General features: G+C 53.8%; 212 protein-coding genes, 5 tRNA genes, 14 pseudogenes and 1 riboswitch (2 of these 232 running past the window's edge). Of the genes and pseudogenes, 105 read left to right on the top strand and 126 right to left on the bottom strand.

Going from position 1 to position 230,686, the window contains the following annotated elements; all coding sequences use genetic code 11:
• From GNG27_RS02755 to GNG27_RS02745, 3 genes are all read right to left on the bottom strand, one after another.
• Positions 1-208 carry the start of a FosA8 family fosfomycin resistance glutathione transferase gene (locus GNG27_RS02755; RefSeq protein WP_156262805.1) on the bottom strand. Its footprint begins 218 nt before the window's first position, so the window shows 208 of its 426 coding nt (coding positions 1-208); the start codon lies at positions 206-208; the stop codon falls past the left edge of the window.
• A gap of 160 nt (positions 209-368) precedes the next feature.
• Positions 369-1,793, bottom strand: a complete 1,425-nt coding sequence (gene patD / locus GNG27_RS02750; protein WP_156262804.1) for an aminobutyraldehyde dehydrogenase — start codon at positions 1,791-1,793, stop codon at positions 369-371.
• Positions 1,794-1,825: 32 nt separating this feature from the next.
• A complete protein-coding gene (locus GNG27_RS02745; protein WP_156262803.1) occupies positions 1,826-3,307 on the bottom strand; it encodes an APC family permease in 1,482 nt (493 codons plus the stop codon).
• 352 nt (positions 3,308-3,659) lie between these two features.
• Here GNG27_RS02745 and glaH point away from each other — a divergent pair, with 352 nt between their 5' ends.
• The 5 genes from glaH to csiR are packed head-to-tail and all read left to right on the top strand — an operon-like array spanning position 3,660 to position 9,419.
• Positions 3,660-4,637, top strand: a complete 978-nt coding sequence (glaH, locus tag GNG27_RS02740) for a glutarate dioxygenase GlaH (protein WP_156262802.1) — start codon at positions 3,660-3,662, stop codon at positions 4,635-4,637.
• Between the two features lie 11 nt (positions 4,638-4,648).
• The gene (lhgO, locus tag GNG27_RS02735; RefSeq protein WP_156262801.1) at positions 4,649-5,917 is read left to right on the top strand and encodes an L-2-hydroxyglutarate oxidase; all 1,269 of its coding nucleotides are present in this window, start codon (positions 4,649-4,651) and stop codon (positions 5,915-5,917) included.
• 23 nt (positions 5,918-5,940) lie between these two features.
• Positions 5,941-7,389 (top strand): NADP-dependent succinate-semialdehyde dehydrogenase, encoded by a 1,449-nt coding sequence (gene gabD, locus GNG27_RS02730; RefSeq protein ID WP_156262800.1) that lies wholly within the window; start codon positions 5,941-5,943, stop codon positions 7,387-7,389.
• A gap of 17 nt (positions 7,390-7,406) precedes the next feature.
• A complete protein-coding gene (gene gabT / locus GNG27_RS02725) occupies positions 7,407-8,690 on the top strand; it encodes a 4-aminobutyrate--2-oxoglutarate transaminase (RefSeq protein ID WP_156262799.1) in 1,284 nt (427 codons plus the stop codon).
• A 45-nt stretch (positions 8,691-8,735) separates the two neighbouring features.
• Positions 8,736-9,419 carry a DNA-binding transcriptional regulator CsiR gene (gene csiR / locus GNG27_RS02720; RefSeq protein WP_156262798.1) on the top strand — a complete coding sequence of 228 codons (684 nt, stop codon included), beginning with the start codon at positions 8,736-8,738 and terminating at the stop codon, positions 9,417-9,419.
• 178 nt (positions 9,420-9,597) lie between these two features.
• Here csiR and GNG27_RS02715 read toward each other — a convergent pair whose 3' ends face one another.
• From GNG27_RS02715 to rraB, 12 genes and pseudogenes are all read right to left on the bottom strand, one after another.
• On the bottom strand, positions 9,598-9,906 hold the full coding sequence (locus GNG27_RS02715) for a CcdB family protein (RefSeq protein ID WP_156262797.1): 309 nt from the start codon (positions 9,904-9,906) through the stop codon (positions 9,598-9,600).
• Complete coding sequence (locus GNG27_RS02710) at positions 9,906-10,139, bottom strand: type II toxin-antitoxin system CcdA family antitoxin (RefSeq protein WP_156262796.1); 234 nt, start codon at positions 10,137-10,139, stop codon at positions 9,906-9,908. The genes GNG27_RS02715 and GNG27_RS02710 overlap by 1 nt, the downstream gene beginning before the upstream one ends.
• Positions 10,140-10,280: 141 nt before the next feature.
• Positions 10,281-10,579, bottom strand: a pseudogene (locus GNG27_RS02705) (DUF1176 domain-containing protein); the annotation flags it as partial.
• Between the two features lie 309 nt (positions 10,580-10,888).
• Positions 10,889-11,062, bottom strand: coding sequence for a hypothetical protein (locus GNG27_RS02700; RefSeq protein WP_156262795.1), 174 nt, complete (start codon positions 11,060-11,062; stop codon positions 10,889-10,891).
• Positions 11,063-11,070: 8 nt separating this feature from the next.
• Positions 11,071-11,409 (bottom strand): helix-turn-helix domain-containing protein, encoded by a 339-nt coding sequence (locus GNG27_RS02695; protein WP_156262794.1) that lies wholly within the window; start codon positions 11,407-11,409, stop codon positions 11,071-11,073.
• Positions 11,410-11,514: 105 nt separating this feature from the next.
• A pseudogene (locus GNG27_RS02690) lies at positions 11,515-12,476 on the bottom strand (IS3 family transposase); the annotation flags it as partial.
• A gap of 9 nt (positions 12,477-12,485) precedes the next feature.
• Positions 12,486-13,183 (bottom strand): IS1-like element IS1B family transposase gene (locus GNG27_RS02685; protein WP_095033700.1). Its coding sequence is split into 2 segments (ribosomal slippage): positions 12,486-12,934 and positions 12,934-13,183, totalling 699 coding nucleotides; the frame shifts between segments, so codons are not numbered across the junction.
• Positions 13,184-13,237: 54 nt separating this feature from the next.
• Positions 13,238-13,345: pseudogene (locus tag GNG27_RS23845) on the bottom strand (integrase); the annotation flags it as partial.
• 200 nt (positions 13,346-13,545) lie between these two features.
• Positions 13,546-13,630: transfer RNA gene (locus GNG27_RS02675), tRNA-Leu, on the bottom strand.
• 104 nt (positions 13,631-13,734) lie between these two features.
• Positions 13,735-14,466, bottom strand: a complete 732-nt coding sequence (locus GNG27_RS02670) for a topoisomerase II (RefSeq protein ID WP_156262793.1) — start codon at positions 14,464-14,466, stop codon at positions 13,735-13,737.
• Positions 14,467-14,500: 34 nt separating this feature from the next.
• Positions 14,501-15,259 carry a tRNA isopentenyl-2-thiomethyl-A-37 hydroxylase MiaE gene (gene miaE / locus GNG27_RS02665; protein WP_156262792.1) on the bottom strand — a complete coding sequence of 253 codons (759 nt, stop codon included), beginning with the start codon at positions 15,257-15,259 and terminating at the stop codon, positions 14,501-14,503.
• A gap of 45 nt (positions 15,260-15,304) precedes the next feature.
• Positions 15,305-15,727 carry a ribonuclease E inhibitor RraB gene (gene rraB, locus GNG27_RS02660; protein WP_142488030.1) on the bottom strand — a complete coding sequence of 141 codons (423 nt, stop codon included), beginning with the start codon at positions 15,725-15,727 and terminating at the stop codon, positions 15,305-15,307.
• Positions 15,728-15,891: 164 nt separating this feature from the next.
• Between rraB and argF the strand changes: the two genes are divergently transcribed.
• Positions 15,892-16,896, top strand: a complete 1,005-nt coding sequence (gene argF, locus GNG27_RS02655) for an ornithine carbamoyltransferase (protein ID WP_156262791.1) — start codon at positions 15,892-15,894, stop codon at positions 16,894-16,896.
• A gap of 84 nt (positions 16,897-16,980) precedes the next feature.
• On the opposite strand, the gene GNG27_RS02650 is transcribed toward argF, so the two are convergent.
• Entirely contained in the window at positions 16,981-17,364 is a 384-nt protein-coding gene (locus tag GNG27_RS02650) for a hypothetical protein (RefSeq protein WP_156262790.1), read from the bottom strand.
• A 244-nt stretch (positions 17,365-17,608) separates the two neighbouring features.
• On the opposite strand from GNG27_RS02650, the gene GNG27_RS02645 reads away from it, so the two are divergent.
• Positions 17,609-18,367: an IclR family transcriptional regulator gene (locus GNG27_RS02645; protein WP_156262789.1), complete on the top strand. Its 759-nt coding sequence runs from the start codon at positions 17,609-17,611 to the stop codon at positions 18,365-18,367.
• Positions 18,368-18,400: 33 nt separating this feature from the next.
• On the opposite strand, the pseudogene GNG27_RS02640 reads toward GNG27_RS02645, so the two are convergent.
• The 3 genes and pseudogenes from GNG27_RS02640 to GNG27_RS02630 form a co-directional block, all read right to left on the bottom strand.
• Positions 18,401-20,368: pseudogene (locus GNG27_RS02640) on the bottom strand (YjhG/YagF family D-xylonate dehydratase).
• A 14-nt stretch (positions 20,369-20,382) separates the two neighbouring features.
• Positions 20,383-21,291: a dihydrodipicolinate synthase family protein gene (locus GNG27_RS02635; RefSeq protein ID WP_156262788.1), complete on the bottom strand. Its 909-nt coding sequence runs from the start codon at positions 21,289-21,291 to the stop codon at positions 20,383-20,385.
• Positions 21,292-21,479: 188 nt separating this feature from the next.
• Complete coding sequence (locus GNG27_RS02630; protein WP_142488024.1) at positions 21,480-21,932, bottom strand: YhcH/YjgK/YiaL family protein; 453 nt, start codon at positions 21,930-21,932, stop codon at positions 21,480-21,482.
• Between the two features lie 203 nt (positions 21,933-22,135).
• Here GNG27_RS02630 and GNG27_RS02625 point away from each other — a divergent pair, with 203 nt between their 5' ends.
• From GNG27_RS02625 to gbpA, 5 genes are all read left to right on the top strand, one after another.
• Entirely contained in the window at positions 22,136-22,240 is a 105-nt protein-coding gene (locus GNG27_RS02625; protein WP_156262787.1) for a pyrBI operon leader peptide, read from the top strand.
• Positions 22,241-22,274: 34 nt separating this feature from the next.
• Complete coding sequence (gene pyrB, locus GNG27_RS02620; RefSeq protein WP_142488022.1) at positions 22,275-23,207, top strand: aspartate carbamoyltransferase; 933 nt, start codon at positions 22,275-22,277, stop codon at positions 23,205-23,207.
• 12 nt (positions 23,208-23,219) lie between these two features.
• Positions 23,220-23,681 (top strand): aspartate carbamoyltransferase regulatory subunit, encoded by a 462-nt coding sequence (gene pyrI, locus GNG27_RS02615; protein WP_156262786.1) that lies wholly within the window; start codon positions 23,220-23,222, stop codon positions 23,679-23,681.
• Positions 23,682-23,753: 72 nt separating this feature from the next.
• Positions 23,754-24,140, top strand: a complete 387-nt coding sequence (ridA, locus tag GNG27_RS02610) for a 2-iminobutanoate/2-iminopropanoate deaminase (RefSeq protein WP_142488020.1) — start codon at positions 23,754-23,756, stop codon at positions 24,138-24,140.
• Between the two features lie 183 nt (positions 24,141-24,323).
• Positions 24,324-25,784, top strand: coding sequence for an N-acetylglucosamine-binding protein GbpA (gbpA, locus tag GNG27_RS02605; RefSeq protein WP_156262785.1), 1,461 nt, complete (start codon positions 24,324-24,326; stop codon positions 25,782-25,784).
• Positions 25,785-25,910: 126 nt separating this feature from the next.
• Here gbpA and GNG27_RS02600 read toward each other — a convergent pair whose 3' ends face one another.
• The 3 genes from GNG27_RS02600 to mgtL all read right to left on the bottom strand — a co-directional run bounded on the left by GNG27_RS02600 (position 25,911) and on the right by mgtL (position 31,348).
• The gene (locus GNG27_RS02600) at positions 25,911-28,295 is read right to left on the bottom strand and encodes a beta-N-acetylhexosaminidase (RefSeq protein ID WP_156262784.1); all 2,385 of its coding nucleotides are present in this window, start codon (positions 28,293-28,295) and stop codon (positions 25,911-25,913) included.
• Between the two features lie 154 nt (positions 28,296-28,449).
• Positions 28,450-31,152 (bottom strand): magnesium-translocating P-type ATPase, encoded by a 2,703-nt coding sequence (gene mgtA, locus GNG27_RS02595; protein ID WP_156262783.1) that lies wholly within the window; start codon positions 31,150-31,152, stop codon positions 28,450-28,452.
• Between the two features lie 142 nt (positions 31,153-31,294).
• Positions 31,295-31,348, bottom strand: coding sequence for a mgtA regulatory leader peptide MgtL (mgtL, locus tag GNG27_RS23840; protein ID WP_370462890.1), 54 nt, complete (start codon positions 31,346-31,348; stop codon positions 31,295-31,297).
• 194 nt (positions 31,349-31,542) lie between these two features.
• Between mgtL and treR the strand changes: the two genes are divergently transcribed.
• The 5 genes from treR (at position 31,543) to nrdG (ending at position 38,821) form a co-directional block, all read left to right on the top strand.
• A complete protein-coding gene (gene treR / locus GNG27_RS02585) occupies positions 31,543-32,490 on the top strand; it encodes a trehalose operon repressor TreR (protein WP_156262781.1) in 948 nt (315 codons plus the stop codon).
• A gap of 125 nt (positions 32,491-32,615) precedes the next feature.
• Positions 32,616-34,034, top strand: a complete 1,419-nt coding sequence (gene treB / locus GNG27_RS02580; RefSeq protein ID WP_185902406.1) for a PTS trehalose transporter subunit IIBC — start codon at positions 32,616-32,618, stop codon at positions 34,032-34,034.
• 48 nt (positions 34,035-34,082) lie between these two features.
• A complete protein-coding gene (gene treC, locus GNG27_RS02575) occupies positions 34,083-35,738 on the top strand; it encodes an alpha,alpha-phosphotrehalase (RefSeq protein WP_156262780.1) in 1,656 nt (551 codons plus the stop codon).
• 373 nt (positions 35,739-36,111) lie between these two features.
• Entirely contained in the window at positions 36,112-38,250 is a 2,139-nt protein-coding gene (nrdD, locus tag GNG27_RS02570; protein WP_156262779.1) for an anaerobic ribonucleoside-triphosphate reductase, read from the top strand.
• Positions 38,251-38,356: 106 nt separating this feature from the next.
• The gene (gene nrdG / locus GNG27_RS02565; protein WP_156262778.1) at positions 38,357-38,821 is read left to right on the top strand and encodes an anaerobic ribonucleoside-triphosphate reductase-activating protein; all 465 of its coding nucleotides are present in this window, start codon (positions 38,357-38,359) and stop codon (positions 38,819-38,821) included.
• Between the two features lie 2 nt (positions 38,822-38,823).
• Here the strand turns inward: nrdG and GNG27_RS02560 are convergent, their stop codons facing one another.
• From GNG27_RS02560 to GNG27_RS02515, 10 genes are read right to left on the bottom strand one after another with little or no spacing between them, the layout of a single operon-like run.
• Positions 38,824-40,734, bottom strand: coding sequence for a BglG family transcription antiterminator (locus tag GNG27_RS02560; protein WP_142488010.1), 1,911 nt, complete (start codon positions 40,732-40,734; stop codon positions 38,824-38,826).
• Between the two features lie 19 nt (positions 40,735-40,753).
• A complete protein-coding gene (locus GNG27_RS02555; protein ID WP_156262777.1) occupies positions 40,754-41,890 on the bottom strand; it encodes a lactonase family protein in 1,137 nt (378 codons plus the stop codon).
• Between the two features lie 58 nt (positions 41,891-41,948).
• Positions 41,949-42,689 carry a KDGP aldolase family protein gene (locus GNG27_RS02550; protein ID WP_156262776.1) on the bottom strand — a complete coding sequence of 247 codons (741 nt, stop codon included), beginning with the start codon at positions 42,687-42,689 and terminating at the stop codon, positions 41,949-41,951.
• On the bottom strand, positions 42,686-43,804 hold the full coding sequence (locus GNG27_RS02545) for a DgaE family pyridoxal phosphate-dependent ammonia lyase (protein WP_142488007.1): 1,119 nt from the start codon (positions 43,802-43,804) through the stop codon (positions 42,686-42,688). The genes GNG27_RS02550 and GNG27_RS02545 overlap by 4 nt, the downstream gene beginning before the upstream one ends.
• Positions 43,788-44,921 (bottom strand): amidohydrolase/deacetylase family metallohydrolase, encoded by a 1,134-nt coding sequence (locus tag GNG27_RS02540; RefSeq protein WP_156262775.1) that lies wholly within the window; start codon positions 44,919-44,921, stop codon positions 43,788-43,790. Before GNG27_RS02540 ends, GNG27_RS02545 begins: the two co-directional genes overlap by 17 nt.
• Before the next feature lie 42 nt (positions 44,922-44,963).
• Entirely contained in the window at positions 44,964-45,605 is a 642-nt protein-coding gene (locus GNG27_RS02535) for a DUF4310 family protein (RefSeq protein WP_142488005.1), read from the bottom strand.
• Between the two features lie 13 nt (positions 45,606-45,618).
• Complete coding sequence (locus GNG27_RS02530) at positions 45,619-46,395, bottom strand: DUF4311 domain-containing protein (RefSeq protein WP_142488004.1); 777 nt, start codon at positions 46,393-46,395, stop codon at positions 45,619-45,621.
• A gap of 22 nt (positions 46,396-46,417) precedes the next feature.
• Positions 46,418-46,717 carry a DUF4312 family protein gene (locus tag GNG27_RS02525; RefSeq protein ID WP_156262774.1) on the bottom strand — a complete coding sequence of 100 codons (300 nt, stop codon included), beginning with the start codon at positions 46,715-46,717 and terminating at the stop codon, positions 46,418-46,420.
• Between the two features lie 2 nt (positions 46,718-46,719).
• Positions 46,720-47,082 carry an SFCGS family glycine-rich protein gene (locus GNG27_RS02520; protein WP_002437459.1) on the bottom strand — a complete coding sequence of 121 codons (363 nt, stop codon included), beginning with the start codon at positions 47,080-47,082 and terminating at the stop codon, positions 46,720-46,722.
• A 10-nt stretch (positions 47,083-47,092) separates the two neighbouring features.
• Positions 47,093-47,431, bottom strand: coding sequence for a glycine dehydrogenase (locus tag GNG27_RS02515; protein WP_106994092.1), 339 nt, complete (start codon positions 47,429-47,431; stop codon positions 47,093-47,095).
• A 299-nt stretch (positions 47,432-47,730) separates the two neighbouring features.
• On the opposite strand from GNG27_RS02515, the gene GNG27_RS23835 reads away from it, so the two are divergent.
• Positions 47,731-48,006, top strand: coding sequence for a Hok/Gef family protein (locus tag GNG27_RS23835; protein WP_312845928.1), 276 nt, complete (start codon positions 47,731-47,733; stop codon positions 48,004-48,006).
• Positions 48,007-48,076: 70 nt separating this feature from the next.
• On the opposite strand, the gene cybC is transcribed toward GNG27_RS23835, so the two are convergent.
• A complete protein-coding gene (gene cybC / locus GNG27_RS02505) occupies positions 48,077-48,460 on the bottom strand; it encodes a cytochrome b562 (protein ID WP_142488001.1) in 384 nt (127 codons plus the stop codon).
• Between the two features lie 159 nt (positions 48,461-48,619).
• On the bottom strand, positions 48,620-49,972 hold the full coding sequence (pmbA, locus tag GNG27_RS02500) for a metalloprotease PmbA (protein ID WP_142488000.1): 1,353 nt from the start codon (positions 49,970-49,972) through the stop codon (positions 48,620-48,622).
• 95 nt (positions 49,973-50,067) lie between these two features.
• Here pmbA and yjgA point away from each other — a divergent pair, with 95 nt between their 5' ends.
• Positions 50,068-50,619, top strand: a complete 552-nt coding sequence (yjgA, locus tag GNG27_RS02495; RefSeq protein ID WP_142487999.1) for a ribosome biogenesis factor YjgA — start codon at positions 50,068-50,070, stop codon at positions 50,617-50,619.
• Positions 50,620-50,724: 105 nt separating this feature from the next.
• Here the strand turns inward: yjgA and mpl are convergent, their stop codons facing one another.
• A complete protein-coding gene (mpl, locus tag GNG27_RS02490) occupies positions 50,725-52,098 on the bottom strand; it encodes a UDP-N-acetylmuramate:L-alanyl-gamma-D-glutamyl-meso-diaminopimelate ligase (protein WP_142487998.1) in 1,374 nt (457 codons plus the stop codon).
• 179 nt (positions 52,099-52,277) lie between these two features.
• Here mpl and fbp point away from each other — a divergent pair, with 179 nt between their 5' ends.
• Positions 52,278-53,276 (top strand): class 1 fructose-bisphosphatase, encoded by a 999-nt coding sequence (gene fbp, locus GNG27_RS02485; RefSeq protein WP_156262773.1) that lies wholly within the window; start codon positions 52,278-52,280, stop codon positions 53,274-53,276.
• A gap of 159 nt (positions 53,277-53,435) precedes the next feature.
• The gene (locus GNG27_RS02480) at positions 53,436-53,789 is read left to right on the top strand and encodes a LysR family transcriptional regulator (RefSeq protein WP_156262772.1); all 354 of its coding nucleotides are present in this window, start codon (positions 53,436-53,438) and stop codon (positions 53,787-53,789) included.
• Here GNG27_RS02480 and GNG27_RS02475 read toward each other — a convergent pair.
• From GNG27_RS02475 to ytfQ, 5 genes are all read right to left on the bottom strand, one after another.
• Positions 53,764-55,332: a methyl-accepting chemotaxis protein gene (locus GNG27_RS02475; protein ID WP_156262771.1), complete on the bottom strand. Its 1,569-nt coding sequence runs from the start codon at positions 55,330-55,332 to the stop codon at positions 53,764-53,766. The two genes, GNG27_RS02480 and GNG27_RS02475, sit on opposite strands and share 26 nt — an antisense overlap.
• Before the next feature lie 93 nt (positions 55,333-55,425).
• Positions 55,426-56,427, bottom strand: coding sequence for a galactofuranose ABC transporter, permease protein YjfF (gene yjfF / locus GNG27_RS02470; RefSeq protein WP_156262770.1), 1,002 nt, complete (start codon positions 56,425-56,427; stop codon positions 55,426-55,428).
• Positions 56,414-57,439 carry a galactofuranose ABC transporter, ATP-binding protein YtfT gene (ytfT, locus tag GNG27_RS02465; RefSeq protein WP_142487994.1) on the bottom strand — a complete coding sequence of 342 codons (1,026 nt, stop codon included), beginning with the start codon at positions 57,437-57,439 and terminating at the stop codon, positions 56,414-56,416. Before ytfT ends, yjfF begins: the two co-directional genes overlap by 14 nt.
• A gap of 10 nt (positions 57,440-57,449) precedes the next feature.
• Positions 57,450-58,952, bottom strand: coding sequence for a galactofuranose ABC transporter, ATP-binding protein YtfR (ytfR, locus tag GNG27_RS02460; RefSeq protein WP_156262769.1), 1,503 nt, complete (start codon positions 58,950-58,952; stop codon positions 57,450-57,452).
• 103 nt (positions 58,953-59,055) lie between these two features.
• Positions 59,056-60,012 (bottom strand): galactofuranose ABC transporter substrate-binding protein YtfQ, encoded by a 957-nt coding sequence (gene ytfQ, locus GNG27_RS02455; protein ID WP_032616231.1) that lies wholly within the window; start codon positions 60,010-60,012, stop codon positions 59,056-59,058.
• Positions 60,013-60,321: 309 nt separating this feature from the next.
• On the opposite strand from ytfQ, the gene ppa reads away from it, so the two are divergent.
• Together ppa and GNG27_RS02445 are read left to right on the top strand one after the other, a co-directional pair.
• Positions 60,322-60,849: an inorganic diphosphatase gene (gene ppa / locus GNG27_RS02450; protein ID WP_103178006.1), complete on the top strand. Its 528-nt coding sequence runs from the start codon at positions 60,322-60,324 to the stop codon at positions 60,847-60,849.
• A 219-nt stretch (positions 60,850-61,068) separates the two neighbouring features.
• A complete protein-coding gene (locus GNG27_RS02445; protein ID WP_156262768.1) occupies positions 61,069-62,652 on the top strand; it encodes a methyl-accepting chemotaxis protein in 1,584 nt (527 codons plus the stop codon).
• Between the two features lie 37 nt (positions 62,653-62,689).
• Here the strand turns inward: GNG27_RS02445 and GNG27_RS02440 are convergent, their stop codons facing one another.
• The 3 genes from GNG27_RS02440 to tamA are packed head-to-tail and all read right to left on the bottom strand — an operon-like array spanning position 62,690 to position 68,543.
• On the bottom strand, positions 62,690-63,034 hold the full coding sequence (locus tag GNG27_RS02440; RefSeq protein WP_142487991.1) for a gamma-glutamylcyclotransferase: 345 nt from the start codon (positions 63,032-63,034) through the stop codon (positions 62,690-62,692).
• A 2-nt stretch (positions 63,035-63,036) separates the two neighbouring features.
• Complete coding sequence (gene tamB, locus GNG27_RS02435; protein ID WP_156262767.1) at positions 63,037-66,813, bottom strand: autotransporter assembly complex protein TamB; 3,777 nt, start codon at positions 66,811-66,813, stop codon at positions 63,037-63,039.
• Positions 66,810-68,543: an autotransporter assembly complex protein TamA gene (tamA, locus tag GNG27_RS02430; protein WP_142487989.1), complete on the bottom strand. Its 1,734-nt coding sequence runs from the start codon at positions 68,541-68,543 to the stop codon at positions 66,810-66,812. The genes tamB and tamA overlap by 4 nt, the downstream gene beginning before the upstream one ends.
• 224 nt (positions 68,544-68,767) lie before the next feature.
• Between tamA and msrA the strand changes: the two genes are divergently transcribed.
• Positions 68,768-69,409 (top strand): peptide-methionine (S)-S-oxide reductase MsrA, encoded by a 642-nt coding sequence (gene msrA / locus GNG27_RS02425; protein WP_156262766.1) that lies wholly within the window; start codon positions 68,768-68,770, stop codon positions 69,407-69,409.
• Positions 69,410-69,597: 188 nt separating this feature from the next.
• Positions 69,598-70,935 (top strand): hemolysin family protein, encoded by a 1,338-nt coding sequence (locus GNG27_RS02420; RefSeq protein ID WP_142487987.1) that lies wholly within the window; start codon positions 69,598-69,600, stop codon positions 70,933-70,935.
• 58 nt (positions 70,936-70,993) lie between these two features.
• On the opposite strand, the gene GNG27_RS02415 is transcribed toward GNG27_RS02420, so the two are convergent.
• Entirely contained in the window at positions 70,994-71,200 is a 207-nt protein-coding gene (locus GNG27_RS02415) for a DUF1107 domain-containing protein (RefSeq protein ID WP_032616223.1), read from the bottom strand.
• A gap of 325 nt (positions 71,201-71,525) precedes the next feature.
• Here GNG27_RS02415 and GNG27_RS02410 point away from each other — a divergent pair, with 325 nt between their 5' ends.
• The gene (locus GNG27_RS02410) at positions 71,526-72,083 is read left to right on the top strand and encodes a YtfJ family protein (RefSeq protein WP_142487986.1); all 558 of its coding nucleotides are present in this window, start codon (positions 71,526-71,528) and stop codon (positions 72,081-72,083) included.
• Here GNG27_RS02410 and cysQ read toward each other — a convergent pair.
• Entirely contained in the window at positions 72,077-72,817 is a 741-nt protein-coding gene (cysQ, locus tag GNG27_RS02405) for a 3'(2'),5'-bisphosphate nucleotidase CysQ (protein WP_142487985.1), read from the bottom strand. The genes GNG27_RS02410 and cysQ overlap by 7 nt on opposite strands.
• A gap of 190 nt (positions 72,818-73,007) precedes the next feature.
• On the opposite strand from cysQ, the gene cpdB reads away from it, so the two are divergent.
• The gene (gene cpdB / locus GNG27_RS02400) at positions 73,008-74,951 is read left to right on the top strand and encodes a 2',3'-cyclic-nucleotide 2'-phosphodiesterase (protein WP_156262765.1); all 1,944 of its coding nucleotides are present in this window, start codon (positions 73,008-73,010) and stop codon (positions 74,949-74,951) included.
• A 48-nt stretch (positions 74,952-74,999) separates the two neighbouring features.
• Here the strand turns inward: cpdB and GNG27_RS02395 are convergent, their stop codons facing one another.
• Positions 75,000-75,380 (bottom strand): helix-turn-helix domain-containing protein, encoded by a 381-nt coding sequence (locus GNG27_RS02395; RefSeq protein ID WP_197090553.1) that lies wholly within the window; start codon positions 75,378-75,380, stop codon positions 75,000-75,002.
• An 89-nt stretch (positions 75,381-75,469) separates the two neighbouring features.
• On the opposite strand from GNG27_RS02395, the gene GNG27_RS02390 reads away from it, so the two are divergent.
• The 3 genes from GNG27_RS02390 (at position 75,470) to GNG27_RS02380 (ending at position 78,264) form a co-directional block, all read left to right on the top strand.
• Entirely contained in the window at positions 75,470-76,318 is an 849-nt protein-coding gene (locus tag GNG27_RS02390; RefSeq protein ID WP_156262763.1) for an SDR family oxidoreductase, read from the top strand.
• Between the two features lie 80 nt (positions 76,319-76,398).
• Positions 76,399-77,223, top strand: a complete 825-nt coding sequence (locus GNG27_RS02385; protein WP_156262762.1) for an AraC family transcriptional regulator — start codon at positions 76,399-76,401, stop codon at positions 77,221-77,223.
• A gap of 75 nt (positions 77,224-77,298) precedes the next feature.
• A complete protein-coding gene (locus tag GNG27_RS02380) occupies positions 77,299-78,264 on the top strand; it encodes a DMT family transporter (RefSeq protein WP_156265025.1) in 966 nt (321 codons plus the stop codon).
• Positions 78,265-78,380: 116 nt separating this feature from the next.
• On the opposite strand, the gene GNG27_RS02375 is transcribed toward GNG27_RS02380, so the two are convergent.
• On the bottom strand, positions 78,381-80,030 hold the full coding sequence (locus GNG27_RS02375) for a methyl-accepting chemotaxis protein (RefSeq protein WP_156262761.1): 1,650 nt from the start codon (positions 80,028-80,030) through the stop codon (positions 78,381-78,383).
• A 242-nt stretch (positions 80,031-80,272) separates the two neighbouring features.
• Between GNG27_RS02375 and ytfE the strand changes: the two genes are divergently transcribed.
• On the top strand, positions 80,273-80,935 hold the full coding sequence (gene ytfE, locus GNG27_RS02370) for an iron-sulfur cluster repair protein YtfE (protein ID WP_106994067.1): 663 nt from the start codon (positions 80,273-80,275) through the stop codon (positions 80,933-80,935).
• A gap of 65 nt (positions 80,936-81,000) precedes the next feature.
• On the opposite strand, the gene cycA is transcribed toward ytfE, so the two are convergent.
• Complete coding sequence (gene cycA / locus GNG27_RS02365) at positions 81,001-82,410, bottom strand: D-serine/D-alanine/glycine transporter (RefSeq protein ID WP_142487979.1); 1,410 nt, start codon at positions 82,408-82,410, stop codon at positions 81,001-81,003.
• Between the two features lie 306 nt (positions 82,411-82,716).
• Positions 82,717-83,337, bottom strand: a complete 621-nt coding sequence (fklB, locus tag GNG27_RS02360) for an FKBP-type peptidyl-prolyl cis-trans isomerase (RefSeq protein WP_185902404.1) — start codon at positions 83,335-83,337, stop codon at positions 82,717-82,719.
• Between the two features lie 231 nt (positions 83,338-83,568).
• Here fklB and GNG27_RS02355 point away from each other — a divergent pair, with 231 nt between their 5' ends.
• On the top strand, positions 83,569-84,204 hold the full coding sequence (locus tag GNG27_RS02355; protein ID WP_142487977.1) for an OapA family protein: 636 nt from the start codon (positions 83,569-83,571) through the stop codon (positions 84,202-84,204).
• A gap of 23 nt (positions 84,205-84,227) precedes the next feature.
• Here the strand turns inward: GNG27_RS02355 and GNG27_RS02350 are convergent, their stop codons facing one another.
• From GNG27_RS02350 to rpsF, 5 genes are all read right to left on the bottom strand, one after another.
• Positions 84,228-85,169, bottom strand: coding sequence for a DMT family transporter (locus GNG27_RS02350; protein WP_142487976.1), 942 nt, complete (start codon positions 85,167-85,169; stop codon positions 84,228-84,230).
• A 152-nt stretch (positions 85,170-85,321) separates the two neighbouring features.
• Positions 85,322-85,771 carry a 50S ribosomal protein L9 gene (rplI, locus tag GNG27_RS02345; RefSeq protein WP_142487975.1) on the bottom strand — a complete coding sequence of 150 codons (450 nt, stop codon included), beginning with the start codon at positions 85,769-85,771 and terminating at the stop codon, positions 85,322-85,324.
• 41 nt (positions 85,772-85,812) lie between these two features.
• A complete protein-coding gene (rpsR, locus tag GNG27_RS02340) occupies positions 85,813-86,040 on the bottom strand; it encodes a 30S ribosomal protein S18 (RefSeq protein WP_000135199.1) in 228 nt (75 codons plus the stop codon).
• A 4-nt stretch (positions 86,041-86,044) separates the two neighbouring features.
• Positions 86,045-86,359 carry a primosomal replication protein N gene (priB, locus tag GNG27_RS02335; RefSeq protein ID WP_006178996.1) on the bottom strand — a complete coding sequence of 105 codons (315 nt, stop codon included), beginning with the start codon at positions 86,357-86,359 and terminating at the stop codon, positions 86,045-86,047.
• Positions 86,360-86,365: 6 nt separating this feature from the next.
• A complete protein-coding gene (rpsF, locus tag GNG27_RS02330) occupies positions 86,366-86,761 on the bottom strand; it encodes a 30S ribosomal protein S6 (protein ID WP_011915632.1) in 396 nt (131 codons plus the stop codon).
• A 343-nt stretch (positions 86,762-87,104) separates the two neighbouring features.
• On the opposite strand from rpsF, the gene yjfY reads away from it, so the two are divergent.
• The gene (gene yjfY / locus GNG27_RS02325; protein ID WP_142487974.1) at positions 87,105-87,380 is read left to right on the top strand and encodes a DUF1471 family protein YjfY; all 276 of its coding nucleotides are present in this window, start codon (positions 87,105-87,107) and stop codon (positions 87,378-87,380) included.
• A 79-nt stretch (positions 87,381-87,459) separates the two neighbouring features.
• Here the strand turns inward: yjfY and GNG27_RS02320 are convergent, their stop codons facing one another.
• The 6 genes from GNG27_RS02320 to ulaA are packed head-to-tail and all read right to left on the bottom strand — an operon-like array spanning position 87,460 to position 91,868.
• Positions 87,460-88,146, bottom strand: a complete 687-nt coding sequence (locus tag GNG27_RS02320; protein WP_156262760.1) for an L-ribulose-5-phosphate 4-epimerase — start codon at positions 88,144-88,146, stop codon at positions 87,460-87,462.
• Positions 88,133-88,999, bottom strand: coding sequence for an L-ribulose-5-phosphate 3-epimerase (locus GNG27_RS02315; protein ID WP_156262759.1), 867 nt, complete (start codon positions 88,997-88,999; stop codon positions 88,133-88,135). Before GNG27_RS02315 ends, GNG27_RS02320 begins: the two co-directional genes overlap by 14 nt.
• Positions 89,000-89,008: 9 nt before the next feature.
• Entirely contained in the window at positions 89,009-89,659 is a 651-nt protein-coding gene (locus GNG27_RS02310) for a 3-keto-L-gulonate-6-phosphate decarboxylase UlaD (RefSeq protein WP_156262758.1), read from the bottom strand.
• Positions 89,660-89,671: 12 nt separating this feature from the next.
• On the bottom strand, positions 89,672-90,139 hold the full coding sequence (ulaC, locus tag GNG27_RS02305; protein WP_156262757.1) for a PTS ascorbate transporter subunit IIA: 468 nt from the start codon (positions 90,137-90,139) through the stop codon (positions 89,672-89,674).
• A gap of 10 nt (positions 90,140-90,149) precedes the next feature.
• Entirely contained in the window at positions 90,150-90,455 is a 306-nt protein-coding gene (ulaB, locus tag GNG27_RS02300; protein WP_108476136.1) for a PTS ascorbate transporter subunit IIB, read from the bottom strand.
• 12 nt (positions 90,456-90,467) lie between these two features.
• Positions 90,468-91,868, bottom strand: coding sequence for a PTS ascorbate transporter subunit IIC (gene ulaA, locus GNG27_RS02295; RefSeq protein WP_142487969.1), 1,401 nt, complete (start codon positions 91,866-91,868; stop codon positions 90,468-90,470).
• Positions 91,869-92,222: 354 nt separating this feature from the next.
• Between ulaA and ulaG the strand changes: the two genes are divergently transcribed.
• Both ulaG and ulaR read left to right on the top strand, forming a co-directional pair.
• Entirely contained in the window at positions 92,223-93,287 is a 1,065-nt protein-coding gene (gene ulaG / locus GNG27_RS02290; protein WP_142487968.1) for an L-ascorbate 6-phosphate lactonase, read from the top strand.
• A gap of 108 nt (positions 93,288-93,395) precedes the next feature.
• Positions 93,396-94,151: an HTH-type transcriptional regulator UlaR gene (gene ulaR / locus GNG27_RS02285; RefSeq protein WP_156262756.1), complete on the top strand. Its 756-nt coding sequence runs from the start codon at positions 93,396-93,398 to the stop codon at positions 94,149-94,151.
• Here ulaR and yjfP read toward each other — a convergent pair.
• The gene (gene yjfP, locus GNG27_RS02280) at positions 94,148-94,879 is read right to left on the bottom strand and encodes an esterase (protein ID WP_156265023.1); all 732 of its coding nucleotides are present in this window, start codon (positions 94,877-94,879) and stop codon (positions 94,148-94,150) included. The genes ulaR and yjfP overlap by 4 nt on opposite strands.
• Before the next feature lie 138 nt (positions 94,880-95,017).
• Here yjfP and bsmA point away from each other — a divergent pair, with 138 nt between their 5' ends.
• The 3 genes from bsmA (at position 95,018) to GNG27_RS02265 (ending at position 97,869) form a co-directional block, all read left to right on the top strand.
• Positions 95,018-95,347 carry a biofilm peroxide resistance protein BsmA gene (bsmA, locus tag GNG27_RS02275; protein WP_156262755.1) on the top strand — a complete coding sequence of 110 codons (330 nt, stop codon included), beginning with the start codon at positions 95,018-95,020 and terminating at the stop codon, positions 95,345-95,347.
• 136 nt (positions 95,348-95,483) lie between these two features.
• Positions 95,484-95,771: a DUF1471 family protease activator YjfN gene (gene yjfN / locus GNG27_RS02270; RefSeq protein ID WP_142487965.1), complete on the top strand. Its 288-nt coding sequence runs from the start codon at positions 95,484-95,486 to the stop codon at positions 95,769-95,771.
• Positions 95,772-95,943: 172 nt separating this feature from the next.
• Positions 95,944-97,869, top strand: coding sequence for a methyl-accepting chemotaxis protein (locus tag GNG27_RS02265; protein ID WP_156262754.1), 1,926 nt, complete (start codon positions 95,944-95,946; stop codon positions 97,867-97,869).
• A 3-nt stretch (positions 97,870-97,872) separates the two neighbouring features.
• On the opposite strand, the gene GNG27_RS02260 is transcribed toward GNG27_RS02265, so the two are convergent.
• Positions 97,873-99,495 carry an isovaleryl-CoA dehydrogenase gene (locus GNG27_RS02260; protein ID WP_156262753.1) on the bottom strand — a complete coding sequence of 541 codons (1,623 nt, stop codon included), beginning with the start codon at positions 99,493-99,495 and terminating at the stop codon, positions 97,873-97,875.
• 183 nt (positions 99,496-99,678) lie between these two features.
• Here GNG27_RS02260 and GNG27_RS02255 point away from each other — a divergent pair, with 183 nt between their 5' ends.
• A complete protein-coding gene (locus GNG27_RS02255; RefSeq protein ID WP_156262752.1) occupies positions 99,679-100,968 on the top strand; it encodes an MFS transporter in 1,290 nt (429 codons plus the stop codon).
• 91 nt (positions 100,969-101,059) lie between these two features.
• Here GNG27_RS02255 and rlmB read toward each other — a convergent pair whose 3' ends face one another.
• From rlmB to GNG27_RS02235, 4 genes are all read right to left on the bottom strand, one after another.
• On the bottom strand, positions 101,060-101,791 hold the full coding sequence (rlmB, locus tag GNG27_RS02250) for a 23S rRNA (guanosine(2251)-2'-O)-methyltransferase RlmB (protein WP_142487961.1): 732 nt from the start codon (positions 101,789-101,791) through the stop codon (positions 101,060-101,062).
• 63 nt (positions 101,792-101,854) lie between these two features.
• Positions 101,855-104,296 (bottom strand): ribonuclease R, encoded by a 2,442-nt coding sequence (gene rnr, locus GNG27_RS02245; protein WP_142487960.1) that lies wholly within the window; start codon positions 104,294-104,296, stop codon positions 101,855-101,857.
• Between the two features lie 38 nt (positions 104,297-104,334).
• Positions 104,335-104,760, bottom strand: a complete 426-nt coding sequence (nsrR, locus tag GNG27_RS02240; protein WP_142487959.1) for a nitric oxide-sensing transcriptional repressor NsrR — start codon at positions 104,758-104,760, stop codon at positions 104,335-104,337.
• Positions 104,761-104,963: 203 nt separating this feature from the next.
• The gene (locus tag GNG27_RS02235) at positions 104,964-106,262 is read right to left on the bottom strand and encodes an adenylosuccinate synthase (RefSeq protein ID WP_142487958.1); all 1,299 of its coding nucleotides are present in this window, start codon (positions 106,260-106,262) and stop codon (positions 104,964-104,966) included.
• A 371-nt stretch (positions 106,263-106,633) separates the two neighbouring features.
• Here GNG27_RS02235 and GNG27_RS02230 point away from each other — a divergent pair, with 371 nt between their 5' ends.
• Positions 106,634-106,924, top strand: a complete 291-nt coding sequence (locus tag GNG27_RS02230) for a hypothetical protein (protein WP_142487957.1) — start codon at positions 106,634-106,636, stop codon at positions 106,922-106,924.
• A 53-nt stretch (positions 106,925-106,977) separates the two neighbouring features.
• Here GNG27_RS02230 and hflC read toward each other — a convergent pair whose 3' ends face one another.
• The 9 genes from hflC to nnr all read right to left on the bottom strand — a co-directional run bounded on the left by hflC (position 106,978) and on the right by nnr (position 117,238).
• Positions 106,978-107,979 carry a protease modulator HflC gene (gene hflC / locus GNG27_RS02225; protein WP_142487956.1) on the bottom strand — a complete coding sequence of 334 codons (1,002 nt, stop codon included), beginning with the start codon at positions 107,977-107,979 and terminating at the stop codon, positions 106,978-106,980.
• Positions 107,980-107,981: 2 nt separating this feature from the next.
• Positions 107,982-109,235, bottom strand: coding sequence for an FtsH protease activity modulator HflK (gene hflK, locus GNG27_RS02220; protein WP_142487955.1), 1,254 nt, complete (start codon positions 109,233-109,235; stop codon positions 107,982-107,984).
• A 116-nt stretch (positions 109,236-109,351) separates the two neighbouring features.
• The gene (hflX, locus tag GNG27_RS02215) at positions 109,352-110,632 is read right to left on the bottom strand and encodes a ribosome rescue GTPase HflX (protein WP_142487954.1); all 1,281 of its coding nucleotides are present in this window, start codon (positions 110,630-110,632) and stop codon (positions 109,352-109,354) included.
• Positions 110,633-110,709: 77 nt separating this feature from the next.
• Complete coding sequence (gene hfq, locus GNG27_RS02210; protein ID WP_032616179.1) at positions 110,710-111,018, bottom strand: RNA chaperone Hfq; 309 nt, start codon at positions 111,016-111,018, stop codon at positions 110,710-110,712.
• Between the two features lie 85 nt (positions 111,019-111,103).
• Positions 111,104-112,054 (bottom strand): tRNA (adenosine(37)-N6)-dimethylallyltransferase MiaA, encoded by a 951-nt coding sequence (gene miaA, locus GNG27_RS02205; RefSeq protein WP_142487953.1) that lies wholly within the window; start codon positions 112,052-112,054, stop codon positions 111,104-111,106.
• Entirely contained in the window at positions 112,047-113,894 is a 1,848-nt protein-coding gene (gene mutL, locus GNG27_RS02200) for a DNA mismatch repair endonuclease MutL (RefSeq protein WP_156262751.1), read from the bottom strand. The genes miaA and mutL overlap by 8 nt, the downstream gene beginning before the upstream one ends.
• Positions 113,895-113,903: 9 nt before the next feature.
• Positions 113,904-115,241, bottom strand: a complete 1,338-nt coding sequence (amiB, locus tag GNG27_RS02195) for an N-acetylmuramoyl-L-alanine amidase AmiB (RefSeq protein ID WP_156262750.1) — start codon at positions 115,239-115,241, stop codon at positions 113,904-113,906.
• A 16-nt stretch (positions 115,242-115,257) separates the two neighbouring features.
• Positions 115,258-115,719, bottom strand: coding sequence for a tRNA (adenosine(37)-N6)-threonylcarbamoyltransferase complex ATPase subunit type 1 TsaE (tsaE, locus tag GNG27_RS02190; RefSeq protein WP_142487950.1), 462 nt, complete (start codon positions 115,717-115,719; stop codon positions 115,258-115,260).
• Positions 115,712-117,238 (bottom strand): bifunctional ADP-dependent NAD(P)H-hydrate dehydratase/NAD(P)H-hydrate epimerase, encoded by a 1,527-nt coding sequence (nnr, locus tag GNG27_RS02185; protein WP_156262749.1) that lies wholly within the window; start codon positions 117,236-117,238, stop codon positions 115,712-115,714. The genes tsaE and nnr overlap by 8 nt, the downstream gene beginning before the upstream one ends.
• On the opposite strand from nnr, the gene queG reads away from it, so the two are divergent.
• Positions 117,237-118,376: a tRNA epoxyqueuosine(34) reductase QueG gene (gene queG, locus GNG27_RS02180; protein ID WP_142487948.1), complete on the top strand. Its 1,140-nt coding sequence runs from the start codon at positions 117,237-117,239 to the stop codon at positions 118,374-118,376. The genes nnr and queG overlap by 2 nt on opposite strands.
• Positions 118,377-118,646: 270 nt before the next feature.
• Here queG and GNG27_RS02175 read toward each other — a convergent pair.
• From GNG27_RS02175 to orn, 4 genes are all read right to left on the bottom strand, one after another.
• Positions 118,647-118,722: transfer RNA gene (locus GNG27_RS02175), tRNA-Gly, on the bottom strand.
• A 36-nt stretch (positions 118,723-118,758) separates the two neighbouring features.
• A tRNA-Gly gene (locus tag GNG27_RS02170) sits at positions 118,759-118,834 on the bottom strand.
• Between the two features lie 150 nt (positions 118,835-118,984).
• Positions 118,985-119,060 (bottom strand) — tRNA-Gly (locus tag GNG27_RS02165).
• A 198-nt stretch (positions 119,061-119,258) separates the two neighbouring features.
• Positions 119,259-119,804: an oligoribonuclease gene (gene orn / locus GNG27_RS02160; RefSeq protein WP_156262748.1), complete on the bottom strand. Its 546-nt coding sequence runs from the start codon at positions 119,802-119,804 to the stop codon at positions 119,259-119,261.
• A 107-nt stretch (positions 119,805-119,911) separates the two neighbouring features.
• Here orn and rsgA point away from each other — a divergent pair, with 107 nt between their 5' ends.
• The 3 genes from rsgA (at position 119,912) to mscM (ending at position 125,372) form a co-directional block, all read left to right on the top strand.
• Positions 119,912-120,964 (top strand): small ribosomal subunit biogenesis GTPase RsgA, encoded by a 1,053-nt coding sequence (gene rsgA / locus GNG27_RS02155; protein WP_185902403.1) that lies wholly within the window; start codon positions 119,912-119,914, stop codon positions 120,962-120,964.
• A 98-nt stretch (positions 120,965-121,062) separates the two neighbouring features.
• The gene (gene asd / locus GNG27_RS02150; RefSeq protein ID WP_156262747.1) at positions 121,063-122,031 is read left to right on the top strand and encodes an archaetidylserine decarboxylase; all 969 of its coding nucleotides are present in this window, start codon (positions 121,063-121,065) and stop codon (positions 122,029-122,031) included.
• A gap of 17 nt (positions 122,032-122,048) precedes the next feature.
• Complete coding sequence (gene mscM / locus GNG27_RS02145) at positions 122,049-125,372, top strand: miniconductance mechanosensitive channel MscM (RefSeq protein ID WP_156262746.1); 3,324 nt, start codon at positions 122,049-122,051, stop codon at positions 125,370-125,372.
• Between the two features lie 81 nt (positions 125,373-125,453).
• Here mscM and epmA read toward each other — a convergent pair whose 3' ends face one another.
• Positions 125,454-126,431 carry an elongation factor P--(R)-beta-lysine ligase gene (gene epmA / locus GNG27_RS02140; RefSeq protein ID WP_142487943.1) on the bottom strand — a complete coding sequence of 326 codons (978 nt, stop codon included), beginning with the start codon at positions 126,429-126,431 and terminating at the stop codon, positions 125,454-125,456.
• A gap of 310 nt (positions 126,432-126,741) precedes the next feature.
• Here epmA and frdA point away from each other — a divergent pair, with 310 nt between their 5' ends.
• From frdA to blc, 5 genes are all read left to right on the top strand, one after another.
• Positions 126,742-128,532: a fumarate reductase (quinol) flavoprotein subunit gene (gene frdA / locus GNG27_RS02135; RefSeq protein WP_156262745.1), complete on the top strand. Its 1,791-nt coding sequence runs from the start codon at positions 126,742-126,744 to the stop codon at positions 128,530-128,532.
• Positions 128,525-129,259, top strand: a complete 735-nt coding sequence (locus GNG27_RS02130; RefSeq protein ID WP_039028428.1) for a succinate dehydrogenase/fumarate reductase iron-sulfur subunit — start codon at positions 128,525-128,527, stop codon at positions 129,257-129,259. The genes frdA and GNG27_RS02130 overlap by 8 nt, the downstream gene beginning before the upstream one ends.
• 10 nt (positions 129,260-129,269) lie before the next feature.
• On the top strand, positions 129,270-129,665 hold the full coding sequence (frdC, locus tag GNG27_RS02125) for a fumarate reductase subunit FrdC (RefSeq protein ID WP_039028427.1): 396 nt from the start codon (positions 129,270-129,272) through the stop codon (positions 129,663-129,665).
• Positions 129,666-129,675: 10 nt separating this feature from the next.
• Positions 129,676-130,035: a fumarate reductase subunit FrdD gene (frdD, locus tag GNG27_RS02120; protein ID WP_142487941.1), complete on the top strand. Its 360-nt coding sequence runs from the start codon at positions 129,676-129,678 to the stop codon at positions 130,033-130,035.
• A gap of 86 nt (positions 130,036-130,121) precedes the next feature.
• Complete coding sequence (gene blc, locus GNG27_RS02115) at positions 130,122-130,652, top strand: outer membrane lipoprotein Blc (RefSeq protein WP_142487940.1); 531 nt, start codon at positions 130,122-130,124, stop codon at positions 130,650-130,652.
• Here the strand turns inward: blc and sugE are convergent.
• The gene (gene sugE / locus GNG27_RS02110) at positions 130,649-130,966 is read right to left on the bottom strand and encodes a quaternary ammonium compound efflux SMR transporter SugE (protein ID WP_032616159.1); all 318 of its coding nucleotides are present in this window, start codon (positions 130,964-130,966) and stop codon (positions 130,649-130,651) included. The genes blc and sugE overlap by 4 nt on opposite strands.
• 271 nt (positions 130,967-131,237) lie before the next feature.
• Between sugE and GNG27_RS02105 the strand changes: the two genes are divergently transcribed.
• Positions 131,238-131,825 (top strand): response regulator transcription factor, encoded by a 588-nt coding sequence (locus tag GNG27_RS02105; RefSeq protein WP_156262744.1) that lies wholly within the window; start codon positions 131,238-131,240, stop codon positions 131,823-131,825.
• Positions 131,826-131,874: 49 nt separating this feature from the next.
• On the opposite strand, the gene ecnB is transcribed toward GNG27_RS02105, so the two are convergent.
• From ecnB to efp, 3 genes are all read right to left on the bottom strand, one after another.
• Positions 131,875-132,021, bottom strand: coding sequence for a lipoprotein toxin entericidin B (ecnB, locus tag GNG27_RS02100; protein WP_142487938.1), 147 nt, complete (start codon positions 132,019-132,021; stop codon positions 131,875-131,877).
• 106 nt (positions 132,022-132,127) lie between these two features.
• The gene (locus tag GNG27_RS02095) at positions 132,128-132,259 is read right to left on the bottom strand and encodes an entericidin A/B family lipoprotein (RefSeq protein ID WP_142487937.1); all 132 of its coding nucleotides are present in this window, start codon (positions 132,257-132,259) and stop codon (positions 132,128-132,130) included.
• Between the two features lie 66 nt (positions 132,260-132,325).
• On the bottom strand, positions 132,326-132,892 hold the full coding sequence (efp, locus tag GNG27_RS02090) for an elongation factor P (protein ID WP_032616155.1): 567 nt from the start codon (positions 132,890-132,892) through the stop codon (positions 132,326-132,328).
• A gap of 40 nt (positions 132,893-132,932) precedes the next feature.
• Between efp and epmB the strand changes: the two genes are divergently transcribed.
• Positions 132,933-133,961 (top strand): EF-P beta-lysylation protein EpmB, encoded by a 1,029-nt coding sequence (epmB, locus tag GNG27_RS02085; RefSeq protein ID WP_156262743.1) that lies wholly within the window; start codon positions 132,933-132,935, stop codon positions 133,959-133,961.
• A 125-nt stretch (positions 133,962-134,086) separates the two neighbouring features.
• Here epmB and GNG27_RS02080 read toward each other — a convergent pair whose 3' ends face one another.
• Positions 134,087-134,632 (bottom strand): winged helix-turn-helix domain-containing protein, encoded by a 546-nt coding sequence (locus tag GNG27_RS02080; protein ID WP_156262742.1) that lies wholly within the window; start codon positions 134,630-134,632, stop codon positions 134,087-134,089.
• Positions 134,633-135,181: 549 nt separating this feature from the next.
• Between GNG27_RS02080 and GNG27_RS02075 the strand changes: the two genes are divergently transcribed.
• The 8 genes and pseudogenes from GNG27_RS02075 to GNG27_RS02040 form a co-directional block, all read left to right on the top strand.
• Entirely contained in the window at positions 135,182-135,724 is a 543-nt protein-coding gene (locus GNG27_RS02075; protein WP_156262741.1) for a fimbrial protein, read from the top strand.
• A gap of 71 nt (positions 135,725-135,795) precedes the next feature.
• Entirely contained in the window at positions 135,796-136,482 is a 687-nt protein-coding gene (locus GNG27_RS02070; protein ID WP_156262740.1) for a molecular chaperone, read from the top strand.
• A 51-nt stretch (positions 136,483-136,533) separates the two neighbouring features.
• A complete protein-coding gene (locus tag GNG27_RS02065; protein WP_156262739.1) occupies positions 136,534-139,068 on the top strand; it encodes a fimbria/pilus outer membrane usher protein in 2,535 nt (844 codons plus the stop codon).
• Positions 139,069-139,083: 15 nt separating this feature from the next.
• Positions 139,084-140,043, top strand: coding sequence for a fimbrial protein (locus GNG27_RS02060; protein ID WP_197090552.1), 960 nt, complete (start codon positions 139,084-139,086; stop codon positions 140,041-140,043).
• A gap of 393 nt (positions 140,044-140,436) precedes the next feature.
• Positions 140,437-140,790 carry a hypothetical protein gene (locus tag GNG27_RS02055; protein WP_156262737.1) on the top strand — a complete coding sequence of 118 codons (354 nt, stop codon included), beginning with the start codon at positions 140,437-140,439 and terminating at the stop codon, positions 140,788-140,790.
• A 186-nt stretch (positions 140,791-140,976) separates the two neighbouring features.
• Positions 140,977-141,330, top strand: coding sequence for a hypothetical protein (locus tag GNG27_RS02050; RefSeq protein ID WP_156262736.1), 354 nt, complete (start codon positions 140,977-140,979; stop codon positions 141,328-141,330).
• 599 nt (positions 141,331-141,929) lie between these two features.
• Positions 141,930-143,216, top strand: a complete 1,287-nt coding sequence (locus GNG27_RS02045) for an HlyD family secretion protein (RefSeq protein WP_156262735.1) — start codon at positions 141,930-141,932, stop codon at positions 143,214-143,216.
• Positions 143,209-143,532 (top strand): annotated as a pseudogene (locus GNG27_RS02040) (cysteine peptidase family C39 domain-containing protein); the annotation flags it as partial. The gene GNG27_RS02045 and the pseudogene GNG27_RS02040, both read left to right, overlap by 8 nt.
• Positions 143,533-143,550: 18 nt before the next feature.
• Here GNG27_RS02040 and GNG27_RS02035 read toward each other — a convergent pair.
• A protein-coding gene (locus GNG27_RS02035) for an IS3 family transposase (protein WP_089518920.1) occupies positions 143,551-144,698 on the bottom strand; the annotation gives its coding sequence in 2 pieces (ribosomal slippage) (positions 143,551-144,461 and positions 144,461-144,698; 1,149 coding nt in all).
• Positions 144,699-144,761: 63 nt separating this feature from the next.
• Between GNG27_RS02035 and GNG27_RS02030 the strand changes: the two are divergent.
• Positions 144,762-145,646, top strand: a pseudogene (locus GNG27_RS02030) (peptidase domain-containing ABC transporter); the annotation flags it as partial.
• 37 nt (positions 145,647-145,683) lie between these two features.
• On the top strand, positions 145,684-146,541 hold the full coding sequence (gene yjeJ / locus GNG27_RS02025) for a YjeJ family protein (protein WP_156262734.1): 858 nt from the start codon (positions 145,684-145,686) through the stop codon (positions 146,539-146,541).
• Positions 146,542-146,607: 66 nt separating this feature from the next.
• Here yjeJ and GNG27_RS02020 read toward each other — a convergent pair whose 3' ends face one another.
• The 3 genes from GNG27_RS02020 to GNG27_RS02010 form a co-directional block, all read right to left on the bottom strand.
• A complete protein-coding gene (locus GNG27_RS02020) occupies positions 146,608-146,961 on the bottom strand; it encodes a DUF4156 domain-containing protein (RefSeq protein ID WP_156262733.1) in 354 nt (117 codons plus the stop codon).
• Positions 146,962-147,098: 137 nt separating this feature from the next.
• Complete coding sequence (gene groL / locus GNG27_RS02015) at positions 147,099-148,745, bottom strand: chaperonin GroEL (protein ID WP_142487925.1); 1,647 nt, start codon at positions 148,743-148,745, stop codon at positions 147,099-147,101.
• 44 nt (positions 148,746-148,789) lie between these two features.
• Positions 148,790-149,083 carry a co-chaperone GroES gene (locus GNG27_RS02010; protein WP_032616151.1) on the bottom strand — a complete coding sequence of 98 codons (294 nt, stop codon included), beginning with the start codon at positions 149,081-149,083 and terminating at the stop codon, positions 148,790-148,792.
• A gap of 177 nt (positions 149,084-149,260) precedes the next feature.
• Here GNG27_RS02010 and yjeH point away from each other — a divergent pair, with 177 nt between their 5' ends.
• Positions 149,261-150,499 (top strand): L-methionine/branched-chain amino acid transporter, encoded by a 1,239-nt coding sequence (gene yjeH, locus GNG27_RS02005; RefSeq protein WP_156262732.1) that lies wholly within the window; start codon positions 149,261-149,263, stop codon positions 150,497-150,499.
• A 74-nt stretch (positions 150,500-150,573) separates the two neighbouring features.
• On the opposite strand, the gene GNG27_RS02000 is transcribed toward yjeH, so the two are convergent.
• Positions 150,574-151,044: an FxsA family protein gene (locus GNG27_RS02000; protein ID WP_103822973.1), complete on the bottom strand. Its 471-nt coding sequence runs from the start codon at positions 151,042-151,044 to the stop codon at positions 150,574-150,576.
• Positions 151,045-151,380: 336 nt separating this feature from the next.
• On the opposite strand from GNG27_RS02000, the gene aspA reads away from it, so the two are divergent.
• From aspA to GNG27_RS01975, 5 genes are all read left to right on the top strand, one after another.
• The gene (gene aspA, locus GNG27_RS01995; RefSeq protein WP_106994018.1) at positions 151,381-152,817 is read left to right on the top strand and encodes an aspartate ammonia-lyase; all 1,437 of its coding nucleotides are present in this window, start codon (positions 151,381-151,383) and stop codon (positions 152,815-152,817) included.
• Positions 152,818-152,931: 114 nt separating this feature from the next.
• The gene (locus tag GNG27_RS01990) at positions 152,932-154,233 is read left to right on the top strand and encodes an anaerobic C4-dicarboxylate transporter (protein ID WP_142487922.1); all 1,302 of its coding nucleotides are present in this window, start codon (positions 152,932-152,934) and stop codon (positions 154,231-154,233) included.
• Positions 154,234-154,346: 113 nt separating this feature from the next.
• Complete coding sequence (gene cutA, locus GNG27_RS01985; protein WP_106994016.1) at positions 154,347-154,670, top strand: divalent cation tolerance protein CutA; 324 nt, start codon at positions 154,347-154,349, stop codon at positions 154,668-154,670.
• Positions 154,646-156,343 (top strand): protein-disulfide reductase DsbD, encoded by a 1,698-nt coding sequence (locus GNG27_RS01980; protein ID WP_156262731.1) that lies wholly within the window; start codon positions 154,646-154,648, stop codon positions 156,341-156,343. Before cutA ends, GNG27_RS01980 begins: the two co-directional genes overlap by 25 nt.
• Positions 156,344-156,390: 47 nt before the next feature.
• The gene (locus tag GNG27_RS01975) at positions 156,391-156,966 is read left to right on the top strand and encodes a transcriptional regulator (RefSeq protein ID WP_156262730.1); all 576 of its coding nucleotides are present in this window, start codon (positions 156,391-156,393) and stop codon (positions 156,964-156,966) included.
• Here GNG27_RS01975 and GNG27_RS01970 read toward each other — a convergent pair.
• Together GNG27_RS01970 and GNG27_RS01965 are read right to left on the bottom strand one after the other, a co-directional pair.
• The gene (locus GNG27_RS01970) at positions 156,963-157,553 is read right to left on the bottom strand and encodes a LysE family translocator (RefSeq protein ID WP_142487919.1); all 591 of its coding nucleotides are present in this window, start codon (positions 157,551-157,553) and stop codon (positions 156,963-156,965) included. The genes GNG27_RS01975 and GNG27_RS01970 overlap by 4 nt on opposite strands.
• A gap of 36 nt (positions 157,554-157,589) precedes the next feature.
• Positions 157,590-158,432, bottom strand: coding sequence for an AraC family transcriptional regulator (locus GNG27_RS01965; RefSeq protein ID WP_156262729.1), 843 nt, complete (start codon positions 158,430-158,432; stop codon positions 157,590-157,592).
• 171 nt (positions 158,433-158,603) lie between these two features.
• On the opposite strand from GNG27_RS01965, the gene GNG27_RS01960 reads away from it, so the two are divergent.
• From GNG27_RS01960 to GNG27_RS01940, 5 genes are all read left to right on the top strand, one after another.
• Positions 158,604-158,679, top strand: a tRNA-Phe gene (locus GNG27_RS01960).
• Positions 158,680-158,874: 195 nt separating this feature from the next.
• On the top strand, positions 158,875-160,137 hold the full coding sequence (locus GNG27_RS01955) for an integrase arm-type DNA-binding domain-containing protein (protein WP_023336677.1): 1,263 nt from the start codon (positions 158,875-158,877) through the stop codon (positions 160,135-160,137).
• A gap of 256 nt (positions 160,138-160,393) precedes the next feature.
• Positions 160,394-160,825, top strand: coding sequence for a DUF6530 family protein (locus tag GNG27_RS01950; protein ID WP_005123253.1), 432 nt, complete (start codon positions 160,394-160,396; stop codon positions 160,823-160,825).
• A 92-nt stretch (positions 160,826-160,917) separates the two neighbouring features.
• On the top strand, positions 160,918-161,520 hold the full coding sequence (locus tag GNG27_RS01945) for a hypothetical protein (protein WP_023336676.1): 603 nt from the start codon (positions 160,918-160,920) through the stop codon (positions 161,518-161,520).
• Positions 161,510-162,424, top strand: a complete 915-nt coding sequence (locus GNG27_RS01940) for a Kiwa anti-phage protein KwaB-like domain-containing protein (protein WP_023336675.1) — start codon at positions 161,510-161,512, stop codon at positions 162,422-162,424. The genes GNG27_RS01945 and GNG27_RS01940 overlap by 11 nt, the downstream gene beginning before the upstream one ends.
• Before the next feature lie 61 nt (positions 162,425-162,485).
• On the opposite strand, the gene GNG27_RS01935 is transcribed toward GNG27_RS01940, so the two are convergent.
• Positions 162,486-163,460: a hypothetical protein gene (locus tag GNG27_RS01935; protein ID WP_023336674.1), complete on the bottom strand. Its 975-nt coding sequence runs from the start codon at positions 163,458-163,460 to the stop codon at positions 162,486-162,488.
• Positions 163,461-163,983: 523 nt separating this feature from the next.
• On the opposite strand from GNG27_RS01935, the gene istA reads away from it, so the two are divergent.
• The 3 genes and pseudogenes from istA (at position 163,984) to GNG27_RS01920 (ending at position 166,913) form a co-directional block, all read left to right on the top strand.
• Positions 163,984-165,528 (top strand): IS21 family transposase, encoded by a 1,545-nt coding sequence (gene istA / locus GNG27_RS01930; protein WP_023336673.1) that lies wholly within the window; start codon positions 163,984-163,986, stop codon positions 165,526-165,528.
• Between the two features lie 16 nt (positions 165,529-165,544).
• Positions 165,545-166,282, top strand: a pseudogene (gene istB / locus GNG27_RS01925) (IS21-like element helper ATPase IstB).
• A gap of 418 nt (positions 166,283-166,700) precedes the next feature.
• Positions 166,701-166,913 carry a DUF1471 domain-containing protein gene (locus GNG27_RS01920; protein ID WP_016154425.1) on the top strand — a complete coding sequence of 71 codons (213 nt, stop codon included), beginning with the start codon at positions 166,701-166,703 and terminating at the stop codon, positions 166,911-166,913.
• 670 nt (positions 166,914-167,583) lie between these two features.
• Here the strand turns inward: GNG27_RS01920 and GNG27_RS01915 are convergent.
• Positions 167,584-167,940: a transposase DNA-binding-containing protein gene (locus GNG27_RS01915; protein ID WP_016154428.1), complete on the bottom strand. Its 357-nt coding sequence runs from the start codon at positions 167,938-167,940 to the stop codon at positions 167,584-167,586.
• Positions 167,941-168,320: 380 nt separating this feature from the next.
• On the opposite strand from GNG27_RS01915, the gene GNG27_RS01910 reads away from it, so the two are divergent.
• Positions 168,321-169,688, top strand: coding sequence for an OprD family outer membrane porin (locus tag GNG27_RS01910; protein WP_023336670.1), 1,368 nt, complete (start codon positions 168,321-168,323; stop codon positions 169,686-169,688).
• Between the two features lie 176 nt (positions 169,689-169,864).
• Positions 169,865-170,317 (top strand): peptide deformylase, encoded by a 453-nt coding sequence (gene def / locus GNG27_RS01905; protein ID WP_016154430.1) that lies wholly within the window; start codon positions 169,865-169,867, stop codon positions 170,315-170,317.
• On the opposite strand, the pseudogene GNG27_RS01900 reads toward def (GNG27_RS01905), so the two are convergent.
• The 8 genes and pseudogenes from GNG27_RS01900 to GNG27_RS01865 form a co-directional block, all read right to left on the bottom strand.
• Positions 170,306-171,041 (bottom strand): annotated as a pseudogene (locus GNG27_RS01900) (IS5 family transposase). The gene def (GNG27_RS01905) and the pseudogene GNG27_RS01900 sit on opposite strands and share 12 nt — an antisense overlap.
• Positions 171,042-171,363: 322 nt before the next feature.
• Entirely contained in the window at positions 171,364-174,675 is a 3,312-nt protein-coding gene (locus GNG27_RS01895; RefSeq protein ID WP_231600420.1) for a molybdopterin-dependent oxidoreductase, read from the bottom strand.
• A gap of 67 nt (positions 174,676-174,742) precedes the next feature.
• Positions 174,743-175,890, bottom strand: a protein-coding gene (locus GNG27_RS01890; protein ID WP_089518920.1) for an IS3 family transposase whose coding sequence is annotated in 2 segments (ribosomal slippage) — positions 174,743-175,653 and positions 175,653-175,890 — 1,149 coding nt in all. Because the reading frame shifts where the segments join, the coding sequence is not laid out codon by codon here.
• A 295-nt stretch (positions 175,891-176,185) separates the two neighbouring features.
• The gene (gene cueR / locus GNG27_RS01885) at positions 176,186-176,620 is read right to left on the bottom strand and encodes a Cu(I)-responsive transcriptional regulator (protein WP_023336667.1); all 435 of its coding nucleotides are present in this window, start codon (positions 176,618-176,620) and stop codon (positions 176,186-176,188) included.
• 219 nt (positions 176,621-176,839) lie between these two features.
• Positions 176,840-177,787 (bottom strand): UDP-3-O-acyl-N-acetylglucosamine deacetylase, encoded by a 948-nt coding sequence (gene lpxC, locus GNG27_RS01880; RefSeq protein ID WP_023302364.1) that lies wholly within the window; start codon positions 177,785-177,787, stop codon positions 176,840-176,842.
• Between the two features lie 312 nt (positions 177,788-178,099).
• Entirely contained in the window at positions 178,100-178,369 is a 270-nt protein-coding gene (locus GNG27_RS01875; protein WP_224788372.1) for a hypothetical protein, read from the bottom strand.
• Entirely contained in the window at positions 178,353-178,757 is a 405-nt protein-coding gene (locus GNG27_RS01870; protein WP_071849720.1) for a helix-turn-helix domain-containing protein, read from the bottom strand. The genes GNG27_RS01875 and GNG27_RS01870 overlap by 17 nt, the downstream gene beginning before the upstream one ends.
• Positions 178,758-178,850: 93 nt before the next feature.
• Positions 178,851-181,346, bottom strand: coding sequence for a heavy metal translocating P-type ATPase (locus GNG27_RS01865; protein ID WP_023336665.1), 2,496 nt, complete (start codon positions 181,344-181,346; stop codon positions 178,851-178,853).
• An 81-nt stretch (positions 181,347-181,427) separates the two neighbouring features.
• Between GNG27_RS01865 and GNG27_RS01860 the strand changes: the two genes are divergently transcribed.
• A complete protein-coding gene (locus GNG27_RS01860) occupies positions 181,428-181,880 on the top strand; it encodes a Cd(II)/Pb(II)-responsive transcriptional regulator (protein WP_023336664.1) in 453 nt (150 codons plus the stop codon).
• 89 nt (positions 181,881-181,969) lie between these two features.
• Here GNG27_RS01860 and cueR (GNG27_RS01855) read toward each other — a convergent pair whose 3' ends face one another.
• Both cueR (GNG27_RS01855) and GNG27_RS01850 read right to left on the bottom strand, forming a co-directional pair.
• Positions 181,970-182,434 (bottom strand): Cu(I)-responsive transcriptional regulator, encoded by a 465-nt coding sequence (cueR, locus tag GNG27_RS01855; RefSeq protein ID WP_016154433.1) that lies wholly within the window; start codon positions 182,432-182,434, stop codon positions 181,970-181,972.
• A 13-nt stretch (positions 182,435-182,447) separates the two neighbouring features.
• On the bottom strand, positions 182,448-184,943 hold the full coding sequence (locus GNG27_RS01850; RefSeq protein ID WP_023336663.1) for a heavy metal translocating P-type ATPase: 2,496 nt from the start codon (positions 184,941-184,943) through the stop codon (positions 182,448-182,450).
• 185 nt (positions 184,944-185,128) lie between these two features.
• Here GNG27_RS01850 and GNG27_RS01845 point away from each other — a divergent pair, with 185 nt between their 5' ends.
• From GNG27_RS01845 to GNG27_RS01835, 3 genes are all read left to right on the top strand, one after another.
• Positions 185,129-186,145 (top strand): cation diffusion facilitator family transporter, encoded by a 1,017-nt coding sequence (locus GNG27_RS01845; protein ID WP_023336662.1) that lies wholly within the window; start codon positions 185,129-185,131, stop codon positions 186,143-186,145.
• A gap of 45 nt (positions 186,146-186,190) precedes the next feature.
• Positions 186,191-186,553 carry a helix-turn-helix transcriptional regulator gene (locus GNG27_RS01840; protein ID WP_016154435.1) on the top strand — a complete coding sequence of 121 codons (363 nt, stop codon included), beginning with the start codon at positions 186,191-186,193 and terminating at the stop codon, positions 186,551-186,553.
• 353 nt (positions 186,554-186,906) lie between these two features.
• Entirely contained in the window at positions 186,907-187,938 is a 1,032-nt protein-coding gene (locus GNG27_RS01835; RefSeq protein WP_023336661.1) for an IS630 family transposase, read from the top strand.
• A gap of 225 nt (positions 187,939-188,163) precedes the next feature.
• Here the strand turns inward: GNG27_RS01835 and GNG27_RS01830 are convergent, their stop codons facing one another.
• Positions 188,164-188,424 carry a DUF1471 domain-containing protein gene (locus tag GNG27_RS01830; protein ID WP_023336660.1) on the bottom strand — a complete coding sequence of 87 codons (261 nt, stop codon included), beginning with the start codon at positions 188,422-188,424 and terminating at the stop codon, positions 188,164-188,166.
• 353 nt (positions 188,425-188,777) lie between these two features.
• Here GNG27_RS01830 and GNG27_RS01825 point away from each other — a divergent pair.
• Together GNG27_RS01825 and GNG27_RS01820 are read left to right on the top strand one after the other, a co-directional pair.
• A protein-coding gene (locus GNG27_RS01825; RefSeq protein ID WP_096147877.1) for an IS3-like element ISSen4 family transposase occupies positions 188,778-189,898 on the top strand; the annotation gives its coding sequence in 2 pieces (ribosomal slippage) (positions 188,778-189,036 and positions 189,036-189,898; 1,122 coding nt in all).
• A gap of 691 nt (positions 189,899-190,589) precedes the next feature.
• The gene (locus tag GNG27_RS01820) at positions 190,590-190,799 is read left to right on the top strand and encodes a YdgH/BhsA/McbA-like domain containing protein (RefSeq protein WP_032645162.1); all 210 of its coding nucleotides are present in this window, start codon (positions 190,590-190,592) and stop codon (positions 190,797-190,799) included.
• Positions 190,800-191,077: 278 nt separating this feature from the next.
• Here GNG27_RS01820 and GNG27_RS01815 read toward each other — a convergent pair whose 3' ends face one another.
• A complete protein-coding gene (locus tag GNG27_RS01815; RefSeq protein WP_023336659.1) occupies positions 191,078-191,653 on the bottom strand; it encodes a TetR/AcrR family transcriptional regulator in 576 nt (191 codons plus the stop codon).
• Positions 191,654-191,779: 126 nt separating this feature from the next.
• On the opposite strand from GNG27_RS01815, the gene GNG27_RS01810 reads away from it, so the two are divergent.
• The 3 genes from GNG27_RS01810 (at position 191,780) to GNG27_RS01800 (ending at position 194,175) form a co-directional block, all read left to right on the top strand.
• Positions 191,780-193,213, top strand: coding sequence for an NAD(P)/FAD-dependent oxidoreductase (locus GNG27_RS01810; protein WP_023336658.1), 1,434 nt, complete (start codon positions 191,780-191,782; stop codon positions 193,211-193,213).
• An 81-nt stretch (positions 193,214-193,294) separates the two neighbouring features.
• Positions 193,295-193,810 (top strand): peptide deformylase, encoded by a 516-nt coding sequence (gene def / locus GNG27_RS01805; RefSeq protein WP_023336657.1) that lies wholly within the window; start codon positions 193,295-193,297, stop codon positions 193,808-193,810.
• Between the two features lie 155 nt (positions 193,811-193,965).
• On the top strand, positions 193,966-194,175 hold the full coding sequence (locus tag GNG27_RS01800) for a YdgH/BhsA/McbA-like domain containing protein (protein ID WP_023336656.1): 210 nt from the start codon (positions 193,966-193,968) through the stop codon (positions 194,173-194,175).
• 472 nt (positions 194,176-194,647) lie between these two features.
• Here GNG27_RS01800 and GNG27_RS01795 read toward each other — a convergent pair.
• Positions 194,648-194,953 (bottom strand): annotated as a pseudogene (locus tag GNG27_RS01795) (hypothetical protein); the annotation flags it as partial.
• 111 nt (positions 194,954-195,064) lie between these two features.
• Positions 195,065-195,468, bottom strand: a pseudogene (locus GNG27_RS01790) (Tn3 family transposase); the annotation flags it as partial.
• Positions 195,469-195,584: 116 nt separating this feature from the next.
• Positions 195,585-195,659: riboswitch (Fluoride riboswitch) on the top strand.
• A 42-nt stretch (positions 195,660-195,701) separates the two neighbouring features.
• Between GNG27_RS01790 and GNG27_RS01785 the strand changes: the two are divergent.
• Genes GNG27_RS01785 through eno form a run of 3 tightly spaced genes read left to right on the top strand, consistent with a single transcriptional unit; the run spans position 195,702 to position 198,398 of the window.
• Positions 195,702-196,664 (top strand): DHHA2 domain-containing protein, encoded by a 963-nt coding sequence (locus GNG27_RS01785; protein ID WP_009652407.1) that lies wholly within the window; start codon positions 195,702-195,704, stop codon positions 196,662-196,664.
• A gap of 3 nt (positions 196,665-196,667) precedes the next feature.
• Positions 196,668-197,096 carry a universal stress protein gene (locus GNG27_RS01780; RefSeq protein ID WP_023336653.1) on the top strand — a complete coding sequence of 143 codons (429 nt, stop codon included), beginning with the start codon at positions 196,668-196,670 and terminating at the stop codon, positions 197,094-197,096.
• Positions 197,097-197,111: 15 nt separating this feature from the next.
• Positions 197,112-198,398 (top strand): phosphopyruvate hydratase, encoded by a 1,287-nt coding sequence (gene eno, locus GNG27_RS01775; protein WP_023336652.1) that lies wholly within the window; start codon positions 197,112-197,114, stop codon positions 198,396-198,398.
• A gap of 75 nt (positions 198,399-198,473) precedes the next feature.
• Here eno and GNG27_RS23800 read toward each other — a convergent pair whose 3' ends face one another.
• Positions 198,474-198,608, bottom strand: coding sequence for a hypothetical protein (locus GNG27_RS23800; protein ID WP_023336651.1), 135 nt, complete (start codon positions 198,606-198,608; stop codon positions 198,474-198,476).
• Between the two features lie 168 nt (positions 198,609-198,776).
• Here GNG27_RS23800 and GNG27_RS01770 point away from each other — a divergent pair, with 168 nt between their 5' ends.
• The 3 genes from GNG27_RS01770 to GNG27_RS01760 all read left to right on the top strand — a co-directional run bounded on the left by GNG27_RS01770 (position 198,777) and on the right by GNG27_RS01760 (position 200,216).
• Positions 198,777-199,412 (top strand): 2,3-bisphosphoglycerate-dependent phosphoglycerate mutase, encoded by a 636-nt coding sequence (locus GNG27_RS01770; protein WP_224788374.1) that lies wholly within the window; start codon positions 198,777-198,779, stop codon positions 199,410-199,412.
• A 128-nt stretch (positions 199,413-199,540) separates the two neighbouring features.
• Positions 199,541-199,846 carry a fluoride efflux transporter CrcB gene (crcB, locus tag GNG27_RS01765; RefSeq protein WP_009652450.1) on the top strand — a complete coding sequence of 102 codons (306 nt, stop codon included), beginning with the start codon at positions 199,541-199,543 and terminating at the stop codon, positions 199,844-199,846.
• A 109-nt stretch (positions 199,847-199,955) separates the two neighbouring features.
• On the top strand, positions 199,956-200,216 hold the full coding sequence (locus GNG27_RS01760; protein WP_016154443.1) for a cation-transporting P-type ATPase: 261 nt from the start codon (positions 199,956-199,958) through the stop codon (positions 200,214-200,216).
• 167 nt (positions 200,217-200,383) lie between these two features.
• Here the strand turns inward: GNG27_RS01760 and GNG27_RS01755 are convergent, their stop codons facing one another.
• The 4 genes and pseudogenes from GNG27_RS01755 to GNG27_RS01740 form a co-directional block, all read right to left on the bottom strand.
• The gene (locus GNG27_RS01755; protein WP_023336649.1) at positions 200,384-203,443 is read right to left on the bottom strand and encodes an efflux RND transporter permease subunit; all 3,060 of its coding nucleotides are present in this window, start codon (positions 203,441-203,443) and stop codon (positions 200,384-200,386) included.
• Positions 203,440-204,555 (bottom strand): efflux RND transporter periplasmic adaptor subunit, encoded by a 1,116-nt coding sequence (locus tag GNG27_RS01750; protein WP_023336648.1) that lies wholly within the window; start codon positions 204,553-204,555, stop codon positions 203,440-203,442. The genes GNG27_RS01755 and GNG27_RS01750 overlap by 4 nt, the downstream gene beginning before the upstream one ends.
• A 101-nt stretch (positions 204,556-204,656) precedes the next feature.
• Positions 204,657-205,823, bottom strand: a pseudogene (locus GNG27_RS01745) (sensor histidine kinase).
• Positions 205,820-206,515 (bottom strand): response regulator, encoded by a 696-nt coding sequence (locus tag GNG27_RS01740; protein ID WP_023336646.1) that lies wholly within the window; start codon positions 206,513-206,515, stop codon positions 205,820-205,822. The pseudogene GNG27_RS01745 and the gene GNG27_RS01740 overlap by 4 nt, the downstream one beginning before the upstream one ends.
• Positions 206,516-206,641: 126 nt before the next feature.
• Here GNG27_RS01740 and GNG27_RS01735 point away from each other — a divergent pair, with 126 nt between their 5' ends.
• On the top strand, positions 206,642-207,427 hold the full coding sequence (locus tag GNG27_RS01735) for a MipA/OmpV family protein (protein ID WP_023336645.1): 786 nt from the start codon (positions 206,642-206,644) through the stop codon (positions 207,425-207,427).
• Between the two features lie 1,617 nt (positions 207,428-209,044).
• Here the strand turns inward: GNG27_RS01735 and GNG27_RS01730 are convergent.
• From GNG27_RS01730 to GNG27_RS23435, 5 genes and pseudogenes are all read right to left on the bottom strand, one after another.
• Positions 209,045-209,236, bottom strand: a complete 192-nt coding sequence (locus GNG27_RS01730) for a heavy-metal-associated domain-containing protein (protein WP_016154448.1) — start codon at positions 209,234-209,236, stop codon at positions 209,045-209,047.
• Positions 209,237-209,581: 345 nt separating this feature from the next.
• The gene (locus GNG27_RS01725) at positions 209,582-211,051 is read right to left on the bottom strand and encodes an efflux transporter outer membrane subunit (protein ID WP_023336642.1); all 1,470 of its coding nucleotides are present in this window, start codon (positions 211,049-211,051) and stop codon (positions 209,582-209,584) included.
• A gap of 17 nt (positions 211,052-211,068) precedes the next feature.
• Positions 211,069-214,242, bottom strand: coding sequence for an efflux RND transporter permease subunit (locus GNG27_RS01720; protein WP_023336641.1), 3,174 nt, complete (start codon positions 214,240-214,242; stop codon positions 211,069-211,071).
• Positions 214,242-215,456: an efflux RND transporter periplasmic adaptor subunit gene (locus tag GNG27_RS01715; RefSeq protein WP_023336640.1), complete on the bottom strand. Its 1,215-nt coding sequence runs from the start codon at positions 215,454-215,456 to the stop codon at positions 214,242-214,244. Before GNG27_RS01715 ends, GNG27_RS01720 begins: the two co-directional genes overlap by 1 nt.
• A gap of 546 nt (positions 215,457-216,002) precedes the next feature.
• Positions 216,003-216,128: pseudogene (locus GNG27_RS23435) on the bottom strand (hypothetical protein); the annotation flags it as partial.
• A gap of 272 nt (positions 216,129-216,400) precedes the next feature.
• On the opposite strand from GNG27_RS23435, the pseudogene GNG27_RS01705 reads away from it, so the two are divergent.
• Positions 216,401-216,787: pseudogene (locus GNG27_RS01705) on the top strand (transposase); the annotation flags it as partial.
• Here the strand turns inward: GNG27_RS01705 and tssB are convergent.
• The 7 genes and pseudogenes from tssB to GNG27_RS01670 all read right to left on the bottom strand — a co-directional run.
• A pseudogene (gene tssB / locus GNG27_RS01700) lies at positions 216,785-217,089 on the bottom strand (type VI secretion system contractile sheath small subunit); the annotation flags it as partial. The pseudogenes GNG27_RS01705 and tssB overlap by 3 nt on opposite strands.
• Before the next feature lie 734 nt (positions 217,090-217,823).
• Positions 217,824-218,429 carry a DUF2913 family protein gene (locus GNG27_RS01695; protein ID WP_023336638.1) on the bottom strand — a complete coding sequence of 202 codons (606 nt, stop codon included), beginning with the start codon at positions 218,427-218,429 and terminating at the stop codon, positions 217,824-217,826.
• A gap of 76 nt (positions 218,430-218,505) precedes the next feature.
• A complete protein-coding gene (locus tag GNG27_RS01690; RefSeq protein ID WP_009652434.1) occupies positions 218,506-219,072 on the bottom strand; it encodes an inovirus-type Gp2 protein in 567 nt (188 codons plus the stop codon).
• Positions 219,073-219,147: 75 nt separating this feature from the next.
• A complete protein-coding gene (locus tag GNG27_RS01685) occupies positions 219,148-219,564 on the bottom strand; it encodes a putative zinc ribbon protein (protein ID WP_009652429.1) in 417 nt (138 codons plus the stop codon).
• Complete coding sequence (locus GNG27_RS01680; protein ID WP_016154451.1) at positions 219,552-219,971, bottom strand: putative zinc ribbon protein; 420 nt, start codon at positions 219,969-219,971, stop codon at positions 219,552-219,554. The genes GNG27_RS01685 and GNG27_RS01680 overlap by 13 nt, the downstream gene beginning before the upstream one ends.
• 289 nt (positions 219,972-220,260) lie before the next feature.
• Positions 220,261-220,500: an AlpA family transcriptional regulator gene (locus GNG27_RS01675; RefSeq protein WP_009652493.1), complete on the bottom strand. Its 240-nt coding sequence runs from the start codon at positions 220,498-220,500 to the stop codon at positions 220,261-220,263.
• Positions 220,501-220,652: 152 nt separating this feature from the next.
• Positions 220,653-221,222: an inovirus Gp2 family protein gene (locus GNG27_RS01670; RefSeq protein WP_023336637.1), complete on the bottom strand. Its 570-nt coding sequence runs from the start codon at positions 221,220-221,222 to the stop codon at positions 220,653-220,655.
• 41 nt (positions 221,223-221,263) lie between these two features.
• Here GNG27_RS01670 and GNG27_RS01665 point away from each other — a divergent pair, with 41 nt between their 5' ends.
• Entirely contained in the window at positions 221,264-223,294 is a 2,031-nt protein-coding gene (locus GNG27_RS01665) for an ATP-binding protein (RefSeq protein ID WP_227626800.1), read from the top strand.
• A gap of 162 nt (positions 223,295-223,456) precedes the next feature.
• Here GNG27_RS01665 and GNG27_RS01660 read toward each other — a convergent pair whose 3' ends face one another.
• On the bottom strand, positions 223,457-223,855 hold the full coding sequence (locus tag GNG27_RS01660; RefSeq protein WP_023336635.1) for a VOC family protein: 399 nt from the start codon (positions 223,853-223,855) through the stop codon (positions 223,457-223,459).
• 1,511 nt (positions 223,856-225,366) lie between these two features.
• Between GNG27_RS01660 and GNG27_RS01655 the strand changes: the two genes are divergently transcribed.
• The 10 genes from GNG27_RS01655 to GNG27_RS01610 form a co-directional block, all read left to right on the top strand.
• On the top strand, positions 225,367-226,335 hold the full coding sequence (locus GNG27_RS01655) for a hypothetical protein (RefSeq protein ID WP_023336634.1): 969 nt from the start codon (positions 225,367-225,369) through the stop codon (positions 226,333-226,335).
• 142 nt (positions 226,336-226,477) lie between these two features.
• Positions 226,478-226,984 carry a glycine zipper family protein gene (locus tag GNG27_RS23585; protein WP_023336633.1) on the top strand — a complete coding sequence of 169 codons (507 nt, stop codon included), beginning with the start codon at positions 226,478-226,480 and terminating at the stop codon, positions 226,982-226,984.
• A 251-nt stretch (positions 226,985-227,235) separates the two neighbouring features.
• A complete protein-coding gene (locus GNG27_RS01645; protein ID WP_023336632.1) occupies positions 227,236-227,964 on the top strand; it encodes a YafY family protein in 729 nt (242 codons plus the stop codon).
• Complete coding sequence (locus GNG27_RS01640; RefSeq protein ID WP_023336631.1) at positions 227,961-228,227, top strand: hypothetical protein; 267 nt, start codon at positions 227,961-227,963, stop codon at positions 228,225-228,227. Before GNG27_RS01645 ends, GNG27_RS01640 begins: the two co-directional genes overlap by 4 nt.
• Positions 228,228-228,239: 12 nt before the next feature.
• Complete coding sequence (locus GNG27_RS01635) at positions 228,240-228,551, top strand: hypothetical protein (protein ID WP_023336630.1); 312 nt, start codon at positions 228,240-228,242, stop codon at positions 228,549-228,551.
• Between the two features lie 46 nt (positions 228,552-228,597).
• Positions 228,598-229,068 carry a hypothetical protein gene (locus GNG27_RS01630; protein WP_023336629.1) on the top strand — a complete coding sequence of 157 codons (471 nt, stop codon included), beginning with the start codon at positions 228,598-228,600 and terminating at the stop codon, positions 229,066-229,068.
• Between the two features lie 48 nt (positions 229,069-229,116).
• Positions 229,117-229,629: a DUF4234 domain-containing protein gene (locus tag GNG27_RS01625; protein ID WP_023336628.1), complete on the top strand. Its 513-nt coding sequence runs from the start codon at positions 229,117-229,119 to the stop codon at positions 229,627-229,629.
• Positions 229,630-229,710: 81 nt separating this feature from the next.
• The gene (locus GNG27_RS01620) at positions 229,711-229,932 is read left to right on the top strand and encodes a hypothetical protein (RefSeq protein WP_023336627.1); all 222 of its coding nucleotides are present in this window, start codon (positions 229,711-229,713) and stop codon (positions 229,930-229,932) included.
• Between the two features lie 49 nt (positions 229,933-229,981).
• Positions 229,982-230,212: a DUF905 family protein gene (locus GNG27_RS01615; protein ID WP_032645134.1), complete on the top strand. Its 231-nt coding sequence runs from the start codon at positions 229,982-229,984 to the stop codon at positions 230,210-230,212.
• A 111-nt stretch (positions 230,213-230,323) separates the two neighbouring features.
• On the top strand, positions 230,324-230,686 hold the 5' portion of the coding sequence (locus tag GNG27_RS01610; RefSeq protein ID WP_023336625.1) for a DUF932 domain-containing protein. Its footprint extends 456 nt past the window's final position; the window shows 363 of its 819 coding nt (coding positions 1-363); the start codon lies at positions 230,324-230,326; its stop codon lies beyond the right edge, outside the window.

Raw genomic sequence — 230,686 nt, 5'->3', positions numbered from 1 at the left:
AGGCGTAATGGGTGTAGTCGCTGTTCTGCGGTAGGATGAATTTTCGGGTGCCATCATACGACAGACAGAGCCAGAGATTGCCGCAGGTGAGATAAGCTCCGGTGTGCCATTCGGCGTGCAGACGCAGGCCAAGAAGATCGCGCCAGAAGGTGATGCTGGCGGGCAGGTTGCTGACGGCGAGGGTCAGGTGGTTGAGGGAACTGAGCATGGGATCGGGTCCTGGACAGGGGTTAATGTTACCTCTTTAGCATGTTTATCGGTGCATAAACAGAAGCGAGCCTGTCAGAATTACCGCCGGGTGGCGCTGCGCTTACCCGGCCTACAAAACCTGTAGGCCCGTGCAAGCGGAGCGCCGCCGGGCAATGCCGTTAGTGCTTCACCATCACATGCCGTACCACGGTGTAATCCTCCAGCCCGTACATCGACATATCCTTGCCGTAACCGGACAGCTTCTGCCCGCCGTGTGGCATCTCGCTCACCAGCATAAAGTGAGTATTCACCCAGGTGCAGCCGTACTGAAGGCGGGCGCTCATGCGGTGCGCACGGCCCACGTCACGGGTCCAGACCGACGAGGCCAGGCCGTACTGTGAGTCGTTGGCCCACTCCAGCACCTGCTCTTCGTCGTCGAACATGCTGACGCTCACCACCGGGCCGAAGACCTCGCGCTGGATGATCTCGTCCTCCTGCTTTGCCCCGGCCAGCAGGGTCGGCTGATAGTAATATCCACCGCCGCCCGCCACGCTTCCGCCGGTCACCACGTGGATGTGCGGCAGGGCTTTGGCGCGTTCCACCGCCTCGCTGACGCGGGTCAGATGGGCGGCGGAGCTGACCGGCCCCAGCTCGGTGGTCTCATCCTCCGGGGCCCCCATTTTCAGGCTGGCGACGGCGACGCCCAGCTTTTCCACAAGCGCGTTATAAACCTCTTTCTGGGCATAGATACGACAGGCCGCAGTACAGTCCTGCCCGGCGTTGTAGAACCCGAAGGTGCGCACGCCTTCGACCACCGCGTCGATATCGGCGTCGTTAAAAACAATCACCGGCGCTTTGCCGCCCAGCTCCATATGGGTGCGCTTAATCGACGGCGCGGTGTGGGAAATAATGTGCTCCCCGGTGGCGATGGAGCCGGTCAGGGAGACCATCCGCACCTTGTCGTGGCCGGTCAGCGGGTCGCCCACGGTTTTACCCCGGCCAAACAGGACGTTAATCACCCCGGCCGGGAAGATATCTTTTGCCAGCTCGGCCAGCTTCAGGGCGGTCAGCGGGGTGATCTCCGACGGCTTAAGCACCACGCAGTTCCCGGCCGCCAGCGCCGGGCCGAGCTTCCACGCCGCCATCATCAGCGGGTAGTTCCAGGGGGCGATGGAGGCCACCACGCCCACCGGGTCGCGGCGGATCATCGAGGTGTGCCCTTCCATGTACTCCCCGGCGGCGAGGCCGTTCAGGCAGCGGGTGGCACCGGCGAAGAAGCGGAACACATCGACAATGGCCGGGATCTCGTCGTTCAGCACGCAGTGCAGCGGTTTGCCGCAGTTCAGCGACTCCAGTCTGGCGAAGGTGTCAGCGTTCTGCTCAATCACATCCGCCAGCTTCAGCAGGCACTCCGCGCGCGCTTTCGGCGTGGTCTGCCCCCACTGGCGGAAGGCGCGATCGGCGGCCTGCACCGCGGCGTCCACCTGCTCCGGGCTGGCTTCGGCAATCTCCAGCAGCACCTCGCCGGTGGCCGGGTTGTAGACGGGCTGCTTCTCACCTGAACCCGCAATCAGTTCGCCATTGATCAATAAGTTGTGTTGCATAGCCGACTCCATTGTTTTTATGTTTCGGGAAATTACAGAGGTTGTCCTGCGTTAAGCCGTTTTGCATGCTCAATCGCGTCATTTTCCGGCGCGTTTGAACGCCCGAACGGACGGGCCAGCGCCATGTAAATCAGACCGGAGATCACCACCACCGCCAGCCCCACCAGCACCGTCCAGCGGTCGATAAAGCTGGCGCTCTCGGCCGGTTGCGCCAGCAGCCAGATCCCGCACAGGCCGTAGGCCAGCGCCAGGATATTCACCAGCATGCCCCAGCCACCGACGCTCCACTCCCCGGCCGGTTTCCAGCCCTTCAGCCGCTGGCGCAGCGCCGCCAGCACCACCATCTGGAAGGAGATGTAGATGCCGATAACCGCAAAGGCGGTGATGCGCGCCAGGTTATCCGGCTGGAAGTAGACCCACACGCAGATCAGCACCGGCAGCAGGCAGCTGACGATCATCGCGTTATCCGGGACGCTGTTTTTCGACAGCTTCGACATCCAGGCGCTACCCGGCAGCATCTGATCGCGGGAGAAGGAGAAGATCAGGCGGCTTAAGGCGGCCTGCAGGGAGAGAATGCACGACAGCATGGCGATCACCGCAATGATGATAAACACCGTGGCGCCAGTCTCGCCGAGGGCTTCGTTGAGGATCGCCGGGATCGGATCGGCAATTTGGCCGTTAACGATATTCATCAGGTTCGGGGAGGCCAGCAGGTAGCCGAGGATCGAGACCATCGCCGAGAGGGCGCCAAACACGATGCTGAGGATCATCGCAAGCGGGATCTTTTTGCTCGGGTTTTTCACCTCTTCCGCCACGTTGCCGCAGGCTTCAAAGCCGAAGAACATAAACAGGCCGATCAGCGCCGCCGCCATAAACGCCGGCTGGTAGCTGCCGTCTTTGGCGATCACCCCCATCGAGTCGAAGACCACCGAGAAGGGCTGCGCGCGATGGAACAGCAGCAGATAAATCCCCAGCGCAATCACGCTGACAATTTCACACCAGAAGCCAATCCGGGCGACCCGGGCGAGGTTTTTGGTCCCCGACATGTTGATGGCCATCATCATCAGCAGCAGCACCACCGAGGTGATCAGCATGTTGCCGGCCGAAGTTTCAAAGCCAAACAGCGACCCGACGAAGGTGGCGGTGTACTCCGCCACCGAGGTGATGGTCACCACCAGCGCCCAGAGGTAGATCCAGGCGGCGATCCACGCATATTTCCGGCCCCACAGGCGACGCGCCCAGGGATAGAGACCGCCGGTAATCGGATACTGCGACGCCACTTCGCCAAACACCAGCGCCACCAGCAGCTGTCCGCAGGCCACGATCGGGATCCACCAGATGGCCGGCGGCCCCGCCAGCGTCACAGCCAGCGCAAACAGGGAGTAGACAGCCGTCAGCGGCGAGAGGTAGGTGAACCCGAGCGAGAAGTTAGAGATAAGGCCGATGGAGCGGTGAAATTGCTGTGTATTATCGCTATGAATTGCTTCACTTTTCTTGCCAGAAGTCTGTTCCATACGTTTATTCTCTGTGATGGGGTTGAGTCGCAGGTAACACGAATCAAGGTATAGAAGAGCGCCTCAAGGCCGTACAGCGTCGCCCTCGCGATTTGTTAAGATTTGTATGGATATGTCACGTTTTTGTTAAGGATAACCCGTATTTTTCGTGAGCCGCATCACGTCAGTTCTGCGAGATCGCGACCTGAGTCCCTCTTTTCCCGGCCATTTCCCCTGTTTTTCACGCTTTCATCACAAAATTCAAACAATCAGCACTGAACAGGCCCATTTCGCCAAAACGTAGATATTTTTAATTTATGGCTACGAAATGTACTGCCCTGTCTCCTGAAACTTTCTGAGAGGATTGATTCTGATGAATGCACTTACCGCCGTAAAACAGCCCGACGAGGCGTTGTCCCGGACCATCACCGGTTTCAGCATCACCACATCCGTGCAGTCTCCGCGCTTGCTGGAGCTGACGTTCTCAGCGGAGGTCACGCAGCAGTTCCTGCGGGAGGTGGAGCAGTGGCCCATTCAGGCCCTGGAGTACAAATCGTTCCTGCGCTTTCGGGTGGCGAAGATCCTCGATGATCTGTGCGGCAACCAGCTCCAGCCCCTGCTGCTGAACACCCTGCTCAGCCGTGACCAGGGCGCGCTGTTAATCGACGCCGAGGGGGTGGATAACGTCGCCCAGGCCGACGAGATGGTGAAGATCGCCACCGCCGTCGCGCACCTGATTGGACGCTCCAATTACGACGCCATGAGCGGCCAGTACTACGCCCGCTTTACGGTGAAAAACGTCGATAATTCCGACAGCTATCTCCGCCAGCCCCACCGCGTGCTGGAGCTGCACAACGACGGCACCTTCGTCGACGAAGTGACCGACTACGTGCTGATGATGAAGATCGACGAGCAGAATATGCAGGGCGGCAACTCCCTGCTGCTGCATCTCGACGACTGGGAGTCGCTGGATACCTTCTTCAGCCATCCGCTGGCCCGTCGCCCGCTGCGCTGGACCGCGCCGCCGAGCAAAAACGTGGCCGCAGATGTGTTCCACCCGGTGTTTGACGTCGACCAGCAGGGCCGCCCGGTGATGCGCTATATCGACCAGTTCGTCCAGCCGAAAGATTTTGAAGAGGGCGTCTGGCTGAGCGAACTTTCTGACGCGCTGGAGGGCAGCAAAAACATCGTCTCCATTCCGGTACCGGTGGGTAAATTCCTGCTGATCAACAATATGTTCTGGCTGCACGGTCGGGATCGCTTCACCCCGCACCCGGATCTGCGTCGGGAACTGATGCGCCAGCGCGGGTATATCAGCTACGCCACCAGCCACTATCAGACTCATCAGTAGGAATTGAGCGGATGTATGACTTCGTGATTATCGGCGGCGGCATTATCGGCATGTCGACCGCCATGCAGCTGATTGAACTCTACCCGGACGCCCGCATCGCCCTGCTGGAGAAGGAGGCGGGCCCCGCCTGCCACCAGACCGGGCACAATAGCGGGGTGATCCACGCTGGGGTCTATTACACCCCCGGCAGCCTGAAGGCGCAGTTCTGCCTGGCGGGCAACCGGGCGACCAAAGCCTTCTGCGATCAACACAACATCCGCTACGACACCTGCGGCAAGATGCTGGTAGCCACTTCTCCGCTGGAGATGGAGCGCATGCGGGCCCTGTGGGACCGCACCGCCGCCAACGGCATCGAGCGCGAATGGCTCAGCGCCGCCGAACTGCGCGAGCGCGAGCCCAACATCACCGGGCTGGGCGGGATTTTTGTCCCCTCCAGCGGGATCGTCAGCTATCGCGAGGTGGCGGCGGCGATGGCAAGCCGCTTCCAGGCGAAGGGCGGAGAAGTGATTTATCGCGCCGAGGTCAGCGCCCTGAAAGAGCACGCCGACCGGGTGGTGATCCACACCCACGACGGACGCGATTTTGCAGCCACCACATTAATCAGCTGCTCCGGGCTGATGGCCGACCGGCTGGTGAAGATGCTCGGCATCGACCCCGGGTTTATCATCTGCCCGTTCCGCGGGGAGTATTTCCGCCTCGCGCCGGAGCACAATCAGATCGTTAACCACCTTATCTACCCGATTCCCGACCCGGCGATGCCCTTTCTCGGGGTGCATCTCACCCGAATGATCGACGGCAGCGTGACGGTGGGGCCGAACGCGGTGCTGGCCTTTAAGCGCGAGGGCTACCGTAAGGGCGATTTCTCCCTGTCCGACATGCTGGAAATTATTGGCTCGACGGGCATCCGGCGGGTGTTGCAGAACAACCTGCGCTCGGGCCTGGGCGAGATGAAAAATTCGCTGTGCAAAAGCGGCTATCTGAAGCTGGTGCAGAAGTACTGCCCGGGGCTGACGGTGAAAGATCTGCACCCCTGGCCCGCGGGTGTGAGGGCGCAGGCAGTTTCGCCAGAAGGTAAGCTGATCGACGACTTTTTATTTGTCACCACGCCGCGCACCATCCATACCTGTAATGCCCCCTCCCCGGCGGCGACCTCGGCGATCCCCATCGGGGCGCATATTGTGAGCAAGGTTCAGACCCTGCTCGCCAGCCAGCACAACCCCGGGCGTTCACTGCGGGCTGCCGGTAGTGTGGAGACCTTACATGCCGCGTTTACCCGTTAATCATTCTGAGACAGGAAGCCATCATGCAACTCAACGATCCCAGCTTATTCCGCCAGCAGGCTTATATAGAAGGAGAGTGGTGCGACGCCCACAGTGGTGAGACCCTCGCCGTGACCAACCCGGCGAACGGCCAGACTCTGGGCAGCGTGCCGAAAATGGGTGCCGACGAGACCCGCGAGGCGATTGAGGCGGCGAACCGCGCCCTGCCCGCCTGGCGAGCCCTCACTGCCAAAGAGCGCGCCAACATTCTGCGCCGCTGGTTCGATTTGATGATGGCGAACCAGGACGATCTGGCTCAACTGATGACCCTCGAGCAGGGCAAACCCCTGGCGGAAGCGAAAGGCGAGATTAGCTATGCCGCCTCTTTTATCGAGTGGTTCGCCGAAGAGGGGAAACGCGTCTACGGGGATACCATTCCGGGCCATCAGGCGGACAAGCGGCTGATCGTGATTAAGCAGCCGATTGGCGTGACCGCCGCCATCACTCCGTGGAACTTCCCGGCGGCGATGATCACCCGCAAGGCGGGTCCGGCCCTGGCGGCAGGCTGCACCATGGTCCTCAAACCCGCCAGCCAGACCCCCTACTCCGCGCTGGCGCTGGCCGAACTGGCGCAACGCGCCGGGATCCCGGCAGGGGTGTTTAACGTGGTGACCGGTTCGGCGTCCGACATCGGCAACGAGCTGACCAGCAACCCGCTGGTGCGCAAGCTCTCCTTTACCGGCTCGACCGGGATAGGCCGCCAGCTGATGGCCCAGTGCGCGAAGGACATCAAAAAAGTGTCGCTGGAGCTGGGGGGCAATGCGCCCTTTATTGTCTTTGACGATGCCGACCTCGATAAGGCCGTGGAAGGGGCGCTGGCCTCGAAGTTCCGCAACGCCGGGCAGACCTGCGTCTGCGCCAACCGCCTGTACGTGCAGGACGGCGTCTACGATCGCTTTGCCGAAAAACTCCAGCAGGCGGTGGAGAAGATGCAGATTGGCGACGGCCTGACCCAGGGCGTCACCATCGGGCCGCTGATCGACAGCAAAGCGGTGGATAAGGTCGAAGAACACATTGCCGACGCGGTGGAGAAAGGCGCGCGGATTATTACCGGCGGATCGCCGCATAAACTCGGCGGCAACTTCTTCCAACCGACTATTCTGGTAGATGTACCCGGTGACGCCAAAGTGGCCAAAGAGGAGACCTTCGGCCCGCTGGCGCCGCTGTTCGGCTTCAAGGATGAAGCCGACGTGATCCAGATGGCTAACGACACCGAGTTCGGCCTTGCCGCCTACTTCTATGCCCGCGATTTGAGCCGCGTGTTCCGCGTCGGCGAGGCGCTGGAGTACGGCATCGTCGGGATCAACACCGGGATTATCTCCAACGAAGTGGCCCCGTTCGGCGGCATTAAAGCCTCCGGCCTGGGTCGGGAAGGTTCCAAATACGGCATCGAAGATTACTTAGAAATCAAATATATGTGCATCGGCCTTTAATCTTTCAGGAGATTTAAATGAGCAGCAATAAAGAGTTAATGCAGCGTCGCAGCAATGCCATTCCCCGTGGCGTGGGTCAGATCCACCCGATTTTTGCCGCCCGGGCCGAGAACTGCCGGGTGTGGGATGTCGAAGGCCGAGAGTATCTTGATTTCGCCGGGGGGATTGCGGTGCTGAACACCGGGCATCTGCATCCGGAAGTGGTCAGCGCCGTGGAAGAGCAGCTGAAAAAGCTGTCGCACACCTGCTTTCAGGTGCTGGCCTATGAACCCTATCTGGAGCTTTGCGAAACCCTGAACCAGAAAGTGCCGGGCGATTTCCCGAAAAAGACCCTGCTGGTGACCACCGGCTCCGAAGCGGTGGAGAACGCGGTGAAAATTGCCCGCGCGGCGACAAAGCGCAACGGCACCATCGCCTTTACCGGGGCCTATCATGGCCGTACCCACTACACCCTCTCCCTGACCGGGAAAGTGAACCCTTACTCAGCGGGCATGGGGCTGATGCCGGGCCACGTCTATCGCGCGCTTTATCCCTGCGCCCTGCACGGCATCAGCGATGACGACGCCATCGCCAGCATCCATCGCATCTTCAAGAACGATGCCGCCCCGGAAGATATCGCCGCCATCGTGATCGAACCCGTGCAGGGTGAAGGCGGATTCTATGCCACCTCCCCCGCCTTTATGCAGCGCCTGCGCGACCTGTGCGACGAGCACGGCATCATGCTGATCGCCGATGAAGTGCAGAGCGGCGCGGGCCGCACCGGCACCTTCTTCGCCATGGAGCAGATGGGCGTGGCGGCGGATATCACCACCTTCGCCAAGTCCATCGCCGGCGGCTTCCCGCTGGCGGGCGTCACCGGACGCGCCGAGGTGATGGACGCCATCGCCCCGGGCGGACTGGGCGGCACCTACGCCGGGAGCCCAATCGCCTGCGCCGCCGCGCTGGCGGTAATCAAGGTCTTCGAGCAGGAGGATCTGCTGGGCAAAGCCAACAAGCTGGGTAACACCCTGCGCGAAGGTCTGCTGGCTATCGCCGAAAAACACCCTGAGATCGGCGACGTTCGCGGCCTGGGGGCGATGATCGCTATCGAGCTGTTTGAAGAGGGCGACCACCATAAACCGAACGCCGCGCTGACGGCGCAGATTGTGGCCCGGGCGCGGGACAAAGGGCTGATCCTGCTCTCCTGTGGCCCGTACCATAACGTGTTGCGCATCCTGGTGCCGCTGACCGTGGAAGAGGCGCAGCTTCAGCAAGGGCTGGCGATTATCGCCGAATGTTTTGACGAGGCGAAGCAGGGTTAATTTTTACGCCCGGTGCAGGCCGGGCCGTATTCAAGGAGCACGACCATGACCATCATTTCCCAGGCAACGGCCATCGACGGCTACCGCTGGCTGAAGAACGACATTATCCGCGGGGTGTATCACCCGGATGAGAAGCTGCGGATGAGCCTGCTGACCTCCCGGTATGAACTGGGCGTCGGCCCGCTGCGCGAAGCGCTCTCGCAGCTGGTTGCCGAGGGGCTGGTCACGGTCATTAACCAGAAGGGCTACCGGGTGGCACCCATGTCCGAACAGGAGCTGCTCGATATCTTTGACGCACGCGCCAATATGGAGGCGATGCTGGTGCGCCTTGCGATAGAGCGCGGCGGCGAAGAGTGGGAAGCCGACCTCCTCGCCCGGATGCATCTACTGAACAAGCTGGAATCCCGCGATGCCAGCGAGACGATGCTGGACGAGTGGGACCAGCGCCATCAGGCGTTTCATACGGCGATGGTGGTTGGGTGTGGGTCGCGGTATTTAATGCAGATGCGGGAGAGATTGTTCGATTTGGCGGCGCGGTATCGGTATGTGTGGCTGCGGAAGACGGTTTTGTCTGTTGCGATGTTAGAAGAGAAGCATGTGGAACATCAGAGGCTGATGGATGCAGTGCTGGCACGGGATGCGGATAAGGCGGGGGAGCTGATGTATCAGCATTTGTTGACGCCGATTCCGATAATTAGGGGGGCGATGGGGGTGGGTTTGGGAACCTGAAAAGTTAAATGCATTTTTTAAGGTACCTCACAGGGTAAAGCTGACGTTCTGGCCGAGTTTTGCCGGTTGTGTTGTGGCCTAAGGGCTCGATGTGGTCTCTTTGCTCTCCACCAGCCAGCGCTTCGCTCGTTTTCGCCAGCCTCCACACCTTGTTCGTTATCGCCCATCCCGCAGCTCGTTAGAAGCCATCAAACAGAAAGTCGATGGAGTCTTTGATCGTCTGCCTGTAGTGGGCCACGTCGGCAACTTTTTCACCCAGCCCGGAGTTTGGCACCGACGCCATATCCACTGTAACAGCCGTATATTCCGTTCCATTGATATACAGCGTAAAGATCAGGCGCTTAGGAAGCGTCATGCCCCCAAAGTTATCCGCTTCCGTGAGCGGGACCACCATACGCCGGTCGAGATCCCCGATAATGTTACTCTGAACATCCAGCAACAGCGGGTAGTTTCCACCGGCGCGGTTCCTGTAAACGCAATACTGCATTAAAACCTCCGCACCTGGTCAGAGAAACTGCCGTTCTCTTCGAGGAAACGGTTCAGAGCCTGAATGCCTTCCCGGTTCTCTTCTTTCCAGCGTTCTCCCTGCAGGCGCTTTTGCTCTTCAAGCAGTGCATTGTTCAAGATCGCGGACATGTTAGCCCCGGATTGTTTCACTTCATCATAAAGAGCCGGATCCACGGTCAGGGTGACGGCTCTCTTTAGTGCTGTACGAGTCATGATATTTAACCTCATATGTATAATGGTACATATCCATTATGGCTGGTTCGCCAGTGAAAGCAATCTGCCTTTAGGCACAACCTTCCCACTAGATAATCGGGAAGGCCGTATCAGAACGCGAGGAGGAATGACTAAGGGACGCTATTTTTGCTTACCTGCGGGCTTAACATCCGCCACCCAGGTGGGTAAATTCCAGATACCCCCGAGGTGCAAATTACGGCACATCCCGGTCGTGGCCTGGATACTTTTTCGGAATGCCTCACTATCCCAAACCCAGCTTGCCATCGCCCAGCAATCCCCGATGCCACGTCCTTTCTGGCTCATAGAAATAACACCCTCGCCATAAGCAGAGCCGGATTCCGTAATCAGAACCGGTTTCTCTTCAAGCTTGCTGTCAACAACCAATAACCGTACCCCTCGTTATAGGCTGCTCGCCAACAATAGAAAACGCGAATCAACGCAGCTCCATGATCGCTTCCGGAACCCCTTCAAATATGAACGGATTGAGGAACGCTCGTCCCCACAAAAACCTGCGATCCACTTCACTTAATGAAGCCTCACCACATATCGTTTCCCAGTTCTCGTGAACCGACCTGATACAGTGTGTGATGAGTTCAATAGCGTCCTGCTCACTCAGCATAAATTTGGCCGACGCCGACAGACAAACCGCCAGATTGCTCAGTCGATTTTCACCGCTAATCAGCATTGCCTGAGTTGCTTCATTACCAGAACGACCCTGGGGGCAAATATCATAAGCTGGCGAGCTGGAAGTCGAGCCAGTCAATTCTCTCTGAGCCAGATTCAAGCAAATAAGTCAGCTCATCCAGGCTGTCCGGATCGGCATCCCTTCCCTGAGCGCCCATCACCTGTTCAGAATCACCCGGCGTCCCCAGGCCACCAGACCCACACGTATGCCCGGTCATGACGGTTATCAGAAGTCATCATTTATCACCTTCCTTGAACGATGTACTGAACGCGGCATCAGCGATAAGGTTTTCTCTGCATTAGCGGTATGTAATGCCATTAATGCCGGGTCAGGGGTAAAAAGTGGAACGCCTAAAATGGTTGCCAGTTCGAATACCGCGCCAATTGCACACCCCATGTCCCCTTCTTCAGCACGATAAACTAATCCCCGCGATACCCCGGCACGTTCAGCCAGCTCTTCAACGGTGAGTTGCCGTTCAATACGCGCAGTACGAAGCATTAACCCCAGCAGTCGTGCAGCTTCGCGGCTATGGCGGGAGTAAGTTCGGGTAGAGGGTTTTGCCATCACAGGCCTCTTTGTTCCATTAACAGGTCATTTGAGGTAATTATAATCCGTTTATGGAACAATAAAACTCCTTCGCTTTAGCGATACTGAATCGCCACGGATAATCTAGACACTTCCTAGCCGTTGATAATACTGGTTTTCATATTCTGTCGGTGACATCTGATCGCTGGAACCATGCCGACGCTTACTGTTATAAAACATTTCGATGTAATCAAAAATATCGCTGCGGGCTTCTTCCCGCGTTCCGTAGATCTTTTTCTTTATCCGTTCGCGTTTCAACAACTGGAAAAAGCTTTCTGCAACCGCATTATCATGGCAGTTACCGCGACGGCTCATGCTGCCCTCCAGGCCGTGTGATTTCAGGAACGACTGCCACTCATGGCTTGTGTACTGACTGCCCTGATCCGAATGAACCAGCACCTGTTTTTGGGGATTACGGCGCCATACAGCCATCAGCAGTGCGTTCAGGACAATGTCCTTTGTCATCCGGGATTGCATGGACCAGCCGATAATTTTGCGTGAGAACAGATCAACAACCACGGCAAGATACAGCCAGCCTTCGTGGGTCCTGATGTAGGTTATGTCCGTTACCCAACGCTTATCCGGAGCATCCGGATTGAACTGTCGCTGGAGCCTGTTGGGCGACACGATACTGGCCTCGCCTTTACGTGCCCGCGGGCTCCGGTATCCGACCTGAGCCTTTATCCCGACACGTTTCATCAGTCGCCAGACTCTGTTCACTCCGCACTGTTGCCCGCTGTCCCGCAGATCCAGATGGATTTTGCGATAACCATAGACGCATCCCGATTCCAGCCAGAACTGTTTAATCTGTCCTGTCAGTCTCAGGTCTGCCTGATGGCGTTGTGAATGCGGCTGCTGAAGCCAGGCGTAAAAACCACTGGGATGAACATCCAGCACCCGACAGAGCAGGCGAACAGGCCAGCAACAGGTGTTGTCACGGATAAAGGCGTACCTCAGTCGGACAGCTTTGCGAAGTACGCCGCGGCTTTTTTTAATATGTCCCGTTCGTCGGTAACCCGCTTCAGCTCTTTCTGGAGACGGGTAATGACTCCAACTTATTGATAGTGTTTTATGTTCAGATAATGCCCGATGACTTTGTCATGCAGCTCCACCGATTTTGAGAACGACAGCGACTTCCGTCCCAGCCGTGCCAGGTGCTGCCTCAGATTCAGGTTATGCCGCTCAATTCGCTGCGTATATCGCTTGCTGATTACGTGCAGCTTTCCCTTCAGGCGGGATTCATACAGCGGCCAGCCATCCGTCATCCATATCACCACGTCAAAGGGTGACAGCAGGCTCATAAGACGCCCCAGCGTCGCCATAGTGCGTTCACCGAATACGTGCGCAACAACCGTCTTCCGGAGCCTGTCATACGCGTAAAACAGCCAGCGCTGGCGCGATTTAGCCCCGACGTATCCCCACTGTTCGTCCATTTCCGCGCAGACGATGACGTCACTGCCCGGCTGTATGCGCGAGGTTACCGACTGCGGCCTGAGTTTTTTAAATGGCGGAAAATCGTGTTGAGGCCAACGCCCATAATGCGGGCGGTTGCCCGGCATCCAACGCCATTCATGGCCATATCAATGATTTTCTGGTGCGTACCGGGTTGAGAAGCGGTGTAAGTGAACTGCAGTTGCCATGTTTTACGGCAGTGAGAGCAGAGATAGCGCTGATGTCCGGCGGTGCTTTTGCCGTTACGCACCACCCCGTCAGTAGCTGAACAGGAGGGACAGCTGATAGAAACAGAAGCCACTGGAGCACCTCAAAAACACCATCATACACTAAATCAGTAAGTTGGCAGCATCACCTTTGAGCCGTTAGGCTTTACAAGTAAGGACATGCCGTCGCCGTCAACAAGTGAATACTCTTTCTCCTCAGGTTTAGCAGAACGAACTTTAGTATCCGTTAGGGCCATAATGGTCCTCCTTCCATTGGTATATCGTGAGTATACAAGCAATATCGAATCGACAAATATACTCATTAGTATACTCACAAGCTTATTGATGTGGGTTGAGTTAGGTTGACTTCAGTTGAGGGAAAAAGCGGGAAAAGCCTTGTGTGGCGCGGATTTTGGACATAAAAAAAGACGTCTATTGACGTCTATTTATATAATTTTGGTGCCGAAGGCCGGACTCGAACCGGCACGTATTTCTACGGTTGATTTTGAATCAACTGCGTCTACCGATTTCGCCACTTCGGCACTGAAGGGGATGCGGAAACGTTGTGGATTATACCTGTCGCGCGCCGCCATGCAAGCGGCGACGCGCTAAACCGCGCTAAGTGCCCAAAAAACCAGCGCCCCCCTCAATCCAGTTCCATCACCGCCAGCCGAATCACCCTCGCCGCCTTCTGCTCCGGCAGCGCAAGCACCTTCGCCCACATCGCCTGCACCAACTCGCAGGTGAGCTTCTCTTTGCCTACCGCGTTCTCCGGCATCACCAGCAGCTGGATCGCCACCCCGTACTGGCTGGCGAGGGACTGCATAATCGGCCGCACATCCTCCACGGCGGCGGCATGTTCCTCCGGACTAACGGTATGGCGGTTTTTCCCCCAGCCCGCGCGCATCATCTCGGCGTCGGCCTGCAGGCGGCGCTGCATCATATTTTTATCCAGCACACGCATCGGGTTGATGCCGCCCTTCACGGCCGGGAATAAGAAGCGGAAACAGGCATCGTCACTCACCTTCTGAATGGCGGCGGTCTGCTCCATGTTGATCGTCATCCAGGCCACCGCATTCGCGTCGGGGGCATATTGCAGGCGCGACATCTGTAGCTCGAGGATCTGCGGCTGGACCACGTCGATGATCTCCTGCTCAGACTCCCCCGCTTTCTGCATGGTGAGGATCTGCTCGCGGATGCGTGCCACAAATCGGGGGTCCTGCTCTCTCAGCACCTGCCAGGAGGGCATGGCGTTAAGGACGGTATCAAGTCGATGTTCGGGGGTGTTTTGCTGACGCTGCTTGTCGTAATAAACCCAGAAGGCTACTGCTGCGGAGATAACCGCTACCACTGCTATACGAGTCCACGCTCTTCTCATCGTTACGCATCCTTGATCCTTTAGCTATGCCGGTTTACACCGGCACGCCGCTATGGAAGCGAAACTCGTTGTCCGGTGATGAGATCAGTGTGGCTTCAATTTCACCAAAAAGCTGTATGCGGGGAGAGATATCCTCGTCGCTCACCTGTTGGGCAAGCGTCAGATAGTCCTGATAATGCCGCGCCTCAGAGCGCAGCAGCGACAGGTAAAACTTCTGCAAATCCTCGTCGAGGAACGGGGCCAGGGCGGCGAAGCGTTCGCAGGAGCGCGCTTCGATATAGGCCCCGCAGATCAGCTTGTCGATCAGCGTCAGCGGCTCGTGGGTGCGCACGGTTTTCAGCATCCCTTTGGCGTAGCGGCTGGCGGTGATTTTGACGTAGGGGATGTTGCGGGTCAGCATCGCCTCGCGCACCTGCCAGAAATGGTGCAGCTCCTCTTTAATCAGCAGCACCATGCTGTCGATGAGCGCCTGGCCCCAGGGGTCGTCGGTCTTCGGCATCACGCTTTTGCCAATCTGCTTATGCAGGGCGACGAAATCCGGTTCCGGGCCTTCGCGGAAGGTAAAGGCTTCGTAGGGCTTTAGCCACTCGAGCAGCGCGTCGGCACCGCTCTCGTCGGCAACGTATTTGCGCACTAATAACAGCGCGGTCTGGGCGGCTTTGAGTTCGCACACCATATGGTCGGTGAGCAGCAGCGGCAGGTTAGCCGGGTCGCGGGCTTTATCAATCCACGCTTGCGGGGTCGGGCACTGGAGGAAGTTGAGAACAGGGGCGAGTATCTGCGGGTAATCCATCATTGAACCTTGCAAAGCGGCAGCCGAAGCTGCCGCAAATCATACTTAGTGACGCACGCCGTCGTCGTCTTCATCAAAATCTTCGTCGTCTTCGTCGTCACCCTCTTCGCCGTTCGGATCTTCGAAGTAGGTGCCCCAGCCGTCGTATTCCACTTCAAAACGTTCGGCCAGGTCCATCAGCTGTTCAACCTGGGCGTCGATCAGCTCGGCCTTCAGCGCGCCTTCGCTCAGGATGTCGCAGCAGATGACGGTGTCGCCCTCTTCCACTTCCAGCTCTTCTGGCTCCGTCACTTCGTAACCCAGACGGAAGGCTTCAACCGCCAGCTTTTCCAGCGCTTCGAAATCATCCGCAGAGAAATGGTGCTCGATGGTGTACAGCGCATCCGGATCGCTGCCGTCTTCCAGCAGTTCTTCAATAATCAGTCGCGTCTCTTCGCGCTGTTCTTCCAGCAGTTCTGGGTTTGCCATGGCTCGTTCCTCTTTAAAGTGCGGCAGATACTTCTATTTTCACACACGGATGTGTTTGCCTCCACCTTTGTAAGAAAGATTTGTGAATCGGGGTTGCAAGTGAATATTGATACAGATAAAGTGAATTTTAATTCAATAAGTGGCCTTTGCCATGTGAGGATAAAATGTCTGAACTGTATAAAAAACATTTCCTGAAATTGCTCGATTTTACTCCCGCACAGCTCACCTCTCTGCTTGCCCTCTCGGCACAGCTGAAAGCCGATAAGAAAAAAGGAACTGAAGTACAGAAACTTACTGGTAAAAACATCGCGCTCATCTTCGAAAAAGACTCTACCCGTACCAGATGCTCTTTCGAAGTTGCCGCATTTGACCAGGGCGCACGCGTCACGTATCTCGGGCCGAGCGGCAGCCAGATTGGGCATAAAGAATCAATTAAAGATACCGCCCGCGTGCTGGGCCGGATGTACGACGGCATTCAGTATCGCGGCCATGGCCAGGAAGTGGTCGAAACCCTGGCGGAATTTGCCGGTGTGCCGGTGTGGAATGGGCTGACCAACGAGTTCCATCCAACCCAGCTGCTGGCTGATTTACTCACCATGCAGGAGCATCTCCCGGGCAAAGCCTTTAACGAGATGGTGCTGGTCTACACCGGCGACGCGCGTAACAACATGGGTAACTCGATGCTGGAAGCGGCGGCGCTCACCGGGCTGGATCTGCGTCTGGTGGCCCCAAAAGCCTGCTGGCCGGAAGAGAGCCTGGTGGCGGAGTGCAGCGCGCTGGCAGAGAAGAACGGCGGCAAAATCACCCTCACCGAAGACGTGGCGGCGGGCGTGAAGGACGCCGATTTCATCTACACCGACGTGTGGGTGTCGATGGGCGAAGCCAAAGAGAAGTGGGCCGAGCGGATTGCGCTGCTGCGTGGCTATCAGGTGAACAGCCAGATGATGGCCCTGACGGGGAACCCGGACGTGAAGTTCCTGCACTGTCTGCCGGCGTTCCACGACGACCAGACCACGCTGGGCAAGCAGATGGCGAAGGAGTTCGATCTGCACGGCGGAATGGAAGTGACGGACGAGGTGTTTGAGTCGGCGGCGAGCGTGGTATTTGACCAGGCAGAGAACCGGATGCACACCATTAAAGCGGTGATGGTCGCCACTCTGGGTGAATAACGCCTGCTTTTAAAATGACGGGAGGGTTGCCGCCCTCCTGATATTTATATTATTTACTTGTCGACAGAATAGCTTACCGGCTTATTAATTTGCCCTCACCCTCATCTTGCCGAACGGGCACTCTTTAAAAATACATTTTACCGGGGCATCGCACGTCTTGCTCTCCGGGTCGCGATGGCCGGGGCAGCTGGACATCTTATTCATTACGCGCCACAGGGTGTGGCTGTATTTGTCGATCTGCAGAATATTAATATCGCAGGGCTCGTCGTTAATAAATAAACGATTATAAATGACTTTTATCCGATCGCCGGGTTTAAAAAGCTGCTCGCCGTTATACCACAGAATATATTTATGATTATGTTGAGTCAGAATTTTTGAAAATAACGTCCCTGTGGCCGGACTGGCAATGGTGCCTAAAGAAACCCAAGTTTTAGAAGCAGTCATCAAAATACCTTTTAAACGAGCCATAAAAAATGCAGAAAGCCTTACGGTTAATGAGTGTAAAAGAACAATGAAAATGTGAGTAATAGGCACAGCCTATCTTTTTAACTTGAATCCATAAGTATCAGGAATGACTTATGTCAAATTTTTCCGCCATGATTGCCTGTGACGGTACCAGGATCGTCAAAGCCCCCGCCTCCCTTGTCGATTGATTTTTCAGCGTAAACAGGGTACGTTTTCGCCTTAATTCCAGCGCGGATGTGCCGAACTTATGCCTATTATTCAATCTGTTGAACGTGCCTTACAGATCCTCGATCTGTTTAACGAACAGGCGACGGAACTCAAAATCACCGACATCAGTAAACAGATGGGCCTGAGCAAGAGCACCCTCCACTCGCTGCTTAAAACCCTGCAGCTGCACGGCTATATCGATCAGAATCCGGAGAACGGCAAATATCGCCCGGGCATGAAGCTGGTGGAACGCGGCCACTTCGTGGTGAGCACCATGGATATTCGCCAGAAAGCGAAGCACTGGCTGACGGCGCTGTCGGAGCGCACCGGGCAGACCACCCATCTGGGCATTCTGGACGGACGTGAAGGGGTCTATATCGAGAAGATTGAAGGCAAGCTGGCGGCCATCGCCTACTCGCGTATTGGCCGTCGCCTGCCGGTGCATGCCACCGCCATCGGCAAAGTGCTGATCGCCTGGCTGAGCGACGCCGAGCTGAACACGCTGCTCGACGGTTATCAGTACACCACTTTTACCCCCGCGACCCTGGCCTCACGCGAGGCGCTGCTGGCCGCGCTGGCACAAACCCGCGAGCAGGGTTATGCCCTCGACAGCGAAGAGAATGAGCAGGGGGTGCGCTGCGTGTCGGTCCCGGTGCGTAACCATGAATCCCGGGTTATCGCCGCCCTGAGCCTGTCGACCCTGACCTCCCGCGTCGACGACGATGAGCTGGCGCGTTTTCGCGAGCAGTTGCAGGAGGCCGGGCGCCAGCTCTCACGCGCCCTGGGCTACCCGGCCTGAGGTTAATCTGCTCCCGGTATCTGGCTGAAGGGCTTATAAACCGAGCGCTTTTTTACCGGCGTTAATGACCTCGATAATTTTATCCGTGTCGTAAATTCAGCCTTTCCAGGTCCCGCCGCTCACCGACTGTAAGGCCGCCCACAGGCGCGTATCGTCGGGTAAAAAATCATGGGCGTGCAGTTCCGGATGCGGCTGACGACGCGCCAGCTCTGTTGCCCCCTCTTCCGGGGTGAGCGGTGCCAGCGGCGTGCCGATAAAGTTGACGCTGCCGGTCAGGGAGAGGCGATCCACCACAATTTCGATGATGTCGTTATCGCGCAGTTTACCAATCGGCCCACCCGCCAGCGCTTCAGGCGCCACATGACCAAAACAGGCTCCGGTCGAGACGCCCGAGAAGCGGGCATCGGTGATCAGCGATACGGTTTTTCCCCAGGAGACATGCTTGAGCGCCGAGGTCAGCTGATAGGTCTCTTCCATGCCGGTGCCGGACGGCCCTCCGCCGATCACCACCATGATGTCGCCCTGCTCGATCTCGCCGCTTTTGATCGCCTTGATTGCCCGGGCTTCCGAGACAAACACCCGCGCCCGACCGGTGTGGCGATAAACGCCGTCCTCACCCACCACCGACGGGTCGATCGCCGTAGCCTTGATCACCGATCCCTCCGGGGCGATGTTGCCCACCGGGAACGCCACCGTAGAGGTGAGCCCGCGGGCGTTGGCGCGTTCCGGGGGCAGGATCACATCGTCAGGATCCACCCCGTCCTGCTCGCGCAGGCACTGGCGGAAGCGCTCCCGGCGTTCCGAGGCCTGCCACCAGTCGAGGTTTTCCCCCACGGTCTGGCCGGTGACGGTCATGGCATCCAGATGCAGCAGGCCAAGATCGCGCAGATGGAGCATCACCTCCGGCACGCCGCCCGCGAGGAACGCCCGCACCGTCGGGTGATAATCCGGCCCGTTCGGTAATACGCTCACCAGCCGCGGCACCTTACGGTTGACGCGGGTCCAGTGGTCGACGTCAGGAATAGTGCAGCCCGCCGCGTGGGCAATGGCCGGGATGTGCAGCAGCAGGTTGGTGGAGCCGCCGAACGCGGCGTGGATCACCATCGCGTTCTCAATGGCCTTGTCGGTGAGAATATCGCGGGTGGTGATGCCGCGGTTATCCAGCTCGACCACCGCCCGCGCCGACTGGCGGGAGATCTCCAGCCACACGTCCTGTCCGGACGGGGCCAGCGCCGAGTGCGGCAGCGCCAGGCCTAAGGCTTCGGCCACCACCTGTGAGGTGCCTGCGGTGCCGAGGAACTGGCAGCCGCCCCCCGGTGAGGCGCAGGCGCGGCAGCCCAGCTCGGCGGCCTCCTGCAGGGAGAGCTCATGGTTAGCGTAACGCGCCCCGATGGTCTGCACCTTGCCGGCGTCCTCGCCGAAGGTGGGTGGCAGCGTGGCGCCGCCCGGCACCAGAATGGTCGGCAGGTTGTGCATAGACGCCAGCGCAATCATGGTGGCGGGGAGGCCTTTGTCGCAGGTGGCGACGCCAATCACCGCCCGGCGCGTGGGCAGGGAGCGGATCAGCCGCCGAAAGACGATCGCCGCATCGTTGCGGTACGGCAGGGAGTCAAACATCCCGTGCGTGCCCTGGGAGCGCCCGTCGCAGGGGTCGCTGACAAAGGCGGCAAAGGGGATCCCACCGTTGCGGGTGATCTCTTTTGCCGCGGCCTGCATCTGCAGGCCAATCTCCCAGTGTCCGGTGTGGTAACCCAGCGCCACCGGGCGGCCATCGCCCGCGCGGATCCCGCCCTGGGTGCCGATAATCAGCACCTCTTTGCCGGTGAGTTTATTGGCATCCCAGCCCATTCCGGCGTTCTGGGTCATGCCAAACAGATTGCCGCTCGGGGATTCCATCAGCATCTGCGGGGTCAGGGGCAGCGCCCCCTGCGGCCCGGCCGCGTGGGTGATCACCGAGTAGAAGGCGTCATCCTGCGGGGTAAAAATCGTCTCTATCGACATCGTCACCTTCCGGTTCAGCAGAGCTTGAGCTGTTGCAGCAGCGCTTTCAGCTGCGCCTTGCGCGATTCATCCAGCGGCCCGGCAGGCGGCAGCACGTGGGTGGACACCGGACGCACGCAGAGGGCAATCGCCTCTTTAATCACGTTCACGAACGGGGCATCCAGCTGATACATCTGCGGGATTTGCAGCATGGTCTGATGATAGTGCGCGGCCTGCGCCAGGTCGCCGTCGCGGAAGGCCTGCAGCAGTTTCACCGAGATCTGCGGGGCGAAGTTGCCGCTGGCCGAGATCGCCCCATCGCCGCCCAGCAGCAGGGTATTGAACAGATGATCGTCATAGCCGCAGAGCACCACAAAGTGCGGGTGCGCCGCCTTAACGGTGAGGATCATGCTGCGCAGGTGGGCCACAGAGTCGATGGTGTCTTTGATCCCCACGATATTGCGGCGGGAGTCCACCAGGGTTTTGACCAGCTGCGGGGTCAGATCCTGTCCGGTCAGGGCCGGGAAGTTATAGAGGATCACCGGCAGGGTGACGCTGTCGGCCACCTGCCCGAAGTAGCGGATCAGGTTCGCTTCCGACACTTTCCAGTAGTAGGGGTTAATCACCACGATGCCGTCTGCCCCCGCCTGCTGCGCGTGCTGGCTCAGCTCGATGGTTTCCCGGGCGTTGGTGCCCCCGGTGCCGATCAGCACCGGCACGCGGCGATTCACATGGGCGATGGCAAATTCGGCGATCGCTTTACGCTCCTGGGTGTTGAGCTGGGAAAACTCCCCGCCGCTGCCGAGAAAGAACAGGCCATTGACGCCTGCGTCGATCATGCTGTCGATCAGCGCGGCGGTACCGGCTTTATCCAGTGCGCCATCGGCGGTGAAGATAGTGGAGACGGGGGGAATAATCCCCGAGAACTGTAGAGTCTGCTGCATGCGATCTCCTTGCTGAATCATTTTGTTCTACATTATAGAACAGCGTTCGTTTATTTAACGATCATACTAGAACGTGGGGAAAGCGAAGGACAATGCGGAAAAAGGAGGGAGTGCGTGTTTTTTAAGCTGGATCACAGAATGGGAGGCGTGTTCCCTCTCCCTGGGGAGAGGGTCAGGGCGAGGGGAAATTATCCCACTAACATCTTCACCACCACCTTGCGCACCTGGGCCGGGTTGCCCACCGCGCACAGCGGTTTGTGCACTTCGCCCGGGTAGAAGACCACGAAGTCGCCTTCGTTCAGCACTACGGTTTTCTCCTGCTCGCCTTCCGGCAGGAAGGCGATGTCTTTATCCGCCAGCCAGTCGGTGTCCGGCGTGCCGTTTGGCAGGGTGCTGAAGGTCATCCCTTCCTGGCCTTTGAGCAGGATCTGGATGTCCAGATAACGGGCGTGATACTCCGCACGGCGCTCGGCAAACGGCTGGGTCATGTCTTCGGAAACCAGATAAAACAGGTTGTTGCCGTCGATATCATGTTTGCCGGTTGGGGTCGCGTCAGTCACGTTTGCTTTAACGTGTTCGATCGCCTGACGCAGCGCCTGCGGCAGCCAGGACTGGAGGTTGTGAATGTTGCCAACGATCATAGTGAAATCCTCAATATAAAACATCGTTTCATTTTCAACTTTTATACGAGAAATTCAGCTGCCATACCACCACTTTTTGGTGGGGATTTGCTCTTGCGCATAACCATGCACGCGGAAACCTTTACGTTGCTTAAAGTGTGCATTATTCGCTTGATCCGCGATTCAGGCTGCGTATAATGCCCCACAATTTGCCAGGAGGAAGCATGCTCAAACATGTTCGACAGAGTGCCGTTGCGCGTCTTAAAACAGACGCTGGCCTGCCGTTTTTCTTCCCATTGCAATCCCTATTCCAGAAGCCCCTCATTTGAGGGGCTTTTTTTTGCCCGGCGTCAGGAGATAAAAATGAATCCGCTTTATCAAAAACACATCATTTCCATCAACGACCTCAGCCGTGAAGAGCTGGAGCTGGTTCTGGCAACCGCGGCAAAACTGAAGGCCAATCCACAACCGGAGCTGCTGAAGCACAAGGTGATCGCCAGCTGCTTCTTCGAAGCCTCCACCCGCACCCGTCTGTCGTTCGAGACCTCCATCCACCGTCTGGGCGCCAGCGTGGTGGGCTTCTCCGACAGCAGCAACACCTCGTTGGGCAAAAAAGGCGAGACCCTGGCGGACACTATCTCGGTGATCGGCACCTACGTTGACGCCATCGTGATGCGTCACCCGCAGGAGGGCGCCGCGCGTCTGGCGACCGAATTCTCCGGCGGTGTTCCGGTACTGAACGCCGGTGACGGGGCCAACCAGCACCCGACCCAGACCCTGCTGGATCTGTTCACCATTCAGGAGACTCAGGGCCGTCTGGAAAACCTGAACATCGCCATGGTGGGCGACCTGAAATATGGCCGCACCGTCCACTCCCTGACCCAGGCGCTGGCGAAGTTCAACGGCAACCGCTTCTACTTCGTCGCTCCGGACGCGCTGGCGATGCCGCAGTACATCCTCGATATGCTCGATGAAAAAGGTATTCAGTGGAGCCTGCACGCCAGCATCGAAGAGATGATGGCCGAGGTGGATATTCTCTATATGACCCGCGTGCAGAAGGAGCGTCTTGACCCGTCTGAGTACGCCAATGTGAAGGCGCAGTTTGTCCTGCGCGCCAGCGACCTCGAAGGCGCACGCAGCAACATGAAAGTGCTGCACCCGCTGCCGCGTATCGATGAGATCACCACCGATGTGGATAAGACGCCGCACGCCTGGTACTTCCAGCAGGCCGGGAACGGCATCTTCGCTCGCCAGGCGTTACTGGCACTGGTTCTGAATCGCGACTTAGCTCTGTAAGGGGAAATGACCATGACACACGATAACAAACTCCAGGTCGAAGCCATCAAACGTGGCACCGTAATTGACCACATCCCTGCGCAGGTGGGCTTTAAGCTGCTGACCCTGTTCAAACTGACCGAAACCGACCAGCGCATCACCATCGGCCTGAACCTGCCATCCGGCGAGATGGGCCGCAAGGATCTGATCAAAATTGAGAACACCTTCCTGACCGACGAGCAGGTTAACCAGCTGTCCCTGTACGCGCCGGACGCGACCGTCAACCGCATCGACGACTACGAAGTGGTGGGCAAATCCCGTCCGAGCCTGCCGGAACGCATTGATGGCGTGCTGGTGTGCCCGAACAGCAACTGCATCAGCCATGCTGAGCCGGTCAACTCCAGTTTTGCAGTGAAAAAACGCGCCAATGACATCGCGCTCAAATGCAAATACTGCGAAAAAGAGTTTTCCCATAATGTGGTGCTGGCCAACTAATCGCAGTGGTAATGCATGCCTGCCTCTCTATAATGGCAGGCATATTCATAACGCTGTTATTCAGGAGAAATCATGACCAAAGTACTCGCGACGGAAAATGCACCTGCAGCTATCGGCCCATACGTTCAGGGCGTTGATCTTGGCAGCATGATCATCACCTCCGGCCAGATCCCGGTGAACCCAAAAACCGGTGAGGTGCCGGAAGACGTCTCTGCGCAGGCGCGCCAGTCGCTGGAAAACGTCAAAGCGATCGTTGAATCCGCTGGCCTGAAAGTGGGCGACATCGTTAAAACCACGGTCTTCGTGAAAGATCTCAACGACTTCGCCACCGTTAACGCCACCTACGAAGCTTTCTTCACCGAGCACAACGCGGGCTTCCCGGCACGCTCCTGCGTGGAAGTGGCACGTCTGCCAAAAGACGTAAAAATCGAAATTGAAGCGATTGCCGTGCGTCGCTAATACCTGATTTTGATATGCAAAAGGCAGCCTGCGCTGCCTTTTTTATTTTCTGAATACACAGAGAGAAATAACCTTCAAGCCTTTTCATTATTCTTTTTCATCGCAGCTTAAAATGACTAATTTTTTATTCCGGGCAACACTAAACCCGCCCAAATGCATTAATCCCTTTTAATGGAATAAAAAATGAAACTGTCTAAAATTGCGTTGGCACTTGCCACACTCACGGTTGCCTCATCGGCTTTTGCACATGGTTATGTAGAATCTCCGGCCAGCCGCGCTTATATGTGTAAGCTCGGTAAAAATATCGATTGCGGTACTGTTCAATATGAACCCCAGAGCGTTGAACGTACTTCTGGCTTCCCGACTGGCGCGCTGCCGCCGGATGGACAGCTTGCCAGCGCCGGTATTTCCCAATATTCCCAGCTCGATCGCCAGAGCCTGAATGCGTGGACTAAAACACCGATTACTGCGGGTAAAAATACCTTTACCTGGTATCACACCGCACCACATAAAACCGTTAACTGGCGCTGGTATATTACGAAACAAGACTGGAATCCAAATAAACCGCTGACCCGCGATCAATTTGAGTCCACCCCCTTCTGTACCGTAAATGGTCATGGCCAGGCTCCGGCTCAGCGTCAGCAAATGACCTGTAATGTTCCGCAGCGTACTGGCTACCAGGTTATTTACGCGGTATGGGAAATTGCGGATACCACTAATAGCTTCTACCAGGCGATCGACGTTGATTTCGGTAATGGCGGCAACGTCACCCCAGACGAAACCCCGGCAGTGGTTTCCGAATGGACGAACACCCTGAACGGCCAGATTTCGGGTAACAACGTTAACGCAGGCGACAAAGTGATCGCCCGCTTCTTCGATGCAAATGGCGAAGTGGTCTCCATGCGTACCGAACTGACCGTCTCCTCGGCGTCTCAGGGCCAGGCAAGCCAGTGGGCATTCGATCTGGCGCAGGCGATCAACGCCGCGCACAGCGATGTCCGCGTCGGCATGAAAGACGAAAGCGGCGAGGTGAACCCGGTTCACGGCGCGAACAACGTCTACGTGAAAGACGGCAGCACCCTGAAATCTGTTGCTGTCTCTTATGAGGAACAGCAGTCTCAGGTGAGCGAAGCTATCGCCGTCACTAACGTGAAGTTCAGCAAAATCAAAAACGGTGCGGCAACCGTGACCTTCCACGTGAATACCCAGGGTAACGTCAATCTGGAAGCACGCGTGATGAACCACGCCGGTGCAGAAAAAGGTTATGTGAAGCAGGACATGAACAACGCCAACCAGGACGTGACCATGAACCTGTCTGACGTCACGCCGGGCCACCACATGCTGAAATATTACGCGTCCAACAAAGATGGCGTCATGTTCGCGCAGGACGTGATTGACATGATGCTGGAAGGCGAAGCGTCAAACACCGATAACGGTACTGCGGGCAACTACGAGTTCATCTTCCCGCAGAATATCGCCTCCTACAAAGCCGGTACCGTGGTACTGCAGCCGAAAAATGGCAAAACTTACAAGTGTAAGACTGCGCCATACAGCGGCTACTGCATCCAGTACGCAGCGGGCGCTAACCAGTTCGAACCGGGTGTCGGTTCCCACTGGACCATGGCGTGGACCCTGCAGAAATAAGTTGTTCTGTTTGCCGGGTGGCGGCTTCGCCTTACCCGGCCTATGGGTTGGTGCGGTTTGTTTGTCCGACAAACGGAACCGTACGGATTTTGTAGGCCCGGTAAGCGTAGCGCCACCGGGCATTTTTTACTGATTGCGCGTCGCGCGCAGCAGTTTCTCCAGCGGGTAGACCGCCGCAATCACCACTTCATCCTGAATCTGCGCCGCCTTATCCAGCTCGCCCTGAATCGACGCAATCTCGTTATCATCCAGCGTTCCCTGGCGCGCCACCAGATCCGTTAAGCGCAGCCCAATCGTCGCCAGCTTATCCACCGTCTGAATCACCGGCTTCAGCGCTTTCAGCTGATAGCTGTTTTCGGCCAGCGCCAGCGCGTCCGGGGTGTTGGTCTGCCAGCGGGTAAAGAGATGACGCAGGGACTCCGCGCTTTCGCTGTCTTCGGCATCGCTCACCAGCCGCTCGGCCCAGCGGTCCATCTGCCGCACCTGGTTGCTCTCCGGAGGCAGCGCGTCGGCCAGGCGGTTCAGCGGCTCAAACAGATCGTAGTTTCCGGCCTGGAACTTGAGATGATTGCGGGTGTAATACTGGGCAGGCTCCAGCGCCTGGGCGAGGATGTTCAGCGCCATCGTGTCGGTGGTGTTCCCCAGACGGGTGAACTGCACCTGCTGACGGGCATGTTGTTGTAAGCCCACCGATACCGTCGACCAGCTGTCCATTGCCTGCAGGCGGGTGTACATGTTATCGACATCCGTTACGTCCTGCGCCGACCACAGCCGCTCCGCCACCACAAACGCCCGCGGCCACAGCTTGATATCCAGCACCGGGGCAGACACATTTTCCGCCCACAGCGCCGCCTCGCCGCCCAGCAGATTCGCCTGCTGGCTGGCGTCAGGCACCGCCGGGGCGATCCCTTCCGGCACCGCATCCAGCCGCTGACCCGTCACCGGATAGCGGCTGTTTCCCAGCAGGAAATAGCCCTCAATCTTGTCGTCCTTCACCGTTACTACCGGGCGGGTTTCCCCCATCCAGGTATCGACGGTGAAGCTCACCTGGTTGTCGCTGCGCCAGTCAATGTCCTGTACCGCCCGCCGCGATTTGCCGCTGAAATCGATAAACCCGCGCCAGCCCGCGTCGCCTTTCACCAGCGTGAAGCTCCCCTCCACCGGCTTGCCCTTCAGGCGCGGCAGGGTAAAGGACCAGCTCTGGGCGCTGTCGCGATCGGTGATGACGTCCACGTTGTTGAGCCCCTGGGGCACGATCTCATTGCGGTAGTGATAGGCGGTGTACTGGGGCTGATCGAGATAAAACCCGGTGGAGAGAATTCCTTTGTAGCCCTGCTTCGCCACCTCGCCCAGCGCGTCCTGCCCCTGCCAGGACTGGATCAGAATGCTTTTCGGCAGATCCGGGTGGAAGATCTCATCCCAGCCCACCATCTGGCGCTGGTTTTTCTCGAGGATCGTCTCCAGCTTGCGGTTGAAGTACGCCTGCAGGGCGTGGCTGTCGGCCAGCTTGTTGTCGCGCATAAACTGCTGGATGGCGGGGTTCGCTTTCCACTGGCTGTCGTCCACCTCGTCGCCGCCGATATGCAGATAAGGATCCGGGAAGATCGCCGCCAGTTCGGCGATCATCGCCCCGGCAAAGACGTAAGTGGCCTCTTTGGTGGGATCCATCACCGGCTTGAGCACGCCCCAGTGACGCTCCATCTCATAGGGCCCCGGGGCGCTCATCAGCTCCGGATAGGCCACCGCGATGGCCGAGGCGTGGCCGGGCATGTCAATTTCAGGCACCACGCGAACGCCACGCGCGGCGGCGTAGCGCACCACGTCACGCATCTGATCCTGGGTATAGAACAGGCCGTCGTTGGCGAGTTCGGTCAGTTTCGGGTAGCGCTTTGAGGCAAAACGCCAGCCCTGATCGTCGGTTAAATGCCAGTGCAGCACGTTGAGCTTCGCCGCCGCCATGCCGTCGATCTGGCGCTTGATGTCATCCAGCGGAATAAAGTGGCGGGCCGAATCGAGCAGCAGGCCGCGCCACGGGAAGCGCGGGGCATCCTCAATGCTGACCCACGGCAGGGAGGTATTTTCCGCACCGTTCTGGATCAGCTGCAATAGGGTCTCCATCGCCCGCAGCGCGCCGAAGCGGGTGTTGGCGGTGATAGTCACCCCGCTGGCGTCCACGGTGAGTGTGTAGCTTTCATCGCTGTCCGGTTTGGGCTGGGGGGCCACCTTCCGGGCGATGGCGATGTCTACCGTCGGTTTTTCGGGTTTGTCGGCCTGGGGCTGGAGGGTCCAGCCGGTTTGCAGCGCCACCCGCTGACGCAGGCGTGTCACCGCGTCACCGAGATCGTCCCCCGAGACGCTAACGGAGAAGTTATTGTTGATGACCAGCGCGCCCTGGGTGGCAGGACGTTCGACCTTTGCAGGCCAGGGCATCAGAGGGAGATCGCCTGCCGGGGCGGCAAACGCAGAAAAGCCGAGCATAAGCCCAGCGGTCAGGAGGCTGTACTGTAACATGAATGTTCCTTATTTGACGGGCCGAAAAAAGGCAAAACATTCTGTTAACATGTGCGCAAATTAGCGTCAAGCGATTTGCCGGGTGGCGGCTTCGCCTTACCCGGCCTACGTTAGGATCGTAGGCCCGGTAAGCGCAGCGCCACCGGGCACAAACCTACTGCCAACCGTACCGGCGCGCATAGAACCCTTTCACCAGCTGCGTCAGCACCATGTACCCGGCGAGGATCGCCACCAGCCACGGGAAGTAGCCGAGCGGCAGCGCCTGCAACTGCAGATACCCTGCCAGCGGCGAGAACGGCAGCGCGATGCCAAGCACCATCACCAGCCCCGTCATCAGGATCAGCGGCCAGGCGGCGCGGCTCTGGAGGAACGGAATGCGGCGGGTGCGGATCATATGCACAATCAGGGTTTGCGACAGCAGCCCAACCACGAACCAGCCGGACTGGAACAGGGTCTGCTGATCCGGCGTGTTGGCGTGGAATACAAACCACATCAGGCAGAAGGTCAGAATGTCGAAGATCGAGCTGATCGGGCCGAAAAAGAGCATGAACCGACCGAGTTCTGACGGATCCCAGCGCTGCGGCTTGCGGATCTGATCCTCGTCGACGTTATCAAAGGGGATCGCCACCTGGGATACGTCGTACATCAGGTTCTGGATCAGCAGATGCAACGGCAGCATCGGCAGGAATGGCAGGAACGCGCTCGCCACCAGCACGCTGAAGACGTTGCCGAAGTTGGAGCTGGCGGTCATTTTGATGTACTTGAGCATGTTGGCGAAGGTGCGGCGACCTTCGATCACCCCCTCCTCCAGTACCATCAGGCTCTTCTCCAGCAGAATGATATCCGCCGCTTCCCGGGCAATATCCACCGCACCGTCAACCGAAATCCCGATATCCGCCGCACGCAGCGCGGGCGCATCGTTGATGCCATCCCCCATAAAGCCCACCACGTGCCCCTCGCGCTTCAGCAGGGTAACAATGCGCTCTTTGTGCATCGGGGTCAGGCGCGCGAACAGCGTGGTGCGCTTTGCAAGCAGAGCCAACGCGTCGTCAGAAAGCGTTTCGATCTCGCTGCCCGTCACCACCTCGCCCGCATCCAGCCCCACTTCGCGGCACACTTTCGCCGCCACCAGCTCGCTGTCGCCGGTAAGGATTTTCACCGTGATGCCGCTGTTTTTCAGCGCCCTGAGCGCCGGAGCGGTGGTCTCTTTCGGCGGATCGAGGAAGGCGATGTAGCCTTCGAGGATCAGATCCGATTCGTCGACGCGCTGGTAATCCCCCTCGCGTGCCGGCAGAAACTTGCTGGCCACCGCCACCACACGCAGCCCCTGGCGGTTGAGGTTATCGGTGACGCGGCGGATGCGCCGCAGCATGCTGTCGTCCAGCGGGACAATCTCGCCGTTGTGCCGCACCTGGGTAGATACATTCAGGATCTCCTGCAGCACCCCTTTGCAGATCAGCTGATGCACGCCCTGCTCTTCACTGACCACCACCGACATGCGGCGGCGCTCGAAATCAAAGGGGATCTCATCCACTTTCTGCCAGCGAGTCGAGAGGGTGCGGGCTGTGGCTTCATCCACCCCTTCCAGCACCGCGACGTCGAGCAGGTTCTTCAGCCCGGTCTGGTAGTGGCTGTTCAGCCAGGCGGTATTCAGCACCCGCTCGCAGACCTTGCCCGACACGTCGGTGTGATGCTCCAGCACGATCTTGTCCTGAGTCAGGGTGCCGGTTTTGTCGGTGCAGAGGATATCCATCGCGCCAAAGTTCTGAATGGCGTCGAGGTGCTTGACGATCACCTTTTGCTTCGAGAGTTTTACCGCCCCGCGCGCCAGGGTCGAGGTGACAATCATCGGCAGCATCTCCGGAGTGAGCCCCACCGCCACCGAGAGCGCAAACAGCGCCGCTTCCCACCAGTCGCCTTTGGTGTAGCCGTTAATCAGCAGCACGATGGGGGTCATCGCCAGCATAAAGCGGATCAGCAGCATGCTGACGCGGCCAATCCCCTGCTGGAAGGCGTTGGGCTCGCTCTCCTGTTCGCTGACGCGCCCGGCCAGCTGTCCAAACCAGGTGTTTCCTCCGGTGGCGATCACCATTGCCTGCGCCGTGCCGCTAACCACCGTGGTGCCCATAAAGCACAGGGTGTCGCACTCCAGCGGGTTGCTCTGCTGCGGATCGCGGCTGTGGGCGACCTTCTCCACCGGCAGGGATTCGCCGGTCAGCGAGGCCTGGGCCACAAACAGGTCCCGGGCCTGGAGAATGCGTAAATCCGCCGGGATCATGTCCCCGGCCGCCAGCTTCACCAGATCCCCCGGCACCAGCTGGTCAATAGGTACCTCCTGCCAGCCGCTTTCCCCTTTGTCGTTGAGGGTGCGCAGGACGGTGGCGGTGTTGCTGACCATCGCCTTCAGGGCATCCGCCGCCCGGGTGGAGCGGGCCTCCTGGATAAAGTTCAGCAGCGTAGAGATGCCCACCATCAGGGCGATCACCCCGGCGGCAAACAGGTCTTCGGTGGCATAGGAGATGACGCCCAGCACCGTCAGCAACAGGTTGAAGGGGTTGCGGTAGCAGGCCCACAGATGCACCCACCAGCGGGCCGGTTTTTGCGCCGGGATCTGATTTTCGCCGTGCGTGGCACGAGCGGTTTCGACCTCAGCGGCCGTCAGCCCTTCCGGATGGCTGGCAAAGGTCCGCCACAGCGCGGGCTCTTCCATTGCGGCCACCCGCAGACAGTGGGCGGCAAGCGCGCCGGGCATGACGGTATCGGTTTTGCCCGTTGCCATCGGGTCGCGCTGCACCAGACGGCGCGGCAGGTGGCGGCTCAGCCGGGCCAGCAGCTGTTGTGTGAAATTTTTGAACATAACACGTCCCCCGCACCCGTGAAAACGGGCACAGTCTTGCCTTCAGGCGTGCCAAAGCCGCGCCTGAGCGGCGGTATCAGTTATGCAGGAACATTGAATAACGTTACTGCCTTACGCATCCGGTAAGGCAGTGAGTACAGGCTTACCGGAAAGAAAGGATTCTCCCTCGCGGGAGAGGGGTGGGATCGGGATCCATACAGCCTCCGGTAAGTAAAAAAAGGTAAGTCGGCGCGCAGTATAGTGTTTTAGCCATACCGTTCGTGACAATTCGGGCGGTATGATACCGGCCGGGCATTAAACCAAACGTAAACCAGACTTTGCCCATTGCGGAACCGGACACCCGATTTAGGCTTATTGATTATTTCATCAATGCGTTACAGGAATGAAAGCATGCAGAATCGCCTCACCATTAAAGACATTGCGCGTCTGAGCGGCGTGGGTAAATCCACCGTCTCACGGGTGCTGAACAACGAAAGTGGTGTCAGCGAGCGCACCCGCGAACGCGTCGAGGCGGTGATGAATCAGCACGGCTTCTCTCCGTCCCGCTCGGCGCGCGCCATGCGCGGGCAGAGCGACAAAGTGGTGGCGATCATCGTCACCCGTCTGGATTCGCTGTCGGAAAACCTGGCGGTACAGACCATGCTCCCCGTCTTCTATGAACAGGGTTACGATCCGATCATGATGGAGAGCCAGTTTTCGCCGCAGATGGTCGAGGAGCACCTCGGGATGCTGAAGCGACGCAACATCGACGGCGTGGTGCTGTTTGGCTTTACCGGCCTCAGCGAGCAGATGCTCACCCCGTGGCAATCGTCGCTGGTCATGCTGGCCCGGGATGCCCGCGGCTTCGCCTCGGTGTGCTATGACGATGAAGGGGCAATTCACGTTCTGATGCAGCGCCTGTACGACGGTGGTCACCGGCATATTAGCTATCTTGGCGTGCCGCACAGCGACGTCACCACCGGCCAGCGCCGCCATAATGCCTACCTGGAATTCTGCAAACAGCACGCCCTGCCTGCGGTCGCCGCGTTACCCGGTCTGGGGATGAAACAGGGCTATGAGAAAGTGGCTGACGTGCTGACCCCGCAGACTACCGCGCTGGTCTGCGCCACGGATACTCTGGCCCTGGGCGCTAGTAAGTACTTACAAGAACAGCGCATCGACAGCCTGCAGCTGGCGAGCGTTGGCAACACGCCGCTGATGAAGTTCCTCCATCCGGAGATCGTTACCGTCGATCCCGGCTACGCCGACTCCGGCCGTCAGGCCGCTATGCAGCTGATTGAGCAGATCAACGGCCGCAGCGAACCGCGCCAGATCGTCATTCCCGCCGCCCTCTCCTGAGCGTCAAAAGACGCTTTATTGTGATCCTCGCCCGGTTTCGGGAACGTTCCCATTTTCCGCGTTACGCTGAAAGAGTAGGCTTGCCACCAGTCCATAACCCCTACCATCTGTCATGAGGTTTCATGATGAGCAAAGTAAAACAAACGGATATCGACCAGCTGATCGTGCTGGTTGGCGGACGTGACAACATCGCCACGGTCAGCCACTGCATTACCCGCCTGCGTTTTGTGTTAAACGATCCGGCCAAAGCTAACCCCAAAGCCATCGAAGAGCTGTCGATGGTAAAAGGCTGCTTCACCAACGCCGGGCAGTTCCAGGTGGTGATCGGCACCGAGGTGGGCGACTACTACAAGGCGCTGCTGGCGACCACCGGCCACTCGTCGGCCGATAAAGAGCAGGCCAAGAAGGCCGCGCGCCAGAACATGAAGTGGCATGAACAGCTTATTTCACATTTCGCAGAGATTTTCTTCCCGCTGCTGCCGGCGCTGATCAGCGGGGGCCTGATCCTCGGCTTCCGTAACCTGATTGGCGATGTGCCGATGAGCGACGGCAAGACCCTGGCGCAGATGTACCCGGCATTGCAGAGCATCTATGACTTCCTGTGGCTGATTGGCGAGGCGATCTTCTTCTATCTGCCGGTGGGGATCTGCTGGTCGGCGGTGCGCAAAATGGGCGGCACGCCGATTCTGGGTATCGTGCTGGGCGTGACGCTGGTCTCTCCACAGTTAATGAACGCTTACTTACTTGGGCAGCAGGTGCCTGAGGTGTGGAACTTCGGCCTCTTTACCATCGCCAAAGTGGGCTATCAGGCGCAGGTGATCCCGGCCCTGCTGGCCGGTCTGGCGCTGGGGATGATCGAGACCCGCCTGAAGCGCATGGTGCCGGATTACCTCTATCTGGTGGTGGTGCCGGTCTGCTCCCTGATCCTGGCGGTGTTCCTCGCCCACGCCTTTATCGGTCCGTTCGGCCGCATGATTGGCGATGGCGTGGCGTATGCGGTGCGTCACCTGATGACCGGCAGCTTCGCCCCGATTGGCGCCGCGCTGTTTGGCTTCCTGTATGCCCCGCTGGTGATCACCGGCGTGCATCAGACCACCCTGGCGATTGATATGCAGATGATCCAGAGCCTCGGCGGCACCCCGGTGTGGCCGCTGATTGCCCTGTCGAACATTGCGCAGGCCTCGGCGGTCACCGGCATTATCATCGTCAGCCGTAAGCATAACGAACGTGAAATCTCGGTGCCGGCAGCGATCTCCGCCTACCTCGGGGTCACCGAACCGGCGATGTACGGCATCAACCTGAAATACCGCTTCCCGATGCTGTGCGCGATGATCGGCTCCGGGCTGGCGGGCCTGCTGTGCGGGCTGAACGGCGTGATGGCTAACGGCATCGGCGTCGGCGGTCTGCCGGGCATCCTCTCTATCCAGACGAGCTACTGGCAGGTCTTCTCCCTGGCGATGGCCGTGGCGATTATCGTCCCGATGTTGCTGACCACCGTTATCTATCAGCGCAAGTTCCGTCAGGGCGCGTTGCAGATTGTTTAATCTCTTTCGGGGCGCAGTTGCGCCCCTTCGCATTTGCAGGAACGCACTATGAATACCCTTCCTCACTGGTGGCAAAACGGCGTCATCTATCAGATCTACCCCAAGAGCTTCCAGGATACGACCGGGCGCGGCACCGGGGATTTGCGCGGCGTGACCTCGCGTCTCGACTACCTCAAAACCCTCGGCATCGACGCTATCTGGCTGACACCGTTCTATATCTCTCCGCAGGTGGATAACGGCTACGACGTGGCAAACTACGTCAGCATCGATCCGGCCTACGGCACGCTGGATGATTTCGACGCGCTGGTGGCCGCAGCCCATCAACACGGGATCCGCATCGTACTGGATATGGTGTTTAACCACACCTCCACCCAGCACGCGTGGTTCCGCGAGTCGCTCAATAAAGAGAGCCCGTACCGCGAGTTCTACATCTGGCGCGACGGCACCCCGGAGCAGTTGCCCAACAACTGGCGCTCCAAGTTCGGCGGCAACGCCTGGCGCTGGCATGCCGAAAGCGAGCAGTACTATCTGCACCTGTTTGCCCCCGAGCAGGCGGATCTCAACTGGGAAAACCCGCAGGTGCGCGCCGAGCTGAAAAAAGTGTGCGAGTTCTGGGCCGATCGCGGCGTGGACGGCCTGCGTCTCGACGTGATTAACCTGGTATCGAAAGAGCAGGATTTCCCCGACGATACGATCGGCGATGGCCGCCGCTTCTATACCGACGGGCCGCGCATTCACGACTATCTGCAGGAGATGAGCCGGGACGTCTTTACCCCGCGCAACATGATGACGGTGGGCGAAATGTCCTCCACCCGCCTGGAGCACTGCCAGCAGTACGCCGCGCTCGACGGGCGGGAACTGTCGATGACCTTTAACTTCCACCATCTGAAGGTGGATTATCCCAACGGCGAGAAGTGGACGCTGGCGAAACCGGATTTCGTGGCGCTGAAAGCCCTGTTCAGCCACTGGCAGCAGGGGATGCACAACCGGGCGTGGAACGCGCTGTTCTGGTGTAACCACGACCAGCCGCGCATCGTCTCACGCTTTGGCGATGAGGGAGAGTATCGCGTCCCGGCGGCGAAGATGCTGGCGATGGTGCTGCACGGGATGCAGGGCACCCCTTACGTCTATCAGGGCGAAGAGATTGGCATGACCAACCCGCACTTCACCCGCATCACCGACTACCGCGACGTGGAGAGCCACAACATGTTCGCCGGGCTGCGCGCCCAGGGGCGGGACGCCGACGAGCTGCTGGCGATCCTCGCGAGCAAATCCCGCGATAACAGCCGCACGCCGATGCAGTGGGATGCTTCAGCCAATGGCGGGTTCACCACCGGCGAGCCGTGGATCGCCCTGGGTAATAACGCGGAAACGATCAATGTCGAGGCTGCGCTGGCCGATCCAGACTCGGTGTTTTACGCCTACCAGAGGTTGATCCAGCTGCGTAAAACCCTGCCGGTGCTCACCTGGGGGGATTATCAGGATCTGCTCCCGGATCACCCGTTCCTGTGGTGCTATCGCCGCCAGTGGCAGGGCCAGACGCTGATGGCGATCGCCAGCCTGAGCCGCGAGTGCCAGCCGTGGCAGCCGCAGGCGGTTGAGGGCGACTGGCAGGTGGTGATGAGCAACTATCCTGAAGTCTCGCCGCAGCCTGGTGCCATGACCCTGCGTCCGTTTGAAGCGGTATGGTGGCTACAGTCTTAACGGGCATGCCGGGCGGCTCGCGGGCTGCCCGGCATGCGGATTAATTTTGTTTATTAATTATACAATTACTGAACTGTTGTCTTTACAATTCCTCAATCGCCCACCCGCTGTACTCTTCCCTGGATACCTTGTTCTGAATCAAATAAATCGCAAACTTGTTTGATGCAAATCACTATATGTAGCGCTTAGAATGCACGCCGACCCAACATCTTGTATTTAACGTCTACAATTTCAACAATAAGACGGCGTCAACGCTGGCCGGAATTGTGGATAACATGTGTTGGTAACCCGGGAAGTGGCTGGGCTGACTGTTGTTATGCCAAAAACCCACTTTCCTCTTCTCTGTGGATAACCTGTTTCTAAAGGAGTGGTCATGACACCGCATGTGATGAAACGAGATGGCTGTAACGTGCCTTTCAAATCAGAGCGCATCCAGGAAGCGATTCTGCGTGCAGCTAAAGCAGCGGGAGTCGATGACGCAGATTACTGCGCCACCGTCGCAGAAGTCGTCAGCAATCAGATGAAGGACCGCAGCAAGGTCGACATCAACGAAATCCAGACCGCGGTGGAAAACCAGCTGATGTCGGGCCCGTATAAGCAGCTGGCGCGCGCCTATATTGAATACCGTCACGACCGGGATATCGAACGTGAAAAACGCGGTCGTCTGAACCAGGAGATCCGTGGCCTGGTCGAGCAGACCAACTCTGCGCTGCTCAACGAAAACGCCAATAAAGACAGCAAAGTGATCCCCACCCAGCGCGACCTGCTGGCAGGTATCGTCGCCAAGCACTACGCCCGCCAGCACCTGCTGCCGCGCGACGTGGTGCAGGCCCACGAGCGCGGGGATATTCACTATCACGATCTCGACTACTCGCCATTCTTCCCGATGTTCAACTGCATGCTCATCGACCTGAAAGGTATGCTGACCCAGGGCTTCAAGATGGGCAACGCCGAGATTGAGCCGCCAAAATCAATCTCCACCGCCACCGCGGTGACCGCGCAGATCATCGCCCAGGTCGCCAGCCATATCTACGGCGGCACCACCATCAACCGCATCGACGAAGTGCTGGCCCCGTTTGTCGCCGCCAGCTATGCCAAGCATCGCCAGGTGGCGGAAGAGTGGCAGATCCCGGATGCGGAAGGTTATGCCCGCTCCCGCACCGAGAAAGAGTGCTACGACGCCTTCCAGTCGCTGGAATATGAAGTGAACACCCTGCACACCGCCAACGGTCAGACGCCGTTCGTCACCTTCGGCTTTGGTCTGGGCACCAGCTGGGAATCACGCCTGATCCAGCAGTCCATTCTGCGCAACCGTATTTCCGGTCTGGGCAAAAACCGTAAAACCGCGGTGTTCCCGAAACTGGTGTTCGCCATCCGCGATGGCCTGAACCACAAGTTTGGCGATGCCAACTACGACATCAAACAGCTGGCGCTGGAGTGCGCGAGCAAGCGCATGTATCCGGACATTCTGAACTATGACCAGGTGGTGAAAGTCACCGGCTCGTTCAAAACCCCGATGGGTTGCCGCAGCTTCCTCGGCGTGTACGAAGATGAAAACGGCGAGCAGATCCACGACGGGCGCAACAACCTGGGCGTGATCAGCCTGAACCTGCCGCGCATCGCGCTGGAAGCCAAAGGCAACGAGGCCGCCTTCTGGACGCTGCTGGACGAGCGCCTGCTGCTGGCGCGTAAGGCGCTGATGACCCGTATCGCCCGCCTGGAAGGGGTCAAAGCGCGTGTCGCGCCGATCCTCTATATGGAAGGGGCCTGCGGGGTGCGCCTGAAGGCTGACGATGACGTGTCTGAGATCTTCAAGAACGGTCGTGCGTCTATTTCGCTGGGCTATATCGGGATCCACGAAACCATTAACGCCCTGTTTGGCGACCAACACGTCTATGACAGCGAAGCCCTGCGGGCGAAAGGTATCGCTATCGTGCAGCATCTGCGCGACGCGGTAGATAAGTGGAAAGACGAAACCGGCTACGGCTTCAGCCTCTACAGCACCCCGAGCGAAAACCTGTGCGACCGCTTCTGCCGCCTGGATACCGCCGAGTTTGGCGTGGTGGAGGGTGTCACCGATAAGGGCTACTACACCAACAGCTTCCACCTCGACGTGGAGAAGAAGGTGAACCCGTATGACAAGATCGACTTTGAAGCGGCCTACCCACCGGTGGCGAGCGGCGGTTTTATCTGTTACGGCGAGTACCCGAACATTCAGCACAACCTGAAGGCGCTGGAAGACGTGTGGGATTACAGCTATCAGCACGTGCCCTATTACGGCACCAACACGCCGATCGACGAGTGCTACGAATGCGGCTTTACCGGCGAGTTCGAATGTACCAGCAAAGGCTTCACCTGCCCGAAATGCGGTAACCACGATGCCGCCCGCGTCTCCGTGACCCGCCGCGTATGCGGTTACCTCGGTAGCCCGGATGCACGTCCGTTCAACGCCGGCAAGCAGGAAGAGGTGAAGCGCCGCGTGAAGCATCTGGGGAATGGGCAGATCGGTTAATCCTCTGCCACATTGATGCCCGGTGGCGCTGCGCTTACCGGGCCTACGGACCGCACTCTCATTGTAGGCCGGGATCGCTACTCGACACCCGGCGTGGTTACACGCTATGAACATCCATCAATACTACCCGGTCGACATCGTCAACGGTCCCGGCACCCGCTGCACCCTGTTTGTCTCCGGCTGCATCCACGAATGCCCCGGCTGCTACAACAAAAGCACCTGGCGGCTGAACTCCGGAATGCCGTTCACCGCAGATATGGAACAGCGGATCATCGACGATCTCAACGATACACGCATCAAACGCCAGGGGATCTCCCTTTCCGGCGGCGATCCTCTGCACCCGCAGAACGTGCCGGATATTTTGCGGCTGGTGCAGCGCATTCGCGTCGAGTGCGCAGGCAAAGATATCTGGGTCTGGACCGGCTATAAGCTGGATGAATTAAACGATGACCAGATGCAGGTGGTGGACCTGATCAACGTGCTGATCGACGGCAAGTTTGTGCAGGATCTGAAAGATCCGATGCTTATCTGGCGCGGCAGCAGTAATCAGGTGGTGCATCATTTGCGTTGAGCTCAAAACCGGCTCAAACACTCCATCGCCACGGTTTTAAACTCGTCGAAGTCGTGGCAGCCGCACAGCCGGGTCATCGCCCGTTCGCGCAGGAAGGTGACGAAGATATCGTAGATCGCCATCGCCTCCTCATACTCGCTTTTACTGATCGCCAGCAGGAAAATGACGTGCGCGGTGTCATCGCCCCACTGGATGCCCTGCGGGGCCAGCACGGTATAGACCACGGTTTTTTGCGCCAGCAAACCCAGGGAGTGCGGCAGGGCGATACCGTCGCCGAGCAGGGTGCTGACGATGGCCTCGCGCTCCACCACCGAGTCGAGAAACTCTGCGTCCACAAACCCCTCCTCCTGCAGCTGGTCGCACAGCTCCCGGAACAGCGTTTGCTGGTCGATGGGGCGATCGATGACGCGGAAATGGCTGGCGTCGAAGAACTTCTCCAGCATCCACGGGCGCGTTCTGTCCACCAGCACCAGCTTGCCGATCTGCTCCAGCTGATAGTCGGTCGGGAACGGGGCGATCAGCACCACCGGCTTGGCTTTTTCCGCGATCCGCGCGGTGGATATCACGAAGTCCTCGCTGATGCTTTCGCACTGCTCGTACTCCCGCAGGGTCAGGGTGCGCGTCACCTCGATCTGCGGGTACTTGCGCTGCAGCACCGCCTCGATCATCCGCACCATCGCGTTGCCCGCGTCGCAGACCAGCATCACCCGCGGCTGGCGCTGATAGCCAATGTTGTAATGGCGCTCCAGACCGACGCCAATGTGCAGCACCAGGAAACCGATCTCGTTTTCGCTGATCACATAGGGAGTGTATTTTCCCCAGCTGGAGACCGCCGCAAGGGTCATGTCCCACGCCATCGGGTAGTGCTGCTTGATGTTATCCAGCAGCGGATTGGGGATCATGATCTGGTAGCGCACGCGGGTGATCATGGTTTTTATATGGGTCAGGAGATCCGCGTGCAGCTGGGTGTCGTCGAGCAGGTTGTAGTTAAAGTGGGTGTTGATATAGCGCAGGATGTAGTTCACCAGCGCCTCTTCATCATCGGCGTTGATGGCGCTGGGGGAGATCTCCTGCACCTGGCGGGCGGCGATATGCACCCCCAGCCAGGTCTCTTCCGCTGGCGAAAGGGTCTTATCCGCCAGCCGGGCGATGGCGCTGGCGATGTCCCGCGCGGCATCGCGCACGTTCTCAGCCACCTCTTCGGCGTTAAATTCCGGCAGCGGATAGCCTTCGCTGATGCGCCGCACCGTCACCGCGCCGTAGAGGCGTAAAAACAGCTCGCCTTCGTCGGTGAGGCGAATATGGTGGCGGGTGAAGGTCTCATGCAGCACGGCGGCGAGCTGTTCCGGCACGCCGGCATTCAGCGCCACTTCGGTGACCAGCGGATTGAGGTTGTCCTGCTGCGCCAGCTGCCACAGCAGATCGGTCAGGCAGGCGCGGATCGCCATCTCGCTGCCAAACAGCTTCATGCCGTGGCGCGGGCGGGTCTCCAGCGTCAGGCGATAGCGGTGAAACCACTCGCGCACCTCTGCCATATCGCTTTGCAGCGTGGCGCGGCTGACAAACCACTCGTCGGCCAGATCCTCCAGCTTGAGGGAGAACGCCGAAGTGAGAAAGCGCACCACCAGGTAGTGCACCCGCTCCGGGCCGGTGCGTGGGATCCGCAGCATCCGCGGGTGGGAATCCTGCAGCTGCTGGTAGCGGGCCTGATCGTCGATTTTCAGCTGATAGCCGTTCCCGCGGCTGAGGATAAACTGCGCCCCGTTCCCCGCCAGCAGCGCGTTGAGCGCGGTAATGTCAGCCCGGACGGTACGCGTGGATACCGACAACCGTTGCGCCAGTTCGTCCTGAGGCAGCGTCTCGTTCTGCAACATTTCAAACAGTTGCGCTAAACGTTGGTTGGGAAATCGCACGGGGTTGTCCTCTTACTGCTTAAGGTGAAATGACCATCTGGGATGGGCTGCCGACCGGGGTATAGTCTGGCTCGAAGCTCAGCTTGCCGTCCTGCGCCACGCGGAAACGGGTGATGTTATCGCTGCGCTGGTTCATGACGTACAGCCAGCGTCCCTGTTTATCCAGCGTCAGGGTGCGCGGGTAATCGCCACGCGTCCAGACATCGTCCCGATGCGTCAGCGTGCCATCCGCCGTTACGGTAAAGTGCCCGATGCTGTTATGCAAACGGTTAGCGACATACAGCTGCTTTCCATCGGCACTGAGTGCCAGCCCGGCGGCAAAACTGGTGCCTTTATACCCTTCCGGCAGCGCAGAGATCGTCCTGCCCTCTTTCAGCGTGCCGTTGGCCTGCACGGCATAATGGGTGAGCGTAGACGCCTCTTCGTTAATCAGCCACAGGGCATCGCCTTTTGGCGTAAAGACGAAGTGGCGCGGCCCGGCGCCTTTCGAGGAGGCGCTGATAAACGGCGGATCGTTCGGGGTCAGCTTGCCGCTTCGATCGTCAAAACGGTACTGATAGATGCGATCCAGCCCCAGATCGGTGGAAAAGACAAATTTCCCGCTCGGATCGGCGGCGATCATGTGCGCATGGGGACCGTTATGATCGCTGATGGCAAAACTGCCTTCGGCTGCCGCTTCGGGTTTTGCGGCGCCCGGCTCGCCCCGATCCTGATGTTTATCGGTGGCATCACCCAAGCTGCCGTCTGCGTTGATCGGCAGCACCGCAATGGATCCGCTGACGTAGTTGGCCACCAGCAGGTGCTGGCCGTTTGGCGTCAGGGAGAGATACACCGGGCCCGCACCGCCGGACGCCACCTGATTCAGCTCACTCAGCTCGCCGTTTTCGCCCACCCGCAGCGCCTGCACCACGCCCTGCTCCACTTCGCTGGCCAGATAGATCGTTTTGCCGTCGTGTGAAGCGGCCAACTGCGCGGCGTTCGGCGGCTTGCTCACCAGCGTTTTGTTGCCGAGCGCGCCGGACTGCGGGTCGAGGGTAAAGCGATACAGCCCTTCACCGTTCGGATTGTAGGTCCCCACCCAGGCATATTGCGTCTGGGCGACGGCGGCGGTAGCAAGTAGAGAGAGTGAAGCGACAAGCAGGTTGCGGGTGTGCATGGTGGCTCCTGATCGTTATTCCCTCTCCCTGTGGAGAGGGTTAGGGTGAGGGATAGTTTTACTTCACCAGCTTCTTCGTCATTTCCAGCAGCGTACGCACGTCTTCCGGGCGCGTGTCGCCGCTGGCTTTGTCGATGATCGAGCTGTAGATATGCGGAATGATCTTGCTCACGCCCGCATCCAGGGCGATCTGCAGGATCGCTTCATAGTTCTCCAGATCGATTCCCCCGGTCGGCTCCAGCCAGAAGTCGTGACGGGCGCAGGCTTCCGCCACCGCTTTGTATTCGTCACGACATTTCAGGCCGCCCATCGGAAAGTATTTGATCGAGCTGCCGCCGAAATCCTTCAGCAGGGCAATCGCCGTTTCCACCGGCACGATGCCGTCCGGTGCCGCGCTGCTCAGCGGGCCGGTGGAGATTTTCACCATCCCGACGGTGCCGGTCGGGGAGACCAGGCCGTTAACCACGGACTCGCTCTGCCCCAGCAGCGCGCGGCTGGTAGCCACCCCGGTGAAGACCTGGTTGACGTGCTGCGGCTGCACCTGGCGGGAGATTTCGCTCACCATCGCCGACTGGTTCGGATCCCCCGCCCCCAGGCCCACGGAGAGGGCGTTATCGATCAGGGCGGCGTATTCGCGCATGTCCGCCACGGCGCTGTCCACGTCCGGGTAGTTTTTGGAGAGCACGCCCACCAGCACATGGCCTTCTGCCGCTTCATAGATGGCGCTGGCGTTGGCTTTGGATCCGGCCAGCACGTTCAGACACACGCGGTCGCGGTAAAAATTGGGGGTCAGTTTCATGCCTTTTTCTCCTGGCCTAATACTTCGCTGATGCGGCGATAGACGATATTCAGTTGGTCTGCGCTGACGCTGCGCACGTCGGCTTCGATAATCCCTTCGTTAGCTTTGTAGCCACGGAAGTAGATAGCGTATTCGCCCTGCTTCAGGGCATGCACCAGGTCGCCGGTGCCGACGCCGGTAGTGGCTTCGTCGAACTTAATCTCGGTGCGGGCGATATCGCGACCCGCGCTGTCCCAGACCACGCGCGCGGTGACGCCGTTCAGGGTGTTGAGCGCGTCGATAAACGGGGTCATCTTCGCCACCATTTCCGCACCGCTCTCTTTAGTCGCCGTCAGGTAGTGTTCGATGGCGCAGGTCAGGCCCAGAATGCCCTCTTTACCCACCTTCATGGCGCGGCCAATGCCTGCCGTCTGACGCTTGACCCACTCGACGTACTGGGTTCTGCCGATCACCAGGCCGCTGGTTGGCCCTTCGATGGCCTTCGCGCCGCTGTAGATCACCAGGTCCGCGCCGGAGCGGTAGTAAGCGTGCAGATCTTCTTCTGCCGCCGCGTCGACGATCAGCGGCAGATCGTGTTTACGCGCAACGACCGCCGCCTGCTCGACGCTGAGCATGCTCTTCTGCACGCAGTGGTGCGATTTGATATAGAGGATTGCCGCAGTGCGCGGGGTGATCGCTGCCGCCAGCTGATCGGCGGAGCATTCGTTGGCGTAACCGGCTTCCACCAGCCTGCCGCCGCCCAGCGCCACCATGGTGCCCACCGGGGCGCCAAAGTTAACGTTGTGGCCTTTCGGCAGGACGATCTCGTTGTTCTCAATCGGGGTGACGTGCAGGTTCTCCAGCAGCCAGTCGCTCTCTTTCACCAGCACCGCCGCCACCGACTGGGCAATGCCCGCCGAGGCGCAGGAGACGACGGTCGCCCCTTCCACATCCAGCAGCTTCGCGATGTACTCGCCGGTTTTGTTGACCAGATCCTTCATCTCGAAGTACTGGTTCATGCCGTCCATCGCCGCCTGCACCACTTCCGGGCGCGGGGTTGAGACGCCGAGCGCCGTCATGCGCCCGGAGGTGTTAATCACTTGTTTTAAATTGTATTTCTCAAAAATTGAAGGCATGTTCCGTGCTCCCTTGTTCGGTCATGTAGCCCTTGCCCGCGCGGATCGCGGCAAGCGGCACCAGAATGTGTTCAGCCTGCAGGCTGTCGTTTTCCGCATCCGTCAGCACGGTTGGCTGGCGTTTAATCGTAAACAGCGTCAGGTCGGCGTCGAGACCTGCCTGAATGCGGCCTTTATGGGCCAGGCGCAGGCCGTCGGCGGCGTTGGCGGTCACGCACTCGATCACCTGCGGCAGCGACATGCCGATGGCGAGAAACTTCGACATCACGCTAGAAAGCGAGCCTACCGGGCCGTTGATGCGGTTGCGGCAGTAGATATCCGAGCTGATAGTGTGCGGCAGAATACCCATCGCGATGGCGCGTTTCGCCACCTCAAAGCTGAAGCTCGCGGTGCCGTGGCCGACGTCCAGACGCACGCCGCGCTTCAGGGCGTTGGTGACGGAGGCGCGCAGTTCCCCGGAGGGGGTCAGAATGCGGTTCGGTTTGCCGTTGTAGCAGTGGGTGATGATGTCGCCGGAACTCAGCAGCTCGGCAATTTCGTCGAGGTTCGGCGGGTTGTTGCCGATGTGTACCATCAGGGGCAGATCGCCGTTCTCTTTCTGGATCGTTTTGGCGCGCTCCAGCGGCGTAATGCCGTTCTCACCGACCACGCTGCTGCTCATGCGCGCCTTCAGGCCGACGATAAAATTCGGGTGGCGTTGTACTGCCTGCTTCACCGCGTCTGCGTCGATGTTGGCCATGTTGGCCAGTTCGTTCTGGGCAATCAGCCCCACGCGGGAGATGTTCAGCAGGGCAAATACCTCGGTGGAGGCCTTACGGGTGATGGCGTAGAAGTCGTCCACGTCATCCGCCCCGGTGCTGCCGGCGTCCACTACCGAGGTGACGCCGGTGGCAATGCCCACGCTGTCCGGCTCGTCGTGGTAAATCGGGGAGTTCGGGTAGCAGTGGACGTGGGAGTCAATCCAGCCTGCGCTGACAAACACTTCGCCGTTCAGCTCCACCATTTTTTGGGCAGGCGCGGCGATGTCGCCCACCGCTGCGATCTTCCCGTCCTGAATGGCGATATCGGTCAGGGTATCGTCGGTGAGGCGCGCGCGGCGCAGGAGTAAATCAAACATGGGGTTCTCCTGATAAGGCGGGCGCCTGAGCGCCCGCGGGTATTAAAGGGCGACCGGGAACAGCCAGCCCAACAGCATCGCGCCGAGGATGGCGCCACCGGTAATCGGCTTCTGCCAGATGTAGAACAGCAGGGCGCCTAACAGGGAACCGATGCCGATGGGAATCGACGCGGTCATCGCGCTGAGGATAATCAACGGCCCGAGGAAGCGGCCGGAGGCGTTACCCGCCCCCATCATCACGTCAGCCCCGTAGGTGGAGTTGCTCTGATTGATGGTGAACTTACGCGCCAGGATGATGATGTAACCAATCGCCAGGCCAATAATCAGGCCGGTCGCCAGCGAGGCGATAAAGTTGGTCACCGGGAACATGATGCCCGCCCCCAGCAAGAGCGCCGGAACGCCGAGGCCCACCCCGGTCTGGATCGCCCCGCCGATATCGAGGATCCCCACCAGGGAGCCTTCGATAATACGGGCAAACAGGAAGCTGGCGCCGAACGCTGCCACCGCGCCGTAGGCACCGGTATCGATACCCGCTTTCAGCATCGCCACGAAGGCCACTTCGTTAAAAGCGCCGATACCGTAGAGGTAGTACATGTGCGTCCCGGCGAACACGCCGGAGGAGAGCAGGCCAACGAAGATCGGGAACGACCAGTCGGCATACCAAAAACCTTTATTCTGTTCCATTTAGAGGCTCCTGTTACTTGCCGCTGAGCGAGTTGTGGATCATGTCGAGCCAGTTCGGCACGGTCAGATGGAAGGATTCAATCATCTTCATGTCGAAGCCGCGGAAGAAGCCGCTCAGCACGAACAGCGCGACGATGGCGACCATCATCACTTTGGTGACGTGGTTCCAGCCGCTCTCTTCCACGCCTTTACCGATCAGGATCCCCAGCACCAGGCCCGGTACGGCGTTACCCATAATCAGCTGCGCCGCGCCGCCAAAGACGGTGGCCCAGAAGCCCGATTTTTTACCCGCATCGATAGCCGCCAGCCAGAAGATCACCGGCATCACGGTGTTCACCAGCAGGTTAGCGGCAGGTACCAGCACCTTCACGGCGGTCACCTGAAGCGCAGCAGGAACGGACGACGCGGTGAGGTTGAGGAAGGTGACGACAATCATGCCGATCACGCCGCAGGCAATCGCCATCTTGCGGGGATCGTGCAGCGTCTCACCGACGTTGCGGTTTTTGATCATCAGCGCCGCGGCACCCCAGTTCGGGATGATGCGGTGGTCAACGTCCTGGGTGAAGGAGCCCGCCGCAACCGACGAAGCCCAGGCGTTGAAGAAGAAGCCTAACCCAAAGGAGAAGTGAGACGCTGGGTCTCCCTCACAGGAGTTCAGCTCTCCCAACGTACGAAACGCGCCCATACCCTGTGTGGTAGGCGCATGAAACATGCGTGCAGCCCCGGCGCCCACGCCGACGCCAACCAGGCCGCCGATGATGAGCGATTTTATTAAAATTATCAGGAACATTAGTCTGCCCTATTAGTAAGAATCAGCGTTGCGTGACAAAGTCCACCTGGTCCAGATTGATGGCAGTCACGTTGACGGTCACGTCCAGCTCCACGCTGTAGGTGCGTCTTTCCCGGCGCAAAAAGAAGAACAGAAACGCCTCTTTACGCACCGCTTCTTGCGCCTGAACAATCTGCACATCCTGTGGCTCAATACGCAGTAAGATATGCGGCGATGCTTTCATCACCGCGGCCTGAACGTGGTTCAGCGCGTCGGCAAAGGCGCGCGCTTTGGCGTCACCCTTGCCTTTCACTCTCACCGTGGTGGTGAACTGTTCTTTCATGCTTATGCGCCGTGCTTCTTCTGCCACGCCTGCACCAGACGCTCACCCAGCTCTTCTTTATCCATAAAGCCAAAGCCCAGCACGTTGCAGCCTTCGTTGATGGCGGTAACGCCCTCTTCCACGGAACGCATGCCGTACTTGGCTTTGTAGCCATATTTGGTCTGAGCGGTGATGGCACCCGCGCCGCCGCTGCCGCAGAAGGAGATGCCGAAGGTGGCGTTTTCCGCCTTCATCACGTCACCCAGCTTCATGTCCGCCGCCACGCCTGGTACCACCACTGCGCGGCCGCCCGCTTTTTCAACGCCTGCTGCAACCTTCTGACCTTTACCCAGGCGATCGCCGATAACGACTGTAATTTGTTCCATGATGTGCTCCTTAAAGGTTGTCTTTTGCGACTTCAAAGTGGACGGAGAGCAGCCAGGCTTCTTCATCAGGAAGGTTGCCAAACTGCGCCACGACTTCGCGGGCAAGCCGCATTGATTCAGGTGAAATTTCGTCGAACAGGTCAGCCTCGACCTCCGGCAGCGGCTCGCCGGTCACCGACCGGTGCGCCATGGCGCGAACGTGGGAGGTCAGCATCTGCTCCTGAACGGCATTGGGGATAATGTGGTGATGACTAAGCAGCGTGAAGGTCTGCTTGAGCATGGTGTCGGCCAGCTGTTCAGTTTGCGCCGCCTGGTCTCCAGTGTCGTTTATTACCGTTCCGTTAATCACTCGTCTTACCCCGTTATTGGCTCTGGGATAAAACTAACGCCCGCTGTTATGGGTTTGTAGCGAGTTGTTTTCCACTTCGAAGTGGAAAGGAGAGCGGCGCCAGTGATCTGTGCCACATAATTGCGCTGAATGATGATTTTTCGCTGGTCTAACGTGATGAATATCACGCTCCTGAGCGGGTAAAGCGGGGCTGTGGAAGTGAAAAAGTTTACGAGCAGACTCGTAGAAATGTGAGCTGGATAAGGTTTTCTTATGCGGATTGGGTAGAGTGGCCGTGGGTGCTTGAGACTGACCGTCTCATGCATGGGACGGGAAGTGGAAAGCCCCACCTGAATAAAAATCAGGGATGGGGCCCGAAACGACACGTCCTGACACGTGAAGTTCGCTGCCTTACCCGCTTAAAAAGCAAGGAGGCATCCATGAAACGCAGAGATCCCAGTATCGGGGTTTTGATGATTATTTCTTTGACAATAATCATCTTAACGCTGGTGACGCGGAAGACACTGTGCGAGATCCGTTTTCGAAACGGTTCGCTTGAAGTGATTGCGCAAATGGACTGTCGCTCCGGATCGTAGGGAGCAAACATGCGGAGGCGTTTAGTACGCCTCCGCAACACGGGGAGAGGACGTGCGGCTCAGGCACCCATTAACGGTATTTTTTGTGATAAGTATTGCGCGTGGTGACAAACCCGTCGGCTGCCGCCTGCGCCTCTTTCACTTTGCCTTCGTTGGCCAGCTTCAGCGCGCCGTCAATCTGCCCGACCAGCGTCTCCAGACCGTGACGGTAATCTTTCATCTCGGCGCTGTCTTCCGCTTTGCCTTCCAGCTTCGGCGGGGTCTCTTTTTGCGCATCTACCGCAGCAGCGCGCATTTTGGTCAGGGCGCCTTTCATCTCCGCCGCATTGTCCGTTTTCTGCACCACCTTCAGGTTTTCGCTGAGGGTGTCCATATTATCTTCCAGGTCGGCAAACACCGACGAACTCAATACCAGCGTTGAGGCTGCGAGGATGGCTAACAGGTTTTTACGCATTGCTCACTTCCTTTTTTATTATTAAAAAAAGACTAATACCCTAAATAATTCGCGTTGCAGGAAGGCGGCAAGCGCGTGAATCCCCGGGAGCTTACATAAGTAAGTGACCGGGGTGAGCGCACGCAGCCAACGCATCTGCACCGTGAAGTATGACGGGTATTACTGACCGGCGATCTTCATCTCCGGTAACAGCACCGATCCGCACTGGATATTGCTGCGGGTTTCAATATCGTTACCCACCGTCACGATATTGCGCCACATATCCTTTAAGTTGCCGGCGATGGTAATTTCGCTCACCGGATACTGAATTTCACCGTTCTCGACCCAGAAGCCGGACGCCCCGCGCGAGTAGTCGCCGGTGACGCCGCTGACGCCCTGGCCCATCAACTCGGTCACTACCAGCCCGGTGCCCATCTCTTTCAGCATCTGCTCAAAGCTCAGGCCGCGGCCAGGGATCCGCCAGTTGTGGATGCCGCCCGCATGGCCGGTGCTTTGCAGCCCCAGTTTGCGCGCGGAGTAGCTGGTCAGCAGCCACTGGGTCAGGATGCCGTCTTTGATGATATCGCGACGCTCCGTGCGCACGCCTTCGCTGTCGAACGGCGTGGAGGCCAGCCCTTTCAGCAGGTGCGGATGCTCTTCAATGGTCAGCCATTCCGGCAGGATTTGCGTGCCCAGCGCGTCGAGCAGGAAGGTCGACTTACGGTATACCGCCCCACCGGCAATGGCGCCCACCAGATGCCCGAACAGCCCGGTCGCCACTTCATTGGCAAAGATCACCGGTGCTTTCATGGTAGACAGTTTTCGTGGAGCGAGGCGGGACAATGTGCGTTTTGCGCACTCCATCCCAACCCACTCCGGCGACTGAAGATCGCCCAGCGCGCGGCCAATGGTGTAGGCGTAATCGCGCTCCATGTCGCCGTTCTCTTCGGCGATGACGCAGCTGGAGAGCGAGTGACGGGTGGAGCTGTAGCCCTGCAGCATACCGTGGCTGTTGCCAAAAACTTTGATGCCGTAGTGGCTGTTAAAGCTGCCGCCTTCGGTGTTGGTGATGCGCTTATCGGCGTTAAGGGAGGCTTGTTCCGCGCGAGCCGCGAACTCAATGGCTTCGTCAGGGGTCACTTCTGCCGGGTGGAACAGATCCAGATCCGGGGCCTCAAAAGCCAGCAATTCGCGGTCTGCGACGCCTGCGTAAGGATCCGGCGAGGTGTAGGCGGCGATATCCAGCGCCGCCTGCACGGTACGCGCTATGGCGTCCGGGCTGAGGTCGGTGGAGGAGGCACTGCCTTTACGGTTCTGGTGATAAACAGTAATCCCTAACGCGCCATCGCTATTAAATTCAACGGTTTCCACCTCGCCATAGCGGGTGCTGACGCTCAGACCAGTGGTTTTACTGACGGCGACTTCTGCCCCGTCGGATTTCGCTGACGCCAGCTCCAGAGCCATGGAGACGGCCTCTTCCAGTGCTTTACGCTGCGCTGCAACTTGTGAGATCACTTTCATCGTAAATGCCATAATGTAAGGTGTAGTTAGCTGAAGTCTATCAGAGAACCGTTTCTCAGTACGCGCCTAAACTGGTAAGATTAGCCTCTTTTTTTAAGGAGCCTGACATGACTAAGCAGCCCGAAGACTGGCTCGACGACGTTCCCGGTGATGACATCGAAGACGAAGATGATGAGATCATCTGGGTCAGTAAAAGTGAAATTAAACGCGACGCCGAAGAGTTAAAACAGCTTGGTGCGGAAATGGTAGAGCTGGGCAAAAACGCGCTGGATAAAATCCCGCTCGACCCCGATCTGCGTGCCGCCATCGAACTGGCACAACGCATCAAGAAAGAGGGCCGCCGTCGCCAGCTTCAGTTGATTGGTAAAATGCTGCGCCAGCGCGATGTAGAACCCATTCGCCAGGCGCTGGACAAGCTGAAAAACCGCCACAACCAGCAGGTTGCCCTGTTCCATAAGCTGGAGCAGATCCGCGATCGCCTGATTGATAATGGCGATGACGCCCTGGCGGAGGTGCTGAACCTGTGGCCGGACGCCGATCGCCAGCAGCTGCGAACGCTTATCCGTAATGCGAAGAAAGAGAAAGAAGGGAATAAGCCGCCGAAGTCTGCGCGTCTGATCTTCCAGTATCTGCGCGAACTGGCAGAAGCCGAAGGTTAATATCGTGCATGCTGTTTGCCGGATGGCGGCGTAAGCGCCTTATCCGGCCTACAAAAGCGTGCGAATTGCAGGCCCGGTAAGCGTTAGCGCCACCGGGCTTTTTTATTACTCTGCGACTTCCGCTTTCTTCGCCAGGCCGTCCAGCAGCTTCTGATGGATGCCACCAAACCCGCCGTTGCTCATCACCAGAATGTGATCCCCCGGCTGCGCGGTCTTCACCACCATCTCCGCTAACGTATCCACATCGGCACTCCAGTGCGCAGGCTGGATACAGGCTTCAGCCACTTCCGCTACCTGCCAGGGAATATGCTGCGGCTGCAGGAGGAAGACTTCATCGGCACGGCCTAAAGAGGGGGCCAGGTCATCTTTGCAGACGCCCATTTTCATGGTGTTGGAGCGCGGTTCCAGGACGGCCAGAATGCGTGCCGTGCCGCCCACTTTGCCGCGCAGCGCCGCCAGCGTCGCGAGGATCGCCGTCGGGTGATGGGCAAAATCGTCATACACCGTCACGCCATTCGCTTCGCCGCGCAGTTCCAGGCGGCGACGGGCGTTGATAAACGATCCCAGCGCATGAGCCGCATCGGCAGGCAGCACGCCCACATGACGGGCCGCGGCAATCGCCATCAGGCCGTTGTGCATGTTGTGTTCGCCCACCAGCGCCCAGTGCACTTCCCCAACTTTTTCGCCATCCAGCAGAACTTCCCACTGGGAGGCATCGTTGGTGAGCTTTTTCGCCTGCCAGTGGCCCTGCTCGCCCACCAGCTCCTGCTCGCTCCAGCATCCCATCGCCAGGGTCTGCTTCAGGTTGATGTCGTTTTCCGGCAGGATAATACGTCCCTGACCCGGCACGATGCGCACCAGGTGGTGGAACTGCTTCTGAATCGCTTTCAGGTCGTCAAAGATGTCCGCGTGATCGAACTCAAGGTTATTGAGGATCAGCGTCCGCGGGCAGTAGTGGACAAATTTAGAGCGTTTGTCAAAGAAGGCGCAGTCATATTCATCCGCCTCAATGACAAAGAACGGACTGTCGCCCAGGCGGGCAGAAACCTCGAAATTCCCCGGTACGCCACCGATCACAAAGCCCGGCTTGTAGCCGCAGGCCTCAAGGATCCAGGTTGCCATCCCGGCGGTGGTGGTTTTGCCATGAGTACCGGCAACGGCCACAACCCAGCGATCGCGCAGCACAAAGTCGTGCAGCCACTGCGGGCCCGACATGTAGGGAATATTCTTTTCCAGCACGGCTTCTACGCAGGGGTTGCCACGGGTCATGGCGTTACCGATGATCACCAGATCCGGCTGCGGATCGAGCTGGCTGGCGTCGTAACCCTCAATAAGTGAGATGCCCTGGTTTTCCAGCAGCGTGCTCATCGGCGGATACACATTGGCGTCCGAACCTGTCACCTCATGGCCAAGAGCGCGCGCCAGCATAGCCAGGCCGCCCATGAAAGTGCCACAAATCCCCAATATATGAATGCGCATACGTCACTATCCTTCTTCAATGTGGCGCACATTTTACGCATATGTCAGCAGCAGAGAAACGCATTTCAGGAAAATCTGTACTCAGCTGGCGCGATTCACCTCTGCGCGAAGATTTGAAAGTTTGTTAAGATTGTTGGGCATCAACAACTTTACTCAACATCCAATGCAGGGAAGGTGTTATGAAAACGTTAGGTGAATTTATTGTCGAAAAGCAGCACGAGTTCTCGCATGCTACCGGTGAGCTCACTGCTTTGTTGTCGGCAATAAAGCTGGGCGCCAAGATCATCCATCGCGATATCAACAAGGCCGGTCTGGTCGATATCCTGGGTGCCAGCGGTGCTGAAAACGTGCAGGGCGAAGTTCAACAGAAACTCGATCTGTTCGCGAACGAAAAACTGAAAGCTGCACTGCGCGCACGCGACATCGTTGCGGGGATCGCCTCGGAAGAAGAAGACGAAATCGTCCTCTTTGAAGGGTGTGAACATGCAAAATATGTCGTTCTGATGGATCCGCTGGATGGCTCCTCCAACATCGACGTTAACGTCTCTGTCGGCACGATTTTCTCCATTTACCGCCGCGTCACCCCTGTCGGCACTCCGGTAACCGAAGAAGATTTCCTGCAGCCGGGCAACAAGCAGGTCGCTGCGGGCTATGTGGTTTACGGCTCCTCCACCATGCTGGTCTACACCACCGGCTGCGGCGTGCATGCCTTTACCTACGATCCTTCACTGGGTGTGTTCTGCCTGTGCCAGGAGCGCATGCGCTATCCGCAGAAAGGCAGCACCTACTCCATCAACGAAGGGAACTACATTAAATTCCCGGCGGGCGTGAAGAAATACATCAAATTCTGCCAGGAAGAGGATAAAGCGACCCAGCGTCCTTACACCTCGCGCTATATCGGCTCCCTGGTGGCGGATTTCCACCGCAACCTGCTGAAAGGCGGGATCTACCTCTATCCAAGCACCGCCAGCCACCCGGAAGGCAAGCTGCGTCTGCTGTACGAGTGCAACCCGATGGCCTTCCTCGCCGAGCAGGCGGGCGGTAAAGCCAGCGACGGTAAAGAGCGGATTATGGATATCATTCCTGAGAGTCTGCACCAGCGCCGTTCGTTCTTCGTCGGCAACGATCATATGGTGGAAGACGTCGAACGCTTAATCCGTGAATACCCGGATGCCTGATTTATTCGTTTGATCAAAAGGGGCCGCCCGGCCCCTTTTGTTTTTCCAGTGATTTATACCTTTGTCGGTATAACACTATATAAAAATGCTGCTGTAACCCACCGACTCAATCCGTCATCATTACGGCATTCAAATAGTGTTCAACGGAAATCAGCAGAAATGAAAAATCTCTCTCGCTCATCCACTGGTATCGACCTCAATCTGATTCCGGTATTTATTGAAGTCGTCAGGTGCGGGAGCATGGCCAAAGCCTCTTTACGTCTTGATATGTCCAGACCGGCCGTGAGCCTGGCGCTGAAACGCTTTGGGATGCTGTTTAATGAGCCGCTGTTTACCCGCAAAGGCCTGTTTCTTGAGCCAACGCCCTATGCGCTGCATCTGACCGCCGAGATGGAAAAGCTGCTGGGCTTGATCCACGACCATATCGCCAGCGCGCCGTCCGCCGGAGAGAGCATCCCGACGCCAGCGGCGCCGGAACGCGATGAGGCTATACCTGTTGCGTCGACAGTTTAAACGACGACATCGCCTCGATAAGCTCGCGTGATTGCTCTTCCAGCGAGCGCGTCGCGGCGGAAGACTGCTGCACCAGAGCCGCGTTTTGTTGCGCGGTTTCGTCCATCTGATTGACCGCAATATTCACCTGCTCAATACCCCGGCTCTGCTCGTGCGACGCGTTGGCAATCTCACGCATCAGGCGGGTCATGCGCATCACTTCGGTGGCGATCTCATCCATGGTTTCACCCGCCTGCTGGGCCAGATCGCTGCCTTCACTGACGTGTGACTGCGAATCGCTAATCAGGGTGCGGATCTCTTTTGCTGCATCGGCGCTGCGGCTGGCGAGGATACGCACCTCACCGGCCACCACCGCAAAACCACGCCCCTGCTCACCCGCGCGGGCCGCTTCTACCGAGGCGTTCAGCGCCAGGATATTGGTCTGGAAGGCAATGCCGTCGATGACGCTAAGAATATCGGCGATGCGGTCGGCGCTGCCGGAGATGTCGCGCATCTTCTCAATCACGTAGCACACCATTTCGCTGCCGCGATCGGCAGTATCAGACATCGTCTTCGCCACCTGGTGTGCCTGCTCGGCGTTGTGGGCGTTCTGTTTCACCGTGGCGGTGAGTTCTTCCATGCTGGCCGCGGTCTGCTCCAGCGAGGTAGCGGTCGACTCCGTACGCTGGGCCAGGTGCATGTTGCCGGCGGTCAGCTCCCGGCTGCCGGTATCGATCTGCGAACTGGCATCGCGCACGCGCAGTACCGAGCCCATCAGCGACTGGCGCATCTCTTCGATGGCGGCATTCAGGCGGTTAAACTCCTGGCTGGCGGGTGCGCTGAGGGCGTGGGTCAGATCGCCGGCCGCCACGTGCTCAAGCTGGGCGATAGAGGTGGAGAGCGGCTTCAGCAGCATATGACGCAGGGCCAGCCAGGCCAGCACAATGATGCCCGCGGTCAGCAGCGCGGCGACGATAATCAGCAGCATCACCCGCTCTTTGCTGGCCTGCACCGCCGCCACTTCGGCTTTACCGCGGCTGTCGCTCCAGGCCTGGAAAGCCTGCATGTCGTTATCGAACTGACGCGCCACCGGCACCAGGTGGTTCTCCAGCAGATCGTAATAGGCATCGGCGCTCTGCTCTTTCAGCGCGTTCTGCATCGGCACGATCCCCTGGGCGTTATAGGCCGCAAGGCTCGCCGCAACCTTCTTCAGCAGTTGCTCGCCTTCGGGATCCTTTACTCCGCCATCGATCACGTTTTTCAGCGTGGTTTGTGCCTGAGTGATTTCGTCATTGATGTTCTTCACCGATTTGGCGGCATCATCCAGCAGGCCCACCTCCATCATGCGAACGGCCTGCCCCGCCTCGTTGCGCGCGCGCAGGATCAGGGTGTAGCCCGAATTGAGCTGCACCAGCTGCTCGCCCTGAAGATGATTAATGCGCTGCAGTGAAGCGGAACTCTGCGTGAGGGCATAAATGCCAATACCGCTGACGAGCAGCAGCAGGAGGGTCATGACGGCCAGTAACGAAAGCAAGCCGGTACGAATCGATAGCGTTTTAAGCATGATGTTATTTCCGGTAGCGAGATAAATCTGGACAGAATTAAAGGTTATCGGCCGCTACCGGAAAAGATTTAGACTTACAGCAAATTCAGTATGTTACTGGTTTGTAGTTGTTGTGCTAACCCGTGTTACAGGCGAGCTCTGGCGGTTCTCCCACAGCACCGTCAGCCCACGCTGCAGGGCGATAAAGATGAACAGCAGGATGCCAATCGCAATCTTGGTCCACCACGAGCTGAGGGTGCCGTCGAAGTTGATATAGGTCTGGATCAGCCCCTGGATCGCCACCCCGAACAGCGTACCCAGCACCGTACCGACCCCGCCGCTGAGCAGCGTGCCGCCAATCACCACCGAGGCAATGGCGTCCAGCTCCACGCCCACTCCCGCAAGGGCATAGCCCGCCTGGGTATAGATGGAGAAGACGATCCCCGCCAGCGTCGCCAGCCCGGTTGAGAGCATATAGATACGAATGGTGGTGCTGCGGGTGGAGATCCCCATCAGGTTGGCAGAGGTCGCGCTGCCGCCGATGGCATATACCTCATTGCCGAAGCGGGTGCGGTGGGCGAGGAAAATGCCAATCACCACCACCCCCAGCATCACCAGCCCGAGAATGCTCAGACGCCCGCCGCCGGGAATTTTCCACGCCAGACTGGAGAGGGTGTCGTAGACCGGATGGTTGATCGGGATTGACTCCTCGGACACCAGATAGCTGACCCCGCGCAGGAAGAACATCCCGGCGAGGGTGATAATGAATGCCGGGATCTTCAGGGCGTCGATCAGCAACCCCATAAAGGCCCCGAAGGCGCAGCCCATCGCCAGCACCAGCGGGAAGGCCAGCAACGGAGAGATACCCCAGTAGCCGATCGCTTTCGCCAGGAAGACGCCGGTAAAGGCGATCACCGACCCCACGGAGAGATCGATCCCGCCGGAGAGGATCACGAAGGTCATACCGACGGCGATGATCCCGAGGAAGGCGTTATCGGTCAGGATGTTGCAGATCACCCGCGTCGAGGCAAAACCGGGGAATTGCGTCAGACAGTAGAGATAGCCCAGCACGAACACGCCCAGGGTGATCATTAACGGTAAATTACGTTTTATCATGGCCACGCATCCCCTTAATTAGACTGATAAAGCGCGGCGACTGGACGATCAGCACGCAGAGCACCACTACCGCTTTCACCACCTGATTGAGCTCCGGCGGGAAACCGGACAGCAGGATCCCGGTGTTCATCCCCTGGATAATCAGCGCGCCAATCACCGACAGCAGCAGGTTAAAGCGCCCGCCCATCAGCGACCCGCCGCCGATCACCACCGCAAGGATCGCATCCAGCTCCAGCCACAGGCCGGCGTTGTTGGCGTCCGCCCCGCGAATATCCGCCGCGACGATAATCCCGGCAATGGCGGCGCACACCCCGCTTAAGACGTAGGTCAGCATCACCATCAGGCGGGTACTGACCCCGGCGTTTTTCGCCGCGCGAATGTTAATCCCCACCGCTTCAATAAACATCCCGAGGGCGGTTTTGCGGGTGAACAGCCAGAAGGCAATCAGCGTCACCACCACGATGATCACCGGCGTCGGAAAGAACAGCAGCGAGCCGCTGCCGATCCACGCCAGATTGGGGGCGTTGAAGGTGACGATCTGCCCGGAGGTGATCAGCTGCGCCACCCCGCGTCCGGCCACCATCAGGATCAGGGTAGCAACGAAGGGCTGTATTTTGAGGATCGCCACCAGGATGCCGTTCCACAACCCTGCCAGCACACCGGTACCCAGCGTCACCAGCAGTACCACCGGCAGGCTGTGTCCGGCTACGGTCATCGAGGCTGCCGTGGCACCCGCGATAGCCATCACCGCCCCGACCGACAGGTCGATACCGCCGGTAGCGATCACCAGGGTCATACCAATCGCCAGCAGAGCCACCGGCGCGGCGCGGTTTAAAATATCAATCGGGCTGCCGAACAGGCGGCCATCCTGAAGGATAATCTGATAAAAATGCGGTGAAACGAGGCTATCCACCAGCAGCACCAGCAGCAGCGCAATGATTTGCGGCATACCGGTGGGCCAGCGGAAGCGGCGCTTCGGCTCGCCGGTCTGAGAGAGTGAACGTGACATCACGATGTACTCCTTATGCCGCAATGGCGTTCATGATTGCCGGAACGGACAGCGCGTCCAGCGGGATCTCGGCCACCTGTTGCCGGTCACGCATGATGATCACGCGATCGGCGTAGCCCACCAGCTCCTCCAGCTCCGACGAGATAACCAGCAGTGCCAGGCCGTCGGCGCAGAGGGTTTCGATCAGGCGGATGATCTCCGCATGCGCCCCCACGTCGATACCGCGCGTCGGCTCGTCGAGGATCAGGAACTGCGGTTTGGTCAGCAGCCAGCGCGACAGCAGCACCTTCTGCTGGTTGCCGCCGGAGAGAAACTCGATCGGCTGCTCCGCGCTCGGGGTGCGGATGCCCAGCTGGCGAATAAAGCGTTCGGCAATGGCGTTCTGCTCTTTACGCGGAATGGGCCGCAGCCAGCCGCGCTGGGCCTGCAGGGCCAGAATGATGTTTTCGCGCACCGAGGCCGCGGCAATAATCCCGTCGGTTTTCCTGTCTTCCGGGCAGAAACCGATCCCGAGGCTGGAGGCCTGATGCGGGGAGCGCAGCGCCTGGGGCTTGCCTTTAATCAGGGCACTGCCGGTGTCGGCAGGCTTAATGCCGAAGATCACCTCGGCGGTTTCGGTACGACCGGAGCCTAACAGCCCCGCCAGGCCGACAATCTCGCCGGGACGCACCTCCAGGTTAAAGGGCGCAATGGTGCCCTTCCTGCCGTAATCCTTAAATGCCGCAATGGGTTTCTCGCTGAGCAGCGTCCGGCCCGCACGCTGCAGGGCGTTAGTCTCCAGCTCGCGGCCGAGCATCATTTTCACCAGCTCGATTTGCGGCAGCTCGCGGGTTTCGCGGCAGCCGACAAAGCTGCCGTTACGCAGCACGGTAATGCGGTCGCTCACCTCATAGACCTGATCGAGGAAGTGGGTGACGAAGATCAGGCTTACCCCCTGATCGCGCAGCTGGCGCATCAGGGTGAAGAGCATCTCCACCTCCTGGGTATCCAGGCTGGCGGTGGGTTCATCGAGGATCAGCACTTTGGCGGAGAGATCGATGGCGCGGCAGATGGCGACGATCTGCTGCATCGCCACCGAAAAGCGGTTCAGCGGTTCGCGCACGTCGAGGGAAAAGCCGTAGGACTCCATTAGCTTCGTGGCGCGGGCTTCCATCTCTTTGCGGCGCAGCAGGCCAAAGCGTCGTGGCTCGCGGCCGATAAACAGGTTATCGGCCACCGACATGTTCGGCAGCAGGTTCACTTCCTGATAAACCGTCCCGATCCCCAGCTGCTGGGCATGGGCGGTATTTTTGGGCGAAATGGCCTGGCCTTCCAGCCAGATGGTGCCGCGATCGGCGTGATACACCCCGGTCAGGGCTTTAATCAGGGTCGATTTCCCGGCGCCGTTCTCGCCTAATAGCGCCATAATCTCGCCACGGCGCAGGCTGAAATCGACGCTATCCAGCGCTTTCACGCCGGGAAAGTATTTGCTCAATCCTTCTGTGCGGAGGATTTCCTGGTGTTGGTTTGTGGTCATGGTTCCCCCTGCATCACGCCGGATGGCGCTACGCTTATCCGGCCTACAAAAAGCGTATCGTAGGCCGGGCAAGCGCAGCGTCGCCCGGCATTTTCACTGGAGCTTAGTAGCCCATATTTTTCTTCTTCTCTAACTCTTCTTTAGCGGTATCAGGCAGGTAGAGGGTGGATTTGGTAATGGTGACTTTCTCCGGCATGGTGCCGTCTTTCTTGAATTTTTCCAGCGCGTCGAAGGCCGGGCCTGCCATGTTTGGCGTCAGCTCAACGCTGGCGTTGGCCTCTTTATCGATCATCGCCTTATAGATATCCGGCACGCCGTCGATGGAGCCGGTCAGAATATCGGTGCCCGGTTTCAGACCCGCTTCTTTAATGGCCTGAATGGCGCCGATCACCATGTCGTCGTTATGGGCGTAAACCATGCAGATGTTTTTGCCGTTGTTCTCGGCTTTGATGAAGCTCTCCATAACCTCTTTCCCTTTACTGCGGGTGAAGTCGCCGGACTGAGAGCGGATAATCTTGATGTTTGACGCTTTGGAGATGGCATCAGCAAAGCCTTTCTTACGATCGATGGCCACGCTGGCGCCGACGGTGCCCTGCAGCTCAACCACGTTACACGGCTTGCCATCCACCTGTTTCACCAGCCACTCACCGATTAATTTACCTTCCAGGACGTTGTCGGCGGTAACGGTAGTCATATAGAGAGATTTGTCTTTTACATCGATGGAACGATCGAGCAGGAACACCGGAATTTCGGCATCTTTGGCTTCTTTCAACACCGGCTCCCAGCCTGTTGCCACGACCGGCGCAATGAAGATGGCGTCAACGCCCTGGGCGATAAAAGAGCGTACCGCTTTGATCTGGTTTTCCTGCTTTTGCTGACCATCTGCGATTTTCAGCGTGATGCCGCGCTTTTCGGCCTCGCTTTTCGCGACGTTGGTTTCAGCCGCTCGCCAGCCTGATTCCGAGCCGACTTGTGCGAATCCTACGGTTAATGGGGCGGCCATCGCCATAGACGACATGGCTGCTGAAACTGCTGTGACAAGAAGTAAGCGCTTCCACATAAGAACGTCCTCGTAGGGTAGTTTATTGTTGGGTAAAAGGTGTTCTGCGAACAGACTATAGACAATGCGAGATGTAACGGAGTGTGTTACATCACACTTCAGAGAAGTGAATAAAACGTTAATCACAAGTTTGTAATCGCTTTCATTGAGCCATTAAAAATGCGGCTGAGTTTATGGATTATCTTGTCATGAGAAAGGGCTGATAGTGGCATCCGCGAGAAGGGAATGGCGAAAACAGGCGAAGACATTCGGCGCCAGTTGGCTATAATACTCGCCACTTGATTACCAATCATTTTAAAGGACACAGACATGAGCTTACTCAACGTCCCAGCGGGTAAAGAACTGCCGGAAGACATCTACGTAGTTATCGAAATCCCGGCGAACGCTGATCCTATCAAATACGAAATCGACAAAGACACCGGCGCGCTGTTCGTTGACCGTTTCATGTCTACCGCGATGTTCTACCCGTGCAACTACGGTTACATCAACCACACCCTGTCCCTGGACGGTGACCCGGTAGACGTGCTGGTCCCAACACCATACCCACTGCAGCCGGGCTCCGTGATCCGCTGCCGTCCGGTTGGCGTGCTGAAGATGACCGACGAAGCCGGTGAAGATGCGAAACTGGTTGCGGTACCGCACACCAAGCTGAGCAAAGAGTACGATCACATTAAAGATGTGAACGACCTGCCAGAACTGCTGAAAGCGCAGATCGCCCACTTCTTCGAGCACTACAAAGATCTCGAGAAAGGCAAATGGGTGAAAGTGGAAGGCTGGGACAACGCAGAAGCTGCTAAAGCGGAAATCGTTGCCTCCTTCGAGCGCGCTAAGAAGTAATTCTTACCCTGCGAAACGCCCCGACACGTCGGGGCTTTTTTATGCCCGTCAATTGTCACTAAACTGTCACATAGACTTTTTCTCCTGAAGTATTAGTTAGATAGCGTGTTTCTCCTGCCCTAATCCCCCTTCGCTCTCTTAAAGTCTGTCAGCCGTCGGTCGATACCTTCGTTACGTGATCACGATCGCTTTATTTCACCAGGGAAATACCTGCTACAGATGAAACTCAACACCCTTACCATTGGCCAGCGGCTGGGGCTGCTGGCCGCACTGTTGCTGCTTGCAACGCTCTTCACCGGCCTGCGCGGGCTGGCGATTAACAACGACAGCCTGAGGCAGCAAGAACAGATTATGACGATGGAGCAGTCCATCACCGAAAGCATCGATACCGCGCGTAGCGCCCAGGTGCAGTTCAAGATCCAGGTGCAGGAGTGGAAAAACACCCTGCTGCGCGGAGCCCAGGGACAGGAGGCGTTCGATAAATACAAAAATGCCTTTAGTCGTGAGAGCCAGGCCACCCAGGCGCTGCTCACTCATTTGAGCGAGCTGCTGCCCAAAATCGGTATGGATAATCGCGAGGTGCTGGCAACCCGTCAGATCCACGCCGGGCTGGAGCAACAGTACCTGAAAGCGCTGGCCGATTATCAGGTGGGGAATGTGACCAGCGCCCAGCGCGTGGATAGGCAGGTCACCGGCATTGACCGTGAACCGACCAGAATGATCGACGAGGTGGTGGCAAACACCCTCCAGCACGCAAAGGTGCTTCACCAGCAGATCGCTGACCAGAACCAGGCCCGCTATCAGCAGACCCGCTGGATGCTGGTGCTGACGATGGCATTAACTCTCGGCGCCGGAATGCTGGTGACCTGGTGGTTAATTCGCAGCATCACCCGGCCCCTGGCCCAGGCGGTCAGCATCGCCCGTACCGTGGCCGCCGGGGATTTGCAGTCCCGCTTTACGGTTGCCGGTCGCGATGAGACGGCCGAACTGATGCATGCCCTGCAGGAGATGAACATCAACCTGACCCGCATTGTGTCCGGGGTACGCAGCGGCACCGAGACCATCGCCACCGCCTCGGCACAGATTGCCAGCGGCAGCCATGAACTCTCTTCCCGTAACGAAGCCCAGGCCAGTGCCCTGGAGCAGACCGCCGCCTCAATGGAAGAGCTGACCTCGGTGGTCAAAAGCAACGCGGAACATTCACGCACCGCCAGCGATCTGGCCCGCAATGCCCGTCTGGTGGCGCGTCAGGGGGAAGAGGCCGTGGATCGTGCCATGCAGACCATGAGCGAGATCCATAATTTCTCCAGCGAGATCAACACCATTATCAGCATGATCGACAGTATCGCCTTCCAGACCAACATCCTTGCGCTGAACGCCGCGGTCGAAGCCGCCCGGGCGGGAACCGAAGGCCGTGGATTCGCGGTGGTGGCTGCTGAAGTGCGTGCCCTGGCTCAGCGTTCCGCCTCGGCCGCCAAAGAGATCCGCGTCCTTATCGATCGCTCTGTCAGCCGCATCGATGAGGGTAATGGTCAGGTCAAAGAAGCCGGGGTTGCCATGGCCGGTATTCTGCACAGCGTCAGCAAGGTGAGTGAACTGATTGAGGCGATCTCGTTAGCCAGCCACGAGCAGAGCACCGGCATCGATCAGGTGAACGTGGCCGTCACCCATATGGATGCCGCCACGCAGCAAAACGCTACGCTTTCGCAGGAGTCGTCCGCGGCGGCGCAGGCGATGCATCGCCAGGCTGAACAGCTGCTGGAGACGGTGCAGATCTTTAAGCTGCGCCAGGAAGGGGCATAACAAAAAACAACGCCACCCGAGGGTGGCGTTGTTTATCTCAGTACTGGTCTCTGTCTAACCAGTTACCGCTTTCAATCAGCGTCAGGCCGTCCACCGAACGTTGGTACACGTACATCCATGCACTGCCGTAAGGTGTCTGGATCAACTGGCGAGCGTATTCCCCGCCTCTTGTGCGCAAGGCATCAAGTTCGGCCAGCGTGGCATTATCAATACGATACACTTCACCGTGCACTGCTCCGTTCCCCGGAACCGCGCCTGGATAGTGGCCCAGGCTGTACAACTGGTAGTTCTCGATACTGTAATCCCCCAGCAACTGGGCGTTGGTCATCCAGTGGCTGTTGCCTTGCCTGGTTCGTAAACTACCGTAGACAAATATTCGCATTGCTAGAACTCAAACTGATAGAGCAAATCGAGTGCCTGATCTACGCCAGACACCGCTTCCAGATATAGCTTAGGCATCAGGCGATAGCGTAACGTGAGTGTCGCCAGCGAGTCAAAGATCCCCACGCCATATTTCACCTGCAGACCCGGCAGTACATAGCCGCTGACCACCACCTGGGAAGAGTCACCGACTCCCTGGGTGTCCAGCGCCAGATTGCTTACGCCAAACGTCTCCCCGATTTTACCCACAACCTGACCACTTTGTGCAACCCCCAGGCCGACTAACATTGAGGTCATCGCCGCACTGTCGCTCTGATTGCTGTCCAGACCTTGCCCGCGCAGCAGGTATGAGAGCGCTTCCTGCTGGGACATCGCCGGGTCGGAGAAAATTTCCGCTTTCGGTTCGTCCGCGGTGCCGGTCACGCGCACCCCGGCGATCACGTCATTCTCGGTAGCTTCCGGGTTACGGATCGCTTCGATATTCAGCAGGGGCTGATCTGGCGGACCGGAGAACAGCAGCTCGCCTTTACGCACAATCAGATCCTGCCCGTAAGCGTGGAAGCGCCCTTCCGGAATGGTGATCTGCCCGTTCAGGCCCAGCCCCTGTTTATCCTGCGCGACCTTCAGATCGCCTGTCAGCCTCGCCTTCAGGCCAAAGGCATCCAGCCGCACGTTGTTGCCCACATGCACGATCAGGTTGCTGTTGATCGGGATAGAGGCCCGCTGCGTCTCCTCCGGCTGCAGATTGTTATCGAGCATGACCTCATCGCTGGAGACGCCTACCGCGCTCTCCGGCAGGTCATGGACTACGATGCGCGCCCATGGGACATCGACCCGGCCGTCGAGGGTGAACAGCTGCGGCGTGGCCTCAAAGACCACGTCCGGCGAGACGTCCAGCCGCACCATCGGCGGCACCGTGATGCGCACCTTGCTGCCCTTGGCCGCCACCCTCGCGCGCCAGTTGTCGATCTGGCTCCAGTCGGCATCGCCGCTGAGGTTGATCTGCCCCTGCTGGGTGCGAACGGTCCCCGCCAGCGTCGAGCTCATGCCGTTGAAATTCATCGCCAGCTGGCTCGGCAGCATATCGAACGGCATAAAGTTGCCGTCGATATCCACTCCGTTAAGCTGCATCTGACCAAACAGCTGCGGGCTTTGCGCGCTGCCGGCCAGCCGCAGGTTGGCGTTCAGCATCCCGGCCGCCTTCTCGCCGCGGGAGAAAATGGCGTTTGCCATCGCCAGGTTGAGATTGCGGATGTTGACGTTGCCGCCCAGATTGCGCTGCCCCTGCGGATCGGTCACCTGGATCTGGCCGTCAAACTGGCCGTTGTTGGCGAGGCGGATGAGCCAGCCCAGTTCGGCGCGGTTGTTATGCAGATCGGCGGTCAGATTCAGGGTAGTAAACGCCAGCGGCAGCGGCGCATCGTTCACCACCTGCGTCACCTTCACGTTACGCCCGGAGAGCGTGACGTTGCCCTGCGGCAGTCCTGGTTTGGTGGCATCCCAGGCGACATCGGCCTTGCCGCTAAACACGCCGCTGGCCTGGGTAGACTCCGGCATAAACGGCTTGAGCATCGCGAGGTCAAAGCGGTTGAGGTTCACCACCGCCCGCCCTTCGGCCCCTGCATCAACGGTTTGCGGCACGCACAGCTCGGCGTTCGGGTTGGTCCAGCAGTGCGGCCCGATGCTGATCTTCTGCTCCGCGTTGCGGTAATCCAGCGCAATGGAGCGGGTTAACGACCAGGGTCCCACCGGGGTGGCGAAGCGGGTGTTATCCAGGGTGCCTTTCCAGCGCATCTCTTTACGGTCAAAACTGCCGGCCAGGTGCAGCTGGCCGGAGACCGGCTCGCCCTGCACGCGCAGCTGGAGATCGTGCTGCTTCTCGCTACCTTTGGCTTCCAGCGTCACCTGACTGAGGTTTACGCCCGGCTGGGAAATACGATCGACGCGCAGGTTCAGGTGCCCGGCGATCTGGTCGGTGGATTTGACATCGCCGTCGACGCGAACGCGGGCGATGGTGAGCTCCTGCCAGCGCAGGCCGTTGGCGGTGATATCGGCCAGCAGCTGCGGGGCCTCGACCGTGCCGCGCACCTTAACCAGCCCTTTCGCCGTTCCGCCCAGCCCTGGCAGGGCATTATCAAGATTCGGTGCGTCGATGGTGGCATCCAGATCCAGATCTTTCACCCCCAGCTCGCCCTTGATGTCGGCGGTATTGCGGCCCAGCGCCACGTGCAGACCCGGGATGATCCACTGCAGGTAGCTGTTGCCCTTCAGCGAGCCATGTACATCCACCTTGTTCTGCTTCACGTTGCCGGTGATCTTCAGCTCCGGTACGTCCATCTGCCAGCTGCCGCCGTACAGGCTGCCGCGGGTTTTAATCAGTCCGTCGAGCTTCGATGGCCAGTCCGGCACCTCTTTGGCGGTGTTGATCCCGGTGAGCTTCAGCTCCCCGCGCCAGCTGATCGCCTTCTGCCAGTCGAGCAGCGCCGTCAGCTCGGTTTTCCCCTCCAGCGCCGCAACCGTCAGCTTATCGAGGTTGATCTGCTGCTCGTTCCCCTTCGCATCCAGTGTGATACCGGCGGGAGGCAGCCCCTCCCCTTTCACCGCGGTGCGGAACGACAGGGTGTAGTCGGTCATTTTGCCGGTGAGCTTCAGCTTCACGTCATCGGCCTGATACTGCTTCTCGCCGGTGAAGGGCCAGTAGAGCTGTTCGCTGACCACTTCCAGGTTGAGCGGCAGGCCCGCCTCGGCAAGCCGGGTCTGGCCGCGCAGCACCAGATCCACCGGGCCGGAGAGGTTCACGCCAAACTCCAGCTGCTCGCGCAGGGCGCCGCCGACCTTCAGCTTCACCTTCTCACCCTTGATTGGGTCGATGTTCAGGCTGCTGTTGAGGGTGATATCCACCGGCCAGTTATCCCGCAGCTGCGCATTGCCGGTGGCGTTGACGCTCCCCTGGTTGGTGTCGATATCCAGCGCGTCGAGCTTCATGTTGCCGTCGATACTGCTCACCTTCAGCAGCATGTTGAAGACCGTCAGATCGGTATCGCCGGTCAGGCGCAGCTGCTCGCCCTTAAACTCTTCGATATTGAGGTTCAGCGGCAGATGAACGTCGGTCATCTCCGGCAGGACAGGTTTAGAGAAGAGATCTTTCAGCGTTTCGCCCAGCGGCTTCTCTTCCGGCTGCGGATTCTGAATTTTTGGCTCGACGATCTCTTCCTGCGCCACCTCCGCCACTTTCGGCAGGGCAATCAGCAGCCCCTGCAAAGCGGTCGGGGTCAGGGTCAGGTTCTTCTCCTGCCAGCGCAGGCCGGAGGTGAAGTCCATCACCGACACGGTGGTGTCGTCGATTTTGACGTTGACGTTATTCAGCGCCACCCGGCTAAGGGTAATCGGGTATGGCGTGGAGAGATCCAGCGGCCCGCTCTCCTCTTCGGCGGGCGGCGCCGCTTCCGGCATTTTTTTCGAATCTATCGTCACGAAGACATCCTTTAACGACAGATCGTTGATGCACAGGCTGCTGTCGCGCAAACAGCTGAGCTTCACCGCCAGGTGCAGATCCCCGGCGTTGACCGCCACGCCCGGCTGATCATAGCGGACGTTTTTCAGATGCAGGTCGCGCCAGCCGCCGGTGACCTGGCCAATCTCCAGCCCCGGTACCCAGCGGTTAGCCGCCTTAAACAGCAGATGCAGCCCGCTGGTGGTCCCCACCAGAAAGGCCACCGCGGACAGCAGCAGCAGGATAAACAGCACAACGCCGAGGCTGATTTTCTTCCATAAACTCATAATTCAGGCCCCAGACCGATGTAAAACTGTAAACCGTGTTCATCTTTATCCCCCACCGGCACGGCGAAATCGAGCTTGATCGGCCCGACCGGTGACTCCCAGCGCACCCCGACGCCCGCGCCGGTTTTAAAGTCGCTGCGGCGGATATCGCTCACCGCTTCCCCGCTGTCGATAAAGGTCGCCCCCCACCATTTTCCGGTGACGTTGTACTGATACTCCAGCGAGCCGGTAGCCAGCTTCGAGGCCCCAATCAGCTTGCCGTCGTCATCTTTCGGCGCGATGGATTTGTATTTATAGCCACGAATGCTGCGATCGCCCCCGGCGAAGAAGCGCAGATCCGGCGGCACTTTCTCGAAGTCGCCGGTTTCGATCCAGCCCAGATTGCCGCGCATCACGAAGCGATGCCGGTCATAGAGGGTGCGGATCCAGGCGTTCTGCGCCTGCACCACCACAAAGTCAACATCCGAGCCCCAGGCGGTATTGGAGTAGTCCACTGAATAGCGCTGGGAGTCGCCCCAGGTCGGCATCAGCCCGCCGCGGGAGCGGGTCCGGCTGATCATCACCCCAGGATAGAGCAGCATGGTGGTGTTGGTGACGTTGGCCTGGGTAAAGTGATCGAGGCTCCAGCGAAGGTTAATGGCGCGCTGCCAGCCGCTGGAGAGGTCCCAGTAGCGTGACACGGCGAGGGTCGTGGAGTCGGCTTCGGTATCGTTCAGATCGGTACGCTTAAAGCCGCCCTGCACCAGGTAATACTGCTCAAGCGGGTTTTTCAGCAGCGGCATTTTATAGCTGAAATCGAGCTGCTGCTCGGGCGCGGAGATACTGGCGTTGGTGGTCAGGCTGTGGCCGTAGGAGTTCATCCACGGCTTTTTCCACGTCGCTTTTACCCGCGGACCGACGTCGGTGGAGTAGCCGACCCCGGTCTCGATGGTGTTCTCGGTGCGCGGCGAGACCACGCCATGCAGCGGCAGCACTTTGGTCTTGCGCGCTTTATCAAACTCCGGGGCCACCACTACCGAGTTAAACCAGCCGGTAGCAGAGAGGCGGCGGTTAAGCTCGGCCAGATCTTTCGACTGGTAATAGTCGCCTTCTTTAAAGGGGATCAGGTTCTGCAGGTACTCGTCGCGGATTTGCGAGCCTTCGAAGGTCACATCGCCGAAGCGGTAGCGTTCCCCGCTGTCGTAATCGATGTCCCAGAACGCCTGATGCCGGTCGAGAGAGACGCCCAGCTGGCTTTTGTTGAACTGGCTGTCGAAGTAGCCTTTGCGCAGCGCCACTTTAGTGAGATCTTTTTTGAAGCCGTCATAATCGCTGTGATTGAGCACGGTGCCGTTCTTCGGCCGCGTATTCAGCAGATCAAGGTAGTCATGGTCGGTGCGCGCGCCGCCACGCAGCACCACGTCCGTGCCGCCGATCAGCACCGGCTCGCCCGGCTTGACGCGGGCAATCAGCACCTGCCGCCCTTTGGCCGGCGGTGGACGCAACTCAAAGTCGATGGTGGGTTCGTAATAGCCGAGCGCTTTTAAACCGCCGCGGATGGCGTCATCCACGCGGGCGCGGAAGCGACGGTCTGGCGTCACTTCGTCGCTCTGGATCGTGGAGAGCTGTGCGCGTACGTTTTTTTGCAGCGCGCCGGATAGCCCCTCAACCTGCAAACGAACATTCGCCGCATCGGCGACTCCGCTTGTCAGCAAGAAACTGACTAAACATAACTGGCGGATTTTTGGCACGTTTTCTCCTGAATATCCTTGTTTCCACCCCTGGAAGCATATGAAGTGCCGCTCCGCAGCAGATCACGGCATAAAGCCCAAAACCCAATTCACGGGTTGAAAAATGGTTAAACAACCTAATATTTCTTATGTTTAAATCTAGACTCATTCACCGCATTTATTGTGTTCAATTAAACGCGTCGTGACAACCTTAACCCAAACATCACCTACCCGGAGGTCACACCGTGAGTTTATTCGATAAAAAGCACCTTGTTGCTCAGGCGGATGCATTACCGGGACGTAACACCCCTATGCCCGTCGCCACGCTGCACGCCGTGAACGGTCACTCGATGACCCATGTTCCCGACGGGATGGAGATCGCCCTGTTCGCGATGGGCTGCTTCTGGGGCGTGGAGCGCCTGTTCTGGCCGCTGCCGGGGGTCTACAGCACTGCGGCGGGCTACACCGGCGGCTATACCCCTAACCCAACCTACCGCGAAGTCTGCTCCGGCCAGACCGGCCATGCCGAGGCGGTACGGGTGGTGTATGACCCAAACGTCATCAGATACGAACAGCTGCTGCAGGTGTTCTGGGAAAACCACGACCCGGCGCAGGGCATGCGTCAGGGTAATGACCACGGCACCCAGTACCGCTCGGCGATCTATCCGCTCACTCCGGAACAGGACGCGGCGGCCCGCGACAGCCTGGCGCGCTTCCAGCAGGCGATGCGCGACGCCAACGACGACCGTCAGGTGACGACCGAGATCGCCACCGCTCTGCCGTTCTACTACGCAGAAGACGATCACCAGCAGTATCTGCATAAAAATCCGTACGGCTACTGCGGTATCGGTGGTATTGGCGTTTGCCTGCCGCCTCAGCTGGCATAACAGTAAACCGGTTCTGCCTGTTTGTGGGCAGAACCGGCTCAAAAAGTGATCTCTGGCGACTTTACAGTTCGTTACGCTATACTAGCCGCTGAAATAACCGGCCTACCGCTTCGGACCGGTGTTCAAAATGTCTACAACCCTGTGTGACCAACTTCCCTCCGAGGATCTGGCGAGAAGCCGGATAAGATATGTTAAACAGTATTTTAGTAATACTTTGTCTGATAGCCGTCAGTGCATTTTTCTCAATTTCAGAAATTTCCCTGGCCGCGTCCCGTAAAATTAAACTCAAACTTCTCGCCGATGATGGCGATATTAATGCTCAACGTGTGCTGAAAATGCAGGAAAACCCGGGGATGTTCTTCACCGTGGTGCAAATTGGCCTCAATGCGGTCGCCATCCTGGGCGGTATTGTCGGCGATGCCGCCTTCTCCCCGGTGTTCCATAGCGTGTTCTCTAAGTACTTTTCCCCTGAACTCTCCGAGCAGTTGAGCTTTATCCTCTCCTTCTCGCTGGTGACCGGCCTGTTCATTCTGTTTGCCGATTTGACCCCGAAACGCATCGGTATGATTGCGCCCGAAGCCGTGGCTTTGCGCATCATCAACCCGATGCGCTTCTGCCTGTTCGTGTTCCGTCCGCTGGTGTGGTTCTTTAACGGCCTGGCGAACACCATTTTCCGCCTGTTCAAGCTGCCGATGGTGCGTAAAGACGACATCACCTCTGATGACGTTTACGCCGTGTTCGAGGCCGGTGCGTTGGCAGGGGTGCTGCGTAAGCAGGAGCATGAGCTGATCGAGAACGTGTTTGAGCTGGAGTCCCGTACCGTGCCGTCGTCGATGACCGGCCGCGAGAACGTGATCTGGTTCGATCTGCACGAAGACGAGCAGAGCCTGAAGACCAAGGTGGCGGAACATCCGCACTCCAAGTTCCTGGTCTGCAATGAAGATATCGATCACATCATTGGCTATGTCGACTCCAAGGACCTGCTGAACCGCGTGCTGGCGAACCAGAGCCTGGCCCTGAACAGCGGCGTGCAGATCCGCAATACGCTGATTGTCCCGGACACCCTGACGCTCTCCGAGGCGCTGGAAAGTTTCAAAACCGCCGGGGAAGACTTCGCGGTGATCATGAACGAATACGCGCTGGTGGTGGGGATCATAACCCTCAATGACGTGATGACCACCCTGATGGGTGACTTGGTGGGCCAGGGTCTGGAAGAGCAGATTGTGGCGCGCGATGAGAACTCATGGCTGGTGGACGGCGGCACGCCGATTGACGACGTGATGCGCGTGCTGGATATCGACGAGTTCCCGCAGTCCGGCAACTACGAGACCATTGGCGGCTTTATGATGTTTATGCTGCGTAAGATCCCGAAACGCACCGACTCGGTGAAGTTCTCGGGCTACAAGTTCGAAGTGGTGGATATCGACAACTACCGCATCGACCAGCTGCTGGTGACGCGCATCGACAACAAGCCCACCGTGCTGGTGCCGAAACTGCCGGATGCCGAAGAGAACGCTTCGGCCTAAGCCAGAAACATCAACGGCTCCCTTTGGGAGCCGTTTTTTTTACTGCATAGCACGTTGGTTAAGCCATCTCAGTTTGCAGACGCATAACCTGACGGTTGACTTCGGACATCACAGAAAAGTGCTGTTTATCCTTCACTTTTGGGACAAGGATTTTGCCCTTATCAAACTCAAAAGCGCCAACATCCTTGATATACAACCGTCCACGGAACAGGATTTTTACGTATTTCGCCACCTGAAGCGGATTGTAGCGTTGAAAAATTTTCATTCTATTATCTCCTGCGAATCATACGCTCTTGCGGCGCCACAATCGGGCCGACTCTCTGGAGCGCAAATTTTGTTGCCCAATGACTATAGACGAGAAAAACGGTGACACCCAGTCTGCATAAGTTTATTTACCTTTTGATGACAAATAATCAGAATATTCTTTGCAATGGTCACTTTCGAACAGTATATGCCTTCGTTTTTGTGCAGATATGTGCGTTCCCCCTCACTCTGGCACCGGGATTGCGGGTAAAGCGCCGCGATCGCACTTATGATTAAAAGCTATGACCAAGTGGTCGGATCACCTGCCAAAAAAATAAGGAAACACCATGACCCTACGTAACATCCTGGCAACTGCCTGCCTGTTGCTGCCACTGATGGCTTCTGCACATAATTTCGAGAAGGGACAACGTGTGCCGCCGGTGGGCATTGCCGACCGGGGAGAATTGATCCTCGACAATAATGAGTTTAGCTACAAAAAATGGAATAGCGCGCAGCTCCCAGGCAAAGTGCGAGTTGTGCTACATATTGCCGGCCGCTCGTCGGCAAAAGAGAAAAACGCAACCTTGATTGAAGCGATCAAGTCGGCACATTTACCAAAAGATAGTTACCAGACCACCACCATCGTCAACACCGACGATGCGATCCCGGGCTCGGGCATGTTTGTGCGCAGCAGCCTGGAGAGCAATAAAAAGCTCTATCCGTGGTCGCAGATCATCGTCGACAGTAACGGTACGGCACGCGGCGCGTGGCAGCTGGAAGAAGAGAGTTCAGCGGCGGCCGTACTGGATAAAGAGGGCCGCGTTCAGTGGGCGAAAGACGGGGCGCTGACCCAGGAAGAGGTGCAGCAGGTGATTGCCCTGCTGCATAAGCTGCTCGGTCAGTAAAGCGAGACCCGGAAGCCGGGATTGAGGAAGGATTCACGCGGGGTATAGTCGAGCGGCTTGCCCTGCCAGTCGTGAACGTGCGCTCCCGCGGCGGCGGCAACGGCGTGGCCTGCCGCCGTATCCCAGACGTTGGTCGGCCCGAAACGAGGATAGAGCTGCGCCTGCCCTTCTGCCACCAGGCAGAACTTCAGCGAGGAGCCAATCGAGGTTGTCTGATGCTCACCCAGCTGATGCAGATACTCCTGCAGTTCGTTATCCGAGTGCGAACGGCTGATCACCACCAGCGGCGGACGGGCATCACGCACCTGAATCTGCTTACGCACGCCGCACTCTTCTTTCCACGCTTTGCCGTCGGCGGCGCTGTACATCACCTTCAGCACCGGGGCATAGACCACCCCCAGCACCGCTTTGCCTTTCTCAATCAGGGCAATGTTCACGGTGAATTCACCATTACGTTTGATGAACTCCTTGGTGCCATCCAGGGGATCGACCAGCCAGTAACGCTGCCAGTGCTGGCGTTCGTCCCAGGGCTGAGGATCTTCTTCTGACAGCACCGGAATATCGGGCGTCAGCGCCTGCAGACCCTGCAGGATCACCCCGTGCGCCGCGAGATCGGCGGCGGTCACCGGTGAGTCATCGATTTTTTGGATCACGTCCATCGGGATCTTGCCATCATAGACCTGCATGATGGCATCGCCCGCATCCCGTGCGAGCTGACAAATTTTATCTAACATTCTCCACCTCTTTGTTAACACAGTGGGTTTAACTCTTTGTTTTATTTATATCGCATTGTGAATAAATCCGCTATCTGTGAAGCAATTCCGGTTTCAGGGATCTTTTTTCTGGCAGGATTCACAATTCTGTAAGCAAAAAAATATAGATACATATTCTTTTGTGGCCTGGTTCAAAAAAAGGACTCCTCTGATGATTAAGTTTAGCGCAACGCTCCTGGCGACGCTGATTGCAGCGAGCGTACAGGCGGCGACGGTCGATCTCCGCATTCTGGAAACGACCGACCTGCACAGCAATATGATGGACTTCGACTACTACAAAGATGCGCCGACGGAAAAGTTTGGTCTGGTGCGCACCGCCAGCCTGATTAACGCCGCCCGCAGCGAAGTGAAAAACAGCGTGCTGGTCGATAACGGGGACTTAATTCAGGGTAGTCCGCTTGGCGATTACATGGCGGCGAAAGGTCTGAAAAAGGGCGATATCCACCCGGTTTACAAGGCGCTGAACACGCTGGATTACGCGGTGGGCAACCTCGGTAACCATGAGTTTAACTACGGGCTGGATTATCTGCACATGGCGCTGTCCGGGGCCAAATTCCCGTACGTTAACGCCAATATCATCGACGTTAAGACCAACAAGCCGCTGTTCACCCCTTATCTGATCAAAGAGACTTCCGTGGTCGACCAGGACGGGAAAGCGCAGACCCTGAAGATTGGCTATATCGGCTTTGTGCCGCCGCAGATCATGACCTGGGATAAGGCCAACCTGAGCGGCAAAGTGACGGTCAACGACATTACCGAAACCGCCCGTAAGTATGTGCCGGAGATGCGCGAGAAAGGCGCCGATCTGGTGGTGGTGGTGGCCCACTCCGGTCTCTCTGCCGATCCGTATCAGGCGATGGCGGAAAACTCGGTCTACTACCTCAGCGAAGTGAAAGGCGTCGACGCCATTCTCTTCGGTCACGCCCACGCGGTGTTCCCGGGCAAAGATTTCGCCAGCATTAAAGGGGCGGACATTGCCAGAGGGACGCTCAACGGCGTGCCGGCAGTGATGCCGGGCATGTGGGGCGATCACCTTGGGGTGGTCGATCTGGTGCTGAATAATGACGGCGGCAAATGGCAGGTCACTGAGTCGAAGGCCGAAGCGCGACCGATTTACGATCTGGCGGCCAAAAAAGCGCTGGTGGGCGAGGATAAAAAGATCGTCGAGGTGCTGAAGCACGACCACGACGCCACCCGCGAGTTTGTCAGCAAGCCGATCGGTAAGTCTTCCGACAACATGTACAGCTACCTGTCGCTGGTGCAGGACGATCCCACCGTGCAGGTGGTGAACATGGCGCAGAAAGCCTACGTGGAGCGCTATATTCAGGGCGATCCGGACCTGGCGAAACTGCCGGTGCTCTCCGCCGCCGCGCCGTTTAAGGTGGGCGGGCGCAAGAACGATCCGGCCAGCTACGTCGAAGTGGAAAAAGGCCAGCTGACCTTCCGTAACGCCGCCGACCTCTATCTCTATCCGAACACCCTGGTGGTGGTCAAAGCCACCGGTCAGGAGGTGAAGGAGTGGCTGGAGTGCTCGGCCGGACAGTTCAACCAAATCGATAAGAACAGCACCCAGCCGCAGTCGCTGATCAACTGGGACGGGTTCCGCACCTATAACTTCGACGTGATCGACGGCGTGGAGTACCAGATTGATGTTTCCCGGCCGGCGAAATATGACGGCGAGTGCCAGGTGGTGAATGCTCAGGCGGAGCGTATCAAAAACCTGACCTTCAACGGCAAACCCATTGATCCAAAAGCGACCTTCCTGGTAGCAACCAACAACTATCGCGCCTACGGCGGTAAGTTTGCCGGGACCGGCGACAGCCATATCGCCTTCGCCTCACCGGACGAGAACCGCTCGGTGCTGGCGGCATGGATCGGTGAGCAGTCGAAAAAATCGGGTGAAATCCACCCGGCAGCGGATAACAACTGGCGTCTGGCGCCGATCCACAGCGACGTGAAGCTGGATGTTCGCTTTGAGATATCGCCATCAGAGAAAGCGGCGGCGTTTATCAAAGAGAAAGCGCAGTATCCGATGCAGCAGGTCGCGACCGATGAGATCGGATTCGCGATTTATCAATTAGATTTGAGCAAATAGCAGCAAGTGCGTTGTGTAGGCCGGGTAAGGCGCAGCCGCCACCCGGCATCACGCCGCACGCTCGTCCCGGTTGCTCATCACCTGGGGTAAATTCAGCTCGATCCAGTCGGCCAGCGCCGCTACTTTCTCGCTCACCTCCTCTCCCAGCGGCGTCAGGCTGTACTCCACGTGCGGGGGTACCACCGGGTACGACACGCGATTAATAAACCCATCCTGCTCCAGGGCCTGCAGCGACTGGGCCAGCATCTTCTCGCTCACCCCGCCCATCTTGCGGCGCAGATCGCTAAAGCGGTGCGTCCCCTGACGCAGCGCCACCAGGATCAGCACGCCCCAGCGGCTGGTCACATGCTTGAGCACATCCCGGGAAGGGCACTGCTCGGCAAAGAGATTGCCGTCGCGCAGTTGCTCGCTAAGGGTTGGATTCGTCATTTGATACTTACCTTTTTGTACGTACTTACTAAAAGTTAGCTTGAGTGTTAGTGTGCCACAACATTCACACGAGACGAAGGATATTCATCATGATCGCGATTACCGGCGCTACCGGCCAGCTTGGCCAACTCGTTATTGAACAGCTGCTGAAAACCGTTCCGGCCAGCCAGCTGGTCGCCATTGTGCGTAACCCGGCGAAGGCCGACGCGCTGAGCCAGCAGGGGGTGACCGTCCGTCAGGCCGATTACACCGACCAGGCCGCCTTCAGTGCCGCGCTTGCGGGCGTGGATAAACTGCTGCTGATCTCCTCCAGCGAAGTGGGCCAGCGTGCGCCGCAGCATCAGAACGTGATTAACGCGGCGAAGGCGGCGGGCGTGAAATTTATCGCCTACACCAGCCTGCTGCATGCCGACACTTCCCCGCTGGGGCTGCACGTGGAACACGTCGACACCGAAAAAGCGCTGGCAGCCTCCGGCATTCCTTACGCCCTGCTGCGTAACGGCTGGTATACCGAAAACTACCTCGCCAGCGCCCCACCGGCTCTGGAGCATGGCGTCTTCATCGGCTCTGCGGGTGAAGGCAAAATCGCTTCTGCCACCCGCGCCGACTATGCCGCCGTTGCGGCCCGCGTCATCAGCGAAGAGGGTCATGCCGGTAAAGTCTATGAGCTGGCAGGCGACCAGGCGTGGACGTTAGGCGACCTGGCTGCCGAACTCAGCCGCCAGAGCGGGAAAAACGTGGCGTACCAGGACCTGAGCGAGGCCGATTTTGCCGCCGCGCTGAAGGGCGTGGGCTTGCCGGCGGGCCTGGCGGATATGCTGGCCGACTCCGATGTGGGTGCCTCGAAAGGCGGTCTGTTTGATGACAGCCGCACCCTGAGCGCGCTGCTGGGTCGCCCGACCACGACTCTGGCCGAGAGCGTGAAGGGCATCCTGTAATTGTTAAAAGCTGGTTAATTATTGTGGCATCCCTGCGGGTCATCTCTGATAATGAGATCTGACCCGCGAGGAGGCTCACCGTGCAAGGCGTACCCGAACAGTTCTTTGATGAGAGAGACAGCGCGCGCTTCCGCCATCTGGCGCAGCTGCCGGGCGTGGAGCTGTATCACGCTCATATCTCCCGCTACGCCTTTGAGCCCCACACCCACGAGGCCTTCGGTATCGGCGCTATTGAAGCCGGTGCCGAACGCTTTCGCTATCGCGGGACGCAGTACGTCGCTCCCGTCCATTCCGTTGTGACCATGAATCCCGATGAGCTGCATACCGGCGAGGCCGAAACCGCCGACGGCTGGCGCTACCGCATGATCTACCTCGAGCCGGATCTGCTGGAAGAGGTGACGGGCATCCGCCACTGGTGGTTCAGCGAGGTCATCCGCCACGATCCCCGCCGTTCGCAGCAGATCGGGCAGCTGATCTATGGCCTGTGGCATACCGACGATCCGCTGGCGCAAAAGGGAATGCTGCTGGATCTGATTGATACCTTCCAGCCGCTGGCGCGCCATGCCCCGGTTCTGCACGAAGGGACGCATCGCTTCGAGCGCGTGCGCGACTATCTGCATGACAACTATATGCACTCCCTGACCCTCGATGAGCTGGCGCAGGTGGTGTCGCTCAGCCCGTATCATTTCCAGCGCCAGTTTAAGGCCCATTTTCACGTCACGCCCCACCAGATGCTGATGGCGATCCGCCTGTGGCGCGCCAAAGCCTTTCTTACTCAAGGACTCCCGGCGGCAGAAGTGGCCGCCGCGACGGGCCTGACCGATCAGTCGCACCTGACCCGGGCGTTTACGCGTCGGTACGGCATCACCCCCGTGCGCTACCAGAAACAGGTCGCGAAGCGCTAATGCGCAATCTCATACAATACGCCCCCCTTTTGCCTTTCTACACTGCCAGCAGGTTCAGCGAAAATGGATAGAAAAATGGTTAGCGGCGTGTTGTATGCCCTGCTTGCAGGGTTGATGTGGGGGCTGATTTTTGTCGGCCCGTTGATTGTGCCGGAGTACCCGGCGGCGTTGCAGTCGATGGGGCGTTACCTGGCGCTGGGGCTGATCGCCCTGCCGATCGCCTGGCTCGGCCGCGTGCGGTTACGCCAGCTTACCGGTCGCGACTGGCTGACCGCGCTGGCGCTGACCATGATGGGCAACCTCATCTATTACATCTGTCTGGCGAGCGCCATTCAGCGTACCGGGGCCCCCGTCTCAACGATGATCATCGGCACGCTGCCGGTGGTGATCCCGGTGTTCGCCAATCTGCTCTACAGCCAGCGCGACGGCAAGCTGGCATGGTCGAAGATGGTGCCCGGGCTGATCGCCATTGCCCTGGGGCTGGCCTGCGTCAACATTGCCGAGCTGCGGCACGGCGTGGCGGGAGGCAGCGGCTGGCGCTATGTCTCGGGGATCCTGCTGGCGTCGGTGTCGGTGGTCTGTTGGGCATGGTATGCCCTGCGTAATGCCCGCTGGCTGCGGGAAAATCCGGACAAACATCCGATGATGTGGGCTACCGCGCAGGCGCTGGTAACGCTGCCGGTATCGCTGCTGGGCTATCTCGCCGCCTGCGCCTGGCTGAACGTGCAGCAGCCGGACTTCGCCCTGCCGCTGGGGCCGCGTCCCTGGGTCTTCCTCGGGCTGATGGTGGCGATTGCCGTCTGCTGCTCGTGGGTAGGTGCTCTGTGCTGGAACGTCGCCAGCCAGAAATTGCCGACGGTGATCCTGGGGCCGTTGATCGTTTTCGAAACCCTGGCCGGACTGCTGTATACCTTCCTGATGCGCCAGAGTCTGCCGCCGCTGTTAACCGGCACGGGGATTGTGTTGCTGGTGGTGGGAGTGGTGATCGCGGTCAGCGCGAAGCCGGAAAAACCCCTGGTCGTTCCGGCTTCGGAGCTGTAGATATTGCCCGGCGGCGCTACGCTTGCCGGGCCTACGGTTTCCCAGGCCGGGCAAGGCGAAGCCGCCACCCGGCAGGTTTCGTAGGCCGGGTAAGCGTTAGCGCCACCCGGCGTCTGTCAGAAGGTTTCCCAGTTAGCGTCCGTTGTGGCCAGCACCGGTTTCGCTTTTGCGGTATAGGTTTTTACTGGTGCCGCTTTGGCCGCCTGACCGTGAACAATCTTAAACACCGCCACCGCCTCGTTCAGGCGCGCCGCCTGCTCTTCCAGCGCTGCCGCCGCCGCCGCAGACTCCTCAACCAGCGAGGCGTTCTGCTGGGTGACGCGATCCATTTCGGCCACCGCCTGACCCACCTGGTCGATACCGCGGCTCTGCTCATCCGAAGCGGAAGCGATTTCGCCCATGATGTCAGTCACGCGGGTGACGGCGCTGACGATTTCCGCCATCGTCGCGCCGGCTTCATTCACCAGTGCGGAACCCGCGCTGACGCGCGCGCCAGAGTCGTCAATCAGGCCTTTGATCTCTTTCGCGGCCTGGGCGCTGCGCTGGGCCAGGGTACGGACTTCCCCTGCCACCACCGCAAATCCGCGCCCCTGTTCGCCGGCACGTGCCGCTTCTACCGCCGCGTTCAGCGCCAGAATGTTGGTCTGGAAGGCGATGCCATCAATCACGTTAGTGATCTGGGCAATCTTGCTGGAGCTGGTGGCGATCTCGTCCATGGTGCGCACCACGCCTTCAACCACGTTTCCGCCTTTCTTCGCGGTAGAGGAGGCATCCAGCGCCAGCCGTGACGCCTGACGGGCGTTATCGGCGTTCTGCTTCACGGTGGCGGTTAACTGCTCCATGCTGGCTGCGGTCTCTTCCAGCGAGGCCGCCTGCTGCTCGGTGCGGGAAGAGAGGTCGTTGCTGCCTGCGGAGATTTCACCGGCGCCGGTGAAAATGGTATCCGCCCCATCGCGGACCACGCCCACGGTGTTGGCCAGCGCCTTTTGCATTTCGTGAACGTTATGCGCCAGCAGCGCCATTTCATTCTGACCCCGGGCATCGATCGGTTGCGTCAGATCGCCGGCGGCAATGGCGCGAATATGCGCAATCACCTCATGCAGCGGCTTCAGCAGCACGTTGCGCATGGCGATCCAGCTGGCGACAATCACCGCCACCACAACCACCATAATGGCCGAGAGGATCCACAGGATACGCTGGTAGTCGTTCTCGTTATCGGTGATGCCCGCGCTGGTCAGCTTCGCCTGCGCTTCACGCCATTCGCGGTATACCGCCTGCATCGCCACCTGCTTCTTCTCGGCATTCTGCTTGAACATATCGTCCAGCTTGCCCTCGGCCAACAGCGCGTTCATTTTCGTCAGCGTGGTGTGGTAAGCGCGATACTGCTCTTCCAGCCGATCGGCCAGCTTCTCATCCATGCCCGGTGTTTCCGGCAGGGCATAGTATTTGTCGTAGTGCCCCTGCGCTTCGGCCAGCAGGGATTTCCCGGCGGTGACCAGCTCGCCCAGCTGCGTGCCGTTGATCTCGGTCGCCGTACTGCTTTGCAGACGAAGCATGCCGCGGTTAAGGGTAACGCGCGCCTGGTTCAGACTGATCCACGCGTCGGTAAACTCTGCCACGTTCTGGCTTGACAGCTGGGAGACGGTGAAATTGCTCTTATCATTGTTCAGGGCATTGATAAAAACCGTCGCGGCGATGATTTGCATCAGCCCGAGCACCAGCAGTACCGAGACTAACAGGGTGATTACTTTAATCCGTTTAAACATTCTTAACCTTATGTGCAGGACATTGTCTGTTGAGGACATATCGGCAGAGCAGGCGTGTTATTTAACGTTTCGTGGTCTAACCACCCTATTTTTTGGAAATAATCAAATCCATTCAGCAAGTTAAACCATAAGAAAGTTTTGTGAATTATCCTCCTTTTTACCCTCTGCTCCTAAAGGGTTATATCTTCACCTTAAAGATGCATTTAAAATGCATCTTATCAAATAACGATGAGGTAACGACCATGGCCTTCCGCGACCAACCTTTAGGCGAGCTGGCGCTCTCCATCCCACGCGCTTCCGCGCTGTTTCGTAAATACGATATGGATTACTGCTGCGGCGGTAAGCAAACCCTGGCGCGGGCGGCATCGCGTAAGGAACTGGATCTGGACCTCATCGAAGCTGAACTGGCGAAACTGGCTGAGCAGCCGCTGGAAAAAGACTGGCGCAGCGTGGCGCTGGGCGAAATCATCAATCACATCATCGTCCGCTACCATGACCGCCACCGTGAGCAGCTGCCGGAACTGATCCTGCAGGCGACCAAAGTTGAGCGCGTCCATGCGGAGAAAGCCTCTGTCCCGCGCGGTCTGGCGAAGAACCTGACCATGCTGCACGAAGAGCTCTCCAGCCACATGATGAAAGAGGAGCAGATCCTGTTCCCGATGATCAAACAGGGGATGGGTAGCCAGGCGATGGGGCCCATCAGCGTGATGGAAAGCGAGCATGACGACGCCGGTGAACTGGTGGAGGTGATCAAGCACATCACCAACAACGTGACCCCGCCGGCGGATGCCTGCACCACCTGGCGCGCAATGTATAACGGGATTAACGAGATGATCGACGACCTGATGGAGCACATCAGCCTCGAGAATAACGTGCTGTTCCCACGGGCGCTGGCCGGGGAATAAAAAAAGCCCGGTGGCGCTAGCGCTTACCGGGCCTACAAACGGCAACCGACGTTGCCGTTTCGCTTTTACCTTACGCCAGCCATTCTTTTCTTACCAATAAACAGCCAGCCCAGTCCCAGCGCGATAAACCACAGCGGCGTCACGATCAGCGCCTGACGGGTATCCTCTTCCAGAGTCAGCAGCACCAGCACAAACACGAAGAACGCCATGCAGACCCAGCACATCAGCTTGCCAAGCGGCATCTTGTAGATGGATTTTTCATGCAGGTGCGGACGCTGTTTGCGGTACACCAGGTACGAGCACAGGATGATGGTCCAGACGAACATGAACAGGATCGCCGAGACCGTGGTGATCATGGTGAACGCGCCAATCACGCTTGGGTTCACGTAGAGCATCACCACGCCGCCCAGCAGGCAGATACAGGAGAAGGTCAGCCCTTTTGCCGGTACCGCACGCTTTGAGAGCTTGGCGAACGCGCTCGGCGCCACGCCTTCCTGCGCTAGGCCGAACAGCATACGGCTGGTGGAGAACACGCCGCTGTTAGCCGACGAGGCCGCGGAGGTCAGCACCACGAAGTTAATCAGGCTCGCCGCTGCCGGCAGACCCACCAGCACAAACAGCTCAACGAACGGGCTCTTGGTTGGGACAACGGAACTCCACGGCGTGACCGACATAATCACGATCAGCGCGAAGACGTAGAACATGATGATACGCACGGGAATCGAGTTAATCGCCCGCGGCAGAGACTTCTCAGGATCTTTGGTTTCAGCAGCTGTCGTACCTACCAGCTCAATCCCCACGAAGGCGAAGACCGCAATCTGGAAGCCGGCAAAGAATCCGCTCAGCCCTTTCGGGAACCAGCCGCCGTCATTCCACAGATGGGAGAACGAGGCCTCAACGCCGCTCGGGGAGGTAAAGTGGGTCATCACCATCACCAGGCCGACCACAATCAGGCCAACGATGGCGACGATTTTGATCATCGCGAACCAGAACTCCATCTCACCGAACATTTTTACGGTGGCGAGGTTAAGGCTCAGCAGCAGAACAATTACCGCCAGCGAGGCAACCCAGTCCGACAGCCCGGGGAACCAGAACTGCGCATAGGCCGTAATGGCGACGACGTCGGCCATCCCGGTGACCACCCAGCAGAACCAGTAGGTCCAGCCGGTAAAGTAACCCGCCCACGGCCCGAGAAGGTCGGAGGCAAAGTCGCTGAAGGATTTGTATTCGAGATTCGAGAGCAGCAGCTCTCCCATTGCCCGCATCACGAAAAAGAGCATAAAGCCGATAATCATATAGACAAAAATGATCGACGGACCGGCAAGGCTGATGGTTTTACCTGACCCCATAAACAGCCCGGTGCCGATGGCCCCGCCGATGGCGATAAGCTGAATATGACGGTTTGTGAGATTACGCCGTAGCGACTGTTCAGACGGTGCCTCTTCGTCGGCAACGACTTTTACCTGATCTACCATGTGATGTTTTCCTGTTGTAACTGCCTGTGTTGTTTAGGCTCTTCTGGCCCTTTATTACGTCGAAAAGCGACGGTCCGATTAAGGACTCATCGATATTAGGTAAGAATCGGCGGGATGAATACTATGAATTAAATATTATGTTAACAATATGTTGAAAGTGAGTGTCATATCACTTAAGCAACGCAAAACAGCTCACAAAAATACACTTAATGCGATCATTTGCAAGATAATCTGTTGATTAGCGCGTAACTATAGGTTTTTTAACTGATTTCCTCTCCCCTGCTGGGGAGAGGAAAATGCGCGGAATTACAGAATTTCCAGCAGCTCGACTTCAAAGACCAGGGTGCTGAATGGCGGAATGGACGCGCCTGCGCCACGCTCGCCGTAGGCCAGGTTCTGAGGGATAGTCAGTTCCCATTTGGAGCCAACCGGCATCAGGGTCAGAGCTTCGATCCAGCCTGGGATCACGCCGTTTACCGGGAATTCAGCCGGTTCGCCGCGGGCAACGGAGCTGTCGAACACGGTGCCGTCGATCAGTTTACCGGTGTAGTGCACGCGAACGTGGTCGGTACGTGCCGGGATTGCGCCGTCACCCTGATTGATCACGCGGAACTGCAGGCCGGTTTCAGTGCTGTTCACGCCTTCGCGCTCACGGTTTTCTTCGAGGAACTTCTCGCCTGCCGCTGCCATCTCTTCAAAACGCGCGCGACGGACGGTGTCAGCACGCTCGTGGATTTCGCGCAGCGCGCGGTGAACCACATCAACCGGAACCGCCGGGTGCTTACCTTCCAGCGCATCGGCGATACCCGCCACCAGCGCTTCCGGTAACAGACCCTGCAGACCTGATTCGCTCAGCTGCTGTCCTACCTGCAAACCAATACCGTAGCTTGCCTGCGCTTCGATTGTGTCAAAAGTCGGGGTGGTCATGGGATTTCCTTCCATCACATTTAAAGTAGCGGGCAGCATAACAGCCACCTTCCATCCGGTAAAACTTTGTCTTATGGAAAGATGACAAATTGCGATGAAACGGAAACAATAGAGACTATCTGGATTTTTCCCGAATGTGTGTCACGGAAGCCGGCTTTGCAATGCTCATCAGGCAGTTAGCAAACTATACTTCTCGGGACAGGAAAAAAGACGCGGAGCAGGAGGAGAGCCATGCCCGGGCCATTTGAACTAAAACCTACCCTGACGAAAATCTGGCATGCGCCAGACAACTTTCGCATCATGGACCCGCTGCCGCCCCTGCACCGCAGAGGCATTATCATCGGTGCGCTGATGGTTATTGTTGGTTTTCTGCTGCCAGGCGCTGACGACAGCGCGACAGCGCCTGTGCGCCGGGATGCCGAACTGGATTTCCGTTCGCAGACGCAGCCGCAGCCCGATAGCCAACCGATGCAGACGCAGCTGGTTTCCCCCTCTAACGATCCGGGCCAGATGGCGCCGGTTGAGCCGGAGCCGATTCAGGAAGAGCAGCCCCAGGAGCAGGCCGCCGCGCCCGTGCAGTCGCAGCCGGTGCCGGGTATCGAACAGCAGTGGCGTTCCTACCGCGTAGAGCCGGGCAAAACGATGGCGCAGCTGTTCCGCGATCACAACCTGCCGCCGACCGATGTCTATGCGATGGCGCAGGTTGAAGGTGCGGGCAAGCCGCTGAGCAATCTGCAAAATGGTCAGATGGTGCAGATCCGCCAGAATGCGAGCGGCGTGGTGACAGGGCTGACCATTGACAGCGGCAATGGTCAGCAGGTGCTGTTTACCCGTCAGTCTGACGGCAGCTTTATCCGCGCTAAATAGCAGTCCGCCCGGTAGCGCGTTGCTTACCGGGCCTGTTTTCCACTCACTTTGTTGACCCACCAGATCCCCGAGCAGACCAGCACCAGCGCCACGGCATATTTGATCTCAAGGATATTCTCCCCGAGGAAAATCGCAGAGAGGACGGTTCCTGCCACCGGCACTAAGAAGTTGAATGGCGCAATCATACTGACGCGGTTGTATTTCAGCAGCAGACTCCACAGCGCAAACGCCACCGAGGAGAGCAGGGTCAGATAACCGAGGATGGCCGCCGCTTTGACGCTGGGTACTGCCAGCGTTCCGCCTGTGATATAGCCTCCGACAACCAGCATCACCCCGCCTATCGCCAGCTGCCAGCCGGTCATCACCATCGGGTCGACCGTCTGAGAAATACGTTTGCCGTACAGCGTGGCGGCTGAAAGGATAAACGCCGCCAGCACCACAAACCCGTCGCCGTTCCAGACAAAATGGAAGTCCTGCAGGCCGCTATTGAAGTTCACGATCATCACCCCGGCAAAACCGAGGATACAACCGAGGGCTTTGTTGTAGCTGATCTTGTCGTTCTGATAAATAAAGTGCGCCAGCATGACGCTAAAGAAGGTGGCGGTCGCGTTCATGATCGACCCTTTGGCACCCGTCGTGTAAGCGAGACCGATATAAAAGAACGTGTACTGGATAGCCGTCTGCGTCAGGCCCAGTACCGTCAGCTGTCCAAACTGCCGCGGGCTGAGTCGACCAATTGGCTTGCGCTGGGCAAGGGCTAACAGCAGCAACAGCAGGCCGGCAAACACAAAGCGATAACCCGCAAAGACGACTTTTGATGAAATATCGTTGGTCGCAATCTGAAAGAGTTCGTAGCCGCTTTTAATGGCGGGATAGGAGCTTCCCCATAACAAACAGCACAGCGTCGCGCTGGCGAAAACGATGTTTTTACGGGCAAAAATCGGCGTGGGCAGAACGGAGTCCATAGCAAATCTCGAAGATAAAATGGCGTTTCATTTTATTATCAGAGAACGCGGCAGGAATAGCTACCCTGGAAGGTAAAAGGTGGGACAGGGCGCGTTAAAAAAGCAAAACGCCGGCACAAGGCCGGCGCTTCGACGTGGTGACGAGTAATTACTTACTCAGCAACAACGTTAACAACCAGTTTAGCGAAGACTTCGCTGTGAACCTGGAAGTCCACTTCGTGCTCACCGGTGGTACGCAGAACGCCGTTCGGCAGACGAACTTCGCTCTTAGCCACTTTAACGCCAGCTGCAGTTACTGCATCAGCGATGTCGCGGGTACCGATGGAACCGAACAGTTTACCTTCGTCGCCAGCTTTAGACGCGATGGTAACAGTGCCCAGTGCGTTGATTTCTTCAGCGCGAGCGTTAGCAGCCGCCAGAACGTCAGCCAGTTTGGCTTCCAGTTCAGCACGACGTGCTTCGAAAAACTCTACGTTTTTCTTGGTAGCAGGAACAGCTTTACCCTGTGGAACCAGGAAGTTACGAGCGTAGCCCGCTTTAACGTTTACCTGATCACCCAGGCTGCCCAGGTTTGCTACTTTATCAAGCAGAATAACTTGCATTACCTTATCCTCTTAAAGTCGTATTAATGGACCGTGCCCGATTACTGATGACGATCAGTGTACGGCAGCAGGGACAGGTAGCGAGCGCGTTTGATAGCGCGAGCCAGCTGACGCTGGTATTTTGCACGAGTACCGGTGATACGGCTTGGGACAATCTTACCGCTTTCGGTGATGTAGTTTTTCAGCGTTGCGATATCTTTATAGTCGATCTCTTGAACGCCTTCCGCGGTGAAACGGCAGAACTTGCGACGACGGAAATAACGTGCCATATGGCTAGTCTCCAGAATCTATCAAATCAATCTGCTCGGCATGCAGAACCATTTTGCTCAGACCGTTCTTTGCCTTGTGGCAAGAGATGAACCCCTGAACGGTTACTGCGCTACCGACCGTTATACTGTGAGTAATGGCCTGGTTTTCGTGTCCGCTAATAATAACGGGCATTTGGCACCACGCCTGCCGGTGAAACCCGGCTTCCTCCTGCACTGAACGATGCTCAAGCACGAACTGGCAGTGAGGAATTCCTGATGGGCTGACCTTACGAAGGGGGGTCCTGCACACGGTACCGGACAACACCAGACGGTTGGTCATCAGAAATTACTCTTCAGAATCCCCAGCATCAGAATCATCTGCGGTTTCGTTTGCGAAATCATCGCGACGCTCACGGCGCTCGTCTTTCGCTTTAACCATCGGAGATGCTTCGGTCACTGCGTTTTTGGTACGCATAACCATGCTGCGGATAACGGCATCGTTGAAGCGGAAGTTAGTTTCCAGCTCATCGATCGCTTCCTGCGGTGCTTCAACGTTCAGCAGAACGTAGTGAGCTTTGTGCAGTTTGTTGATCGGATAAGCCAGCTGACGGCGGCCCCAGTCTTCCAGACGGTGGATCGTGCCTTCTGCTGCAGTGATTGCACCAGTGTAGCGCTCGATCATACCCGGAACCTGTTCGCTCTGGTCAGGATGGACCATAAAAACGATTTCGTAATGACGCATCGAATTGCTCCTTACGGATTATTCAGCCTCCTGTCTGGGTCAGCCGAGGCCCGGGGAGGCAAGGAACGTGTTAAAGGTCGGCTGAAAAATTGACGCGTCATAATACTTGCGGACCCCTGGAAACTCAAGCGCATTGCACAAATAATTCGCACAAAGCGCAAAGCTCGTCTAAGTGGGTGATTTACCATAGCTCACGGACGATCGCGGCGCTTTTTTGAACAACAGCATCAGAAATGGTCGCCATTGCCCACCAGATAAGGGGTTACACTTTAATCAGACCCCTTCTGAGGACAAAACCCGAAGTGATTATCGTCGCACCGTAGTTTGTCGTGGAGCGCATATCATGAAAAAGATAAACCTTGCCATTCTGGCTGCGCTTTTGCTCAGTGCAAACGCGACAGCAGCGATTCAGGTTGACGGCCGACAGGCCAGGAATATGGATGATGTGCAAAGTCTGGGCGTCATTTATATCAACCACAACTTCGCTACGGAAAGCGAAGCAACAGAAGCCATTACTGCAGAAGCCGAAGCGCGGGATGCCCGCTACTATCACGTCATGCTCACCCGTGAACCGGGCAGCAACGGCAATATGCACGTCAGCGCAGATATCTACCGGTAATGCTTTGACGCTAGCACCAGGAAAGCCAACAACGAAAATATTGTCATAGTCTAATTAGCCCCCTGCCCGGGGGCTTTTTTTATTTTTGCCCGTAATAGGCGTTCGGGCCATGCTTGCGCATAAAGTGCTTGTCCATCAGGTAGCTGTCTATAGGTTGCAGATGAGGGTTGATGCCGCGGGCTATCCACGCCATTCGCGCCACCTCCTCCATCACCACGGCATTATGCACGGCATCGTGCGCATCTTTACCCCAGGCGAAGGGGCCATGCTGATAGACCACTATCCCCGGCCTGTGCAGCGGTTCGCTCTCACCCAGGGTTTCAACGATCACCCTGCCGGTATTGAGTTCGTACTCCCCCTGCACCTCCTCTTCGGTTAATGCCCGCGTACAGGGAATATCGCCAAAAAAGTAGTCTGCATGGGTAGTGCCCAGTGCCGGAATAGCCAGCCCCGCCTGCGCCCAGGCCGTGGCGTGGGTGGAGTGGGTATGCACCACGCCGCCAAGGGAGGGGTAACGCCGGTACAGCGCCAGATGGGTCGCGGTATCGGACGAAGGCCGCCACTGGCCCTCCACCACTTTGCCGTCGAGATCCACCACCACCATGTCTTCCACACGCATAGCCTCATAGGCCACGCCGCTGGGTTTGATCGCCACCAGCCCACGGTTCCGGTCAATCGCGCTGACGTTTCCCCAGGTAAAGGTGACCAGAGCGTAACGCGGCAAATCCATGTTTGCCTCAAATGCCTGCTGTTTAAGCTGCTGCATTTTCGCCTCCCATAAGCCCGGCCCGCGCCATCCGCTCCAGCACCCAGTCCCGGGCTTTTGCCACCTCTTGCAGCGGATCTTCTGCGGTTTCGCTCCACATCTCAATCAGCCAGGGCCCGCAATAGCCACTCTCTTTCAGCGTCTGGAAACAACGCTCAAAATCCACTACGCCACTGCCGAACGGCACGTTTTTAAATACGCCTGGCCGCGTGTCTTTGACGTGTACCGCCACGATATGACCAATACCCGCCTGTAGCTCCATCTGAACGTCGTTATCCCACGCGGACAGGTTGCCGATATCGGGATAGAGCTGGAACCACGGGTTATTGAGGTAATGGGCATAACCCAGCGCCTTGCTGATGGAGTTCATCAGCGGGTAGTCCATGATCTCCATCGCCAGCGTCACCTGGGCGCGGCTCGCCATCTCGACGCTCTCTTTCAGACCATCACGGAAACGACGCCGCGTTTCGTTGTTGGCCTGCTGGTAATAAACGTCATAGCCCGCCAGCTGGATGACGCGGATCCCTACATCCTGGGCAAAGCGAATCGCTTTACGCATGATCGCCAGCCCCTGTGCGCGCACGGCGTCATCTTCACTACCCAGCGGAAAGCGACGATGGGCACTCAGGCACATTGAGGACACGCGCACGCCGGTTTCGGCCACCGCATTCACCAGCGCCAGACGCTGCTCGCGGCTCCAGTCGAGACGGGAAAGGCGCGCATCCGTCTCATCCACCGACATTTCGACGAAATCGAAACCCAGCGATTGCGCCAGTTTCAGTCGCTCGAGCCAGCACTCCCCGCCGGGGAGTGCCTTTTCATAGATACCTAGCGGCACCTGCTTGCTTAACATAACCGCTCCTTATCCCCACAGCTGGGCAATGGAACGTTTAAACTGGCGCGCCGCTTCCACCGGCGAAGCAGCATCACGAATGCTGCGCCCGGCGATAAAGACATGAATCGGGATACCTTTGAACAGCGGCAGATCCTCCAGCGCCAGGCCGCCGGTGACGGTGACCTTAAAGCCCATCTCCGCCAGGCGCTTAACGGCACTGATATCCGCATCACCCCAGGCGACTCCCGCGGCCTGCGCATCGCGGCTGCGGTGATAGACCACCTGCTGAATGCCTGCATCGCGCCACTCTTCCGCCTGCTTCCAGGTCCAGAAACCGGTGAGTTCGATCTGCACGTCGCCGTTAAACTCTTTAGCAACGTCCAGCGCCCCTTTGGCGGTATTGATATCCGCACAGCAGATCACTGTCACCCAGTCGGCGTTAGCTTCGAAGCACATCCGCGACAGGATTTTGCCCGCATCTGCGATCTTGGCGTCAGCCAGCACAATTTTGTGAGGATAGAGCGCTTTCAGATCGCGCACGGCGCGAACGCCTTCCCCCACGCACAGAATGGTGCCCACCTCGATGATGTCCACCTCTTCGGTGATCAGACGTGTCGTTTCGTAAGCGTGGGCCAGAGTTTGGTTATCCAGCGCGACCTGCAACATTGGTAATGACATTTCCGTTCCCTCTTAAAGTGCCGCCGCAGTGGCGTTATCGATTAAATCCAGGACGTCCTGCCCGGTGCGGCAGGCGCGTAATCGGTCAAAGTTGGCTTCATCTTCAAACAGATTGACGATCTGCATGATGCCCACCTCCTGATGGGTGTTGGCATCGACGGCCGCCATGGTGATGAGGATATCGACCGGATCGTTATCTTCATGGTTAAACACCAGCGGCGTTTTCAGGGTGACCAGGGCGAAACCGGTTTTTTTAACGCCCTCTTCCGGACGGCCATGCGGCATCGCCAGCCCCGGGGCAATGACAAAGTACGGCCCAAACTGCTCAACGCCATCGAGAATGGCCTGGTAATAGCGCGGCTCAACAACATCAGCCTTAACCAGCAGGTCAACGCTCAGCTTTACCGCTTCCTGCCAGATGCTGGCCTCGGCCTGTAACAGGATTGAGTCATTTTCAGCCAGCGAATCACGGAGTTTCATATGGTTCCCCTTACTTCACGTCTTGTGGAAAGTGCTCTTTGATCACTTCCAGCAGTTTTGGGCCAAAGTCCGCAGGCGACAGCATGTTGCGCACCCCCACCACATATTTATTGCCTGTGACGCTGATTTCACCGGCGATATGGGTAGAGGCAATGATGATGTCCGCGCCGTTCAGTTCACTTTTGTATTCACCCACCGCACAGCTGTTCACCGTGTGGTCAATGTTTGACTGGGTTAAAAATTGGTCCACTTTCATCTTCATGATCATGGAGCTACCTTGCCCATTGCCACACACAGCCAGGATACGTACGGTCATAGTCAAAACTCCTTAGTGAGCAGAAACTTCTGCTGTTTGTTGTTCCGCATCTTCTTCCGCCCGCAGCGAACGGCCAGCGAAGAACATATACGCCAGGGCAATCAGAATAATGACGGCCATAAAGACGATGCCGAGGGAGGCGAAGCCCTGCATCATTGGCGGGGCCAGAATTGACCAGTCGGCCATCCCCATCCAGGCGCTCATGCCGGTGAGCTTGACCGCCCACACGCAGCCGAAGATTTCAATCATCCCCATCACCAGACAGATCTTGAGCGCCGCGCGCCAGCCGCCAAAGTGGTTAGCAAACACGCCAATGGTGGCGTTGGAGAAGAACATCGGGATAAAGCCTGGAATGATGAGGATGGAAGAGCCGCAGCCCACCAGAATACCGACCGCAATCAGCTGACCGATGGTGCCCCACATAAAGCCCCACACCACCGCATTCGGCGCAAAGCTATAGATAGCCGCACAGTCGATCGCCAGAACCGCGCCGGGGATCAGGCGCTGAGAGATACCGTTGAAGGCTTCGGAGAGCTCGGCCACGAACATGCGCACGCCCTGGGTAATAATGAAAATGGCCACCGCAAAAGAGAAACCGGTTTGCAGGATGTAGATCGTCCAGTGGGTTTTACCCGCCATCGCCTGGACAACGTCAATCCCGAACGAGAGCAAAATCGCGCCGAAGAAGATGGTCATGACTATCGCCGTCGAGACGATGTTGTCGTGGAAAATATTCAGCCAGCCCGGCAGCTTGAGATCTTCCACGCTCTCCTCTTTTTTGCCGAGGTAAGGCGCGACTTTATAGGCAATCCAGGAGGCGAACTGCTGCTGGTGGCCGATGGAGAAGCCGCAGCCGTCAGTCACTTCCTGGGTTGGCTTGAACATCATGTTGGAGGTGATACCCCAGTAGAGCGACACCAGCACTGCCGTACAGATGATGGTGGTCCACATTGGGTAGCCGCAAATATAGAAGAAAACGGCAATTAGCCCGGCCTGCTGGAACATGATGTGGCCGGTCAGCATGATGGTACGAATGCCTGTAATACGGCGCAGCAGGACATAAATAATGTTCAGCGCCAGCGCCAGCAGCACGGCGTATCCCACCCAACTGTAGGCATCGCCCATGCGTTCGATGGTGGCCATCATGGAAGCATAGGTGTCTGATATGGCGCCGTTGATGCCATAAACTTCGGACATTTTGGCGACAACGGGCTTAAAGGTGCTGGTTAAAATACCTGAACCTGCCTGAAGCAGCATAAAACCGATGATGGTCTTAATGGTGCCTTTGATTATCACGCTCACGCTTTTACGCAGCAGGATATAACCCAGGCAAGTCACGATACCCAGCAGCAGCGGGGCATTGGTCATGACCTGATTAAAAAAGACGGTAAAGACGCTGTAGAGGATCTCCATAACACTCTCCGGTAAAGGCAGTACGATGCGTAGTGCTCGTACAACAGGCCACCACTCTAGTAATCACAAATAATCACCACAAGATTGTATTTGATTATTTGTGACGCATCACGCAAATTACTTCCCTGCGCAGAGCAATGTCTTTGCCGACGATAGAAATACTTAATACAAATCATTTAATTTCAATAAGATGTGTAAATATAACGGCTAAAATCATGGATCGTTTTTGTCAGAGACGTCCTTTCAGCGCGACATTTTGCTGTAAACAGGCCATTGCATTACTGACTCATTGGTGACAATATCAATCAAATTAAATCACCATATGATTAATTGTGAGAAAGAGGGAGTCTGACAATGAGTAAAGTGAACACCATTACCCGCGAATCATGGATCCTCAGCACCTTCCCGGAATGGGGAACCTGGCTGAATGAAGAGATTGAACAGGAGCAGGTTGCGCCAGGCACCTTTGCCATGTGGTGGCTGGGCTGTACCGGGATCTGGTTGAAATCCCAGGGTGGCGCGAATGTCTGTGTCGACTTCTGGTGCGGGACCGGCAAGCAAAGCCACGGTAATCCGCTAATGAAGAAAGGGCATCAGATGCAGCGTATGGCGGGGGTGCAAAAGCTGCAACCGAACCTGCGCACCACGCCGTTTGTCCTCGATCCGTTCGCCATCCGTCAGATCGATGCCGTGCTGGCAACCCACGATCATAACGATCACATTGATGTGAATGTCGCCGCCGCCGTAATGCAAAACTGTGCGCCAGACGTGCCCTTTATCGGCCCGCAAACCTGCGTGGATATCTGGATCGGCTGGGGCGTGCCACAGGATCGCTGCATCGTGGTGAAGCCGGGCGATGTGGTGAAAATCAAAGACATTGAAATCCACGCGCTGGATGCGTTTGACCGTACGGCGCTGATTACGCTGCCGGCAGATCAGAAGGCAGCCGGTGTGCTGCCAGACGGCATGGACGAGCGCGCGGTAAACTATCTGTTTAAAACCCCGGGCGGTACCCTGTACCACAGCGGCGACTCGCACTACTCCAACTACTATGCCAAGCACGGCAACGAGCACCATATCGACGTGGCGCTGGGTTCCTATGGCGAGAATCCACGCGGCATCACCGATAAAATGACCAGTGCCGATATTCTGCGCATGGCAGAAGCCCTCAATACTCAGGTGGTGATCCCGTTCCACCACGATATCTGGTCAAACTTCCAGGCCGATCCGCAGGAGATCCGCGTGCTGTGGGAGATGAAAAAAGATCGACTGAAATATGGCTTTAAGCCGTTTATCTGGCAGGTGGGCGGCAAGTTTACCTGGCCGCTGGATAAAGACAATTTTGAGTATCACTACCCGCGCGGCTTTGACGACTGCTTCACCATTGAGCCGGATCTGCCGTTCAAATCTTTCCTGTAATTGCTTCCCCCTCGCCAGGCGCTGCGCCTGGCGAGTCCATCATTTACTTAGTAATTTCAGGCTATTTCAAATATCATCTTTTAACATCAATTTATTTCGGAATAGCTCATGACAGAAGCACAGCGGCATCAAATCTTACTCGAACTCCTGGCGCAGACGGGGTTTGTTACCGTGGAACAAGTGATTGCCCGGCTGGGCGTTTCCCCTGCCACCGCGCGCCGGGATATTAATAAACTTGATGAAAGCGGGAAGCTGAAAAAAGTCCGTAACGGTGCGGAAGGGATCAGCCAACAACGCCCGCGCTGGTCTCCGATGAACATTCATCAGGCACAGAATCATGACGAGAAAGTGCGTATTGCCCGGGCCGCCTCCCAGCTGGTGAATCCCGGTGAAAGCGTGGTGATTAACTGTGGCTCAACTGCCTTTCTGCTGGGTCGCGAAATGTGCGGCAAGCCGGTGCAGATCATTACCAACTACCTGCCGCTGGCCAACTACCTCATCGATCAGGAGCACGAAAGCGTGGTGATCATGGGCGGACAGTACAACAAGAGCCAGTCCATTACCTTAAGTCCGCAGGACAGCGAGAACACGCTCTATGCCGGGCACTGGATGTTTACCAGCGGGAAAGGACTTACCGCCGAAGGGCTGTATAAAACCGATATGCTGACGGCGATGGCGGAACAGAACATGCTGAACGTGGTCGGCAAACTGGTGGTGCTGGTTGACAGCAGCAAGGTCGGGGAGCGCGCGGGAATGTTATTCAGCCGCGCCGAGCAGATAGACCTGGTGATCACCGGTAAAAGTGCTGACCCACAGATCCTCCAGAAACTGGAAGATCAGGGGGTGAAGATCCTGCGCGTTTAAAGATGCTGACGGAAAAACGCCACCGTGGCATCGAGGGCAGTCGGCGTAATGCGATGTTTCACCCCTCCCTCCCACAAGCAGGTCAGGTTTTTGTCCAGCCCTTCATGCCGCAATGCCTGCTGCAAACGGAAGGTCTCCGCGGCGGGCACCACATCATCCTCTTCCCCGTGCCACAGCAGCAGCGGACGATCGGCCAGCCGGGGTAGCCTGGTCGTTACTTCCCAGTCGGCAAGCGGAGAGACCATCTCCGCGAAGGACGCAGATGGCTGTGGGGGGAACAGCGTAGGGGCTAGCGAGGTAAAGTAGCCAGAGCCCATCAGGCTTGCCACGCATTTCACCTCCGGATGGCGCGCCATGATGCCCAGCGCGGTCATCCCGCCCATCGAGGCCCCGGCCACCGCAAGACGTTCATCCGCCACCAGCCCGGCCTGATACAAACCATCCCGTAGCGCGGCAAATTCAGTGAGGTTGCCATGCAGGATCGGCCAGAACTGCCCCAGACGAGCCTGCTCATCCCCCGTAAAGCGTGCGCCATGATCCGGTGCATCCGGCATTACCACCCGAAAACCGGCCTGCGCCAGGGCAACCGCAAAATAGCTGTAGACCAGCTTTGATGAGGTAAAACCATGATAAAAAATAACAACCGGCAACGGCTGAGACAGTTTTCCCGCCGGAACGGCATGTACACTCTCATGGTCGCCGAATTGTCGTATTTCAAGCTCAATCATCATTGGGCCTCATGCTAAAGGGTGATTTAAAATGTTGAGAACTGGATTACGCTTTCGCACAATTTTCATTCGAAATTTACGCCACAGCTAACAATTTGGGAACATTCCCCCAATCCTAAATCAACAGAGTTCTACACTATGGCTATCAGGAAACGAGATATGGTTATGCGAAGGTTTGCTGCTTTATTGCTGATGCTGGTGTTGGGCGGATGTAGCGCGTTAGAAGGCACGCCACAGCCTGCACCACCGGTTGCCGACCACCCACAAGAGATTCGTCGTAATCAGACGGAAGGATTACAACGGATGGGTACCGTCACCGCACTTGAGCGAGGCTCTCCCGCAGATGTGGAAGATGCCATCAAAGCAAAAGCCGTCGCCGCGAAAGCAGATTACTACGTCATTATCCTTATCGATGAAACCATCGTGACGGGACAATGGTACTCGCAGGCCATTTTATACCGTAAATAACGCGCGGTATTTAAACGACATTTACACTGCTTTGCGTCCATAGACGTTTTCCTGTCCACAATAAACTCCATGCCTGCGGCAATGGAAATGAGTTTATTTGCGAAGGATTGCCCGGCGGATACCGGGGACACGTAAAATGGAGCTGACGATGAAACGATCTCTTGCTTTGACCTCACTGTTACTCTCAGCCGGTCTGGTGAGTACTGCCGCTCAGTCAGCCGAATTTGCCAGCGCTGATTGTGTGACGGGTTTGAATGAAATTGGACTGATTTCCGTGAGTGATATCTCAGGGAGTCCGCAGGATGTAGAGCGCATGATCGCGCTTAAAGCAGATGAACAGGGAGCGTCGTGGTATCGCATCATAACCATGCAGGAAGACAGCCATGTTGATCGCTGGCGGGTACAAGCCATTCTCTACGCCTGAAAAGCGCCGATAAAAAGCCACTAAAAAAGAGTGGCTTTTTAACATTTACAATTTTATTATCCTTGCCGCTACTACCCTGAGACATTCTTGTAACATTTTGTTACATAAACCCAATAAATGTTATCCCCGCTCTGCCGTTGAAAAGCGTTACCTTTTTAGCAATGAGCAATTTATGATCAACTTTTTTCGCCGTGCAGGTCTGGGCACAAAGCTATCGCTGCTTACCGGCTTGAGTGTCGCTACACTCTTTCTGCTTTTCACTTTTCTCCTGAGCTATAACACCAGTCAAAAACTCGAATCCCTGGCTATAGAAGACCTGCATAATCAGTCCACCGGCGTGGTGGACATGGTGCAGATGTTCAATACCAGCCTCACCGAAGAGGTGGAGAGCTATACCCGTCTGTTCACCACCTTTTTGCCGCAGCCGCTGAGCCTTGACGTCAGCCAGCCCCGCACCATCAACGGTCAGAACGTTCCGCTGCTGAAAGGCGGCGATACGGAACTCCATGAGAACAACACCACGCCCGATGATTTCCTGAATCGCACCGGTGCTATCTCGACGCTGTTTGTCCGCAACGGCGATGACTTCGTCCGCGTGGCAACCTCGCTGCGTAAAGAGAACGGCGATCGGGCCATCGGGACGGTACTGGATCATGCCAGTCCTGCCTGGGCGGTAGTCACCAAAGGTGAGGTTTATCGCGGCCTCGCCCTGCTGTTCGGCAAACGCTATATCACCCAGTATCAGCCGGTAAAAGACGCGGGCGGGCAGGTGATCGCCATTATCTTCGTTGGGGTCGACATTACTCACTCGTGGAACGTCATGCGCGAGAAGATCCTCAGCCGTCGTCTGGGCGAGAGCGGTCACTTCTTTGTACTGGACCGCAGTAACGGCAAAAATCACGGCCAGTACCTGTTCCATAGCGCAGAAGAGGGGCGGTTGCCGACGTGGGAGAATGGCGTTCAGCAGCAGCTGTTGGGGGATAAATCCGGCACCCTGGAGCGCCAGAGCGCCGATGGTCGCACGCTGATTATGGCCTGGACGCCGCTCCCGGGCTGGAACTGGACCATCGTGGGCGAGGTGGATAAAACCGTCCTGCTGGCCGATGTGACCAGCCTGCGGGATCGCTTCCTGCTGGCCGGCGTGGCCCTGTCCGCACTCTTCGCCATGCTGTTCGTGTTTATCATCCGCCGCTGGCTTTCACGCCCGCTGCGCGATGTGATTGGTCTGGCAGAACAATATGCTGCCGGCGATCTACGCGCTACCCTGCCTGCCACTCGTCAGGATGAGGTGGGCCAGCTGATCAATGCCATCAACGGCATTGGCGGCGGTCTGCAAAAAATCGTGCTGCAGGTGCGCGAAGCCGCGGGAGATATCCATCTGGGAACCAACGCCCTGGCAGCGGATACCGGCGAGATCTCTGAGCAGATCAACAAGCAGGCCAGCAGCGTGGAAGAGACCTCCGCCAGCATGGAGCAGCTGGCGGCCAGCGTGCAGCAGAATGCGGCCAATATGGAGCAGACCCAGCAGCTGGTGGGCGAAACCTCCCGGGCGGTGCATCAGGGCGGAGAGACCGTCAGCAATGCTGTTGCCACCATGGACGATATTCGCGAAGCATCGAAACGCATCGAAGCCATCACGCGGGTAATTGAAGGGATCGCTTTCCAGACCAATATTCTGGCGCTGAACGCCGCTGTAGAAGCCGCCCGGGCGGGAGAGCACGGTAAAGGCTTCGCCGTGGTGGCCCAGGAAGTCCGTGCCCTGGCAGCGCGTAGCGCCAATGCGGTGAAGGAGATTGAACAGCTGATTGGCGATACGCTCAGCAAGGTAAGCGAGGGCCACGCCCTGTCGGAGCAGACCCGGCATGCGATGGAGAGCATCATCGAGCACATCGACAATATCAATCAGCTGGTTACGGAGATAAACCATGCCTCCCGCGAGCAGTCGGCAGGCATTGGTCAGGTGAACCTGGCGATGACGCATATCGGCGAAGCGTCGCATATCAACGCCGACCGCGTCTCGCGCAGTGAACAGACGGCGCAGGTTCTGCGCGGGAAGGGTTCACACCTGACCGATCTGGTCAGCCTGTTCCGCCTGTAAGGATCAGGCCACGCCGCCCGTGGCGCGCAGCAGCAGGTCGTCCTGGACCTGCTCGCTGAGCAGGGATCCTCCCCGGGCGTCGAGCATTTCACGGCACCAGGCCTGCGCCACCGGCGGTGATGCATGGCGCAACATCTGTGCCCCCGCGCCCAGCAGGAAGATCTGCCGGGCGATCTCCCTTCCCTGCGCCTCCTGTGGTTTACGTAGCTTCTGCTGTAGCTGACGCCAGCTTCGATCGAAGTGCCGATCCTGCCCCTTCACGTCGGCAAAATCATCGGCCAGCAGATCCATCACCGCAGGCTGCTTCGCCAGCACCCGCAGCACATCCAGCCCCATGATATTGCCCGAGCCCTCCCAGATACTGTTGACCGGCATCTCCCGGTACAGGCGCGGCAGCTCGCTCTCTTCGCAATAGCCGATGCCGCCAAGGACCTCCATCGCTTCGGCGACGAACGGGATCCCCGCTTTACAGATCGCCAGTTTCGCGGCCGGGGTAAACAGCCGCGCCCACAGAGCTTCGTGCTCGCTGTCACGGCGATCCCAGGCCCGCGCCAGGCGGAACAGGAGCGCCGTCTGCCCCTCCAGCTGGAGCGCCATGCGACTTAACACATCGCGCATCAGCGGCTGATCGATCAGGTTTTTGCCAAAGGTCTGTCGCTGGTGGGCATGATATAACGCCACCGAGAATGCCCGGCGCATCAGGCCGTGGCTGCCCAGCGCGCAGTCGAAACGGGTGAGGCCGCCCATCTTCAGGATCTGGCGCACGCCTTCACCCTCTTCGCCCAGCAGCCAGCCGGTAGCGTCGAGAAACTCGGCTTCACTGCTGGCGTTGGAGCGGTTGCCCAGCTTGTCTTTCAGACGCTCCAGATGCACGGCATTGCGCAGGCCGTCAGGCAGAAAACGGGGAACGAAAAAGCACGACAGGCCGCCTTTCGCCTGTGCCAGCACCAGGTGCGCATCGCTTTGCGGCACCGAGAAAAACCACTTATGGCCCACCAGCCGGTAGCTGCCGTCGCTGCAGCGCTCTGCCCGGGTGGTATTGCTGAGGACATCCGATCCGCCCTGCTTTTCCGTCATCCCCATACCGATTAACAGACCGCGCTTCTGGTTACCCGGCGCCAGATGGGAGTCATACCGATCGCTAAGGAGCGGCGTCAGCCAGTCGTGGAAGGATCGCGGTAACACCTGTTGCAACAGCGGCGTGGCGGCATGGGTCATGGTGATCGGGCAGAGCGTGCCGGCTTCTACCTGCGCATGCAGGATAAAACGCGCTGCCCGGGCTACGAAGGCCCCTTTGCGCGCCTCCTCTTCCCACGCCAGGTTATGTACCCGGTTGGCGCAGAGGCCCTGCATCAGCAGATGCCACGCGGGATGAAAGCGCACATCGTCCAGCCGGGTTCCGCTGGCGTCAAAACGCAGCAGCTCGGGTGGATTGACGTTGGCGAGGCGGCCCAGTTCCAGTGATTCTGCGGTACCCAGCTGCTGGCCGATACTGGCGAGTAGCTCGGCGTCCCAGTCGGCACCTTCACGGCTGACCGCTTCACACAGGGCTCGGTCGGAAAGAAAAAGGTTGCTGTTGGTGAGTGGCGCAGGCTGATTAAAAACAGTGTGCGTCTGCCAGTGCATAATGTATCCCTCCTTCTATGGCAATGAGGTAATTATGGACAGAGCGGGCAGACGCTGCACGAAAGCGGTCGCAAAATATCGCCCCTTGCAAGCGTGAATTAGCTCACACAATGAACGAATAATAAATTTCCCATCTGTTTTTATGGTGAATAATTTATTCTTACCCTCATGGAGAGAATAACGATGCAATCCACTCAGCGGGCGCCGGATGCCCATAAGCGTGCTTTAGTTGCTGGCTCTATTGGTAACTTTATCGAATGGTATGAATTTGCGGTGTACGGTTTTCTGGCCACCGTGATTGCAAAAAACTTTTTCCAGCTCAGCGGTGAGGCCGGGCTGACCAGCCTGATCCTCACCTACGCCTCTTTTGCTATCGCCTTTTTCTTCCGTCCGCTGGGCGCTATCGTCTTCGGGCGGCTCGGCGATCGTATCGGGCGCAAGCCCACGCTGATCATCGTGCTGGTGATGATGACCCTGGCCACGGCGGCGATCGGCGTCGTGCCGGTGTATGCCAGTATCGGCATTGCCGCGCCGCTGCTCATCACCGGCCTGCGGATCCTGCAGGGGCTGTTCGCCGGCGGCGAGTATGGCGGCGCAGTGTCGCTGATGACCGAGTTCGCTCCACGCGGCAAACGCGGACTGTACGGCGCATGGCAGTCCTTTACCGTTGCGCTGGGTCTGCTGGCCGGGGCGGGGATCGTGGCGCTGCTCTCGGCGTTGCTGACGCCAGAAGCTTTACACGACTGGGGCTGGCGCATCCCGTTCTTTATTGCCCTGCCGCTGGGGGCGGTGGCCCTGTGGCTGCGGGTGAGCATGGAAGAGACGCCGAGCTTCGTGAAACAGCAAACCAAACCGGTGGTGGTGAAGGCGCGGACCGGTGACACCCTGAAGGCCATCGTGATGGGGATCGGCCGGGTGATGGTGTGGTCTGCCGCGGGCTATACCTATCTGGTGATCATGCCCGCCTATCTGCAATCGGCCCTGCATACCGGCTTTAACCAGGCGCTACTGATTGCGGTGATCTCCAATGTCGGCTTTGCGCTGACCATTATTCCGTCGGGGATCCTAAGTGACCGCATCGGACGGCGCACGGTGATGGTGGCTGCCGCCGCACTGCTGCTGATCCTTGCCCTGCCGCTGCTGAAAATTTTGCAGGCGGAATCCAGCACCCTGGCGGTGAAAGCGATAGTGGTGCTGATTGCCGGTGGACTGGTGGGGATGCTGGCAGGGCCAGGACCCGCCATGTTGTCAGAGATGTTCCCGACGCGAGTGCGCTATACCGGGCTGGGGCTGGCTTATTCACTGTCGAACGCCATATTTTCGGGGTGCGCGGGCTTAATCATTACCGGACTGATAAAAGAGACCGGGAATCTGGATATTCCGGCGTATTACGTCATGGCGACGGCGGTGGTGAGTATTGTGGCGCTGATGACGCTCAGGAAGGATGACCATTTGCGGTCGCTGGAGGAGTGAGGTATGTGCCGGGTGGCGCTGCGCTTACCCGGCCTACGGAATCGAGCTTTTGTAGGCCGGGTAAGGCGAAGCCGCCACCCGGCACAACAGGCTACCCGCGCTGGCGCACCGCTTCAAACAGGCAGATGCCGGTTGCTACGGAGACGTTCAGGGACGAAACGCTGCCCGCCATCGGAATGCTGATCAGCTCGTCGCAGTGCTCGCGGGTCAGACGACGCATACCTTCGCCTTCGGCACCCATCACCAGCGCCATGCGGCCGGTCATTTTGCTCTGGAACAGGGTATGGTCCGCTTCACCTGCGGTACCTACGATCCAGATATTCTCTTCCTGCAGCTGACGCATGGTGCGCGCCAGGTTGGTCACGCGGATCAGCGGCACATTTTCCGCCGCGCCACAGGCCACTTTTTTGGCCGTCGCGTTGAGCTGTGCGGAACGGTCCCGAGGCACGATCACCGCGTGGACACCCGCCGCATCGGCGCTGCGCAGGCAGGCACCGAGGTTGTGCGGATCGGTCACGCCGTCGAGGATCAGGAAGAACGGATTATCCAGAGTTGCGATGAGATCCGGCAGATCGTTTTCCTGATACTGGCGGCCCGGCTTCACGCGGGCGATGATCCCCTGGTGTACCGCGCCTTCGCTTTTCTCATCCAGATATTGACGGTTCGCCAGCTGGATCACCACGCCCTGCGCTTCCAGGGCATGGATCAGCGGCATCAGGCGTTTGTCTTCACGCCCTTTCAGAATAAATACTTCCTGAAAACGCTCCGGTGCGCGCTCCAGCAGGGCCTGCACCGCATGGATGCCGTAAATCATTTCACTCATTGATGATTCTCATTAATTACTGTACTCCTCTCCCAAAAGGGAGAGGATCAAGGTCAGGGAAAATTATTCCGCTACTTTTTTCTTCGCTGCGCGCTTTGCTTTGGTCGCGGCGGCGATTTTCTGGGATTTAGCCGAGGGCTTTTTCGCTGCTCTGGCTTCTTTCTTCGCGGCCTTCGGCTTCTGTTTTTTCTCGCCGCGGAAGGCGCTGTCCGGCTCGAAGTTTACCTTTTTACCGGCCTGACGTCGTTTGCCGCTGGTTTTACCGGCAGTCCCTTTCTTCGCTTTCTCACGCTCGGTTTTACCCAGGTTGCGCGGCGCACGCTCGCTGGAGATCAGGCTGAAATCAATCTTGCGCTCGTCCATGTTGACGGCTTCCACCTTCACTTCCACGCGATCGCCCAGACGATAGGTTTGACCGCCCGATTCGCCAATCAGACGCTGGCCAACCTGGTCAAACCGGTAGTAGTCATTATCCAGGCTGGAGACATGCACCAGACCATCAATGAACAATTCATCAAGACGCACAAAGAAGCCAAAGCCGGTAACGCTGGCAATCACGCCCTTAAACACGTTCCCGACCTGATCCAGCATGAAGTCACACTTCAGCCAGTCAGCAACATCACGGGTTGCTTCATCCGCGCGGCGTTCCGCCATCGAACAGTGCTGGCCCAGCTGCAGCATCTCTTCCATGGAGTAGTGGTAACCCCCGGTTTCCGTGGTGTTGCCCTTGTGGCCCTGCTCCTGCGCCAGCAGATATTTAATGGCGCGGTGCAGAGAGAGGTCCGGGTAACGACGGATCGGCGAGGTAAAGTGGGCGTATGACTGCAATGCCAGGCCGAAGTGGCCGCGGTTTTCCGGATCGTAAATCGCCTGCTTCATGGAGCGCAGCAGCATGGTTTGCAGCATTTCCGCGTCAGGACGATCGCTGATGGACTCCAGCAGCTCGGCGTAATCGCGCGGCTCGGGTTTGTTGCCGCCCGGCAGCTCAAGGCCCAGCTCCGCCAGCACGGTACGGAACGAGGTGATGGCTTCGGTGGTCGGTTTATCGTGAATACGGAACAGCGCGGGCTCTTTGGCCTTCTCAACGAAGCGCGCCGCGGAGATGTTCGCCAGGATCATGCACTCTTCAATCAGCTTGTGCGCATCGTTACGCTGGGTCTGTTCGATCCGCTCGATGCGACGTTCGGCGTTGAAGATGAACTTCGCCTCTTCACTCTCAAATGAGATACCGCCGCGCTCTTCACGCGCCTGATCCAGCACTTTATAGAGGTTATGCAGCTCTTCGATATGCTTCACCAGCGGCGCATACTGTTCACGCAGATCCTGGTCACCCTGCAGCATATGCCACACTTTGGTGTAGGTCAGGCGAGCATGTGAACTCATCACCGCTTCATAGAATTTGTAGCCGGTTAAACGCCCTTTGGTGGAGATGGTCATTTCACACACCATGCACAGACGGTCAACCTGCGGGTTGAGCGAGCATAAACCGTTGGAGAGCACTTCCGGCAGCATCGGCACAACCTGCGACGGGAAGTAAACCGAGGTGCCACGGTTGCGGGCTTCACCATCCAGCGGGGTGCCGGTCCGAACGTAATAGCTCACATCCGCAATCGCCACCCACAGGCGCCAGCCCCCGCCGCGTTTTTTCTCGCAGTAGACGGCGTCATCGAAGTCGCGGGCGTCTTCGCCATCGATAGTGACCAGCGGCAGGCTGCGCAGATCCACCCGGCCTGCTTTTGCCGATTCCGGTACTTGCTCTTTCAGGCCTTCAACCTGCTCTTCAACCGCTTTTGGCCAGACGTACGGAATTTCGTGGGTACGCAGCGCCATGTCCACGGCCATGCCGGTGCCCATGTTATCGCCCAGCACTTCGACGATCTTACCGATCGCTTTGGTACGGCGGGTTGGACGCTGGGTCAGTTCAACCACCACCACAAAGCCCATCCGCGCGCCCATCACCTCTTCCGGCGGAATCAGGATGTCAAAACTCAGACGACTGTCGTCCGGGACCACAAAACCGACACCGGCGTCGGTGAAGTAGCGGCCCACGATCTGGCTGGTTTTCGGCACCAGCACGCGCACCACGCGCGCCTCACGACGACCTTTACGATCGGCACCCAGCGGCTGGGCCAGGATCTGGTCACCGTGAATGCACATCTTCATCTGTTCAGAGGAGAGGTACAGGTCGTCCTTGCGGCCTTCGACGCGCAGGAAGCCGAAACCATCACGGTGGCCAATCACCATGCCTTTCAGCAGGTCGAGACGTTCAGGCAGGGCATAGCACTGACGACGGGTAAAGACCAGTTGTCCGTCACGCTCCATAGCGCGCAGACGACGGCGAAGGGCTTCAATTTGCTCTTCGCCTTCAATGTTTAATTCAACGGCAAGTTCTTCACGATTAGCGGGTTTTTCGCGTTTAGTTAAGTGTTCAATGATGAACTCGCGGCTTGGGATAGGATTAGCGTATTTTTCAGCTTCGCGTTCCTGGAAAGGATCTTGTGACATATCGGTTCCTCCGTTGTCATCTCCGGTGGAAATTTTCTTCATTCCACCAGCAATAATTTATACAGCGGTTGATTCTCTTCAACCAAATCGGCCAGCGTGTAGTTATCCAGCTCCATGAGAAAACTTTGCACGGCCTTAGAAAGCGCCTGTTTCAGACGACAGGCGGGGGTAATGTGGCAGAACTCGCTGCTGCAGTTCACCAGAGACAACGGCTCCAGTTCACGTACCACATCGCCAACACGAATACTCTGTGCCGGTTTACCGAGGCGGATGCCGCCATTTTTCCCTCGGACGGCAGCAACATATCCGGCACGGCTAAGTTGATTGATTATTTTGACCATATGATTACGGGACACACCGTACACCTCTGTCACCTCAGAGATACTGGTCATCTGCCCATCGGGTAACGACGCCATGTAGATCAGCGCGCGTAATCCGTAATCGGTGAAACTTGTTAACTGCACATCAACCTCAGGAAAAGGGTAAATCGCGGTGTATCCGCAGAGATATTCATTAATGATGATAAACCAGCCAGATAGTCAACGGCGAATTTATTTAAACTGAAAGGAGGGAAGGAGAAGGAAAAAGCCGGATACGCGATGCTTATCCGGCCTACGATGGGGTTTTGTAAGCCCGGCAAGCGCAACGCCGCCGGGCAAAACCATCATTATGCGTCGAACGGATCGCGCAGAATCATCGTCTCACTACGGTCCGGGCCGGTAGAGATAATATCAATCGGCACACCGGTCAGTTCTTCAATGCGCTGGATATAATCCAGTGCCGCCTGCGGCAGGCCGCTACGCTCTTTCACGCCGAAGGTGGTTTCAGACCAGCCTGGCATGGTTTCGTAGATTGGCTCAATGCCCTGCCAGTCATCAGCTGCCAGCGGAGTGGTGGCCACTTCGCGGCCATCCGGCATACGATAGGCAACGCAGATTTTCACTTCTTTCAGGCCGTCCAGGACGTCCAGTTTGGTCAGGCAGAAGCCAGACAGGGAGTTGATCTGCACCGCACGGCGCACAGCAACCGCATCCAGCCAGCCGGTACGACGACGACGACCGGTGGTCGCGCCAAACTCGTTACCCTGCTTGCAGAGGAACTCGCCGATGTCATCAAACAGCTCGGTCGGGAATGGACCCGCACCCACGCGAGTGGAGTAAGCTTTGATGATACCCAGAACGTAATCCACATAACGTGGGCCCAGGCCAGAGCCGGTTGCCACGCCACCCGCGGTGGTGTTTGAGGAAGTTACGTACGGATAGGTACCGTGGTCGATATCCAGCAGCGTACCCTGCGCACCTTCGAACATGACGAAATCGCCACGCTGACGCGCCTGGTCCAGCAGATCGGAAACATCAACAACCATACCGGTCAGGATGTCGGCAACCGCCATCACATCGTCCAGTACTTTCTGGTAGTCAACCGCGTCAACTTTATAGAAATTCACCAGCTGGAAGTTGTGATATTCCATCACTTCTTTCAGTTTTTCAGCAAAGGTGGCTTTGTCGAACAGGTCGCCAACGCGCAGACCGCGACGGGCAACTTTATCTTCGTAAGCCGGGCCGATACCACGACCGGTGGTACCGATCGCTTTCGCGCCACGCGCTTTTTCACGAGCCAGGTCCAGCGCAACGTGGTAGTCGAGGATCAGCGGACAGGCTTCGGAGAGCAGCAGACGTTCGCGAACCGGGATGCCACGGTCTTCCAGGCCTTTCATCTCTTTCATCAGCGCAGCAGGAGACAGCACAACACCGTTACCGATGATGCTGGTCACATTGTCACGAAGAATGCCTGATGGAATAAGATGGAGGACGGTTTTTTCACCGTTGATTACGAGAGTATGGCCCGCGTTGTGACCACCCTGATAACGCACAACAAATTTAGCACGTTCAGTCAGAAGATCGACGATCTTCCCTTTACCTTCGTCACCCCATTGGGTGCCCAGTACGACGACGTTGTTACCCATTTTTCAAAATCACCGATTGCTTAAAAATGGATTCTACCATCGGTTTTGATGATGTTCAGCTTTTTTTGTATACAAATTTCGTCGAAATTGACGGGTTCATCAGCAGTTAAACGATTACCTCAATATCTTGTGTGACAGACCGATTTTTATCACAAGCGGTGCGGTAGAGACGAAATAATGCCGTGTTGAAATAGTCACAATATCTATTTCATCTTCAAATATTACTGCTTTCTGTTATGCGTCAATGTGATTCAAAGAGATGAGATAAAATTCACAACCCTCTGGTATTGCTGAATATTTCAAAGGTTGTCAGGATCGTTTCGCGCCGCCAGAGGGCGGAGCTAAATAACTAAATAATTAGGATGATTATAATGAAAGAATTAACAGCGTTTGAAATTGAATGTGTCAGCGGTGCTGGCTGGCTGCAGGATGGTCTGGCTTCTTTAGGTAGCAAAATTGGGACTGCTGCATGGTCAATGGGTACCGATCTGCTGAGTGTTGACCTGCCGCTGATTGGCACCGTTAATCTTTCCACTATCGCCCCGGACCTGGGAGAAAAAGTGGGTTCAACCATTGGTTCTACTGTGGGTGGTATGATTGAATCAACCCTGGCAAGCCTGCCAATTGTCGGCGGCCTGCTGAATAAACTGCTGGGTAACTAAGCCTTACTTTTGTGGTAAAAAAAATGGCGCCTCAGTGAGGCGCCATTTTAGTTTTAGCGGCTGGCAGCCGGTGATTTCATGTAGCGGAAGAAATCGCTGTCCGGGCTCAGCACCATCACATCCTGGTTGCTCTGGAAGCTACTTTCGTAAGCGCGCAGGCTACGGATAAAGGCGTAGAAGTCTGGATCCTGGCTGAACGCATCGGCGAACAGTTTTGCCGCTTCAGCATCACCTTCACCACGCATTATACGACCCTGACGCTCAGCTTCCGCCAGCGTTTTAGTGACTTCATAGTCTGCCGTTGCGCGAAGCTTCTCAGCCTCTTCCTGACCCTGTGAACGATGGCGACGGGCTACCGCTTCACGCTCAGCGCGCATACGGTTGTAGATCGCTTCAGACACCTCGGCCGGGAGGTTGATCTGCTTGATACGCACGTCAACCACTTCAATACCCAGCGCAGCCATACTGTTCGGGTTGATCACCGGCACTTTGCCGTTGGTTTCAGCCTGAACGCGCTCGGCGGCTTTGGCAATCGCATCGTCTGCTGCCGGTGTTTCGACTTCATCTTCTGTGCCTGCGGATCCAGAGTTCAGCGCATCGCGCACTTCCAGGGTCAGACGACCACGGGAGTCGGTCACGATGTCTTTCACATCCAGACGACCAATCTCAGAACGCAGACGGTCAGAGAACTTACGTTTCAGCAGCACTTCGGCCTGGGAGACGTCACCGCCGCCTGTTGCCAGGAAGTAGCGGCTGAAATCACTGATACGCCATTTGATGTAAGAATCAACGATCAGGTCTTTCTTCTCTTTAGTCACGAAACGGTCGGCCTGGTTATCCATCGTCTGGATACGCGCATCAAGCGTTTTCACGGACTGGATAAAAGGAACCTTAAAGTGCAGGCCCGGCTCATAGATCACCGGACGCTTGTCACCGTCACGCACGACGCTGCTGAACTGGAATTTAATCCCTCGCTCGCCCTCTTTCACCACAAAGATCGAGGTGTAAAGCACGACCAGTACGATAATGATGATCGCAATAACTGACTTACGCATCCTTATTCCCCCTGACGCTGGTAGTCGTTACGCTGCGCGTTAGCACGGCGTTGGTCCATAATGTCACCATCGTTAGAAGAAGGCGTTGTGTTCGCGCTGGCGCTGCCTGATGAGGCAGGAGGCAGACGCAGCAGATTGTTGGCACCGCTGTTATCGTTTTTCGCCGGAGCGTTACCGCCTTTCAGCATCTGATCCAGCGGCAGAACCATCAGGTTGCCATTTTTGCTGTCATTAACCAGTACCTTACGAGTATGGCTTAGCACTTTCTCCATGGTCTCGATATAGAGACGCTCGCGGGTAATTTCCGGAGCCGCTTTATATTCTGGCAGGATGCGCGCAAAGCGAGCCACTTCACCCTGTGCTTCCAGCACGGTCTGCGTCTTATAAGCACGCGCCTCTTCGAGAATACGCTGGGCCTGGCCGTTCGCACGCGGCTGTACTTCGTTGGTGTAGGCTTCTGCTTCACGGATGTACTGCTGTTCGTTTTCACGGGCAGCAATGGCATCGTCAAACGCCGCTTTCACCTCTTCCGGTGGACGAGCAGCCTGGAAGTTAACGTCCAGCAGGGTGATACCCATGTTGTACGGACGAATAGTCTCTTCCAGCTCGCGCTGGGTATCGCTACGAATAACGGTACGACCTTCAGTCAGGATGCGGTCCATGGTGTATTTGCCGATCACGCCGCGCAGGGCGCTGTCGGTAGCCTGACGCAGGCTGTCGTCCGCGCTGGCCACGCTAAACAGGTAGCGTTCCGGATCGGTGACGCGGTACTGCACGTTCATCTCAACGCGCACCACGTTTTCGTCAGACGTCAGCATCACGCCGGATGCTGCCAGCTCACGCACCGACTCAACGTTCACTGCCGTGACGTCATCGATAAAGGTTGGTTTCCAGTTCAGGCCTGGCTCAACCAGATGGCTGAATTTACCAAAACGGGTAACAACACCGCGCTCGGCTTCTTTGATAGTGTAGAACCCGCTGGCAGCCCAGATAATCACGGCAGCTGCCGCAACAATAGTCACCACGCGACCGCCCATATGAGGACGCGGCCCCTGGCCAGTACCGCCGCCAGTGCCTTTACCACCGCCAAGACCGCCCAGCTTTTTACTCAGCTTGCGGAAGATATCATCCAGATCGGGTGGCCCCTGCTCGCGACCACCTTTATTGCCATTTCCCCCGGAGTTGCCGCCTTGATTATTGCTGCTCCCCCACGGGTCGCGGTCTTGTCCGTTATTACCGGGCTGATTCCACGCCATGTATGTGCTCCATATTTGTTATGCGGTGATATACCTTCAAACGCCTGGCATGCCGGGGCATCCACTGCGATGCAGGTATCCCAAAGGGCAAAAACCTTCAGGCATCTCCTTTCCGGTCAGACGACGTAGTCGACCAGCGCAGGTTCTTGTTTACAGAGGCGACGCCAGTCAACGATCGGCATACGCACTTGCAACCCCACGCTGCCGTCATCCTCCATCCACTCTTTTTCTATCGCCTGAAGCTGATAAAAACGGCTGCGCAGTCGGCCTTCCTCGGGCGGTAAACGCAGCGTGTGCTGAGCCACTTCACCGGAAAGACGTTCTGTTAAGGCCTGGAAAAGCAGTGGTACACCAACACCGGTCTGGGCAGAAAGCCAGACCCGAATCGGTATGTTCTCTTCATTCCTGTCGATACGCGGCTCGAAGCCGTCCAGCATATCGATTTTGTTCATTACCAGCAGCGTCGGGATCTCGTGCGCGTCAATTTCTTCCAGCACAATATTCACTGCATCAATGTTTTCCTGCAGGCGTACATCCGCAGCGTCAATAACGTGCAACAGCAACGTCGCCTGACGGGTCTCCTGCAGGGTGGCTTTAAATGCGGCCACCAGATCGTGCGGCAGATGACGGATAAAACCAACGGTATCCGCCAGCACGGTTTCTCCGACATCCGCCACGTCAATGCGGCGCAGCGTCGGATCCAGGGTCGCAAACAGCTGGTCTGCGGCATACACCTGGGCCTCAGTTATCTGGTTAAACAGGGTGGATTTACCTGCGTTGGTATAACCGACAAGCGACACCGTCGGAATGTCTGCTTTTTGTCGCGATCGGCGCCCCTGCTCACGTTGCTTCTCCACTCTTTCGAGCCGTGAGAGGATCTGGGTTATACGGCCACGTAACAAGCGGCGGTCGGTTTCGAGCTGGGTTTCACCCGGGCCGCGCAAACCAATCCCGCCTTTCTGTCTTTCAAGGTGTGTCCAGCCGCGCACCAGGCGCGTTGCCAGATGGCGCAACTGCGCCAGCTCAACCTGCAATTTCCCCTCATGGGTACGTGCACGTTGAGCAAAAATGTCTAAAATCAAACCCGTCCGATCGATAACCCGGCATTCACACAGACGTTCCAGGTTGCGTTCCTGGGCCGGCGTCAGGGCGTGATCAAAAAGCACGACTGATGCGCCAGTCGCTTTAACGGCATCCGCAATCTCTACTGCTTTACCTTCACCAACAAAATACTTTGGGTGCGGCGCTTTACGGCTACCGGTAATCACCTGCATTGCTTCGACACCGGCGGAAGAGACCAGAGATTCAAACTCCTGGAGATCTTCCATATCTTTGTCTTGCGAAAAATAGATGTGTACCAGCACCGCCTGCTCACCGGCATCGTAACGGTCAAACAAGCGTAAACCTCTCAAAAAAGATCAGCGGGGAACGCAGAAAACCTGGCTCCCCGATATGGAAATAACAGCCAGTAACCTTATTCGGTTTCTTCACTGTCCTGCGCAGGCGCAGAAGAACCCTGCGCGTTGCTGCCATGATGGTAGTTACTGGAACCGCCGCCAGCGTTATTGCTGTGATGAGATACCGGGCGAGACGGAACAACAGTAGAAATCGCGTGCTTGTAGACCATCTGGCTGACCGTGTTTTTCAACAGGATCACGAACTGATCGAAAGACTCAATCTGACCTTGCAGCTTAATACCATTCACCAAATAAATAGAAACTGGAACACGTTCACGACGCAGTGCGTTCAAGAACGGATCTTGTAAAGATTGCCCCTTAGCCATTCTATCTTTTCCTTATATGCTTGTTTTGTACTTAGAACCTTGCGATTCTGAAAAATTGCGCACGATACGGCTTAATTGTACACATTCAGTCTGCGATATCACCAACAACCTGTAATACATCATGTAACGCCTGTTGTGGCTTTTCACTGTCTAACCAGTGAACACCGTCCCAACCGCGCAACCAGGTTATCTGGCGTTTCGCCAACTGTCTCGTGGCGCAAATACCTCGATAAACCATTTCATCATGTGAAATCTCACCTTCAATGTATGACCACATCTGGCGATAACCCACACAACGAATGGAAGGCATATCCGTATGCAAATCTCCACGGGCAAATAGCGCCCGCACTTCTGCTTCAAAATCTGAAGCTAACATCTGATGAAAACGCTGCTCAATTCGCTGATGGAGCAGTTCACGGCTCGCCGGGGCGATGGCGAACTGATGCACCTGATACGGCAGAGCCTCTCCTGACGTTTGCGTCAGTTCCGTTAAAGTTTTACCCGAAATGAAAAAAACTTCCAGTGCCCGGGAAAGCCTTTGCGGATCATTTGGATGAATACGTGCTGCGGCAACCGGGTCGATCTCAGTCAGTTGCTCGTGCAGCGCACCCCATCCCTGCTCTGCCGCCTGTTGCTCAATCTTTGCTCTTACCGCCGGGTCTGCCGATGGCAATGGCGACAACCCTTCCAGTAAGGCCTTGAAATAGAGCATTGTTCCACCCACTAACAGGGGAATACGTCCTGCTGCGGTGATCTCTGCCATCTGGGCCAGCGCATCGCGACGAAAATCTGCCGCTGAGTAAGCCTGCGCCGGGTCGAGAATATCCAGTAATCGGTGCGGTGCCGCGCGTAACTCGTCTGCGTTAGGCTTTGCCGTACCGATATCCATCCCCTGATAAATAAGGGCGGAATCAACGCTAATCAACTCTACTGGCAAAACTTTACGTAACTCAATGGCTAACGCGGTTTTACCGGAGGCCGTTGGCCCCATCAAAAATATTGCCTTTGGCAGGCTGGTATTACTCAAGTCACTCATTTTTCAGGGCGTTCATCGCCAAATGTAGATCTACAGGTTGCAACAAACCACCCGGCGGCGCTTTCACCAGCTGCGGGCAGAGGCGTTCGACCTCCGCCAGCACCGTGATCGCCTGCGCCATATTCCACGACGAATGCTCGCTGGCCAGCTGGCGGGCGATCCACTGCGCGGTGTTGGCGGCATCAAACGTCGTTTGTTGCGCCAGGTAGCCTATCAGTTCAGGAATCAAGTTTTGTAAATTTTGTTGGCGTAAGGGTAAAGGCACCGCCCGAAGCGTGACATGGTGCGCTTCGGTTACGACTTCGATACCCATTTCAGCCAGCGGCTTTTGATAGCGCTGGATGACCTGCGTCTCTTGCGCTGAGATTTTTATCCGCACCGGAATCAGCAGCGGCTGGGCACAGGCCTGGTGTGGCCCGGGCGCAAGCTGCGCCTGTTTTAACCAGCGTTCGGCTACCGGCAGGGATAACAGCGCCAGCTGGCCGTCACGCTCCAGCAGGGCTGCATCTGGCGATACAATGGTCAGCACCCGGCCAAAGCTCTGGCTATGCCCCACCAGCGTAGAGGCCGCAGGCGCGACATCCTCTGTTTTCTGCGCAGGGGCCGGGGTGTCAAGCAGCGTCCGATAGACCGCCCCCGCCTGCTTCTGATAACCCGGCTGCGCATGCGGGTAGCTGGCGCCCGACGCGCGAGGGGCTGCGCCGCCGGATGCAAAGCGCGGTGCGGCTGGCTCACGCGCGACAGCCGGTTCGGCAAACTGGTTTCTTCCCGCCGCAACGCGGTTTTCCGGAATGGGACGCGGCGCAGGCTCCACCTCTCTCAACGGGAGAGTTGGCTCAGCCTGCTGCTGCAGGACGCTCAGCACGCCCTGGTAGATAAAGTCATGCACCAGCCGCGACTGATGAAAACGCACCTCATGCTTCGCCGGATGGACATTCACATCCACCTGATGCGGGTCGATTTCAAGATAGAGTACAAAAGCGGGCTGCTCTCCGGCACCGAGTTTATCCTCGCACGCCTGGCGGATAGCATGGTTGATCAAACGGTCACGCATCATGCGCCCATTTACGTAGCAATACTGGAGCTCAGCAAAAGCCGCACTGCTCGCTTTCGGATCGGCCACCCAGCCGCGCAGGGTCAGATCTCCATGCTGCCACTCGATGGCCAGCGCCTGTTCAAGAAACGGCGTGCCGCAGATGGCGCCCAGCCGGCGCTCTTTCTGCCCGCCCTGCGCCACGGCGCGGTACTGGCGCATCATCTTGCCGTTATGGCTCAGATTGATGGTGACATCGAAACGCGCCAGGGCGATGCGGCGAATAATCTCGTCGATATGGCCGAATTCGGTTTTCTCGGTGCGCATAAACTTGCGCCGCGCCGGAGTGTTGTAGAACAGATCCAGCACTTCCAGCGTGGTTCCCACCGGGTGTGCGGCAGGTTTCACCGTCACGTCCATATCCCTGCCTTCGGCGTAAGCCTGCCAGGCTTCCGGCTGTTCGGCGGTACGGGAGGTAAGCGTCAGACGCGAGACGGAGCTGATACTGGCCAGCGCTTCGCCGCGGAAACCGAGACTGATAATGGCTTCGAGATCGTCGAGAGAGGCGATTTTGCTGGTTGCGTGACGAGCCAGCGCCAGCGCCAGCTCCTCTTTTTTAATGCCGCAGCCGTTATCGCGGATCCGAATAAGTTTCGCACCGCCGCGTTCAATATCAATGTCGATACGGGTTGCTCCCGCATCGAGACTGTTTTCCACCAGCTCTTTCACTACCGACGCAGGTCGCTCTACCACCTCACCGGCGGCGATTTGGTTCGCAAGCTGCGGCGGCAGAACCTGAATCGGCATGAAATCTCCTTAGTTGGTCGAGGTCGACTCGCCCGGTAATACGGCGCTGGCGGTCTGCCCCGCGCCACTCTGCGGTGCAGACTGGAGCGGATGCGTATCAAAATACTTACGCAGGCCTTTATAAATCGCTTCGGCAATCTGCTGCTGGTAGCGGTCGCTGCCCAGCAAACGCTCTTCGCCGTTATTACTGATAAAGCCCGTTTCCACCAGAATGGACGGGATATCCGGCGAACGCAGCACGCCCAGGCTGGCATGTTCCGGGCGGCGCTTGTGCAGGGAACCGACGCTTTGCAGCTGATTCAGGACGTTAGTCGCCACATCATACCCGACACGCTGAGAATGGCCGAACTGTAAATCCAGTACCGCCTGACTCAGGTAGGGATCCGACTGGCTGTTCGCCAGCACATCACCTGCCCCGCCTAACAGTTCGGATTGTTTTTCATGTTCCTCAAGCCAGTTTGCCATTTCGCTGTTAGCGCGACGGTTGGAAAGCACCCATACGGATGCCCCCGTCGCGTTGCGGTTGGGAGCGGCATCGGCATGCACAGAGACCAGGAAATTGGCATTCTGCTGACGCGCGACGTCAGAACGCCCCATGACCGAGATAAAATAATCGCCGTCGCGGGTCAGGACGCCTTTAAACATCGGGTCGTCGTTCAGCAGTGTCCGCAGCTTACGGGCAATGGCGATGGTCACGTTCTTCTCACGCGTACCACCCGGCCCGATGGCGCCAGGATCCTCGCCACCGTGTCCGGCATCAATCGCAATAATGACTTTATCACCGTTTACCTGGCGCGCCTGCGCTGCCGGTCGGGTCACCGTGTTGCTGCTGGTGACGCTGGTAATACGATCGCTGCCGGATTTAAACGGATTGCGGGCCGGCTCTGAAGGGCGCGGCGCCACGACAGGTGCTTCCACCCGCTTCGCCACCACCGGCGGAGGAGGAGGAGGCGGCGGCGGTGCATCGGCATTGATGGTAAAGATCACCATATAGTTCGCGCCGTTCTGTTGCTTCACCGCCCGGGTCCTGCCGTTTTGGGTTAAATCGACCACCAGACGCAGGGACTGATCGTCTTTCGGCGTACCGGAACGAATGCTGTGCACCAGGTTGTTGCCGCTGAACTGGAGCGGCAGTCCCTTGATGACGCCGGTCTGTTTAATATCCAGCGCGACGCTGCGTTTATCGTCCTGCGAAAACGCATACTCTGGATCGCCCATAAAGCTGAAGGTGATCCTGGCCTGATTGTCGCCGTTGGACACCTGAATATCGGACAAGGTTGCTGCCCCGGCCTGCGCACAAAACAGCACCGTTGCAGCCATCAACCAACTCTTAACGCGATTAATCATCCCGTTATCTCTTTTTTTAACCGGCTAACCGGGCCAGTATGGCGTTTCCTGATTCGGAGACAGCAGTGACGCGGGCTTCACGCCCTTGCGCCTGATACTCCAGGTGAATTTCAACATCCGGATCAGGCAAGACACCTGTTCCCTGCTGCGGCCACTCTACCAGGCAGATGGCATCGTTGGCGAAATAGTCACGGATCCCCATAAATTCCAGCTCTTCAGGATCGGCAAGGCGATAGAGATCGAAGTGATACACCATCAGGTTGTCCAGGGTGTAGGGCTCAACCAGCGTATAGGTCGGGCTTTTCACATTTCCCTTATGCCCCAGCGCCTGTAAGAAGCCCCGGCTAAAGGTGGTCTTCCCCGCGCCAAGGTCGCCATACAGATAAATGACGGTTGTGCCCTCGCAGGCCTGCGCCACGCGCTGGCCAAGATCTAAAGTTGCCTGTTCGTCGGGTAAAGGGATCACTCGATTAATCATTTTCTACGTCAATTATTTCCGGGTTAACAACACGCCGCAGCGTGTCAAAAAGATCGGTTGCCAGCATGCCGCGCGTGCCGTACTGGTCGGCCAGCCGATCGGCTGCTGTACCATGGGCGACGCAGCCTGCGCAGGCGGCATCATAAAGCGCCAGTTTCTGTCCGAGCAACGCCCCGATAATACCGGAGAGCACATCGCCCATGCCGCCGCTCGCCATTCCGGCATTACCGGCATCAATGATGCCTGACATCCCGCCCTCGCTGGCGACGACGGTGCCAGCGCCTTTCAGCACCACCACACCACCGTAACGTTTTACCAGACGCTGGGCAGAATGTAAGCGATCGCTTTCAATTTCTGCAACGCTGCAGTTAAGCAGGCGCGCGGCCTCGCCGGGGTGCGGCGTCAGGATGCGATTGTGACGTTTATCCGGGTTGATTGCCAGAAGGTTCAGCGCGTCAGCATCCCACAGCATGGCGTGGCGAAAATTCTCGACCTTCCGTAGCGCCTCTTTCCCCCACGGCTCCTGACCCAGACCGGGGCCAATCACCACCACATCGGCCCATTGCAGGCTGTCGTCCAGCGCCTGAATGGTGAGTTCGTGCACCATCAGCTCAGGCCGGGCGGTAACGATCGGAGCAATATTTTCGCGGCGAGTGAGGACGCGCACCAGCCCTGCGCCCGTCCGCAGTGCCGCTTCACCGGTCATGCGGATGGCCCCTGCGGTGCCGTGGTCGCCGCCGATAATCACCAGCCGGCCGTGATCGCCCTTATGGGATGTTGGGCGACGTGGGGGAAGCCACTGCGTCAGTTGCGAGGCGTCAAAGCGGTCGATCGCCGTCTCCTGCCCGGCCAGCCAGCCCTCTAGCCCGAGGGCGTTATGGTGCAATGCCCCGACCACATCCCGCGCTTTCCCGGTCAGCAGGCCGGGTTTGAGGGCAATAAAGGTCACCGTATGGTCGGCGTGAATGACTTCGCCGGGCGTGGCGCCCGTCTGCGCATTCAGCCCGGACGGGATATCCAGCGCAACGACAGGGGCCGGATGATGATTGGCATGAGCGATTAATCGGGCGACTTTATCGCGCGGCGCGCTGCGTAAACCGGTTCCCAGCAGGCCGTCGACGATCAGATCGACGCCTTCGGGCCAGGCCTTATCCGCGGCGTGGATAACCCCCGCCGCCTCCAGCCAGCTTTCCCGGGCTTTTGCCGCCTCTTCGGGAAGCGGTTTTTCGCTCTCCAGCGCCAGCAGCGTCACGGTCATACCGGCGGCCATCGCCAGGCGAGCAACGACATAGCCATCGCCGCCGTTGTTGCCATGGCCGCACAGAATCAGCCAGTGCCTGGCCCGCGGATACGTCGTGCGGGCAACGGCAAAAGCCGCCTCGCCCGCGCGCTGCATCAGCTCATAAAGCGTCATGCCGATGCTGTCCGCAGCCTCTTTTTCGGCGCGACGTAGCGCCTCCGCGGGCCAGACAGAATGTGGTATACTTGCGGGGTTTTTCTTCACAGTATGGTCCGTCATGTCACAGCCCCTCGATCTCAATCAGTTAGCGCAAAACATTAAACAGTGGGGCGCTGAGCTTGGTTTTCAACACGTGGGTATCACCGATACCGATCTTTCTGCCAGTGAACCAAAGCTCCAGGCATGGCTGGATAATCAATACCACGGCGAGATGGAGTGGATGGCGCGTCACGGCATGATGCGCGCCCGCCCGCATGAACTGTTGCCGGGGACCCTGCGCGTGATCAGCGTGCGGATGAACTACCTTCCCGCCAAAGCCGCCTTTGCCAGTACGCTGAAAGATCCTACTCTGGGATACGTCAGCCGTTATGCCCTGGGGCGTGACTATCATAAATTGTTGCGTAACCGGCTCAAAAAGCTTGGGGAAATGATCCAGCAGCAGTGCGCCACGCTGAATTTTAGACCCTTTGTCGATTCTGCGCCTGTACTTGAGCGCCCGCTGGCTGAAAAAGCGGGACTTGGCTGGACAGGTAAGCACTCACTTATCCTCAGCCGCGACGCCGGCTCGTTCTTCTTCCTCGGTGAACTGCTGATTGATCTTCCCCTGCCGGTGGATAAGCCGGTTGAGGACGGCTGTGGGCGGTGCGTGGCCTGCATGACCATCTGTCCCACAGGCGCCATCGTTGAGCCTTACACCGTCGATGCCCGTCGCTGCATCTCCTATCTGACCATCGAACTCGAAGGATCGATCCCGGAAGAGTTTCGGCCATTAATCGGCAATCGCATTTATGGCTGCGATGATTGTCAGCTCATCTGCCCGTGGAACCGTTATTCGCAGTTAACGGAAGAGGACGACTTCAGCCCACGTAAGGCCCTGCACGCGCCACCGCTTATCGAGCTGTTTGCCTGGAGCGAAGCCTGGTTTCTGAAGGTAACGGAGGGATCGGCTATTCGCCGCATCGGACATCTGCGCTGGCTGCGCAATGTCGCGGTCGCGTTGGGAAATGCCCCCTGGGACGAAGCCAATCTTCAGGCTCTGGAAAGTCGCCGAGGTGAGCACCCACTTCTTGATGAGCACATAGAGTGGGCGGTTGAGCAGCAGATCGCCAAACGAAACGCCTGCGTGGTAGAGGTGCAATTACCGCAGAAAATCAGGCTGGTACGGGTGGTGGAAAAAGGGCTCCCACGGGATGCATGATGTTTCCACAGGCTGTGAATAAAATTTAAAAGCCAGAAGTAGTCTGGGCCTGGCAGCAGGTCAAGTGATCGGCTTAACATTTTGAAATGAAATTTTCTTTATTATTTTCAACGAATTATAAAGTTACTATTCATCAGGCGAAGTATTCGCATATTCACTGAAAAAAGACAAAGCTGTGGATAAGTCTGTTAAGAAGAGTTTGTCAGAAATGAAACAAATCATCCCCGGCGGGGCTTTCCGCGGTGGATATCTGGAGGAGGAGAAAAAATTTGGAGCGGGAAACGAGACTCGAACTCGCGACCCCGACCTTGGCAAGGTCGTGCTCTACCAACTGAGCTATTCCCGCTTGGGTGGTGCGTATCTTGCGATACCTTTCAAATTTTGGAGCGGGAAACGAGACTCGAACTCGCGACCCCGACCTTGGCAAGGTCGTGCTCTACCAACTGAGCTATTCCCGCTTAATCTTCGTCTTTCAAGCCGCCACTGCGTTGGCTGCCTTCACTCACCTTAGTCACTTACTTTAGTAAGCTCCTAAGGATTCGTTCAGTTGCCGCCTTGTTGCAACTTGAAATCCTGCGATTGGTGGTCTTACTGCACAGCGAAAGATTTGGAGCGGGAAACGAGACTCGAACTCGCGACCCCGACCTTGGCAAGGTCGTGCTCTACCAACTGAGCTATTCCCGCAAAATCTGTGCTGTCGTAACGATGAATTCTCTGTCGTTACGGGAGGCGCATTATACGAGAAATCCTTTCTGCTGCAACCCCCCTAAAAGCGTTTTTTTATAAATTTAGTTCAAGTGCTGCAATATTCGTCATATTGAGCATTTTTAAATCGTTTTAGCCGCTTAGGCCCGGCAAGTGCTGCCCCGCCGGGCCTGTCGCTTATAATTTAATAAAATGTTCGCGGTAGTAAGCCAGTTCCGCCACAGACTCACGGATATCGTCCATCGCCTGGTGGGTGCCCTGCTTCTTAAAGCCATCCAGTATCTCGGGCTTCCAGCGACGGGCCAGCTCTTTCAGAGTGCTGACATCGAGATAACGGTAGTGGAAATACGCTTCCAGCTCCGGCATGTACTTAAACAGGAAACGGCGATCCTGGCCAATACTGTTGCCACAGATAGGCGATTTGCCCTGCGGCACCCACTGCTTGAGGAACTCAATGGTGGCCAGTTCGGCTTCACGATCGCCCTGCGTACTGGCCTTAACGCGATCCACCAGCCCGCTACCGGTGTGGGTGCGCACGTTCCAGTCGTCCATCAGCGCCAGCTGCGCGTCGGACTGATGCACGGCAATGGTGGGCCCTTCCGCCAGCACATTCAGGTTCGCGTCGGTCACCAGCGTGGCGATCTCAATAATGCGATCGCGCTCGGGATCCAGGCCGGTCATCTCCAGATCGATCCAAATCAGATTGTTTTCATCTGCACTCATGTTATTTTCCACCCTTCTCGTATAACCGGCCGTGGCAGGTTAACTAGTATTAATTAGTGTGTATCATAGAGGTTTTGCCCAATATGGGCGACCAGGAGCCAGCACGATTGAGTAAAAATAAACTCTCCAAAGGGCAGCAGCGCCGCGTGAAAGCCAATCACCAGCGCCGTCTTAAAACCACTTCGGAGAAGGTCGATTACGACGACAACCTGTTTGGCGAACCCGCGGAAGGCGTGGTGATTAGCCGCTTCGGTATGCATGCCGATGTGGAATCCGCCGATGGCGACGTTCACCGTTGCAACATTCGCCGCACCATCCGCTCGCTGGTGACCGGTGACCGCGTGGTATGGCGTCCGGGTAAAGCCGCAGCAGAAGGCGTGACGGTGAAAGGCATCGTTGAAGCCGTGCACGAACGCACGTCGGTCCTGACGCGCCCCGACTTTTACGACGGCGTAAAACCCATTGCCGCCAATATCGATCAGATCGTGATTGTCTCTGCGATCCTGCCCGAGCTGTCGCTGAATATTATCGACCGTTATCTCGTCGCCTGTGAAACTCTGCAGGTTGAACCGCTGATCGTCCTGAACAAGATTGATCTGCTCGACGGTGAAGGCATGGACTTCGTTAATGAGCAGATGGATATTTATCGCAAGATTGGCTATCGCGTGCTGATGGTCTCAAGCCGGACGCAGAATGGCCTGAAGCCGCTCGAAGAGGCGTTGACCGATCGCATCAGCATTTTTGCCGGTCAGTCCGGCGTGGGCAAATCCAGCCTGCTGAACAACCTGCTCGGTTTGCAACAAGAGATCCTGACCAACGACGTCTCTGACAACTCCGGTCTGGGCCAGCACACCACCACCGCCTCACGGCTGTATCACTTCCCGCACGGCGGCGATGTGATCGACTCCCCGGGAGTGCGTGAATTTGGCCTGTGGCATCTCGAACCCGATCAAATCTTTAACGGCTTTGTCGAATTCCTCGACTATTTAGGCGAGTGTAAATACCGCGACTGCAAGCATGACAACGATCCTGGCTGTGCCATACGCGCAGCGGTCGAAAACGGTGAAATTGCGGAAACCCGTTTTGCAAACTATCACCATATTCTCGAAAGCATGGCGCAGGTAAAAACGCGTAAAAGCTTTTCTGAATCTGATGACTGACAACTAAGCTAAGCGTCGCTAAAATCGTCCCCTTTTTTCAGGTTCCGGCTGTCTGACACCCGGATCAGGAACGACAAAACAATGGCCTGGAGGCTACCTTGTTAAACTCATTTAAACTTTCGCTTCAATACATTCTGCCAAAACTGTGGCTCACTCGCCTGGCGGGCTGGGGCGCGAGCAAACGAGCGGGCTGGCTGACGAAGCTGGTGATCGATCTGTTCGTGAAATACTACAAGGTCGATATGAAGGAAGCGCAGAAGCCGGATACCGCCAGCTACCGCACCTTCAACGATTTCTTTGTGCGTTCACTGCGCGATGAAGTGCGCCCCCTGAATACCGATCCGAACGTGCTGGTGATGCCTGCTGACGGCGTGATCAGCCAGCTGGGCGCGATTGAAAACGACAAGATCCTGCAGGCCAAGGGCCACAACTACAGCCTGGAAGCCCTGCTGGCAGGCAACTATCTGATGGCGGATCTGTTCCGCAATGGCTCCTTTGCCACCACCTACCTGTCGCCGCGTGACTATCACCGCGTGCATATGCCGTGCAACGGCATTCTGCGGGAGATGATCTACGTTCCGGGCGACCTGTTCTCGGTAAACCATCTGACCGCGCAAAACGTCCCTAATCTTTTTGCCCGTAACGAGCGCGTGATCTGCTTGTTTGACACCGAGTTTGGTCCGATGGCGCAGATTCTGGTGGGCGCGACAATCGTTGGCAGCATTGAGACCGTCTGGGCAGGCACCATTACGCCACCGCGTGAAGGCGTGATCAAACGCTGGACCTGGCCTGAAGGTGAAAATGAAGGCTCCGTGGCGCTGCTTAAGGGCCAGGAGATGGGCCGCTTCAAGCTCGGCTCTACCGTGATCAACCTGTTTGCTCCGGGTAAAGTGAAGCTGGTTGAGCAGCTCGAAAGCCTGTCGGTAACCAAACTCGGCCAGCCGCTGGCGGTTTCGACGGAGCCTTTCGTGACAACGGATGCAGAGCCTGCGCCGCTGTCAGACGAAGAGATCGCTGCCGAACTCGAAGCCAGCCCGCTGGTTGATGACAAAAAAGACGAAAGCTAAGCAAAAGGTAGACTGACGTGCGCCTGATTATCACTTTGCTGATGGCCTGGTGCCTCAGTACGGGGGCGTACGCCGCTACGGCCCCCGACAGCAAACAAATTTCACAGGAACTGGAGCAGGCGAAGGCGGCAAAGCCCGCCCAGCCGGAAACCGTTGAGGCGCTCGAGGCTGCGCTGAACGCGCTTGAGGAGCGTAAAGGCTCTCTCGAGCGTGCCACGCAGTATCAACAGGTCATTGATAACTTCCCCAAACTTTCCCAAACCCTGCGCGCGCAGCTGAGCGATCTGCGTGAAGAGCCGCGCCAGGTGCCTGCGGGCATGACTTCTGACACCCTGAATCAGGAGATCCTGCAGGTCAGCAGTCAGTTACTGGAAAAAACCCGCCAGGCGCAGCAGGAGCAGGAGCGCGCCCGTGATATTGCAGACTCCCTGAACCAGCTGCCGCAGCAGCAAACCGATGCCCGTCGTCAGCTCAATGAGGTTGAACGCCGGGCCGGAGCGCAAACCGGCAATACCGCCCTTAGCCAGGCTCAAAATCTGGGCATACAGGCGGAATCTGCCAGATTAAAAGCGCTGGTAGATGAGCTCGAGCTGGCGCAGCTTTCGGCCAACAATCGCCAGGAGCTGGCGCGAATGCGCTCTGAGCTGGCGAAAAAACAGGGCGAGCAGCTGGATGCTTATCTTCAGGCGCTGCGCAATCAGCTCAACAGCCAGCGTCAGCGTGAAGCAGAGCGGGCGCTGGAGAGCACCGAATTACTGGCTGAAAACAGCGAAAACCTGCCCTCCGGCATTGTTGAGCAATTCAAGGTCAACCGTGAGCTTTCGGCCGCGCTCAACCAGCAGGCGCAGCGTATGGATCTGGTGGCCTCCCAGCAACGCCAGGCCACTAATCAAACCCTACAGGTGCGTCAGGCGCTGAATACGCTGCGCGAGCAGTCACAGTGGCTGGGCTCCTCGAACCTGCTCGGTGAAGCGCTGCGTGCCCAAGTCGCCCGCCTGCCCGAGATGCCAAAACCCCAGCAGCTCGATACCGAAATGGCGCAGCTGCGTGTGCAGCGTCTGCGCTTTGAAGATCTGCTGAATAAGCAGCCACAGCTGCGTCAGATCCACCAGCCGGACGGCAAGCCGCTCACCGCCGAGCAGAACCGCATTCTGGAAGCGCAGCTCCGTACGCAACGGGAATTACTGAATTCACTGTTGCAGGGCGGCGATACGCTGCTGCTCGAGCTGACCAAACTGAAGGTTTCAAACAGCCAGCTGGAAGATGCGTTAAAAGAGGTCAACGAGGCGACTCACCGCTACCTGTTCTGGACCTCGGACGTACGGCCGATCTCCTTCTCCTGGCCGATTGATATTGTTCAGGATCTGCGGCGGTTAATTTCGCTGGATACTGTCAGCCAGCTCGGCAAAGCCAGCATCATGATGCTCACCAACAAGGAGACGATTTTCCCGCTGCTGGGAGCGCTGATTCTGGTCGGGTTCAGCATTTACTCGCGCCGGCACTTCACCCGCTTCCTCGACCGCTCCAGCGCCCGCGTCGGCAAAGTAACCCAGGACCATTTCTGGCTCACGCTGCGCACGGTCTTCTGGTCAATCCTGGTCGCCTCGCCGCTGCCGGTCCTGTGGATGACCCTGGGCTATGGCCTGCGCGAAGCCTGGCCTTATCCGCTGGCGGTGGCTATCGGTGCCGGCGTAACCGCCACCGTGCCGTTGCTGTGGGTGGTGATGATCTGCGCCACCTTCGCCCGCCCGAATGGGCTGTTTGTCGCGCACTTCGGCTGGCCGCGTAGCCGCGTGGCGCGGGCTATGCGCTACTACCTGATGAGCATCGGGCTTATTGTCCCGCTGATCATGGCGCTGATCATGTTTGATAACCTGAACGACCGGGAGTTTTCCGGCTCGCTCGGCCGTCTGTGCTTTATCCTGATTTGCGGTGCGCTGGCCGTGGTGACGCTGAGCCTGAAGAAAGCCGGCATCCCGCTCTATCTCGACAAAGAGGGCAGCGGCGATAACATGGTCAACCATATGCTGTGGAATCTGCTGCTTAGCGCGCCGCTGGCGGCGATTCTGGCAGCAGCCGTCGGCTATCTGGCTACCGCCCAGGCACTGCTGGCGCGTCTTGAAACCTCGGTAGCGATCTGGTTCCTGTTGCTGGTGGTCTATCACGTCATTCGCCGCTGGATGCTGATTCAGCGCCGTCGTCTGGCGTTTGACCGGGCGAAAAACCGCCGGGCCGAGATCCTCGCCCAGCGAGCGCGCGGCGAAGAGGAACCGGCCCATATGCTCAGCACGGAAGGAACCGTGGAGGTCGATGAAACTGAGCTGGATCTGGATGCCATCAGTACCCAGTCCCTGCGCCTGGTACGATCTATTCTGATGCTGGTCGCGCTGCTGTCCGTCATTGTGCTGTGGTCGGAAATTCATTCGGCGTTTGGCTTCCTGGAAAATATTACCCTCTGGGATGTGACCTCGACGGTACAAGGGGTGGAGAGCCTGGAGCCGATTACCCTCGGGGCGGTGCTGATTGCCATTCTGGTATTTATCATCACCACTCAGCTGATCCGTAACTTCCCGGCGCTGCTGGAGCTGGCCCTGTTGCAGCATCTGGATTTAACGCCAGGTACCGGATACGCCATCACCACCATCACCAAATACCTGCTGATGCTGTTTGGCGGGCTGGTGGGCTTCTCGATGATCGGTATTGAGTGGTCTAAATTGCAGTGGCTGGTGGCGGCACTCGGCGTCGGGCTCGGGTTTGGTTTGCAGGAGATCTTCGCCAACTTTATCTCTGGCCTGATTATTCTGTTCGAAAAACCAATCCGTATTGGCGATACCGTGACGATCCGCGATCTGACCGGCAGTATTACAAAGATCAACACCCGCGCCACCAATATCAGCGACTGGGACCGTAAAGAGATCATTGTTCCCAACAAGGCGTTTATCACCGAGCAGTTTATTAACTGGTCGCTGTCGGACTCCGTGACGCGTGTGGTGCTGACCGTGCCGGCCCCGTCGGATGCTAACAGCGAAGAGGTCACGCAAATTCTCTATACGGCGGCCGAACGCTGCTCGCTGGTGATCAGCACGCCAGAGCCGGAAGTGTTCCTGGTGGATTTACAGCAGGGGATCCAGATTTTCGAACTGCGTATTTACGCGGCCGAGATGGGCCATCGCATGCCGCTGCGCCATGAGATCCACCAGCTGATTCTGGCGGGCTTCCGTGAACACGGTATTGATTTGCCATTCCCACCGTTCCAGATGCGTCTGGAAAGTCTGGACGGGCGTAAGACGGGAAGAACCTTGAAGTCGGCGGCGAAGACGCGACCAGCGGGGAGTTTGTAATGCAAATGCCCGGCGGCGCTGCGCTTGCACGGGCCTACATGTTTCGTAGGCCGGGTTAGCGCAGCGCCACCCGGCGCGCAGTCAGGCGCGGTCTACGGTGAACGCAATCACATCACCCAGCTGCTCAGCGCCCAGCGCCAGCATCACCAGACGATCAACACCCAGCGCCACGCCGGAGCAGTCCGGCAAACCGGCTTTTAACGCCTCTAGCAAATTTTGGTCGATAGGTTGCTGCGGCAGGCCACGCGCGGCGCGCTTGCGGTTATCCTGAGCAAAACGCTGCTGCTGTTCACGGGCGTCGGTCAGTTCATGGAAACCATTCGCCAGCTCAATACCTTTAAAGTACACCTCAAAACGCTCCGCCACGCGGTGATCTTCAGTGCTGATCTGGGCCAGCGACGCCTGGCTTGCCGGGAAGTGATAGACAAAGGTCGGGCGATCTTTACCAATCTGCGGTTCAACGCCAAAGGTAAAGAGCAGCTGTAGCAGCGTGTCGCGATCCTCTTCAGTATCCGCAACATTGCTAAGATCCAGTTTTGCCGCCACTTCACGCAGCTGGGTTTTGTCCGCAGAGAGCGGATCGATCTCCAGATGGCGCTGGAAAGCCTGCTGATAAGAGAGGGTTTCGGCTTCCGGACACTCCAGTACCTGCTGCAGCAGATCGTCCACCTCATTCATCAGGCGATACATATCGTAATGCGGGCGGTACCACTCCAGCATGGTGAATTCCGGGTTGTGGTGACGCCCCATCTCTTCATTGCGGAAACTGCGACACAGCTGATATACCGGCCCACATCCCGCCGCCAGCAGGCGCTTCATGTGGTATTCCGGGCTGGTCATCAGGTAGAGATTCATCCCCTGGGAGTGACCAGGGCCAACAAAACGGGTTTCAAACGGCACCAGATGAATATCCGTTACCGTCGCCTGACTCATGCAGGGCGTTTCCACCTCCAGCACACCGCGGTCCGCAAAGAAGCGACGAATCTCCGCCATAATTGCTGCGCGTTTTAACAGATTGGGGATGGATGCGCTCGGCTGCCAGGTGGCCGTTTCGCTCATGAGAATTTCTCCGATTTCAGACAAGGGGACGAAGTCTACTCGTAACCCATGGCGGAGACAAATTTTGCACAGTCAATTTTGGGGTTTTTATAACTACCAATAATTTCGTGACGTGATTCATCAATTGCAATGATAAATCGAGGGAAAGAACCGCAAAAAAATCGAACACGTCAAATTTCCCTCTCTTTCCTACGGCTATACTGCGTTACCCATAAAGGAGCAGTGGAATCGCTTTCGCATTTGCCCTCCCGGGCCGTGCACTACCTTAGGGTAGGTGAGATGCGAAATATCAAAAATCTGGAGGAATGTCGTGCATACCTTTCAAGCCGATCTTGCCATTATTGGCGCTGGCGGAGCGGGATTACGCGCAGCAATTGCAGCTGCCCAGGCTAACCCAAACGCTAAAATTGCCCTGATTTCAAAAGTCTACCCGATGCGTAGCCATACGGTCGCTGCGGAGGGGGGATCCGCTGCCGTCGCGCAGGATCATGACAGCTTTGATTATCACTTTCACGACACCGTAGCCGGTGGCGACTGGCTTTGCGAACAGGATGTCGTTGATTATTTCGTACATCATTGCCCGACGGAAATGACCCAGCTGGAGCAGTGGGGTTGCCCGTGGAGCCGTCGTGATGACGGTAGCGTCAACGTGCGTCGCTTCGGCGGCATGAAGATTGAGCGAACCTGGTTTGCCGCCGACAAGACCGGCTTCCATATGCTCCACACCCTGTTCCAGACCTCGCTGCAGTTCCCCCAGATCCAACGCTTCGACGAACATTTTGTCCTCGACATTCTGGTCGATGACGGCCAGGCCCGCGGCCTGGTGGCGATGAACATGATGGAAGGTACGCTGGTTCAGATCCGCGCCAATGCCGTGGTGATGGCGACCGGCGGTGCCGGACGTGTTTACCGTTATAACACCAACGGCGGCATCGTGACCGGCGACGGGATGGGCATGGCGCTGCAGCACGGCGTTCCGCTACGCGATATGGAGTTCGTGCAGTATCACCCGACCGGCCTGCCGGGTTCCGGGATCCTGATGACCGAGGGCTGCCGCGGTGAAGGCGGCATTCTGGTCAATAAGGATGGCTATCGCTATCTGCAGGATTACGGCATGGGCCCGGAAACGCCGCTGGGTGAACCAAAGAACAAATATATGGAGCTTGGCCCGCGCGATAAAGTCTCTCAGGCCTTCTGGCATGAGTGGCGCAAAGGCAACACCATCCCCACCCCACGCGGCGATGTGGTCTATCTCGACCTGCGCCACCTGGGCGAGAAGAAGCTGCTGGAACGTCTGCCGTTCATCTGTGAACTGTCGAAAGCCTATGTCGGCGTCGACCCGGTTAAAGACCCGATCCCGGTACGTCCAACCGCGCACTACACCATGGGCGGTATCGAAACCGATCAGCAGTGTGAAACCCGAATTAAAGGCCTGTTTGCGGTGGGTGAATGCTCCTCCGTCGGCCTGCATGGCGCTAACCGCCTGGGCTCCAACTCGCTGGCCGAGCTGGTGGTATTTGGTCGCCTGGCGGGTGAGCAGGCCATGGTCCGCGCAGCAACAGCCGGAGCCGCTAACGGTGCCGCGCTCGATGCGCAGGCTACCGATGTCGAGCTGCGCCTGAAAAAACTGGTGAATCAGGAAGGGAGTGAGAACTGGGCGAAAATCCGCGATGAGATGGGGCTTTCCATGGAAGAAGGCTGCGGTATTTACCGTACGCCGGAGCTGATGCAGAAAACTATCGACAAACTGGCTGAGCTACAGGAACGCTTCAAACGCGTGCGGGTGACGGATACCTCCAGCGTCTTCAACACCGATCTGCTTTACACCATTGAGCTGGGTCACGGCCTGAACGTTGCTGAATGTATGGCGCACTCCGCCCTGGCGCGTAAAGAGTCGCGCGGCGCCCACCAGCGTCTGGACGAAGGCTGTACGGAGCGTGACGACGTCAACTTCCTCAAGCATACCCTCGCTTATCGCGACGCGGACGGCTCTACTCGTCTGGACTACAGCGACGTGAAGATCACCACGCTGGCACCGGCGAAACGCGTTTACGGTGCAGAAGCGGAAGCAGCCGAGAAAAAGGAGACGGCGAATGGCTGAAATGCAAACTCTGAAAGTTGAAGTGGTGCGCTATAACCCGGAAGTGGACAGCGCGCCGCACAGCACTTTCTATGAAGTTCCTTACGATGAGCAGACCTCCCTGCTGGATGCGCTGGGCTACATCAAAGACAATCTGGCGCCGGACCTGAGCTACCGCTGGTCCTGCCGTATGGCGATTTGCGGCTCCTGCGGGATGATGGTCAACAAAGTGCCTAAGCTGGCCTGTAAAACCTTCCTGCGTGAATACCCGAAAGGGATGAAGGTCGAAGCCCTGGCTAATTTCCCAATCGAACGCGATCTGGTGGTCGACATGACCCACTTTATCGAAAGCCTGGAAGCCATTAAGCCGTACATCATTGGCAACCCGCGTACGCCGGATCAGGGGCCGAACAAGCAGACCCCGGCGCAGATGGCCAAGTATCACCAGTTCTCCGGCTGCATCAACTGTGGTCTGTGCTATGCCGCCTGCCCGCAGTTTGGCCTGAATCCCGAGTTTATCGGCCCGGCCGCCATTACCCTGGCACATCGTTACAACGAAGACAGCCGGGATCACGGGAAGAAAGAACGTATGGCGCAGCTGAACGGCCAGAACGGCGTCTGGACCTGTACCTTTGTCGGCTACTGCTCGGAAGTCTGTCCGAAGCATGTCGATCCGGCCGCCGCGATCCAACAGGGCAAAGTAGAAAGCTCGAAAGACTTTCTTATCGCCACCCTGAAACCACGCTAAGGAGTGCATGATGACGACTAAACGCAAAGCCTATGTGCGGCCGATGCCGTCCACCTGGTGGAAAAATCTGCCGTTTTATCGCTTCTATATGCTGCGTGAAGGCACGGCGGTACCGGCGGTGTGGTTCAGCATCGAACTGATGTACGGCCTGTTTGCCCTTAAGCATGGTCCGGAAACCTGGGCCGGTTTTGTCGGGTTCCTGCAGAACCCGATAGTGGTGATCCTGAATATCATCGTGCTGGCGGCAGCGCTGTTGCATACCAAAACCTGGTTTGAGCTGGCGCCGAAAGCGGCAAATATTATCGTCAAAAATGAAAAACTGGGGCCAGAGCCGATCATTAAAGGACTCTGGGTGGTGACTGCGGTCGTGACCGTGGTGATTCTTGGCGTAGCCCTGTTCTGGTAAGGAGACCACTGTGATTAATCCAACTCCAAAACGTTCTGACGAGCCCGTCTTCTGGGGGCTTTTTGGGGCAGGCGGCATGTGGTGCGCCATCATCGCGCCGGTCATTATTCTGCTGGTGGGCATTATGCTGCCGCTGGGGCTCTATCCCGGGGATGCCCTGAGCTACGAGCGGGTGCTGGCCTTTGCCCACAGTATTATTGGTCGGATATTTATCTTCCTGATGATTGTTCTGCCGCTGTGGTGTGGTCTGCACCGTATTCATCACGCCATGCACGACCTGAAGATCCACGTCCCTAACGGGAAATGGGTGTTCTACGGGCTGGCGGCCATCCTGAGCGTGGTCACGCTGGTTGCCGTGGTCTTTATGTAATCCTTCTCCGCTCTCCCGCCAGCCGGTGGGAGAGCAAAATTCCTGACAGGTTCTACACTTATCAAAAATCCTGTAAGGAAACGCCTATGCGCATCCTGCCCGTCATCGCCGCCGTTGCCGCTGCATTTCTGGTTGTTTCCTGTAGTGCCCCTACTCCGCCCCGGGGCGTGACTGTCGTCCGGCCCTTTAACGCCCAGCAATTCATGGGCTCCTGGTATGAAATTGCCCGTTTTGATCACCGCTTTGAACGTGGTCTACAAAAGGTGACGGCTCACTACAGCCTGATGAGCGATGGCGGTATTCAGGTTATCAACCGGGGCTACAACCCTGAGCGCGACATGTGGCAAAAAGTGACGGGAAAAGCGTACTTTACCGGCGCGTCTGACACCGCAGCGCTGAAAGTCTCTTTCATCGGTCCTTTTTATGGTGGCTATAACGTGATTGCGCTGGATAAAGATTACCAGCATGCGCTGGTGTGCGGGCCCAATCGTGACTACCTGTGGATCCTCTCCCGCACACCGACGATTTCAGATGAGATGAAACAGAGGCTACTGAATTCTGCCACCCGTCAGGGATTTGATATCAGCCAGTTGGTCTGGATTGAACAACCCCATTAGTGGGTGCTGAGCTTCAGCCCAATAATACCGGCAACAATCAATGCGAGGCTGGCAATACGCGCCAGGCTCGCTGACTCACCCAGCAGTAAAATCCCGGTAATGGCCGCACCTACCGCGCCAATCCCCGTCCATACTGCATACGCCGTTCCCACGGGCAGCGAGCGCATAGCCCAGGAGAGCAGCACGATACTGACGATCATGGCGGAAACGGTAATGATGCTGGGCGTGAGTCGCGTAAAGCCGTGGGTATATTTCAGACCAATGGCCCATACCACTTCGAGCAAACCGGCAATAAAAAGAATAATCCAGGACATAAAGGCTCCTTAACTTAAATAACAGTCTGGGGCCGTCCCCGATGAGAGAAGCGCTTACAGGTCGTCCTGCAAGGCGGGTGAATCTCATATTTTGAAGATCATGAATTCATTTTTCAACGTGTTTATTTCAGACATTAGTTGAGCGTTTGAAAGCGAGAAATAGACGTAATTAGCAGCGAAATTCACTCATTTATAACTCATCCGACTTCTTTATTATGGGACACTTCCTGACAGCAGGAAGCGACTACACTTTGCCGATTGCGAAAAACTAATGTTCAAAATTCTTTTGATTGACCGATGTCATTACACCCGCATGGGCCTGGAAATGTGGATCAATCATTCAGGGCTGTTTCCTTCCCCTGTGTTGGTGACAGGCCTCAACAATCTCTTTCTTGCCAGAGAGCATATTCTGCAGTGGAAGCCGACGCTGGTGATTGCAGATTTGCAGGGGTTTACGTCAGACCTTCAGCACATCCATCAGCTCTCTTCCGTAATGAATGCCAGTGAAACCGCACCTTTTGTTTTGCTGCATTCAGAGGAACAACCTGAAATGTCTGCATTTATGAACGCCTTTCCCCTGTGGGCATCGTTGGCCAAAACGACCCCACTGGAGGTACTGGCGCAGACAATTAATGAGGCGCTAGCATCCCAGGAAAGCAGTGAACCTGCATCGGCGGCATCGCCATTGCTGACACGTCAGGAAGAGAAAGTGTTAACGCTGTGGATGGAGGGTGCCAGCAATCAGAAAATTGCCTGCAAACTGAGCATTCATGGGAAAACGGTATACACCTACAAGCGCAATATTCGAATGAAACTGCACATGGATACACGGTATTCACCGTTTCTGTCACTGCCCTGAGCGGTAAACTGAGGGTACGGCGACGTATTAAGCCCCGTACCGCCCAAAATTACTGCTGTGCTTTAGTTGCCGCACCAGAGATCGCGCTGCCGCCAGAGGAGATATCTTCACCAACGCCGCGAGTGGTATTACAGGCAGTTAATACTGATGAAAGCACCAGGACAGAAAAGATCGCTACACATGTTTTCTTAAGCATAATGTCTTCCTTTTTTAGGCAAAGTTATTGTGTACAGCCACATAAGCATAGCCAGGATCCCGGCGAGTGACGGAAAAGGAAGCATTTTTAGGAAAAGTAGAAGATATCAGGAGGCGGCGTGAGAAATAGCATGACCCAGGCTTTTAATGTCTTCCCCGACACCACGGGCCGTGTTGCATCCGGTGAGAAGAGAGCCAGCAAGAACCATCAGCAGTAAGATTTTGATTGTGCGCGGCATCGTCCATGGACCTTTTATCGATCGATAAAGCGCAGCAAAACGCTGCGCCTTTCATCCCGAGATGAATTACTTCACGCGAGAAACGTACTCACCAGAGCGGGTATCCACTTTGATGATTTCGCCAGTCTGAACGAACAGTGGAACTTTAACCACTGCACCGGTGGACAGCTTGGCTGGCTTGCCGCCAGTACCTGCGGTGTCGCCTTTCAGACCTGGATCGGTTTCAACGATTTCCAGTTCAACGAAGTTTGGCGGGGTCACAGCGATAGGCTGGCCGTTCCACAGGGTTACGATACACTCAGCCTGATCCAGCAGCCATTTAGCGCTGTCACCAACGGCTTTCTCGTCAGCAGACAGCTGCTCGAAAGTGGAGTTGTTCATGAAGTGGTAGAATTCACCGTCGTTGTAGAGGTAAGTCAGGTTCATATCAACAACGTCTGCGCCTTCAGCGGAGTCGGTGGATTTGAAGGTTTTCTCTACACGGGTACCGGTCAGCAGGCGGCGCAGCTTAACGCGTGCGAATGCCTGACCTTTACCTGGTTTAACGAATTCGCTGGCTTCAACCGCGTACGGTTCGCCGTCCATCATGATTTTAAGACCGGCACGAAAATCGTTGCTATAGTAAGTCGCCATAAGGCCCTCTGAAATTGTTAACTGGTAGCTAAGCCACAAAATGGCGCATATTGTAACCCTAAACACCCCATCCAGAGAAGATTGGTTATTGCAACTTGCTGATGTAATCACCAGTCCTGATGAACTGCTGCGTCTTTTAAACCTGAACGCAGATGAAAACCTCCTCGCCGGACGTGAAGCGAAACGCCTGTTTGCGCTACGTGTTCCACGTGCTTTTGTTGCACGAATGGAGAAAGGCAATCCTGACGATCCTCTGTTAAAACAGGTTCTTACATCGCAGGATGAGTTTGTCGCTGCCCCCGGGTTCAGCACCGATCCCCTTGAAGAGCAAAACAGCGTGGTGCCCGGTCTATTGCATAAGTACCGCAATCGCGCATTGTTATTGGTTAAGGGCGGTTGTGCGGTAAATTGCCGTTACTGTTTCCGTCGTCACTTCCCTTATGCCGACAATCAGGGGAAAAAACGTAACTGGCAGGCTGCTCTCGACTATATTGCTGCCCACACCGAGCTCGATGAGATCATCTTCTCGGGTGGCGATCCGCTGATGGCGAAAGATCATGAGCTGGACTGGCTTATCACTCAGCTGGAAGCGATCCCGCATATAAAGCGGTTACGTATCCATAGTCGTTTACCGATTGTGATTCCGGCGCGTATTACCGAGGACCTGACCCTGCGGCTGGCGCGTTCTTCGCTGCAAATCCTGTTGGTAAACCATATCAACCATGCTAACGAAATTGACGACACATTCCGGGCAGCAATGTCCCACCTGCGTCGGGCTGGCGTGACACTGCTCAATCAAAGCGTCTTATTACGTGGTGTGAATGATAATGCCGCGACGTTAGCCGACCTGAGTAATGCTCTGTTTGATGCCGGGGTCATGCCCTACTATATTCATGTACTAGATAAGGTCCAGGGCGCTGCGCACTTCATGGTGGGAGATGATGAGGCCCGATTAATCATGCGTGAATTGTTAACGCTGGTTTCCGGTTATATGGTTCCGAAGCTGGCACGTGAGATTGGTGGGGAACCGAGTAAGACGCCGCTGGATTTGGGATTGAGACAGCGCTGATAAGTATTGATTGCCAGGTATAACCTGGCAGTCTGCTTGTAGATAGGAGGATAAAAACACGCTATATTTCAAATATCAATTTAAATCTAACGCTTATTAAAGTTCAGATACAAAGTTGCATAAACTTATAAAATGACATTAAAATATAACAAAATCATATTAACGCCCGTCATAACAATAAGAATTAATAAAATCCATATAGGTATATTCAGCACCCTTCTTTTTCTGAAGCATTTATGTTTATGAGCTAATAAACCCTCATCCACCGGGTCTGTTTTTTTCTCGATAAGGAATTTATTTATTTGTTCATTTAAAGGTTTATCATTACTCCTTTCGGCTACATTTAAATAGGTTGAAATTTCAACATCTGAAGCAAGAATAAATCCTCTTTTCCTAACAGTGATAATGATATCTTTTGATAATCCAGCTTGCTCAAGTGATTTACGCAGCAAAGATATATTTTGATAAAATGTATTCTGTGATACAACAACCCCTCTTGCATTCCAGACTTCCGCTAAAAACTGCTCACGCGATATGACTCTCCCCTTACTTTCAAGTAAAAGCTGGAGGCAGCGTGCAGTTGGGGCATTGAGACTTACGATTGCCAACTTATCTTTCAAAGATTGCAATTCATTAGCATTTGCATCGAATATAACTTCCTCATTAATCATAAATAGATTCAATGTAAAAATCCCTCTTAACTATTATCATCCATAATAAAAACATGAACTTACAACAATTTATCTTTTAGAATCAGAGCCACTATTATGATTCACAATGATTAATGACTGCTAATTCCAAACACACACTTCATCCCTAAAGTGAAACCTAGACTAACATGCTTTATGAATTCTATGAAAGAAGGCCATTATCTTAAAATTAATGTTTCAAACCAGGATAGAGGATAAAGGTAAGATACCGGACTTGAACATCACATAAACTTCAGTAAGAATTCACATGCACTTAACCTGAGACTATATTAAATTCTTCGCCACTCCACACAGGAGCATGACTTAATGCGCGATCGTGATGAGAGTAAACTGATACTAGATAGCGCCCAAGCGAACATCTAATAGTAAGTAACATAATTTCAGATGCCAGATCTTTAATCAGATCTTTAAGTTGTAATAAATCATCTTGAAAGATTTTTTAAACGTTTACTGACTTATTAGCGCAGGCCCTATTTAAGGACGATGTACTTATTAATATGGATTCCCGTAATGAAAAAAAATATTCTCGCTGTATTGCTGACCGCTGGTAGCCTCGTAGCCCTGAACGCACAGGCAAGTGATGGCACAGTCCAGTTCCAGGGTAGCATCACTGATGGTTCATGTACTGTCGACATTCAGAACTCCGGCTCAAGTGCTGGTAATGTTGTTCTGGGTGAAGTGCCTAAAAGCGCATTTTCTGGCGTAGGTTCTACTGCAGGTGGCGCAGATGGTCTGGCATCTATCGATGTTGCGCTGAGTGGATGTCCCGCGACTAAAACTGCTGCATATATTGCCTTTGACGGTGAATATTACAACGGTAACAACGAATATCTGAAGCTGGCTAACTACGGTGATAAAGGTGTTGCAACTGGCGTAGCGATTAAAATTCTGGATGGCAACGGCAATCATATGAAGTTAGGAACTAAATCTCCAGCAATCACGCTGACCAGTGGTAGCGCTAATGTTGATTTTAAAGCTAACTACGTTCAGGTAGAGAAAGACATTGTAGAAGGTACCGCTAACGCAACCGCAACAATGCTGATTTCTTATTAATATTTTTGATTAATAAATCCTATACGCTCCTGTTTACAGGAGCGTATATTTACTATTTTACCAGGTGATATATGCTTACTAAAATCATATTAAAAACGACCTTAATGATGGCATTGACTACCTGCTCAGCCTATGCAGGAACGCAAATTGGCGCAACGCGAGTTATTTATAGCGAAGGTAAAAAAGAAACATCTGTAAGTATAACTAACAAAGACTCATCACCATACTTAATTAAATCATGGATAGAGAACTATGATATATCAGGAACTCATTTCATGGTTACGCCCCCCTTATTCAGATTAGATGCAAATCAAAAAAACGTCATTCGAATTTTTAAAGCGAACAACCAACTTCCCACTGACAGAGAAAGCTTATTCTTTCTAAATATAACATCAATTCCCGCAATGGATGGTGATGAAGACAGGAACACATTACAAATTGCTGTCAGAACAAAAATGAAGTTGATTTATCGCCCAAAAAAGTTAATGGATAACATACCAGAATCCTTTTCTGAAAAATTAACATGGACGGTAAATGGAAACAGTATAACAGGTAAAAACACCTCACCTTATTACATAAATCTTGCACAGATCACACTGAACGGGAAAGTGATCTCTATGGCAGAAAAAAACTATTTGCCGCCAATGTCGTCCACAACGTATGAACTGCCTGCAAACATTAGCAAGAGCGGAGTATTAGAATGGAGCGTGATAAACGACCATGGAGGCAAAGGTAAGACCAACAAGGCAATGTTATAACTGTATAGCAACGCTTAAATAATTAATTTTTATTTGACAGGGATAGTTAAGATGGCCGCTATAAATTTCAAGCTACGATCTTGCTTAACCATACTGGTAAGTTTAAATACGATTGGAATGCCATCAGTGACGATGGCACGAGACCTGTTCAATCCTGCATTTCTTAATGATATAACTGCTTCTGGAAAGCGAGTCGACCTTTCGGCATATGAACACGCTAATGCCCAAGCTCCAGGAGTCTATAAGGTTGATGTATTCATTAACGGTGGATTTATTGAAACAGCGGAAGTAGAATTTACGACCTCAAAACAAAAAAACAACGAACTTATCCCCTGTTTGAGCCTTGAAAAATTAAACAATTATGGCGTACGCACCCATGCGATTAAAGATTTAAAAGCAGATGAAAAAGGATGCGTTGATCTTCAACAGATCCCTGAAGCTAGCTCTAAATTTAACTTCAATTTGCAGCAGCTTAAATTAAGTATACCTCAGGCAGCATTAGTCGCATCTGTTCGTGGATTTGTGAATCCAAAAGAATTTGACAATGGAATTACTAGCTTATTTTTAAACTATCGTGCTTACGGTAGTAAGGGTTATTCGCGCGACAACAATCCAGATAATGAAACATACAGCTTAAATTTACTTCCAGGTCTGAATATCGGCGCATGGCGTTTACGCAACTATAGCACATGGAATAAGTCGTCACAAAGTAAAGACGATAACTGGGATAATGTCTATACCTACTCAGAACGTAATATCATTCCATTGAAGAGCGTTTTGACTTTAGGCGAAAAATTCTCTCCCTCTGATATTTTTTATAGCGTACCGTTTAAAGGGGCTCAGCTTGCCACGGACGATAGCATGGATGCAGAGAGTTTACAGGGTTATGCACCAGTTGTTCGTGGTATAGCTAAAACAAATGCCAAAGTATTAATAAAGCAGAATGGGTACACCATTTACCAATCCTTTGTCCCGCCGGGTGCTTTTGAAATCACCGATCTCTACTCCACAGGTGGAAGCGGCGACCTTGAGGTTGAAATTGAAGAAACTGATGGTAGTAAACAACAGTTTGTCGTGCCTTTTGCGTCTTTACCGGTTTTACGTCGAGAAGGCAGTCTGAAATACAGTGTCACGACTGGTTTATATCGTCCTTCTGATGATGATGTGGATGAAACTCCTTTCACACAGGCAACTGCGAGTTATGGTCTTCCTTTGAACTCCACGTTGTATGGAGGCTTCCAGGCGGCGTCAAAATACCAGGCCATTACAGCTGGTATAGGTAATAACTTAGGCGATCTAGGTGCAATTTCTGTTGATGTCACTCAAGCATGGTCAACACCGAAAAACAGAGAAGATCTCTCGGGCCAGTCTATACGTTTTCGTTATAGTAAAAACTTGAGCTCTACTGGTACAAACGTATCTATCGCGGGATATCGCTATTCTACCAGCGGATTCTTAACGCTTAATGATACGCTGGATACCTACCGCGATAGTTACTCATATTCAATGATCGATCGGTTGAAGAGTCGTTCAGAATTAACCATTAGTCAGAATTTACCTGACCATTGGGGTTATATAAACATTGGCGGTTTTATTGAGGATTACTGGAATCAAAAACGCCAGACAACCTCAGCGAATATTGGATATAGCAATAGCTGGAAGGGCATAAGCTATACCCTAAACTATGCTTATAATCGATACTCTTCTGAGTATTCAGATTCCCAGAAAAAAAAGCAGAGCGAAAAACTATTTTCATTAAATGTTACAGTGCCATTTTCTGCTTTCATGCAAAATACCTGGCTTAATTATGGTATGACAACAGGCTCTCCAGGCTCAACCGCAAACACAGTGGGCATGGCCGGTACCGCACTGGAAGGCAACAACTTAAGCTGGAACGTTCAACAGGGCTATGATAATCGGGATTATGCCAGTGGCAGCGCCGGTCTTGATTACAGTGGGACATATGGGGAAGTCTATGCCAACTATGATTATGATAATACATGGCAACACATAAATTATGGTGCATCTGGAAGCATGATACTCCATGAAGATGGCCTTACCCTGGGACAGACGTTTTCCGACAGTGCGATATTAGTGAAAGCACCGGGTGTGGGGGGAACACGAATCACAAACGATGTCGGGGTTATAACGGATTACAGAGGATACACTATAGTTCCAAATGTTTCTTTATATCGCCGCAACGATGTCTCATTAGATACCGAGACTATGCCTGAAAATGCCGAGATTGAAGTCGCAACTACAAGTGTCGTTCCAACCAGAGGTTCAATCACTCGCGCTGAATTTTCTGCAAACGTTGGCTTACGAGCAATTTTAACCCTTATTGATCCTACGGGTAAAAAATTACCCTTTGGTGCGACCGTCACAAACGTGTCCAAATTAGCAGGGAAATCAATTACTGGCATAGTGAGTGATAACGGTCAGGTATATCTGTCAGGCTTAGATGAAAGTGGAGAATTACAGGTGCAATGGGGTCGAAATGGCCATGAAAAATGTAAAGCCTCTTATCAGCTAAACAGTAGCCAGGCGATTAATGGGATTACACAAGCTGAAACTACGTGCCGTTAAATGGAATATAGCCTTATGTTAAATAAAAAAACGATCCTGGGCGGTGGTCTATTACTCGCTCTCTGTAGCTATGAAACGATGGCAGCGGATAATTGCATTTTATATCCAAAGCCATACTCTATACCCAACTCGGTACTCTATATTGATCCAGATGCTGAAATTGGTACCGTTTTAGCAAAGGCTGAAGTTAATACATCAGGCGTAAAAGCATCATGCCTTCTGAATACTAAAAGTGGTAAATATGCTTCTACGATGAAGAATTCTTTTACCACCGTGGTCAGCAGCAATGATAAAGGTGACATATTTGCCTCTGGCGTGCCAGGGATAGGCGTACAGATATCAGATATACAAAAACGTGTGCTTATGGTTCCCTATTCAACAAATATTCGCTATCAGGACTTAATACCGTGGGAAACCGTAGGCAGGACAACCGTCTATTTTATCAAAACAGGTCCCATCAGCAGCGGTACAACATTTAAAGATGTCATTGCTGAATACACGCTTGATAAAAAAACGGTTGCTACTGTGTCACTAGCAACAAATATTGCATGGGTAAAGAAAAGCTGCATCGTTGAACCGGGGAAACGCAATCAAACCGTGCTGATGCCTCCAACATCTTATACCGTTTTTGGTGCAATAGGTACGACGGGACCATCAAAAGACTTTTCTGTATCAATCAAATGTGAGGCAGATGATTCACCTGTATTTGTCTCGTTTGAAGCGACTACTGGCAGTACGGGTGATGGTATCCTCACCATTGACAGTAGTGTGGCGGGTGCGGCTGAGGGTGTAGCAATCGAGATCTTGAATAAATCCGATCTTTCACCGCTTATATTTGATAATGAGATTAAATATCACACTCAGAAAGAAACGGAAGTCATAATACCTTTTGTTGCGCGCTATAAAAAAATCGCAAATAAAGTCACCTCAGGAACAGCAAATGCTGCGATGACGTTTACAATAAACCAGTACTAGTGAAAATCTTTAAAAAAATTCAATACATTATGGTAGAAAAGACGATAGCTATCGCCTTTTCTACCATCTCTTGCCAGGCTATCAATCTTAAATTAATATTTAATTAATATTAATACGGCTTTATTACTATTAAAACTATCAAAGCGCACAATGCTTCAATAGAGGCATTAACTCAGTAATTACAATAATTATACTATTTAATTTAAAATAATCTAAAATCAATTCAGGTAAAATTCCTAAATGCTAATTAATCTTCCATCTAAATTAACTCGTACCTTGTTTTAATAAAGTGTTCCAGTAATATTACCCGCGTGATGTTGTTCATACAGACTGTCAAACGATCGACTTGCGAACAACTATCATATTATTTAAATACTATATAGGAAATTAGCTATGAAAGTTATGTCACTTATTGAAATGGAAAATGTCTCCGGCGCAGGCATCGTAGATATGTTAAACGGCTCCCAGGGCCTTATTGAAGGAGCGATTGATACCGTACTGGGAACAATTTTTTCAGCAGTTTCAAGCGCAGCATTTGGTAGTGTAATTGGCGGTTACTACGCAGGTTCAAGCGGCGGTGGCATGCTGGGTGTCGGCGTTCCAATGACGTTTATTGGTTGGGGCGCAGGGCTTATCCTGGGTGGCATCGTTGGCGCAATCCGTGGTGCCTATGAAGGTGTGAGCAATGGTGACGATATTACAGCTAAAATGTTTGCGGCATTTTCATCCGGATCCTGGGTCGCTTAATCTATAAAAAAATGGATAATTGAATCTGAGACTTATATATTATCTTAAATAAGATAAATATGAGCCAACCGTAATTATACAATTATTACGCATAAATATTCAATTAACATCTTTAGCAAGAATTTTGAATTCATTAATAAGATTGTTAAAGATAAAACATTTCAATTAATATAAATGGAAATTAAAATGAAAGAAATCACAGCTTTTGAAATGGAACAGGTATCCGGAGCCGGTCTGATTGAGATGCTTAATGGTACTCAAGGCCTGGTTGAAGGCGTTGTTGATACTGTCATGGGCACTATTTTATCTACTGCCGCAACTGCTGCATGGGGCAGTGTAATTGGCGGGTATTATGGTGGTGCTGCCGGTGGTGGCGTATTAGGGGTAGGTGTGATTGGTACCGCTGTAAGCTTTTTTGCAGGTTTAATTCTGGGTGCTGCGGTTGGTGCAATCAATGGTGCTTATCATGGTATGAGCGCAGCCGAAAATATTTATAATATTCTGGTTAATGACTTCACCTCAGGAAGCTGGGTTGCATAATTAGACTAAAAAGGTAACTGAAAGATTTAATATTTTCTAGTTACAATAAGTATGTCTGGCCAGGTAATTATTTATTGGATTTGAATTTTACCTGGCCACCCTACCTATAACTTAATTATAAAAGAAAGATTTATTTAAATATTCAACCAAGCTTCAGCATAAAATATAAGACACAAACAATGCCAACTAATTTTTATTTAAAGTCAATTAACTTGGGGTTAATTCTTAATTAAGCACAATTAATTGGGCACTATTCCTAATTATCAATAAAAATGATGCATTGCATTCTGCAAACATTGAAAAACTGATTTTTCTCTGTAATATACAAACCAATCAATTTTAAAACACCGATTAATAAGAAGACTATCTAATATTTTTAAACTGCATCAACACTAACTCAAGGATTTATATTTATGCGAAGTCATGTCTTTAATTTTTTAAACTTCTATTAATCAACGATATTGAGATGTAACAATTCGATCTTATCAATAAATTAAGCAATGAGTTATTTATTATCACCCAATGATTTACCTCGAGGTCAATATCATTATTGATCATTTGACAATTATCAGCATTACATTAACTATCCATATATAATTATGAGTAATCAATTATTTCGCCAGGAAGCGATTGAGTATAAGAAAAACCATTGGAAGGGGAAAGCATTACTATTGGCAGGAATACCTTCCTGGCTAATCAGCCTCTTATCAGTGGCTTTTTTACTCATTCTTATTTCAACCCTCACTTTTTGCACCTATACGCAGCGTATAGACGTTAGAGGAGAGGTAATTACACTTCCTCATTCTGTTAACGTATTTTCACCCCAGCAGGGATTCGTTGTCAAAAAGCATGTTGAAATAGGTGATTTAGTTGATAAAGGGGAACCGTTATACGAGCTTGACGTTTCTCGTTCAACCATCACAGGTAATGTTACTGATGCAGTGAATGCAGTAATCTCAGAAAAAATTATCAATGCTGAGGAGATTATTAACAAAATTTTAAGCAATAAGGCTGAAACGCTCGAGGCTCTGGATACACAGGTTAAGCAATATTCTGATTCGTTGAAAGAAACCAAGGTCATGCTGAGCAATGCAGCAGCTGGTCTGAATAAAATGAAGAACAACCTCGCAAGTTATGATTCTTACCTAAAACAAGGCTTAATTACTAAAGATCAGTATAATTATCAACATTCTCTTTATTTTCAACAGCAAGGAACGTATCAGTCTCTGGTTAGCCAAAAAATGCAACTTGAATCGCAATTAACCCAACTTAGAAGTGATATTGTGGTTAAGGCATCCGATTTTGATAATCAAATATCTAATCATAAGAACCAAATCAATGATTTCAAAAATCAGGCTGTTGAATCTAGTGCTAATGGTAATGTCGTAATAAAAGCAACAACAGCAGGTAAAATAGAATCTGTTGCAGTTACCATTGGGCAAATGGTCGATAAGGGCAGTAGTCTGGTTCAGATCAAACCAACAGGGAACATTGAATATTTTCTTATATTATGGTTACCGAATAACAGTATTCCGTATGTTAAGCCTGGTGACATTGTTAATATACGTTATGACGCATTTCCATCGGACAAATTTGGTCAGTTCCCAGGAGAGATTTTATCAATCTCTTCCATACCGGCCTCCCGCCAGGAAATGGCAGAGTACACCAATGTATCATCCGGTGGTAATCAGCAAGAACTGGCACTCTATAAAGCTATCATAAAAATAAAAAACAAAACTTTTCATTATAACGGAAAAGATCTTGAATTATCGAATGGTTTAAAAGCCCAAGCTATTGTCTTCCTTGAAGAGCGGCCCCTCTATATGTGGATGTTTACGCCGTTACAGAAAATAACTCAAAGCGTTATTGGACCGATCAATGAATAAAGAATTATTTAAATATATTACAGATAAACTTAATTTTTCTCTACGAAAAACCACGCCTGTTATTCTGCAATCTGAAGCATCTGAATGTGGTGTCGCTTGCCTGGCAATGATAGCCGGATATTATGGTCTGAATGTCGACCTGTTTACTTTCCGTGAAAGATTCGGAAGCTCAGCACAAGGGGTTACTCTTTTATCATTAAGCCGTATAGCTGAACGCGCCGGATTAAAAAGCCGAGCACTCTCTCTCGATATTGATGAAATTAGACAGCTTAAGCTCCCCTGTGTCATTCACTGGGGTATGAATCACTACGTTGTTTGAATCGCCACGGATAATCTAGACACTTCCTAGCCGTTGATAATACTGGTTTTCATATTCTGTCGGTGACATCTGATCGCTGGAACCATGCCGACGCTTACTGTTATAAAACATTTCGATGTAATCAAAAATATCGCTGCGGGCTTCTTCCCGCGTTCCGTAGATCTTTTTCTTTATCCGTTCGCGTTTCAACAACTGGAAAAAGCTTTCTGCAACCGCATTATCATGGCAGTTACCGCGACGGCTCATGCTGCCCTCCAGGCCGTGTGATTTCAGGAACGACTGCCACTCATGGCTTGTGTACTGACTGCCCTGATCCGAATGAACCAGCACCTGTTTTTGGGGATTACGGCGCCATACAGCCATCAGCAGTGCGTTCAGGACAATGTCCTTTGTCATCCGGGATTGCATGGACCAGCCGATAATTTTGCGTGAGAACAGATCAACAACCACGGCAAGATACAGCCAGCCTTCGTGGGTCCTGATGTAGGTTATGTCCGTTACCCAACGCTTATCCGGAGCATCCGGATTGAACTGTCGCTGGAGCCTGTTGGGCGACACGATACTGGCCTCGCCTTTACGTGCCCGCGGGCTCCGGTATCCGACCTGAGCCTTTATCCCGACACGTTTCATCAGTCGCCAGACTCTGTTCACTCCGCACTGTTGCCCGCTGTCCCGCAGATCCAGATGGATTTTGCGATAACCATAGACGCATCCCGATTCCAGCCAGAACTGTTTAATCTGTCCTGTCAGTCTCAGGTCTGCCTGATGGCGTTGTGAATGCGGCTGCTGAAGCCAGGCGTAAAAACCACTGGGATGAACATCCAGCACCCGACAGAGCAGGCGAACAGGCCAGCAACAGGTGTTGTCACGGATAAAGGCGTACCTCAGTCGGACAGCTTTGCGAAGTACGCCGCGGCTTTTTTTAATATGTCCCGTTCGTCGGTAACCCGCTTCAGCTCTTTCTGGAGACGGCGGATCTCGGCCTGAGCATCTGACTGTTCTTTATTAGCGGAAGAATCCGGACCGTACTTCTTTATCCAGGCGTAAAGGCTGTGGGTGGTGATATCGAGACGTGTTGCAACGCTGGCAACAGAATAACCGCGATCAACAACCTGTTTGACTGCTTCAATTTTAAACTCTTCGGGATAACGCTTACCGCTCATGGGCACCTCTCTTTAAGCCATCTTAAATGACTCTGAGGTGTCTGTTAAACCCGTGGCGATTCAGATCAAGTGGTCATCCTGTGGTTGGGTGCAGTAATGGTTATTGATAATAATATGACTCTCGGGATGTTCATGGCATTCAATGCCTATCGTGGACAATTTTCCCAACGGGCTTCAAGTCTGATAGATCTTTTTATGCAAGTTAGAATGCTATCCTTACATAATGAGAGGCTGTCAGAGATTGTGTTTACCGAACCTGAAGCGGAGATGCCTTCTCGACGTGTTTTTAATGACAACACAGCCGTAGGAATTGAAATTAAAAATTTGAGCTATCAGTATGATCCTTTTTCCCAGCCCATTTTCTCAAATCTGGATCTATCTATTACTCCAGGAGAGTCAATTGCATTAGTTGGGCCTTCAGGTGTTGGTAAAACTACGCTCTTAAAGGTTATGTGCGGTCTACTTGCTCCAACTAAGGGGGATGTATTTGTAAATAACCTAGATATCAATAAGATAGGATTAAACAACTATCGCCTTAGCACAGCATGTGTTCTGCAAGAGGATCGCTTATTTTCAGGTTCTATTGCTGAAAATATCAGTTGTTTCGGTGAAAATGCTGATCAGGAATTTATTGAGCAGTGTGCCCGTAATAGTAATATTCATGATGAGATCATGAAAATGCCGATGGGCTATGAAACTCTTGCCGGTGAATTAGGCTTAGGTATTTCTGGTGGACAAAAACAACGCTTGTTGATTGCACGTGCTCTTTATCGTAAACCCAGCATTCTCTTTATGGATGAGGCAACCAGCCATCTTGATCTTAATAATGAATCACATATAAACCAGGCGATTTCAAGCTTAAGTATCACGCGCATCATTGTTGCTCATCGGCCATCGACAATTGCATCCGCTGATCGTGTTATCGATCTTTCAAACTATAGAAATTAAATTTCAACTTTTTGGAATTACTGAAAGGAATCAAAAAATGGTAATTAAAGGAATTAACACTGCACCAATTATACAGAATGAACGTTTGTTTCTGATGTCGTTCAAATTCAGAGACAGTAGTGATAATGAACGCATGTTTTTTATGCAAATCCCCACACTCGTTGATTTTCTAATTATCCTTCGTGGCTGTGCATTAAGAGTTGGCCAGCGTCTGACTACACGCGGCGACGATTATAAAACGAAATGTATCGCTGAAAATGAAGTGCTTGCAAAAAACATTCCGGAAATTACTCAGGTAGAAGTTATGCAGCCAGATCCCGGCAATCTGGTGATGTCTATAGCACCTAAAATCAGTGAAGAGCATTTTTCTCTGGTTGCTGTTTTACATAATGAACATGTGATAACTCTAGATATTGATGATACTCAAGCTGAGTTTATTATCATGGCTGTTAAAAAAGCTATTGATCACATTAAAGATGATGAAACACTGCGCATGATCAGCATATTTATGGATTTCATGGTACTCTTCGATATCAATTTATCGGATATTAATAATCTTAAGTATAATCAATTAAATCATGAACCCTGGAAGCAATATTTTTATGCCAGGTATGTTGCCGTACTTTATTGCTTCGACACCGACGATGGAAAACAACTGCTTGCAGGTAATATCATTAAAATGAATGTTGATCCTGTGTCGCAAGAGGGAGAGAATATTCTGCAACAAATCGCTATGTTAACTCCAACGTGTAAAGCCATGCGTGAAAAACACACTCTCTGCCAGACGTTCAGCCAGGTCATACCTTCAAAACACGCTCAAGTTCTATCCAGAGATGAATGTTTGCGGGCATTACATAATTTCTGCCTTGAAACAAAGACTACTCTCAACCAGTAATGCAGTAACAATGTTTCTTTAAATAAATTATCCCTCTGTAGTAAGAGAGGGATAACCGTATCACGTTCAGTTCGGACACTTATAAACCTGGCCCTGCATTTCGCTGGCAGTCGGAACAAAGCTGGATAACAAACCTTGCGTCGGGCTACTCACCCCATAAATCACATTCCCGCCCATCTCAGCCGCCTGATTACGTAGGCCATTCGCCGCGCCACGCATCGAACCGCCCTCTTCGCCATGCTGCCCGGAGAGCCAGTTGCTTTGCTTGCCCGTGGCTGTGCCAACCAGCTGGCATTCGCTTCCCGGCTTATCTTCTACAAAGCGAACGCTCTGTCCACCCGCAGACAGCTCATTGCCGGAGCTGCAACCCGCCAGCAGCAACGCTGCTCCCACAATCCCTGCATAAACGTTAACGCGCATGTTATTCCTCGTTTTCAATAAGCTGGGCAGGTGCTGCCCGCGTCTAAACCTTATACTAAAAAGATGACCAAAAGAAAAACCCCCGATCATTTCTGACCGGGGGTTTGTTCATTTCTGCGAGGTGCAGAACAACATGATTACATCATGCCGCCCATACCACCCATGCCGCCCATACCACCAGCAGCACCTAAGTCAGGCGCGTCGCCTTTTGGCAGGTCGGTGACCATGCACTCGGTGGTGATCATCAGGCCAGCAACAGATGCCGCGTACTGCAGAGCAGAACGGGTTACTTTAGTTGGGTCCAGAATACCGAAGTCGATCATGTTGCCGTACTCTTCGGTAGCAGCGTTGTAACCGTAGTTACCTTCGCCCGCTTTCACCATGTTCGCCACAACAGACGGCTCTTCACCGGCGTTGGAAACGATCTGACGCAGCGGAGCTTCCATTGCGCGCAGCGCAACTTTGATACCCACGTTCTGGTCTTCGTTCTGAGCGGTCAGGCCAGCCAGTTTCGCTGCAACGCGAACCAGAGCAACACCACCACCGGCAACCACGCCTTCTTCTACCGCAGCACGGGTCGCGTGCAGGGCATCGTCAACGCGTGCTTTCTTCTCTTTCATCTCAACTTCGGTGGCTGCACCGACTTTGATTACTGCTACGCCGCCTGCCAGTTTCGCTACGCGCTCCTGCAGTTTTTCACGGTCGTAGTCAGAGGTCGCTTCTTCGATCTGCTTACGGATCTGAGTTACACGGCCCTGGATTGCATCTTCTTCACCCACGCCATCGATGATGGTGGTGGTGTCTTTGTTGATCACAACGCGTTTCGCCTGACCCAGATCTTCCAGGGTCGCTTTTTCCAGCTCCATACCGATCTCTTCAGAGATTACGGTACCGCCAGTCAGGGTTGCGATATCCTGCAGCATGGCTTTACGACGGTCGCCGAAGCCAGGTGCTTTAACCGCAGCCACTTTCACGATGCCACGCATGGTGTTAACCACCAGGGTCGCCAGCGCTTCGCCTTCAACGTCTTCAGCGATGATAACCAGCGGCTTGCCTGCTTTCGCAACGGCTTCCAGTACTGGCAGCATTTCGCGGATGTTGGAGATTTTTTTGTCAGCCAGCAGGATGAACGGGCTTTCCAGCTCAACAGCGCCAGTTTCCGGCTTGTTGATGAAGTATGGGGACAGGTATCCGCGGTCAAACTGCATACCTTCAACCACGTCCAGTTCGTCTTCCAGACCGGTACCGTCTTCAACGGTGATCACGCCTTCTTTACCGACTTTATCCATCGCTTCAGCGATCAGTTTACCTACGGTTTCGTCGGAGTTAGCGGAGATGGTACCAACCTGAGCAATAGCTTTAGAGTCAGAGCACGGTACGGACAGCGTTTTCAGCTCTTCTACAGCAGCAACGACAGCTTTGTCGATACCACGTTTCAGATCCATCGGGTTCATACCCGCAGCAACGGCTTTCAGGCCTTCAGTGATGATAGCCTGTGCCAGTACGGTTGCAGTGGTGGTGCCGTCGCCCGCAGCGTCGTTCGCTTTAGAGGCAACTTCTTTCACCATCTGGGCACCCATGTTTTCGAACTTGTCTTCCAGCTCGATTTCACGCGCTACGGAAACACCATCTTTGGTGATGGTCGGCGCGCCGAAGGATTTGTCCAGAACCACGTTACGGCCTTTCGGGCCCAGGGTCACTTTAACTGCGTCTGCCAGTACGTTTACGCCGCGCAGCATTTTCACACGAGCGTCGTTACCGAATTTTACGTCTTTAGCTGCCATTTTAATCTTTCCCTTAAATTCGTATGTTCAGTGTCGTTCGCGGATTACGCTTCAACAATTGCCAGAATGTCGCTTTCGGACATGATCAACACTTCTTCATTGTCGATCTTCTCGGACTTCACACCGTAGCCATCGTTGAAAATTACGATGTCACCAACTTTAACGTCCAGAGGCTGCACATTTCCGTTTTCCAGAATGCGACCCTTACCGACAGCGATGATTTCGCCACGAGTTGATTTTGCTGCTGCAGAACCGGTCAGAACGATGCCGCCAGCAGATTTGGTTTCAACTTCTTTACGTTTGACGATCACACGATCATGTAACGGACGAATACTCATTGATAGCTCTCCTTTGAGAAAGTCATTATCAGTTATGGGTGACGCCGGGCCGTAAGCGGTTTTCCGGCTAGTGCCCTGAGAGATGGGGATGGGGTTTTACCCCTTCAAGGGGTAGTCGAAAAAAAATTTGTGAAAGTGTTACCATCGCCTCTCTTTTGATGGTGGCAGGACAACGGAATGAGTGGACTCAAACAGGAGCTTGGACTCGCGCAGGGTGTTGGCTTACTTTCAACCTCTTTATTAGGTACGGGGGTGTTTGCCGTGCCGGCGCTGGCTGCGTTGGTGGCAGGGGATAACAGTCTCTGGGCATGGCCGGTGTTAATCGTGCTGGTGTTCCCGGTGGCGATTGTGTTTGCCATTCTCGGGCGACACTTCCCGAGTGCCGGTGGGGTGGCGCATTTTGTCGGGATGGCGTTTGGCCCGCGACTGGAGCGCGTCACCGGCTGGTTATTCCTTTCCGTCATTCCCGTGGGGCTGCCTGCCGCCCTGCATATTGCGACGGGTTTTGGCCAGGCGCTGTTTGGCTGGCATGATGCGCAGCTGTTGCTGGCCGAGCTGGGTACGCTGGCGATTGTCTGGTGGGTCGGATCTCGTGGGGCCAGTTCCAGCGCCAACCTGCAAACCCTGGTGGCGGTGCTGATTGTGGCGCTGATTGCCGCCATCTGGTGGGCGGGCGATATTCAGGTAACGGAGATACCCTTCCCTGTCATAACCGATGTTGACCATTCTCAGCTTTTTGCCGCGCTTTCCGTTATGTTCTGGTGTTTTGTCGGCCTTGAAGCTTTCGCCCATCTGGCGTCAGAGTTTAAACAGCCGGAACGCGATTTCCCGCGGGCGTTAATGATCGGCCTACTGCTGGCGGGCACGGTCTACTGGGCCTGTACGGTGCTGGTGCTCCACTTCACTGCCTATGGTGCCGATATGGCAGCGGCGGCCTCGCTGCCTGCCATTGTGGTGCAACTCTTTGGTGTAAAGGCACTGTGGATCGCCTGCGTTATTGGCTATCTCGCCTGCTTCGCCAGTCTGAATATCTACATTCAGAGCTTTGCCCGACTGGTCTGGTCCCAGGCACTGTATAAGCCGGAAAGCCGTCTCGCGCGTCTGTCCAAACGTCAGCTACCGCTCAATGCGCTGAATACGGTGCTGGGCTGCTGTGTAGTGAGTACGCTGGCGATCTACTGGCTGGACATCAACCTCGACGCGCTTATCGTCTATGCCAACGGCATATTCATCATGATCTATCTGCTGTGCATGCTGGCGGGCTGCCGCCTGCTGAAAGGTCGTTATAAAGCGCTGGCCGTGATCGGTGGGGTGCTCTGCTTACTGCTGCTGGCGATGGTGGGATGGAAGAGTCTGTACGCCATTGTGATGCTGGCGGGACTTTGGCTGTTCTTGCCGAAGCGGAGTGCGGTGTAAGCGCCGGATGGCGCTTCGCTTATCCGGCCTACAATCGTAGGCCCGGCAAGCGCAGCGCCGCCGGGCAATTTCTCTCAGCGATCGTCTTTATGATCCAGACGATCGCGCTGGTCATCCTTGCGCTGATACTCCCCGTCAAACGTCTCCCCACCGCCTGTTCCGGCGCTGAATCCGCCGCCCGGCATCCGGTTAAAACGCAAATGCGGCATCAGTTTCAGCGTCAGGAGCTTCTGCACTGGCGGGACGAGCAGCAACAGGCCGAGGAAATCAGTGAAAAAGCCGGGAATAATCAGCAGGATACCGCCGATGATCAGCGACACACTTTTGACCATCTCTGCCGCCGGGCTTTCGCCTGCGGCCATCTTCTGCTGCATTAACAGGAAATTTTTGAAACCCTGGTTGCGCACCAGCGACATGCCAATAACCGACGTGAAAATCACCAGTATCAGCGTCAGCAGGACGCCAAACACGTGGGCGACCTGAATAAAAATAGAAATCTCTATGTAAACATAGAGAAAGATTGCAGCTAACGGTATCCAGCGCACGGGCTTCTCCTGTGTGGCAGACGCCGTTGTGGCCCCTGTCGGTATCAATTTGCGATTCGCGTCTGTCAGAAATGGAGGCGTTTAGTCAAAATTCAATCGGTTTGCACGGATATTTTTTCTGGAAATATTAAAGCGGTGATTCATTTCACAGATTGATAATTATCATGCCACCGGGTCGATAATAAGTGATCCAGGTTACGGCATTTCGCTATCATCAGCATATCATTCCGGGTATCTGGTCGATTCAGGGGATAATCGTCGGTCAGAAAATAGACATAACCACAGATGTACTGTGCGTTTAGTACAATCAATCGGCAGCTTTAAAAGAAGGTTCACATGTTAAACAACATTCGTATCGAAGAAGATTTGTTGGGTACCAGGGAAGTTCCAGCGGATGCCTACTATGGTGTTCACACTCTGAGAGCGATTGAAAACTTCTACATCAGCAATAGCAAAATCAGCGACATCCCTGAGTTTGTGCGTGGCATGGTGATGGTGAAGAAAGCCGCAGCCATGGCAAACAAAGAGCTGCAAACCATTCCGAAAAGCATCGCCAATACCATTATCGCCGCCTGCGATGAAGTGCTGAACAACGGCAAGTGCATGGATCAATTCCCGGTCGACGTCTACCAGGGCGGCGCGGGTACATCGGTGAACATGAATACCAACGAGGTACTGGCCAACATCGGCCTCGAGCTGATGGGCCACCAGAAGGGTGAGTACCAGTACCTGAACCCGAACGATCACGTCAATAAATGCCAGTCCACCAACGACGCCTACCCGACCGGTTTCCGTATCGCCGTCTACGCCTCGGTAGTGAAGCTGGTGGATGCCATTAACCAGCTTGGCGAAGGCTTCCAGAACAAAGCCGTCGAATTCCAGGATATCCTGAAAATGGGCCGCACCCAGCTGCAGGATGCGGTGCCGATGACCCTCGGCCAGGAATTCCACGCGTTTAACGTGCTGCTGAATGAAGAGACCCGCAACCTGATGCGCACCTCTGAACTGCTGCTGGAGGTGAACCTCGGCGCAACGGCGATTGGTACGCGTCTGAATACCCCGGATGGCTATCAACAGCTGGCGGTGCAGAAGCTGGCCGAAGTGTCCAACCTGGCGGTTGTCCCGGCAGAAGATCTGATTGAAGCCACCTCCGACTGCGGCGCTTACGTAATGGTGCACAGCGCGCTGAAACGTCTGGCGGTGAAGCTGTCCAAAATCTGTAACGACCTGCGCCTGCTCTCTTCAGGCCCGCGTGCGGGTCTCAACGAGATCAACCTGCCGGAACTGCAGGCGGGCTCGTCCATCATGCCAGCCAAAGTGAACCCGGTGGTGCCAGAAGTGGTAAACCAGGTGTGCTTCAAAGTCATCGGTAACGACATTACTGTCACCATGGCATCGGAAGCAGGTCAGCTACAGCTGAACGTGATGGAGCCGGTGATTGGCCAGGCGATGTTCGAGTCCATTCATATTCTGACCAACGCCTGCTACAACCTGCTGGAAAAATGCATCAACGGCATCACCGCCAATAAAGCGGTCTGTGAAAGTTACGTCTATAACTCCATCGGTATCGTTACTTACCTCAACCCGTTCATCGGTCACCACAACGGCGACATCGTCGGTAAAATCTGTGCCGAAACCGGTAAGAGCGTGAGAGAGGTCGTACTTGAGCGTGGCTTGCTGACAGAAGCCGAGCTGGATGATATCTTCTCGGCACAGAACTTAATGCACCCGGCCTATAAAGCAAAAAGATACACGGATGAAAGTGAACAATAACAGTTCAGGTTAAACTTCATGAAGGCACGTCACTTGACGTGCCTTTTTTGTTTTTAGGCTTTACCAAACCACAACAATTCAATATCAACTTGTTAATAAGCAAGGTAGGCACTCATGTTTGGAGCAGAACTCGTCATCGTCCTGTTGGCGATATACTTAGGCGCAAGACTCGGGGGGATCGGCATTGGTTTCGCCGGGGGTCTTGGCGTACTTGTACTCACTCTCTTTTTTCAAATTAAACCCGGCGCTATTCCGTTTGACGTTATTGAAATCATCATGGCGGTTATCGCCGCTATCGCTGCCATGCAGGTCGCGGGCGGTATGGACTACCTGGTGAGCCTGGCGGAGCGTATGCTGCGCCGCCACCCGAAATACATTACCTTCCTTGCCCCGTTGGTCACCTGGTTTATGACCATTCTCGCGGGTACCGGCCATACCGCGTTCTCCACCCTGCCGGTGATTACCGAAGTGGCGAAAGAGCAGGGCATCCGTCCATCCCGTCCACTCTCCATCGCCGTTGTCGCGTCGCAGATTGCCATCACCGCGTCACCTATCTCTGCGGCGGTAGTGTTCTTTGCCGGGATCCTCGAGCCACTGGGCGTAAGCTACCTGACGCTGCTGGCGATCTGTATTCCGGTGACGCTGATTGCGGTGATGATCACCGCCGTCTTCTGTAACTTCCTTGGCGCCGAACTGAAAGACGATCCGGTCTATCAGGAACGTCTGGCGAAAGGTGAAGTGAAGCTGCGCGGCAGCCAGGCCTTTGTCCTGAAGCCACACGCGAAACGCTCCGTGCTGCTGTTCCTGATCGGGATTATCGCGGTGATGTTCTACGCCACCGCCATCAGCGATACCGTTGGACTGATTCAGAACCCGGTCCTGCCGCGTAACGAAGCGATCGTGGTATTTATGCTGACCATCGCCACGCTGATTAGCATCACCTGTAAAATCGACACCAGCGAAGTGCTTAACGCCAGCACCTTCAAATCCGGTATGAGCGCCTGCGTGTGCGTACTGGGTGTGGCCTGGCTGGGTGACACCTTCGTCAAAGCCCATATCACGGATATCCAGACCGTAGCGGGCGACCTGCTGCATAACTACCCATGGCTGCTGGCGGTGGTGCTGTTCTTTGCCGCGACCCTGCTCTACTCCCAGGCGGCGACCACCAAGGCGCTGATGCCCGCGGCCCTGATGCTGGGCGTCTCTCCGCTAACGGCGATTGCCTCTTTTGCTGCCGTTTCCGCACTGTTTGTGCTGCCCACCTACCCGACCCTACTGGCCGCGGTCGAGATGGATGATACCGGCTCCACCCGTATCGGTAAGTACGTGTTTAACCACGCCTTCCTGATCCCGGGCGTGATTGCTATCACCCTGTGTGTCGTCCTCGGCTTCATCATCGGCGGGATTGTGCTGTAAACCTCTTTTGGTTGTAAAAAGAGTTAAAGTCGGGCCGCTTAGCGGCCCGATTCATTAATGAGCAGTGGCCGGTCGTGATATAGTGATTTTTTTCGCGATACCGAGGTCGACTTGTGAATACGCCCGACACTGTTGTTGTTCTGTGTACCGCTCCCGATGAAGCTACCGCCCAGGATCTTGCCGCCAAAGTGCTGGCAGATAAGCTCGCTGCCTGCGTGACCATCCTCCCCGGCGCCACTTCCCTCTACTATTGGGAAGGCAAACTGGAACAGGAGTACGAAGTGCAGATGCTGCTTAAATCCAGCGTGGCCCATCAGCAAGCACTCCTCGACTGCCTCAAATCGCATCATCCTTACCAGACTCCGGAACTGCTGGTGCTGCCAGTGCTTCACGGCGATAACGACTATCTCTCATGGCTCAACGCTTCCTTACGCTAATTCTGCTGCTGTGCAGCACGTCAGTCCTTGCCGGGTTGTTTGATGCACCCGGCCGCTCGAATTTCACGCCTGCCGATCAGGCTTTTGTCTTCGATTTTCAGCAAAATCAACATGAACTGAATCTCAACTGGCAGGTGGAAGAGGGGTACTACCTCTACCGCAAGCAGATCGGTATTACGCCCGCTCAGGCACAGGTTAGTACCCTCCAGCTGCCCGCCGGGGTGGCGCACGAAGATGAATTTTACGGCAAAAGCGAAATCTACCGCGGTCAGCTGTCGGTGCCTGTCACCGTCGTGCAGGCGGATAAAGGCGCTACGCTGACAGTGACTTATCAAGGCTGTGCCGACGCCGGTCTGTGCTACCCACCCGAAACCAAAGTTATTCCGCTCAGCGAAGTGAAAGCGGCCGCCGTCCCTGCGGTTTCCCCTCTCCCCTTAGAGGAGAAGACCAGCACAGGAGGCGAACTGCCCTTCTCCGCCCTCTGGGCCTTATTGATCGGCATCGGTATCGCCTTCACGCCGTGCGTGTTGCCCATGTACCCGCTGATCTCCGGCATCGTCCTCGGTGGCAAACAGCGGCTCTCCACCGGCCGCGCGCTGCTGCTGGCGTTTATCTATGTTCAGGGGATGGCGCTCACCTATACTGCGCTCGGTCTGGTCGTCGCGGCGGCCGGCCTGCAGTTCCAGGCGGCGCTCCAGCACCCAGGGGTGCTGATCGGGCTCTCGGTAGTCTTTATCCTGCTGGCGCTGTCGATGTTTGGCCTGTTCAGTCTGCAGCTTCCCTCCTCCCTGCAAACCCGCTTAACGCTGATGAGTAATCGCCAGCAGGGCGGCTCGGTAGGCGGCGTCTTTGCCATGGGGGCCATTGCCGGGCTGATCTGCTCGCCCTGCACCACCGCCCCGCTCAGCGCCATCCTGCTGTATATCGCCCAGAGCGGAAATATGTGGCTCGGCGGCGGCACGCTGTATCTCTACGCCCTCGGGATGGGGCTACCGCTGATCCTGGTGACGGTATTTGGCAACCGTCTGCTGCCGAAGAGCGGCCCGTGGATGGAGACGGTAAAAACCGCGTTTGGTTTTGTCATTCTGGCGCTGCCGGTGTTCCTGCTGGAGCGCGTGATCGGTGATGTCTGGGGCCTGCGGCTGTGGGCCATGTTGGGTGTGGCGTTCTTTAGCTGGGCCTTTATCAGCAGCTTAAACGCCAGTAAGCCGTGGATCCGCGTCGTGCAAATCCTGCTGCTGGCCGCCGCGCTGGTCAGCGTGCGTCCATTGCAGGACTGGGCCTTTGGCTCGCCCGCCGCGCAAAGCCAGGCACACCTCAATTTCACGCCGATCGAAAATATCGACGGGTTAGCTCGCGCGCTGGCGCAGGCGGAGGGAAAGCCGGTGATGCTCGACCTCTACGCCGACTGGTGCGTCGCCTGCAAAGAGTTCGAAAAATACACCTTCAGCGACCCACAGGTGCAAAATGCCCTGAAAGACACCGTCCTGCTGCAGGCCAACGTTACGGCGAACAGCGAACAGGATAAGGCCCTGCTGAAGGAGCTTAATGTGCTCGGCCTGCCCACCATCTTGTTTTTCAACGCACAAGGTGAAGAGCAGCCCGCACAGCGGGTAACGGGTTTTATGGATGCTACAACGTTCAGTGCGCATTTGCGCGATCGCCAACCGTAAACGACACTTTAAGCGGGAAAGTACGAAAGTAAACGGAGGAGAAAACCGTGCAACGTGAAGATGTTCTGGGCGCAACCCTGCAATTGCTTGAAATTCAAGGGATAGCCAGCACCACGCTGGAAATGGTTGCCGAACGTGTTAATTATCCTCTGGATGAACTACGCCGTTTCTGGCCCGATAAAGAGGCGCTGCTGTACGATTCCCTGCGTTATCTCAGCCAGCAGGTGGATACCTGGCGCAGGCAGTTGATGCTCAACACCGAGCTCTCGGCAGAGCAAAAGTTACTGGCGCGCTACTCTGCGCTTACCGAATGCGTGCGTAACCACCGCTACCCGGGGTGCCTGTTTATTGCCGCCTGCACCTTTTTCCCGGATCCGGGGCACCCGATCCACCAGCTTGCCGACCAGCAAAAGCGCGCCTCGCATGATTTTACGCATGAACTGCTGACCACCCTGGAAGTGGACGATCCGGCGATGGTGGCAAAGCAGATGGATCTGATTATGGAAGGCTGCCTCAGCCGGATGCTGGTTAACCGCAGCCAGGCCGATGTCGATACGGCGCAGCGGCTGGCGGAAGATATTCTTCATTTCGCGCAGTGTCGCAAAGGCGGGGCGCTGACTTAAGCCAGCATTCCCGCCCAGGCAGAAATGAAGAGACACAGCGCCATCAGGCGCTGAAAACGCACCATCGCCGCAGCGGTCCGAAACAGCCTGTTTACCGCCTGTCCCAGCCATGCCCAGCACATCAGGCAGGCTACGGAGATCAGCAGGAACCAGAGCGCCATCAGCGCGACATCCCGTAACACATGCTCTCCCGCAGGGGCAAACAGGCTGACGACCGCCAGCGCCATCATCCAGGTTTTGGGATTGATCACCTGCAGTAACGCTGCCGCCCGTGCGGTAAAGCGGGTATGCCCTGGGCGGGAGACGTTTGCCGCGGGGGCACAAAACAGCTGCCAGCTCATCCAGCTTAACCACAGCACCCCAGCCCAGCTCATCACCTGACGCACCAGCGGATACTGACGCAGCAGCTCCCCCGCCCCGGCTCCCGAAATCAGTACAATGGCGCTGGCCGCCGCGCAAGCGCTCACCAGCGCGGGCAGAGTTGCCTTCATCCCGTAGTGCTGGCTGTTGGTCAGAACAAGAATATTGGTTGGCCCCGGCGTTATCGAGGCGACAAAAGCAAATAACAGAAACGGCATCAGGTTCACAGGGGACTCCTTTTTATCAGAGCCCTGACATTGCCGCTATTTTCTGGAAACGTCTGGAAGGTTTGTGCATAACCGACGGTAGTGGGCCGGCGTAATACGGTAAGCCCGCTGGAACCAGCGACCTAAATGGCTTTGATCGGCAAACCCCAGCGCCGCCGCCACGTCGACGGGCTGATCCCCGCGCGCCAGAAACTGCCGTGCTTTGGCCAGCCGCAGCTGTATGAGCCAGGCATGCGGCGCCAGATGAAACTCGCGCTTGAAGCAGCGGGTGAGCGTGAAGCGATCGGTGCCGGTCTCCCGGGCCAGATCGGAGAGGCCGATATTGTCGCCCAGATGAGCATAAAGATAGTCCCGGGCCCGGTGCGCTACCGCCGCGCTCTGCACCTGCGACGGTAATTTTTTGCGCCAGTGGCAATGAGACGTGAGCTGCGCCAGCAGATTATCCATCGTGCTTTGCTGCACGATCTTCATTTCGTCATTGTGCAGGGTCGCAAAGGTGTCACCAATGGTTCGCACCAGCTGCGGCTCGCGGGTCAGGGTTTGGGTGAAATGCAGGGAATAGCTGCCGGGCGTGGAATCATACAGGCCATGCAGGGTGTTGGTGAGCCAGCGCTCATCAAGGTAGAACGTCAGATAGGTGAAGCCGCCCGCGACGGGGGCGTCGCCATCGTGGATCTCGCCTGGCTCAAGCAGGAACGCATCCCCCGGATGGCTACGGTGACGCTCACGGCGGCAATGGAACTGCTGGGTGCCGCTGAGGGTGATCCCCACCAGATAGCTGTCGTGCCAGTGCGGATCGTAGGCGTGCCCTTCAAAGTGCGCCTTGATAGTTTCAATCCCCGTATCCGCATGCTGTCGCAGTTCAAGCCAGTCCTTCACTGTCGTCCCCCTTTTTCGCTGTCAGCATTGCCCGGGCTTATCTTTCTGTCTGGAAGATTTGTGCAGAATCGACGCGCAAACCGACAGATTGCCGCAATCTTAAGCAGTTGAACAGCTTTTCCCGAAATAAGGTTGACGACCGTACCTGATTGCGGTTTAATGCGCCCCGTTGCCCGGATAGCTCAGTCGGTAGAGCAGGGGATTGAAAATCCCCGTGTCCTTGGTTCGATTCCGAGTCCGGGCACCAAATTCATATCAACGGACCTCCACGGAGGTCCGTTTTTGCATTCTAAGCCCTCAAAAATCAACACTTCTACAATCCCTTAACTCCACCCAACTCAATCAACTTCAACCCGCATCAAGTCCCTTGTGAGGGTACAACTGAGGGTATAGTCTGATTCGATAAAATTTATACCCCTTTTACTATCAGGAGATACCGCCAATGGCGCTCACTGACGCTAAAATCCGTGCAGCTAAACCGGATGAAAAACCTTATAAACTTGCCGACAGCGGCAACATGTTTTTGCTTGTTCACCCTAACGGTTCCCGCTACTGGCGGCTCCGCTACCGGTTTCTGGGCAAAGAGAAAACGCTCGCTCTGGGTGTTTACCCTGAAGTCTCGTTATCAGAAGCAAGGGAAAAACGCGATGCGGCAAGGAAGCAGATAGCTGAGGGAACTGACCCGTGCGAACAGAAACGTATCAAAAAGTCTGTACCCGAAACAGCTCAGACATTTGAAGGCATCGCAAGACAGTGGCATAAGAGCAATAAAAAATGGTCTGCCTCACATAGTGAGAAGATACTGAAAAGCCTCGAAACTCATGTGTTTCCCTTCATCGGCTCACGCGATATTACCTCACTCAGGACGCCAGATTTGCTTATCCCCGTTAAAGCAGCCGAAGCCAGAGAGATATACGAGATAGCCGCCCGCCTTCAGCAACGTATCACTGCAATCATGCGCTATGCTGCCCAGTCCGGCATCATCAGCTATAACCCCGCTGTCGATATGACTGGTGCATTAACAACAGTGAAACGACAGCACCGCCCCGCCCTGGCCCTCAACCGCATTTCAGAACTCCTTGAACGCCTGGATACATACCGGGGTCAGCCTCTGACACGGCTGGCAACAAAACTCACCCTGCTTATCTTCATCCGTTCCAGTGAACTCCGTTTCGCCAGATGGTCTGAGATCGACTTCGAAAAAGCCATGTGGACGATCCCTCCGGAGCGGAAACCTATTGACGGGGTCAAGTACTCGCATCGTGGCTCCAAAATGCGGACAGAACATCTGGTACCACTCTCTACTCAGGCGCTGGATATTCTGAAGCAGATCCACACTATCAGTGGAGAGCATGAACTGATTTTCACCGGCGACCATAATCCATGGAAACCCATGAGTGAAAATACGGTAAATAACGCACTGCGGCTTATGGGTTACGATACGAAGGTCGAGGTCTGTGGCCACGGCTTCCGGACAATGGCCTGCAGTTCATTGATTGAATCAGGATTATGGTCGAGAGATGCGGTTGAACGTCAGATGAGCCATCAGGAGCGTAATGGCGTACGGGCGGCTTACATTCACAAGGCGGAGTTTCTGGATGAACGAAGACTGATGCTGCAATGGTGGGGGGATTTTATCGACGCAAACATTCACGAGGTTGTTTCTCCTTTTGACTACGCCAGAGTCAATAATCCACTGAGATAATCAGGATTTCACTTATAAGCCCCGTAATCAGCCATCCAGCCTTTACGGTTGGCTGGCTTCACCTTCTGGATTTTTTTTTGTAAAGACTGACGGCAAACCGTACGAAACAGAATCAGATAAATACCCGGCTTTCCATTAACCATTTAACCAATTAAATTAAAACAACAAACATATAATGTTACATTTACAGAATTTTATAATTTAGTAAAATTTGTAAATTGTGCAGTATCTGATATCAATCCAGAGGCTACTGACCATGAAGATCCCCGTTTATCTGAAACATAAACCTGTCATTACTGTCGAAAATTATGATCGTATTGATGGTCCATACGCTGACGACAGTGATGCCAAAGGCCTGTCAGTCGGCATCGCGCAGTGGAATTCCCCCGGCTGGACAGAGTTGTCAGCTAAAGTCTGGCGCAATACCGGAGAAAAATGGTCAAGGCAGTCAGAAGAACTTCCTCTGCACAGGGTGATAGACCTTGCAACCCTAGTCTGTATCGTGATGGATTACAGCAGGAATGGGCGTCTGTCTTCTGATGATGATTTTCCGGTCAGTCGGGCGGGAGATAACCCGGACCTGGAACATCACACGGAACTAATGAAAAAAGAGCTGAAGCAGAATCACAGATATCTGGATGAGAGTCTTAAACGACTTGCTGTCGAATTAAAAAGGGCCGGCTACTGACCGTTGTGGAAGCATCCGGCTGGTTAAACACCTTCCCGGTTGTCATCAAATATTGGTAAGATGTGAGTTTCCCCCACAGGTTAGGAGGTAAAATGACCCCAAGGCTGCCGTTTGCGTTTGCTGTATTTCTGGGCTCATATTTGCCACTTAGTATGATCCTGCTCATTCAGGATTTTGATGACAGTAAATATAAAAGGCATCTTTGCTTTGATTTATTGACATCTGACTCCTGTAACCTGCCGTTTAAGGAACCATTACTGTCCGTCAGTTTATTTCTCATCTGCCTGGTATGTTTTCTTCTTTCATGGCTTATATTAAAACTGGCTAAAAGCGATGAGCAAAAAATCAGGATTCTGGAAGTAAAGTATACGCCGTCAGACCTGATGAACTATGTTCTCCCTTACATTGTTTCGTTCATGAGCATTAATTACCAGGAGACCAACAAATTTTTGGGGTTTATTGTATTTCTTCTCTGGCTCTTCTGGCTGTCTTATAAGACCGGACAAATAATACTTAACCCTATACTTATCGTATTCAACTGGAAAATGTATGAAGTAACTTATCGACATCCAGGTAGCAAAAAGACACACTCAGGTGTGGTATTATCAAACCTGAGTATTTCCCCTGATTCTGATTACGAATATCAGACAATACAGTCTGTCATTATTATTAGTGGAGATAAGGATGAAACTTAAAGAATTACAGGATTTTGATATCCAGAGTGCAACACTTTCTGTCTGGGTGTTCAGGAAACAGACAGTAAAAAGTAACTCGGTATACAGGGGGAAATGGATCACTGTTGTTCCTGAACTCAAAACTGAACTGACGGAATTTATTTGTGCTGAAAGAGGAAAATACACGGAGACTATTGAGTATTCACTGCTGGCCCAGAACAATGAAGCCAGCCTGATGCTGATTGGTTCCGGAGAAACCTCTGCGGTTGCAATTACAGCACTATCTGCGGACCAGACACAGGCCAGAAAAGTAAAAGAAATCAAAGAACTGGCGAACTGTGATTTTTACTCTGTGAAACTGGTGTCCGGAGATACTGTACTACATTGTGTCAAAAAAACAGATCCATCATGGGCAACGAAAAAACAATCCGGATTACGATCTGTTGTTTTCAAAAACAATAAATTAAAAATAGATGACACCCCTCGTTTTAACATAGCAAAAGATTTTGATTTTTATATTCTTGGTGACAATGTTTTCATCAAAAACAAAAAAACGTTTGAATCCCTTCTGAGTTATAAAAAAGCTCACCTTACTAACTTTAACGATCTCGTTGATGAACCAGAATTCAGTCAGCTCTTTACCGATGCCGAGCCACTAAAAAGATATGTCGGAACAAACGCAATGCAGCTAAGAAGAGCATCGGCCATAAAAGAAAAAGGATTCTATAAGTTACCGGAGTTTATGGCAAGCCTCAGGGAACATGCCTCGCGGTTCCGGCTGAATCTTCAGTTTGATGAACAGGGCAGGATTATTGCCAGTGATGCCTGCTGTGCCGATATATTTCAGGCCCTGCTTGACCATCGCCTGCAGTCACACTTTGCCGCACATATCTACGATGTTCCGAATGCGTCACCAATTCAGTAAAAAAGTCAGGGATGAATTTTCCATCATCCCTGATTCAATACCTGCTAAATCAACCCCCACCTCATTTTTCTGCGGATATATCAGTTATAATACCTGTCTCAGCCTCACGGAATCCTTCCTGTATAATTCTTTTATATCTGGCCAGTGCCCTATCCCTGCGTTCTTCTTTACTCAATGTGGGAACGCCATAATGAATAACATCGCCATCAAACCGGAAATCTTCCAGGTCTTTCCAGGCAAATTGAGTCCAGAAAGTAACGACAGAACCATGGACAACCCCCACCTCTCCCAGGGTCTTTTTAAGAGGGACTTTTTTGCCATCAAAGACCAAAGAATGATTAAGCGATACCTGAATGTTTTCGTCTGAAAATGTCGCTGGTTTCGGAAGGCGGAAAAAATTCCGCAGAATGTTGATTACATCTCCCGCAGTAAAGCTCCCCGCCACAGGGATCCGAAACACGGAATCCTGTCGACTGGAATACAAAAAAATATCAAAAGGTGAATCTTCCAGTTGTTGCCGGAGCTCTTCGGTATAGCGTACTGAAAAGGTATTACTAATGGCTGAAACAAATCTGTTTTGAGGAACATCGAGAAGCTTTCTGAAATTACGTTCAACGTCAAGGGGATGCTTTTCACACAGAGACAACCATACCGATTCGCTCATGACATCAATGTCAGGCAGGACCTCTTTCAGCCTCTTTTCCGCCCCCCCGGTAACAGGGACGTTGACGCACAAAACATACTTTTCCCAGCCCAGCACATGCCGGGCCGCTTTGGCTGATATGACTGACTCAATAGCTTTTGTAACATTGAAATCACCAGCCTTACCGGATTCCACACACTTGCACTGATAAGCTATTCGGGCGGAGGGATACCAGAGATCAATCCCCTGCTCAGGAGGATTTCGGACATAAATTTCACTGGTACCATGCTGAAGATTCAGCAACTTACAACAAAAATGCTCCCAGACATCCGGAAAATTATGCTTTTCAGGAACACAGAGGAATGGTGGATACAGGCGATAATGTGTGCTCATTAGTCAGAAGACCCTGGGTAAAAAGAATATCGACCCATGGTCTATCATGAACAGCACTGAACTGACAACTCTCCCCCCTGAAAAACACCGTTATTCGGCGATCCAGCGAAATGTTATCAGCCGTACTTCGGTAATGTTATTAGGCGGTCTCTGTGAGTGGTAATACGCAATAGGTGTTTTCATAAGAAATGCCACTGCCATTTTTTTAATTTTCACATCTCAGACTTAAAAAATCCCCCTACAAGAAAATAGAATTATATTTAAAGTGATAATTAAACAAGCAGGTATCATCATAACCAATGAGGCCTGCCTATTTTTACTCCGATCACCTGCGTATTTTCATGAACGGAGATCACCCAATAACATCCATCGAGATCGGGTAATAACATTTGAGCAGATCGCTGAATAACATCGATGGAGATCACTTTTGACTCACTTTGTTATTCGGTGATCTCCATCAATGTTATTGGAACTTCACAGGTGTGTTGATCTGTATCTTTTGCCATTCCGGTGAAGGATACCTATGCCGACAGCTCCAATCTCTATGAGAAAACTCAAAGAAATACTTAGACTTAAATATGGTGCCGGACTCAGCCATCGTCAGATTGGCCGGAGTCTGGCGATCTCACCTTCTGTCGTATCCCGCTACGCCAATCGGGCGGCTCAGCTTGGTATTAAACAGTGGCCGTTGCCCGCAGAATGGGATGATGCAGCGCTAATGCATACGTTCCTTCAAACGCAGGTGAAGATGAAGAAACACTCCCTGCCAGACTGGGCTACGGTATACAAAGAGCTGCGTAATAAATGCGTGACGCTTCAACTGCTCTGGGAAGAGTACGGAGAACGCAATCCTGGCGGCTCTTACAGTTATAACCATTATTGCCGGATGTATCGCGAATGGCTGAAAACCACCTCGCCATCAATGCGCCAGGTCCATAAAGCTGGCGAAAAACTCTTCGTTGATTACTGTGGGCCAACCGTTGACATTACCAACCCTGATACCGGGGAAATAAGAACCGCGCAGATCATCGTGGCCGTTCTCGGGGCGTCAAGTTACACATGGGCAGAGGCCACCTGGTCCCAGCAGCTTGAGGACTGGGTTATGAGCCATGTTCGTTGCTTCCGGTGGCTTGACGGTGTTCCTGAGCTTGTTGTTCCGGACAATCTGAAAAGCGCCACGTCACGGGCCTGTAAATATGATCCTGACGTTAATCCAACCTACCAGCAGATGCTTGAGCACTACAATGTTGCCGTGATACCAGCGCGGCCGCGTAAACCAAAAGATAAAGCCAAAGCAGAAGTGGGCGTTCAGATCGTCGAACGCAGGATCCTGGCCCGGCTCCGTCACCAGGTCTTCTTCTCGCTTGCTGAGCTGAACCACTGTATCCGTACGCTGGTAACCGGGCTCAACGAACGTCCCTTCAAAAAACTGCCGGGCAATCGCCGTGAGGCCTTCGAAAGGCTGGACAAAACTGTGCTCAGGCCATTACCGGTGCAGCAGTGGCGCTACCGGCACATCAAAAAAGCGAAGGTGAATATCGATTATCACGTGGAATATGAACAGCATCACTACTCAGTCCCCCATCAGCACGTCGGTAAAACTGTGGAGCTTCATGCCTTCGACAACCAGCTTGAAGTCTGGTCTGACGGGCAGATGATCGCCAGTCACCCGCGGCGTCTTCATCCGGGCAACAGTACGGCAGCAGAACATATGCCGGAGCGCCATCGTCATCATCAGCAGTGGACGCCAGAGCGGCTGAAAAGCTGGGCGGCCGGTGTGGGCTCCGACACCTTCACGTGGGTCAGCGAGCGTCTGGCTGAAAAAGCGCATCCGGAACAGGCCTATCGCCTGTGTCTGGGGCTGCTGAGCCTGACGCGTGAATATCCTTCTGAGCGCGTCAATAACAGCTGTCGGCTGGCCAATGCAGAGGGATTAACCCGGCTGAAGCAGATAAAGTCGATCCTGAAGAATAACCGCGACCTGGTTCCGGCGGACAAAGATCTGCACCCGTCCCAGGAGCTTCCTCAGGAACATGAAAACATCCGTGGCCCACGCCACTTCCACTGAAACAAGGGATCCGATAATGCCACATACGCTGATGAAACAGCTGACAGAAATGAAACTGACGGGAATGGCGGCCGCGCTGTCCTCACAGATGTAGCAACCCGGCACTTACGAAGAGCTCTCCTTCAGGGAAAGACTGGCGTTGCTGGTCACGCGCGAATCACTCGAAAGGGATCAGCGTAAACAGAAACGTCTGCTACAAAAAGCCCGCCTGAGGCTTGAAGCCTCGGTCCAGGACATCGACTACCAGCCAGCGAGAAACCTAGAACGTTCTCGGATCGCTCAGCTAAGCCAGAACGAATGGGTGGTCAGGGGGCAGAACCTGCTGATAACCGGCCCCTGCGGTTGCGGCAAAACCTATGTGGGCTGCGCCCTTGGCAACAACGCCTGCCAGCAGGGTTACAGCGTACAGTACTGGAGACTGAACCGGTTGCTGGTTGAACTGACGCACAGCCGCGCAGACGGTAGTTACCGAAAGCAGCTGGCTCAGCTGTCAAAAACGCAGCTGCTTATCCTGGATGACTGGGGCCTTGAGCCGTTGCTGCCAGCGCAGCGTAACGATCTGCTGGAACTGATGGATGGCAGATACGGAAAGAACGCCACGGTGATGATAAGCCAGCTGCCAACGGATGAGTGGTATGGCTGCGTTGGCGATAACACGCTGGCAGACGCGATCCTTGATCGTCTGATGCATAACTCCCACCGGCTGGAAATGAAGGGTGAGTCGATGAGAAAACGACTGGCACAGGTTGACTGAAAGTGAACGGTCGGTGTAATAAAAAGAAGTTAGGGCGCGTTAGGGAATAACGCGTTCACGTTCCTCCGGAATAACCGTTCAACTTCGCCAGAATACGCACGCGTACTTAATCAGTAGCCATAACATCATAAACCCTCACTAATCCTGTAAGTTAACTTGCCCTGCACCGACCTATCTCCCCAGCGCAATCCCGGTTTCGCGGTGTCTGTTACGGCCGTATTTTCTCATTTCTCGTCAGCCACGGTGAGGCTCTTTCAAGAGCTGGGTTGTATGAAAACGACAAAAACACAGCCGACAATAATTTACAAAATAACTTGTTGACCCTGTATTTACCACAGGGTTTTTAATACACATCAACAGGTGAGACGGCGATGACGCCGGTATCACCAGATGACCAGATAACCCAAGGAATATGACCATGAAAAACATCAAACTGCTTGCTGCTGCCGGTATGCTCTCCGTAGTTTCTTTCTCCGGCTTCGCCCAGTCCGTCAGCGTTACTGCTGACACCCTGAACAACGCGGAAGCGAAAATTGCCGCTATCGCCCAGGAATCCGGTGCTTCGTCCTACCGCATCACCAGTGCTGACCAGAAAAACGTTGCCCGCGTGACTGCAGTACTTGATAAGTAATCCGGGACGGTATTACCCTGAACCTGAGCAGTAAACGCGTGAGATGGTCGCAGAGGGAACTGCCGGACTGACTGCCACTATAGTGGGGGTCACCTCCGGTTCCGCCGGCGACCTCACATGCGGACACACCCTCCAGGACAACCCTATCCCTGTTGTCCGTTTTCCTTGATGACTGTTTTAGTCAGGTTACCCCCAGGTAGCCTTTTTTTTGTCCTTATCCCACCAGAAAAAACAGCGTAAGGGTGTTGACCCTGTATGAACCACAGGGTTTTTAATACACATTAACAGGTGAAACGGCGATATCTGATGAAGAGGAATATACAGATGAAAAAATTTAGCGTGACTGCAGTACTGATTCTGAATGGCATGCTCTCATCCGGAGCTATGGCAACCTCGTTCCTGCCGGAAACTTGCTCGGATATGGACATCTCTGTCCGGACAGACTATGTCAACCATGAAGACGTGAGCCACGTCTTTGACTGTCAGCCAGTGATCTGATGTAAAAAAACGGTCGGATTAATTTTCCTTTTAAGTGCGTTAGTGCCTTTGAATTTTTTTCGGGTCCAGAACTTCACCGCGGTCAGACCCAGCGGGAGCCCTGATGTCGTCACTGCCAGGCTCGAATGCATCAGGATCCCACAATTGACACCTGCATCATTCCCCGTCTTGATTAGGTGTGATTGCCTGCAAATCCTACTGCATCAGGGTTATCCCGGTGGTAGCCAAATGTTGTGGTGTCCTGAAGCAGTAGAATCTTCTCACCTTGCAGCGCATATATCCTTTGACTGGTAGCCTCGGAATGTCCCTGCAGCAGGTGCTGCTCATCAATCCTGTCACTGGAAAGGAACCGGTAAGCGGCTTTTGTTGCTGCATTATCCTGGCAGGCAAAAGGGAGGCTGTTGCCCATCCCCCGCCAGAGTTTTTGCATGAGACTTTTAAAACGACTGGCACGGCGGCGATCGCTAAAGACAGAAGAATTAATTTCCTCATCGAGCCATGAAAGCGAAGTCTGTTCCTGATTAATCATTCAACCATCCCTGAAAGTAATTTAGCTGATTATCATAATGATTACCTTAATATAATTGTGGGTAGTTGCAAGTCTCGCTGGACGCTTACAATTAACCCAATTCGCTTGATACATCAGATTGATTCCCTCCCTGAAAACAGTGCCGGTCTAAACGGAAGTCTCCTGTCTTACAACCAGCAGAAACACGGTGCATAGGGCCAATCCATGGTATAAGCAGTCAGTCTGAAAAAAAGTCTTGACCCTGTAGCCACTTCATGGTTTTTGATATGAAATGGATTCGTACTTAGTGCAGCGGTAAACAAATACCTCATTATTTTCTGCCATTTTCCCTTCGTGTTACCGCGTATATTGATATCAGGCAAGCTAAAGGAATTACCTGAATGAGAATAGTTACACTCGTAATATCTGCTGTAGCTTTGATGCCGGGAGTTACAGTCCCTAATGCGATAGCCGGTTTTATTGAAGACAGTAAGGCCAATCTCACACTCCGCAATTTCTATATTAATACAGATAATCGCAGTGGGGACGGGTTCAGTAAACAGGAAGAATGGGGACAGGGGTTCATCCTCAATTACGATTCAGGTTATACTGAAGGGCCAGTGGGATTCGGACTGAGCACTCTGGGGCTACTGGGCATCAGACTTGACGGAGGAGGTAAAGCAGGCTCACCGGCGTCAGGTCGGCAACCCGGTACAGTATTTCCGCTAGACAATGATGGCAGAGCGGTTCATCAGTTCGGTAGCCTGGGGGTTACCGGCAGGGCAAAAATATCTGATACGGAACTCCGTTATGGAACGCTTCAGCCCAAAAATCCCGTCGTTATATACAACGATGCCCGCCTTTTGCCCATGACATATCAGGGAGGACAAATATCATCAACAGATATCGACGATCTGAGTCTGACCGGCGGCGTTCTCACACATACAAAAGGACGTAACTCCACAGATATGCGCGGAATGTCCATTGCCGGAGCCAATGGAAGTGGTCCCACTTCACGGAGCAGTAATCGTTTTTATTTCGCCGGTGGTGACTATACTCTTATGAAAGACATGACTCTCTCATACTATTACGGTGAGCTGGATAATTTTTACAGGCAAAACTATATCGGACTGGCACATAACCTGAAAATCGTTTCCGGGAACCTGAAATCAGATATTCGTATATTCATCAGCGATGCAGACGGAAAGAACGGAAGTGCTGCAGGACGGAGTGCCGGATATGTAAGTACTGGTTATTACGGAAATAATCGCACAAAGGGAGAAGTGGACAACAATGTTTATAGCGGTCAGTTGACATGGTCTTCTGGAAGTCACAGTGTGAGCAGTGGTTATCAGTGGCTGACGGGGAAAAGTGACTTTCCATATCTGAATCGTGGTGATGGAGAAGGAACAAGCACCTGGTTAATTACTGATGCACAATTGCTAAAATTCAGCAGGGCGGGGGAGCGAACCTGGCTGGCACGGTACGCCTATAATTTTGCTGATGCAGGGCTCAAAGGGCTGAATCTAAGTATCCTCTATCTGAACGCCGATAATATTGATACCGGGGATGGGCGAAAGGGGGAATGGGAACGGGATATTGCCCTGAGTTATACTATCCCCGAGGGAATACTTAACGGACTTGGCATCTCCGTAAAAAATGCCACAATGCGCAGCGCTCTGCCTGACACAAGTAGAAAAGGCTCTGCTGGACAGCGTGACCAGGATGAAACCCGGGTTACAGTCAGTTATACCCTTCCTCTTCTCTGATATAGTGTTTCCGGTCTTTTGTGCTGTTGAGCAGGACAGACCGGAATGACGTTCGCAGGCAGCAGAAAATTTATATCTGGCTGTCAGTCCAGTAGTTATTTCTGTCCCGGTTCTCCACTCAGGTCCGACTTAAAACATATCGTTTTTACTGCCATTTAAATAAAGAGTAGCCTTGCATGTCATTATTATCAGTTTTAAAGTATCCGGATCCCAAATTGAAGATCATTGCAATGCCCGTCGAACATATTTCACCGATAACCCGGCAATTTATTAAGGATATGATTACCACTATGTACGGTACATCCAGTGTAGGTTTAACAGCAACCCAGGTTGGTGTTCACCAAAGGATTGCTGTAATTGATGTCCCTGAATCGCTGGTGCAACCAATAGTATTAATTAATCCGGTAATTGCTGAGAGTAAGGAAGAAAAAAATATCACGGAGGAAAAATGTCTTTCTATACCAGGAACCAGTCGTTTTGTATACCGTGCAGAGAAAATAAATGTCACCGCTCTTGATGCTTTTGGGAATACAATAAATTTTAGTGCAAGTGGTACTCTCTCGATCTGTATACAGCATATGATAGACCATATGAACGGAATTCTATTAACTAAGAGCCTATCTCAATAGGACTTTATTCCAGACGATAAGACCACAGGCAAAATGCAACATAGCCTCGTAATTTTCGGCCTTCTTTTTCCATCGGGTCAGAACCCGGCGAAAGCGATTCATCCAGCTATGAGTCCTCTCAACGCCCCAGAGAGGGGCTTTGAAGTCCCTGTTTTTAGTGGCGTCAGACTCCTCTTTACGGGACTGAATATGTGGCTCGTAACGGCGACTCTGCAGATACGTTTTCAGCCATCCAGCTTCGTAACCTTTGTCCAGACAGAGCCTGAGTTTCCACCCGGATGCCCCGTCTGAAGGGCATCGAGCGTATCCGCAACCAGTTTGATGTCGTGCGTGTTCGCTGCTGCGACGACCAGCGACAGAGGAAGCCCCCTGGCGTCCGTCAGCAGGCTGCGCTTTACGCCTTGTTTCCCTCTGTCCTTAGGATTGCGACCTGTTTTTTTGTTCCTGACAGCGGCGATTTGGTCATACAACCGTCCATCGACAACCAGGACCAGTCAATGCTGTCCAGATGCTCGCAGGCAAGCAAACCGTTCTGCCAGAAGCGCTCAAAGATGCCTGAATCGTGCCACTCCTTAAAGCGCCGGTGTGCAGGACTCGATGAACATATCCCGGTGGCGTTCAGACAACCAGTCCTGAGGAAGAAGAATATGGCATCCATGGCAGCGCGGTTATCAACGCGTTTCCGGTATGTATCGAGTGGATGGCTGGTTTTGTGCTCAGGGATACCCGGTCATTTTTTTAGGCTCGATGCAGAAAAACAATGAAGTTTCAATTTTATCATTGCAAGCCTTTCATTCACTAAAACTCTTCGGCCAATCCGAAACTGGTGACTGTAGTAATTTCTTACAGGCTAAAACTTGCAGTAACTTGAAGGTAAGGGGGAGGATGATAAAAATTCATGAAGATCGCACTGAAATAATTCATTAAATCGGTTATTGAGTTGGATTGGCGCAAAATAATTAAAAATGTCTTTAAAACATAGCGTTATCCATTGAATAACATCAGACCACTAAAATGGCCTGATGTAAAGGATGCTAATACCTATCTCAGGCATCAATAGTGATATCACCGGCAGGAATACACTGGCATGTCAAACATGCACCCTCATCAGAGGGTTCCACACCATTCAGATGCTGCACGTTCCCGGCAATCACCTTAGTTGAACAGCTTTCACATTGTCCAACACGACAACCACTAGGCATTTTAATCCCAAGTTTTTCTCCAAAATTCAGCAGAGTACCTTTATCCGTGGTCCAGGTCTCTTCTCTTCCTGATTTTGCAAAAATTACTTTATGACGTAATGAGGGATCATTATTTATTTTTGTCGGAGAACGAAATATCTCGTAGAAAATAGCAAATGCAGGTACACCTCTCTCCTGAAGCCCTCGGGATATCGCATCCATCATAGGCTGCGGACCACACATGTAATAACGAGCATTATTCTCAATAAGATATGCCTCGACATCTCCCGCACCAACATAACCAGCTCTATCATAATCCAATCCTGGAATATCACAGTCGAGGGGCTGGTTGTAGATATTAATTACTTTAAGCCTGTCAATAGACGCATTTAGCTCCGCAATTCTTTTCTTAAACGCATGTAGCCTACTATTTTGATTAGCATAGAAAAGCCAGATTTCCGGACCTTCCGCTTGGGGGTTAATAGACTCCAGATAGGAAATGAATGGAGTAATTCCAATACCGCCAGCAAATATTACGACAGGCTGGACGGCATTGAGCGGGACAATGAAATTCCCCCCAGGAGGCGTAAGTTCAACATCCTTGCCTATCTGCAAATGCGTGTTTATGTAGGATGACATTATTCCTTCTACATATTCACCTTTCTCATCAGTCGCTTTCTGATGACGGACAGAAATGGAATAGGTTTTACGGTCATGAACAAACGCAGGGCCTGTCAGCGAATACGCCCGGGTAACGATCTCTTCAGAATCGCTCATCGGACAACAGCTAACAGTGATATGCTGGCCCGGTTCATAATCAGGTAAGTAGCCTTCACTATTCGATTGGAAGGTAACTGTCGTAACATTATCTGCTTCTTTTTTCAGTTCAATGACTTTGAATGTTTTACGACCTTCCCAGGGGCGTCTTATCAGCTCAAAATCATTCAAGCGGCGAATGCGGCAGCGGAATGAACGCAAAGGTAAAGCACCGCTGACTGGATCATAGCTATCACCGCTGATTAAGCTATTGTAATTGCTACTGTACTCACCTTTAACCGGGTATGAAGGTTTGCCAAAATCAGGACAAGACTGCCACCACCCAAACTCAGCAATTACAGTTTCATGAGAGAGTTTGGCTTCCACTTTTGCTCTAAATCGAGCAAGACCTGCTCTCGTTTCAATTTCTACCCAATCCCCCGTCTTGATACCTTCTTCGTCAGCCAGAGCTGCCGAAATGTCTACCGTTGGATAAGGTGCTTTTTTTCGTAGGCTAGTCAGGCTTCGATGTTGGCTATGACAGAAGAATCCGCTTTTAACGGATGTCAGCATTAGTGGATAATCAGGATCGTTGCGCTGGTATTCTTGCGGCTGTACATACTCAGGTAAAGGATTGTAACCATAGCGATGAAGGATCTCAGAGTAAAACTCTGCACGTTTTGTTTCTGTATTGAAACCTGCCAGATATCCGCTATTTGGGTCTCTGAAAGCATATTTTCTGACTTTATGCTCAAGCGGGATATCGTAACCTTCTGGCTTATTTCTGAGCATCTCAACAGTCAAACCTAATGGTTCTAGTTGATAATTCCAGGCTGCCTCAATATTGCCGTCGAAGAACGCTTCATTCATTCCTAACCGGCATGCAAGATCGAAAACAATCTCAAGGTCGGAACGGCTTTCACCGCGCGGAGAGACCATTTTTTTTCTCAACTGAATGTGGTCCTGAGCAGCAGCACTACTTTCAAACCCGGTTCTTAGGCCTTCGCGCTCCCAGGCAGTGTTTACTGGCAGAAGGATATCAGCATACTTTGATGTAGGCGTTTCAAACAAATCTACATGGGCATAAAACTCAAGTGCCTCAAGCGCCTGTTGTCCGAGAGAAGTATCACTTTGTGAAAGTAATATGTTGGCACCAAAGCCAATTAACCCGCGAATTTTATAGGGTGTACCTTCTAATACTGAATGCCAGATATCCTGAGAATGAACCCAACCTTGTGAAGGCGGCCCGATAGGCCTTTCTTCAAGACCTAATGCTTTATCCCATTGTGATTTTGGCATCAGTGTCGGTGAATTAACCACATTCACCGGGTGGCTGGCATAGATTCGATTACATCCTTCCTGATCGAAACAACCGGTTAAAGCATACAGTGTCGCAATCGCACGTTCTGTTTGGGTGGCATTAGTGTGTTGTGCCACTCCAGACCAGCTGTGGTAGGCGATTTTCTTGGCCCCGGCAATCAAACTCGCAGCGGCTTCAATTGATGCAACAGATACCCCGGTGATACGGCTTACGTTTTCTGGGTCATAATTAGCCAACATATCTTTAAAAGATGAAAACGCCGTTTGGCAGGAAATTTTTGCACCATCAGCTATTGCAACTTCAACATTACCCTCAAGTGCAGCTGTAGGCGTCAGCGTTTCTTCAGTTCGAGTCTCGGAATCGATAAATGTGACTTGCTGGTTGTGTTCGTCCCAAACTGTATAGCGATTACTGATGGCAAGTGGGTTAATATCTTTTTCCCGAAGAAAATAACCATTATCATTTCGAACCAACAAAGGACCATTAGTCCAGTTTCGAACAAACTCATGATTAAACAGGTTTCTTTCTACCAGGAGATGGCTTAACCCCAAAGCTAATGCACCGTCAGTCCCAGGATTGACATCAAGCCAGGCATTTGCTTCTTTCGCTAAAGGTGTCGGGCGAGGATCCACGACGATCAGTTTTGCACCGTTATTTCGACCAGTACCAATCGCACTAGCCTGGGCAAGCCAAGTATTCGCGGGGTTATGCCCCCAAAGAAGGATAAGATCGGCATGGGAATAGTCAGCAACAGGGATGCCGCAGCCAAAGGTCCATCGATGTGCAACGTCTTTATGCCAGTTACATATTTCAGTTCCATAGCTGGTGTTTGGGCTGCCATAGATACGAACAAATCGCTCTAACCATTCAATTGCATCGCTGAGGGGGGTACCGCTTGGGCTCGTAAAACCGAAAGCGACAGATTCAGCTCCGTTCTCTCGTTTAAATTTTTCCAGTTGTCCGGCTATCGTTGACATAGCCTCTTCCCAACTTATACGTTTCCAGCCCGGGTTCTCGGCACCTTTAGGATGGGTTCTCTTCATCGGGTACAGAATTCTATTTGCGCTGTCCACCAGCTCAGGTGCCGCTTTGCCCTTCATACACATGGCCTTACCATTAGGATGTTCAGGGTTGGCCCGTACCTTGATCTGAATCGCCACGGATAATCTAGACACTTCCTAGCCGTTGATAATACTGGTTTTCATATTCTGTCGGTGACATCTGATCGCTGGAACCATGCCGACGCTTACTGTTATAAAACATTTCGATGTAATCAAAAATATCGCTGCGGGCTTCTTCCCGCGTTCCGTAGATCTTTTTCTTTATCCGTTCGCGTTTCAACAACTGGAAAAAGCTTTCTGCAACCGCATTATCATGGCAGTTACCGCGACGGCTCATGCTGCCCTCCAGGCCGTGTGATTTCAGGAACGACTGCCACTCATGGCTTGTGTACTGACTGCCCTGATCCGAATGAACCAGCACCTGTTTTTGGGGATTACGGCGCCATACAGCCATCAGCAGTGCGTTCAGGACAATGTCCTTTGTCATCCGGGATTGCATGGACCAGCCGATAATTTTGCGTGAGAACAGATCAACAACCACGGCAAGATACAGCCAGCCTTCGTGGGTCCTGATGTAGGTTATGTCCGTTACCCAACGCTTATCCGGAGCATCCGGATTGAACTGTCGCTGGAGCCTGTTGGGCGACACGATACTGGCCTCGCCTTTACGTGCCCGCGGGCTCCGGTATCCGACCTGAGCCTTTATCCCGACACGTTTCATCAGTCGCCAGACTCTGTTCACTCCGCACTGTTGCCCGCTGTCCCGCAGATCCAGATGGATTTTGCGATAACCATAGACGCATCCCGATTCCAGCCAGAACTGTTTAATCTGTCCTGTCAGTCTCAGGTCTGCCTGATGGCGTTGTGAATGCGGCTGCTGAAGCCAGGCGTAAAAACCACTGGGATGAACATCCAGCACCCGACAGAGCAGGCGAACAGGCCAGCAACAGGTGTTGTCACGGATAAAGGCGTACCTCAGTCGGACAGCTTTGCGAAGTACGCCGCGGCTTTTTTTAATATGTCCCGTTCGTCGGTAACCCGCTTCAGCTCTTTCTGGAGACGGCGGATCTCGGCCTGAGCATCTGACTGTTCTTTATTAGCGGAAGAATCCGGACCGTACTTCTTTATCCAGGCGTAAAGGCTGTGGGTGGTGATATCGAGACGTGTTGCAACGCTGGCAACAGAATAACCGCGATCAACAACCTGTTTGACTGCTTCAATTTTAAACTCTTCGGGATAACGCTTACCGCTCATGGGCACCTCTCTTTAAGCCATCTTAAATGACTCTGAGGTGTCTGTTAAACCCGTGGCGATTCAATCAGGTGGTCATTTGCTACTTCATTCAACGTCCCGCAACGCGAACGGCAAAGTGTGCAATATCCGGGAATAATATCTGACATTGTAAACCTCACTACTAAAAACAGTTAATATATTTTAAAAACCACATTGCTTTCTTTTCACCCAAGAATTACTAACCCAATTAATGTTAATATCATCTTGTTTTGTGGGCGTAATTTCAGTTGAAATTACTGTCATATATGGGTAGCGGCTAAGTAATTTCAGGGCCAGAATCTGATTCCTGCAAACCGTTAACATCTGCAAGATACAGTGCACGCAAAATAGGGCATTCAGGCTTATCATCCCCTGCACAGCAATCAGAAAGCGTTGTAAGTATTGATGCCATACGCTGAAATTCTTGAATTTTTACAGTCAACTCGCGGATGTGTGACTCGACTAATTTTTTCACATCAGCGCTTTGGCGCGAATGGTTACCCCAAAGACAGAGAAGTTCTCCTGTTTGCGCCAGAGAGAAACCTAACTCCCGACATCGGCGTATAAAATGCAATTTGTACACATCAATATCGCTGTACATCCGATACCCGGCTGCAGTTCTTGCAACTTCCGGTATTAATCCCGCCTCTTCGTAATAGCGGATCATTTTGGCGGAAACTCCGGATAACCGGGCAGCATCACCAATGTTCATCCTTACCTCCCAAAATGTATTCTGTTAATATCAGATCCAGTTTCAAATGACGTCGTTTCTGACACTCTTACCTTGCATACGTAGTGATACGGTTACCGTTTGGCTCATCAAGACTTAGTCGATATCCAGCCTAGACCTTCCCGTGGTGGTAAGGTCAAGAAAAAAATCATCAAGATAAGCTGTGTAAAAAACCAGATGTGACGAACATACTCATATCCCTTATGACCACATACTTAATGACTCAAAACACTCTTCTTTGGGTTTAGAAAGGATGGTTTCTCTAGTGGCATCATTTTTATATTCACCAACACTCACTAATTCCCATGATTCGACATCATTCAACAGTGCAAGCATCAACTTATTATTTAATGCATGCCCTGACTTATAAGCATGGTAGGCGCCAATAATATTATGGCCTGATACAAAGAGGTCTCCAATCGCATCCAGTGTTTTATGTCGCACAAGTTCGTTATTAAATCGCAGACCTTCCGGATTCAGAACGCTATATTCATCAAGCCCTATCGCATTGTTCAAACTTGCCCCTAACCCAAGACCTTTTTGTTGTAGAAGTTCTACATCACGAACAAATCCGAAAGTTCTGGCATCAGCAATCTCGCTAATATAGTTTTCTTTCGACACTTCAATATTTAATCTATTAGTCTCAGCAGAAATCAAGGGATGCTTAAAATCAATCATAAAATCGATCGAGAACTTTGAGTCTGGATGCAAAAGAGCCCATTTGTCGCCATCTTTTACGGAAACCGTTTTTTTTATCAGAAGATATTTTTTTAGCGCACACTGCTCTATCAAACCAGCGTGCATTATTGAGTCTATGAATCCTCTGGCACTCCCATCGAGAATGGGAAGTTCTGGAGCATCGAGCTCCACCAGGAGGTTATCAAGCCCCATGCTGGACACCGCAGAAAGGAAATGCTCGATTGTTGAAACTCGAACTCCCTGAGGGTTGATAATGCTTGTTGCCAGCATAGTGTCATGAATCTGATCGGCACGGAGCTGAATATCAACAACAGGAGTTACATCTGTTCTACGGAACCGTATGCCACTATCGGCACCAGCAGGCATGATTTTCATGTTAACGGTTTTACCGCTATGCAAGCCAATACCGTTTAATTCAACAATATTCTTGATAGTTTTTTGCTTGATCATGGAGACCTCTATTTGCTCTAGCGACTCGGCAGAACGTCCGCAACAAGGCTCCATTGATGATTCCCCCTATTGCTCTGTTCATCGTCCTCGCTACTCTCGACTTGGTTCCATTAAAAACCATGAAGTTGATATAGGGTCAAGCTTTTATACGATATACACATCAAGCATCTTGCATGAGTCGCACTGACTGACCCGGGTTAGTTACCATCATATTCTTTATGGTTGAGACCATACGGAAATCAGTGAATTAATAATATTTATTCATCCAAAACACAAATGGTTTTAAGAAAGCCTAATCCCCTTCATGTAAAATCATTCAAGATAGTCAAGTATGTTTTTTATATTGTCAATTAAGGCAACATGCAGGTCAGGGTCATCACATTCATCTGAATGGCAATAGGAAATATGTTGAAGTATAATTCTTTTTTTGAATTCTCTAACTGTACACTCCAACTCATACACCGACCGTACGATATCAATACAAGGTTCATCATCGATTAAAAAATCCTGCATTTTATTATAGTTATCAGCCAGCTCTTCTATCATAGAAATTAATACGGGGTCATTAACTAACATTGGCATATCTCTCCTCATCGTCTGAAAGTAAAGATGGACACAGCGCTGATAAATTCCAATCCCCTTGCTTGCGGTACCGACCGGGAGGAAGATGAAACTTGTTTTTAAAAGCTCTCGTGAAAGTTTGTTGCGAATTAAAACCATACTGAAGTGCAATGTCCAGGACTGTTCTGGAAGTCAATTTCAGATCAATCGCAGCACATGATAATCGACGAGCACGAACATATTCTCCCAGCGCAACACCGGTCGCCTGTTTAAACAAACGTTGAAAATGCCATCGTGAATAACCAGACTTATCAGCAATGAATTCTACTGGCAAGGTTGTATTCAATGAACTTTCAACCCATTTCAAAATATCTTTGACAACACTTTCAGAATATTTCCTGGTGTCCATCATCTCCCCCTCAAACCATATTCTATGAATATGTTCAAACCAGAATACGGTCTCTGAGTCTGTCGTCCATGAAGAACTCAGAGACCCAACTCTTTATTTTCGTAATAACCTCAGGCCATTTGCCACAACCAGAAGACTGGCACCAACATCAGCAAATACAGCCATCCACATAGTTCCCATTCCCATGAGCGTGAGTACAAGGAATACGGCTTTAATACCTAGAGCGAGGCTGATATTTTGCACGAGTAAGCTGTACGTTTGTCGGGATAATTTTACAAAGGCTGGGATTTTACGCAGGTCATCATCCATTAAGGCTACATCTGCAGTTTCAATCGCCGTATCAGTACCCATTGCGCCCATAGCAAAACCGATATCTGCTGCAGCCAGAGCCGGTGCATCATTGATACCATCACCAACCATCCCAGTGATTCCAATCCGTGAATGCTCTTCAACTGCACGATGTTTATCTTCTGGCAATTGATTCCCTCGAGCCTCATCGATTCCAACCTGAGATGCGATTGCTTTAGCTGTATGTGGGTTATCACCAGTCAGCATAATAGTTTTAACGCCAAGTTCATGAAGTTGTTCAATCGCTTCACGGCTGCTGTTTTTAACAGTATCAGCAACAGCGAACAACCCAAGCACTTGCTTACCATCATTGAGTAAAATAACTGTTTTACCTTGGCTTTCCAGCCTTTGTACTGTTGCTTTAATCTCTGATGGACAATTAAAGTGTTCTTCAGTCAAACGCAGGTTACCAAGGTAAAAATCCTTACCTGTAATCGCGCCATGCACACCTCGCCCAACAATCGCTTCAAAGCTGTCAACATCCTGCTTTTTCAAATCAGCAGAAGCATTCACAATTGCCAGTGAAACAGGGTGATCAGAGTAACTAGCGAGACTAGCTGCAGTAGTACGAACTTCACGCTCGCTCCACCCATTGAACACCATTACGTCGGTTTGTACTGGTTTCCCATGGGTAATAGTTCCTGTTTTATCCAGCGCAAGGGCTTTTAGCTTACGTCCCTGCTCAAGATAAACACCGCCTTTAATGAGAATCCCTTTGCGAGCAGCTGCAGTAAGTCCACTAACAATCGTTACTGGCGTAGAAATAACCAGGGCACATGGACACGCAATGACAAGCATAACTAAAGCTTTATAGATCCATTCCTGCCATGTTCCTGCCCCAAACAATGGTGGCAATACAGCAACCGCAACAGCAATACCCATAACGACTGGGGTATAAATCTGGGAAAAGCGGTCAACAAAACGTTGTGTAGCTGCTTTGGCGCCTTGCGCCTGCTCAACGGCATGAATGATGCGAGCAAGGGTTGTATTATTTGCAGCTGCAGTGACTTTATATTCAAAAGAGCCTGACTGATTTATTGTTCCAGCAAATACAGCATCGCCCGCAATTTTATCGACAGGCATACTTTCACCTGTAATTGGAGCCTGGTTAATGGTGGTTTGGCCTTTGACGATTTCTCCGTCGAGACCAATTCGTTCACCTGGTTTTACCCTGACAATACTGCCCAGTTGTACGCTACTGGCGTCAACTTCCTGCCATGTTCCATCAGCTTGTTGGACCATTGCAGTTTCAGGAGTCAGGTTCATCAGGGAACCTATTGCATTTCTGGCTCTATCAAGTGATTTGGCTTCTATCAGCTCGGCAATGGTGAATAACACCATAACCATCGCCGCTTCTGGCCACTGCCCAAGGACCAAAGCCCCAGTAACGGCAATACTCATTAGTGCATTGATATTCAAGTTGCCATTGCGAATCGAAATCCAACCTTTTTTGTAGGTTGTCAGACCGCAAGAAAGCACTGCTATCAAAGCCAACCCGGCTTCGAGCCAGTCAGGCATATCAGCCCAGTGCATCACTTCGGCTGCAAGAGCAGCTACGCCAGCAAGAGCTAATGGCCACCAGGGCTTTTTTTTCTCCTGGGTATTTTTCTTGCCGCTAGTATTATCAGAGACTTCTGGCGCGAATCCCAACGAGCGAATTGCAGCCATGATAGCTTCAAGCGAATCCGGTGTATGGGTTACAGTCAAAACACGCTGCATCAGGTTGAAATCAAGCTCTTTAACAGCGCTCATTCCACCCAGTTTCTTTTTGATAAGATTTTCTTCAACAGGACAATCCATCTGCATAATGCGAATTTCTGTCCGTAATCCACCAGCCACAACCTGCGAGCCCCCCAGGCTACTCAATTGTTCTGGAGCAGCGGAGCAACAATCCCCCCCATGGCCGTGATCGTGGCCTTCATGAGAATGCTCTTGCGCGGTATGAGCATGGTTACATCCCTTATGATTATGCTCATCATGCGAATGCCCTTCGCCGCCATGGCTATGGGCATCATGATTATGGCCTTCATGGTTATGACCTTCATGGTTATGACCTTCATGGGAATGATCATCACTGCATTTCTTGTGATTATGAGCCTGCTGATCATGTGCATGATCATTTGCTTTATGTGATTCACCAGTATTCTTAACCCGGAGTCCTGTCCCTAAATTGAACGTTTCACAGCAACTAGCCGCTTCGTCTCCTGCAGGGTTTTTGCTATTTTTTACACCACCACTCATTTTCATTGCCTCATCTGTTAACTATACTGACGATTAAAGACCCTAATCTAACTACAGGGTCAAGCGCATAAGGGGGGATGCATGAAAATTGGTGAATTGGCCCGTAAGGCGGGTTGTCCGGTGGAAACTATTCGGTACTATGAGAAAGAAGGATTACTTCAGGCTCCATTAAGAGATATTGAAAATAACTATCGCCGTTACAACAATACTCATCTGGAAAAGTTATTATTTATCCGACGCTGCCGCTCTCTTGATATGACCCATGAGGAAATACGTGCATTGCTACTGGCAATGAATAATCACGGTAAAGACTGTGGCCCCATTGATGCAATAATCAGTGCCCATCTCACTCATGTTCAGCATCGTATTAAAGAATTAATAGCCCTGGAAATACAACTCAAAGAACTTAATAACTATTGCAGCTCAGACCGGAGCGTGGACGAATGCGGGATAGTACAGAAATTGACTGCTGATGAAGAGAATGGTGATCTTCCTTTAACCGTACCAACTGACCACTTGGGGGGGGGGCATTAGTGGTGTGCGCTTATAAGTTGATTAGACTGATGGCGTAACACAAGCCCATACAGCTTTGTGTTACGCCATCTTGCCCTTAAAATAAGGGGTCAGGCTTTTTCCATTTCGTTACCACGAGAACGACGTTGCACTGCCCCTTCTCTCTTACCGGGATGGCTTTTAGCGTCAGCGGTCATTAATGTCTGGAGTATTGGGCATTCAACTCGCTCATCCCCAGCACAGCTTTTGATCAGAGCTCTGAGTGTATCTGCCATTCGTCGCATATTTTCCATACGTCGCTCTAAATCATCCATATGCTCTTGTGCCAGACGTTTAACATCGGCGCTCTGGCGAGATTTGTCATTCCATAACTTGAGCAAATCGGCTATCTCTTCAAGAGAAAAACCAAGATCGCGCGCACTGCGGATAAAAATCAGACGATGGACATCATTGGGTGCATAATCACGGTAGCCCGCTTCGGTACGGCCAGTAGCAGGAATCAGACCAATTTGCTCGTAATAGCGAATCATCTTTGCGGAGATTCCTGATTCGTTCGATGCTTTACCAATGTTCATAGCTCCCCTTTTCTTAGTGCTCAGAGTCTTCTGCCAGCGGAGGCTGGAACCGACGCAAACGAAGTGCGTTGCCCAGGACAAATACACTGGATAGCGCCATCGCGCCTGCAGCAAAGATTGGTGAAAGCAGCAATCCATAGGCAGGGTACAGCAGGCCTGCTGCTACAGGGATCAATGCGGCATTATAACCAAACGCCCAAAAAAGATTTTGCCTGATGTTACCTATGGTTGCCTTAGACAATCCAATAGCATTAGGCACACCCTGTAGGTTGCCGGACATTAAGACAACATCAGCAGATTCCACCGCTATATCGGTACCTGTACCAATTGCAAGCCCAATATCTGCCACGGCTAAAGCTGGGGCATCATTAATGCCATCACCAACATAAGCGACCTTACCGTAAGACTCCTTCAACCGACGAACTGCTTCAACTTTCCCTTCTGGCAACACTTCGGCAACCACTTCATCAATACCAAGCTGTCTCGCAATCGCATTTGCTGTATTGGCATTGTCACCGGTAATCATTGCGACTTTGAGCCCCAGTTGGTGCAATGCATTTATGGCAATCGGCGTACTTGATTTAATAGGGTCAGCGACTGCGATAATGGCAGCCAGACGTCCATCAATAGCAACATAGAGTGGCGATTTTCCTTCGTTTCCAAGGCGTATCGCAGTCTTTGAAAAATACTCGATATCCAAGCCTAACTCACGCATAAATCGATCGGCCCCGACCTCTACGCGCTCTCCGTCTACGGTAGCCCTGACGCCCATCCCAGTAATTGAATCAAACTCAGTCAACGCTGGCAGCGATATCTCTTTTCCTAGAGCAGCTTCAACGATAGCGCGGGCAATAGGATGTTCCGAACGTGATTCAACAGCGGCAACTTTTGCTAATACTAAGTCAAGCTCAAACCCTTCGGCCAACTCCAGGTCTGTCATTACTGGGCGCCCTTCAGTCAAAGTACCTGTTTTGTCTACAGCGACAACCCTGGCATCTTTAAGCAACTGCAGAGCTTCTCCCTTACGGAACAAGATCCCCATTTCTGCACCACGCCCAGTACCTACCATGATAGAGGTTGGGGTAGCCAATCCCATTGCACATGGGCAGGCAATGATCAATACAGCCACGGCATTAACCAGTGCGAAAGACAGGGCCGGTGATGGCCCAAATGTTAACCAGGCAAGGAAAGTTAACAACGCTGCCAGCATCACCACAGGAACAAACCATAATGTCACCTTATCGACCACGGCTTGTATAGGTAGTTTAGAGCCCTGGGCTTGCTCTACCATTCTGATTATTTGTGACAACATCGTCTGGCCACCAACGGCTGTTGCACGCAACCTCAATGCTCCTTTCTGGTTAACAGTCCCGCCAACCATTAAGCTTCCGGGAACTTTCTCTACGGGGATAGGCTCCCCCGTTATCATCGATTCATCGACAAAACTTGTTCCTTCACTCACCTCACCATCAACAGGTATCCGCTCACCTGGTCGAACTTCGATAATGTCATCAAGGGCTACATCACTAATGGGAATATCGATGACAATGCCGTTACGCAGCACATGCGCCTCTTTGGCCTGCAATCCAACCAAACGCTTGATAGCCTCAGACGTTCGACCTTTAGCCCGCGCCTCCATAAATCGTCCTAAAAGAATAAGAGCGACGATTACCGCAGCAGCTTCGTAATACACATTGACGGTACCTTGAGGCAAAAGACCTGGAGCAAAGGTCGCAACCATTGAATAACCGAACGCAGCGAGAGTCCCGACGGAGACGAGAGAGTTCATGTCTGGGCCAAGTCTTAATAACGCGGGAATACCTTTCAGGTAAAAGCGCCGCCCCGGAATAGCCAACACCAGCAATGTTAATACAAACTGGAGATACCAGCTTTCCTGGAGCCCAATGGTATCCATTATCCATTGATGCATTCCCGGTATCACATGCGACCCCATTTCCAGAATAAATACTGGTAACGCAAGTACGGTCGCCAGAACTAAATCTTTCTTCAACGCAACCTTTTCAGCATCTTTTTTTTCTGCGGCACTATCATTATTCTGGCTTTGGTTATCAACCAGGCTGGCTTCATAACCGATTTTTTCGATAGCAGTTATGAGGTCATCAGCTCCAGCGGTTCCACGTACAGTGGCTCTTTCAGTAGCTAAATTAACAGTGGCTTCTTTTACGCCTTTAACCGCTCGGAGCGACTTTTCGACACGCCCTACGCATGATGCACATGTCATGCCCTGAACTGATAACTCTACAGAAGCTTGAGGAACCTCATAACCAACCTTTTCAACTGCTTCAACCAACGCCATACGATTAACTAATGCATTTAGGCGGATATCTGCACGCTCTGTTGCAAGGTTAACGCTTACGCTTTGTACGCCTTCAACCTTAGCCAGAGCGGCTTCAACTCGTCCAACGCAGCTTGCACAAGTCATTCCCTCAATGGGCAAGCTGACTTGAGTTTCACCATCATTAGAATGCTGTTTTTTTTGAATGCTCATGATGTATTTCTCATCGTTATGGTCAGATAAAGAACAACCTTAAGGCTTACCATCGTGGGAAGGTCAAGCGCATTATTTTGAACATGCCGATGCCGTGGAAGGAATGGATATAAAAACCCTTTACATGAACACATATTCATATGTTATATTGAAGGCATCATGTATAACCAACCGCTTGAGGCCCTATGTCACAATCACATGATCACGAGCATGACCATACTCCAGCAGTAACCAGTGCAAACGAGCGTAAAGTCCTTATCTCCTTCCTCATGATATTCACATTTATGGTGGTCGAAGCTGTTGGAGGGATACTTTCTGGCTCATTAGCATTGCTGGCAGATGCAGGCCACATGCTTACAGATGCAGTAGCTTTGGCGCTGGCTTATGCGGCATTCCGTTTTGGCCGTCGAGCTGCTGATAGCAAACGAACCTTTGGATATTTGCGATTTGAAGTCATCGCGGGATTCTTTAATGCCCTGACACTCTTCGCTATTGTGGCGTGGATTGCATATGAGGCATGGGAAAGGTTACAAGCTCCACCAATTATACTGGCAGGCCCAATGCTGATCGTTGCCATTGCAGGATTGTTGGTCAACATATTGGTATTATGGATCATGACCCGTGGTGAGACCGATCATGTTAATGTCAAAGGTGCTATTTTACATGTGATGGGTGATCTATTGGGTTCTGTTGGCGCTATTGTCGCCGCTATTGTCATTTACTATACGGGCTGGACACCGATTGACCCAATACTTTCCGTTCTTGTCGCAGCACTGGTTTTACGTAGTGCCTGGAAATTATTAGCAAAATCGCTGCACATCCTGTTAGAAGGAGCGCCTGAAGATGCCTCCCCAGACAAGGTGGAACAGAGACTAATCAGTTCTGTTAAGGGCTTAGCAGCCGTAAGTCATATTCATGTCTGGCAAATAACCTCAGGTCGGACGATGGCAACACTGGAAGTAAGAGCCAAGGAAGATGTGGACGTAAAAGACGTTGTGAAGCTTGTAAAACAAGAACTTTATGAGCAGTTCAAAATAGAACATGCAACTGTGGGAATCGACTGGAATTACGATCAAAACGATAATACATGCAGCCTTTCACCGACAAAACTGCGTAACGAACACGAACACGAACACGAACACGAACACGAACACGAACACGGAAAAAAGCATAACCATTCTAGTCCAGGCCACAAACATTAATCAGGCCTCTGGTGATGCACTATCAATTTAGGAGGGAGAATCATAATGTCCAGCACATCAGATTGCGGCAACATACAAGACTGTTCCGCGACAGATCATGTCGCGGAGCCAGATCTATCAATGCTCTCGCAAAACGACATTGGGCAACTTTCCGAGATTTTCCATCTACTGGGGGACCAGTCAAGACTACGAATCCTGCTTTACTGTATGCGTGGTTCGGTCTCTGTAGGCGACATTGCTGAGTCGCTCCAGTTATCACAATCTCTCGTCAGTCATCATCTGAGGTTGTTACGAAGTGCAAGGCTTGTTCGCGGAGAGAGAAAGGGTAAGTACATATTTTATAGCATAATGGATCACCATGTAAGTCATGTTCTTCAGGACATGGTATTTCACATAGCTGAAGAATAACCCGAATAAATTTTGATAAGTAGAGCTTCTGTAATTCCAACTCACCTTAGTTTTTCATTACTTTGGTGAGTTGTTTCATCATTAATTTATTAAAACCTTAATAATAAACTTTTAACAATGAAACCGGCCCCCTTCCCTTGTATGCAATAAATACATTATGGTTCGCTACTACCAGATAAAGCGAAGTGAGCAGGCCACCTCCCGAAGGAAAAACCTTGCTTTGCAAGATTATTGATTAGCCACGGATAATCTAAATAGCTGCGCCGAATAGTAGATCACTTTGAGGGAACTCAGCCCGGATTGTGCGATCTGATCAATCGCCAAATCAAAAAAATCACCAACCGGACTGAGCAATGCCGATCATAGCACCCATTCCCCGCAGCGAACGACACCTGATGCAGAAAACCATCCATAAAACGTGCGTTAAAAATTATGCCCGCAGACTGACCGCCATGCTGATGTTGCACCGGGGAGACCGTGTCAGTGATGTCGCCAGAACACTCTGCTGCGCCCGTTCATCTGTAGGGCGATGGATTAACTGGTTTACCCAATCGGGTACTGAAGGTCTGAAATCATTACCCGTCGGGCGTTCCCGCCGCTGGCCCTTTGAGCATATCTGCACATTGTTACGTGAACTGATAAAACACTCTCCCGGTGATTTTGGTTATCAATGTTCACGCTGGAGTACGGAGTTACTGGCAATAAAAATCAACGAGATAACCGGATGCCGGCTACATGCCGGAACGGTGCGTCGTTGGTTGCCATCTGCCGGGCTGGTATGGCGGAGAGCTGCGCCGACACTGCGTATCCGTGACCCACACAAAGAAGAAAAAATGGTCGCTCTCCATGAGGCACTGGCGAAATGCAGTGCGGAAAACCCAGTGTTTTACGAAGATGAAGTGGATATTCATCTCAACCCGAAAATCGGAGCTGACTGGCAGTTACGCGGGCAGCAAAAACGCGTTGTCACACCGGGCCAGAATGAAAAGTACTATCTTGCCGGTGCGCTGCACAGCGGTACGGGAAAAGTCAGCTACGTGGGCGGTAACAGCAAAAGCTCAGCCTTATTTATCAGTCTGTTAAAGCATCTTAAAGCGACATACCGGCGGGCAAAAACGATTACGCTCATTGTCGATAACTACATCATCCACAAAAGCCGTGAAACGTTGCGCTGGCTGAAAGCAAACCCAAAGTTCAGGGTCATTTACCAGCCGGTTTACTCGCCGTGGGTCAATCATGTCGAACGGTTGTGGCAGGCACTTCATGAGACAATAACCCGAAATCACCAGTGCCGTTCAATGTGGCAACTGTTGAAAAAGGTCCATCACTTTATGAATACCGTCAGCCCATTCCCCGGGGGAAAACATGGGCTGGCTAATGTGTAGCGGTATTAGGATCAGTTATTTAGATAATGAATGTAAGTAGGAAAATAATGACCCATAATATAAAAAAGCGAGCTCCAATACAGGCAGCTCGCAAAAGTCACTCAAGGAAAAACAGAGGGACATACCTACTATGTAGATATGGTACTGCTGCGACATGCTACATTCTTTGATTACTGTGATAGCGTTAAATTTTCAATAAGGAGAAAATTTACAAATAGTTTGGTTCTATTTATATACGACAGCGGTAGCGTATGAATTATCTTGAACTCTAAGTGATGAAATTACGAAATGAGTTCCACCAATCATATCTGCTTTTTTAGATAGCGAATTAATAATCTCCGATTGGGTTGCACTACCGGTTTTAAAGAAATTAATCTCTCCGACACGAATTGCGTTTATCGGAGTTGGTTCGTTATAAGTAATTTCTGTCGCCGCGTAACTACTGAAAATGGGGAATAGCAATGCTAATACAAGTATACTTTTCATGAACACCTCTTTAACTAAATAGTGGGTATAATAATAACTCAAAATTTATAGAATGGATTAACTTAAAAAGACAATAGATAAACAAAAACAGACAAAGTTATAATATTAAAAGTGGTTGCGTCTAATGGTTTAGTTTTTTGATTTTTTTTGATTTTTTTTGATTTCTTTTGATTTATAGTATGTTGGAGGAACACCAAAAATGGATTTGAAAGTTCGGCAAAATGATGCTTGTGAACTGAAATTATAATCAATGACGACATCAATTATCCTATTGTGTTCATGTGACCTGCTCCCCGTTGATTAGTACACCCCGATGTTAGTAATGTCTTCATAAGCCACATGAGGACATCCCCATGAAGAAGCGTTTTTCCGACGAACAGATCATCAGTATTCTCCGCGAAGCCGAAGCTGGGGTACCCGCCCGTGAACTCTGCCGCAAGCATGCCATTTCCGATGCCACGTTTTACATCTGGCGTAAGAAGTATGGCGGTATGGAGGTGCCTGAAGTTAAGCGCCTGAAGTCGCTTGAGGAAGAGAACGCCAGACTCAAGAAGCTGCTTGCCGAAGCCATGCTGGATAAAGAGGCGCTTCAGGTGGCTCTTGGGCGAAAGTACTGACGACAGACCAGAAGCGGGAAGCCGTGATGTTGATGTGTGATGCGACCGGTCTGTCGCAACGTCGTGCCTGCAGGCTTACAGGTTTATCCCTGTCGACCTGCCGCTATGAGGCTCACCGTCCGGCTGCTGATGCGCATTTATCAGGGCGCATCACTGAGCTGGCACTGGAGCGCAGGCGTTTTGGCTACCGTCGTATTTGGCAGTTGCTGCGCCGTGAAGGGCTTCATGTTAATCATAAGCGCGTGTACCGGCTTTATCACCTCAGTGGCCTGGGCGTAAAACGCAGAAGACGTCGTAAAGGGCTGGCAACAGAACGTCTGCCGCTGCTCCGTCCGGCGGCGCCCAATCTGACCTGGTCGATGGATTTCGTCATGGACGCACTTTCCACCGGTCGCAGGATCAAGTGTCTTACCTGCGTCGATGATTTCACAAAGGAATGCCTGACGGTCACTGTTGCCTTTGGGATTTCAGGCGTTCAGGTCACGCGTATTCTGGACAGCATTGCACTGTTTCGAGGCTATCCGGCGACGATAAGAACTGACCAGGGGCCGGAGTTCACTTGCCGTGCACTGGATCAATGGGCCTTTGAGCATGGTGTTGAGTTGCGCTTAATCCAGCCGGGCAAGCCAACGCAGAACGGATTTATTGAGAGCTTTAACGGACGATTTCGCGATGAATGTTTGAATGAGCACTGGTTCAGCGATATCGTTCATGCCAGGAAAATTATTAATGACTGGCGGCAGGATTATAACGAATGCCGCCCGCACTCCACGCTGAATTATCAGACACCGTCTGAATTTGCAGCGGGCTGGAGAAAGGGTCATTCTGAGAATGAAGATTCCGACGTTACTAACTGAGTGTTGTATCTAATCGTGGGGGCAGGTCACATACATCGTGCCAAAATTTAGAGTGCTTCACAAATACCATGCATACAACATAAAAAAGATAGCCTTGAATCATTATCCTGAATATGTATGGAAATGACATTCCGAATACAACCATATCTGCCATTTAAAACTCTTTCCAATATATGATAATGTTATTATTATTTCATGTATATTTAAAATTAGATAAACAAAAACAGACAATGGATAAACAAAAAAAGACATTATTATTGAATAACAATGATTGTTATATGGTTTATTTAGGCAGCTTGGGCATTTCATGTCACGTGATTTAAGATCTAGGTATTTATTCTTTTGATTCAGAGTCAAGCTAGAGTTGTTTGAAGGGAAGGGGATGGGAATGCGTGAGTTTCAGCCTCCAACTACCTGTAAAGACATATTTTGAAACCTATATAAATGGGATAAGAAAAAATATCTTCAGTGTAAAACGATAAAAAAATCGCTATATCTTATTGATCATATGTGAATTTTCTTGTCTAAGAAAAATTTCTCGATAAGTGGATGTTCAAGACAGTCTGCGCTATACAAATAAATACAATAAAAAGTGTTGACCCTATAGTAGTTACAGGGTTTTTAATGGTCATCAACAGGAAACGAGCAATATGCTCTTATGATGAACATTAACTTTATTAGGATTATCACTATGAAAAATATCAAACTTCTCGCAGCAGCTGGTCTTCTCTCTGTTGTCTCATTCTCTGGTATGGCGCAGACTGTCAGCGTAACTGCTTCCACTCTTGACAGTGCAGAAGCAAAAATTGCTGCTAAAGCAAAAGAAGCACAAACGTCATACAAAATTCTTTCTGCTTCTACTGGCAATAGAGTTCACATGACCGCTATTCTAGGAGAGTAGCGATGTAACTGCTTGAAATAGCAATGTTTTTATTTATCCATTGTGATTCAAATATAATGTGCCGATTTATACAAGCATATTACCTTCCTTTATCTTGAGTGATGTTTTAGGGCTGCCTGTTGTTGGAGCCCTTTTTTAACTTCTCGATGTTAGAGTCTTTCCTATATATCAATAATTACAAAGGAAATCATTAAATTGAAATATTTGTATTTATCAGAACTACGGAGGTTATTTTTTAAGTAAGGCTGTTTTTGGAGTTTCTAAAATTATCGTTTCAGCTAGCTCAGCTTTGATTTTATAATCTGTTCGACTGCTGTTCTTGCTTTAACCGCTGCTTGTAAATCTCTGAGTATGTGAGCACGAATAATAGCTCCTTCAAAGAGCATTGAAACGGATTCTGATATTTCGAACACAAATTTTTCGGAGGAAATAACCTTCGACACATGGTGCCTGATTAATACATCCATTTCTATTTTATTACGAGCACACCTTTGATGTATCAGATGAGTGGGATCGCTAAATTCAGCACTGACATTGATAAAATAACAACCATGAAAAGATGACGATGTGATGTCTCTGCTATTTATAGAATCATCGAGTGTATTGAAAAGCTCGCTAATAGATGGGTAACCATCCTCTACTTGAGATAAACGAGAGTTTAAAGATGCGAAATATTGTTGGTTGCAATAGTCAATGGTAGCCGCAATAAGCTCTTCTTTGCTTGAAAAATAGGTATAAAGCGTCTTCTTCGCTACACCCGATTCAGTCAATACCTGGTTTATACCAACAGCATGAACTCCATATTGATAAAAAAGTTTAAAAGCAGTTGAGATTAATAGTTCTTTCTTGTCCATAGAAGCTAAGACCTGGTTGTTGTACGGATTGAATATTGACATCAGTAGACTGACTTGTCTACTCTTAGATGAGGGAGACAGATCGGTCTCCTTTACTTTGCCGGTACTTAATTAAGAGGTTTTTACATGAAAAGTACTCCCCGTGCTCCGCATGAAATGTTTCATAAAATCTATGACTTAGTGACTATTGGCTCAGGCTCTGCTGCAAGGGCAGCGGCTAATGAAGCACGCAGATTAGATAAATCAGTAGCAATGATTGAGCAGGGGGTTGCGGGAGGCACGTGTCTGAATGTTGGCTGTATCCCGTCCAAAACCTTATTGGCGGCGGCTGCAATTCGTTTTTCTGCGCTTCAAAAGAAATTTTCTGGCATTGATACCTCGGCTGCTCCTGTTGACCTGGCATTGTTGGTTTGGGATAAAGATCAGATGATTGGCCAATTTCGAGAGACCTATCATGTACAGGGACCTTCTGAAGCCGGTATTGATGTGTTTCGAGGGGCTGCCGCTTTTACGTTATCTCAGAATCAGGAATATGTGAGTTTAAATGTTCATGGAATTGATGGCATCACTCAAGTACATGCAAAGAACGTAGTCATTGCAAGCGGGGCGAGTCCGTTCATTCCTGAAATTCCAGGGTTGAAGGACGTAGATTATCTGACGTCTTCCACGGCTATGTCGCTTACTAAAGTTCCTGAATCTTTACTGGTTATTGGTGGGAATGCTATTGGCCTTGAGCAAGCTCAGTTGTTCTCTCGTTTAGGGTCAAAAGTCAAAGTTATTGAGGTTGCCACCAGAATAGCTCCTTTCGAAGATCATGAAATATCTGCTGTCTTGGCGAAATCACTCAATAATCAAGGTATTGAATTTTTAACTGGTGCAAATATCACACAAGTAAAAGCAATGGGAGATTTAGTTAGCTGCACAGTCAAGATTGGTGAGAGCACTTATATTCTTTCTGCTGAGAAGATTATGATCGCAACCGGGCGCCGCCCATTTACCGAAAATCTTAATCTTAATGCTGTTAATATCTCGACTGGTCCACGTGGGCAGGTGATTGTGGACGAGAATCTTAAAACGTCAAATTCACGAGTCTGGGCTGCTGGTGATGTTACAGGCGGTGCTCAATTTGTTTATGTTGCAGTTGAGCAAGGTAAATTAGCAGCGAGTAATGCTCTTGGTGATAAGCTAGATTCTCTGGATTATAATGTCCTTCCTCGTGTAACTTTCACTTCTCCGGAGCTAGCTTCTGTAGGTTTGACTGCATTACAAGCTGAGGAAGAAGGAATTCCATATGAAGTCCGAGAACTGCCTGTCGCGTTTGTATTGCGTGCAATTGTGAGTCGTCATACTGATGGTTTGGTAAGACTGATCTCGAATAGTGAAACAGGGAAGATACTCGGCATTCATATGGTAGGGGAATCTGCAGGTGATGTTATTGGTGCGGCTACCTATGTCCTTTCAGCTAATATGACAGTACAGCAACTTGCTAAACTATGGTCCCCTGAATTCACAATGACAGAATCACTAAAGAATGTGGCGAAAACCTCCCCAATTAGGTAGCACAACCTACCAACCTTAAATCCATAGTCAGCTTAATGCTGACAATGGCGGCCTAGTCCATTCGCTTATTGGGATTTTCCTATGAGTATATTACCTATCCTTCAGTTTCCCGACCCTCGATTACGTACCGAAGCAAAGACGGTTCTATGTATAGATGAGCAGGTTCATTTTCTTGCTCAAAATATGTTAGCAACAATGTATGATGCAAACGGGATTGGTCTTGCTGCTACCCAAGTAAATACCCATGAGCGCGTCGTCGTGATTGACGTGTCTGAGACGCGCGATCAGCCAATGGTAATCATCAATCCTGAAATAGTTTGGGCTAGCGACAATATTTCTAAAGGAACAGAAGGCTGTCTTTCGTTGCCGGGTATTTACTGCGATATTGAGCGTTCAGAGGTAGTGAAGATCAAATACATGGATAAATATGGGAAAACCCAGGAAATTCACGCGGATGGACTTCTTGCTATCTGTATCCAGCATGAAATGGATCATCTAACAGGAAAACTCATTATTGACTACCTCTCTCCCTTAAAGAAAGAACGAGTTCAAAGAAAATTATCGAAACAGAGAAACCGTCGGAATAAAAGGAAGTAATTTTGTATCTAACTGTTTTATAAAAAGAAAACCGCATGCAAAAAATACAATAAAAAGTATTGACCCTATAGTAGTTACAGGGTTTTTAATGGTCATCAACAGGAAACGAGCAGTATGCTCTTATGATGAACATTAACATTATTAGGATTATCACTATGAAAAATATCAAACTTCTCGCAGCAACTGGTCTTCTCTCTGTTGTCTCATTCTCTGTTATGGCGCAGACTGTCAGCGTAACTGCTTCCACTCTTGACAGTGCAGAAGCAAAAATTGCTGCTAAAGCAAAAGAAGCACAAACGTCATACAAAATTCTCTCTGCGTATACTGGTGATCGAGTGCACATGACCGCTAAATTAGGGGATTAATAGATAATCATTTTAGGGTATCTATAGGAATATATACCTTGATAAAATCTGCCACCATATACTAATTTTTATTATTTGATATATCACATGTTTTTCCTTGAATAGACTTTAGCGGACTGCTGATAAAGAGTCCGCATTTTTTTAATATAATACTAATAGTTAAGTATAGTTTTTTATCCGTGCAAATATTTTAGCTCCACGCCCTCTTTGATACTTTCAGTTTTTGTGATCCATTCTCAATACCGATGCTTGGTTAAAACAGAGAACCATTCATCATCAGCTAGCAACCGGTGCTTTTACGATTTAAGGGGTTAAGACGCCGCTCACTATTCTATTCCGTTAGCCTGACTCTGTGATTTCCCGAACATAGTTCAGTGTTCTGAACAGATAAAACCAGCATATTTGTGTCCGGAGCGTCAGACAAGATTGTCTGATAAAGGGTGACCGCATTGTACAAATCATCATCGTACTAGTCGGTGTTATTTGAATTTCCCGACAATTCAAAGCAATCCGCCTGGAGTTCGCCTACTAAGTCCTTGATGTAATCGTCCTTAACGAATCCGCCAAAGTTCGCCTGATGCTCTTCATCCGCGTCATAAGGACCGCCATAAATATACGCATATCCACCTTCCCGGGAGTTATAAGGATAGGCATTCACTAGGTCTTCGTAGTGTTCATAAAACCAGTTGCGCATCACTTCCAGCTGATTCGCTTTACTGTTGTATTGCAGTGACTTAAGCGGGACTTTCTTATGATTAATCATAAAGGTTTCTGACATAGTTTTATGTCTCCCAGACTAGACTAGGGGTCTGAAGCCCAACCGTACGAAAACGGACGCTAAGTACGTTTTGTGAACAGATGATCATCAAGCCCTGAGACAATATGATCGTCACAGAGTCCATTCATCCGTTTCTTCCGCTTGCTTCAGTGGCCGTAGCTGGCCTTTTGTTACCTGCTCAGCAAGTGTGAACGTGTAATGCCCCAGCATATTGATATCGCGTGCTTCAGTGGCGAAAGTCTGGCTTCATCCTCTTCATTTATGGTTTCACCTTCATTACGTAAATGATCCAATGCTGCCTGCATATAGATGCTATTCCAGAGAACGACTGCATTGGTCACCAGTCCGTGCGCACCCAACTGATCCTCCTGCCCATCCTGATAGCGTTTCCTTATTTCACCTTTTTGTCCGTGGCAAATCGCTCTGGCTACAGCATGTCGGCTTTCTCCCCGGTTAAGTTGGGTCAGGATGCGGCGGCGATAATCTTCATCACCAATATAATTAAGAAGGTATAAATTGCTTCATTTGGCGCACTATCGTAAACGTTTTTGGCGGGACAGGATGTACTTGTGTGTACGAAACCGAGGGCCAACAATAAATATTGATTTAATGCAAAGGCCCATATAAGATTGATTTACAAGGTGATGGTGCTCCACCTTTCCCAACCGCCGGTTTTTCAACACCGGATGATGGCGCCTGATATACAGATGAAGTTGTCCTCTTATAGGCATGTATGTCAGGTATCGCTATGCAAAATAAAACCACATTACCGCTTACCGCAGAATCTCTCTCTTTTCAAAGAGATAATCCGATTTATGTCTTCGGTCATCGAAATCCTGACAGCGATGCTATTTGCAGCGCGCTGGTTGTGGCTGACTGGCTTAATTACACCGGTCGTCCCGCAACGCCCTGGCGCCTGGGGGATATCACCCCGGAAACCCGTTATATCCTCAACGCTGCGGGTGTTTCACAACCCGATTTACTCACCGTCGATCTGACAGATAAAACCGTATGGCTGGTTGATTTTACGGATGCAGAGCAGGGACCGTCTTCGCTGATGGACAGCAACGTCATCGGCATCATTGACCATCATCGTATTGGTACCCTTGTTACCCGCAATCCACCGGATGTCTGGGTGCGGGCGGTAGGATGCTGCGGAACAGTAATTCTCTCAATTCTCATGCATGACATTCCGATGCCGCTGACTGCCGCTCAGGCTGTGTTGCTGATGGGGGCGATCCTCAGTGATACCGTTGCGCTGACGGGTCCCACCACCACCACTCAGGATCAGGAATCCGTGGCTGTTTTGCGGGAAATCGCCGGTATCGATTATGACCAGTTTGTGACAGGGCTGCTGCGAGCCAAAACAGATATAACCGGGCAATCCGCGTCGGTTTTACTCAATCGTGACGCCAAAAATTACCGGATCCATGATGTGCCGCTGTTGTTGTCACAAATTGAGGTCCGCGACATGGCTGATATTACTCCCCTGTTGCCTGAGCTACTGCAGGAAATGGATAAAACCTGCAAGGACAGCGTGCTGGACATGGTGATCCTGATGGTGACAGACATTACCAGCCGGAACTCCGTTTTGCTTTTTTCAGACAGCAGCCTGACAGGCTCCCGCCAGGTATCGCTGCCCGGCATGACAAGCCGGAAAAAAGAAATCCTCCCCTGGCTGACCAACCGCTTCGCTTCTTATAAGAGGTGATTTATGCAAATTTACCGGCATGCCTTGTTACTTGTACAGAATGAAACCGATGGTCTGCTGTTGCTTGAGCAGGCAGAACGTCTGGCAAAAGAGATGGGCACCCGTATTACTGTCGGGCATCTCAGTGCTGACTATAGGGAACTGGATTATACCAGTGACTCATTAACCAAAGACCGTCAGTCCCGCGAAGTTATTGATGCAAAGGCAATGCTTAGCCGTCTGGTGGAGTCCAGCAGTATTGATATCAACGTCAGGTCCATCGTCAGCATCCATCGTTTCCGGGACGTTGAGGCCGTTGTTCAGCATGAAGATATCGATCTGGTCATGCTGGGGCATGAAAACCGCCTGTTCAGGGTTTTTTCCTCCTTTTCTTTCGAATTCATCAATCACCTTTCTGTTGATGTTCTGATTAAACATATTCCAGCCCCTTAAAAGAAGGTCAAACTTATGAGCTTTGAAATTGAATGTATCATCGCAAGAGAAATTCTGGATTCCCGCGGTAACCCGACCGTAGAGGTTGAAGTGACTTCTGTAGGGGGCAGTATGGCCCGTGCCTCCGTTCCTTCCGGTGCCAGCACCGGCTCCCGTGAAGCCATCGAGCATCGCGATGATGACAAGACACGTTTTGGCGGTAAAGGTGTTCAGGATGCGGTCCGGTGCGTCAATACCGAAATTAACGATGCCCTGCAGGGCTACGATGTACGCCGCCAGAAAGAAATCGACAACTGTCTGATTGCCCTTGATGGCACAGAAAACAAAGGCCGGCTGGGTGCTAATGCGATCCTTGGCGTATCGCTGGCAGTATCCCGCCTGGCGGCACAACTATCCTCTACCCCGCTCTACCGCTATCTGGGTGGCGTCGGCGCGAATCTGCTGCCGGTTCCCTGTATGAATATCATTAACGGCGGAGTTCATGCCCGCTGGCAGGGCGCTGATTTTCAGGAGTTTATGATTGCACCATGGGGAGCCTCTTCCGTACGCGAAGCTATTCGCTGGGGCAGTGAGGTCTACCAGGCCCTGCGTCAGGTCCTGCTGGAAAAAGGTTTATCCGCCGGCGTGGGCGATGAAGGCGGTTTTGCACCGGCCGTTTCCTCAAACCGTCAGCCGCTGGAGCTTATCGTGGAGGCAATTAGCAAGGCGGGATACCGCCCAGGCGAAGATATCGTTATTTGCATGGATCCGGCCTCCAGTGAATTCTACGTCGATGGGAAATATACCCTGCGTACCGAAAATACCCGGCTCAGCGCCGACGAAATGACCCGCTACTATGAGCAACTGGTGAAGGATTTCCCGATAGTCCTGATTGAAGATGGCCTTGCGGAAGACGACTGGGCCGGCTGGCAGCTCCTGCACCGCGCGCTCGGCGATAAAGTTGAGCTGGTTGGCGATGATATCTTTGTGACCAATGTGAAATATATCCAGCGAGGTATCGATGAAAACCTGGCCAATGCCGCATTGATCAAACTGAACCAGATAGGCACCCTGAGTGAAACCATCGAAGCCGTCCAGTTGTGTCAGGATAACAACTGGGGAACCTTTATTTCGCACCGGAGCGGGGAAACCGTGGACAGCTTCATTGCAGATATGACCGTCGGCCTGCGGGCTGGTCACCTGAAAACCGGTGCACCCAGCCGTGGGGAGCGCATTGAGAAATACAATCAACTGATGCGTATTGAAGATGAATTAGGTGATGCCGCCATCTTCGCCGGTAAAGCCGCCTTCAAAAAACGCTGATTCCGTCACCCTTCCCGTATGCTCAGATACGGGAAGGGGTAGGGTGGTTCTGTGAACGGAAAAATACTCATACTGTCAACAGCAACGGGGATCCAGGCAAACTGTCTGGTTTTCCTGATCGCTGATGCCTTTTTTAATATACTGCCGGATGATACCAGTGCCGTTGTAATCGCGCTGTTCATCGGTAGCGGTGCCCATCTTCTGATGCATCACCTCCTTGACCGGAGTCCAGGTAAATCCGGGTAATCAGTACAAACAACTCAACGGGTTCAGGTCCTTCCGGTTCAGTTGTGGGTGACAGACAGGTAGTTGTTATGGGGAAAATTATTTTACTCCGCCATGGCGAAAGTTAGTTGAATCGCAAAATCGTTTTACCGGATGGGAAAATGTCCCGCTGATGCTGAAAGGAGTGGAGGAAACCCGGCGCGCAGCAAACCTGATAAAACGGTCCGGGATCAGTGTGCCACTACAATCATAGATGGAGCCTGCACATCCGTTCTGAACCGGGCAATTCATTCGCTCTGGCTGATAATGGAAGCGCTGAATCAATTGTGGTTACCGGTGGACAAATCATGGCGGTTAAATGAACGTCATTACGGTGCGCTTCAGGGAATGAACAAAGATGAAGCCACTCAACAGATTGGCCAGAAAATCGTTTATCACTGGCGGAGGAGCTATCGTGGTATCTCCCTTCCGTTGCCGGAAGCACCTGCTTCACTTCATCGTGAGGCACGTTATCGTCATGTGTCCCTGACGGATTTGCTGGGGGGAGAAAGTCTGGAAATAACGCAACGAAGGTTGTTGCCTTACTGGCACCACGTCATTGTCCTGCGCGTCGCCAGTGGCGAAACCATGTTGCTGGTCAGTCATGCTAATACACTGCGTGCGCTGACCATGTTTATTGAGCAGATTGATGAAAATAAGGTTCCCGATCTGCATGTCCTGACGGGAATCCCCGTACTGTATGAAATGAATGAAAAACGGGCCATCACCGCACGTTATTCCCTTGAATGACGGTCTGATGGTGCCCTGATTTCAGCGAGGTGGTATGTACAAATCATTATTCGCGGTGGTGATAGGCGGATCGATCGGCTGTGTGATCCGCTGGATCGATCGGCTGTGTGATCCGCTGGATACTGTCCATGCGTCTCAATGCACTTTTCCCCAATCTTCCACCTGGTACCCTGGTGGTTAATCTGGTTGGCGGATTTATCATCGGTATGGCACTGGCCTTTTTTGTCCGGCAGCCTCACCTTGATCCCGCCTGGAAGTTTTTTATTACCACCGGCATATGTGGCGGTATGACAACCTTTTCCACCTTTTCTGCTGAGGTGGTGGTGTTACTTCAGAATGGCAATTATGCATGGGCTGTCATTTCCGTACTGACGCACGTAACTGGCTCGCTTCTGATGACTGCCACTGGTTTCTTTGTGATGACACTGCTGTAAAAGCATATGCGCCATACACTTAACCGCGCCATGTCTCCGGCAGATTTTCATTTTATCGCCATAACAACATACCTGACCTGCCGGGTCAGGTATTTCCGGAGAAGGGTGTATGGAGATGCTCCCTGAGAATATCGTGAAGGGACTTTCCGAGGCCGAGGTGCAGACCCGGCTGGGTCAATGTGGCTATAACGAAGTGCGTGAACAGCCTCCGGACCAGGTGCGTGCTATCCTCAAACGTCTGCTGGGTCCCATCCCCTGGATGCTCGAAATTGCGCTGGTACTTGAAGTGGTTCTGGGAAAGACGACTGAACCAGTGCGCGCTCAGACAACGACGAACCATCCATTCACCTCATTCGGAGGTCACAGATAGTCGCTGTCTCACACGCCGAATCCCCTCCTGAGTTCACCACGATCCAGCAGGTCATGGCGGCGTCCGGCGCCATGATCCTAGCAGTCGCAACCGGCAGCGACGGTCATCCCCATATCCGCGGGTTGCAATCATTAGTCGAAGCATAGGCGATGATACGGCAGGACTCGTCAGGGATACGGTTTCCAGTGAAAGATTAGACTTATTGCTGCCGGCAGTAGTGTCAGCGTTGCCAGTGTGGCTGAAAGCAGCCCACCAATAATGGCAAATGCCATCGGTCCCCAGAAAACATCCCGGGCAATCGGCAGCATCCCGAGAATGGCCGCCGAAGCGGTCAGCATGATGGGGCGTGAACGGTGCAGCGCGGCGACTTTGATCGCCTCATCCGCAGTGAAACCATTTTTCATCCCCACATCCACTTCGCTAATAAGAATGACGGCATTACGGATGATCATCCCGGCCAGTGCAATGATCCCCAGCAGCGCTACAAAGCCCATCGGTATGCCAAAAGGCAACATAGCCATAACAATCCCCGGCAGACCAAAGGGTGCCATCAGCAGGGCCAGCAACATCGAGGAAAAACGCTGTAACTGGATCATCAGCAGTAACAGCATCACCATCAGCGTGACAGGCAATACCGCATACACTGAACTGTTCCCTTTGTCCGACTCCACAACCACCCCGCCTTCCTCCACGCCGTAACCCGGCGGCAGACTCTCCCGGAAACCGGCAACGACAGGAGACAGTGCCGATGATAGCCTTTCTGCACGCACCCCGGGCGCGGTATCCGACTGGGCCGTGATAAACGGCAGCCGCTGCCGGCGCCAGATAACCGGGTCATCGAGCGTCCATTCTGGCGTGGCGACCTGTCCCAGGGGAACTTTATTCCCGGTCGATGATGTCAGCATCAGAGCATTCAGTAACGCCGGGTTTTGTCGTGAGGCTTCATTTCCCCGCAGCACCACATCAATCTGGCGGTTACGGTCGCGCAGGGTGGTCACGGTGGTTCCGGAGAACAGCGTGGCAAGCGTTCCTGCCAGTGACTGAGACGTCATGCCGGTGGCACGCGCCTGCGTCTGATCCACCCGCAGACGGATGACCCGCTCCGGTTCACCGGACGTCAGATTGACACCCCGAGTATCGGGATTGCGGGCAATCATCCCTGCCAGTTGCGTGGCCAGTTCACGTACACGGGTATTATCCGGCCCGGATACCCGATATCTGATCGGCCAGCCTACCGGGGGGCCCAACTCCAGTGTGGATACCCGGGTTGTGAGCGTACTGAAATCTTTCGACAGGATCTGCTCAAGCTGTTTCTGCAGCCGGTTTCTCGCCGCTTCATTTTTCGCCACTACGACCAGCTGGGCAATGTTCTCTTTCTGCAGCAGAACATCCATCGGCAGATAAAAACGTACAGCGCCGGAACCGATGTAGCTTGAGTAATGGTCAATATCAGGATTATCGCGCAATTTCGCTTCAAACTTCAGGACGTCGTGGTGTGTCTGTGCCTGGCTGACATTCTGCGGTAGAGTCAGGCTCACCAGTAGCTCCGGGCGATCGGACGCCGGGAAAAACTCACCCTGCATCAGAAGGGCCCCGCCCCCGGACAATATCAGTATCGCCAGGGCACAACCGAGTGTCTTGCGCCGGTGCTGCATCACCCGGTCGAGCAGGCGGGTATAATGACGGTGAAAGAAACTGTGCTTATGTGACTGATGTGAATGCTGTTCCGGCAGTAACCAGACGCCGGTAAGCGGCGAGAAAAGAACCGCAACCAGCCATGAGCTCAGCAGCGCTGTCAGTACCACCACAAACAGGGAGTAGCAGTATTCTCCTGCGCTCGATTCCGCAAATCCCACCGGTATAAATCCGGCAATCATCACCAGTGTTCCCGTCAGCATCGGGAACGCGGTGGTACGAAATACCTGCGTGGCGGCCACACTCAGGGCATCGCCAGCCTCAAGCCGCGACACCATGGCTTCTACGGTGATCATGGCATCATCAACCAGCAGTCCCAGTGCAATAATCAGGGCACCGAGGGAGATTCGCTGCAGCCCTATCCCGGCCAATTCCATCCCGGTAAATGTCATGGCCAGCACCAGCGGAATGGCCACAGCGACCACCAGACCTGCCCGGCTGCCCAGCGAAAAAAAAGAAACGGCCAGCACAATAATAACGGCCTCAACCAGCACCTGGACGAATCCTCCCACCGCGTCACTGACTACGGCCGACTGGTCTGCCACCTTCTCCACACTGATCCCGTAAGGAAGATGCGTGCGGATCCTGTCCATCGTCGCGTTCAGCGCCCGACCAAAATCAATAATATTTCCACCGCGAGCCATCGAAATCGCCAGCCCGAGTGCCGGTTTACCGTTAACCCTAAACTCCGGTGAGGGCGGATCTGCCTGCTGCAGTGTGACCGTGGCCAAATCGGTGAGGGGGATAAAACGGTTTCCGGTATGCAGCACAATTTGCCGCAGGCTGTCCACGGATGTGAAGGCGCCACTGACTTCCACCGACATATTTTCCTGTGATGTCCGGATACGTCCGGCGGGCGTGACGGCATTCTGTGCCTGCAGAGCCGCCGTCACCTGCTGAAGATCGAGTCCCATTCCCGACAGTTTCAGTGGATCAAAAGCAATCACCACCTGTTGTTCGCTGTCACCCAGCGGCGTAACTTTCCCTGTTCCCGGAACAGCCAGCAGAGATGCCCGGATATCATCGACGGTATCGCGTAACTGCCGGGGAGTGAAGCCGTCCGACGTGAAGCCATAAATTGTGCCGTATGTATCATCGAATTCATCATCCACGGCCGGGGTGGTGGTGCCGTCCGGCAGGGATGCCCGGATGTCGTCCATCTTTTTCCGCACGCTATACCAGATACCCGCAACCTCTGACGGCGGTGTGTCATCACGCAGGTTCACAAAAATCACCGACGAGCCCGGACGCGTGTAACTCTCGATATAATCCAGATGTGGGATTTCCTGGAGCTTCTTCTCCAGCGTGTCGGTGACGAAACTGACGGTATCTTTTACCGTTGCGCCCGGCCACTGTGCCGACACCACGGCGGTCTTAATGGTAAACGCCGGATCTTCGCTGCGCGGCAGATTCAGAAAGCTCATGACGCCTGTCACCGTGATCATCAGCATCAGAAAAGCCACCAGTTGTCGGTGGGCCAGTGCCCAGGCAGAAAGATTAAAACCGACGGAAGCGTGCATAACATTTTTCATTTTTGGTCCTCCGTCAGCACGTTTTCCCCGTCACGTAACTGACTGACCCCGGCAGTGACCACCTGTTCACCAGCTGTCAGCCCTTTTCGGATGAGCACCGAATCGGTCATATAGGCCGCAATGTCAACGGGTGTCAGGCGCAGGCGATTTTTGTCGGTGTCCACCACGAACACTGCCGGCTTCTGTTCTTTCCTCGTCAGGGCAGATGCCGGTACCTGAAACACATCACTGCCGCCCATTGGTAATGACCCGGTGACCGTCGCCCCCATAGCCATTACTGCGGGTGCATTCTCAAGGTCATAGCGTACCCGCCAGGTCCGGGTCTGTGTATCTGCCTGCGGGCTGATGTCACGCAGCGTTCCGGTTACCGACACCGACGGGTTATCCGCCATACGCAGGGTGAGTGTCTGCTGCTGTTTCAGGGTGTCAGCCAGAGCCCCCGGTACGCTGAAGACCGCATCACGGGCCCCTGACTGCGCCACCCGCAGGATTTCCTGTCCGGTGGTCACTACCTGTCCCGGACCGGCGCTGACGGTGGTGACCACCCCGGTAACCGGTGAGACCAGTCGCGCATACCCCAGACGGTCCGTTGCACTGCTCAGGTCGGCCTGAGCGCTCTGCAGTTTTGCTGTTGCCGTGTCGCGGTTTGTGCGGGCCTCGTCAAGCTGAACCCGGGCAACCGCACCCTGCGGGGCAAGCAGCGTCATGCGTCGCAGGTTTATCTCAGCAAGCCTGACGCTTGCCCCGGCTTCCTGTACTACCGCCTGAGCACTGCGGTACTGATTACACAAATCGGTATCATCCAGTTCAGCCAGTACCTGCCCGGCAACCACTGACTGCCCCACATCCGTGAGTCGTTTCACCATCCGGCCATCGGTACGGAAGCCGATAATCGTCTCTTCATGGGGCAATATTTCACCGGTCATAAGCGTCTGCCCACCATGATTGCCGGCAGATACCTCCGTGGTCATCACCGGTCTTGGTGGGACATGGCGGGATACCGGCTCATTATCACAGCCGGTCAGTTGCAGGGCGAGGGCGAAAACCAGGGCTGAGCCCCGTCGCCAGAAAGGCAAAGATGCTATCAGGGGGATGAATGAATATGATGGCATGGCAGCCTCCGGAAAAAATGCTGCCATGAGTAAACCGCAGGTGTGTCCAGATACGTTCGACGAACCATCAAGATTTGGTCAAGAAAAGTGAAAAAGAAAACTCATACGGGCAGTTTCACCTGAAACAGGAGTCCGTTCCCCTCTTGCGGGATACTGGCGGTCAGCGTTCCGCCGTGAGACTCACAAATGGCTCTGGCAATCGACAGACCCAGTCCACTGCCTCCTGAATGACGGGAACGGGAAACATCAGAACGGGTAAACCGGTCAAACATCACCGGCAGAAAATCCGGTTCGACGCCCGCGCCGTAATCCCGGAAGGAGAACGTCCAGTAGCCTGACTGAACGTACCCCTGTATCGTTTGCTTCCCGCCTTCCGTCGCGTAACGCAGAGCGTTCTCCATTAAAATGGTAAAGACCTGTCCGATTCGCAGCGGGTCCGCACAACATTCTCCCGGAGGGATATCCGTGTCGTAACCGAAATGCCCGGCGGTAGCCTGTGGCCGTAGTCAGGCAATCTTTTCCTGCAGTAATCCGGCGGGTGAGAAGCGTTGTTTATTCAGCGTGAGTTGCCCTGCATCAGCCAGTGAGAGCAGGTGCAAATCATCAATCAGACGGCTGAGGCTCTGCAGCTGGTTCATCACCATATTCATCTGCGCCTTATCAGGCGGGAATACGCCGTCCATCATTCCCTGCAGACGGCCCACCGCGGCCGTCAGTGGAGAGCGCAGTTCATGCGCGGCCGCAACATGAGATGCCCGTAATTCCCGGTCATAACGTTCAAGTCTTTCGGCCATGGTATTGAAGTTCTGCGTAAACAACATCAATTCAGAGGGCGCACTTGCATCCAGTTTTGAGCGAGTGGTAAAACGCCCCTGCGCTATCGCTGCGGAGGCCCGCGTCAGCAGACCGAACTGCCGGGCGAGAGGTCGGGCGGCCAGCAAACCGAGCATAATTATCAGCGGCGTCACAAACAGGACCAGCCCTCCCAGCGTCAGCCAGTCTGTTGACGCAATGGACGGGTCTGAGAACTGCAGTCCGTACCAGTCATCAATAATTTCATGGTAACGGATGCGGTTAAGATCGGGATTTTCCCGCAGATGCAGAAATTCCTGTCGTACCGGCTCCGGCATCCGATTCTGTACCCAGGCATCCAGCAGGGCAAAACGCAGCCACATGCACAGGGCGATAAGCACGACACTGCCGGCCGCCAGCGACAACACCCTGACGCAAATCCAGCGCCATAATGAACGGGACTCTCTTTTATTCATGGCTGCAAATACCGGTAACCGACCCCTCTCACGCTGGTCAGCACACCGCTGACCCCCGCTTTTTCCAGTTTGCGGCGCAGGTTATAGATGTGTGTATCAACCACCCTCTCCAGGGCATCACTCTCCGGCAGACAGTGTTCAAGCAGGGTCTGACGGGAACAGACGCTCCGGGGGCGGGTCATCATCATGTCCAGCAGTGAAAACTCGGTGGGGGTCAGCTCAAGGTGCACCCGGTTTTCATCGTGAATAATAGCGACTGACATGGTGTCCCGGTTGAGTTCAACGGCCCCCACCCGGCGATAATTTTCAGCGTCAGTATGCGCTGCCGCCCCACGCCGTAACACCGCCTGCACCCGGGCCACGACCTCACCCGGATGATAAGGTTTGACGACATAATCATCCGCACCGAAGCGTAAGGCCCCGATACGGTCCGGAGCCTCGCCCATTGCGGTGACCATTATCACGGGAACATCGGATTCGCGGCGCAGCCGGCTGAGTATTTCTGTTCCGGTCATACCCGGCAGCATGATATCAAGCAGAATAAGTGCAGGATGCTGGGTAAGGGCGGCTTCAAGTCCTGCTTTTCCATCATGGGCCAGTATGACCCCGAAGTTTTCACGGCGAAGATAGGCTTCGAGAACATTCGCCGCATCCCGGTCGTCCTCGATAATCAGAATACGTTTTGTGTTCATTCATTCTGCCTTGATGGTTTCTTGATGGTTTCCACGCTGAGTCTTGATAAAGCATCGTCATAATCCACTGCGGTTTGCCGGGCGGTTACAGCTTACCGTAATGCATAAACATAAAACGAGGGATATATGATGGCAACGTGTTCGTCTGTAACAGGGTGTACTATGATCCTGCTGGCAGCGACCTGCGGGTCCGCTATTGCCGACAGCGGCAATCAGGATGGAGTGACGGTGGGGATAATAGGAGAAAACGCCCCCCGCTACAGTGGCGCGGATAAGCAGCACTGGACAGTGATGCCTTCCCTGCAGGCCCGTAAAGGCGCGTTTTTCTTCGGCTCAACAAAAGGTATCGGTTATGACCTGCAGACGGATAATGGGCTCTATTTTGAAAATGCGTTCGGATACAGTTTTGGCCGTGCCGATCAAAATTCATCGTGGCGCGATGGTTCTGACAAACTGAAAGGAATGGGAAACATCCGTGGTGCACTGAACACGCAGGTTGCTGTTGGCTGGCAGGTGAACAGCTGGTTTACCCCGGAAATCCGTGCAACTCTGCCGCTGACGGATTCACAGGGGGTACAGTACCAGGCCTCGCTGACGCTCGTGCCCTGGCAGAACGACACAGATACGGTTGCCTTGCAGGGCGCGGCACTTTTTGGTGATGCCCGGTACATTAATACCTGGTACGGCGTTAATGCTGCCCAGAGCCGCACAACCGGTTTTCGGGAATACAACCGTAGCGCAGGATTTTACGCTACGCAGACCACCCTGAGCTGGCAGCATCAGTTTAATGAACACTGGGGCACCCTACTGGGCGCTTCATATGCCTGGCTTGCGGATAAAACCAGTGACAGTCCTGTTGTGTCAGCGCGAGACAATATCAGCGGTTTTGCTGGTATCAACTGGACATTCTGACGCGCCTGGAACTGGCAGAGTCTCCGAAAAGTGGACTATCAGAAACATATATTTGAATGTTGATATCAGATGATGTTTTGCGAGTCATCTATTGGCTTGGAAATGGCCTCAAGCCCTGAGTGATATATCACCGGAAGATTACGAGCAGGAACATGTACTATTACACTTTCAGTGGGGTGGATTATAAGCGCAGGATAATAGCATATGAGGACAGCATTAAAATTCATTACCTTTCCAAATCCTTTATCTATATTCTCGGTAGTATAAAACCATGTATAGCGAAAGAAAACCTTAGCATATTAAATAAGACTGCACGGACTATATTCCCGCCGTGGTTCTTCTGCCCCCATAAACAATGACCACGAAAATATCAGAAAAACCACGACATCACATGTTGAATGGGCCGAATCCCTGCGTGACCAGAATTGACGAGTGAAGACTTGAAAAGTTTGACATAAATTGAATATCGTCATCCCATAATAGTATGGATATAGTACGCACTGCCAGCTAATTTGTTCCGTCCGTTGAGTCTCTAACTGACTATTATTTTAAGACTGATATATCAGTCTCTTTGATTTTTAGATGGCAATAATATTTTCTGACATTACTTCATTGAGTACTTTTACCACCATACTGGCATCAAGATTCTTGACCGACACATAGACCTTTATATGAGCCTCCACGCTATCGAGAATTATATCGAGCGTACGGTCAAGCTCTTCTGGACAGTAGTTCATCACGCTGTCGAACACGCTATTGTACGATGCCCTGACAATCCCATTACATACCGTAAGGAATAAGGCGATATTTCTCATTCAGAACTGAATCACATGCGGCAGCAGGAGGATGAAAATCAGCGACTGAAGAAACAGGTGGCTGGCCTGAGTGTGGACAAGGAGATGCTTCAGGAGATGCTGAAGCAAAAGTTCTAAGGCCGGCACAGAAATACCAGTCGGTGCATTCTCCGCAGGAAGCATATCGTATCAATGCCCACCGGGGACGCGGGTTACTAATGCAAAGCAGAGCTGTTTAACCGCCGCTATCGGACATAAATACTGGATTTTAATCTATTTAGAACTCAGAATGAGGTACGGGAGAATTACATTATGCTGGCTGAGGTAATACAATAACGAGCGGCCTCATGAATCTCTGAATAACCTGATACAGGAAGAGGTATCGGCTGATGACTGAAAACCCGGAGCTATCAAGAAGTGCATGGAACAAAAATGGCATGCTTAAACTTACAGCGTTTGGTTTACGTATACTTCGCTCTTCTTACTTTTTATGATGATAAATTTGGCATACCACCCTGTTCTTAATATATTTAAAAAAAACCAAATACCCCCTCCACAAATACTTGACGTCACATGATACATTAATGAGGCCTTAAAAGAAAAAACCGATGATTTAGTAAATCACACATAAATATTGAACACAATACATTTAACATAGAGAAAAAATTAGTGAGTTAAGTAATAGACATATTAAATCAAAACTACAACTCAAGACATCTAAACACCCCACCATGGTGCATAATAATAACAGAAATACTTCTAACCGTAAGGATACATGATAAAAAATGGTTACCACAGCGGGGAGGTAACCATTTTTAGTTAACTACTCTCTCGGAGGAAAACCTGCCTCACGTAAAGCATTAGCAACTTGTTCAGTAGATAAAGAAGTTTTCACTTCGATCTTACGAGTCGGTGGATCAGTTATGATACTTGCTTCAGGATCAATATTTTGAATCACTTTAGTCACTGTCCGGGCACATCCGCCGCATGTCATATTTTCTAGATGTAATTGCATATATATATCCTATTTAGAAGTAGTAACTTCAATGATAGAACTTGCCACCGTTGTAAGGTCAAGCCCTATCGCCAAAAATTTTCGTGCTTATATTCTCTGACTAAGCGTTTCACCTGAGGTGGGGATATATACTGCCCCAAAGTATTTCAAGTAAACCGTTCAGTTGTGCTTTCTGCCGGCTGTCGGGCAACAAGACGAAGACGTAGCAGTCCTCGCAGTAAAAGAAGTGGTTGCCGCGCCGTAACCCCTTATCCCTACGACAATGCAATACGCGGGCGGTTTTATCCCTCCACCCACGTATTGCCGACCTTATCGCCAGACAGTGGCGTTAACCTGCCCGGAGAGTTATGGCTTAGCCGGAGAGCTTTCTGTCCATCCGCCCCCTAGCGCTTTATACAAATTGACCAAATTGCTCATTCGCGCCAGTCGGGTTTGAACCAGAGTTTGTTGCGCACTGAACAGAGCTCGTTGTGCGTCAAGCTCCGCCAGATTATCGTCAATACCGGCCCGGAAGCGCTGTGAGGCCAATTCATAGTTAGCCTGGCTGGCCTGCACCAACAATTGTTCTGAACGGAATTGATCATCCAGGGTTTGTCTGCCCGCCAGGCCATCAGCCACCTCGCGGAAAGCAACTTGAATCGCCTTCTCGTAATTCGCAATTTCGATGCGCTTTTGTACCTGGGCCAGGTCCAGATTGGCGCGCAGCGCGCCCCCCCGGAAAATAGGCAACGAGATTTGCGGAACAAAACTCCAGGCCGCTGACCCCGGATCGAACAACCCGTCCAGACTCGAACTGGCCGTACCAGCCGATCCTGTCAAACTGATTGCCGGGAAGAATGCCGCGCGAGCGGCCCCGATATTGGCATTAGCTGCACGCAGTTGCTGCTCTGCCGCACGGACATCCGGACGACGCACCATCAATTCGGCCGGCAAGCCCGCCGGCAACGCTGAAGGGATGATGTCATCGGGCAAGGTATTCGCTTTATCCAGGCTGGCCGAGAGTTCGGCCGTCAATGGCTGCCCTAAAAGCAGAACCAGTGCATTGCGATCCTGCGCCGCCACCCTCGTATAAGCCGCCTGACTGACTTCCGCAGTACGCAACGCAATATCTGCACGCCGCAAATCGATTTGCGTTGCATTACCCGCATCAAACAGCGCCTGGGTCAATGCGTAAGTCCTCTTTTGCGTGGTCAGCGTATCGTGAGCCAGTTGCAGCAACTCCTGATCCGCACGCAACGTCAGATAAGCGTTTGTCACCTCAGCGAGCAGGCTCAGCCTTGCCGCAATCCGTGTTTCATCCAACGCCAGGTAAGTTGCCAGCGCCCGATCGCTGAGGCTACGAACCCGTCCCCACAAATCCAGTTCCCAGGCTGACACTGCACCATTAACGTCATAACTCCGCGTTATCTGAGTTGAACCACTCGGGCTGACATCTGCGGGCAGACGCTGCATAGCAGAGCCCGCATCCACATTCAGTGTTGGCAACATATCGGCACGACGGATCCGGTACTGGGCCCGCGCGGCCTCAACATCCAGCACCGACTTGCGCAGATCGCGGTTGTTTGCCAACGCGACCTCAAGTAATTGCTGCAACAACGGATCACGATAAAAATCGTGCCAACCGATATCAGCCACGGCAGTCTGAACCCGTGAAACCGTGCCCTGAGCATAAGCCGCTCCCGAAGGATAGCTCGAGCTCGTTGGTGCAGAAGGCCGTTCGTAGTCCGGCGCCATAGTACAACCGGCCAATACCACCGCCATCACCAGCACCTGGAGTTTATTAATACGATGGTTCATTTCATACTCTGCTTTCATTATTCTCGCTCCGCCCGTCATGGTCGTGAATCACTGATTGCCCGCTGTGCCTGCTTGATTTCCCGGCGAATAACCAGCTTACGTACCACGACATAGAACACTGGCGTCAACAAGAGTCCGAACAGCGTCACCCCCAGCATCCCGGCAAACACGGCAATCCCCATGGCATGACGCATTTCCGCACCGGCACCGCTCGCGATCACCAAAGGCACAACCCCCGCAATAAATGCCAACGAAGTCATCAGTATCGGGCGCAGACGCAGGCGAGCGGCCTCCAGGACGGCAGCCAGAGGATCGACGCCTTCACTCTCTCTGGCACGAGCGAACTCGACTATCAGGATTGCGTTTTTCGCCGCCAGGCCCACCAGAACCACAAAACCAATCTGCGTGAAGATGTTGTTATCTCCATTCGATAGCCAAACCCCGGCGATCGCGGAAAGTAATGCCATTGGGGCAATTAATAGCACCGCAAACGGCAGTGACCAGCTGTTGTATTGTGCGGCCAGGATCAGGAACGCCAGGAATACCGCCAACGGGAAGATATACAGCGCCGAGTTGCCAGCCTGCTTCTCCTGGTAAGTCAGATCGGTCCATTCGAATGTCATCCCCTCAGGCAGCGTTTCACTAACGATCTTCTCAATAGCTGCCGTTGCCTGTCCGGAGGAGTAGCCTGGAGCTGGGCCACCCGTAATATCTGCCGACGGATAACCGTTGTAACGCATAACACGGTCTGGTCCAGAGGTACGGGTAATGTTCACCAGCGTTCCCAGTGGGATCATTTCACCCGTGGCATTACGCACTTTAAGCAACCCGATATCTTCAGGCTGCATACGGAATTGCGCATCTGCCTGAGTGATCACCCGATACGTACGACCGAAGCGGTTAAAGTCATTCACATACAGCGACCCCAGATTCACCTGTAATGTATCAAAGATATCGGTCAGTGCGACGCCCTGAGACTTGGCTTTCACGCGGTCGATATCAACCTGCAACTGAGGTGCGTTAGTCTGGAAACTGGCCATCATCCCTGCCAGTTCAGGGGCCTGCATGGCCTTAGCCATGACCATCCCTTGAACACGGGTCAGTTCTTCAAAGCCAAGCCCTGCCCGGTCTTCGATCTGGAGTTTAAATCCTCCCATACTGCCCAGCCCCGGTACCGGTGGTGGGGGGAAGATCCCAACAAAGCCGTCAGGTATCTGGCTAAATTTCCCCATCAGACTACCGGCAATAGCTGCTGCGGACAGCGAAGGGTCCTTACGTTCACTGAAGGGCTTCAGCATTGTAAACATCAATGCGGAGTTAGGCATGTTTGGGCCGTTTACCGACAACCCAGGAAACGCCACGACGCTTTCCACTCCAGGTTCTGCCAGCGCAATTCTGGACATTTCTTTCACTACGGCTTCCGTGCGATCCAACGAAGCGCCGGAAGGTAATTGAGCAATCCCAACCAGATAGTATTTATCCTGAGCGGGCACAAAACCGTTAGGAACCTGCTGGAACCCCAACAATGTCAGGCCCAGGAAACCGGCATACAGCACCAGCACGATGATACTACCGCGTACGGCCCGGCGGACTGCACCAACGTAGTTGTTCGACAATCTATCGAAGAAAGCGTTAAAGCGACGGAAGAAACCACCGAATACGCGATCCATGACGCGCGTCAACCTGTCGGCCTGCGCCATATCCTGATGAGGTCTAAGCAGCACTGATGCCAGAGCCGGCGATAACGTCAACGAGTTGATCGCAGATAAGATCGTCGAAATGGCGATGGTCAGCGCGAACTGGCGATAGAATTCCCCCTGCAATCCTGACAGGAACGCTGAAGGAATAAACACAGCTGCCAAAACGGAAGTAATGGCTAAAATAGGGCCGGTAACCTCGTCCATGGCCCTTCTTGCCGCTTCTTTCGGAGAACGGCCCTGCGCAATATGTCGTTCGACGTTTTCAACCACCACAATGGCATCATCGACAACGATACCTATCGATAACACCAGACCAAACAACGACAGCGTGTTGAGCGAAAAGCCGAACAAATACATGAGGGCGAAAGTACCGACCAACGAAATAGGTACCGCGACCAGAGGGATGATAGAAGCCCGCCAGGTTTGCAGGAACAGCATCACCACCAGTACCACCAACACCGTTGCCTCCAGCAACGTCATTGCCACTGATTTCAACGAGGCGCTGACAAACACTGTCGGGTCATAAGCGATACGATATTCGATACCTTCCGGGAAGTTGGCCTGCAACCTCGCCATCGTCGCCCGAACCGAGGCAGAGACGTCCAGCGCATTGGCGCCAGGCGTCATAACGATGTGCATACCCACGGCATTTTTATCATCCAGCAGGCTGCGCAGGGAATAGTTGTCCGATCCCAACTCCAGACGCGCAACATCGCGCAGGCGGGTAACCTGGCCATCAGCGCCAGCTTTGATCACAATATCGCCAAACTGCTCAACGGTGGTCAGACGCCCCTGGGCATTGATACTGACTTCAAAGGCAGAAGAGCTGTTCGGCTGTTGACCGACAGAACCGGCCGCGACCTGGACATTCTGCTCACGAATTGCAGCAGTCACATCACTGGCCGTTAAACCACGGGAAGCGACTTTGGTCGGATCCAGCCAGACACGCATCGCGTATTCACCCTCGCCTCCAAGCGTGACGCTGGCAATACCTGGCAAGCGTGATAGCTCATCACGCACGTTCAACATGGCATAGTTGGAAACATAAAGCGGATCGTAGCGATCGCCCTGCGCAAATATATGCACAACCATGAGGATATCCGGTGACGTTTTCTCCGTCACGACACCGATCTGCTGCACCTCAGGCGGCAAGCGCGGCAAGGCCCGAGAAACCCGGTTCTGCACCTGAATCTGCGCAATATCGGGGTCGGTTCCCTGCCGGAATGAAATCGTCAATACCATTCGACCGTCGGCAGACATCTGGGAACTCATGTACAACATGCCTTCCACCCCGTTGATTGCCTGTTCCAGTGGAGCAGCAACGGTGTCAGCAATCACTTTAGGGTTAGCACCAGGGTAGCTTGCCGAAACCTGCACGGTAGGCGGTGTTACCGATGGGTATTCACTCAGCGGAAGCTGAAAGAAAGCCAGAGCGCCAGCTATCAGCATAAACACCGATAACACAATCGCGAAAATAGGCCGCTGGATGAAGAAGTGTGGGAATTTCATTATTGGCCTCCCCCTTCAACGGAGCCGGCTTTTTCCCCCTCGCTAACCGACGCGCCAGAAGCCTGCATCGGGGTCAAACGCGGCGTCACCGCCATACCGGGACGCACCAGCCCCTTGATAATAATGTTCTCACCGGCTTTCAGGCCACTCTTGACCACGCGCAAACCATCAACCACCGCGCCCAGCTCAATCGGGCGATACTGCGCCTTATTATCCGCACCCACCACCAGGACATAGTTGCGTCCCTGATCGCTCCCTATCGCCTGATCGTCAATCAGAATCGCCTGATGTGCTGCACCGGTGGCCAGCTGCACGCGGGCAAAGGCGCCTGGCGTCAGTTTCCCATCTTCGTTAGGGATTACGGCACGTACCCTGACAGTACCGGTACTACGGTCGATCTGATTCCCGACAAAATCGAGCGTTCCCTGATGCGGGAAACCTTTTTCTGTCGCCAGCCCAACATGTACAGGTAAACGCTCTTCAACCTTATTTGCGGCGTCAGGACGTGCCTTGCTGACCGAATTAAGGAACGTCGCCTCGTCAATATCAAAGTAAGCGTATAGCGGATTGACGGAAACAATCGTTGTCAATAGCGTCGCAGATCCCGTACCACCGCCGCTGACCAGATTTCCCTCGGTCACCAGCATGCGATCCACACGGCCGGTAATCGGTGCCGCCACGCGCGAATAAGACAAGTCCAGTGTCGCCGCCGCAACCGCGGCCTTTGCAGCTTGCACCTCAGCCTGACGAGCATGACGTGTAGAAGTTGCGTCATCGTAATCTTTCCGGGATACCGCGCCATTGTTCACCAGCCGGCCAACTCGCTCAAAATCGCGATTGGCCTGGATAGCCAGCGCTTCTGCCTGCTTGAGTCGTGCTTGCGCGCTGTTAAGAGCCACCTGGAATGGACGAGGATCAATTTGGAACAGCAACTGCCCCTGACGTACTATGCTGCCTTCAGGTACGCTGACAGCGTCGATAGCACCGCCAACGCGTGGGCGTAGCTCTACGGTTTTTGGGGCCGCCAATGAACCGGTAAACTCTGCCGAAGGGACTATCTGACGCGAGAGCACTTCGGCTACGGGAACCTGGGGAGCCATAGGTGCGGCCGCTGCGGCCGGCTCATCGTTGCCGCCACTATCCCGGGCAAACGCAATCCCGGCAGTGGCGATGATTGCGGCCGACACAATCAGAACCCCAATTTTCATTTTCATAACAGTGATCCTTTCATATGCCACAGGCAGCCCCGGCCCATCCGAAAACGGCGCTGTAGCAATTTCTTACAAGGCTAAAGGTTGATGTTACTGGAAGGTCAAGCACACCAATTAAAAAAAATGAAAAACATCCAATCAGGCTTAATTAATATTTAATGTGTAAGCGTTAAACGAGCGCCGTATTGACGATTATTTATCGGGAAGAACCACGTTCCATGGAAGTAGTTCGGCCACTTTGTTGCTGGACTACTCCGGTAGTATGCTCAAGATATGGCGAAGGTAGTGACCCATGCAGCAATTGAGCTCACCGCTGAAGACTCACGCCAGACCTTCCCCCTTCTCCCGGGATAGCCGCCTGCGGCAGCATGTCATTCGTCATCGCGCTGCCAACCTGACCATTCAGAACCAGCGGCACAACATGCCGCATTTCTTTACGCAACTGGCTGATTTGATAGCGGGGGACCAGCAGATGATTGGTAGGTGCTTGGCTGTCCGCGTGTCTCCGGGGTCAGACACTGACCTTTACTGACAGCTGGCGGCCCCCATTAAGGTCGGAACCACAGTACTTGGCGGGCTGTGCTGCAGGCGCTGATACTGCCCCAGTACCAGTTCGGCGCTGTTCAGAACATTTAGCATCCAGAACGGGGACATGTCTGCCATGCGCTCGTTACTATAGGGCAGGATCGTCTACCGGGGTGGGGTCAGTCCATCAACGGCTCGGAAGTGTCTAGATTACCCGTGGCGATTCAAGAAGGTTGAATATGATTCCCGACTCATTAATGGAACGCTGCATGATGTTATGCATTACGGGTTGACATTACGATGTGACGGGCCGGGTTAGCTGTATGGAGCCTGTACACAAGTTTGTGTAATTGCCTGATTTTGATATGTTCAATTCAACATCAAAAGCAGGTTACTTTATGGACGAAAAACAGTTGTAGGCTCTGGCTAACGAACTGACCAAAAATCTCAAAACCCCTGACGATCTCACCCAGTTCGATCGCCTGCTGAAAAAAATCAGCGTTGAGCGCCGCCTCAACGCCGAAATGCTCCATCACCTCGGCTACGGTAAACATCAGTCTAAACCGGGTGCCAACTCCCGCAACGGCTATTTCACAAAAACCGTTACCACCGGCGATGGCCCGCTGGAACTGCGTACGCCGTGCGATCGTGACGGCTCCTTCGAGCCCCAACTGGTGAAGAAAAACCAGACCCGGATCACCGGGATGGATAACCAAATCCTGTCACTGTACGCCAAAGGGATGACCACCCGTGAGATAGTGGCTGCGTTCAAAGAGTTGTATGACGCGGATGTCTCACCGACGCTGGTAGTCCTTCATGCTCCGGAAGGTCAGACTGATGTTGTCTTCACTGCCATCATCAGCAAGCGTGTTTTTAACGGTAAGATTGACTTTTGGGGAATATTCAGAAATGACAGAATCACAATTATTTTTATTCAAATCAACTTTTTTGCGCTCAGACAAGGGGCAGACTCCTGACCATTACTGAAGTCGCCCGCCACGAGCAATTTCAGGGGGAGCTCCGTTTTCTTGCTCGCACCACCGGTATGCAAATCAAGTTTTAAATTAATACGCGCTTTAGGGATTTCGGACTGAAAGGAAGAATTAGACATGGCTGTCCCTGTTCTATGGAGTGATAGAAACGGTCAATGCCAGTGAAAAATAAATAAGAAAAAATTACCCAGCCAGAACAACTTTCCGGTTCGCGTCATCCGACGTAAATAAAAATCCCGGAACCAAAAAAAGCGGGCGCATTCCATCCACCAGCATGTCGACACTGTATTTTCTGGGTATTTGTCTGAAATGAAAAATTTCGGATAAGGCCCAATGGCTGGAGTTTGGGAACGTTCCCTGCCAGATCGAAAATGAAAAAATGTAACAAAGATTTACACTCCTGGCTTTTAACAAAAAAATATCATCTTTCTGATTTATAAGAATTTTCCACCATAACCCTTCAGGCCCCGCGGGATAAGGATGTACAGAAAATGATCAATTTGGCTTAGGGTGTATATTTGTACAAAATATCACCAGTCACGTGAAATATCTGATTTTGTACTTTTATCAGAAATTGAGAAGCTGGACGTGACTGAGCATGTGAAAAACTGGCGACAGTTTCAGGTTTCCATCATTTCTTATTATTCACGTAAACCGGGCTTATTTATTTTTTTCAGATTAAAGGAATTGCAACGCCCGGACTTTACGCATATCTCATACCTGTACCAGCGATATGAATATCTCAGCCGCCGGTGCATTAGCGCGACCAGGAACAACACCCGTTCGGTTTACAGAAAGACAGACGTGGACAGTGATGAGCTTTGCTGCGGGTTGAGAACGGTTGTTTTACTGCTCAAGGTTGTAACACGATCCGATTCGACTCCAGCATGACAGCCGACAGTGTATGAGCCGCAAAAACAGCCATACAGGCTGACAAGTCGCCATTCACAAGAAACTCAACCGGCGCAACGAGTTTCCCTCCATCCGAAAATCCGCAGGTCAGTGCCGACTTCCTTACCAGCAGTGCATTCGCATCGCTGTATTCCAGGACCAGAAGCGTTTCATTGTCCCAGTCCCTGTCACTCACCGCTGCATTGACCCAGCCCCGCGATTTAAGCTGTTCAATTGCGTACGTCAGCCGATACAAATCCGACTGCGCTGACACCGGTCCGGTGCACGAAGACCACAGATATTCCAGACGACTGAATAAGCTGGCGGCAAGGCCTTTGTTACGCCCCAGCGTCAGCAATCCCTCAATATCAGATGCGATTGCACGTGGAAACCGTTTTTGCTTATACGCCACCGTTAACCAGCGCAGTATAAATGCATGCGTGCTGAGTGGCGACAATGCCTGACCATCCTGCTGAGCGGTACGTAAGGCGACAAGGGCGCACCAGGCGAAATGCGCAAGTGCTGTGACGGTTTGTTCCGGGGGTAAGGTATCGTGAGCTTTTTTCATTCAGGGATTATATCGGCGCTGCAGACACCGGGGAAGACCTGGATAACTCCCCCATTAATTAGAGAAGCTATTACTTTCACGGACAAATCATCCCCGTTCTGGCCGTTGCTATTGGCTCTGACATGGCCTTAACATGCACGGTAAGCTGGTTAAAGGGTGTTGCGAAGACTCCCTGAGCGACGCGGTTAATAATGATCTGCGTCATACTCGTTACGCCGTCAGTGCAGGCGGTACCGGTCACCTTTTGCCATGCGTCGGCGATGATGGCGTTAAGCCCCGGAGGCGCACTGTCGGTCAGTTGCAGGTTTCGCCCTGTACCCAGCGTATCGAGATTGAGCAGCAGCACCATTTTGCACTCCGGTGCGCTGGCCGTCTCCCATATCCAGCGTAACAGCGTCGGGAGTGAACGATGTCGTGCCTGCTGACGCTGGCGCGAATATTCGCCGGTGCGCTGCCAGACTTCAGAGTGAAAACGCAGAATCAATGACCGGTATTCGCTCATGGCTTCACGATACGGTAGCGCCAGCGTAAAGCTGAATGCCGCCAGTCGCGGGTAATGGTCAACGGCCTGTTGCAGAAATGCACGCGTGCTGACGGCATCCGCGCTGACAGCATCAGACGCCCGTATGTAAGAATGATTCATAATGCAGACTCTCTTTAGGTTAAATCAGGGAGGACACCGCCTCTACGGCGGTATCTGGTTCATAAAGACGGGGAACTATCTGGTACTGCAGCAGTAGTTTCTCTGCCAGTGCGCTTCTTCGATGCTGTAGATACCAGTCAGACACCGGGGACAGTGCTTCACGCCCTGGTAATGGTCGCCGCACCACACGCAGTACCAGGAGAGCACCATTACCGTCGCTTCCAGCCCGTTGATGAGACTGCGCAGCTTTCGGTGCCGGGCTTCGGTTTTCACTTCCGGGTCAAGGTGGGCGCAGGCCATCAGCACATGCCGGGCCACGCTCTGCTGGTCATGTTCAAACCACGGCGGCTCCCCGTATGTCCCCGCATGGAGCACCAGTCGACAGCCGCAGGACGCGCAGCTCCATATCTGCCCCGGCGCACTCACGGCCTCCCCGGCTGTCGCGAAGTGGCCTTCGCGGTCATTGGCCAGATAACATTTCAGCATGCGCATGCCGTCACTTCCTCTATCCGGTTGGTATCAGCACGCACATCACTGTGCTCGCCCGTCCGGCAGGTGAGGCAGTAGCGCTCACCGTGGTAATCACTGCCGCAGCCGTGACAGTGCCAGTCTGCGTAGAAAACCAGGGGACGGGCTTCCGGTACATAAGACTGCAGTTGCCGGATATGGCGGGTCTCCCTCACCCCGGGCTTTACATACGGGCAGTGCTGTCGACCGTTCTCCGAAAGCTTTGCTGCATGATGTTCAAACCACGGACGTTCGGTGTCGTATTCAGGATGGTACTGCAGGGCACTGGCACACAGATGGCAGCTGTAGCGGTCATACGGCGCGGTCTGCGCGGTTATGGCTCCCGTGAGACGGCCGTTGCCGTCCAGAGCCATAAACGATTTTGCATACATAGTGGTACTCTCCTTACCGCCAGACGACACGCAGGCGTCAGCCGTCCCGGTACGGGCAGCGTGGCAGGGTGAATGGCGGTTCAGTTATGCGTTAGCGGGTCGGTACGGTTGGTGGTCGGCACCGGAATACAGAAAGGTTACGGTTGCGCAGGTGCGTCGGTGGGTCTGAAACAAACGGGACAGGGTCTGGCGCCACAGTACTGTCGCCGGCAACGGGGACACGTCCAGCGAACCGGGATGGCCTGTGGCTGAGTGCGGCGTCGTTTTTCCATTCAGATATCCTCCCTGCTCAGACGCCACGGGAATCAGCAATACGCTGCTGCATCCAGGCTTCCACCTCGCTTCTGCGCCAGCGGGAGCTGCGCCCCAGCTTGATGGGTTTCGGAAACAACCCGTCGCCAATCAGTTTGTAAAACCATTTGTCGGTCATCCCGGTAAACGTGGTGATAAAGGTCATGTCGATAAGCGGGTCCTGAGCTGAAAGCAGTGTGTCAGGGCTGGCATTAATATTCGTATTCAACGTGGTCATGGTATTTTTCTCCCTCTGAGGATATGGCTATCGGGAGACGTCCGGTGGAGGTTGAATCATGGGGTTACCGGTTCGCCTCAGAGGATAGGGGAACGTTGTAAAAAATTACCCGGCCCGTACGGTCAGGCCTGGTGAATCGATGTATGCCTGGCTCAGCCGCGGCTGCAACCGAAATTACGTTCACCATCACCGGTGACTTTGGTTTCGCGTTTGGCAAGATAAGCGGCCTGCGCCAGCGCCTGTTGAAGCTCTGTGGTATTACCACGCGTCAGCCAGGACACCGGGCTCTTAGGGAAGCGGGCCAGAACGGCATGCGCCTGTGCATCCACCTTCAGGGCACTGCACCACGCCTGTTTAATCATACCTGCAAGCGAATCCGGGTCTTTGTAATCTCCCGGTCCGCACCACGTATCGCGGTTCAGCAACAGCACCGCGTGGTAATGCTTCTTCCCTTTGATTTCACCAAACTCCCGCGCCCAGACAAAACGTAGCGTGGTCGGCCAGACGCGTTTGCCCTCGCGACGTTGCCGCGCCTGAAGGGCATCAATCCGGGCTTTCAGGGAATCGGTGAAACGGGAGATAACGGCCGCATCGGTGGCCGCTGGCGTATCCGGCAGACGGAGGTCAACACGCAGGGCCAGTAATCGGGTGTAAGCGTTAAGTGCACAACTGAAGGTATCGGCGATGCGTTGCTGCCAGAAAGGGTCGTATGTGTAACTCATTAAAATGGACTCCGGTGGGTTATCGTTCATAACCATTACCGGTGCCGTTAAAAAATACTTTTCGGGAAGCCTGCCATCGTAGTACCGGACCAGATTGCCGTGTACCACATGAAAATATCGTCACCCTTCACGGTACTGTTCGCTTAAATCCGGAGATAAATCAAACAGCCGTCAATAAAAATGTTCATCTGCCCGGTAAAATAACGGGCAGTTCAACTGAGCTGTTTCAGCAAAAGGGAAAAGACATGCGACTGAAAAGTGTGGCAGTTAAAAATTTTCGCTGTTATGCACAGGAAGTAAGTGTGGAGTTTGATGACCTGACAACCTTTGTCGGACGCAACGACATTGGCAAATCGACGATCCTTGAAGCGCTGGAGATCTTCTTCAACAACAGCGTGGTATCAATCGAAAAAGGCGATGCCTGTATTCACAGCGGACAGGACAATGTGGAGATCACCTGCGAGTTTATCGATCTTCCCCCTTCCCTCACGCTGGATTCCGGCGCGGAAACCACGCTCCAGGAAGAGTTTCTGCTGACGGGGACCGGCTCACTGAAAATCCGCAAGATCTTTAACTGCAGTAACAAAAAACCGACCGCAGAGATTTTTGTCATTGCAAACCACCCTGCTGCTGCCGGTTTTCAGAATCTCCTGGAACTGAAGGAAAAAGAGCTTCAGGCCAGGGTGAAAGAACTGGGACTCGATGTTTCGCTTAAGGGGAATCCCGGGATGCGAAAAGCCATATGGGCGGCATCATCAGATCTGCAACTGACAGAAACAGGACTCCTCATAAGCAAAGCCAAAGAAGACACAAAACGCATCTGGGACCAAATCGAGAGCTGGTTGCCCATGTTTGCTCTTTTCCAGAGCGACAGAAGCAGCAGGGATTCCGACGATGAAGTACAAAGCCCGATGAAAGCCGCCATTACGGCTGCACTGGCCGAAGTCCAGGACGACATTGCCAGGATCCAGTTGCGTGTCCAGCAAAAGGCTGAAGAGATTGCCCGAAACACACATGAGGCGCTGAAAACCATTGAACCCGGCCTGGCGAGAGAACTTACTCCCGAGTTTACACCTCCCACTCCGGCAAAATGGCAGGGGCTGTTCTCCGTTGGTCTCAACACTGACGGAGGGATCCCGCTGAATAAACGTGGCAGCGGCGTCCGTCGTCTGGTGCTGGTGAGCTTTTTTAAGGCCGAAGCAGAACGACGACTTAAGTCCAGCAATCGCCGCAGTATCATCTACGCCATTGAAGAGCCCGAAACTTCACAGCACCCTAATTACCAGCGGATCCTGATTGAGTCATTTAAATCCCTGTCTCTCGAAACCGGCTGCCAGGTTATCCTTACCACGCACAGTCCGGGCTTTGCTGCAGAGCTACCGGGTGACAGTATTCGCTTTGTTTCCCGTAATGCTGAAACGGGTCAACCAACCATTCAGGCTGGCGCTGATGTTTTCGGCATCGTCACGGATACGCTGGGCGTCACACCAGACAACCGGGTCAGACTGCTGTTCTGCGTGGAAGGGCCGACCGATGTCGCTGCCTTTAAGGCTCTCAGTAAAGCGCTGCATGCAGAAGACAACACCCTTCCTGACCTGGAGAATGACGAACGTGTGGCGTTTATCGTACTGGGTGGCGGAACGCTCAAGCACTGGGTCAATGAAAATTATCTTCGTGCCCTTAACCGCAGGGAGATTCATATCTACGACCGTGATGTGCCTGCTTATGCTGACGCGGTGAATGCCGTTAATGCACGAGCCAACGGATGCTGGGCGGCTCAGACGCTAAAACACGAGGTCGAAAGCTATCTTCATCCCGATGCCATTCACGAAGCCTTTGGTGTGATGATCGACGTCACCGACCATCCTGTCGGCGGTAAGGCTACCCCTAAAGTGTTTGCGGAAGCGTATTCACTGGCTCAGCGATTTGATGGCGTGATGAAAGATAACGCCGCCAAAGCCCGTCTCGCAGAGCGGGCATTTCCCTTAATGACAGCAGCACGTATCCATGAACGCGATCCGGAAGGTGAAGTGATCGGCTGGATGCGCAGGATACGTGACATGATCCAGTGACAAAGGCCAGCCCGGCTCATACCAAAACGCCGGTCTGAAGGTTAGCAGGCAACGATAACCTGGAGAGGCACACTGCATAATCCTGATCCCCAGGACAAACGGTGCGCCTCCAGAAACGATGGATGATTACCTGGCCACTGTTCATCCATCGTTATTTTCACCCTATTGCATTTCTGGCTTTCGGTACAGACTCCCCTGACCGGAGGCTGCCCGCGCCCACAGTTCCTCATCGCTGAGCGAGGTTTCAATCAGCTCAATGGGCACACCGCAATCATCGATGACCGCCACCTGATAATCGTCGATAGGTTCATAAGGCCCCAGAATAACTGTTTCACCCGCAATCGCCTCAGCCAGACTGTTGACCTTAAACGCCACATGCGGAACCGTTTTCAGTAACGGATGCAGGGGTGAGTCATCGGTAAAGCGATGCCACTGCACCCGAAACTTACCTGGATTATCGGTGGTATACATCCCGGCTTTCGCACTGAACTTGCCTGCGGTGTCACCGTCCTGAACCGGTATACCGAAATGATGAAATTCATACTCTACATTTGCTTTCATGAAATGGTTTTGTCCTTAGCTGATTCAGTACCAGGTAAATTACCCGAACAATACGAAACGCAGTAGCAACCAGCATCAGTTTAAACGCGCTGTAACGCATCAGGAGCGACGTATTCATTCTATCTACAGATTTCCACTACCGTGTTATTCAATACGGTTATATAGCCTTACAGAAAGCCTCAAAGACATACATAATCATAAGACTCCGTCGTTTTAGCCAATAACGCAAAATCAGTGCGTTAGTTATTCTTCGTAAAGATACCCGTCAGCCATTTTTAATAATTCACTGCAGGCATTCCCTTTGGCGAATTAATTAAGTCAGGAGTACCAGCCCGGGCTATTACTCCCGTTACAGGCTACAGCCTCTACTGTATAGTTAACTGACGTAAACAATATCCGGATACGCACCACAATGATTAGCACAGTCCACTCAGTGATTACTGATGAACGTATTACCGGCCATAGTCAGCCAGGGTAGAAGAACGTTATGCCTGCCGGATAGCGCTAATAACGTTAATAACGCTCACCAGATACTGAGTGCGGGTTAACTGCCAGCACATACACGGACTCATCTGATAACCGCCATATCCTGCTTAATGAAGGTTTACGCACCAGTGACAATATCTCCCGGTCTGATGATTGCCTGCTAACGTATTGGAATACCCCGCTACCACAGACATCGAATAAACGACAATGCTGTTATCACGTCGTTATTCTCACTTTATAATCCTTACACCTTTAACGCTTCCCGACTCAGTTACAGTCATCATAAGTGCTCCCACGATTAAGACTGTTCACTGATTCAGTACCTTTCAACATCGGTAATCGTTACCATCTTCTCTCAGACAGTATATCGACTAAACAGCATTACTTACCTCTTACCCTTAAGTAACCTTTGAAGTTAATCCTTAAGATAATAATCTCTTCTTTAATATATTAATACCAATCCAACACACTACACCTGACAGTAATACCAGAGCCAGCGGCACCAGGCGGTGGCCACACGAGATAAAAGCGATGTTACATTCACTCTGGAATTATCTCTTCAACAAGAAGAATAAAAAAAACCGAGACATCACATGACCTCAACCTGTTAATACCCTGCTCCAAAGAAGCCCTCACTCCTGCTACTGAGCCACAAATTATAAATACGAAGGGTGAATCCTGTGTGATGCCGTCAATACGTCCTGAGTTAAAACAGACATCACTGATGGAGGTGAAAACGATAGCGTGCAGGAAGATGAACAGGAGAATAGATAAACCTGCAGATAGCTATGTAAGCATGAAAAAGACAGAAAAACAGAGACAGAAAAGAGATAAAACATTAAAAACAACGACGATAGCAACGTAGTAAAACCATTAACCAACCCGCATCAAACCAGCATATCACTTCACGATGACTACCAGATGTATTTTTCAGTGACGATAAAACCATCATCATGCTACTGTGTAACCACGATAATCACTACAACAACTACTACTGTGTAGTTTAGTTTATGAGGTATTGGATAATGGCTGTAAATTATGATGATGGCAGGCGAGGACTCATAACGAGTCGGGACCTGAGAGTTTGCGCGTTTTATGCCGGATGGTTGAATGCCAGCAACAAAATTAACACCAACAATGTTCCCAGGCAGGATGCAGAAAGCTGCCGACAGGCGTTAAACCAGCTAATTAATCAGGCCATCCCGGATAAAAACCAGCAGGCAGGACTGCTGTCTGAAATGGAAATAGCCCGTGATGAAAATGTGCTTCCACTGGATTGTTTTGACTGGCTTCGTCAGAATGAGCGGGCCACGTTCTGGCTATGGGCGTATCTCTGTAAGGCCGGGGATTATGAGTTTGGCATTGGCCCGCCAGCAAATGCTGAATTCGGGAAAAACTGGTATCAGCGAATAAACCTGAGTTTATCCCCGGCAAGTCATCAGGAGAGAATGCATATTCTCATCGCCTTCTTTGACAACATATACATTTCCACACCCCCAGTGAATCACCTTAAGAAACAGGTGATGGAAAAACTCAAAGACCGGTGGAAAATCATATACAGTAAACCGCTACCGTTAAAATGGCTGCCAGATGAAGAAGACGCAGTATTATGGGCCTGGAACAACCTGCAAAAAGTTCAGCAGGAGAAAGCCGGTAATCTCGGCGGACTCTATATGAGTCTATCCACGCCCGGATTAACGACCTGGCTCACGCCACTGAGTCATTCTGAGCGCAATTTAGCCCTGCGAGCGGCGATCGATTTATGGGACGATGCACCAGATACAAAGCGTTTATTCCTGCTGAATCTTAATAAAGCCTGGAATCAGCAGAAACTGCGTCAGTCCCGCACCGATAAAAAAGCACTCAATACGTATCTGAAGAATGAAACCAAAACACGACTGGACTTTATGGCTGAACGCAGCGGGGTTCGTATCAGCGATATGCTGGAAACGCTGATTAATGACCATTACCGGAAAACCTGTGGTGGTGAGTAGGGGTTCTGCGCTGAAAATAAAGTGAATGGAGACAGCAATACAGACCAGAAGGGACATTCAAAAAAATTTTAGACCTATATTACCAATGTGAGAACGGCAGCAGAAATGTTGCCGTTTTTTTATTTTACTCATGGAGGTTAATGTGTCTGATAAGAAAAAACGGGGTTCTGATGCCCTGCCGCTCCCCTTGTTCCGTCTCCCCAGTGAACTGCCCTGCAAAATACCCGCGTGCATGCTTCCCCCGTTCCGGCGCTGCCATCGCCACATTCCCTGTTCCGGTATCAGGGCCGTTTTTATACACGGCCCGCCTGTTTATTCAGGCGGCTTTATTGCCAGTAACAAGGGAAAAGAAATGCATTGTCCGAATTGCGGTTCGCAAAACATACGACTGCGCCATGTGGGTAAAAAGACTGGTGGGGTCATTGGCGCAACAGCCGGAGGTCTTGCCGGGCTTGAAGGAGCCTCCACCGGTGCGCTGATAGGTTCAGTCATTCCGGTTGTCGGTACGATAGCCGGAGGCCTCATTGGTTTTCTGTCCGGCGCCTGTGCTGGTGCGGTGGCAGGCTCTCTGGCCGGAGAACAACTGGACGGTACCGTCTTTGATGAATACGGCTGCACGCAGTGTGAGCATATCTTCAGTGCACCGTAACGTTACCCATCCTGCACAAAGCCTGGGCCGCTGACCGTACTCGCGAGAACACGACTGATGACAGGGCGTGTCAGCATGCTGTCGTCATTTCAGCTACCTGGCACTAACCCTTTGTTAATTCTTCTGTTTACTGAAAGGTAAATTTTCACTTTTTCTTTTCCGCCATTACGGGGGACGGACATAACGTGTCCCTCCCCTCCCGCATAATAACCGCATGAAATATCAACCTATTTATCGCACACGGAGCGTCCATGCAACGACCCGATGAAGAGGCCCGCTACGACCGGCTGGCCGTCAGATTGTCGGTCATTATCAGCCGGTTAATGGCCGGAGAAACGCTGACCCTTCAGACACTGTCTGGTGAGTTTGGTGTATCGATACGCACCCTGCGTCGTGACTTACATCAACGGCTGGTCCACCTCGACATTATCGGGGAGAACGGCACGTATCGGCTCAGTGAGAGCGCCACGCGTGATCACTCTCCGGGGGCCGTTTCCTTTGCCCGCAGTACCGGTATCGCACGCATTATCCCGTCGCAGAACCGGCAACTGATGCACCTGCTGATGAATGAAACGGGCACCTCACCCTGCTTTATCTGGCACGACTTACCGTCAGCATGGACACAGGCTGACAGTTTTCATCGTCTGGCCGAAGCCATTTGTCATCACCGGGTGGTCAGTCTGCTGGTCGGCGGTGTCCGTCACGATGAGCAGGAGCCTTACCGCCTGATTTACCGGCATCAGCACTGGTATCTGGTCGTCTGTTGCCGGGGGAGCCTTCGGGTGTTCCGGCTGGAAGACATTATCTCGGCCTCACTCTCAGAGCAAACCTTCCGTCGCCGGAGCGAAATCAGTTCGCTCATTACTGAAGAGGGATTTATCAGCGCACTGCCCCACTTTCGCTTTATCAGTGATGTCATTCACACCTTCAGGGAACAACACCCTGAACATCCATCCAGACCCAAAGGAGTCAAATCGTGAAACCTGTCGCAGGCCCTCTGCTGCTCTTCACCCTGCTGTTGTCTGCCGTAACCCTGAGCGGCTGTGGCGACAAAAATGAACGCGAGTTTATCCAGGGATGCAAATCAGGCGGCGGTACTACCGCCGTCTGCGGATGTATCTGGGATGACCTCAAAACGAAATATACGCACGGGGAGCTGGAGAAAATGAACCAGCAATACGGTTATGTCCCCCCGCGCTTCATGGACAACATGCTGAGCGCTGCTCAGCAGTGCAGAAAATAAGGAAATCTGAACATGGCGCTTGTCATTAAATATTTCGCGATTGCCTTCGCCATCGCGCTTGTGGTCGTGCTGTTTAACGTGTTCGGGAGTACCGGCGAGATACGCAGTTTTGGTCAGGGAATGGGATATCTGTTCTGGATGACGCTTGGGCCCGGAGCCGGTATGACGGTCGGTGCTGCTCTTCGACAATGGCTGATGCCGGATGCGGTATACACCCGCGAAGGAATGACCGGATTACTCAAGGCCCGTCTGTTCTGGCTTGTGGGCCCACAGTGTATCGGCTGGCTGGCCGGACTTATCGTCGTGGGTAAACAACTCATGTAACACGGCTGCCCCTCAACAACATTTTTGACTCAGAAGGAAAAACACCATGCGATTCATGCACGCCATCCTGTCAGCAGGATTACTGACCTTTGCCATCACGGCACAGGCGGTCCCCAATATGTGGAGCAGTGGCTTCGGTATGGGCGTCACCGAGTACATCATCACCAGCCCCGAAAAGGTGATGCTGAATCTGAACTGCACCGGCAACCCTGACGACCAGAATATCCTGCAACATCACGTCATGCTCACCCTGCCTGACGGCAGCGGTGCCGATTCACAGGATGAGAAAACCACCATCACCATGGTGACGGACGACCAGACGTTCCCGTTGCCGTCATCCCTCGGCTGGCGTAACGGCGACAATGCCTGGCTGTCGTTCATTGATGCCATCAGAAAGGCAACGTCATTTGACGTTTACGTCAACGACAAACAGGTGGGGCACTTTACCCCTTCGGCCGGAAACGTCCACAAGGTTCTGGCTGATATGCCCGAATGCACGACACTGACCGCCGGGTAACCCGGCGCATCCCCTGTTTACAGCAAAATCAATCAAGGACAATACGATATGACCGACATTTCGACACTCAGCCAGCGACTGGCGACGCCGACCCTGAACTTCGTGCTGCTCACCGTCGCCACCTGCGGTATCTGGCCGCTGCTCTGGCTGTATAAAAAGCAGGATATTATGAGCGACACCACCGGGTATCCGGTTTGCGGCAACCTGTTTATCATCTGGCTCTCCGTCTGTTTTGGGCTCGGACGACAATTCGGCGTGATGGCCTCACCGGACCTCGCCGGCTACGACACGGGCAGCGATACACTTCTGGCCTTAAGCGGCATTCTGTCGCTTGCCTGCGGCGTGATGTACATCGTCTGGGCCTTTAAGGCCAGGGCTGCACTGCGACACTATGCGCTGAACACCTTCCGTTTCGACCTCAGAATGAATGCGTTCTACACCGTGCTGTTCAACGTCTTCTACATCACCTACTGCATCAACGACATGCCACAGGCGCTGGCGAAACACCGGATTATTCATGGTCAGGGCCCCGTGCCGCCGGAGTCTCCGTCACCGCAGTAACGCAGCTCTCCTCTTATTATCCGGCAGGGGCATTCCCATGTGCCCCTGATTCATCCGGATCGCCCACTGAGATATGACCGAATGACATTACTGAAAATCGTGTTCAACACCTTATGTCAGGTGCTGACGTGGTGCGCCAGCAACAGGGCACAGCAGTTTGTGGAAGACCACTTTCGCGAAGAAGATTACGGCGAAGACAGCATTTATATTGCCAGACAGACGGCAGCCCTGCTGACTGGTGCCTTAATCGCAGCGCTGATGGAGCAGATACTGCAGATTATTACCACACACTTAACACACTGATGCCCTGCTCACTGAGCGGGGCATTTTGTTTTATGACGCTAATAAGGAGATGACGATGCACACGTTACTGCCCGCAGACACATTTACCCGCAGGCAGGCTGAGGTCGTCGTGATGTCGCACCAGAACGTCGCTATTGAAGATGACCAGGGCACGCACTTTCGGCTGGTCATTCGCGACAGCGAGAGGCACTTGATCTGGCGTGCGTGGAATTTTGAAGCCAGTGCCGGGGGATGGCTTAACCGCTATCTGCTCAGCCACGGTATCCCCCACCAGGTCTGACTCAGCACGCCCCTCAGCCAATTACCCGTCACACGACTAACAGGCCATGTTCCCTTCGGGGCACATGGCTTTTTTGTTTATACCGTTTCATTTACTACAGAGGTACTCACCATGAGACTTGCCAGCCGCTTCGGGCGGACAAACCAGATCCGCCGCGACCGCCCGTTAACCCGCGATGAACTGGTGCACTATGTGCCCAGCGTATTCAGTGAAGAGAAACATGAATCTCGTTCAGACAGATACACGTACATCCCGACCATTACCCTCCTCGATAACCTGCAGCGCGAAGGCTTTCGTCCGTTTTTTGCCTGCCAGACCCGCGTGCGCGACCTGAATAAACGTGACCACACGAAGCACATGCTGCGCCTGCGTCGTGAAGGCCAGATTACCGGTAAACAGGTCCCCGAAATCATCCTCCTCAACAGCCATGACGGCTCCAGCTCATACCAGATGTTGCCGGGGTTGTTTCGCTTT

Source organism: Leclercia sp. 119287, assembly GCF_009734485.1.
Classification (GTDB): Bacteria; Pseudomonadota; Gammaproteobacteria; order Enterobacterales; family Enterobacteriaceae; genus Enterobacter; species Enterobacter adecarboxylatus_C.
Note: the sequence above shows the minus strand (reverse complement) of the source record. Positions and strands in the feature narration are given on the sequence as shown.

Excerpts from the sequence above, each read along its gene's own strand:
- patD (WP_156262804.1), bottom strand. The coding sequence starts at position 1,793 with ATGCAACACAACTTATTGATCAATGGCGAACTGATTGCGGGTTCAGGT.
- GNG27_RS02745 (WP_156262803.1), bottom strand. The coding sequence starts at position 3,307 with ATGGAACAGACTTCTGGCAAGAAAAGTGAAGCAATTCATAGCGATAAT.
- glaH (WP_156262802.1), top strand. The coding sequence starts at position 3,660 with ATGAATGCACTTACCGCCGTAAAACAGCCCGACGAGGCGTTGTCCCGG.
- lhgO (WP_156262801.1), top strand. The coding sequence starts at position 4,649 with ATGTATGACTTCGTGATTATCGGCGGCGGCATTATCGGCATGTCGACC.
- gabD (WP_156262800.1), top strand. The coding sequence starts at position 5,941 with ATGCAACTCAACGATCCCAGCTTATTCCGCCAGCAGGCTTATATAGAA.
- gabT (WP_156262799.1), top strand. The coding sequence starts at position 7,407 with ATGAGCAGCAATAAAGAGTTAATGCAGCGTCGCAGCAATGCCATTCCC.
- csiR (WP_156262798.1), top strand. The coding sequence starts at position 8,736 with ATGACCATCATTTCCCAGGCAACGGCCATCGACGGCTACCGCTGGCTG.
- GNG27_RS02715 (WP_156262797.1), bottom strand. The coding sequence starts at position 9,906 with ATGCAGTATTGCGTTTACAGGAACCGCGCCGGTGGAAACTACCCGCTG.
- GNG27_RS02710 (WP_156262796.1), bottom strand. The coding sequence starts at position 10,139 with ATGACTCGTACAGCACTAAAGAGAGCCGTCACCCTGACCGTGGATCCG.
- GNG27_RS02700 (WP_156262795.1), bottom strand. The coding sequence starts at position 11,062 with ATGACCGGGCATACGTGTGGGTCTGGTGGCCTGGGGACGCCGGGTGAT.
- GNG27_RS02695 (WP_156262794.1), bottom strand. The coding sequence starts at position 11,409 with ATGGCAAAACCCTCTACCCGAACTTACTCCCGCCATAGCCGCGAAGCT.
- GNG27_RS02670 (WP_156262793.1), bottom strand. The coding sequence starts at position 14,466 with ATGAGAAGAGCGTGGACTCGTATAGCAGTGGTAGCGGTTATCTCCGCA.
- miaE (WP_156262792.1), bottom strand. The coding sequence starts at position 15,259 with ATGGATTACCCGCAGATACTCGCCCCTGTTCTCAACTTCCTCCAGTGC.
- rraB (WP_142488030.1), bottom strand. The coding sequence starts at position 15,727 with ATGGCAAACCCAGAACTGCTGGAAGAACAGCGCGAAGAGACGCGACTG.
- argF (WP_156262791.1), top strand. The coding sequence starts at position 15,892 with ATGTCTGAACTGTATAAAAAACATTTCCTGAAATTGCTCGATTTTACT.
- GNG27_RS02650 (WP_156262790.1), bottom strand. The coding sequence starts at position 17,364 with ATGGCTCGTTTAAAAGGTATTTTGATGACTGCTTCTAAAACTTGGGTT.
- GNG27_RS02645 (WP_156262789.1), top strand. The coding sequence starts at position 17,609 with ATGCCTATTATTCAATCTGTTGAACGTGCCTTACAGATCCTCGATCTG.
- GNG27_RS02635 (WP_156262788.1), bottom strand. The coding sequence starts at position 21,291 with ATGCAGCAGACTCTACAGTTCTCGGGGATTATTCCCCCCGTCTCCACT.
- GNG27_RS02630 (WP_142488024.1), bottom strand. The coding sequence starts at position 21,932 with ATGATCGTTGGCAACATTCACAACCTCCAGTCCTGGCTGCCGCAGGCG.
- GNG27_RS02625 (WP_156262787.1), top strand. The coding sequence starts at position 22,136 with ATGCTCAAACATGTTCGACAGAGTGCCGTTGCGCGTCTTAAAACAGAC.
- pyrB (WP_142488022.1), top strand. The coding sequence starts at position 22,275 with ATGAATCCGCTTTATCAAAAACACATCATTTCCATCAACGACCTCAGC.
- pyrI (WP_156262786.1), top strand. The coding sequence starts at position 23,220 with ATGACACACGATAACAAACTCCAGGTCGAAGCCATCAAACGTGGCACC.
- ridA (WP_142488020.1), top strand. The coding sequence starts at position 23,754 with ATGACCAAAGTACTCGCGACGGAAAATGCACCTGCAGCTATCGGCCCA.
- gbpA (WP_156262785.1), top strand. The coding sequence starts at position 24,324 with ATGAAACTGTCTAAAATTGCGTTGGCACTTGCCACACTCACGGTTGCC.
- GNG27_RS02600 (WP_156262784.1), bottom strand. The coding sequence starts at position 28,295 with ATGTTACAGTACAGCCTCCTGACCGCTGGGCTTATGCTCGGCTTTTCT.
- mgtA (WP_156262783.1), bottom strand. The coding sequence starts at position 31,152 with ATGTTCAAAAATTTCACACAACAGCTGCTGGCCCGGCTGAGCCGCCAC.
- treR (WP_156262781.1), top strand. The coding sequence starts at position 31,543 with ATGCAGAATCGCCTCACCATTAAAGACATTGCGCGTCTGAGCGGCGTG.
- treB (WP_185902406.1), top strand. The coding sequence starts at position 32,616 with ATGAGCAAAGTAAAACAAACGGATATCGACCAGCTGATCGTGCTGGTT.
- treC (WP_156262780.1), top strand. The coding sequence starts at position 34,083 with ATGAATACCCTTCCTCACTGGTGGCAAAACGGCGTCATCTATCAGATC.
- nrdD (WP_156262779.1), top strand. The coding sequence starts at position 36,112 with ATGACACCGCATGTGATGAAACGAGATGGCTGTAACGTGCCTTTCAAA.
- nrdG (WP_156262778.1), top strand. The coding sequence starts at position 38,357 with ATGAACATCCATCAATACTACCCGGTCGACATCGTCAACGGTCCCGGC.
- GNG27_RS02555 (WP_156262777.1), bottom strand. The coding sequence starts at position 41,890 with ATGCACACCCGCAACCTGCTTGTCGCTTCACTCTCTCTACTTGCTACC.
- GNG27_RS02550 (WP_156262776.1), bottom strand. The coding sequence starts at position 42,689 with ATGAAACTGACCCCCAATTTTTACCGCGACCGCGTGTGTCTGAACGTG.
- GNG27_RS02545 (WP_142488007.1), bottom strand. The coding sequence starts at position 43,804 with ATGCCTTCAATTTTTGAGAAATACAATTTAAAACAAGTGATTAACACC.
- GNG27_RS02540 (WP_156262775.1), bottom strand. The coding sequence starts at position 44,921 with ATGTTTGATTTACTCCTGCGCCGCGCGCGCCTCACCGACGATACCCTG.
- GNG27_RS02535 (WP_142488005.1), bottom strand. The coding sequence starts at position 45,605 with ATGGAACAGAATAAAGGTTTTTGGTATGCCGACTGGTCGTTCCCGATC.
- GNG27_RS02530 (WP_142488004.1), bottom strand. The coding sequence starts at position 46,395 with ATGTTCCTGATAATTTTAATAAAATCGCTCATCATCGGCGGCCTGGTT.
- GNG27_RS02525 (WP_156262774.1), bottom strand. The coding sequence starts at position 46,717 with ATGAAAGAACAGTTCACCACCACGGTGAGAGTGAAAGGCAAGGGTGAC.
- GNG27_RS02520 (WP_002437459.1), bottom strand. The coding sequence starts at position 47,082 with ATGGAACAAATTACAGTCGTTATCGGCGATCGCCTGGGTAAAGGTCAG.
- GNG27_RS23835 (WP_312845928.1), top strand. The coding sequence starts at position 47,731 with ATGCATGGGACGGGAAGTGGAAAGCCCCACCTGAATAAAAATCAGGGA.
- cybC (WP_142488001.1), bottom strand. The coding sequence starts at position 48,460 with ATGCGTAAAAACCTGTTAGCCATCCTCGCAGCCTCAACGCTGGTATTG.
- pmbA (WP_142488000.1), bottom strand. The coding sequence starts at position 49,972 with ATGGCATTTACGATGAAAGTGATCTCACAAGTTGCAGCGCAGCGTAAA.
- yjgA (WP_142487999.1), top strand. The coding sequence starts at position 50,068 with ATGACTAAGCAGCCCGAAGACTGGCTCGACGACGTTCCCGGTGATGAC.
- mpl (WP_142487998.1), bottom strand. The coding sequence starts at position 52,098 with ATGCGCATTCATATATTGGGGATTTGTGGCACTTTCATGGGCGGCCTG.
- fbp (WP_156262773.1), top strand. The coding sequence starts at position 52,278 with ATGAAAACGTTAGGTGAATTTATTGTCGAAAAGCAGCACGAGTTCTCG.
- GNG27_RS02480 (WP_156262772.1), top strand. The coding sequence starts at position 53,436 with ATGAAAAATCTCTCTCGCTCATCCACTGGTATCGACCTCAATCTGATT.
- GNG27_RS02475 (WP_156262771.1), bottom strand. The coding sequence starts at position 55,332 with ATGCTTAAAACGCTATCGATTCGTACCGGCTTGCTTTCGTTACTGGCC.
- yjfF (WP_156262770.1), bottom strand. The coding sequence starts at position 56,427 with ATGATAAAACGTAATTTACCGTTAATGATCACCCTGGGCGTGTTCGTG.
- ytfR (WP_156262769.1), bottom strand. The coding sequence starts at position 58,952 with ATGACCACAAACCAACACCAGGAAATCCTCCGCACAGAAGGATTGAGC.
- ytfQ (WP_032616231.1), bottom strand. The coding sequence starts at position 60,012 with ATGTGGAAGCGCTTACTTCTTGTCACAGCAGTTTCAGCAGCCATGTCG.
- ppa (WP_103178006.1), top strand. The coding sequence starts at position 60,322 with ATGAGCTTACTCAACGTCCCAGCGGGTAAAGAACTGCCGGAAGACATC.
- GNG27_RS02445 (WP_156262768.1), top strand. The coding sequence starts at position 61,069 with ATGAAACTCAACACCCTTACCATTGGCCAGCGGCTGGGGCTGCTGGCC.
- GNG27_RS02440 (WP_142487991.1), bottom strand. The coding sequence starts at position 63,034 with ATGCGAATATTTGTCTACGGTAGTTTACGAACCAGGCAAGGCAACAGC.
- tamB (WP_156262767.1), bottom strand. The coding sequence starts at position 66,813 with ATGAGTTTATGGAAGAAAATCAGCCTCGGCGTTGTGCTGTTTATCCTG.
- GNG27_RS02420 (WP_142487987.1), top strand. The coding sequence starts at position 69,598 with ATGTTAAACAGTATTTTAGTAATACTTTGTCTGATAGCCGTCAGTGCA.
- GNG27_RS02415 (WP_032616223.1), bottom strand. The coding sequence starts at position 71,200 with ATGAAAATTTTTCAACGCTACAATCCGCTTCAGGTGGCGAAATACGTA.
- GNG27_RS02410 (WP_142487986.1), top strand. The coding sequence starts at position 71,526 with ATGACCCTACGTAACATCCTGGCAACTGCCTGCCTGTTGCTGCCACTG.
- cysQ (WP_142487985.1), bottom strand. The coding sequence starts at position 72,817 with ATGTTAGATAAAATTTGTCAGCTCGCACGGGATGCGGGCGATGCCATC.
- cpdB (WP_156262765.1), top strand. The coding sequence starts at position 73,008 with ATGATTAAGTTTAGCGCAACGCTCCTGGCGACGCTGATTGCAGCGAGC.
- GNG27_RS02395 (WP_197090553.1), bottom strand. The coding sequence starts at position 75,380 with ATGACGAATCCAACCCTTAGCGAGCAACTGCGCGACGGCAATCTCTTT.
- GNG27_RS02390 (WP_156262763.1), top strand. The coding sequence starts at position 75,470 with ATGATCGCGATTACCGGCGCTACCGGCCAGCTTGGCCAACTCGTTATT.
- GNG27_RS02380 (WP_156265025.1), top strand. The coding sequence starts at position 77,299 with ATGGTTAGCGGCGTGTTGTATGCCCTGCTTGCAGGGTTGATGTGGGGG.
- GNG27_RS02375 (WP_156262761.1), bottom strand. The coding sequence starts at position 80,030 with ATGTTTAAACGGATTAAAGTAATCACCCTGTTAGTCTCGGTACTGCTG.
- ytfE (WP_106994067.1), top strand. The coding sequence starts at position 80,273 with ATGGCCTTCCGCGACCAACCTTTAGGCGAGCTGGCGCTCTCCATCCCA.
- cycA (WP_142487979.1), bottom strand. The coding sequence starts at position 82,410 with ATGGTAGATCAGGTAAAAGTCGTTGCCGACGAAGAGGCACCGTCTGAA.
- fklB (WP_185902404.1), bottom strand. The coding sequence starts at position 83,337 with ATGACCACCCCGACTTTTGACACAATCGAAGCGCAGGCAAGCTACGGT.
- GNG27_RS02355 (WP_142487977.1), top strand. The coding sequence starts at position 83,569 with ATGCCCGGGCCATTTGAACTAAAACCTACCCTGACGAAAATCTGGCAT.
- GNG27_RS02350 (WP_142487976.1), bottom strand. The coding sequence starts at position 85,169 with ATGGACTCCGTTCTGCCCACGCCGATTTTTGCCCGTAAAAACATCGTT.
- rplI (WP_142487975.1), bottom strand. The coding sequence starts at position 85,771 with ATGCAAGTTATTCTGCTTGATAAAGTAGCAAACCTGGGCAGCCTGGGT.
- rpsR (WP_000135199.1), bottom strand. The coding sequence starts at position 86,040 with ATGGCACGTTATTTCCGTCGTCGCAAGTTCTGCCGTTTCACCGCGGAA.
- priB (WP_006178996.1), bottom strand. The coding sequence starts at position 86,359 with ATGACCAACCGTCTGGTGTTGTCCGGTACCGTGTGCAGGACCCCCCTT.
- rpsF (WP_011915632.1), bottom strand. The coding sequence starts at position 86,761 with ATGCGTCATTACGAAATCGTTTTTATGGTCCATCCTGACCAGAGCGAA.
- yjfY (WP_142487974.1), top strand. The coding sequence starts at position 87,105 with ATGAAAAAGATAAACCTTGCCATTCTGGCTGCGCTTTTGCTCAGTGCA.
- GNG27_RS02320 (WP_156262760.1), bottom strand. The coding sequence starts at position 88,146 with ATGCAGCAGCTTAAACAGCAGGCATTTGAGGCAAACATGGATTTGCCG.
- GNG27_RS02315 (WP_156262759.1), bottom strand. The coding sequence starts at position 88,999 with ATGTTAAGCAAGCAGGTGCCGCTAGGTATCTATGAAAAGGCACTCCCC.
- GNG27_RS02310 (WP_156262758.1), bottom strand. The coding sequence starts at position 89,659 with ATGTCATTACCAATGTTGCAGGTCGCGCTGGATAACCAAACTCTGGCC.
- ulaC (WP_156262757.1), bottom strand. The coding sequence starts at position 90,139 with ATGAAACTCCGTGATTCGCTGGCTGAAAATGACTCAATCCTGTTACAG.
- ulaB (WP_108476136.1), bottom strand. The coding sequence starts at position 90,455 with ATGACCGTACGTATCCTGGCTGTGTGTGGCAATGGGCAAGGTAGCTCC.
- ulaA (WP_142487969.1), bottom strand. The coding sequence starts at position 91,868 with ATGGAGATCCTCTACAGCGTCTTTACCGTCTTTTTTAATCAGGTCATG.
- ulaG (WP_142487968.1), top strand. The coding sequence starts at position 92,223 with ATGAGTAAAGTGAACACCATTACCCGCGAATCATGGATCCTCAGCACC.
- ulaR (WP_156262756.1), top strand. The coding sequence starts at position 93,396 with ATGACAGAAGCACAGCGGCATCAAATCTTACTCGAACTCCTGGCGCAG.
- yjfP (WP_156265023.1), bottom strand. The coding sequence starts at position 94,879 with ATGATTGAGCTTGAAATACGACAATTCGGCGACCATGAGAGTGTACAT.
- bsmA (WP_156262755.1), top strand. The coding sequence starts at position 95,018 with ATGGCTATCAGGAAACGAGATATGGTTATGCGAAGGTTTGCTGCTTTA.
- yjfN (WP_142487965.1), top strand. The coding sequence starts at position 95,484 with ATGGAGCTGACGATGAAACGATCTCTTGCTTTGACCTCACTGTTACTC.
- GNG27_RS02265 (WP_156262754.1), top strand. The coding sequence starts at position 95,944 with ATGATCAACTTTTTTCGCCGTGCAGGTCTGGGCACAAAGCTATCGCTG.
- GNG27_RS02260 (WP_156262753.1), bottom strand. The coding sequence starts at position 99,495 with ATGCACTGGCAGACGCACACTGTTTTTAATCAGCCTGCGCCACTCACC.
- GNG27_RS02255 (WP_156262752.1), top strand. The coding sequence starts at position 99,679 with ATGCAATCCACTCAGCGGGCGCCGGATGCCCATAAGCGTGCTTTAGTT.
- rlmB (WP_142487961.1), bottom strand. The coding sequence starts at position 101,791 with ATGAGTGAAATGATTTACGGCATCCATGCGGTGCAGGCCCTGCTGGAG.
- rnr (WP_142487960.1), bottom strand. The coding sequence starts at position 104,296 with ATGTCACAAGATCCTTTCCAGGAACGCGAAGCTGAAAAATACGCTAAT.
- GNG27_RS02235 (WP_142487958.1), bottom strand. The coding sequence starts at position 106,262 with ATGGGTAACAACGTCGTCGTACTGGGCACCCAATGGGGTGACGAAGGT.
- GNG27_RS02230 (WP_142487957.1), top strand. The coding sequence starts at position 106,634 with ATGAAAGAATTAACAGCGTTTGAAATTGAATGTGTCAGCGGTGCTGGC.
- hflC (WP_142487956.1), bottom strand. The coding sequence starts at position 107,979 with ATGCGTAAGTCAGTTATTGCGATCATCATTATCGTACTGGTCGTGCTT.
- hflK (WP_142487955.1), bottom strand. The coding sequence starts at position 109,235 with ATGGCGTGGAATCAGCCCGGTAATAACGGACAAGACCGCGACCCGTGG.
- hfq (WP_032616179.1), bottom strand. The coding sequence starts at position 111,018 with ATGGCTAAGGGGCAATCTTTACAAGATCCGTTCTTGAACGCACTGCGT.
- miaA (WP_142487953.1), bottom strand. The coding sequence starts at position 112,054 with ATGAGTGACTTGAGTAATACCAGCCTGCCAAAGGCAATATTTTTGATG.
- mutL (WP_156262751.1), bottom strand. The coding sequence starts at position 113,894 with ATGCCGATTCAGGTTCTGCCGCCGCAGCTTGCGAACCAAATCGCCGCC.
- amiB (WP_156262750.1), bottom strand. The coding sequence starts at position 115,241 with ATGATTAATCGCGTTAAGAGTTGGTTGATGGCTGCAACGGTGCTGTTT.
- tsaE (WP_142487950.1), bottom strand. The coding sequence starts at position 115,719 with ATGATTAATCGAGTGATCCCTTTACCCGACGAACAGGCAACTTTAGAT.
- queG (WP_142487948.1), top strand. The coding sequence starts at position 117,237 with ATGTCACAGCCCCTCGATCTCAATCAGTTAGCGCAAAACATTAAACAG.
- nnr (WP_156262749.1), bottom strand. The coding sequence starts at position 117,238 with ATGACGGACCATACTGTGAAGAAAAACCCCGCAAGTATACCACATTCT.
- orn (WP_156262748.1), bottom strand. The coding sequence starts at position 119,804 with ATGAGTGCAGATGAAAACAATCTGATTTGGATCGATCTGGAGATGACC.
- epmA (WP_142487943.1), bottom strand. The coding sequence starts at position 126,431 with ATGAGCGAAACGGCCACCTGGCAGCCGAGCGCATCCATCCCCAATCTG.
- GNG27_RS02130 (WP_039028428.1), top strand. The coding sequence starts at position 128,525 with ATGGCTGAAATGCAAACTCTGAAAGTTGAAGTGGTGCGCTATAACCCG.
- frdC (WP_039028427.1), top strand. The coding sequence starts at position 129,270 with ATGACGACTAAACGCAAAGCCTATGTGCGGCCGATGCCGTCCACCTGG.
- blc (WP_142487940.1), top strand. The coding sequence starts at position 130,122 with ATGCGCATCCTGCCCGTCATCGCCGCCGTTGCCGCTGCATTTCTGGTT.
- sugE (WP_032616159.1), bottom strand. The coding sequence starts at position 130,966 with ATGTCCTGGATTATTCTTTTTATTGCCGGTTTGCTCGAAGTGGTATGG.
- GNG27_RS02105 (WP_156262744.1), top strand. The coding sequence starts at position 131,238 with ATGTTCAAAATTCTTTTGATTGACCGATGTCATTACACCCGCATGGGC.
- ecnB (WP_142487938.1), bottom strand. The coding sequence starts at position 132,021 with ATGCTTAAGAAAACATGTGTAGCGATCTTTTCTGTCCTGGTGCTTTCA.
- GNG27_RS02095 (WP_142487937.1), bottom strand. The coding sequence starts at position 132,259 with ATGCCGCGCACAATCAAAATCTTACTGCTGATGGTTCTTGCTGGCTCT.
- efp (WP_032616155.1), bottom strand. The coding sequence starts at position 132,892 with ATGGCGACTTACTATAGCAACGATTTTCGTGCCGGTCTTAAAATCATG.
- epmB (WP_156262743.1), top strand. The coding sequence starts at position 132,933 with ATGGCGCATATTGTAACCCTAAACACCCCATCCAGAGAAGATTGGTTA.
- GNG27_RS02080 (WP_156262742.1), bottom strand. The coding sequence starts at position 134,632 with ATGATTAATGAGGAAGTTATATTCGATGCAAATGCTAATGAATTGCAA.
- GNG27_RS02075 (WP_156262741.1), top strand. The coding sequence starts at position 135,182 with ATGAAAAAAAATATTCTCGCTGTATTGCTGACCGCTGGTAGCCTCGTA.
- GNG27_RS02070 (WP_156262740.1), top strand. The coding sequence starts at position 135,796 with ATGCTTACTAAAATCATATTAAAAACGACCTTAATGATGGCATTGACT.
- GNG27_RS02065 (WP_156262739.1), top strand. The coding sequence starts at position 136,534 with ATGGCCGCTATAAATTTCAAGCTACGATCTTGCTTAACCATACTGGTA.
- GNG27_RS02060 (WP_197090552.1), top strand. The coding sequence starts at position 139,084 with ATGTTAAATAAAAAAACGATCCTGGGCGGTGGTCTATTACTCGCTCTC.
- GNG27_RS02055 (WP_156262737.1), top strand. The coding sequence starts at position 140,437 with ATGAAAGTTATGTCACTTATTGAAATGGAAAATGTCTCCGGCGCAGGC.
- GNG27_RS02050 (WP_156262736.1), top strand. The coding sequence starts at position 140,977 with ATGAAAGAAATCACAGCTTTTGAAATGGAACAGGTATCCGGAGCCGGT.
- GNG27_RS02045 (WP_156262735.1), top strand. The coding sequence starts at position 141,930 with ATGAGTAATCAATTATTTCGCCAGGAAGCGATTGAGTATAAGAAAAAC.
- yjeJ (WP_156262734.1), top strand. The coding sequence starts at position 145,684 with ATGGTAATTAAAGGAATTAACACTGCACCAATTATACAGAATGAACGT.
- GNG27_RS02020 (WP_156262733.1), bottom strand. The coding sequence starts at position 146,961 with ATGCGCGTTAACGTTTATGCAGGGATTGTGGGAGCAGCGTTGCTGCTG.
- groL (WP_142487925.1), bottom strand. The coding sequence starts at position 148,745 with ATGGCAGCTAAAGACGTAAAATTCGGTAACGACGCTCGTGTGAAAATG.
- GNG27_RS02010 (WP_032616151.1), bottom strand. The coding sequence starts at position 149,083 with ATGAGTATTCGTCCGTTACATGATCGTGTGATCGTCAAACGTAAAGAA.
- yjeH (WP_156262732.1), top strand. The coding sequence starts at position 149,261 with ATGAGTGGACTCAAACAGGAGCTTGGACTCGCGCAGGGTGTTGGCTTA.
- aspA (WP_106994018.1), top strand. The coding sequence starts at position 151,381 with ATGTTAAACAACATTCGTATCGAAGAAGATTTGTTGGGTACCAGGGAA.
- GNG27_RS01990 (WP_142487922.1), top strand. The coding sequence starts at position 152,932 with ATGTTTGGAGCAGAACTCGTCATCGTCCTGTTGGCGATATACTTAGGC.
- GNG27_RS01980 (WP_156262731.1), top strand. The coding sequence starts at position 154,646 with ATGGCTCAACGCTTCCTTACGCTAATTCTGCTGCTGTGCAGCACGTCA.
- GNG27_RS01955 (WP_023336677.1), top strand. The coding sequence starts at position 158,875 with ATGGCGCTCACTGACGCTAAAATCCGTGCAGCTAAACCGGATGAAAAA.
- GNG27_RS01950 (WP_005123253.1), top strand. The coding sequence starts at position 160,394 with ATGAAGATCCCCGTTTATCTGAAACATAAACCTGTCATTACTGTCGAA.
- GNG27_RS01945 (WP_023336676.1), top strand. The coding sequence starts at position 160,918 with ATGACCCCAAGGCTGCCGTTTGCGTTTGCTGTATTTCTGGGCTCATAT.
- GNG27_RS01940 (WP_023336675.1), top strand. The coding sequence starts at position 161,510 with ATGAAACTTAAAGAATTACAGGATTTTGATATCCAGAGTGCAACACTT.
- GNG27_RS01935 (WP_023336674.1), bottom strand. The coding sequence starts at position 163,460 with ATGAGCACACATTATCGCCTGTATCCACCATTCCTCTGTGTTCCTGAA.
- istA (WP_023336673.1), top strand. The coding sequence starts at position 163,984 with ATGCCGACAGCTCCAATCTCTATGAGAAAACTCAAAGAAATACTTAGA.
- GNG27_RS01920 (WP_016154425.1), top strand. The coding sequence starts at position 166,701 with ATGAAAAACATCAAACTGCTTGCTGCTGCCGGTATGCTCTCCGTAGTT.
- GNG27_RS01915 (WP_016154428.1), bottom strand. The coding sequence starts at position 167,940 with ATGATTAATCAGGAACAGACTTCGCTTTCATGGCTCGATGAGGAAATT.
- GNG27_RS01910 (WP_023336670.1), top strand. The coding sequence starts at position 168,321 with ATGAGAATAGTTACACTCGTAATATCTGCTGTAGCTTTGATGCCGGGA.
- def (WP_016154430.1), top strand. The coding sequence starts at position 169,865 with ATGTCATTATTATCAGTTTTAAAGTATCCGGATCCCAAATTGAAGATC.
- GNG27_RS01895 (WP_231600420.1), bottom strand. The coding sequence starts at position 174,675 with ATGAAGGGCAAAGCGGCACCTGAGCTGGTGGACAGCGCAAATAGAATT.
- cueR (WP_023336667.1), bottom strand. The coding sequence starts at position 176,620 with ATGAACATTGGTGATGCTGCCCGGTTATCCGGAGTTTCCGCCAAAATG.
- lpxC (WP_023302364.1), bottom strand. The coding sequence starts at position 177,787 with ATGATCAAGCAAAAAACTATCAAGAATATTGTTGAATTAAACGGTATT.
- GNG27_RS01875 (WP_224788372.1), bottom strand. The coding sequence starts at position 178,369 with ATGCCAATGTTAGTTAATGACCCCGTATTAATTTCTATGATAGAAGAG.
- GNG27_RS01870 (WP_071849720.1), bottom strand. The coding sequence starts at position 178,757 with ATGGACACCAGGAAATATTCTGAAAGTGTTGTCAAAGATATTTTGAAA.
- GNG27_RS01865 (WP_023336665.1), bottom strand. The coding sequence starts at position 181,346 with ATGAGTGGTGGTGTAAAAAATAGCAAAAACCCTGCAGGAGACGAAGCG.
- GNG27_RS01860 (WP_023336664.1), top strand. The coding sequence starts at position 181,428 with ATGAAAATTGGTGAATTGGCCCGTAAGGCGGGTTGTCCGGTGGAAACT.
- cueR (WP_016154433.1), bottom strand. The coding sequence starts at position 182,434 with ATGAACATTGGTAAAGCATCGAACGAATCAGGAATCTCCGCAAAGATG.
- GNG27_RS01850 (WP_023336663.1), bottom strand. The coding sequence starts at position 184,943 with ATGAGCATTCAAAAAAAACAGCATTCTAATGATGGTGAAACTCAAGTC.
- GNG27_RS01845 (WP_023336662.1), top strand. The coding sequence starts at position 185,129 with ATGTCACAATCACATGATCACGAGCATGACCATACTCCAGCAGTAACC.
- GNG27_RS01840 (WP_016154435.1), top strand. The coding sequence starts at position 186,191 with ATGTCCAGCACATCAGATTGCGGCAACATACAAGACTGTTCCGCGACA.
- GNG27_RS01835 (WP_023336661.1), top strand. The coding sequence starts at position 186,907 with ATGCCGATCATAGCACCCATTCCCCGCAGCGAACGACACCTGATGCAG.
- GNG27_RS01830 (WP_023336660.1), bottom strand. The coding sequence starts at position 188,424 with ATGAAAAGTATACTTGTATTAGCATTGCTATTCCCCATTTTCAGTAGT.
- GNG27_RS01820 (WP_032645162.1), top strand. The coding sequence starts at position 190,590 with ATGAAAAATATCAAACTTCTCGCAGCAGCTGGTCTTCTCTCTGTTGTC.
- GNG27_RS01815 (WP_023336659.1), bottom strand. The coding sequence starts at position 191,653 with ATGGACAAGAAAGAACTATTAATCTCAACTGCTTTTAAACTTTTTTAT.
- GNG27_RS01810 (WP_023336658.1), top strand. The coding sequence starts at position 191,780 with ATGAAAAGTACTCCCCGTGCTCCGCATGAAATGTTTCATAAAATCTAT.
- def (WP_023336657.1), top strand. The coding sequence starts at position 193,295 with ATGAGTATATTACCTATCCTTCAGTTTCCCGACCCTCGATTACGTACC.
- GNG27_RS01800 (WP_023336656.1), top strand. The coding sequence starts at position 193,966 with ATGAAAAATATCAAACTTCTCGCAGCAACTGGTCTTCTCTCTGTTGTC.
- GNG27_RS01785 (WP_009652407.1), top strand. The coding sequence starts at position 195,702 with ATGCAAAATAAAACCACATTACCGCTTACCGCAGAATCTCTCTCTTTT.
- GNG27_RS01780 (WP_023336653.1), top strand. The coding sequence starts at position 196,668 with ATGCAAATTTACCGGCATGCCTTGTTACTTGTACAGAATGAAACCGAT.
- eno (WP_023336652.1), top strand. The coding sequence starts at position 197,112 with ATGAGCTTTGAAATTGAATGTATCATCGCAAGAGAAATTCTGGATTCC.
- GNG27_RS23800 (WP_023336651.1), bottom strand. The coding sequence starts at position 198,608 with ATGCATCAGAAGATGGGCACCGCTACCGATGAACAGCGCGATTACAAC.
- GNG27_RS01770 (WP_224788374.1), top strand. The coding sequence starts at position 198,777 with ATGGGAAAATGTCCCGCTGATGCTGAAAGGAGTGGAGGAAACCCGGCG.
- crcB (WP_009652450.1), top strand. The coding sequence starts at position 199,541 with ATGCGTCTCAATGCACTTTTCCCCAATCTTCCACCTGGTACCCTGGTG.
- GNG27_RS01760 (WP_016154443.1), top strand. The coding sequence starts at position 199,956 with ATGGAGATGCTCCCTGAGAATATCGTGAAGGGACTTTCCGAGGCCGAG.
- GNG27_RS01755 (WP_023336649.1), bottom strand. The coding sequence starts at position 203,443 with ATGAAAAATGTTATGCACGCTTCCGTCGGTTTTAATCTTTCTGCCTGG.
- GNG27_RS01750 (WP_023336648.1), bottom strand. The coding sequence starts at position 204,555 with ATGCCATCATATTCATTCATCCCCCTGATAGCATCTTTGCCTTTCTGG.
- GNG27_RS01740 (WP_023336646.1), bottom strand. The coding sequence starts at position 206,515 with ATGAACACAAAACGTATTCTGATTATCGAGGACGACCGGGATGCGGCG.
- GNG27_RS01735 (WP_023336645.1), top strand. The coding sequence starts at position 206,642 with ATGATGGCAACGTGTTCGTCTGTAACAGGGTGTACTATGATCCTGCTG.
- GNG27_RS01730 (WP_016154448.1), bottom strand. The coding sequence starts at position 209,236 with ATGCAATTACATCTAGAAAATATGACATGCGGCGGATGTGCCCGGACA.
- GNG27_RS01725 (WP_023336642.1), bottom strand. The coding sequence starts at position 211,051 with ATGAAAGCAGAGTATGAAATGAACCATCGTATTAATAAACTCCAGGTG.
- GNG27_RS01720 (WP_023336641.1), bottom strand. The coding sequence starts at position 214,242 with ATGAAATTCCCACACTTCTTCATCCAGCGGCCTATTTTCGCGATTGTG.
- GNG27_RS01715 (WP_023336640.1), bottom strand. The coding sequence starts at position 215,456 with ATGAAAATGAAAATTGGGGTTCTGATTGTGTCGGCCGCAATCATCGCC.
- GNG27_RS01695 (WP_023336638.1), bottom strand. The coding sequence starts at position 218,429 with ATGAAAAAAGCTCACGATACCTTACCCCCGGAACAAACCGTCACAGCA.
- GNG27_RS01690 (WP_009652434.1), bottom strand. The coding sequence starts at position 219,072 with ATGAATCATTCTTACATACGGGCGTCTGATGCTGTCAGCGCGGATGCC.
- GNG27_RS01685 (WP_009652429.1), bottom strand. The coding sequence starts at position 219,564 with ATGCGCATGCTGAAATGTTATCTGGCCAATGACCGCGAAGGCCACTTC.
- GNG27_RS01680 (WP_016154451.1), bottom strand. The coding sequence starts at position 219,971 with ATGTATGCAAAATCGTTTATGGCTCTGGACGGCAACGGCCGTCTCACG.
- GNG27_RS01675 (WP_009652493.1), bottom strand. The coding sequence starts at position 220,500 with ATGACCACGTTGAATACGAATATTAATGCCAGCCCTGACACACTGCTT.
- GNG27_RS01670 (WP_023336637.1), bottom strand. The coding sequence starts at position 221,222 with ATGAGTTACACATACGACCCTTTCTGGCAGCAACGCATCGCCGATACC.
- GNG27_RS01660 (WP_023336635.1), bottom strand. The coding sequence starts at position 223,855 with ATGAAAGCAAATGTAGAGTATGAATTTCATCATTTCGGTATACCGGTT.
- GNG27_RS01655 (WP_023336634.1), top strand. The coding sequence starts at position 225,367 with ATGGCTGTAAATTATGATGATGGCAGGCGAGGACTCATAACGAGTCGG.
- GNG27_RS01645 (WP_023336632.1), top strand. The coding sequence starts at position 227,236 with ATGCAACGACCCGATGAAGAGGCCCGCTACGACCGGCTGGCCGTCAGA.
- GNG27_RS01635 (WP_023336630.1), top strand. The coding sequence starts at position 228,240 with ATGGCGCTTGTCATTAAATATTTCGCGATTGCCTTCGCCATCGCGCTT.
- GNG27_RS01630 (WP_023336629.1), top strand. The coding sequence starts at position 228,598 with ATGCGATTCATGCACGCCATCCTGTCAGCAGGATTACTGACCTTTGCC.
- GNG27_RS01625 (WP_023336628.1), top strand. The coding sequence starts at position 229,117 with ATGACCGACATTTCGACACTCAGCCAGCGACTGGCGACGCCGACCCTG.
- GNG27_RS01620 (WP_023336627.1), top strand. The coding sequence starts at position 229,711 with ATGACATTACTGAAAATCGTGTTCAACACCTTATGTCAGGTGCTGACG.
- GNG27_RS01615 (WP_032645134.1), top strand. The coding sequence starts at position 229,982 with ATGACGATGCACACGTTACTGCCCGCAGACACATTTACCCGCAGGCAG.